Origin of the sequence: Pseudomonas sp. 203-8, from assembly GCF_020708595.1 — a bacterium.
Classification (GTDB): Bacteria; Pseudomonadota; Gammaproteobacteria; order Pseudomonadales; family Pseudomonadaceae; genus Pseudomonas; species Pseudomonas aeruginosa.
Genome location: NZ_JAJFDF010000007.1, coordinates 225822 through 427082, shown reverse-complemented (window position 1 = coordinate 427082; position 201261 = coordinate 225822). Strand labels below are relative to the sequence as shown.

Genomic DNA, 201261 nt, shown 5'->3' with positions numbered 1-201261 from the left:
CCGGCTTGTGCACGCGCTGGCCGGTCGGCTGGCCGGACTGCGGGTCGCGCGGGATGATCACTTCGTGGTTGAAGCCCTGGACCATCACCTGGTCCTCGTGGCCTTCCTGGTAGGTGTTGCCGACCGAGTCCTCGGTGAAGGCGCCGGCGGTGATCAGGCCCTGCTTGGTGCCGGTGATGGACATGTAGGCGGGGGTTGCCATGGATACGTTCCTTGTCTTTGAAAGTGCCCAGGCGACATGCCGGGGGCACCAGTGCTAGACAAGAACTGTGCCACTGGTCTTGAAACTCTTTTCCATCAAGGCGTTATTGGAGGAAACCAAAAATTCTCTGGCGATTCTCATGGGAAGAACACTGAAAATTGTGCAACTTTTTGCGCACCGCTTGCAAAAAGTTGCGCACTCTCTCGGAGCCCTTTGGGTATTTGTTCCCTAGCGTTCTATCCACAACGTTATCAACCAAAAAGTTGCACAGTTCTTCATTGGCAAGGCAGCCGAAGATGGGGCGCGCACTATCACACGACGCAGCACAGGTCCCCCGGCCACACAGATCACCCGAGCGAAGTTTGCTGGGCAAATACGAGACGACACGTACCTGCGGATAGCGATGGTTGGTTGGTCGCTTTCAATGGTGGAGCGCCGCACGGTTTCGTTCCATCGGCCCAGGGTGAAGGAAAGTGAGTTATCGGAGAGGTTGGGGGCTGAAAGATATGGCCAGTTATGGCCAAAAGCCCTCTATGGAGAGGGCTTTTGGGGTAGGGCCAGCAGGGTTGTTCTGCTGCGGGGAACCGGAGGTGCGGTTCTTAGCCTTTCGGCCAAGGCTCAGTTGATCTGTGCGCCCTTGGCGATCCAGCTGCCGATCAGGTTGCGTTCTTCCTGGGTCATCTGCGTGATGTTGCCCAGCGGCATGATCTGCGAGGCCACGGCCTGGGCCTGGATCTTCGGTGCCAGTTGCTGGATCTGCTGCGGGGTGTCGAGCATGATCCCGCCTGGCGCGGTGCTGAACAGCTGGCTGGTCGGTTTCGCCGAGTGGCAGACGGTGCAGCGCTCCTGGATCACGTGATGGACCTTGTCGAAGTCGGCTCCGCTCGCGGCCCCGGCATTGGAGGCCTGGGTCGCGGCGGGCGCGGCTGGTGCGTCGCCGCCGGTCGCCGGTTGTGCCGGTGCCGCCGCCGGGGTGCTGGCCAGCGGTGCGGAAGCCTGCTGGTAGTTCGGCGTGGTGACGAAGGCCAGGGCGATCATGCCCAGCGCGCCGGCGGGCAGTGCCCAGGCGAAGCGGTTGCTTTCGTGGCGGGTATTGAAGTAGTGGCGTACCAGTACCGCGAGCACCGCGATGGCGGCCAGGATCAGCCAGTTGTACTGGCTGCCGTAGGTGCTCGGGAAGTGGTTGCTGATCATGATGAACAGCACCGGCAGGGTGAAGTAGTTGTTGTGCCGGGAGCGCAGCAGGCCCTTGGCCGGCAGCACCGGATCGGGCTCGCGGTTTTCTTCGATGGCTTTCACCAGCGCGCGCTGGGCCGGCATGATCACCCTGAACACGTTGCCGACCATGATGGTGCCGATGATCGCGCCGACGTGCAGGTAGGCGCCGCGGCCGCTGAACACCTGGGTCAGGCCGTAGGCGGCGGCGACCAGCAGGACGAACAGGACCAGGCCGAGCAGGGCAGGGGTCTTGCCCAGTGCCGAATCGCAGAGGACGGTGTAGACGAACCAGCCGCAAACCAGCGAACCGATGCCGATGGCGATGGCCGCTGCCGGCGCCAGGTCGCTGCCGGGGGCGATCAGGTAGAGGGTCGGGTTCAGGTAGAACACGATGGTCAGCAACACCACCCCGGACATCCAGGTGGAGTAGGCCTCCCATTTGAACCAGTGCAGGTTCTCCGGCATTTTCGGCGGAGCCAGCTTGTACTTCTCCAGGTGGTAGATGCCGCCACCGTGGATTGCCCAGAGGTCTCCGGACAGGCCTTCACGCGGGTTGCTGCGGTTGAGGTTGTTCTCCAGCCAGACGAAATAGAACGAAGCGCCGATCCACGCGATCCCGACGATCATGTGAATCCAGCGCACCAGCAGGTTCAGCCATTCGATGAGATGTGCTTCCACAGTCTTGTACCTCTTGCCCTGGCCGGCGGACCGGCGGCAGGACCTCTCTTATTGGTTTGATTGGGGGTCGAGGAGGAGCTGTTCGTCCTCGGTGAAGAAATGCTCGTCGCAGTTGTTCCCGGAACCGCTGCGATCGACCACCAGGAAGTCATCCCGCTTTTCGATCGTCAGCACCGGATGGTGCCAGACGCCGCGGTGGTAATTGACGCCCTGCCTTCCGTTGGTCAGGAAGGCGCGGACGAGGCCCGGTACAGGTACATCGCCAAGTGGCGCGACCACGACCAGAAAGGGGTTGCCGAGCAGCGGGATGAAGGCCTGGCTGCCCAGCGGATGGCGTTCCAGCATGCGGATGCGCAACGGCATTTCCAGCTTCTCGGCGCTGAAGATGCTGATGATCGCGTTATCTTCCGGCTGCGCGGTCTCGACCGTGGCCAGCTTGTGATAACGGCGGGTGGAGCCGTTGTTGATCATGAAATAGTCGCTGCCGGCGGTTTCGATCACGTCACCGAACGGGGCGAAGGCTTCCTTGGTCAACGGCTCGATCTTGAGAGTGCGCATACTGATCCTGTCGATTCTGTTTGTTGTATTCCGGACGCACGCGGGGCCCGGGTCTCACGGTAATTGTGGCCTGCCGAACAGGCGCAGGCGGCTGACGCCGCCGTCGGGAAAGATGTTCAGGCGTACATGGGTGATCGGGCCGAGGGCGTTGAGGTGCCGCTCGAACCGGTGTTCCTGGTGCATTTCCAGCTTCTGCGCTGGCAGCAGCTCGCGCCAGAAGAGGCTCTGCGCCTCGATCCGGGCCTCGTTCCCGCCTTCCACGAAGGCGGCCTGGATGCTGCAGCTTTCCGGATAGTTGCCCTTGAAGTGCAAGGTATCGACGACCGCCGCCTCGATGCTGCCGGGATGGCCGAGGGCGACGATCACCCAGTCGTGGCCCGGCGTGCGGCGGCGGCCGGTTTCCCAGCCGTCGCCCATGTTGATGGCACGTCCGGGGTTGAGCAGGTTGCCCATGCGTCCGAAATGCTGGTCGGAGCAGGCCAGCGCCCGGCCGCCGTTGACCGCTGCGGCCAGGTCGAGCGCCGTTCCCGGCGGCTGGTTGCTCCAGTCGCGGTAGGGCACGCCATAGAGGCGCAGGCGGGCGATACCGCCGTCCGGGTAGATGTTCAGGCGCAGGTGGGTCCAGGGACGTTCGTCGTCTATCGGGTGGTAGTGATGGCTATCGCCCTGCAGCCCCACCGCCGCCAGCACTTCGCTCCAGGACGTGCTGTCGTCCGGGTCGCCTTCGGCGCAGAAGCAGCCATCCAGGGAAGCCGCCGGCGGATGGTTGCCGGTGAAGAAGCGGGTGTCGATGTCGACGCCCTTCAGCACGCCCGGCACACCCAGGCGGATCACCGCCTGGTCATGGCCCTCGAAGCGCTTGCGGCGGGTTTCCCAGCCGTCCATCCACTTGCCGCTGTCGTCGAATACGCCTTCCTTCCACACCGGTTCGCCGGCCTGCAGCATGCGGCTGGCGGGGGCGAACCATTCGTCGCTGACGGCGACCACCTGGCTGCCCAGGCGTGCGTCGGCGAGGTCGAGGTAGTGGCGGAAGGGCGCGTGTTCGGCGTTCATGCTCGTATCCGCAGGCCTCAGAGCTGCTGCAGGCGGAACAGGGCGATCTTGTTGATCTCGGCCAGCGCGGTAGCGAACTCCTCGTCGGCGGAGTGCTGGATGCGTTCCTCGAAGGCCGCCAGGATCTGATGGCGGTTGCTGCCCTTCACCGCCTTGATGAAGGGGAAGCCGAACCTGGCCTTGTAGGCGTCGTTGAGTTCGGTGAAGCGGGCGAACTCCTCGGCGCTGCATTCGTGAATCCCGGCGCCGGCCTGCTCGGAGGTGCTGGAGGCGGTCAGTTCGCCACGGATCGCCGCCTTGCCGGCGAGGTCCGGGTGGGCGTTGATCAGCGCCAGCTGGGCCTCGCGGCTTGCCGACAGGAGAATGTCGGCCATGCGCTGGTGCAGGCCCTCGATATCGTTGAGGCTGTCGTCGATACCCAGGTCATAGGCCTTCTCGGCGACCCAGGGGGAGTGTTCGTAGATGTCGGCGAAGGCTTCGACGAAGGCCTCGCGGGACAGCGAGGCGGGGGTCAGGGTCTGGAAACGGCTCATGCCTCGGTCTCCTGGAAAGGATGCTCACGGTGCCAATGGCGGGCGATGTCTTCGCGGCGGGCGAACCAGACCTTGTCGTGGCTCTGCGCGTACTGGATGAAGCGCTCCAAAGCGGCCATCCGCGCCGGGCGACCGATCAACCGGCAATGCAGGCCGATGGAGAGCATCTTCGGCGCCGTCGCGCCTTCTTCGTAGAGCACGTCGAAGGCGTCCTTCAGGTACTGGAAGAACTGCTCGCCATTGTTGAAGCCCTGCACCTGGGTGAAGCGCATGTCGTTGGTGTCCAGGGTATAGGGAATCACCAGGTGCGGTTTCTCCGCGGTGCTGGCCGGGTCCCAGTAGGGCAGGTCGTCGTCGTAGGTGTCGGAGTCATAGAGGAAGCCGCCTTCCTCCATCACCAGGCGCCGGGTGTTCGGGCCGGTGCGTCCGGTGTACCAGCCCACCGGGCGCTGGCCGGTGAGTTCGGTGAGGATGCGGATGGCTTCGAGCATGTGCTCGCGCTCCTGGGCCTCGTCCATGTACTGGTAGTCGATCCAGCGGTAGCCGTGGCTGCAGATTTCGTGGCCGTCGGCGACCATCGCCCTGATCACCTCAGGGTTGCGCTGCGCCGCCATGGCCACGGCGAACACGGTGAGCGGCACGTTGCGTCGCTTGAACAGCTTGAGCAGGCGCCAGACCCCGGCGCGGCTGCCGTATTCGTAGAGCGATTCCATGCTCATGTGGCGCACGCCCTGCAAGGGCTGGGCAGCCACCATCTCGGAAAGGAACGCCTCGGACTCCTTGTCGCCATGCAGGACGCAGCGCTCGCCACCTTCTTCGTAATTGAGCACGAAGGACAGGGCGATGCGGGCATCGCCGGGCCAGTGAGGGTGGGGAGGGTTGTTGCCGTATCCGATCAGGTCGCGTGGGTAGTCAGCGCTCACAGCAGTGTTCCTTATTGTGGATGGGGCGGCGGGCCGGACGGGCCGGGGATGCCGTGATGGATTTATTGTATACAAGTTTGCCTGCGGTCTGTAAATACAATCCTGCTTGCCGATCCCTGCCATTCATCCAGCAAAAAACTTGCCCGACTGGTCAGTTAGCGAAGAATGAGGCCCTGCGGGGTGGGGCTTGTGGAAGGAATGCCCGATTTCGGGGCGGCTGCCGCATTTTCGGTTGTGGCGGTGTTTTTTGTATACAATTCATCGAAGGATAACTTATATTGCTTCGCAAGCGGCTCCCTGGCGGGCTGCAAGCGAGCGGCGCCGGGCAGGTCCCGGAGCGATCCCCATCGAACGAAGGCAAGAGGAGGAGTGGTGTCCGCCAGCGGGCGCCCGCAACCCATGGGACGTTTGACCACGCATGTACTGGATTCCGCACACGGCTGCCCCGGCCATGGCATCAAGATCGAGCTGTACCGGGTAGAAGGCCAGCAACTGGAACTGATCGCCACCACCCTGACCAACCACGACGGCCGCTGCGACCAGCCGGTGCTGCAAGGCGAGGACTTCCGTCCCGGGGTCTATCAACTGGTGTTCAACGCCGGCGACTACTATCGCGCCCGCGGCGTGCAATTGCCGGAGCCGGCCTTCCTCGACCAGGTGGTGCTGCGTTTCGGCATCGCCTCCGCCGACGATCACTACCACGTGCCGCTGCTGATCTCGCCCTACAGCTATTCGACCTATCGCGGCAGCTAGGTGCGTGCCACGAAACACTGACTCTCCGAGTCCTTTTCCCTGGCCCGCCATCGAGCGGGCTTTTTTTCGTTCGCGGGGAGTGCGCCGAGGGTTGCCGGTTATCCGCCACTCGTGGGCAGGAAGGGAAATGCGGCGCAGGGTACGAATGGGCGGGGGATGAAGCTGCGCGTCGCGAGCCCTGCGGGGCAACGACAGGTTCGAGGCGGATAGCCGCGTGCGGCCATCCGCCATCCGGGCGGGTCAGAGGAAGATGAACTTGGCGACGAAGATCACGAACAACGCATAGAGGCTGGCCGAGACTTCGCGGTGCTTGCCGGTGAGGACCTTCATCGCGACGTAGGTGATGAAGCCCAGGGCGATACCGTCGGCCACCGAGAAGGTCAGCGGCATCATGATCACCGTGACGATCGCCGGGATGGTCTCGGTGTGCTCGTCCCAGTCGATGTGCGCCATTCCGCCCATCATCAGCATGGCCACGTAGATCAGCGCGCCGGCGGTGGCGAAGGCGGGGATCATCCCGGCCAGCGGGGCGAAGAACATCGCGGCGACGAACAGCACGCCGACCACCACCGCGGTGAGCCCGGTACGTCCGCCGGCGGCCACGCCCGCGGCGCTCTCCACGTAACTGGTCACCGGCGGGACACCGAGCATGCCGCCGAACACGCTGGAGGCGCTGTCGGCCTTCATCGCTTTCGACAGGTTCTCGATGCGCCCGTCCTCCTTCACCAGGTGCGCGCGCTGGGCGACGCCCATGAGAGTGCCGGCGGTATCGAACATGTGCACGAAGAGGAAGGCCAGGATCACGCTGATCATGGTGACGTTGAACGCGCCGGCGATGTCCATCGCCAGGAAGGTCGGCGCCAGGCTCGGCGGCGCCGAGAACACCCCGCCGTACTGCACCAGGCCGAGGGCCCAGCCGACCAGGGTGACGCTGAGGATGCTGATGAGGATGCCGCCGAACACCCGGCGGTACTCGAGCACGGCGATCATCAGGAAGCACAGTGCCGCCAGCAGCGGGCCGGGCGAGGTGAGGTGGCCGAGCTTGATCAGGGTCGCCGGGCTGGCCACCACGATGCCGGCGGTCTTCAGGCCGATCAGGCCGAGGAACAGGCCGACTCCTGCGCCCATGGCGAACCTGAGGCTGCGGGGGATGCTGTTGAGCAGCCATTCGCGGACCCGGGAGAAGGTCAGCAGCATGAACATCACCCCGGAGATGAACACCGCGCCGAGGGCGATCTGCCAGCTGTAGCCCATGGTGCCGACCACGGTGTAGGTGAAGAAGGCGTTCAGTCCCATTCCCGGCGCCAGGCCCACCGGCCAGTTGGCGTACAGGCCCATCAGGAAGCAGCCGAGGGCGGCCGCCAGGCACGTGGCGACGAACGCCGCGCCGTGGTCGATGCCGGCGTCGGCCATGATGTTGGGATTGACGAAGATGATGTAGGCCATGGTGATGAAGGTGGTCAGCCCGGCCGCCAGCTCGGTCCTGACCGTCGTACCATGCTGGCGGAGCTTGAACAGGCGTTCGAGCAGGCCGGTGGCGGGCGGTGTCGCAGCGTAGATCCCTTGTTCTTCTTGTTTGGTGCTTTCCACAGCAGGTACTCCTCATCGCTCTTGTTGTTAGGTCCTGCGGGCCGGTTGGTTACCAGGTCCCTGACGCGGCTCGAAGGTGATGTGAGGGCACGATTTTCTGACCTTTGGGTCAAGAACTCGTGCGAGCGATTATGCCTTTGTATACAAAAAGGTCAAAGAATGTTTGAGGGTGTTTCGCCACATTTTTATCAGCTTTCCGTCACGCGTCCTTCCGGGCGGTGCCGCGCGCTCGGAACGAGGGGCGGAAAGGGGTGGTGCGCCGGATGCCGCTGCTTGTGTACACTATTTCGCTATCAGCCGCCGGCGTGCCTCACCCACGCCCGTGAGCGAGGATCAGCCCAGGCCACAAGCCGGACGCACAAGGTTCGAGACCGATGACCGATCAGTTGCAACACATCAGGAAGCCGCCGCGCACCGGCAAGGCTGCCCGCAGCGGTACCCAGGACGAGATCGTCTACGCCCACATCTTCGACGCCATCCTCGAACAACGCCTGGCCCCCGGCACCAAGCTGAGCGAGGAAGCGCTCGGCGAGATATTCGGCGTCAGCCGCACCATCATTCGCCGCGCCCTCTCGCGCCTGGCCCACGAGCAGGTGGTGCTGTTACGGCCGAACCGCGGTGCGGTGGTCGCCAGCCCGAGCATCGACGAGGCCCGGCAGATCCTTTTCGCCCGCCGCACCGTCGAGCGCGCCATCACCGAACTGGCCACCGACAACGCCACCGCCGAGCGCCTGGCCGAGTTGCGCGAGATGGTGGTGCAGGAACAATCCAGCTTCGCCCGTGGCGACCGGGGCGCCGGCATCCGCCTGTCCGGCGAGTTCCACCTGAAGCTCGCCGAGATGGCGCGCAACGCTCCTCTGGTGAGTTTCCAGCGCAGCCTGGTGTCGCAGACCTCGCTGATCATCGCCCAGTACGAAAGCGGCGGTCGCTCGCACTGCTCGTTCGACGAGCACAACGAGATCCTCGACGCCATCGAGAAGGGCGACAAGGAGCGCGCGGTGACCCTGATGATGCACCACATGGAGCATATCGACAGCAAGCTCAACCTGGAGAGCGACAACGCTTCCGGCGACCTGCACGCGGTGTTCTCGCACCTCCTCGGCGGCAAGAAGAAGCCACGCCGGGCCAAGGCCGACAGCGACTCGGCGGCCTGATCCGAAGCATGAAAAAGCCCCGCGATGCGGGGCTTTTTCGTTTCCGCCGGGAGTCAGTCGCGGCGATGCACCGAGCGACCGGCGGCGAAGGTTTCCTTCACCGTGCGGTCGTCGCCGAGGATGGTCAGCGCGAACAGCCGTTCGGCCAGGCTGCCGGCCTGGCTCAGGCGGTAGGAGAGCAGCGGGGTGGCGTGGTAGTCGAGGACCACGAAGTCCGCCTCGTTGCCGGTGGCGAAGCTGCCGATCCGGTCGTCCAGCTCCAGCGCGCGGGCACCGCCGAGGGTGGCGAGGTAGAGCGACTTGAACGGATCGAGGCGGGCGCCCTGCAACTGCATGACCTTGTACGCCTCGTTCAGGGACTGCAGCTGGGAGAAGCTGGTGCCGGCGCCGACATCGGTGCCGAGGCCGACCTTGACCTTGTAGCGCTCCAGCTTCGGCAGGTCGAACAGACCGCTGCCGAGGAACAGGTTGGAGGTCGGGCAGAACGCCACCGCCGAGCCAGTCTCCGCCAGGCGCTGGCATTCGCCGTCGCACAGGTGCACGCCATGGGCGAACACCGAGCGCGGCCCGAGCAGGCCGTGGTGGTCGTAGACGTCCAGGTAGCCGCTGCGCTCGGGGAACAGCTCCTTCACCCACTCGATTTCCTTGAGGTTCTCCGACAGATGGGTGTGCAGGTATACGCCGGGATGCTCGCGCAGCAGCCGCGCCGCCATGTCCAGCTGTTCCGCGGTGCTGGTCGGGGCGAAGCGCGGGGTCACCGCGTAGAGCAGACGGCCCTGGCCGTGCCAGCGCTCGATCAGCGCCTTGCTGTCGCGGTAGCTGCTCTCGGCGGTGTCGGTCAGGTAGTCCGGCGCGTTGCGGTCCATCATCACCTTGCCGGCGATCAGGCGCAGGTCCAGGCGCCGGGCGGCCTCGAACAGCGATTCCACCGATTGCCGGTGCACGCTGCCGAAGACCAGCGCGGTGGTGGTGCCGTTGCGCAGCAGTTCCTGCAGGAAGATCTCGGCGACCTGGTCGGCATGGGCCTGGTCGCCGAATTGGCGCTCGGTGGGGAAGGTATAGGTGTTCAGCCAGTCCAGCAGTTGTTCGCCGTAGGAGGCGATCATCCCGGTCTGCGGGAAATGGATGTGGGTATCGATGAAGCCGGGGGTGATCAGCGCGTCGCGGTACTCGAAGACCTCGACCTCGCCGATCTCGCCGAGCAGGGTTTCGGCGTCACCGAGGCGAGCGACCTTGCCGTCCTCCACCAGCAACAGGCCGTCCTCGAAGTATTCGTAGGAGCGTTCGACGCCGACCTCTGCGGGGTCGGCGATGCTGTGCAGGATGGCGGCGCGGTAGGCTTTGGCGTTGCGGGTCATGGCAGTCTCGAAAAAAGGTTCGTGGGAGGTCCGCCGCCTGGCGGCGGACGCGGGGGAGCGGGGGGCCGCTCAGGATTCGTGGGCGCGGCGCGACTCCGGGGTCAGCCGGGTGACGCTCGACGGCCCCTGCTTGCGTTCCAGGCCGAAGGCGGCGTTGTAGGTGGCGATCACCTCGCCGGCGATGGAGATGGCGATCTCCGCCGGCAGCTTGCCTTTCACCTGCTCCAGGCCCATCGGGCAGCGCATCCGTTGCAGGCGTTCGGCGTCGACGCCACGTTCGCGCAGGCGGTGCTCGAACTTGACGCGCTTGGTCTTCGAGCCGATCAGGCCGAAGTAGGCGAAGTCGTTGCGCGCCAGGATCGCCGCGGTAAGCTCCAGGTCCAGCGGGTGATTGTGGGTCATGACGATGAAGTGGCTGCCGGGCGGCATCCGCTCGACCTCGTCGAGCACTTCGTCGTTCACCACTTTCTCCACGCCGTCGGGCAGGAGCGCGGGAAATTCGTGTTCCCGCGAATCGATCCAGCGCACCCGGCAGGGCAGGCTGGCGAGCAAGGGTACCAGGGCGCGACCGACGTGGCCCGCGCCGAACACGGCGATGTGTGCCTGCGGCTGGCCCATCGGCTCGAACAGCAGCACCGTGGCGCCGCCGCAGCACTGGCCGAGACTGGCGCCCAGGCTGAAGCGCTCCAGGCGGGTGTCCTGGGTCCGCGCGGCGAGCATTTCCCGGGCAATGGCCTGGGCCCTGTATTCCAGGTGGCCGCCGCCGATGGTGTCGTAGAGCCGCTCGGCGCTGACCACCATCTTCGAGCCGGCGTTGCGCGGGGTCGAGCCGCGTTCCTCGATGATGGTCACCAGGACGCAAGGTTCGCCGCTACGCTGCAACTCGGCCAGGGCGCTGATCCAGTTCATCTCGTCATCCTCCCGATCGCGGCGGTTCAGGCCGGTTCGACCGCGGCGTCCGCCGCTTGCGCCTGGGCGGCCTTCAGCCGGCGCATCTGTTCCACGCCCCAGAGCACCCGCTCGGGCGTCGCCGGCGCGTCGATGGCGGGTTGCGCGCGGTAGTCGGCGAGGCTGGCCACGGCGTCCTTGATCGCGCACCAGACCGAGATGCCGAGCATGAACGGCGGCTCGCCCACGGCCTTGGAATGGAACACGGTCTGCTCCGGATTCTTGCGGTTCTCCAGCAGTTTCACCCGCAGGTCCAGCGGCATGTCGGCGACGGCGGGAATCTTGTAGCTGGCCGGGCCGCTGGTCATCAGCTTGCCCTTGGCGTTCCAGACCAGTTCCTCCATGGTCAGCCAGCCCATGCCCTGGACGAAGCCGCCTTCGACCTGGCCGATGTCGATGGCCGGGTTCAGCGAGTCGCCGACGTCATGCAGGATGTCGGTGCGCAGCATGCGGTATTCGCCGGTGAGGGTATCGACTATCACCTCCGAGCAGGCGGCGCCGTAGGCGAAATAATAGAAGGGCCGGCCACGGGCCTGCTCGCGGTCGTAGAAGATCTTCGGCGTGCGGTAGAAGCCGGTGCTGGACAACGAAACCTGGCCGAAGTAGGCCTGCTGGACCAGTTCCTCGAACGGCAGGATCAGCTCGCGGATACGCACCTGGTTGTTGCGGAACTCGACGTCTTCCTCGCTGACCTTCCAGTGCCGCGCGGCGAACTCCACCAGGCGCCGCTTGATGGTTTCGGCGGCATTCTGCGCGGCCTTGCCGTTCAGGTCGGTGCCCGAGGAGGCGGCGGTGGGCGAGGTATTGGGCACCTTGTCGGTATTGGTGGCGGTGATCTGGATGCGCTCCACGTCGACCTGGAAGACCTCGGCGACCACCTGGGCGACCTTGGTATTGAGGCCCTGGCCCATCTCGGTGCCGCCATGGTTCAGGTGGATGCTGCCGTCGGTATAGATGTGGATCAGCGCACCTGCCTGGTTGAGGAAGGTCGCGGTGAACGAAATGCCGAACTTCACCGGGGTCAGCGCCAGGCCTTTCTTCAAGACCGGGCTGGCGGCATTGAAGGCACGGATTTCCTCGCGGCGGCGGGCGTACTCGCTGCTCGCTTCCAGCTCGGCGGTCATCTCCGCCAACAGGTTGTGCTCGACGGTCTGGTGGTAATGGGTGACGTTGCGCTCGTTCTTGCCGTAGTAGTTGAGCTTGCGCACCTCCAGCGGATCCTTGCCCAGGCTGCGGGCCACGACGTCCATGATCTCCTCGATGGCGACCATTCCCTGGGGCCCGCCGAAACCGCGGTAGGCGGTGTTCGAGGCGGTGTTGGTCTTGCAACGGTGGCCGTTGATGGTGGCGTTGCCGAGGAAGTAGGCGTTGTCCGAGTGGAACATGGCGCGGTCGACGATCGAGCCGGAGAGGTCCGGCGAATAGCCGCAGTTGCCGGCCAGGTCGATCTGGATGCCGTGCAGGCGGCCATCGTCGTCGAAGCCGACGTCGTATTCGACGTAGAACGGGTGACGCTTGCCGGTGATCTGCATGTCCTCCATGCGCGGCAGGCGCATCTTCGCCGGACGCCCGGTGTGGTAGGCGACCACCGCGCACAGGCAGGCCGGCGCCGCGGCCTGGGTTTCCTTGCCGCCGAAGCCGCCGCCCATGCGGCGCATGTCGATGACGATGCGGTTGAAGGAAACCCCGAGGACCTCGGCCACCAGCTTCTGCACTTCGGTGGGGTTCTGCGTCGAGCAATAGACGATCATGCCGCCGTCTTCGCTGGGCATTACCGAGGAAATCTGCGTCTCCAGGTAGAAATGCTCCTGGCCGCCGATGTGCAGCGTGCCTTGCAGGCGATGCGGCGCGCCGGCCAGCGCGGCGGCGGAATCGCCGATGCGGTGCTGGTGGCTGTCGAGGACGAAATGGCGCTTGCGCAGGGCCTCGACCACGTCGAGCACCGGCTCCAGGTCTTCGTACTCGACGATCGCCGCCATGGCCGCCTTGCGCGCGGTTTCCAGGCTGTCGGCGGCGACCGCCAGGACCATCTGTCCGACATACTCCACCTTGCCATCGGCCAGCAGCGGGTCGCCGGCCACCACCGGGCCGATGTCGAGCTGGCCGGGAACGTCGGCGGCGGTGAGGGCGATGGCGACGCCGGGGAACTGGTAGCAGGGCGTCACGTCGAGGCGGGTGATGCGGGCGTGGGCGCGCTCGCTCAGGCGCGCATAGACGTGCAACTGGTTGGGAAACTCCAGGCGATCGTCGATGTAGATCGCCTCGCCGCTGACGTGCTTGGGGGCGCTTTCGTGCTTGACGCTGCGGCCGACTCCGGTGGTCAGCTCGGCGCGGAACAGGTCGGCCAGCTCTTCCTGGCTCTTGTGCGGCTTGCGATGGTTAGACATAGGCGGTCACCCGGGTTTCGACGGCGGGAGCGTGCAGCTCCAGGAAGCATTTGCGCAGCAGGTTCTGCGCGGTCAGCAGGCGATATTCCTTGCTCGCGCGGAAGTCGCTGAGCGGGGTGAAGTCGTTCGCCAGGGCGGCGGCGGCGCGTTCGAAGCTGGCGGCTTCCAGGCGCGCGCCTTGCAGCGCCGCTTCGCAGGCGGCGGCGCGCTTGGGAATCGCCGCCATGCCGCCGAAGGCGACCCTGGCGCGGACGATCCGGCCATCTTCCAGGTCGAGGCTGATGGCGGCGCAGACCGCGGAAATATCGTCGTCGATGCGCTTGGAGACCTTGTAGGCCTTGAACGCCTGGCTGGGCCGGGCACGCGGGACCAGGATCTTCTCGATGAACTCGCCTTCTTCGCGGGCGGTGACCTTGTAGTCGAGGAAGTACTCCTCCAGCGGCAGCTCGCGGCGCCGTTCGCCGCGGCGCAGGACGATCTTCGCGCCGAGGGCGATCAGCAGCGGCGGGGCGTCGCCGATCGGCGAGGCGTTGCCGATATTGCCGCCGAGAGTGCCCTGGTTGCGGATCTGCAGGGACGCGAAACGCTGCAGCAACTCGCCGAAGTCCGGGTAGTCCGCGGCCAGCGCCTGGTAGCAGTCGGTCAGCGGGGTGGCGGCGCCGATTTCCAGGCAGTTGGCGCCCACTTCGATGCGTTTCATTTCGCGGATGTGGCCGACATAGATCATCACCGGCAGTTCGCGATGGAACTGGGTGACCTCCAGCGCCAGGTCGGTGCCGCCGGCCAGCAGGCGTGCCTGCGGATTGGCGCCGTAGAGGTCGGCCAGGTCGGCGACGGTGAGCGGCAGCAGGCAGCGCCGGTCACCGCTGTTCAGCTCGGCGGTTTCGCGCGGAGCGATGGCGCGCAATTGCTCGATGGTGGCGGCTTCCCGGGCGTCGAACTGGTCTGCGCGCCTGTGGCAGCAGGCCTGCTCGGCGGCGTCGAGGATCGGCCGGTAGCCGGTGCAGCGGCAGAGGTTGCCGGCGAGCGCCTCGTGGGCCTTGGCCGGATCGGCGCCGGCGCTGTTCTTCTGCAGGGCGAACAGCGACATGACGAAACCCGGCGTGCAGAACCCGCACTGCGAGCCATGGCAGTCGACCATCGCCTGCTGCACGTCGTGCAGGCGGTCCTGGTGCTTGAGGTCCTCGACGGTGATCAATTGCTTGCCGTGAAGGGCGGAAACGAAGGTCAGGCAGGAGTTCAGGCTGCGATAGCGGATGCGTTCGGCACCGTCCTCGCCGGTGACCAGTTCGCCGACCACCACGGTGCAGGCGCCGCAATCGCCGGAGGCGCAGCCTTCCTTGGTGCCGGTCTTGCCGAGGTGCCGGCGCAGGTAGTCGAGGACGGTGAGGTTGGGGTCCAGGCGTTCTTCGACGCGGATCTCCCGGTTGAGCAGGAACCTGATCAAGGCGTGCCTCCAGGCGGGTTCTTGTTATTGAATTCTAGGCCTTGCAGGAGAACCGGCCGGAGTGGGGCGGTTTCCGCACAGGGCTCCACGGTAGGAGCTATGGAGGCGAATCTAGAAAAAACTGACTTTTGAGTCAAATAATTTTTTGACCTGTAGGTCAGTCAGTTTGCCCATAAACGAAAACGGCACCCGAAGGTGCCGTTTCCCAGGGGCGGGACGCTCAGATGCGCTGGGTGTCGGTAAGCTGGTATTCCTCGCCGGCATAGTAGGCGCGCACCTTCGGGTCCATCACCGCGCGCCAGAGCGGCGGGAACAGGGCGAGGACGATCATCCCGGCGTAGCCGTTGGGCAGTTGCGGGCTGCTGTCGTAGTGGCGCAGCACCTGGTAGCGGCGCTTGGCGTAGGCATGGTGGTCGGAATGGCGCTGCAGGTGGAAAAGGAACAGGTTGGTCAGGAGGAAATTGCTGTTCCACGAGTGTTCCGGCGTGGTGCGTTCGTAGCGGCCGTTGTCCAGGCGCCGCCGATGCAGGCCGTAGTGCTCGACGTAGTTGACGATCTCCAGCAGGGTGAAGGCCATCACCGACTGGCCGAGGAAGAAGATCGCTCCCAGCCAGCCGAAGGCCAGGCTGAAGCCGAGCAGGAAGAGGGCGCTGATGGCGTACCACCAGATCAGCTCGTTGCGCCAGTGCAGGGCCGGCAGGCCCTTGCGCTTCAGGCGCTCGGCCTCCAGGCGCCAGGCGTTGAGGAAGTTGTGCTTGTAGGCGTGCGGGAGGAACGAGTAGAGGCTCTGGCCGTAGCGCGAGGACGAGGCATCTTCCGGGGTCGAGACGTGTACATGGTGGCCGCGCACGTGTTCGACCTTGAAGCCGGCATAGCACACCGCTGCCAGCAGCAGGCCGCCGGCGTTCTGTTCCAGTTGCGGGTCCTTGTGGATCAGTTCGTGGGAGACGGTGATGCCGATGGCGCCCATCACGGTGCCCACCGACAGGATCCAGCCCAGTTGGCCGACCCAGTCCCAGCGGGTCTCGTGGGCGAGGATCCAGCCGGACCAGACGAGCATGCCCAGCAACAGCGGGACGGTGGCCAGGGACAGTACGCGGTAGTAGCCCTGTGCTTCCATCTCCGGCACTTCGCTGGCTTCCTCGGGGTTGGCCGGATCGCGGCCGACGATGGCATCGAGGATCGGGATCAGCCCGAACACCACGCTGATCACCAGCCAGGGCCAGGCGTTGGGGTAGTCGCTACCGAGCGACCACCAGTAGCTGAGCGGGATGCCGAGCACCGCGATCAGCCAGATCCAGTAGCCGTACTTTTTCAGACGCAGCATCCAGGCAGAGGAAAGCGAGGCAAACATGGGAAGTCCTCGTATTTATCTTGTTAGATTGTCTGACAATTGTCCTCCCTTGGCCGGCCTGCCCCATCCCAACCTTCGTTCTGTCCGCCGCTTCGCCGGGAAGCCGGCGGGGTAACGCCCTGTGTTACACTTCCCATCCATATACCCCCGGAAAACGCGCCCCTGGATAAAGGATCACCATGACGTTCAAGGCCCCGGACAGCCTGGCAGAGCAGATCGCCCACCACCTCGCGGAACGCATCATCCGGGGAGAACTCAAGGAACGGGAACGTATCCAGGAGCAGAAGGTCACCCAGACCCTCAACGTCAGTCGCGGCTCGGTCCGCGAGGCGCTGCTGATTCTCGAACGCCGCCACCTGGTGAACATCCTGCCGCGCCGCGGCGCCCAGGTGTCCGAACTGTCCCCGCAACATGTGGAAAGCCTCTACGCGCTGATCGTGCAGCTCTACATCCTGCTGGCGGAAAGCGTCGCCCGGCGCTGGCGCAGCGAAGCCGAGCTGGCACCGTTCCTGGTCATCCAGCAGCGCCTGCTGAACAACCTGGCGCAAAGCGATATCGACGGCTTCGTCGAGGCCAGCTTCGACATCATGCGCGCGGCCTTTCCTTTCGCGAACAATCCCTACCTGCAGGAGACCGTCGAAAACCTGCTGCCGGCGGTGAGTCGCGCCTACCACCTGGCGCTGGAACGGCGCAAGGCGGAAATGAACCAGTTCCTCGGCAGTTTTGCTCAGCTCCTGCAAGCGGTGATCGCCCGTGACGAGGCGAGGATCCGCGAGGTCCTGCTGGAATACGGCCGCCACAACTGCCAGCTGGTGCTGGCCGCGCTCGCCGAACGCTGATGGCGACCCTGGCGGGAGCGCACGCATGCGCCTGAAGAGCATCAAGCTGGCGGGGTTCAAGTCCTTCGTCGATCCGACCACGGTGAACTTCCCCAGCAACATGGCGGCAGTGGTAGGGCCGAACGGCTGCGGCAAGTCGAACATCATCGACGCGGTGCGCTGGGTGATGGGCGAAAGCTCGGCGAAGAACCTGCGCGGCGAGTCGATGACCGACGTCATCTTCAACGGCTCGAATACCCGCAAGCCGGTGAGCCAGGCGAGCATCGAGCTGATCTTCGACAACGCCGAGACCACCCTGGTGGGCGAATACGCCCAGTACGCCGAGATATCCATTCGCCGGCGGGTCTCGCGGGACGGGCAGAACACCTATTTCCTCAACGGCACCAAGTGCCGGCGGCGCGACATCACCGACATCTTCCTCGGAACCGGCCTGGGGCCGCGCAGCTACTCGATCATCGAACAGGGCATGATCTCCAAGCTGATCGAGGCGCGTCCGGAAGACCTGCGCAACTTCATCGAGGAAGCCGCGGGCATTTCCAAGTACAAGGAGCGCCGCCGCGAAACCGAAAGCCGCATCCGTCGGACCCAGGAAAACCTGGCACGCCTCACCGACCTGCGCGAAGAGCTGGGGCGGCAACTGGAACGCCTGCACCGGCAGGCCCAGTCGGCGGAAAAATACCAGGAGCACAAGGCCGAGGAGCGCCAGCTCAAGGCCCAGCTGGGTGCCGTGCGCTGGCGCGACCTGAACGAGCAGGTCGGTCAGCGCGAGCGGGTCATCGGCGACCAGGAGGTCGCCTTCGAGGCCCTGGTAGCCGAGCAGCGCGGTGCCGATGCCGGCATCGAACGGCTGCGCGACGGCCATCACGAGTTGTCCGAACGCTTCAACCAGGTGCAGGCACGCTTCTATTCGGTCGGCGGCGACATCGCCCGGGTCGAGCAGAGCATCCAGCATGGCCAGCAGCGCCAGCGCCAGTTGCAGGACGACTTGCGCGAAGCCGAACGGACCCGCCAGGAAACCGAATCGCACCTCGGGCACGACCGTACCTTGCTCGCGACCCTGGCCGAGGAAATGGCCATGCTCGCACCGGAACAGGAACTCAGCGCGGCCGCCGCGGAAGAAGCGGGCATCGCCCTGGAACAGGCCGAGCAGGGCATGCAGGCCTGGCAGCAGCAGTGGGATGCCTTCAACCAGCAGAGCGCCGAACCCCGCCGCCAGGCCGAGGTGCAGCAGTCGCGCATCCAGCACCTGGAGCAGAGCCTGGAGCGCCTGCAGGATCGCGAGCGGCGCCTGCAGGAGGAGCGTGGCCAGTTGGCGGCCGACCCCGAGGACGCGGCGATCCTCGAACTCAACGAACAGGTGGCGATCGCCGAACTGGCCCTGGAAGAACTGCAATTGCAGGAGCAGGGCCAAGCCGAGCGACTCGAACAATTGCGCCAGGAATTGCAGCAACTGGCCGCCGAACAGCACCAGGCGCAGGGCGAGTTGCAGCGCCTGAACGGGCGCATCGCTTCGCTGGAGGCCCTGCAGCAGGCCGCTCTCGATCCCGGACAGGGCGCCTTGGAGTGGTTGCGCGAGCAGGGCCTGGAACAACGTCCGCGCCTCGCCGAAGGCTTGCGTGTCGAGCCGGGCTGGGAGCTGGCGGTGGAGACCGTGCTCGGCGCGGATCTGCAGGCGGTCTTGCTGGACGGCTTCGACGGGCTCGCCCTGGCCGGCTTCGGCAAGGGCGAGCTGCGCCTGCTCAGCCCCGCTCGCGGAGCCGCGACGGCGGCCGGTTCGCTGCTGGACAAGGTCCGCGCCGACGCCGACCTGAGTCCCTGGTTGACCCGGGTGAAACCGGTGGAGACCCTGGAGCAGGCGCTCGCCCAGCGCGGCGCCCTGGACGACGGCGAGAGCCTGATCAGTCGCGATGGCTACTGGGTCGGCCGGCACTTCCTGCGGGTCCGGCGCAGCGACGAGGCCCAGGGCGGCATGCTCGCCCGCGCCCAGGAACTGGAGGCGTTGCAGGAGCGGCGGGAGGCCCTGGAAACCCGTGTCGCCGAAGGCGAGGAGCGTCTGGCTGCGGCCCGCGACGAGCAGCGCGAGCTGGAAGGCGCGCGCGAGCAGGTGCGGCGCCAGGTCCAGGAGGAGGGGCGCCGGCACGGCGAGCTGAAGGCGCAGTTGTCCGCGCAGCAGGCCAAGGTCGAGCAACTGGTACTGCGTCGCCGCCGTCTCGACGAAGAAGTGGCGGAACTGGCCGAGCAGCGCGCGCTGGAACAGGAGCAACTGAGCGAGGCGCGCCTGACCCTGCAGGAAGCGCTGGATAGCATGGCGCTGGACACCGAGCGCCGGGAAACCCTGCTGGCGGAGCGTGACGCCCTGCGCGAACGGCTCGACCGGATTCGCCAGGATGCCCGCACCCACAAGGACCATGCGCACCAGTTGGCGGTGCGGGTCGGCTCGCTGAAGGCGCAGCACAATTCCACCCAGCAGGCCCTGGAGCGCCTCGACCAGCAGTCGGCGCGCCTCAACGAGCGTTGCGAACAGCTCAACCTCAATCTGGAGGAGGGGGCGGCACCGCTGGAAGAGCTGCGCATGAAACTCGAGGAGTTGCTGGAGCGGCGGATGGCCGTCGAGGACGAACTCAAGCAGGCGCGGCTGGCCCTGGAAGACGCCGATCGCGAACTGCGCGAGGTGGAGAAGCGCCGCGGCCAGGCCGAGCAGCAATCGCAACTGCTGCGTGGCCAGCTGGAGCAGCAGCGCCTGGAGTGGCAGGGGCTGGTGGTGCGGCGCAAAGCCTTGCAGGAGCAGCTCGCCGAAGACGGCTACGACCTGCATACGGTACTGGCCAACCTGCCCCTGGATGCCAGCGAACGCGATTGGGAGGAGCGTCTCGAGAGTCTCGCGGCGCGCATCCAGCGTCTGGGGCCGATCAACCTGGCGGCGATCGAGGAGTACCAGCAGCAGTCCGAGCGCAAGCGCTACCTGGACTCGCAGAACGACGACCTGGCCGAAGCGCTGGAGACGCTGGAAAACGTCATCCGCAAGATCGACCGGGAAACCCGCAATCGTTTCAAGGAAACCTTCGACCAGATCAATGCTGGCCTTCAGGCATTGTTCCCGAAGGTATTCGGCGGCGGTACGGCATATCTGGAACTTACCGGCGAAGATCTACTCGATACCGGTGTGGCGATCATGGCGCGCCCGCCGGGCAAGAAGAACAGCACCATCCACTTGTTGTCCGGCGGGGAAAAGGCGCTGACCGCGCTGGCGCTGGTATTCGCCATCTTCCAGTTGAACCCGGCGCCGTTCTGCATGCTCGACGAAGTCGATGCGCCATTGGACGATGCCAACGTCGGACGTTATGCGCGATTGGTGAAGGAGATGTCGGAAAAGGTGCAGTTCATCTATATCACCCACAACAAGATCGCCATGGAAATGGCCGATCAGTTGATGGGCGTGACCATGCATGAGCCGGGCTGTTCACGGCTTGTTGCAGTTGACGTGGAAGAGGCGGTCGCATTGGCTGAAGCCTGAGTGTCAGGCAGTGTAAACTTGTGCATGGGCATGTTAGTTTAATGGCCACTTTTTGTATCGCGTGGGAAAGTTCTGTCAGAACAAGGTTGGCTCCACGTTTCAAGGGACAGGACGTCCTTTTTTCATTTTTTATTCACCATTTTCACTAGGGGCTACGGAATTACATGGATATCGGTCTGCGCGAATGGCTTATCGTTATCGGGCTTATCGTGATCGCCGGCATTCTCTTCGACGGTTGGCGGCGGATGCGGGGCGGCAAGGGCAAGTTGAAGTTCAAGCTCGACCGCAGTTTCGCCAATCTGCCGGACGACGACGGCGACTCGGCTGAACTGCTGGGGCCGGCGCGCGTGGTCGAGCATCGCGAGCCATCCTTCGACGAACAGGACCTGCCCAGCGTCAGCGCCCGCGAAGCCAAGGAACGCAAGGGCGGCAAGCGCCAGGAAGAGCCGCGCCAGGGCGATCTGGACCTCGACGAGGGGCTGGCCCTGGAGGCGGACCCGAGCGATGCCGCCGAGACGGTGGAGCCGCGCAAGGGCAAGTCGAAGGGCCGCAAGGAGAAAGAGCGGGAGAAAGCCCCTGCGGTTGCTGCCGAACCTGCCCCGGTCGACGAGGTGCTGATCATCAACGTCATCGCCCGCGACGAGAGCGGCTTCAAGGGGCCGGCATTGTTGCAGAACATCCTCGAGAGCGGCCTGCGCTTCGGCGACATGGACATCTTCCATCGCCACGAAAGCATGGCCGGCAATGGCGAGATCCTGTTCTCCATGGCCAATGCGGTGAAACCGGGCACTTTCGACCTGGACGACATCGACAACTTCAGCACCCGCGCCGTGAGCTTCTTCCTCGGCCTGCCGGGGCCGCGCCATCCGAAGCAGGCCTTCGACGTGATGGTTGCCGCCGCGCGCAAGCTGGCCCACGAGCTGAACGGCGAGCTGAAGGACGAGCAGCGCAGCGTGTTGACCGCCCAGACCATCGAGCACTACCGCCAGCGCATCATCGACCATGAGCGTCGCAGCCTGATGCAGAAGCGCTGATCCGGCCACAGCCCCTTTCTTCGTACGGGAGGGGGCGAACTACTCTATAGAGCAGCCGAGGCTGCTCTTTTCGTTTCACGGACTCCCACCATGACCGACACCCAGGCTGCCGCCGAACGCATCGCGCAACTGCGAACCGAACTGGACACCCACAATTACCGTTACTACGTGCTCGACGAACCGAGCATTCCCGACGCCGAATACGATCGCCTGTTCCGCGAGTTGCAGGCGCTGGAGGCCGAGTACCCGCAACTGCTGACGCCCGACTCGCCGACCCAGCGGGTCAGCGGCACGCCGGCCTCGGCGTTCGGCGAAGTGCGCCATGAGATCCCCATGCTCAGCCTCGGCAACGCCTTCGAGGAGCAGGACCTGCTGGACTTCGACCGCCGCGTACGCGAAGGACTGGCCGACCTGTTGCCTGGCGGCGACCTGCTCGGCGGTGGCGCGGAGGTCGAGTACAGTTGCGAGCCGAAGCTGGACGGCCTGGCCGTCAGCCTGCTCTACGAGCGCGGCCAACTGGTGCGCGGCGCCACCCGCGGCGATGGCAGCACCGGCGAGGACATCACCAGCAACGTACGCACCATTCGCAACGTACCTCTGAAGCTGCATGGCGAAGGCTGGCCGGAGATCCTCGAAGTGCGCGGCGAGGTGTTCATGTCCAAGGCCGGTTTCGAGGCGCTCAACGCCAAGGCCGTGGAAACCGGCGGCAAGACCTTCGCCAACCCGCGCAACGCGGCGGCCGGCAGCCTGCGCCAGCTGGATTCGAAGATCACCGCCAGTCGCCCGCTGGAGTTCTGTGCCTACGGCTTCGGCCAAGTCAGCGGGACGCTGCCGGACACCCAGGTGGGCATCCTCGAGGCGTTCCGCGGCTGGGGTATCCCCATCAGTCGCGAGCTGCGCCTGGTCAAGGGCGCCCAGGCCTGCCGCGACTACTACGACGACATCGGTCGCCGACGCGATGCGCTGGCCTACGAGATCGACGGCGTGGTGTTCAAGGTCAACCGCATCGCCTTCCAGCGCGAACTGGGCTTCCGCGCGCGCGAGCCGCGTTGGGCGATCGCCCACAAGTTCCCCGCGCGCGAGGAGCTGACCGAGCTGCTGGGTGTCGAGTTCCAGGTCGGCCGCACCGGCGCCGTGACCCCGGTGGCACGCCTCAAGCCGGTGCAGGTGGCCGGCGTCACGGTGTCCAATGCGACCCTGCACAACATGGATGAAGTCGCCCGCCTGGGCCTGCGCATCGGCGATACGGTGGTGATCCGCCGTGCTGGCGATGTGATTCCGCAGGTCATGCAGGTGGTGCTCGAGCGCCGCCCGGCGGATGCGCAGGCTATCGAGGTGCCCGAGCATTGCCCGGTCTGCGGCTCGGCCGTGGAGCGGACCCAGTTGGTCAAGCGCAGCAAGGGCAAGGAGTCGATCAGCGAGGGCGCCATCTATCGCTGCGTCGGCCGCCTCTCCTGTCAGGCGCAGTTGAAGCAGGCGATCATCCATTTCGTATCGCGCCGGGCAATGGACATCGACGGTCTTGGCGACAAGATCGTCGAGCAACTGGTGGATCGCGGGCTGGTCGCCTCGCCGGCGGATCTCTATACCCTGACCTATGAACAGGTGTTCGAGCTGGAAGGGTTCGCCGAGCTGTCCACCAACAACCTGCTGGCGGCCATCGCCGACAGCCGCAAGCCTTCGCTGGCGCGCTTCATCTTCGCCCTGGGGATTCCCGACGTCGGCGAGGAAACCGCCAAGCTGCTGGCGCGTTCGCTGGGTTCGCTCGAGCGGATCGGCAAGGCGCTGCCGGAAGTGTTGACCTACCTGCCGGACGTCGGCGCCGAGGTGGCCTACGAGATCCACAACTTCTTCGCCGACGAGCACAACCGCCAGGTGATCGCCCAGTTGCGCGATGCCGAACATGGCGTGCAGTTGCAGGAAGAGGGCGAGGTCGCCGCGGAGTTCGCCGCTTGTGCCTCGCTGGCCGGTTTCATCGACAAGCTGAACATTCCCTTCATCGCCGCCACCGGCGCGGAAAAGCTGGCCAGCCGCTTCGGTTCGCTCGACGGCATCATCCGCGCCGACTGGCTCGATCTACGCCAGGTGGAGCGTCTGCCCGAGCGAGCGGCGAAAAGCCTGCGCGATTTCTTCGACGAGCCGGCCAACGTGCAGCGTGCCCTGGCCATCGAGGCGCAGTTGCGTGAGTTCGGCATGCATTGGCAGAGCGAGCGCAAGGCGGTCGAAGGCCTGCCTCTGGCCGGGCAGACCTGGGTGCTGACCGGCACCTTGGAGGCGATGAGCCGGGACGTGGCCAAGGACAAGCTGGAAGGGCTCGGCGCCAAGGTGGCCGGCTCGGTGTCGGCCAAGACCCACTGCGTGGTCGCCGGGCCCGGCGCCGGCTCGAAGCTGGCCAAGGCCAACGAGCTGGGCGTGAAGGTGCTCGACGAAGACGGCCTGCTGAAACTGTTCGACGAGCACGGCGTCGCCCGCTGAAGCGGCGGCGCTGCTGCGAAAGATTTCCGAAGACTGGAGTTAACGATGGACAAGGCAAGAAAGCAGCGGTTGCTGGGCGTGCTCGCATTGGTGGTGCTGTTCGGCGCCTACGTGGGTTGGAGCGAGCGGCCGCGCATCCTGCTGCATTACAGTGGCCAGGCTTCGGCGCCGATCGCCTACAGCTACAAGGAGCAGGGCGTGGAAACCTTCTCCGGGGAGATCCGGCCCGGCCAGGTCCGCGAGTTTCCGGTGAAGCTGTTCGGCGGCAGCGATTACCGGATCGCCTTCTCCTTCCATCGCGGTGAGGAGAAGTATGCGTCGTTCAGCACCAAGCCGGGCTGGGGCACCCTGGACCTGTATGTCGATACCGAGCTGAGCGTATCGACCCAGCCGCCGCCGGAGGGTCTGATCCAGCAGCAATGAACCGCTTTCGCGAAATGGATTGCAAACGTAAGTGCTTGAAGTGGTTGTAACTTACGCGCAAGCCGGTAGAATGGCGCGGCCTACCCGAGGGTAGGCTGCAATGGTGGCCCTGTCGGTCCCCCCGCAACGATTACCCGTCAACCTGGTCAGGTCCGGAAGGAAGCAGCCACAGCGGGAACATCGTGTGCCGGGGTGTGGCTGGCGGGGCCGCCTCCATTTCAGGCCCGCCATTTTCCGCACGCCGCCGCCGCTCTTATCGGTAGCGCTGCAGTATCTCCTCGATCTCTCCGCTGCGCTTCATTTCCTCGAACGTCTTCAGTATCGCTTCCACCGGAACCTCTGCGGAGTCCCGCACCATGCAGCTCACCGCCGTCTCTTCGAGCTGCGCGGCTTCCTGGAGTGGCGGCTGCCCCGGCGCCTGGCGGTTGCTCCAGTGCAGCGACAGTTGATGGCTGACCGCGTAGCGGTAGCGGCCGGCGCGCAGCTTTTCCAGCACCAGATCCTGGGTGCGCGCATCGTCGCGGCGCAGTCGGCCGATGTCGAACAGCGCTTGCAAGCGGGGATAGCTGTAGCCAAGGACGGTACCGATACGCTGGGCCGGCAGCGCCTCGGGAATCGGCGCGAAGCCTTCGCGGGCGACCAGGATGTCGCGTTGCACCAGCAGCGCGACGCTCCAGCGATAGCCGGGGAAGTCGTGGCTGAGCCAGGCGGGGCTGATGTAGCAGCGGACATCGATTTCGCCAGCGTTCATCGCCTGCTCGATGCGCCCGCGCGGGTAGGGGTGGTAGAGCGCCTTGCGGCCGACCTGCCGGGCAAGGGAGCGGGTGATGTCGTAGACGATGCCGTCGATCGGCTGGCCCCGTTGCAGGCGGACCAACGGCATGCTCCAGCTTTCCATCACCGAGAAGCGCAATGGCGTCGCGTCGGTCTCCGCGGCCGTCGCTGGCAGGGCCGCGAGCAACTGCAGCAGGAGCAGCGCCGGTGCGCCGAAATGAGGCATGAACGATGTCAGGGAAGGTAGAGTCATTGCCACCGACGAGGGCTGCTGAAGGGCCAGGGGAATTCTTAGCACGCAGTTTGCCAAGTCGGCGAGCGCAGAAGGGGTAAATTGCGCTAGCATTGGCCGACTTGTGCTTCCCTTCTGCGACGGTTTTCGATGAGTTATCAAGTTCTTGCGCGTAAATGGCGTCCCCGTTCCTTCCGTGAAATGGTCGGCCAGACCCATGTGCTCAAGGCTCTGATCAACGCCCTGGACAACCAGCGGCTGCACCATGCCTACCTGTTCACCGGTACCCGCGGGGTCGGCAAGACCACCATCGCGCGGATCCTGGCCAAGTGCCTGAACTGCGAGACCGGGGTCAGCTCCACGCCGTGCGGCGAATGCTCGGTCTGTCGCGAAATCGACGAAGGCCGCTTCGTCGACCTGATCGAAGTGGACGCCGCGAGCCGGACCAAGGTCGAGGATACCCGCGAGCTGCTCGACAACGTGCAGTACTCGCCGACCCGCGGACGCTACAAGGTCTACCTGATCGACGAAGTGCATATGCTCTCGTCGCACAGTTTCAATGCGCTGCTCAAGACCCTCGAGGAGCCGCCGCCGCACGTCAAGTTCCTGCTGGCCACCACCGACCCGCAGAAGTTGCCGGTGACCATCCTCTCGCGCTGTCTGCAGTTCTCCCTGAAGAACATGCCGCCGGAGCGGGTGGTCGAGCACCTGACCCACGTGCTCGGAGCCGAGAACGTGCCCTTCGAGGATGACGCCCTGTGGTTGCTCGGGCGCGCCGCCGACGGCTCGATGCGTGACGCCATGAGCCTGACCGACCAGGCCATCGCCTTCGGCGAGGGCAAGGTGCTGGCCGCAGACGTGCGGGCGATGCTCGGTACCCTCGATCACGGCCAGGTCTATGGCGTGCTCCAGGCCTTGCTGGAGGGCGATGCGCGCGCCCTGCTCGAAGCGGTGCGCCACCTGGCCGAGCAGGGGCCGGACTGGGGCGGCGTGCTTGCCGAAATACTCAACGTGCTGCACCGCGTCGCGATCGCCCAGGCCCTGCCGGAAGCGATCGACAATGGCCAGGGCGACCGCGAGCGGGTGCTGGCCCTGGCCCAGGCGTTGCCGGCGGAAGACGTACAGTTCTATTACCAGATGGGCCTGATCGGCCGCCGCGACCTGCTGCTGGCGCCCGATCCGCGTAGCGGCTTCGAGATGGTGTTGCTGCGGATGCTCGCGTTCCGCCCGGCGGACGCCGACGGCGCGCCGAGGACGCCGCTAAAGGACCTGGGGATCAGCAAGGCCACGACTGATCCCGCCAACTCCCCCGTGGCCGGCGCGGCCTCGCCTGCGCCGGTCGCTGCCGTTGCTCCCGCGCCTGTCGTGGCTGCGCCCGTCGAAGCCCCGGCTGCCCCGCCGGCAGCGCCATCCGCGCCGCCGGCGGCGGTCGAGGCGCGCGTCGCGGAAGCGGTTGTCGAAGAGCCCGCCGCCGCAGCAGAGGTCGTCGACTTGCCCTGGGAAGAGCCGGCGCCGAGCCTCGCTGCCGAGCCCGAGCCCGAGCCCGAGCCCGAGCCCGAGCCCGAGCCCGAGCCCGAGCCCGAGCCCGAGCCGCTAGCCGTGGAGGCTCCCTCGATCCCTCCGGCAGTGGCGGTCGAGGCGGTGGTGGAAACCGTTCTGGAAGCCCTGCCGGCTGCGTTGCCGGTAGCACCTGACGAGCAGGACGAGCAGGACGACGAGCCACCGCCCGCAGACGATTACTACGAAGTCGACATGGATACCCTGGCCTACCTGGATGCCGCGCCCGAGCCTGACGTGGTCGTGGTGGAGGAGCCGCTGCCGGCGGCGAAGCCGGCCACCGGCCTGGCCGCGGAGTGGCTGGAGCTGTTCCCGCGGCTCGGCCTCGGCGGCCTGACCGCCAGCATCGGTGCCAACTGTACGCTGGTAGCTGCCGACGGCGACCACTGGCATCTGCATCTCGATCCGGGCCAGAGCGCGCTGTTCAACGCCACCCAGCAGCGGCGGCTGAACGATGCGCTGAACCAGCACCTGGGGCGCACCCTCAAACTGGAGGTGACCCTGCAGAAGCCTGAGCAGGAGACCCCGGCCCAGGCAGCGGCACGCCGGCGTGCCGAGCGCCAGCGGGCGGCCGAGGCATCGATCGATGCCGACCCGTTGGTCCGGCAGTTGCGCGAGCAGTTCGCCGCGGTGGTCCGTGACGGTACCATCGAACCTTTGGAAGCCAAGGCCTGACCGGCGCTTGGCGCACGCAACAAGACGACATTCGAGGTGAAGAACATGATGAAAGGTGGCATGGCCGGCCTGATGAAGCAGGCGCAGCAGATGCAGGAAAAGATGCAGAAGATGCAGGAAGAACTGGCCAACGCCGAAGTGACCGGGCAATCCGGCGCCGGTCTGGTCAGCGTGGTGATGACCGGGCGCCACGACGTCAAGCGCGTAAGCCTGGACGACAGCCTGATGCAGGAAGACAAGGAAATCCTCGAAGACCTGATCGCGGCCGCGGTCAACGATGCGGTGCGCAAGATCGAGCAGAACAACCAGGAAAAGATGTCCGGCTTCACCTCGGGCATGCAACTGCCGCCCGGCTTCAAGATGCCCTTCTGATCCCGCGTTCGTGCCGGGTCCGCCTTCTTCGGACGGCGCCCGGCAGCCATTCCCCTCCCTCTATCCGACGAGTCCTGCATGAGTTTCAGCCCGCTGATCCGCCAACTGATCGAGTCCCTGCGCATTCTTCCCGGTGTCGGGCAGAAGTCGGCCCAGCGCATGGCGCTGATGCTGCTGGAGCGCGATCGCAGCGGCGGCCTGAAGCTGGCCCAGGCGTTGACCGCCGCGATGGAAGGGGTCGGTCATTGCCGGCAGTGCCGTACCCTCAGCGAGGAGGAGTTGTGCCCGCAGTGCGCCGACCCGCGACGCGACGACTCGCTGCTCTGCGTGGTGGAAGGCCCGCTGGACGTATTCGCGGTGGAGCAGACCGGCTACCGCGGCCGCTATTTCGTGCTCAAGGGACACCTGTCGCCGCTCGACGGCCTGGGGCCGGAGGCGATCGGCATTCCCGAACTGGAAGCGCGGATCAGGGACGGAGCCTTCAGCGAGGTGATCCTCGCCACCAACCCCACCGTCGAAGGCGAGGCCACCGCCCACTATATCGCCCAGCTACTGGCCGGCCGTGGCCTGACCTTGTCGCGTATCGCCCATGGCGTGCCGCTGGGCGGCGAGCTGGAGCTGGTCGATGGCGGCACCTTGGCCCACGCCCTGGCCGGACGGCGGCCGATCTCCTGAGCTCTGTGCCTCCCGTATCCGTAGGACGGGCGGCCTATACGCCCTCGCCGATGGCCAGTTTCCCGTATTGAAAACCAAGCAAGCGCTAGGTAAGTTCTGAGGCTCCCATCAGGAGCCCGGCCATGACTGACTTCCAGCAGTACTTCGACGAGTCCCATCAACTGATCCGGGATTCGGTTCGCCGTTTCGTCGAGCGCGAGGTGTTGCCGTACATCGATGAATGGGAGGAGGCCGAGGAATTTCCCCGCGAACTCTATCTCAAGGCCGGCGCGGCCGGGATCCTCGGCATCGGCTACCCGGAAGCCTACGGCGGCAGTTGCGAAGGCGATCTGTTCGCCAAGGTGGCGGCCAGCGAAGAGCTCATGCGCTGCGGTTCCGGCGGCTTGGTCGCCGGGTTGGGATCGCTGGATATCGGCTTGCCTCCGGTGGTCAAGTGGGCCCGTCCCGAGGTGCGCGAGCGGGTAGTGCCGGCGGTGCTGCGCGGCGAGAAGATCATGGCCCTGGCGGTCACCGAGCCCTCTGGCGGCTCCGACGTGGCCAACCTGAAGACCCGTGCGGTGCGCGATGGCGATCACTATCGCGTCAGCGGCAGCAAGACCTTCATCACCAGCGGCGTGCGCGCGGACTACTACACGGTGGCGGTGCGTACCGGCGGCGAGGGTTTCGCCGGCATCAGCCTGCTGCTGGTGGAGAAGGGCACTGCCGGGTTCAGTGTCGGCCGCAAGCTGAAGAAGATGGGCTGGTGGGCGTCGGATACCGCCGAACTGTTCTTCGACGACTGCCGGGTGCCTGCGGAAAACCTCATCGGCGTGGAGAATGCCGGCTTCGCCTGCATCATGGCCAATTTCCAGAGCGAGCGCCTGGCCCTGGCGGTGATGGCCAACATGACCGCGCAACTGGCTCTGGAGGAGTCGCTGCGCTGGGCGCGCGAGCGAGAAGCGTTCGGCAAGCCGATCGGCAAGTTCCAGGTGCTGCGCCATCGTCTCGCGGAAATGGCCACGCAACTGGAGGTTTCCCGGGAGTTCACCTATCGCCAGGCAGCGAAGATGGCCGCCGGCAAGAGCGTGATCAAGGAGATATCGATGGCCAAGAACTTCGCCACCGATGTCGCCGATCGCCTGACCTATGATGCCGTGCAGGTGCTCGGCGGCATGGGCTACATGCGCGAAAGCCTGGTGGAGCGGCTGTATCGCGACAACCGGATTCTCTCCATCGGCGGCGGTTCGCGGGAAATCATGAACGAGATCATCGGCAAGCAGATGGGGTTGTAGGGCCGCGTTCTATCAGGTGAAGTCCAGGTCGTAATGCGCCTGGCCACAGTGCAGGCAGTCGAAGCGGTAGATGGCCGGATTGCCGCCGGGCGTATAGGCGTCGACGAGGCGTTGCCAGGTGATAGCCGGCCAGGCGAAATCGGCGAAGCGCTGCGCCAGGCCCTCGGCTCCCAGTTGCCCGATTTCCTCACGCCCCGCGTCGCCGCGAAAGGCGCAGGCATCCTCGCAGCAAACCAGCCAGCGCTCCTGCTGCCAGGAGGTGTAGCCGGGCGTGCGCTCGCAGACTTCGGTGACGATATCCGCGGCGACGCCGGCGTCGAGCAGCGGATAGTCGTCGGAAAAGCTCGCTTCGTAGCGCGCGGCCGCGCTGCCGTCGGCTATGCACCAGGGGCAAAGGCTGCCGGGCGGCAACTCGTGGCGGGAATAGGGCGAACCGGTGTAGACGTAGCCACGAGCCTTGCCACAGCACTGGCAGGTGGTGGCGGAAGCCTCGATGCTGCCGCTGGCGAGCGGTTCGGGATGGTAGCGGAAGTGAGGAAGGGGAGGGTTCATGACGGCCGTACCCTGGAGACTGGCCGTCGAGTATGACGTGCCGGGCAGCCTAGCGGCTACCCGGCGGGCCTGTTCACTCGCTGGCTTCGCGGGCGCCCTGGGGGCTCTTCGGGCGCGGCGCGAAGCGCGCTGCCAGGCGCATGCTGGCGGTGACCAGGCGCTGGTAGAGCACTGGTGCCAGGCGCAGCATCACGTCGATCGCGTGGGCGTCGGTGCCGATCAGGATGCGCCGGCTGTCGCGCTGCACGCCGCGCAGGATGACCTGGGCGGCCTTCTCCGGGGTGGTCCGCAGCAACTGGTCGTTGAATTGCTGGCGAGCCTTGTCCGGAGCCTGGCCGGTGACCTTGGCCATGCTCTCGTTCATTCGCGCGGTCTTGGCGATGTTGGTCTTGATCCCGCCGGGATGCACGCAACTGGCGGAGACGCCGGAGTCCTCCATGTCCAGTTCCTGGCGCAACGACTCGGTGAAGCCGCGCACCGCGTACTTGGTGGCGTTGTAGGCGCTCATGCCGGGCTGGGCGAACAGCCCGAAGACGCTGGAGACATTGACCACGTGGCCGTTGCCGGAGGCCTTCAGGTGCGGAAGGAACGCCTTGGTACCGTTCACCACGCCCCAGAAGTTGATGTTCATGATCCACTCGTATTCCGAGTAGTCGCTGCCTTCCACGGTACCGGCGTGGGCGACGCCCGCGTTGTTGAAGATCAGGTTCACCCGGCCATGTTCGCTGGCCGCCTTGTCGGCCCAGGCCTGCACCTGCTCGCGGTCGGCCACGTCGACGACCGCGGTGGAGACGCGTACCCCGCTGCTGGCGAGCAATTGGCGGGTTTCCTCGAGAGCTGCGGCATTGACGTCGGCCAGGGCCAGGTGACAACCCTGCCTGCCCAGCTCCACGGCCAGGGCGCGACCGATGCCCGAGCCTGCGCCGGTGATGGCGGCGACTTTGTTTTCGAACGACTTCATGCGGGTACCCCTTCGGCCTGTTGGCGGGCTTCGTTGCTCAGGGCGGCGAGCGGTGTCGTGGTGAGGTGGTAGGCGGAGGCGTCGAACTGCCGGGTCAGGGCACGGAAGCGCCAGGTGAATCCCGGCCACAGGGTGCAGTTGCGGCCGCTGACCGGATGCAGGTACCAGCTCTTGCAACCGCCCACGCTCCAGACGCTGCGGTCCAGCTTGCGCTGGAGGTATTCGTTGTAGCGTTCCTGCACCGGGGCCTTGACCTCGAGACTGAGCAGTTCGCGGCGCTTCATCAGCTTCAGCGCATCGAGGACGTAGGCGATCTGCGACTCGATCATGTAGACCATCGAGTTGTGGCCGAGGCCGGTGTTCGGTCCCATCAGGAAGAACAGGTTGGGGAAGCCGGCGGTGGTAGTGCCCTTGTAGGCTTCCGGGCCCTTGGTCCAGCTGTCCAGCAGGTCGCGGCCGTCGCGACCGAAGACCACTCCGCGGGGGATAGGGTCGTTGGCGGTGAAGCCGGTACCGAAGATGATCGCGTCGACCTCGCGTTCCCGGCCGTTGCCGTCGACGATTCCATTGGCGGTGACGGCGCGGATGCCTTCGGTAATCACCGTGGAGTTGGCGGCAGCCAGGGCAGGGTAGTAGTTGTGCGACATGAGGATGCGCTTGCAGCCGATGGTGTAGTCCGGCGTGACCTTGCGGCGCAGTTCCGGATCCTTGATCTGCTTGTGGATGTGGCGGATCGCCAGGCGCTGCACCAGCTTCATTACCTGCGGGGCGAAGGTGAAGCCCAGCACCCGCCCTTCGAGCAGGCTGTAGAGGCCGCCGCGCCAGAGCTTCTGCACCAGCGGAAAGCGCCGGAAGCGCCGGCGCTCGGTTTCGCTGATTGCCCGGTCGGGTTTGGGCAGGATCCATGGCGGAGTGCGCTGGTAGAGATCGAGCGCGGCCACCAGCGGCTGGATCTCCGGGACGAACTGGATCGCCGAGGCGCCGGTGCCGATCACCGCCACGCGCTTGCCCTTGAGGTCGTAGTCATGGTCCCACTGCTGGGAATGGAAGACCTTGCCCTGGAAGTTCTCCAGGCCATCGAGGCGTGGATAGGCCGGGGTGGACAGGCCGCCCATGCCGGAAACCACGGCGTTCGCGGTGTAATGGTTGCCCTGGGCGTCATGCAGGTGCCAGAGGCTTTGCCGCTCGTCCCAGGCCAGTTTGCCGATCTCGGTGTTCAGCAGGGTCTTTTCCTGCAAGCGGTATTTTTCCCAGCACTTCTCCAGATAGGCGCGGATTTCCGGCTGGCGGGCGAACATCCGCGTCCACTCCGGGTTCGCTTCGAAGGAGAAGGAATAGACGTGGGATTGCACGTCGCAGGCGCAGCCAGGGTAGTTGTTGACTCTCCAGGTGCCGCCGACGCCGGCGTCCTTTTCGAAGATCAGGAAGTCGTCCTCGCCTTCCTGGCGGAGACGGATCGCCATCCCCAGCCCGGAGAAACCGGTGCCGATGATGGCGACCTTGCAGTGCCGGGCGGCGGCAGGGGTGGGTTGGGTACTCATGGCCAAGCTCCTGTTATGATTGTTTGCTGGCGTATACACTCGTCTACCTGCGAATGTAGACATCTGTATACTTCAGGGTCAAGCCAACCTTAGGTAGGGTCGGCGCGGCGCAACGGCCGAACTTGTGGCGCATGGAAACAACCAGGTGGAACATGAGCGATATGAACGAAACGAAGGACAGGGTTGCCGACGCTCCCGGCAAACGTGCCTTGCTGGAGGCGGCCTTGCGCCTGGGCAGCAGCAGCCGCAGCCTGGGGGCCATCGGCTTGCGCGAGCTGGCGCGCGAGGCGGGTCTGAATCCGAACACCTTCTATCGGCATTTCCGCGATATCGACGATCTTGGCCTGACCATGATCCGCGACATCTCTACCCAGCTGCGCCAGCCGCTGCGCCAGCTTCGCCGCGAGGCCGCGACTCGTGCGGCGCCCGGCGCCCGAGCGCAGACGACGCCGTTCGGGCTGGACCTGGAAAGGGGGCGGCGGGTCTGCCGGGAGACGGTGCGGCTGTTCTTCGACTTCGTGGAGAGCAATCCCGCCGCGTTCATCGTCGGCGTGCGCGAACTGCATGGGGCTTCGCCGGTGCTGCGTGGTGCCCTGCGTCAGATCATGGATGAGTTCGCCGAGGACATGTCGGAGGACATCATCGAATTCAGGTTGTTGCCGGCGGTGAGCGAGGCGACCATCCGTCGCCTCTCCAGCCTGATCGGCCGCCAGCTGTTTCAGTTGTCGCTGGACTATATCGGCCAGCCGGAGCGGCGTCGGGAAATCTGCGCCCTGGGTGAGGAACAGATACTGCTGTTGTTCACCGGCGCCGCGGTCCTGCAGATGATGGGCGTTTCGTTGGACGCCGAGGCGTCAGGCCAGCTTGAGCAGGCTCATGCCGGCCAGCAGCAGCAACAGGCCGAGCCAGCCGCGCCAGGCCAGGCGCTGGCCGAACAGCGCCCAGCCCATGGCGACGGTGGCGAGGATGCCGAAGCCGCCCCAGATCGCATAGGCGAGTGACAGCTCGATGTCCTTCACCGCCTGCGCCAGCGCGGTGAAGGCGGCCATCACGCAGAGGATCGAGGCGATCCCGAGGCCGCGCCTGCGGAAACCGTCGGAGTATTTCAACAGCAGGTTGGCGACGACCTCAAGGGCGATCGCCAGGCCGAGCCAGGCGAAGGGAATCCAGTTCAGGGTCAGCATGTGACGGCCTCCCCACGGGGCTGCGCCGGCGTGCCGCTGGCGTTGCGGGTGCCGGACTTGATCAGCAGGATGCCGGCGATCATCACGCCGAGGCCGACGGCCTTGTACAGGCCGATGCTTTCGCCCAGCCAGGCGACGCTGACCGCCGTGATCAGGACGATGCCAATGCCTTCCCAAAGGGCGTAGGCGACTCCGACGGGGACACGCTTGACCGCCAGGGCGAGGAAGAAATAGGACAGGCCGATCATCCCGTACATCAGCAGCATGCCTGCGACAGGGGCGTGGGTGGCGGCCAGTTTCATCGAGGTGGTGCCGATCACTTCGGCGCCGATAGCCAGTAACAGATAGATCCAGGAACGCATGTTGCCCTCCCATGGGCACCGCGGAATGGAGGCCGCGGCCAAAGATGACGAAGAGCGGTGGCGAGGGGCGGGAAAGACCGCGAAGCGCAGGGGCGGTCGCCACCGACAGCAGGTGTCGAGGGAGGGAGCTAGAGGTCGCCGGTCCAGTGACGCTCGTGGGAGACCAGACGGGAAGTGGGGAGAGGTAATGCCTTAGTGTTCAACATAATGAACATGATATTACCTCAGGGCATCGTAAAAAGCCAATCGATAGGAATTGACTAATTATTTCCTCCGTAAAATGGCGGATTCAGAAACGGTAGTCGAAACGGAGGCTTTTCCGTGTGCAATATCCTGTTCTTCTCTCGAATAAGAAACGCCAGGCGGGGCCTGGCGTCGGGGGCGGAGCGGCACTGGCGGAGGCGGGCTTCAATCGGCGAAGGCCAGTTTGTCCTTCCAGTATTTCTCCAGTTTCGCGGTGTCGTGGTCGCTGGGGTGGAAGCCCGGCCGGTAGTAGTCTAGGTAGGGCAGCAGCAGGCGGGTGAAGAAGCCCTTGCGCAGGCCGAACAGGGTGCCCAGGCCATGCTTCCAGGAGCGCCAGTTGAACAATTGGGCGTCCTTGCGTAGCAGGTCGAGCTGGAACCAGCCGATGACGCCGAAGAACATCAGGGTGGTCAGCATCATCACCAGAACCCGGGTGAAGTAGCCGCCGTAGACTTTCTGGTACACATCGTAGGCGACATTCTTGTGTTCGTTCTCCTCGATGGCATGCCACATCCACAGCTTGTACATCTTCGGCGACTGCATCTGGATGGTCAGGTCTTCGCGCTTGAGCAGCTGCGCGGCCATGGTCGCGGTGAAATGCTCGAGGGCGCAGGTGATCGCCAACTGGTGTTTCCTGGTGGTGACCTTGCTGACGTTTTCCAGCAGGACCTTGATCCGCAGTTCGAGGCACTCCAGGTCGACCCCGTGCTCCTCGGCATATTCGTTGTAGGCGGCATGCTCCTTGGAGTGCATCGCCTCCTGGCCGATGAAGGCACTGACGTCCTTCTTCAGTTGCGGATCCTCCAGGCGGTCGCGCACCGCGCGTACGCTATCGACGAAGAATTTTTCGCCGTAGGGGAAGAGCGAGGACAGGTTGTTCATGAACTGGGTCATGAAGGGTTGGCCGTCCCACCAGTACTTCGGGGTTTCGCTGAAGCTGAAATCCATCCGCCGCACGGGGAAATTGGCGCGAACCGGGGAGGCGGTGCCAGTGGCAGTCATGGCTAACTCCTTTTGTTGTTCTGGGGAGGGGAAACGCACAGGTTTCCTCGGGTTCCCTATGGCGAGTTCGCTATAACACCTCTGAATGTGTCATTAGCTGATGTAATTATTGCAGGGTTGTCCAACAGTGGGAGGTCATTCCTGGCCATTTCGAAGTCATTAATGGCCAGGTCGGCTCGACCAGACGGAAGATGGGGCGCAAGGATCGAACGCGGGGCGCCAGGGCGCGCCCCGGCGTATCAACGCTCGTCGAGAGCGAACGCGGTGAGACTGAAGGTGGAGATGCCGGCGTCCTGCAGGCGAGTGGAGCCGCCGAGTTCCGGCAGGTCGATGATCGCCGCGGCCTCGAAGACCCTGGCCCCGAGGCGTCGTACCAGGCTCGCGGCCGCCAGCAGGGTCCCGCCGGTGGCGATGAGGTCGTCGAAGATCAGTACGCTGTCGCCTTCGCAGAGGCTGTCGGCATGTACTTCGAGGAAGGCCTCGCCGTATTCGGTCTGGTAGCCCTCGGCGAGTACGTCGGCGGGTAGCTTGCCCTGCTTGCGGAACAGGACCAGCGGCTTGTTCAGCGCATAGGCCACCGCCGAGCCGATGAGGAAGCCGCGGGCATCCATGGCGCCGATGTGGCTGAAATCGGCCTCGATGTAGCGCTGGACGAAGCTGTCCACGGTCATGCGCAGCGCGCGTGGCGACTGGAACAGCGGGGTGATGTCGCGGAACACCACGCCGGGCTTGGGAAAGTCCGGCACGGCGCGGATCTGCGACTTGAGGGTGAACTCGTCGAAAATCATGGAAGATCCTGGGCTGGGCGTTTTTCGGGGCCCATCATACAACGGGCCCGCGCTGAGGCGGGCCCGTTGGCGGTTCGCAGGCGCTTCAGCCTTCCAGCTGGCCGCCGGCGAGGGCGCACAGCTCGATGGAGTCGAGGATGTGCACTTCCTTGCCTTCCGCGCTGATCAGGCCGTTCTGCTGGAAGCGGGTGAAGACCCGCGACACGGTTTCCACGGCCAGGCCGAGATAGTTGCCGATCTCGTTGCGCGACATGGCCAGGCGGAACTGCTGGGCGGAGAAGCCACGGGCACGGAAGCGCGCCGACAGGTTGACCAGGAAGGTGGCGATGCGCTCGTCGGCAGTCTTCTTCGACAGCAGCAGCATCATCTGCTGGTCATCGCGGATTTCCCGGCTCATCAGGCGCATCAGTTGGCGGCGCAGTTGCGGCAGCTGCTCGGACAGTTCGTCCAGGCGCTCGAAGGGAATCTCGCAGACCGAGGTGGTTTCCAGGGCCTGGGCGGATACCGGATAGGTCTCGGTATCCATCCCGGACAGGCCGACCAGCTCGCTGGGCAGGTGGAAGCCGGTGATCTGCTCTTCGCCGGCATCGGTGATGCTGAAGGTTTTCAGGGCGCCGGAGCGCACGGCAAAGACCGAGCCGAAAGGATCGCCCTGGCGGAACAGGAATTCGCCTTTCTTCAGGGGACGACCGCGCTTGACGATCTCGTCCAGCGAATCCATGTCTTCCACGGTCAGCGACAGGGGGAGGCACAGCGGGGCCAGACTGCAATCCTTGCAGTGTGCTTGGGGCAGTGCGCGCACCTTGATGGTTTCGGCCATTGAGGGGTCCTTGCTAGGTTAAAGGCACAACAGGAGTAAGGGTAACGCAGCCGCGATGCGGGTGCCAGCCATAGGTCTGGCAACGACCATTTCTGACAGGCCGATGGCGTTTCCAATCAGTGACTTGCGTCAAACAACTGCGACTACCTGTCGCACCCTGTCAAGGGGCGACGAAAAGGGGGCTCAAGTTCGCGACGCGTGGGCCGATCCAATGGAAGAATTCCATTTTTCCCGGAGTGACTGGAATGTTGACCCTCAGTGGCTGGATCACCACCCAGGTGCCACCCTCGTCGCGCGCCGCCGCGGACGCCAAGGCCGCGCGGACCGGCACCGCCGAGCAGGCGGAAGACCCGGCCGCCGGCACCGAGGCCGCCGATCAGCATGTACGGCTTTCCCAGGCAGGGCGCGAGCTGGCCGCCACCATGGGGGTGCCGGTGGAGGAGGAGGACGAGGATATCCCGCAGGAGTTGCGGCCGATGGTGAAGATGATCCGCGAGTTGAAGAAGAAGATCGAAGAGAAGCTCAGGGAGCTGCAGGAGGCCATGAGGTCGTCCGATCCGGGGGCGAAGGAGGCTCGCGTGCCTGAGTTGCAGAAGGAGCTGCAACAACTCAACTCCGCCCTGCAGACGGCGACGGCAGCGATGGCATCGGCCATCAAGGAGATGGGCATCAGCGACCCGGCGCTGATCATGAAGGTCATGGGCAGCCGGTAGAAGGGGCGGGGATTCACCGCCCTGTCGTGCGGGCAGGGCGGTGCGCTTTCAGATCACCCGGGAGAAGCGCTGCCGGTTGAGGCTGGGCAGGTAGCGGTCGAACAGCATGCAGATCGAACGCACCAGCAGACGTCCGGAAGACGTGATGTCGATGCCCTTGGCGTCCAGGCGGATCAGGCCGTCGGCGGCGAAGCGTTCGAGATCGGGCCACAGCTCGGCGAAGTAACTGCGGAAGTCGATGCCGAACTCTGTCTCGATATCCTCGAAGGCCAGTTCGAAGTGGCAGATCAGTTGCTGGATCACCGCGCGCCGCACCCGGTCGTCGCTGTTGCAGTGCAGGCCGCGACGGATCGCCAACTGGCCGTTGTCGAGGCTGGTCTGGTAGTCGTTGATGTCGCTGCTGTTCTGGCTGTAGAGGTCGCCGATCTGGCTGATCGCCGAGACCCCGAGACCTACCAGGTCACAGTGCCCGTGCGTGGTGTAGCCCTGGAAATTGCGTTGCAGGGTGCCGTCTTCCTGGGCGCTGGCCAGCTCGTCGTCGGGCAGGGCGAAGTGATCCATGCCGATATAGCGGTAGCCCGCCGCGGCGAGTTGCTCGGTGGTGCGCTGGAGCATTTCCAGCTTCTGGCCCGGGCTCGGCAGGTCGTCGGCGTTGATCCGCCGCTGCGGCATGAAACGCTCGGGCAGGTGGGCGTAGTTGAACACCGAGAGGCGATCCGGCTGTAGCGCGATCACTTCGTCGACCGTGCGGGCGAAGCTGTCCGGCGTCTGTTTCGGCAGTCCGTAGATCAGGTCGAGGTTGATCGAGCGGTACTGCAGGGTGCGCGCGGCCTCGACGATGGTACGGGTCTCCTCCGGGGTCTGCATGCGGTTGACCGCCTTCTGCACCTCCATGTCGAAGTCCTGTACGCCGAGGCTGACGCGGTTGAAACCGAGTTCGCGGAGCAGGCCCATGGTCGACCAGTCGGCCTCGCGCGGGTCGATCTCGATGCCGTAGTCGCCCGAATCGTCGTCCAGCAGGTTGAGGTGGGTGCGCAATTGCGACATGAGTTCGCGCAACTGGCCGGGACTGAGGAAGGTCGGGGTTCCGCCACCGAAGTGCAGTTGCTCGACCACCTGCTCGCGGGAGAGGTGGCGGCTGACGATCTCGATCTCGCGGACCAGGCGCGCAAGGTACGGCGCGCTGCGCCCGCGATCCTTGGTGATCACCTTGTTGCAGGCGCAGTAGTAGCAGATGTTGGCGCAGAACGGGATGTGCACGTAGAGCGACAGGGGGTGTCCGGCCTTCCGGCTGTCGCGCAGGGCGTGCAACTGGTCGAACGGGCCGATGCCTTCGTGGAACTGCACGGCGGTCGGATAGGAGGTGTAACGCGGGCCGGAAAGGTCGTAGCGCCGAATCAGGTCAGCGTCCCAGCGAATGGTGTCGAGCATGCCAGAGATCCCCAGTTGGCGAGCTTTAGTCGGGAAGTCTAGGGATTGCGCCGGGAAGGCCTGTTGATTTGTATCAAGCGGGTGAATGTATACAGGATGTGTCGCCCGATGTTGGGACGGGCGTCCGTCAATGCCCCATCAGCCAGGCCTGGTGCGGTCCTGGGAGGGTCCAGAGGCCGAAGAGGATGACCATCAGGCCGCCCACGATGCGTACGCCGCGACGGCGCAGCAGGGCGGTCACCCGTTCGGCGGCCATGCCGGTGGCCAGCAGAACCGGCCAGGTGCCGAGGCCGAACGCCAGCATCAGCAGCGCGCTGTCCAGTGCCGATCCCTGGCTGGTGGCCCAGAGCAGGGTGCTGTAGACCAGCCCGCAGGGCAGCCAGCCCCAGATCGCTCCGAGCAGCAGGGCCCGTGGCAGGCTGGAGACCGGCAGCAGGCGCCGGGCGAAGGGTTCCAGGTGGCGCCAGAGGCCGCGACCGAGCGCCTCGACGCGGGTCAGGCCGCTCCACCAGCCGGCCAGGTAGAGTCCCATGGCGATCAGCAGCAGCCCGGCGACCACCCGCAGCGCGCCGGCCAACGGGGTGCGCGCCACCGCCCAGCCGGCCAGGCCGAGCAGCAGGCCGGCGCAGGCGTAGCTGAGGATGCGGCCGAGGTTGTAGGCCAGCAGCAGGCGCAGACGACGGCCGCGCTGTTCGGCGGGAATGGCCAGGGTCAGGGCGCCCATCAGGCCGCCGCACATGCCCAGGCAGTGGCCTCCCCCGAGCAGGCCGAGGATCAGCGCGGAAACCAGCAGCGGCGCCAGTTCAGCCACGCGGTCGGTCCTCGGGTTTCGACGGCTTCTCCGCTTCGTCGACGCCGGCCTGGTGCTTCGGGTCTTCGTCGTCGAAGAGAATGCTGTGGGCGGGGCCGTCGAGATCGTCGTACTGGCCGCTGTCCACCGCCCAGAAGAACACGTAGATGGCGATGGCGACGATGACGATCGCGACGGGGATCAGGATGTAGAGCGCGGCCATACGGACCTCGGCGAAGGGATTCGGGTCAGCCGCAGGGCGTTGACCACCACCAGCAGCGAACTGACCGACATGCCGATCGCCGCCCAGCCCGGGGTGATCCAGCCGAGCGCGGCGAAGGGCAGGACCAGGCCATTGTACAGGCTGGCCCAGGCCAGGTTCTCGATGATGATATGGCGGGTGCGGCGCGCCAGCCGGAAAGCCTGCACCAGGCTGTCCAGGCGGTTGGACAGGAGCACCGCGTCGGCGCTGGTCTTGGCCAGGTCGGTGGCGCTGCCCATGGCGACGCTGATGTCGGCACCGGCGAGCACCGGTACGTCGTTGACTCCGTCGCCGAGCATCAGCACCCGGCGGCCCTCGCCGTGCAGGCGTTCGAGCATGGCCAGCTTGTCGTCCGGGGTCAGGCCGCCGCGGGCTTCGTCGATGCCCAGTTCGGCAGCGACGCTGGCGACCATCGGCGAGGCGTCACCGGATAGCAGGAGGGTGCGCCAGCCGCGCGCCTTGCAGGCGGCGAGCAGGGCGGGGGCGTCGCTGCGCAGGCGGTCGTCGAGACCGAACCAGGCCAGCGGTCCCTGCTCGTCGCCGAGCAGCAGCCACTGTCCGGAGTCGCCGGGCATCGCGGGCGTGGCGCTGCCGCCCAGGTTGCTGACGAAGGCGGCCTGGCCGATGCGCAGGCGGCGGCCTTCCACCAGGCCTTCGAGGCCCAGTCCCGGATGGCTTGCGACGCTGTCGGCGGCCTCCGGCGCACGGCCGAAGGCGCGGGCGATGGGGTGTTCGGAACGGTTCTCGAGGGCGGCGGCGAGGGCCAGGCAGCGATCCGCGTCGAGATCGCGCAGGGGTAGCACCTGCTTGAGCGTCAGGCGGCCTTCGGTGAGGGTACCGGTCTTGTCGAAGATTACCGTGTCGATGTGGTTCAGCCCTTCCAGCACGTGCCCGCGCGTGATCAGCAGGCCGAGCTTGTGCAGGCTGCCGGTGGCCGCGGTGAGCGCGGTGGGCGTGGCCAGCGACAGGGCGCAGGGGCAGGTGGCGACCAGCAGCGACAGCACCACCCAGAAGGCGCGCTGGTGGTCGACCTGCCACCACAGCGCGCCGACCGCTGCGGCGACCAGCAGGACGATGAGCAGGAACCACTGCGCCACCTTGTCGGCCAGTTCCGCCAGGCGCGGCTTGTCCGCCTGGGCACGTTCCAGCAGGCGGACGATGGCCGACAGGCGGCTGTCGTCGCCAAGGGCGCCGACCTCGACGGTCAGCGGCCCCTCGACGTTCAGGGTACCGCCGGTGACGGCGTCGCCGGCCTGGCGTGGATGGGGCAGGTACTCGCCGGTGAGCAGCGACTCGTCGACGCTGGACTGGCCGTCGAGGATCACTCCGTCGGCCGGCAGCACGGCGCCTGGCGGTACCAGTACGCGGTCGCCGACGCGCAGTTCGCTGAGCAGGATGCGCTCGCCCTGGTTGGCGGCGTCCAGGCGCAGGCAGGACGCCGGCAGCAGGTTGACCAGTTGCGCGGTGGAGGCGGCGGTGCGCTCCCGCGCGCGGCGTTCGAGGTAGCGGCCGGCGAGGAGGAACAGGGCGAACATGCCGACCGCGTCGAAATACAGCTCGCCCTGGCCGGTGATCGTCGACCAGATGCCGGCGACGTAGGCGCCGCCGATCGCCAGCGACACCGAGACGTCCATGGTCAGGTGGCGGGTGCGCAGGTCGCGCAGGGCGCCACGGAAGAACTGGCCGCAGCAGTAGAAGACGATCGGCGTGGTGAGGATCAGGCTGACCCAGCGCAGGATGCGGTCCATGCCGGCGGAAAGGTCGAGGTTGAATTCCGGCCAGGTCGCCATCACCGCCATCATCACCTGGATCCACAGCAGCCCGGCGACACCGAGCTGGCGCAGGGCGCGGCGGTTCTCCATGGCCAGGCGCTCGGTGGCGTGGTCGGGTTGGTAGGGATGGCCGGCATAGCCGATCTGGCGCAGTTCGCCGAGCAACTGGCTGAGCGGCAACTGGCTGTCCTGCCAGCGCACGTGCAGGCGATGGTTGGACAGGTTGAGCCGCGCCTCGGCCACGCCAGGCAACTGGCGCAGGTGCTTCTCGATCAGCCAGCCGCAGGCGGCGCAACTGATGCCTTCGATCATCAGGCTGGTTTCCGCCAGCTCGCCCTCATGGCGGACGAAGCCGCCCTGTACGTCCGGGCGGTCGTAGAGCTGCAACTCTTCGCTGAGCGCCTTGGGCAAGGCTTCGGGGTTGGCGGCGTTTTCGCTGCGGTGCCGGTAGTAGCTTTCCAGGCCGCCGGCGACGATGGCCTCGGCCACCGCCTGGCAGCCCGGACAGCACATGGCCCGCGTCTCGCCGAGCACGCGGGCCTCGAAGCGGCTGCCGGCGGGGACCGGCAAGCCGCAGTGGTAGCAGGGCAGGGGGGCGCTCATGGGCGCTTCGCTTCTGCTCCCTGGAGCGGTTCGTCACCCAGCTCCATGACCACGGTCGGCGATACCACCTCTTCCTCGAACAGGCGCCACTGGCCGCTGCCTTCCTGGCCGAGCAGTTCGACGAAGCGACGGCCCTTGACGGCGTCGGTCAGTTGCCCGACGTAGCGCTCGCGGTCGGAGTTGCTGCGCAGCAGCTCCACGCGGCGGTCCTTCTCTGGCTGGGTCGGCGAGATCAGGTTGAGGGTGAGTTGCTCCGGACGGCTGTTGCCGGTCAGGCGCACTTCGACTTCGCCGGTCAGGTCGTCGACCTTGACCTTGGCGTGCACCTGCAGGCGTACGGCCAGGTTCTCGCGTTCCAGGGAGCGGTTGATGCCCTTGCCGGCCTCGTAGTAGTTGTCGGTGACCAGGGTGTCCTGGTTGCGCACCGCGATGGTGACCAGGCTCAGCCCGAGCACCACCGAGGTCGCCAGGAGGGCCACGATGAACCAGGCCCAGAAGTGTTTGTACCAGGGTTGAGGGTGGGTCTCGGACTGCATGCTCAAGTTACTCAACGGGTGCGTGGGCCAATGAAGCGACTCTTCGCTTCTTTATGGATGCTCGGGTCGTCGGCCGACTCGATGGTGAAGACGATCTCGTTGGTGGTCGAAGGCAGCTTCTCCGGCTCGATGGACAGTTCCATCGGCAGGTTGAGGATGTCGCCCGCCGCCACCTTCAGCTCGCGCCGGCCTTCCAGGGTCAGGCCTTCGAGACCCTTGGCGCCGAGGATGTAGGTGTGGTCCTGCTGATCCTTGTTCATGATCTTCAGGCTGTACACGTTCTCGATGCGGCCGAGTTCGTTCTCGCGGTAGAGCACGCGGTCCTTGCTGACGTCGAAGCCGACCAGCGGGCGCAGGACCACCGCGGTGATCAGGGCGGAAATCATCAGCACCAGGGCGATGGCGTAGCCGATCAGGCGCGGCCGGGCCAGGTGGGTCTTCTGGCCGTTGAGGTTGTGCTCGGTGGTGTAGCTGATCAGCCCTTTCGGGTAGTTCATCTTCTCCATGATGCTGTCGCAGGCGTCGATGCACGCCGCGCAGCCGATGCACTCGATCTGCAGGCCGTCGCGGATGTCGATGCCGGTCGGGCAGACCTGCACGCACATCGTGCAGTCGATGCAGTCGCCCAGGCCCTGGGCCTTGTAGTCGAGGGACTTCTTGCGCGGGCCGCGCTTCTCGCCACGACGCGGATCGTAGGAGACGATCAGGGTGTCCTTGTCGAACATCACGCTCTGGAAGCGCGCGTAGGGGCACATGTAGATGCACACCTGCTCGCGCAGCCAGCCGGCGTTGCCGTAGGTGGCCAGGGTGAAGAAGCCGACCCAGAAGTAGGCCCAGCCGTCGGCCTGGCCGGTGAGCAGCTCGGGAATCAGCTCGCGGATCGGCGAGAAGTAGCCGACGAAGGTCAGGCCGGTGACCAGGCCGATCAGCAGCCACAGGCTGTGCTTGGCGGTCTTGCGCAGCAGCTTGTTGCCGCTCATCGGGGCCTTGTCCAGCTTGATGCGCTGGTTGCGGTCGCCTTCGGTGACCTTCTCGCACCACATGTAGATCCAGGTCCATACGCTCTGCGGGCAGGTATAGCCGCACCAGACGCGACCGGCGAACACGGTGATGAAGAACAGGCCGAAGGCGCAGACGATCAGCAGCCAGGACAGCAGCATGAAGTCCTGCGGCCAGAAGGTGGCGCCGAAGATGTAGAACTTGCGCTCGGGCAGGTCCCACCAGACGGCCTGGCGGCCGCTCCAGTTGAGCCAGACGGTACCGAAGTAGAGGAGGAAGAGCGCCGCACCGCCCACCATGCGCAGTCGGCGGAAGATACCGGTGAAGGCCCGGGTGTAGATCTTCTCGCGCTTGGCGTAGAGATCGTTGTTATTGGTGTCGCCCTTGGCAGGCGGGGTGACGTCTTGAACGGGAATCTGTTTGCTCATCAGTGCGTACCACGGCAGTGGGGGGCGCCCGGCCGGTACATGCCGACAGGGTCAGAAAATAGTTGCACGCCTACTGATTATACGCCTGATCTATCAGGCTTTTTGCGGTAACTGTGCGACTTTTGGTCGCGTATTGTCCCATTCGCGCTTTTCTTTTGCACAAAATAAAACGGCGCCGGGGTTGCCGGCGCCGTCTGGGTCGTTGGGGAGGGAGCGCTTATTCGGCGCTCTTCTCGCCGTGCGACAGGCTGTATACGTAGGCGGCCAGCAGGTGCACCTTGTCGTTGCCCAGGTGTTCCTGTTGCGCCGGCATCACACCCTGGCGACCGTAGCGGATGGTCTGCTGCAGTTGCGCGAAGCTGGAGCCGTAGATGAACGCGCCGGGGTGGGTCAGATCGGGAGCGCCCATCGCCGGGGTGCCCTTGCCTTCCGGACCGTGGCAGGCGACGCAGGTGGTAGCGAAGACCTGCTTGCCGGCCTCGATGTCCGCCTTGGCGCCTTCCGGCAGCTTGCGGCCATCCATCTGGGTGAGGACGAAAGCGGCGACGTTCTTCACGCCTTCCTCGCCGATCACTTCACCCCAGGCCGGCATGGCGGCGTGGCGGCCAGCCATGATGGTGGTCTTGATGGTTTCCGGCTCGCCGCCCCAGCGCCAGTCGGCGTCGGTCAGGTTGGGGAAGCCGTAGGCGCCCTTGGCGTCGGAGCCGTGGCAGATCGAGCAGTTGGAGGCGAACAGGCGACCGCCCATTTTCACCGCCTGCGGATCCTTGGCGACTTCCTCGATGGGCATCGCGGCGAACTTGGCGAAGATCGGGCCGTATTTCTCGTCGGCCTTGGCCATTTCCTTTTCCCACTGGTGGACGCCGGTCCAGCCTTTTTCCTTGTCGGCGAATTCGTCGGCGGACTGGTAGCCCGGCATCAGGCCTTTCCAGGTGCCCAGGCCCGGGTACAGGGCCAGGTACCCCACGGCGAACACCAGGGTGCCGACGAACAGCATGAACCACCACTTCGGCAGCGGGTTGTCGTACTCCTCGATGCCGTCGTAGGAGTGGCCCACGGTCTCGTCGGTGGTGCTGCTGCGCTGGCCCTTGCGGGTGGCGAAGATCAGCCAGGTCAGCGCCAGCAGGGTGCCGAGGGTGAGAGCTGTAATGTACAGACTCCAGAAGGTCGTCATTCTTTGTTACTCCTAGAAGCTTGCTCGACGTGCTTTTTGGCTTCGGGATCGTCTGCGAAGGGCAGCATCGTCGCTTCGTCGAAGCTCTTCTTGCGCTTGCCGCTGTAGGCCCAGATCACCAGGCCGATGAAGGCGACCATGATCACCACGGTGCCCAGTCCACGCAGAGTCCCGATATCCATCACACTCACCGTTTGCTCTTGATAGAGGTTCCCAGGCCTTGAAGGAACGCCACCAGGGCGTCCATCTCGGTCTTGCCCTTCACGGCTTCACGTGCACCGGCGATGTCCTCGTCGGTGTAAGGCACGCCCAGCTTGCGCAGGACTTCCATCTTGGTGGCGGTGTCCTTGCCATCAAGCTTGTTCTCTACCAGCCACGGGTAGGCGGGCATCTTCGACTCGGGCACCACGTTGCGCGGGTTGTACAGGTGCGCGCGGTGCCAGTCGTCGGAGTAACGGCCGCCGACGCGGGCCAGGTCCGGGCCGGTACGCTTGGAACCCCACAGGAACGGGTGGTCCCAGACGCTTTCACCGGCGACCGAGTAATGGCCGTAGCGTTCGGTCTCGGCACGGAACGGACGGACCATCTGCGAGTGGCAGCCGACGCAGCCTTCGCGGATGTAGATGTCGCGACCTTCCAGTTCCAGGGCGGTACGCGGCTTCATGCCTTCGACCGGGGTATTGGTCACGTCCTGGAAGAACAGCGGAACGATCTGGGTCAGGCCGCCGATGCTGACGGCGATCACCATGAAGATGGCCAGCAGGCCGACGTTCTTCTCGAGTATTTCGTGGTTCTTCATTTACGTCGGGCTCCTCAGGCGATCTGCGCGGCGGCTTCGTATTCGGCCGGCTTGGCAGCACGCACGGTGCGCCAGGTGTTGTAGGCCATCAGCAGCATGCCGGTGAGGAAGAAACCACCGCCGATCATGCGCACGATGAAGCCCGGGTGGCTTGCGACCAGTGCTTCAACGAAGGAGTAGGTCAGGGTGCCGTCCTCGTTGACCGCGCGCCACATCAGGCCCTGGGTGATGCCGTTGACCCACATCGAGGCGATGTACAGCACGGTACCGATGGTGGCCAGCCAGAAGTGCGCGTTGATCAGACCGATGCTGTGCATCTGCGGACGGCCGAAGACTTTCGGGATCAGGTGGTAGAGCGAGCCGATGGAGATCATCGCCACCCAGCCGAGGGCGCCGGCGTGCACGTGGCCGATGGTCCAGTCGGTGTAGTGGGAGAGGGCGTTGACGGTCTTGATCGCCATCATCGGGCCTTCGAAGGTGGACATGCCGTAGAAGGCCAGGGATACCACCAGGAAGCGCAGGATCGGGTCGGTGCGCAGCTTATGCCAGGCGCCGGAGAGGGTCATCATGCCGTTGATCATGCCGCCCCAGCTCGGTGCCAGGAGGATCAGCGACATCACCATGCCCAGCGACTGCGCCCAGTCCGGCAGCGCGGTGTAGTGCAGGTGGTGCGGGCCGGCCCAGATGTACAGGGAGATCAGCGCCCAGAAGTGGACGATGGACAGGCGATAGGAATAGACCGGACGCTCGGCCTGCTTGGGCACGAAGTAGTACATCATGCCGAGGAAGCCGGTGGTCAGGAAGAAGCCCACGGCGTTGTGCCCGTACCACCACTGGACCATCGCATCGGTGGCGCCGGAGTAGGCGGAGTAGGACTTGAACCAGCTCACCGGCAGCGACATGTGGTTGACGATGTGCAGCATCGCCGTCACCAGGATGAAGGCACCGTAGAACCAGTTGCCCACATAGATGTGCTTGACCTTGCGCTTGACGATGGTGCCGAAGAACACGATCGCGTAGGTGATCCAGACGATCGCCAGGAGGATGGCCAGCGGCCATTCCAGTTCGGCGTATTCCTTGGAGGTGGTGAAACCCTGCGGCAGGGTCAGCACGGCGCCCACGATCACGGCCTGCCAACCCCAGAAGGTGAAGGCCGCCAGCGTGTCTGAAATCAGTCGGGCTTGCGAGGTACGTTGCACCACGTAGTACGAGGTGGCGAAGAGGGCGCACCCACCGAAGGCGAAGATCACCGCGTTGGTGTGCAGGGGGCGAAGGCGGCCGAAGCTCGTCCACGGCAGGTCGAAGTTCAATTCGGGCCATACCAGTTGGGCGGCGATCAGGACACCGAGACCCATTCCAATGACCCCCCAGACCACCGTCATAACGGCGAACTGGCGGACCACCTTATAGTTATAAGCAGTCTGACTGATTGCTGTGCTCATGCTAGGGGTTCCACGGTTAATGGACTTTTTTAGGGACAAAAAATCGGCGGCAAGTATGGAGAAAGCGGGTGGGCATTGCAACGCGCCAGGCCAGGGGCGACGCCAGTTTGATGCCTGCTTCAGAGCGCTTTCCAAGGCGGCCGTATGGCTTTTTGGCGCTATCCGGGCGAGTGGGTTCGGCCGGTGAAGTTAGGTGTCCCGTCGCTCTGCCGGAGAGGGACGAATGCAGAGCAGCTTAGACGCGATTGAAAAGGAAGGGTAGGAAAGGCGTCCGCTGGTGCGACACTTCGTCGCGCCGCCTGGGACTAAGGTCTGAGACCGGGGGAAGGACCCGCGCCCGGGAGGGCGCGGGTGGGGGGAGGGGTCAGTTGCTGCCCTGGTTGTGCGACAGGTTATAGATGTAGGCGGCCAGGATGTGCACCTTTTCCTTGCCCAGGTAGGGCTCCTGGGCCGGCATCTGGCCCTGGCGGCCATGGCGGATGGTTTGTTGGAGCTGGGCGTAGCTGGAGCCGTAGATGAACGCGCCGGGGTTGGTCAGGTTCGGCGCGCCGACCAGGGCGGTACCCTTGCCTTCCGGGCCGTGGCAGGCGACGCAGTTGACCGAGAAGATCTGCTTGCCGGCCTCGACGTCGGCCTTGGTGCCTTCCGGCAGCTTCAGCCCGGCGAGTTCGGTGCGGACGTAGGCGGCGACGTTCTTCACCCCGTCTTCGCCGAGGATGTCGCCCCAGGCCGCCATGATCGCGTGGCGACCGCCGAGGATGGTGGTCTCGATGCTCTGCGGGTCACCGCCCCAGCGCCACTCGTTGTCGGCCAGGTTGGGGAAGCCGAGGGCGCCCTTGGCGTCGGAACCGTGGCAGATCGAGCAGTAGGTGGCGAACATGCGGCTGCCCATCTTCATGGCGTGCTCGTCCTTGGCCACTTCCTCGATGGGCATGGCGGCGTACTTGGCGAAGATCGGCCCGTACTTCTCCTGGGCGATGTTCATCTCGCGTTCCCACTGCTTGTCCTGGGTCCAGCCGCCCTCGTAGCCCGGCAGTACGCCTTTCCAGTTACCCAGGCCCGGGTACAGGACCAGGTAGCCGACGGAGAAGACGATGGTGCCGATGTACAGCATGAACCACCACTTCGGCAGCGGGTTGTCGTACTCCTCGATGCCGTCGTAGGAGTGGCCCATGGTCTTTTCGGTAGTACCCTTGGCCTCGCCCTTGCGGGTGGCGAAGACCAGCCAGAGCAGGGCGATCAAGGTACCGACGGTAAGAGCTGTGATGTACAGACTCCAGAAGGTGGTCATTCTTTGTTACTCCTAGAAGCTTGCTCGACGTGCTTTTTGGCTTCGGGATCGTCTGCGAAGGGCAGCATCGTCGCTTCGTCGAAGCTCTTCTTGCGTTTGCCGCTGTAGGCCCAGATCACCAGACCGATGAAGGCGACCATGATCAGCAGCGTGCCGAGTCCTCGCAGCGTCCCGATATCCATTGCCGTCACCGTTTGTTCTTGATCGAGGTGCCGAGCACCTGCAGGTAGGCGACCACGGCATCCATTTCGGTCTTGCCTTTCAGCGAGTCCTTGGCGCCCTTGATGTCTTCGTCGGTATAGGGCACGCCGAGGGTGCGCATCACTTCGAGCTTCTTCTCGATGTCCTTGCCGTCGAGCTTGTTCTCCACCAGCCACGGGTAGGCCGGCATTTTCGACTCGGGCACCACGTTGCGCGGGTTGAACAGGTGCGCGCGGTGCCAGTCGTCGGAGTAGCGGCTACCGACGCGGGCCAGGTCCGGACCGGTACGCTTGGAACCCCACAGGAAGGGGTGGTCCCAGACGCTCTCGCCGGCCACCGAGTAGTGGCCGTAGCGTTCGGTTTCGGCGCGGAACGGACGGATCATCTGCGAGTGGCAGCCGACGCAGCCTTCGCGGATATAGATGTCGCGGCCTTCCAGTTGCAGCGCGGTATAGGGCTTCATGCCTTCGACCGGGGTGTTGGTCACGTCCTGGAAGAACAGCGGCACGATCTGGGTCAGGCCGCCGATGCTCACGGCCACGGCCATGCATAGCGCCAGCAGGCCGACGTTCTTCTCGAGTATTTCGTGTTTCATGCTCGGCTCCTCAGGCGATCTGTGCGGCGGCTTCGTATTCGGCCGGCTTGGCGGCACTGACGGTGCGCCAGGTGTTGTAGGCCATCAGGAACATGCCGAGCAGGAAGATGAAACCGCCGAGCATGCGCACGATGAAGCCGGGGTGGCCGGCGGCCAGCGCTTCGACGAAGGAGTAGGTCAGGGTGCCGTCCTCGTTGACCGCGCGCCACATCAGGCCCTGGGTGATGCCGTTGACCCACATCGAGGCGATGTACAGCACGGTACCGATGGTGGCCAGCCAGAAGTGCGCGTTGATCAGGCCCAGGCTGTACATCTTCTCGCGGCCGAAGACCTTCGGGATCAGGTGGTAGAGCGAGCCGATGGAAACCATCGCGACCCAGCCGAGGGCGCCGGCGTGTACGTGGCCGATGGTCCAGTCGGTGTAGTGGGAGAGGGCGTTGACGGTCTTGATCGCCATCATCGGGCCTTCGAAGGTGGACATGCCGTAGAAGGCCAGGGACACCACCAGGAAGCGCAGGATCGGGTCGCTGCGCAGCTTATGCCAGGCGCCCGAGAGGGTCATCATGCCGTTGATCATGCCGCCCCAGCTCGGCGCCAGGAGGATCAGCGACATCACCATGCCCAGCGACTGCGCCCAGTCCGGCAGCGCGGTGTAGTGCAGGTGGTGCGGGCCGGCCCAGATGTACACCGCGATCAGCGCCCAGAAGTGGACGATGGACAGGCGGTAGGAATAGACCGGACGCTCGGCCTGCTTGGGCACGAAGTAGTACATCATGCCGAGGAAGCCGGCGGTGAGGAAGAAGCCCACGGCGTTGTGCCCGTACCACCACTGGACCATGGCGTCGGTGGCGCCGGCGTACAGCGAGTAGGACTTGGTGAAGGTCACCGGCAGCTCGAGGTTGTTCACCACGTGGAGCATGGCGACGGTGAGGATGAACCCGCCGAAGAACCAGTTGCCCACATAGATGTGCTTGACCTTGCGCTTGACCAGGGTGCCGAAGAACACCACCGCGTAGGCGACCCAGACCACCGTGATCAGGATGTCGATCGGCCACTCCAGCTCGGCGTACTCCTTGGACGAGGTGTAGCCCAGCGGCAGGCTGATGGCGGCCAGCAGGATCACCAGTTGCCAGCCCCAGAAGGTGAAGGAGGCGAGGGTGTCGGAGAACAGTCGCACCTGGCAGGTGCGCTGCACCGCGTAGTAGCTGGTGGCGAACAGTGCGCAACCGCCGAAGGCGAAGATCACCGCGTTGGTGTGCAGCGGGCGCAGGCGGCCGAAGCTCGTCCACGGCAAGCCGAAGTTCAGGTCGGGCCATACCAGCTGGGCGGCGATCAGGACACCGACGGTCATGCCGACGATGCCCCAGACCACGGTCATGATGGCGAATTGGCGGACCACCTTGTAGTTATAGGCGGACTCTGGGTTAGTGGTGCTCATGCTATGGGCTTCCATCCACGGTTATACGCTATGGCTTTTTCCGGCAGTTGGGATGCCGGGCGTCCCCCCATTGGGGCTGGTCTAATTGGCGTAATTAGCGAGAGGAAGCATGGATAATGGGGCGTTATGAAATATTGATCGGGATCAATTGGCTTCCCGACCCCCACTGCATACGAGGTGTGGCAAGTTGTCGCTGAAATGGAACCGCCCGGCCGGCTCGCTGTCGGCCACCCTGATTCTCGCCCATGGCGCCGGGGCGCCGATGGACAGCCCGTTCATGGAGCGCATCGCCGAACTGCTCGCCGCCCAGGGCATCGCCGTCGCGCGCTTCGAGTTTCCCTACATGGCCCAGCGCCGCGAGGACGGCCGCAAGCGTCCGCCGAATCCGCAGGCGCAGTTGCTCGACTGCTGGCGGCGAGTCCATGCGCAGGTCCGCGAGACCCTGGACGGGCCCTTGGCCCTGGGCGGCAAGTCGATGGGCGGGCGCATGGCCAGCCTGCTGGCCGACGAGCTGGGCGCGGATGCCCTGGTCTGCCTCGGCTACCCGTTCTACGCCGCCGGCAAGCCGGAGAAGCCGCGGGTCGCGCACCTCGCCGGGCTGCGCACGCCGACCCTGATCGTCCAGGGCGAGCGCGACGCCCTGGGCAACCGCGAGGCGGTGGCGGGCTATGCGCTGGCGCCGACGATCCGCCTGCACTGGCTGGCCGCGGCGGACCACGACCTCAAGCCGCTGAAGGCCTCCGGCCTGACCCACGAGCAGCACCTGGCGGCAACGGCGCGGGAGGTGGCCGGCTTCCTTCGCGGGCTCCAGGGCCATTAACGGTTCCTTAAGGCATCCCCTCATAAGCTGCGGCGCAACCACCCTCGCATCGAGGCGTGGGCGACTGACTTCTCTGAGGGGGGAAGACATGAACATGCATGCCGACGGTGAGCAGATCACCGCTATCGATACCCGCGAACGCATCCTGCTGACGGGGGCCACCGGCTTTCTCGGCGGTTCGGTCGCCGCCCAACTGATCGCCGCCGGGCACGGCGCCAACCTGTCCTTCCTGGTCCGCGCCGAATCCCGCCAGCAGGGGCTCGAACGCCTGCGCGGCAACCTGCTGATGCATGGCGTCGACGAAGCCGACTGCCTGGCACTGCGGGCGGAGCAGATCCTCTGCGGCGATTTCCTCGACACCTCCTGGCTGGCCCGCGAGACGCCGCGCCTGATGCAGGTGGAGCGGGTGATCAATTGCGCCGCCGTGGCGTCGTTCTCGAAGAACCCGACCATCTGGCCGGTCAACGTCGACGGCACTTTCGCCTTCGCCGACGTGCTGAGCCGTTCGAAGCGACTGAAGCGTTTCCTCCACGTCGGTACCGCGATGTGCTGCGGACCGCAGCGAGAGTCGCCGATCAGCGAGTCTTGGGAATTCCCGGCGGCGGAGCAGCAACTGGTGGACTACACCGCGTCCAAGGCGGAAATCGAGCGGCGCATGCGCGAGGAACTGCCGGGCCTGCCCCTGGTGGTGGCGCGGCCATCCATCGTGGTGGGCCACCGTACCCTTGGCTGCCAGGCCTCCGGCAGCATCTTCTGGGTCTTCCGCATGGGCTTCGCCCTGGAAAGCTTCACCTGCGGCCTGGACGAGCAGATCGACGTGATTCCGGTCGACTACTGCGCCGAGGCGCTGATCGGCTTGGCGCTGAAGCCGTGCCTGGGGCACAGCCTCTATCATATCTCCGCCGGCCATCGCGCGGCCTGCACCTTCGGCGAGATCGACGAGGCCTTCGCCCGCGCCAACGGGGCGGCGCCGGTAGGCGAGCGCTACCGCAAGGTGGAGGTGGACGACCTCAAGGAACTGGCGAAGAGCTTCGAGTCGCGCATCGGCCCGGCCAATCCGCGTCTGGTCCTGCGCGCGTTGCGCTTGTACAGCGGCTTTGCCGACCTCAACTACCTGTTCGACAACAGCCGTCTGCTGGAGGAGGGGATCTCCGCGCCGCCGCGCTTCACCGACTACCTCGACGTCTGCGTGCAGTCGTCAAGCGCGGTAAGCATCCCGGCGCAGATGCAATGGGACTTCAAGTGACGGCAGGTGCGGGGAGCTTCCTCCCCGCGGCCTGATCTCAGCGGTTGAAGCGCTCGACCAGGGAATACTGGCTCTGCGCGGTGGTGGTCAGTTCCTCGCTCAGTTTCGCCGTGCGCAGCGCCTCGTCGGAGGTCTGCTCGGCCAGGGCGGCGATGGTGCTGATGTTGCGGTTGATTTCCTCGGCCACCGCGCTCTGTTCCTCCGCGGCGGCGGCGATCTGGGTGGTCATCTCGGTGATGTTGCTGACCGCCTCGCTGATGCCGACCAGCGCGCTGTCGGCTTCCAGCACCCGCTGGACCCCGGCTTCGGCCTGCTGCAGGCCGCTCTCCATGGTATGTACCGCATCGTTGGCGGTGTTCTGCAACTTGGCGATCAGATGGTGGATCTGCTCGGTGGAGGCCGCGGTGCGTTGCGCCAGCGAGCGCACTTCGTCGGCCACCACGGCGAAGCCGCGTCCCTGGTCGCCGGCCCGCGCCGCCTCGATGGCGGCGTTGAGAGCGAGCAGGTTGGTCTGGTCGGCGATGCCCTTGATCACATCGACCACGCCGCCGATCTCGTTGCTGTCCTGGGCCAGGCGACTCACCGCGGCCCCGGTCTCGCCCACCGACTCCGACAGGCGCTGGATGGCGTTGCGCGTCTCCGCGGCGATGTCGCGGCCGCGCGAGGTCAGTTCGTTGGCCTTCTGTGTCGCGTCGGCGGTCAACTGGACATTGTTCGCCACTTCCTGGGTGGTGGCGGCCATCTCGTTGACCGCGGTGGCCACCTGTTCGGTCTCTGCGCGCTGCTGTTCCAGACCGGCGGAGCTGTGGTGGGCCAGGGTGTCGGCCTGGCGCGCCTGTTCGGTGAGGTATTCGGCGGTGTCCTGCAGGCGCGTCAGGCAGGTCTTCAGGCGCGCGTCCTGGCTGAGGATGGCCATTTCCAGGCGCGCCTGGTCGCCGCGGCTGTCGGTGTACATCTGCGCGATCAGCGGGTCGGAGGTGGTCTGTTCGGCGAGCCGCATCAGGCGCTTCAGCCCGCGCTTCTGCCAGCGCAGTCCGGCCAGGCCGAGCGGAACGGCGAGCAGGCCGGCGAGGATGAAGCCCCACCAGGAGTTCAGCCAGATACCGATGAGGAAGCCGATCTGGCTGATCAGGATGAACGGCAGCCAGTCGAGCAGTACCGGCAGCCAGCGGTCGCGCCGGGGGATCGCCGGCTTGCCGGCGCCGAGGCGACGGTAGAGGGCCTCGGCGCGCTGGATCTGTTCGGCGGTCGGCTTGACCCGCACCGACTCGTAGCCGACCACCGCGCCCTGGTCGTAGATCGGCGTGACATAGGCGCTGACCCAGTAGTGGTCGCCGTTCTTGCAGCGGTTCTTGACGATCCCCATCCACGGGCGGCCGGCTTTGAGGGTGGTCCACATGTGGGCGAACACCGCCGGCGGGACGTCGGGGTGACGGATCAGGTTGTGCGGCGCGGACATCAGCTCCTCGCGACTGAAGCCGCTGATGTCGATGAAGGCTTCGTTGCAGTAGGTGATGATGCCTTTGAGATTGGTGGTGGTGATCAGGCGTTGTTCCGCCGGATAGACGCGCTCGTGCTGGGTGATGGGCTGATTGTTGCGCATGGGCCTTCCAAAACAAGTGAAGCATTTACCTCTGCATCGGCGAAAACGCCTTTCACATGAGGGATTTGTGAATGCTTTCACGAGGAAAAACAGATAGCTATTGACCCAAAGCATGAGAACCGACCACGTGGTCGGATAGATGGCTGATTCGCTGATGGAGGTCAATGCGTTACGGTTTCGTGTCGTTCCCGGCGGCGCGCATGGGCTGGGGAGGGGCCTGGCGGATAAGCGCGAGGCGGCCATCCGCCGGTCCTGCGGGGTATCGGCGGATGACGCCGGGGCGTCGTTCGCCCTGCGAAGCGCCCGCGGCCCCGGGCGCCGGAATGAAAAAGGGGTGGCCGAAGCCACCCCTCCGCGCGTACCGCCGCTGCCTCAGAGCATGCTGCGCAGCACGTAGTGGAGGATGCCGCCGGCCTTGAAATACTCGACCTCGTTGAGGGTGTCGATGCGGCAGAGGACCTTGAAGCTGTCCTGGCTGCCGTCCTCGCGGGTCACTTCCACGCTGAGCGGCATGTGCGGCTTGAGTTCGCCGCCGAGGCCGCGGATGTTCAGCACCTCCTTGCCGGTCAGCTTCAGGCTCTTGCGGTCCTGGCCGTTCTCGAACTGCAACGGCAGCACGCCCATGCCGACCAGGTTGGAGCGGTGGATGCGCTCGAAGCTCTCCGCGATCACCGCCTTCACGCCCAGCAGGTTGGTACCCTTGGCCGCCCAGTCGCGCGACGAGCCGGTGCCGTATTCCTTGCCGGCGACGATCACCAGCGGGGTGCCGTCCTCCTGGTAACGCATGGCCGCGTCGTAGATCGCCAGTTTCTCGCCGCTGGGCACGTACAGGGTATTGCCGCCTTCCTCGCCGCCGAGCATCTCGTTCTTGATGCGGATGTTGGCGAAGGTGCCGCGCATCATCACCTCATGGTTGCCGCGACGGGAGCCGTAGGAGTTGAAGTCCTTCGGTTCCACGCCGTGCTCGCGCAGGTAGCGGCCGGCCGGGCTGTCGGCCTTGATGTTGCCGGCAGGGGAGATGTGGTCGGTGGTCACCGAGTCGCCCAGCACCGCCAGCACCCGCGCCTGCTCGACGTCGGCGATGGCCGGCGGCGCCTCGGCGATGTGTTCGAAGAAGGGTGGATGCTGGATGTAGGTGGAGTCGGCCTGCCACTCGTAGGTGTCCGACTGCGGCACCTGGATCGCCTGCCATTTCTCGTCGCCGGCGAAGACCTCGGCGTACTCCTTGTGAAACATCTCGGTGTCGACCTTCTGGATCGCCTCGGCGATTTCCTTCTGGCTCGGCCAGATGTCCTTCAGGTAGACCGGCTGGCCGTCCTTGCCGGTGCCCAGCGGTTCCTCGCTGAGGTTGATCCGCACGCTGCCGGCCAGGGCGTAGGCCACCACCAGCGGCGGCGAGGCCAGCCAGTTGGTCTTCACCAACGGGTGCACGCGGCCTTCGAAGTTGCGGTTGCCGGAGAGTACCGAGGCGACGGTCAGGTCGGCCTGCTGGATGGCTTTCTCGATCGGCTCCAGCAGCGGGCCGGAGTTGCCGATGCAGGTGGTGCAGCCGTAGCCGACCAGATCGAAGCCGAGTTCGTCGAGGTAGCGGGTCAGGCCGGCGGCCTTGAAGTAGTCGGTGACCACCTTGGAGCCCGGCGCCAGCGAACTCTTCACCCAGGGCTTGCGTTGCAGGCCTTTCTCCACTGCCTTCTTCGCCAGCAGGCCGGCGGCCATCATCACGCTGGGGTTGGAGGTGTTGGTGCAGGAGGTGATGGCGGCGATCACCACCGCGCCGTTCTTCAGGCGGTGGGTCTGGCCGTCGTGCTGGTAGTCGATCTCGCCGAAGGCGGCGTTGGCGCCGACCGCGGTGCCGCCGCCGCCCTCGCTGAGCAGGCGGCCTTCTTCGGTGCTGGAGGGATGCAGTTGCAGGCCGAGGAACTCGTTGAAGGCGCTGGCGACGTTCTGCAGGGCCACGCGGTCCTGCGGGCGCTTCGGTCCGGCCAGGCTGGCCTCGACTTCGCCCATGTCCAGGTGCAGGGTGTCGGTGAACACCGGCTCGTGGCCCTTCTCACGCCACAGGCCCTGTTCCTTGCTGTAGGCCTCGACCAGCTTGACCGTGCTTTCCGGACGTCCGGACAGGCGCAGGTAGCCGAGGGTGATCTCGTCCACCGGGAAGAAGCCGCAGGTGGCGCCGTATTCCGGGGCCATGTTGGCGATGGTGGCGCGGTCCGCCAGGGGCAGGTCGGCCAGGCCGTCGCCGTAGAACTCGACGAATTTCCCCACCACGCCCTTCTTGCGCAGCATCTGCGTGACGGTCAGCACCAGGTCGGTGGCGGTGATGCCCTCGCGCAGCTTGCCGGTGAGCTTGAAGCCGATGACCTCGGGGATCAGCATCGATACCGGCTGGCCGAGCATGGCGGCTTCCGCCTCGATGCCGCCGACGCCCCAGCCGAGCACGCCGAGGCCGTTGATCATGGTGGTGTGGGAGTCGGTGCCGACCAGGGTGTCGGGGAAGGCGTAGGTCCTGCCATCCTCGTCCTTGGTCCAGACCGTGCGGCCCAGGTACTCCAGGTTGACCTGGTGGCAGATGCCGGTGCCCGGCGGTACCACGCTGAAGTTGTCGAAGGCGTTCTGGCCCCAGCGCAGGAAGGCGTAGCGTTCGCCGTTGCGCTGCATCTCGATCTCGACGTTCTGTTCGAAGGCCGATTCGCTGGCGAACTTGTCGACCATCACCGAGTGGTCGATGACCAGGTCCACCGGCGACAGCGGGTTGATCTTCTGCGGGTCGCCGCCGGCCTTGGCCATGGCCGCGCGCATGGCGGCCAGGTCGACCACCGCGGGCACCCCGGTGAAGTCCTGCATCAGGACCCGCGCCGGGCGGTACTGGATCTCGCGGTCGGAACGGCGCTCCCTGAGCCAGCCGGCGAGGGCCTTGAGGTCGTCGCCGGTGACGGTGCTGCCGTCCTCCCAGCGCAGGAGGTTTTCCAGCAGGACCTTCAGCGACATCGGCAGCTTGCCGAGATCGCCCAGGGTCCGGGCGGCTTCCGGGAGGCTGTAGTAGTGGTAGGTCTTGCCGTCCACAGCGAGACTGCGAAGGGTTTTCAGGCTGTCCAAAGCAGGCATTTCTGATTTCCTCACGGCGGGCCCGGGGGCGGCGGGCCTGGCCTCGTCCTGACGCCAGGCCCGTCGTCGAGCCGATAGTGCCTGGCTTCGCCCGGGACCCGCGGCGTCCGCGGACGCCAGGATGCCGTTACCTCGGTAATGCGCGGTGGCCCGATCCCATCGGTACCGGCCGCTGGCGAGAGTCAGACTTTGGGATAGCGTTGTTCGAAACCTTCAAGCTAGACCGGCTCGAGGGCTCCTGCCATATACACTGGACCGACGAACGGTCGCTGCAGTTCCCTTGAGGCATGCCCGGCACTATAGTGCGCGGCCAAGGAGACAACCCCATGAATACCCTGTTGATGCACTGCCGGCCAGGCTTCGAAGGTGAAGTCTGCGCCGAAATCGCCGAGCATGCAGCCACTCTCGAGATTCCCGGCTACGCCAAGAGCAAGCCGGCCAGCGCCCACGTCGAGTTCGTCTGCCAGGACGCCGACGGCGCCGAGCGCCTGATGCGCCGCCTGCGTTTCGCCGACTTGATCTTCCCGCGCCAGTGGGCGCGCGGGCCCGGCTTCATCGAATTGCCGGAAAGCCAGCGCATCGAGGTACTGCTGGCGGAACTGGCGAGTTATCCGGTTTGCGGCAGCCTCTGGCTGGAGGTGCTGGACACCAATGCCGGCAAGGAGGTGTCGACCTTCTGCCGCAAGTTCGAGAAACCGCTGCGCGCGGCGCTGGTGAAGGCCGGGCGGTTGCAGGAGGACCCGGCGCTGCCGCGCCTGCTGCTGACCTTCCGCTCCGGCCGGGAAGTCTTCGTCGGCCTCGCCGAGCCGCGCAACAGCGCGCTCTGGCCGATGGGCATCCCGCGCCTGAAGTTTCCCCGCGAGGCGCCGAGCCGTTCGACGCTGAAGCTGGAGGAAGCCTGGCACCAGTTCATCCCGCGCAGCGAATGGGACAAGCGCCTGGCGCCGGACATGCTCGCCGTGGATCTCGGTGCGGCGCCGGGCGGCTGGACCTGGCAACTGGTTAACCGGGAGATGCGGGTGACCGCCGTGGACAACGGGCCGATGGCGGAGAACCTGATGTATTCCGGGCTGGTCGACCACCAGAAGGTCGACGGCTACCAGTACCGCCCGCGCCAGCGGGTCGACTGGATGGTCTGCGACATCGTCGAGAAGCCGGCACGCACCGGTGCGTTGATCGAGACCTGGATCGGCGAAGGGCTTTGCCGCGAGGCGGTGGTCAACCTCAAGCTGCCGATGAAGCAGCGCTACGCCGAGGTGCGCAAGATCCTCCAGCGCCTGCGCGAGAGCTTTGACGCGCGCGGCCTGAAGGTAGCGATCGGCTGCAAGCAGCTGTATCACGACCGCGAGGAAGTGACCTGCCATCTACGCCGCCTCGAACGCTGAGGGGCGGCGGCATTCCGGCCGGGGACAGGTGACCGGCCGCGCCGCATGCGCGACAATGCGCGGATTCTGTTGCGGAGTTTCCCGATGACCCATTCTGTCGACGCCATTCTCGACGCCACCGGCCTGAACTGTCCCGAGCCGGTGATGATGCTGCACAACAAGGTCCGCGACCTGGCGCCCGGCGGCCTGCTCAAGGTGATCGCCACCGATCCCTCGACCCGCCGCGACATCCCCAAGTTCTGCGTGTTCCTCGGCCACGAGCTGGTCGAGCAGCAGGAAGAGGCGGGCACCTATCTCTACTGGATCCGCAAGAAGGCCGACTAGGCCTTCCGCGGACCCCGCCATCCCTCGCGCTTCAGCGCAGCTTCTCCATGAGCTGGTAGTACCACATCCCGGCGGCCAGCATCGGATTGCCGAAGAGGTCGCCCAGCGGCACCCTGAGGTGCTTGCAACGGGCGAAGGTGTCGAACTGCTCCAGGCTCCCGCTCATCGCCTTGGCCATGATCTCGCCCATGATGTGGCTGGTGGCCACGCCATGCCCCGAGTAGCCCTGGCAGTACCAGACGTTGTCGGAGAGCTTGCCGAGCTGGGGGATCCGGTTCATTACGATGCCCATGGCGCAACTCCACTGGAACTCGATCTCCACGCCCTTCAGGCGCGGGAAGGTGCGCTCGATGCATGGCCGCAGCTCGGCGGCGATGTCCCGCGAGTCGCGGCCCGAGTAGTTGGCGCCGCCACCGAACAGCAGGCGGCCGTCGGCGGTGGGGCGGTAGTAATCGAGGACGAAGCGGCAATCGTAGACCGCCAGCCCCTGCGGGTTGATCTCCCGTGCCAGCTCGCCCAGCGGCCGGGTGGTAACGATTCCGCCCATGGCCGGGAAGATCATCCCCTTGAGCTGCCTGCGTTCGAGCTTGTGGTAGACATCGCCGGCAAGCAGGATCTGCTGCGCCTCGATCCTTCCCTCGCGGGTAATCACCGCCGGCCGCGGGCCGTGGACGATATCCAGCACCTCGGAATGTTCGAAGATCAGCGCGCCGAGGCCGGCCGCCGCCCTGGCCTCGCCGATGCACAGGTTGAGCGGGTGCAGGTGCATGTTGCGGGTGTTCTTCAGCGCGCCGCAGTACAGCTCGGTCTCCAGGTGGGCCTGGACGCCGGCCTTGTCCAGCAGGACCACCTGGTCGCCCATGCCGCGGCGCACCGCCTCCTCGTAGGAGGCCTGCAGCTCGCCCATGTGGCTGGCCTTCATCGCCGCGTGCAGGTGGCCATGGCGAAGGTCGCAGGCGATGCCGTACTTCTCCACCCGCTGGCGGATGATCTCGTGGCCGCGCCAGCGCAGGTGCCAGATGAAGTCCTCGACCTCGGCGCCCAGCCATTGGCGCATCTGCTTGTGCATCGCCGCGTCGCCGGACAGGCTGCCGGTGACCTGGCCGCCGTTGCGCCCGCTGGCGCCCCAGCCGATGCGATGGGTCTCGACCAGGGCTACCTTGTAGCCACGCTCGGCCAGTTCGACCGCCGTGGCGACGCCGGTGAAGCCGCCGCCGATGATGGCGATGTCGACCGTCACCGCGCCCAGCAGGGTCGGATAGTCGGTTTCCTCGTTGAGCGTGGCGGCGTAGTAGGACGGCGCGCGTTCCGCGGCCGGACGGGGATGGATTGCTGCGTTCATCGGGTATTCCTTGTTCCAGTGCGGCGCGTCCTGCCGGCGCGCCGCCGTATGCGGGCGGGTCCGGGATCTCAGGCCTGGGTCAGGTACCAGCGCCAGTCCTGCTCGCCGACCTCGCCCATGAATTGCCGGTATTCCGCGCGCTTCACCGCCAGGTAGACGCCGAGGAACGGCTCGCCGAAGGCTTCCCGCGCCCACTCGGAGCCTTGCAGGGTATCGAGGGCGGTCAGCCAGTCGGTGGGCAGGCGCTTGCCGGCCTGGGCGTAGCCGTTGCCCTCCACCGGCGCACCCGGATCGATGCCTTCGCGGATGCCGCGGTGGACCCCGGCGAGGAGCGCCGCGGCGGCCAGGTAGGGGTTGGCGTCGGCGCCGCAGATGCGGTGCTCGATATGCCGACTGGAGGCCGGGCCGCCCGGCACGCGCAGGCTCACGGTGCGGTTGTCGACGCCCCAGGTCTGCGCCAGCGGCGCGTAGCTGTTGGCCTGGAAGCGCCGGTAGGAGTTGGCGTTGGGACAGAACAGCAGGAGCGAGTCGAGCAGGCTGGCGAGCATGCCGCCGACCGCCTGGCGCAGCAACGGCGTGCCGGCGGGGTCGTCGCTGGCGAACAGGTTGTGGCCTTGTTCGTCGGCCAGGCTGACGTGCAGGTGCATGCCGGTGCCGGCCAGGTCGTCGAACGGCTTGGCCATGAAGCAGGCGAGCATCCCGTGCTTGTGCGCGACGCCCTTGACCAGGCGCTTGTAGCGGATCGCCTGGTCCATGGCGGCGAGGGCGTCGCCGTGGTCGAGGGTGATTTCCACCTGGCCCGGGGCATATTCCGAGATCGCCGTGCGTGCCGGCAGGCCCTGCGCCTTGCAGGCGGCATAGAGGTCGGCGAGGAACGGCTCGATCTGCTCCAGTTCGCGCAGGCCGTAGACCTGGGTCGCCCGTGGGCGGCCGCCATCGGCGTCGCGGGCCGGTTGCGGGCGGCCGTTGGCGTCGCGCTCACGGTCGAGCAGGTAGAACTCCAGCTCGGCGGCCATCACCGGGTGATAGCCCTCGCTCTTCAGCGCGTCGATGGTTCGCACCAGGAGGTGCCGCGGATCGGCGACGCTGGCGGGCAGGCCCTCGCTCGGGTGCATGCTGACCTGCACCGCCGCCGTCGGGATCTGTCGCCAGGGCAGGCGCACCAGGCTGCCGGACAGGGGGTAGGCGCGGCAGTCGATGTCGCCGACGTCCCAGACCAGGCCAGAGTCCTCGACGTCCTCGCCGTTCATCGTCAGCCCGAGGATGGTGCTCGGCAGCGGCCGGCCGCTGCGGTAGACGGCCAGCAGCTCGTCGCGGTGCAGCAGCTTGCCGCGCGGCACGCCGTTGGCGTCGAGAATGAACAGTTCGAAGAGTTCGATGTCGGGGTTGGCGGCCAGGAAATCCTGGGCTTCTTGTTCGCAGGCGAAGTTCATGGGGCTCTCTTGTCGGTCTTGTCCGGTAGCGTCGCGACGCTCACAGCGGCGCTCCGGCGACGGCAGCGTCGCGGAACGGCATGCAAGCGGCAGGCCGGCCCCGCCGTTGCGCGGGGCCGGAGGGATATCAGGCGTGACGAGCGTCCGGCGGACGCGCGTGGCGGCAATGCCAGAGCGCCCAGAAGGCCAGTTCGAGAGGGAGGGAGAGCGGCTCCAGTTCCAGCCAGTGGCTGTGCTTGCGGGGTAGACGCGCGGGCGTTCCGGCCGGGTTGGCGGAAGGCTGGTAGGGCAGGGTGCGCGTCGTCGGTAGGTGCATGAAGGAAAACTGGGCCAGGGGTTGGAACAGCCTCGCACAGGCTGACGGGTGAATTAAATGCGCTTTTTACGACCTTTGCTTGAGCGAAATCGAAACCGAAGGAAAAAGAAGGGCGCCCCCGAATGGGCTGAAGAGACGCCCGGAAAGCGGCTCAACCCTTGTCGGCCTTGCCCGCGGCGGCGGCGAACCTGGCCAGGCGTACGTCGAGATGACGCGGGCGCCGGCCGGCGTCTTCGGCGTGCTCCTTGCGACGGATCGCGTTGCGCACCATCAGCGAACCGACATAGCGGATCGGCTCCGGCGGGAAGCGGCCGAGCGGCCCCTGGGTCAGCGGCGAACGGGTCCAGGGATTGTCCAGGCCGAGCGCCAGCGAAGAAAGGATCTGCCCGCCCATGTGGCATGGACCGACGCCGCTGCCGGAGTAGCCGAAGCCGTAGAACACATTGTCGCGGCCGTCGAGCCGGCCGAAGAACGGCAGGCCGGTCACCGAGCGATCCGACGGACCGTTCCAGCTGGCCTCGATGGCGACCTCGGCGAACTCGGGGAAGAACTCCCGCAAGCTGCCACGCAGTTGTCCGAGATACGGCGAGGGGCGGTCGAACACCGGCAGCATGCGTCCGCCGTAGGCGAAGGTGTTGCCGCCCTTGCCGAGCATCAGCCGGCCGTCCGGGGTGTTGTGGTAGTAATGCACGAAGATCCGCGAGTCGAGCACGCTGACCCCGCTGGTCAGTCCGATCTCCTGCAACAGGTCTGGTCGTGGCTCGGTGATGAGCATGTCGCTGGAGACGATCGCCACGCTGCGTTCGAACTGCGGGAAGGCCCTCGCCATCCAGGCGTTCAGCGCCAGCACCACGCGGCCGGCGACGACCCGCCCGTGGGGGGTGACCACTTCCGCCGGGCGGCCGTGCTCCAGTCCTCGCATCGGCGTGCCTTCGTACAGGCGTACCCCCAGTTGCAGGGCGACCCGGCGCAGGCCGCGAACCAGCTTGCCTGGTTGCACCGTCGCGGCAGCCGGCGAGAACCAACCCTCCAGGTGCCTGCGCGAGCCGGCCAGGCGCTGCACGTCGGCCAGCGGGCGCTTGGCGAAGGAGTTGATGCCGTGGCGCTCCAGAGCGGCGATCACGCTGTCGGTGCTGCCGACCTGGGCCGGGTTGGTGGCGGTATAGAGGGTGCCGTCCAGCCGGTAGTCGGCCTCGACGTCGTAGCGCTGGCAGAAGGCGCCGATGGCCCGGATGCTGTCCTCGGAGGCCTTGACCAGGCGGATCGCCTCGGTTAGTCCGAACAGCCGTTCCAGGGTGAAGAACTTGGCCGACCAGGACAGCGCGCAGCCGCCGTTGCGGCCGCTGGCGCCGGCGCCGCAGAGATCGGCCTCGACCAGCACCACGTCGAGCCCGGGATCGTGCTCCTTGAGCATGATGGCGGTCCACAGGCCGGTGTAGCCGCCGCCGACGATGCACACGTCGGCGCGGGTATCGCCGGCCAGCGGCGGGCAGGGTGCCGCATGTTCGGAGCGTAGGGCCTGGTCCAGCCAGAAGGGTCGGAAGGTCATGGCTGTGCTCTCACTGCGGGCGGGCGGCGACGACGATCATTTCCACCCGCCAGCGCGGGTCGATCAACTCGGCCAGGCTACAGGCGCGGGTCGGCGCCCGGCCTTCGGGAAACCACTGGTCCCAGACCTGGTTGAGACCGGCGTAGTCCTCCCGGTGGGCTAGCAGTATGCGTACCGAGAGCACCTGGCCGCGGTCGCTGCCAACGCTCTGGAGCAGCCGGTCGATGTTCTCCAGAATCTGGCGGGTCTGGTCCTGGATGTCACCGCTGGGGTCGTCTGCGACCTGGCCGCCGATGTAGACCGTGTTGCCGTGCAGGGCCATCTCGGCCCGACGCTTGACGACTTCGAAACGTTCGATATGCATGAGGGGGTTCCCGGTTCGTGGAGAAGGACGCGGCGGAGCTTCCCGCCGCGGACGGTCAGGAGCGGATGGGACGGAAGTCCGCCAGGCTGGGGATATTCCGCAGGCTTTCCCGTGCGCCGCCGGGCCGGCTGTTCCAGTGCGGGAGGAGCACCGCGGTGGCGATCAGGGCTGCGATGGTGAAGCCGATGAACACCGTGTAGGTGTCGAAATAGCCGGGCAACAGACCGCCGAGGATCGCGCCCACCGAACCGCAGCCATTGACGAAGCCGGAGGCGGTGCCGGCGGCCTCGCTGGTGCCGAAGTCGATGGCGGCGGAGCCGCAGATCATCGAGTCCGGGCCGTACAGGGTCAGTCCCATCATGAACAGCAGGCCGACCACTATCGGAATGCTGCCGGTGGTCATCGCCGGGACGAACAGCGCCAGGCAGACGGTCAGCGCCAGCAGGCTGATCACGCAGGCCGGCATGCGCCGTGCGCCGAACAGCTTGTCCGAGGCGAAGCCGATCAGGATCGGGCCGAGCAGGCCGGCTACCTCGAAGGCGGTGGGAACGATCGCCGCGCCGACCTTGCCGAGCGCCGGCATGCGTTCGTAGACGATCACCGGTCCCCACAGGAGGATCGCGTAGCGCGCCGGCTTGAGCAGGAAGTAGGCCAGGCCGAGGCAGAGCACCGTGCGGTTGCGCACCACCTTGGCGAGCACCTGCAGGCTGCCGCCGTTGCCGCCTTCCGGCCTGAAGCCGGCATAGCGCACGGCTTCGCTCGCGGCCTGCGGTTCGACGGGAGGATGGCCGACGTCTTCCGGGCGGTTGCGCTGCAACAGCAGGAACAGCAGGGCCACGCCGCCGACCACCGCGGCGCTGGAGTAGAACGCCGCGTGCCAGGTACCGAACACGCTGTACGCCCACCAGCCGGCGAACGGCGAGGCGACCAGGCCGCCGAAGGCGTAGCAGGTGCTCCACAGGCCGAGCACCCGACCGCGTTCGTGGGTGGCGAAGAAACTACCGATGTTCTTGCACAGCCCCGACCAGCCGGTGGACTGCGCCAGTCCCTGGACCACCATGCAGGTGGCGAAGATCGGCAGGGTGGCGAAGGTGCCCATGACCAGCGCGGCCAGTGCGGAGATCAGCAGGCCGCCGAACACCACGATGCGCGGGCCGAAGCGGTCGGCCAGCACGCCCCAGGTGAACTGGCCGACGGCATAGGCGGCGAGATAGATAGCGTCGAGATCGGCCTCGCCATCTTGTCCAACTGGAAGTCCGGATCTTCGGCGATGCCGAGCTTGGCGACGGAAAAGGCCTTGCGGGTGAAATAGAAGGCGGCGTAGGCCAGCCAGGTGATCGCGAATATCTGCAGGCGCCAGCGCTGGAAGCTGGACACGGGAGAGGACGGCAGCGCCGTCCCGGGACGTTGATTCATGGATCTGACCTCGATCTTGTTATCGGTGCCGGCAGGTGTGAGGGGAACACGCCTTGTTGTTGTTCTGATGAGCACTTCCGCACCGCCATGTCGCGGTGCCTGGTCAGAGGTATCTGGAGTCGGCTTCACCTCCTGGGTAAGGGTTGCGGCTGCCCTGGCAGGGGCTGGCTGCCGAGGCGCTGGCGCGCTGTGGTGAAGCGATGGAAACAATTCCGGATAAATAAATGAAATCGATTTATCAAATTTTAAATATAAGTTTTACTTGTTTGTCCGTAGGCCTGGCGCGGCGTGGGTCGAGGAAGTTGACCGAACGGTCATTCCCGTGTGCGCCGCCCATGGCGCGGAACCCCTTGTCCTGCCTGGAGTGGTGAAGGTCCATGTCGGTATCCCATGCGCAGTTGAAGGCTTTCCATGCAGTCGCCGTGTACGGCAGCTTCACGCGCGCCGCTGAGCGCCTGTTTCTCACCCAGCCGGCGGTTTCCGACCAGGTGCGCAAGCTGGAGGAGCGTTACGGCGTGCTGCTGTTCCACCGTAACAAGCGCTCGGTGCGCCTGAGCGAACTGGGCGAGCGCCTGCTCGCGGTGACCCAGCGGCTGTTCGCGATCGAGGCCGAGGCGGAGGAGCTGTTGTCCGCCTCCAGCGCCCTGCAGACCGGCACCCTGACCCTGGCGGTGGATGCGCCGGTGCACGTATTGCCGCAGATCGCGCGTTTCTGCGAGCGCTATCCGGGCATCGCGGTGCGGGTGGAGACCGGCAATACCGACGAGTCTCTGCAGCGACTGTTCAGCTACCAGGCCGACCTGGCTCTGTTGGGCCGGGACGTCAGCGACGAGCGGTTGCTTTCGCTGACCCTGCGCAACGACCCGATCGTCGCTTTCGTTTCGCTCAGCCATCCGTGGGCCGGGCGCGAGTCGATCCGGCTCGCCGATCTCGACGACATGCCGCTGGTGCTGCGCGAGCAGGGCTCGGTGACCCGCCAGACCCTGGAGGAGGAGATGAGCCGCGCCGGCCTGCGGATCCGTCCGGCGATCCAGGTCGAGGGCCGCGAGGCCTCGCGCGAGGCGGTGGTGGCGGGGATCGGCGTGGGGGTGGTGTCGGCCGCGGAGTTCGGCGCCGACACGCGGGTCCATGCGCTACCCATCGTCGATTGCCAGCGACGCCTGACCGAGACCCTGGTGTGCCTGCGCGAACAGCGTTCGCGGCGGATCGTCGAGACCTTCCTCGACCTGGTCGGCGAGGACCTGCCGGCGCCGAGCTAGGGCGCGGCTTCGCGCAAGCGAAAAAAAGCCCGGCGGATGCCGGGCTTCGAAGTCGTGCTGGCGGGCGCTCAGGCCTGCTTCTGTTCCTGCTCCAGGGACCTGTCCAGTTCGCGGCAGGCGCGCTGGATCATCACCTCGGTGATCGGGATCTCCCGGCCCTGGGCGTCGATGATGGCGCCACCGGTGTGCTGCTGCGTATTGAAGGGGATCACGCGGCGCTTGGCGGTATCGGTGTGTTGCGAATTCATTGCCCGTCTCCTCATCAGGTTTATCGGCAGTCTAGGGAGCGCAGATGAAACCGCCGTGACAAACGGCGGATGTCGTGCCGCTCCAACGCGAAAGCCATGGACCATAGCAATCTTGCAGTCGGCGTGCCAGCTTGCCGGCTACCGCTGGGTTTTTCTGGTTATAGTGGTCCGACCGGTGTGGGCGTCCTGGAGTTCGCCCGAGGATGAGTATGGACATGTTTCGCCTGGGGTTGGTGGTCAATCCCCTGGCCGGGCTGGGTGGCCCGGTCGCCTTGAAGGGTAGCGACGGGGTGGCCGCCGAGGCCCTGGCCAGAGGCGCCGAACCACGTGCGCTGGAGCGCACCCGGATAGCCCTGGAGTGCCTGTTGCCGCTGGTCGAGAAGATCGAGTTCCTGACCTTTCCCGGGGCCATGGGTGGTGAGTTGCTCGAGCGCATGGGCTTCCGCCATCGCCTGCTCGGCGAGTGGCAGGGAGCGGTCAGCAGCGCGGCGGATACCCGGTTGGCGATCGAGCGCCTGCAGGAGGCCGGTGTCGCCCTGATCCTGTTCGCCGGTGGTGATGGCACAGCACGGGATGTTGCCGGGGTGGTGCGCGAGCAACAGCCGGTGCTCGGCATTCCGGCCGGGGTGAAGATCCACTCCGGGGTCTATGCCATCAGTCCGCGCGCGGCCGGCGAATTGGCCAGGCGCCTGGTCGAGGGCGGCCTGGTGCGCCTGGCCAGCGGCGAGGTGCGCGACCTCGACGAAGAGGCGCTGCGCGCCGGCCGCGTCGCCGCGCGTTGGTACGGCGAGATGACAGTGCCGGAGGAGGGCCACTTCATGCAGCACGTGAAGCAGGCAGGGATGGAGTCCGAGGAGCTGGTGCTGGTGGACCTCGCCGACTGGCTGGCGGAAAACTGGGAAGACGGCGTGCGCTATGTGCTCGGACCGGGCTCGACCTTGCATGGCCTGGCGCGCAATCTCGGCCTGGAAACCACCCTGCTGGGCGTCGACGTGCTGGAGAATGGCGCGGTGATTGCCCGCGACGTCGACGAGGCGCGGCTGTTCGAACTGGTGGACGGTCATCCGGCGTACCTGCTGGTCACCGCCATCGGCGGCCAGGGCCACGTGATCGGTCGCGGCAACCAGCAGATCAGTCCCCGGGTGTTGCGCGCCATCGGCCTGGAGCGCATGCGGGTGGTCGCCACCAAGCGCAAGCTGGGGACCCTCGGGGGCCGCCCGTTGCTGGTCGACAGCGGCGACCCGGTGCTGGACGACAGCTTCCCGGACGCCATCCGGGTCTGGGCCGGCTACAAGGAAGAACTGCTGTATCCGCTGGGATACGCGAAGGACCAGGACGCGCCCGCGGGCGCTTAGGAGGAAAAGGATGGACAAGGACGTATCCGGCGCGCTGCGCCGCCTGTTGCTGCTCGCCATGCTCGGACTGCCGCTGGTGGCGGCCGCTGCGGTCGAACCGCAGCGACTGGTGGATGCGGCGCGTGCCCAGGTGGGCGTTACCCTGGGCTACGACCCGGCCTACCGGCAACTGGACTATCCGGGCGGCGACGTGCCGCTGCAGACCGGGGTCTGCACCGACGTGGTGGTCCGTGCGCTGCGCGGACAGGGGCTGGATCTACAGAAGGCGGTGCACGAGGACATGCGTCGCCACTTCGCGGCCTACCCGCAGCAATGGGGAATGAAAGGTACCGACCGCAACATCGATCACCGCCGCGTACCGAACCTGATGACCTGGTTCAGCCGCCAGGGCCTGGCCCTGGCGCCTAGCCGCGACGCTTCCGCCTACCGGGCCGGAGACATAGTCGCCTGGCGCCTGGACAACGGCCTGCTGCATATCGGCGTGCTTTCCGATCGCAGGCTGGAGGGCAGGCCGCTGGTGTTGCACAACATCGGTGCCGGCGTGCGGGAAGAGGACCTGCTGTTCCGCTACCAGGTCATCGGCCACTACCGCTTCCCGCAGGGCTGAATGGGCTGGGCAAGCCGTTCCAGCGGCGGATGAGCGCAGCTCGATTCCTCCGCCGCAGCCGCTGGACGACGGGCAAGAAAAAACCGGCCTGCGGCCGGTTTTCCTGTCTGCCCGGGCTCAGCGATATTCGCAGAGGTAGGCGGTGTCCTGGGCGACCTTGAGCTGGAACTTGCTGTTCGCCGGGACGGTGAACTGGCTGCCGCTGGCGTATTCCTGCCACTCGTCGCTGCCCGGCAGCTTGACCGTCAGCGCGCCGGCGACCACATGCATGATCTCCAGCTGGCTGGTGCCGAACTCGTATTCGCCTGCCGCCATCACGCCGATGGTGGCCGGGCCGGCGGTCATGTCGAAGGCGATGGATTTGACGGTGCCGTCGAAGTATTCGTTGACCTTGAACATGGGCTTCTCCTGAAGGGGTGAACAGGCGGGTTTGAAAAGGCCCGCCAGTATGCCCAAGCCTCGGAAAGGCGTCACTAGGCGGCGCGGGCCTCGTTCAATGCTCCACCGGCAATACCAGCGGCAGCAGCCGTGCGGTATTGCGGGCATCCTCCAGGGCGCGGTGCTGCTGGCCCTGGAAACTCATCCCGGCCAGTTGCAGGGCCGCGTTCAGGCCGACTGGGCGGGGCAACTGGCGGACTTCGCCGAAGCGTTGCTTGAGATTGACGTGCGGCACTTCGCTGAGCTGGCTGGTCAGCCCGTGCTGGCGCCATTCCTGCTCCAACTGGCGGCGGTCGTAGTCGCCCCAACTGGCCCAGCCGGCCAGTCGCGGACGATGCTGGGCGAGCCAGCGCTCGAAGGCTTCCCAGACCGTATTGAGATGGGCTGCGCCATCGACGTTGGCCTGGCTGATATGCGTGAGGTCGCGGCAGAAGTGGGTCAGCAGCGGCCGCCTGACCGGCCGTACGAAACGCTGGAAGTGGTCCAGTTCGCGGGCGTCCGCGGCGGCGACCAGGGTGGCGCCGATCTCGATGATTTCCATTTCCTCCAGGGGCCAGCCGCCTTCCGCGGTGGTGGCCTCCAGATCGATTACCAGCCAGTGAGGCATCGGAGCTATCCATACCAGGGTCCGCGCTGAGTATGGCGGGGCTTCCGGACCTCGGCAAACCGCTGTGCTAGGCTGCGGGATCGGATTTCGAGGAGATGACGGAATGACTGCGGTCGCATTTCTCGGCCTGGGCACGATGGGCTACCCGATGGCCGGGCACCTGCAACGAGAGGGCTACGACGTCTGTGTCTACAATCGCTCGTCGGCCAAGGCGCTGCGCTGGGTCGAGGAGTACGCCGGACGGCGCGCCGATACGCCGCGCGAGGCCTGTGCTGGCGCCGAGCTGGTGTTCTGTTGCGTCGGTAACGACGACGACCTGCGTGCCGTGGCGCTGGGCGAGCAGGGCGCCTTCGCCGGAATGGCGCCGGGCAGCCTGTTCGTCGACCACACCACCGCTTCGGCGGAAGTCGCCCGCGAGCTGTCGCTGCTGGCTGCCGAGCGTGAGCTGGGCTTTCTCGACGCGCCGGTCTCCGGCGGCCAGGCAGGCGCGGTCAACGGCGCCCTGACGGTGATGGTCGGTGGCGAGGAGGCCTTCTATCGACGCGCCGAACCGCTGTTGCGCAGCTATGCGCGGATGGTCCGGCGAATGGGCGACGTGGGTAGCGGGCAATTGACCAAGATGGTCAACCAGATCTGCGTCGCGGGGCTGCTCCAGGGCCTGGCCGAGGCGCTGCACTTCGCCCGGTGCGCCGGTCTCGATGGCGAGGCGGCGATGCAGGTGATCGGCAAGGGCGCGGCCCAGTCCTGGCAACTGGAAAACCGCCACCAGAGCATGCTGGCCGGAGAGTTCGACTTCGGCTTCGCCGTGGACTGGATGCGCAAGGACCTGTCGATCCTGCTCGCCGAGGCGCGGCGCAACGGCGCGCAGTTGCCGGTCACGGCGCTGGTCGACCAGTTCTACGCCGAAGTGCAGGCGATGGGCGGCGGTCGTTGGGATACCTCCAGCCTGATCGCCCGGCTGCGTTCGTGACGCGGCTCAGGCGCGGAAGATGAAGTACACCGCGCCGAGCAGGCACAGGCCGGCCCAGAGGTAGTCCAGTTTCAGCGGCTGCTGCATGAAGTAGACGCTGAACGGGACGAAGATCGCCAAGGTGATGACTTCCTGCATGATCTTCAGTTGGCCGACCGAGAGTTCGGTGTAGCCGATGCGATTGGCTGGTACCTGCAGCAGGTATTCGAACAGCGCGATACCCCAACTGATCAGGGCGGCGATGATCCAGGGCTTGCTGTTGAGAGTCTTCAGATGACCATACCAGGCGAAGGTCATGAACAGGTTGGAACAGGCTAGCAACAAGGCGGTTTGCAGCCAGACGGGCATGATGGGTGGGCTCCGGGGGATTGGGACGGCGCCGCAGCCTAATTGGCTGCGGCGATAAATCCAAGTGGGCAGGCATCGACCGGTAGGGGCTGGTGCTCGGAAAAGGATGAAAGGTATGCGGTTGCACAAACGCTCGCTGGTCTGGGGGCTCGCCTTGAGCGGGCTGGCCGTCGTGCTGGCGGCCGCCTGGTGGGCGAGCCAGGCGTCGCGGGAGCCGGCTCTGTGGAGCGAGCTGCGGGTGCCGCCGGCGTTTGCCATCCCGCGCGATTTCGACCTGGGCGAATACCGCTTGAGCTGGGGCGGCAAGAGCCTCGCCCTGTCAGTGGCGGGTAGCGCTCGGCCGCCGTTGTGGGAGAGCGAGGGCGGTTTTCTCGGGGCCGGGCGGGAAAGCGCCGGTCGCCTGCAGTTGCGCTGCCAGGAGCAGAGCCTGGAGAGCTTCGAACTGGTCGGTCGACGCTTGTCCCTGAAGGGGCACCTGCGCTGCGCCGATGGCCGGCTCAGCGCCTACGAGCTGTCGTTCGAGCCGCGCCAGGGCGGCGTGGAGGTGCGCGTCGCGCTGGCGGACAGCGAGCTGAACCGGGTCGCCCTGTCCTGGCGGCGTGGAGCGGGGGAGCGCTTGTCCGGTATCGTCGATGACGAGGCGGAAGGTCGCTCCTGGGTCTTGCCGGCCGGGATCGCTGGCTACTGGAGTTCCGCTGGCAACGCCTTCCTCGGCCACTCGACGGCGGCGCAATCCCTCGACCTGCGCGAGCCGGGCCGCGTGCAATGGCGGGCAGCGACGGAGTCGGCCAGGGCCTGGCTGTTCGCTGCCGGCAACCGCGAGCAGTGGCAGCTTCGCAGCGCGCGTCTCGAGGCGGAAACGCGCCGCTGATCCGCCGAGCTTGGCGGCGGCCTGGCCGGTCCGTATTCTTTGCGCCCGTTTCGGACGGCTGTCCTGGCCGCTCCTCTGCCAACTTTCGGGCGAGATCCTTCCCATGCAATGTAGAGCCGGCTGCGGCGCCTGCTGCATAGCACCGTCGATTTCCTCTCCGCTGCCGGGCATGCCGGCCGGCAAGCCCGCGGGCGTACGCTGCCTGCACCTGGACGAAAACCATCTCTGCGGGCTGTTCGGCCGACCGGAGCGACCGGCCGTATGCGGCCAGTTCGGCGCCGATCCGGAAATCTGCGGCGACAGCCGTGAGCAGGCGCTGGCCCTGATCGCGGAGTGGGAAGTCATCACTGCCGCGTGAACGGGTTGGAAGTCTGGCTGTCTCACGCCATACTGCTGCGCATCCTGCGCCGAAGGCTCAGGATCGCGGCTTGCAGGGCGTCGACCGCCCGGCCGGCGAACCGAAAATAACCATAAAGAGAGGAACAGGAACGATGCGTGGCATTTTGCGTATGACCGTGCTGGCTGCCGCAGTGTTCGGGGTGGCCGGCAATGCGCTGGCCGAAGACTGGAAGCTGGCCAAGGACGAGGATGGCGTGAAGGTCTACCTCAGCAGTGTCCAGGGCTCCAAGTACAAGGCTTATCGCGGCGTTACCGACATCAAGGCCGACGTGGCGACCATCGAGGCGCTGCAGGAGGACGTCAAGGGTTCCTGCAAGTGGATCCATGCCTGCGCCGAGATGAAACTCCTGAAGCAGGAAGGCGCCGACGCCTGGACCTACTCGAAGATCGACATGCCCTGGCCAGTTACCGGTCGCGACGTGGTCATCCATGTCACCACCGAGAAGACTGCGGATGGCACCGTGATCCGTCACCTTAAGGCCGATCCGACCTATATCCCCGAGGAAAAGGGCCAGATCCGCGTGCCCAAGCTGGTCGGCGAGTGGAAGTTGCAGCCGAAGGGGCAGGGCGTGACGGAAGTGACCTACCAGGTGGAAACCGAGCCGGGTGGCAGCATTCCTTCCTGGTTGGCCAACAGCTTCGTGGTCGACGCGCCGCTGAACACCCTCAAGGGCCTGCGTAGCGCTGCCGAGAAGCGCTGAGCGCGCCTTCCTTGCAAAAAGACCGCCTCCGGGGCGGTTTTTTTGTGTCCGGCGGAAAGGGGCGGGCACAAAAAAGGCTGCCGAAGCAGCCTTTCTCGCCGGGCGTGACGGGTTTCAGCCGCGATCCTTGAGGGCGGTGAAGTCGCGCTGGGTGTGGCCGGTATAGAGCTGGCGCGGGCGGCCGATCTTGTAGGGGCCGGAGAGCATCTCCTGCCAGTGCGAGATCCAGCCGACGGTACGCGCCAGGGCGAAGATCACGGTGAACATGCTGGTCGGAATGCCGATCGCCTTGAGGATGATCCCCGAGTAGAAGTCGACGTTCGGGTACAGGTTGCGTTCCACGAAGTAGGGGTCGTGGCGGGCGATTTCTTCCAGCTTCATCGCCAGTTCCAGTTGCGGGTCGTTGATGCCCAGCTCCTGGAGGACCTCGTCGCAGGTCTGCTTCATGACCTTGGCGCGCGGGTCGAAGTTCTTGTAGACACGATGGCCGAAGCCCATCAGCTTGAACGGATCGTTCTTGTCCTTGGCCTTCTCGACGAACTTGTCGATGTTGGACACGTCGCCGATCTCGTCGAGCATGCGCAGCACCGCTTCGTTCGCGCCGCCATGGGCCGGTCCCCACAGGGCGGCGATGCCGGAGGCGATGCAGGCGAACGGATTGGCGCCGGAGGAGCCGGCCAGACGCACCGTGGAGGTGGAAGCGTTCTGCTCGTGGTCGGCGTGGAGAATGAAGATGCGGTCCATGGCCTTGGCCAGCACGGGGCTGATCGGTTTGGTCTCGCAGGGGGTGTTGAACATCATGTGCAGGAAGTTTTCCGCGTAGTTCAGGTCGTTACGCGGATACATCATCGGCTCGCCCTTGGAGTACTTGTACACCATGGCGGCGATGGTCGGCATCTTGGCGATCAGGCGATGCGCGGAGACTTCGCGATGCTTCGGGTTATTGATGTCCAGGGAGTCGTGGTAGAAGGCCGAGAGGGCGCCGATCACGCCGCACATCACGGCCATCGGATGGGCGTCGCGGCGGAAGCCGTTGAAGAAGGTCTTCAACTGCTCGTGAACCATGGTGTGGTTCTTGATGGTGCCGACGAACTGTTCCTTCTGCGCGGCGGTGGGCAGCTCGCCGTTCAGCAGCAGGTAGCAGGTTTCCAGGTAGTCGGATTTCTCTGCCAGTTGCTCGATGGGGTAGCCGCGATGGAGGAGGACGCCTTTGTCGCCGTCGATATAGGTGATCTTCGACTCGCAGGAGGCGGTCGACATGAAGCCAGGATCGAAGGTGAAGTGGCCCGTGGCGGTGAGGCCCCGTACATCCACTACATCGGGACCCATGGTACCGGATAGGACGGGCAGTTCGACGGGGGCTGAGCCCTCGATGATCAACTGCGCTTTTTTGTCAGCCATGATGGCCTCCTATTTATGCTTGAAATCATCAGTACCCCCCACGCAGGGCCCGCACCACTATAGAGGGATAAATTCGAAAGTCAATTTGCGCGAATCCATGCCGTAGAGCCTTCCGTGGCGGGGTTTTCGCAGAAAAAGGGGGCTATTTACGCCTTTTATAAAAGGCCCGCAATCAACCATTTGGCGATGGGTGTTTTCGTTGTCATTAGTAGCCTAACTGTCTATACTCGGCGTCCGACCGCAAGGGGTATTCCTGGCCCGCTTTCATAGACGGTCGCCACTCCCTGGTGATGGGTACCTGACAAGTGCACTTCCCGACAACTAGCCCTGTTCGTTAGGGCTCTCAGTGTGAAAAAAGCCGTGAATAGCAAACGACCTGTAAACCTAGACCTAAGGACCATCAAACTCCCTGTCACCGCTTACACGTCCATTCTCCACCGTATCTCTGGCGTCATCCTGTTCCTCGGTATTGCCGTGCTGCTGTTCGCGCTCGACAAGTCGCTGAGTTCGGAAGAAGGCTTCGAGCAGGTGAAGGCGTGCCTGACCAGTCCCCTGGCCAAGCTGGTGATCTGGGGCCTGCTGTCTGCGCTGCTGTACCACCTGGTGGCCGGTGTTCGCCACCTGGTCATGGACGCTGGCGTCGGCGAGACGCTGGAAGGCGGTAAGCGTGGCTCCAAAATCGTCATCGCCATCGCGGTGGTGCTGATCGTTCTGGCGGGGGTATGGGTATGGTAACTAACGTCACAAACTTCTCGCGCTCCGGCCTCTACGACTGGATGGCCCAGCGCGTTTCCGCGGTCGTGCTCGCGGCTTATGTCATTTTCCTGCTGGGCTACCTCATTGCTCACCCCAACATTTCCTACGCGGACTGGCACGGCCTGTTCTCGCAGGGTTGGATGCGCATCTTCAGCCTGTTGACCCTGGTTGCCCTGAGCGTCCATGCGTGGGTCGGTATGTGGACCATCTCCACCGACTACCTGACTTCGATGGCTCTCGGCAAGGCGGCGACAGTCGTGCGTTTCCTCTTCCAGGCGGTTTGCGGCATGGCGATGTTCGCATTCTTCGTCTGGGGTGTGCAGATTCTTTGGGGTATGTGATCCATGGCTAGCATTCGTACACTTTCCTTTGACGCCATCATCGTCGGTGGCGGTGGCGCCGGCATGCGTGCCGCGCTGCAACTGGCCCAGGGCGGCCACAAGACCGCCGTGGTGACCAAGGTCTTCCCGACCCGTTCCCACACCGTATCCGCACAGGGTGGCATCACCTGCGCGATCGCTTCGGCCGACCCGAACGACGATTGGCGTTGGCACATGTACGACACCGTCAAGGGCTCCGATTACATCGGTGACCAGGACGCGATCGAATACATGTGTTCCGTCGGCCCCGAGGCCGTGTTCGAGCTCGAGCACATGGGCCTGCCGTTCTCCCGTACCGAAACCGGCCGCATCTACCAGCGTCCGTTCGGCGGCCAGTCCAAGGACTTCGGCAAGGGTGGCCAGGCCGCCCGTACCTGCGCCGCCGCCGACCGTACCGGCCACGCGCTGCTGCACACCCTGTACCAGGCCAACCTGAAGAATGGCACTTCGTTCCTCAACGAGTGGTACGCGGTCGACCTGGTGAAGAACCAGGACGGCGCGGTGGTCGGCATCATCGCCATCTGCATCGAGACCGGCGAGACCGTCTACATCCGTTCCAAGGCCGTGGTCCTGGCCACTGGCGGTGCCGGCCGTATCTACGCCTCCACCACCAACGCGCTGATCAACACCGGTGACGGCGTGGGCATGGCCCTGCGTGCCGGCGTGCCGGTGCAGGACATCGAGATGTGGCAGTTCCACCCGACCGGCATCGCCGGCGCCGGTGTACTGGTCACCGAAGGTTGCCGCGGCGAAGGCGGTTACCTGATCAACGCCCACGGCGAGCGCTTCATGGAGCGTTATGCGCCGAACGCGAAGGACCTGGCCGGCCGCGACGTGGTCGCCCGTTCCATGGTCAAGGAAGTCCTGGCCGGCAACGGCGTGGGTCCGAACAAGGACCACGTGCTGCTGAAGCTCGACCACCTCGGCGAGGAAGTCCTGCACAGCCGCCTGCCCGGCATCTGCGAACTGTCCAAGACCTTCGCCCACGTCGACCCGGTCGTTGCGCCGATCCCGGTGATCCCGACCTGCCACTACATGATGGGCGGCGTTGCCACCAACATCCATGGCCAGGCCATCACCCAGGACGCCAACGGCAACGACCAGATCGTCGAAGGCCTGTTCGCCGTGGGCGAAGTGGCCTGCGTATCGGTACACGGCGCCAACCGCCTGGGCGGCAACTCGCTGCTCGACCTGGTGGTATTCGGCCGTGCCGCCGGTCTGCACCTGGAAAAAGCGCTGAAAGAGGGCATCGACGCCCGCGGCGCTTCCGAGAGCGACCTGGAAGCCTCCTTCAAGCGCCTGAACGGCGTGAACGAGCGCACCAGCGGCGAAGAAGTCGCTCCGCTCAAGCGCGAGCTGCAAAGCTGCATGCAGAACTACTTCGGTGTATTCCGCACCGGCGAGTACATGCAGAAGGGCATCGCCCAGCTGGCCGACCTGCGCGAGCGTATCGCCAACGTCAAGATCAACGACAAGAGCCAGGCATTCAACACCGCGCGCATCGAAGCGCTGGAACTGCAAAACCTCCTCGAGGTGGCCGAGGCCACCGCGATCGCGGCCGAGCACCGCAAGGAGTCCCGTGGCGCCCACGCCCGTGAAGACTTCGAGGAGCGCGACGACGAGAACTGGCTGTGCCACACCCTGTACTTCCCGGGTGAGAAGCGCGTATCCAAGCGTTCCGTCAACTTCGCGCCGAAGACCGTTCCGGCATTCGAACCCAAGGTTCGGACTTACTAAGGGTGCCCGCCATGTTGCAAGTGAGTGTTTATCGTTACAACCCCGACAAAGATGCTGCGCCGTACATGCAGGATTTCCAGGTCGACACCAACGGCAAGGACGTGATGGTCCTCGACGTGCTGGCGCTGATCAAGGAACAGGACGAGGGCTTCTCCTACCGTCGTTCCTGCCGTGAAGGCGTCTGCGGCTCCGATGGCATGAACATCAACGGCAAGAACGGCCTGGCCTGCATCACCCCGCTGTCGGCCGCCGGCCTGAAGGGCGGCAAGCTGGTGATCCGTCCGCTGCCCGGCCTGCCGGTCATTCGTGACCTGGTCGTGGACATGAGCATCTTCTACAAGCAATACGAGAAGGTGAAGCCGTTCCTGCAGAACGATACGCCGGCCCCGGCCATCGAGCGTCTGCAGACCCCGGAAGAGCGCGAGAAGCTGGACGGTCTGTACGAGTGCATCCTGTGCGCCTGCTGCTCGACCTCCTGCCCGTCCTTCTGGTGGAACCCCGACAAGTTCCTCGGTCCGGCCGCACTGCTGCAAGCCTATCGTTTCCTGGCCGACAGTCGTGACACCAAGACCGAAGAGCGCCTGGCTTCGCTGGACGACCCGTTCAGTGTGTTCCGCTGCCGCGGAATCATGAACTGCGTGAACGTTTGCCCGAAGGGTCTGAACCCGACCAAGGCGATCGGCCACGTGCGTAATATGCTGCTGCAGAGCGGAACCTGATCCTCTCGCAGTTGTTATATGAGTTGTACCTAGCAACACCTGTGGCGCCGGAGTTCTTCCGGCGTCGCAGCAACTAAGCGGGCCAAGCTCACAAAGCCATGGCCCAGATTTGAAAAATATGACCAGCAGGGGCATCCGGGCTGGTACCCGGACTATCTGCGGGATCTGTAGTGGCCATACCGATGTCGCTGCCTGAGGACTTCGGAGCCTTCAAGGTTTCGCCAGGTGGTTGTCCCCTTACCGAGGGTGACCTAGCATGCACGAAAGCGTAATGCAGCGGATGTGGAACAGTGCCCATCTATCCGGTGGTAACGCTGCCTACGTCGAAGAGCTCTACGAGCTCTACCTGCACGACCCTAACGCTGTGCCAGAAGAGTGGCGCACGTATTTCCAGAAGCTTCCCGCCGATGGCAATCCCGCCCCCGACGTCTCGCACTCCACAGTGCGCGATCATTTCGTCCTGCTGGCCAAGAACCAGCGCCGTGCCCAGCCGGTTTCCGCCGGTAGCGTGAGCAGCGAGCACGAGAAGAAGCAGGTCGAAGTCCTTCGTCTCATTCACGCTTACCGTCTCCGCGGCCACCAGGCTTCCACCCTCGACCCGCTCGGCCTGTGGCAGCGTCCCGCGCCTGCCGACCTGTCGATCGACCACTACGGTCTGACGGGTGCCGACCTGGACACCACTTTCCGCACCGGTGAGCTTTACATCGGCAAGGAAGAGGCGACCCTGCGTGAAATCGTCGACAGCCTGAAGAGCACCTACTGCGGTACCTTCGGCGCCGAGTTCATGCACATCGTCGATTCCGAGCAGCGCAAGTGGTTCCTCCAGCGTCTGGAAAGCGTGCGTGGTCGTCCCGGCTTCTCCGCCGAGGCGCGTGCGCACCTGCTCGAGCGCCTGACCGCGGCCGAAGGCCTGGAGAAGTACCTGGGCACCAAGTACCCGGGCACCAAGCGTTTCGGCCTGGAAGGCGGCGAAAGCCTGATCCCGATGGTCGACGAGATCATCCAGCGCTGCGGTTCCTACGGCGCCAAGGAAATCGTCATCGGCATGGCCCACCGCGGTCGCCTGAACGTCCTGGTCAACACCCTGGGCAAGAACCCGCGCGACCTGTTCGACGAGTTCGAAGGCAAGAAGATCGTCGAGCTGGGCTCCGGTGACGTGAAGTACCACCAGGGCTTCTCCTCGAACGTGATGACCAGCGGCGGCGAAGTCCACCTGGCGCTGGCGTTCAACCCGTCCCACCTGGAAATCGTTTCCCCGGTGGTCGAGGGTTCCGTTCGTGCCCGCCAGGACCGTCGCAAGGACAGCTCCGGCGACAAGGTGGTACCGATTTCCATCCACGGCGATGCCGCCTTCGCGGGGCAGGGCGTGGTCATGGAAACCTTCCAGATGTCGCAGACCCGCGCCTACAAGACCGGTGGCACCATCCACCTGGTGATCAACAACCAGGTCGGCTTCACCACCAGCCGCCAGGACGATGCGCGTTCCACCGAGTACGCCACCGACGTGGCGAAGATGATTCAGGCGCCGATCTTCCACGTCAACGGCGACGATCCCGAAGCCGTGCTGTTCGTCACCCAGCTGGCCGTCGACTATCGCATGCAGTTCAAGCGTGACGTGGTCATCGACCTGGTCTGCTACCGTCGCCGCGGCCACAACGAGGCGGACGAGCCGAGCGGCACCCAGCCGCTGATGTACCAGCAGATCGCCAAGCAGCGTACTACCCGCGAGCTGTACGCCGATGCCCTGGTGAATGCCGGCGTGCTCAGCGCCGAGCAGGTTCAGTCGAAGATCGACGACTACCGCGACGCCCTGGACAACGGCCTGCACGTGGTGAAGAGCCTGGTCAAGGAACCCAACAAGGAACTGTTCGTCGACTGGCGTCCGTACCTGGGTCATGCCTGGACCGCGCGTCACGACACCCGCTTCGACCTGAAGACCCTGCAGGAACTGTCCAGCAAGATGCTGGAAGTGCCGGAAGGCTTCGTGGTTCAGCGCCAGGTTTCGAAGATCTACGAAGATCGCCAGAAGATGGCGGCCGGTGGCCTGCCGATCAACTGGGGCTTCGCCGAGACCCTGGCCTACGCGACCCTGCTGTTCGAAGGCCATCCGGTACGGATGACCGGCCAGGACGTCGGCCGTGGCACCTTCTCGCACCGTCACGCGGTGCTGCACAACCAGAAGGACGACTCGGTCTACGTACCGCTGGCCAATCTGTTCGACGGCCAGCCGCGCCTGGATATCTACGATTCCTTCCTTTCGGAAGAGGCCGTGCTGGCGTTCGAATACGGTTTCGCCACCACCACGCCGAACTCGCTGGTGATCTGGGAAGCCCAGTTCGGCGACTTCGCCAACGGCGCCCAGGTGGTCATCGACCAGTTCATCACCAGTGGCGAAAGCAAATGGGGCCGACTCTGCGGCCTGACCATGCTGCTGCCGCACGGCTATGAGGGGCAGGGCCCGGAGCACTCCTCCGCGCGCCTGGAGCGCTACCTGCAGCTCTGTGCCGAGCAGAACATCCAGGTCTGCGTGCCGACCACCCCGGCTCAGGTCTACCACATGCTCCGCCGTCAGGTGATCCGCCCGCTGCGCAAGCCGCTGGTGGTGATGACGCCGAAGTCCCTGCTGCGTCACAAGCTCGCCATCTCGACCCTGGAAGATCTGGCCAACGGTTCCTTCCAGACCGTGATCCCGGAAATCGACAGCCTGGATCCGAAGAAGGTCGACCGCGTCGTGCTGTGCAGCGGCAAGGTGTACTACGACCTGCTGGAGAAGCGTCGCGCGGAAGGCCGCGAAGATACCGCGATCGTCCGTATCGAGCAGCTGTATCCGTTCCCGGAAGACGACCTGGCGGAAGTTCTGGCTCCGTACAAGAACCTCAAGCACATCGTCTGGTGCCAGGAAGAGCCGATGAACCAGGGCGCCTGGTTCTGCAGCCAGCATCACATGCGTCGTGTCATCGCCGCGCACAAGAAGGGCCTCAACCTCGAGTACGCCGGCCGCGAAGGCTCCGCTGCTCCGGCTTGCGGCTACGCCTCGATGCACGCCGAGCAGCAGGAAAAACTGCTGCAAGACGCCTTTACTGTTTAACGCCTACGCGCTGAAGAAACCGAATTTAAGGAAACGCACACAATGGCTATCGAAATCAAAGCCCCAACCTTCCCGGAATCGGTCGCCGACGGCACCGTCGCCACCTGGCACAAGAAGCCGGGCGAAGCAGTCAAGCGCGACGAACTGATCGTCGACATCGAGACCGACAAGGTGGTCATCGAGGTTCTCGCCGAGGCTGACGGCGTGCTGGCCGAGATCATCAAGAACGAAGGCGACACCGTTCTGAGCAACGAGCTGCTCGGCAAGCTGAACGAAGGCGGCGCCGCCGCTCCGGCCGCTCCGGCTGCCGCTGCGCCCGCCGCCGCTCCGGCTGCACAGGCCGCCGCTCCGGCCGCCGCTGGCGGCGACGACGCCATCCTGTCCCCGGCCGCGCGCAAGCTGGCCGAGGAAGCCGGCATCGATCCGAACAGCATCGCCGGCACCGGCAAGGGCGGTCGCGTGACCAAGGAAGACGTGGTCGCTGCGGTCGAAGCGAAGAAGAACGCCCCGGCCGCCCCGGCCAAGCCTGCCGCCCCGGCTGCCGAGGCGCCGATCTTCGCCGCCGGCGACCGTGTCGAGAAGCGCGTGCCGATGACCCGCCTGCGGGCCAAGGTCGCCGAGCGCCTGGTCGAGGCGCAGTCCGCCATGGCCATGCTGACCACCTTCAACGAGGTCAACATGAAGCCGATCATGGACCTGCGTTCGAAGTACAAGGACCTGTTCGAGAAGAAGCACAACGGCGTGCGCCTGGGCTTCATGTCTTTCTTCGTCAAGGCCGCCACCGAGGCGCTGAAGCGCTTCCCGGGGGTCAACGCTTCCATCGACGGCAACGACATCGTCTACCACGGCTACCAGGACATCGGTGTTGCCGTTTCCAGCGACCGCGGCCTGGTGGTTCCGGTACTGCGTAACGCCGAGTTCATGAGCCTGGCCGAGATCGAGGGCGGCATCGCCAACTTCGGCAAGAAGGCGAAGGAAGGCAAGCTGACCATCGAAGACATGACCGGCGGCACCTTCACCATCTCCAACGGTGGCGTGTTCGGTTCCCTGCTGTCGACCCCGATCGTCAACCCGCCGCAGACCGCTATCCTCGGCATGCACAAGATCCAGGAGCGCCCGATGGCCGTGAACGGCCAGGTGGTGATCCTGCCGATGATGTATCTGGCGCTGTCCTACGACCACCGTCTGATCGACGGCAAGGAAGCGGTGAGCTTCCTGGTGGCGATCAAGGACCTGCTGGAAGATCCGGCTCGCCTGCTGCTGGACGTCTGATTTAGCGTTTCTCTTCACGGCGGCCCCCTCGTGGGGCCGTCCGGTTTCACCCGAATAAGGATTGAGATATGAGCCAGAAATTCGACGTGGTAGTGATTGGTGCCGGCCCCGGCGGTTACGTTGCCGCCATCCGCGCTGCCCAGCTGGGCCTGAAGACCGCCTGCATCGAGAAGTACATCGGCAAGGAAGGCAAGGTGGCGCTCGGCGGTACCTGCCTGAACGTTGGCTGCATCCCGTCCAAGGCGCTGCTGGACAGCTCCTACAAGTACCATGAGGCCAAAGAGGCCTTCAAAGTCCATGGTATCGAAGCCAAGGGCGTCACCATCGACGTTCCGGCGATGGTTGCGCGCAAGGCCAACATCGTCAAGAACCTGACCGGCGGCATCGCTACCCTGTTCAAGGCCAACGGCGTGACCTCCTTCGAAGGCCACGGCAAGCTGCTGGCCAACAAGCAGGTGGAAGTGACCGGTCTGGACGGCAAGACCCAGGTCCTGGAAGCCGAGAACGTGATCATCGCTTCCGGCTCCCGCCCGGTGGAGATCCCGCCGGCCCCGCTGACCGACGACATCATCGTCGACTCCACCGGCGCCCTGGAATTCCAGGCCGTACCGAAGAAGCTGGGTGTGATCGGCGCCGGCGTCATCGGCCTGGAGCTGGGTTCGGTATGGGCCCGCCTGGGTGCCGAGGTGACCGTGCTGGAAGCCCTGGACAAGTTCCTCCCGGCTGCCGACGAGCAGATTGCCAAGGAAGCCCTGAAGGTCCTGACCAAGCAAGGCCTGAACATTCGCCTGGGTGCCCGCGTGACCGCTTCGGAAGTGAAGAAGAAGCAGGTCACCGTGACCTTCACCGACGCCAACGGCGAGCAGAAGGAAACCTTCGACAAGCTGATCGTCGCGGTCGGCCGTCGCCCGGTGACCACCGACCTGCTGGCCGCCGACAGCGGCGTGACCCTGGACGAGCGTGGCTTCATCTACGTCGACGACCACTGCAAGACCAGCGTTCCGGGCGTCTTCGCCATCGGTGACGTGGTTCGCGGCGCGATGCTCGCGCACAAAGCCTCGGAAGAGGGCGTGATGGTCGCCGAGCGCATCGCCGGCCACAAGGCGCAGATGAACTACGACCTGATTCCGTCGGTCATCTACACCCACCCGGAAATCGCCTGGGTCGGCAAGACCGAGCAGACCCTCAAGGCCGAGGGCGTCGAAGTCAACGTCGGCACCTTCCCGTTCGCCGCCAGCGGTCGCGCGATGGCTGCCAACGACACCACCGGCCTGGTCAAGGTCATCGCCGATGCGAAGACCGACCGCGTCCTGGGCGTCCACGTGATCGGCCCGAGCGCCGCCGAGCTGGTACAGCAAGGCGCGATCGGCATGGAATTCGGCACCAGCGCCGAAGACCTGGGCATGATGGTCTTCTCTCACCCGACGCTGTCCGAAGCCCTGCACGAAGCTGCCCTGGCAGTGAATGGCCATGCCATCCACATCGCCAACCGCAAGAAGCGCTGAGTGATCCGACGCCCCGGTTCACGCCAGGGGCGTCACAGCGACGCGGGACGCGTCGTCCGTCAGGCCAGGACAGGTTCCTGGCCTTGTCGGGTCCGGGTTCTGTAGAATCCACGGTTTGCCGCCTGCGTCGGGATGCCGCAGGCGGCAGACTTTCAGAAGAACCACGGCGGGTGAGCGCCGGCGACCGTTGCGAGGTGGCCGCGGGCGTATGCCGCCGGACTGTTTTTTCGCGAGCCGGGTGGTTCGCGAAACGACGGTCACAGGTGGTGGGGCGCCACGAGCGCTCCGCCGAAATGCGCAATACCTAGACGAATAACGGTAGACAAGCATGAATCTCCACGAATATCAGGGTAAGCAGCTGTTCGCTGAATACGGCCTGCCTGTATCCAAGGGCTTTGCCGTAGACACCCCCGAAGAGGCCGCAGAAGCCTGCGACAAGATCGGCGGCAGCGAGTGGGTCGTCAAAGCTCAGGTGCACGCCGGCGGCCGCGGTAAAGCGGGCGGTGTGAAGCTGGTGAAGAGCAAAGAGGACGCCAAGGCGTTCGCCCAGCAGTGGCTGGGCAAGAACCTGGTGACCTACCAGACCGACGCCAACGGCCAGCCGGTCAGCAAGATCCTGGTGGAGTCCTGCACCGACATCGACAAGGAGCTGTACCTCGGCGCCGTCGTCGATCGTTCCAGCCGCCGCATCGTGTTCATGGCTTCCACCGAAGGTGGCGTGGACATCGAGAAGGTCGCCCACGACACTCCCGAGAAGATCCTCAAGGCTACCATCGACCCGCTGGTCGGCGCGCAGCCGTACCAGGGCCGCGAGCTGGCCTTCCAGCTGGGCCTGAAGGGCGACCAGATCAAGCAGTTCACCCATATCTTCGTCGGCCTGGCGAAGCTGTTCCAGGACTACGACCTGGCCCTGCTGGAAGTGAACCCGCTGGTGATCAAGAAAGACGGCAACCTGCACTGCCTGGATGCCAAGATCAACATCGACAGCAACGCCCTGTACCGTCAGCCGAAGCTGCGCGCCATGCACGACCCGTCCCAGGACGACGCCCGTGAAGCCCATGCGCAGAAGTGGGAGCTGAACTACGTCGCGCTGGAAGGCAACATCGGCTGCATGGTCAACGGCGCCGGCCTGGCCATGGGTACCATGGACATCGTCAACCTGCACGGCGGCAAGCCGGCCAACTTCCTCGACGTTGGCGGCGGTGCGACCAAGGAGCGCGTGACCGAAGCGTTCAAGATCATCCTGTCCGACAGCAACGTGAAGGCTGTCCTGGTGAACATCTTCGGCGGCATCGTGCGTTGCGACATGATCGCCGAAGGCATCATCGGCGCCGTCAAAGAAGTCGGCGTGAAGGTTCCGGTTGTCGTCCGCCTGGAAGGCAACAACGCTGAACTGGGTGCCAAGGTCCTGGCCGAAAGCGGCCTGAACATCATCGCGGCAACCAGCCTGACCGACGCTGCCCAGCAAGTCGTCAAGGCCGCGGAGGGTAAGTAATGAGCGTCCTGATCAACAAAGACACCAAAGTCATCTGCCAAGGCTTCACCGGTAGCCAGGGTACCTTCCACTCCGAACAGGCCATCGCCTATGGCACCAAGATGGTCGGCGGCGTGACCCCCGGCAAGGGCGGCACCACCCACCTCGGCCTGCCGGTGTTCAACACCGTCAAGGAAGCCGTGGAAGCCACCGGCGCCGAAGCCTCGGTCATCTACGTTCCGGCTCCGTTCTGCAAGGACTCGATCCTGGAAGCGGCATTCGGCGGCATCAAGCTGATCGTCTGCATCACCGAAGGCATCCCGACCCTCGACATGCTGGACGCCAAGGTCAAGTGCGACGAGCTGGGCGTACGCCTGATCGGCCCGAACTGCCCGGGCGTGATCACTCCCGGCGAGTGCAAGATCGGCATCATGCCGGGTCACATCCACCTGCCGGGCAAGGTAGGCATCGTGTCGCGTTCCGGCACCCTGACCTACGAAGCCGTGAAGCAGACCACCGACGCCGGCTTCGGCCAGTCCACCTGCGTGGGCATCGGCGGCGACCCGATCCCGGGCTCCAACTTCATCGACATCCTGAAGCTGTTCCAGGAAGATCCGCAGACCGAAGCCATCGTCATGATCGGCGAGATCGGCGGTTCCGCCGAAGAAGAAGCCGCGGCCTTCATCAAGGCCAACGTGACCAAGCCGGTGGTGTCCTACATCGCTGGTGTGACTGCCCCTCCGGGCAAGCGCATGGGCCACGCCGGCGCCATCATCTCCGGCGGCAAGGGCACCGCGGACGAGAAGTTCGCCGCCCTGCAGGACGCCGGTGTGAAGACCGTGCGTTCCCTGGCCGACATCGGCAAGGCCCTGGCCGAGCTGACCGGTTGGGAAGTGAAGAAGGCCTGATTTCCCGGGTTTTCTGAGTTCCAGGACGAAGGCCACCGCCTCACAGCGGTGGCCTTCGTCGTTCTATCGCATCCGTCAAACGAATGTTGCCGCGATGCGCTATCATTGCCAACGGTTCGTGTCCGACAAAACCCCGGGCGCGCCACGCATCATCCCGCAGGCCAGCGCGCCTGCAGCTATAGCGCCACATGGCCCTCAAAAGGGGTCGGGCGGCTTGACCGGTCCTCCTCATCCGGAAGGACGATGTTTCCTAACACCCCCAAAGGGAAACCCCGAACAACCGAGACTTCTGCCAGTGGTACATCCTCCTATGACTCATTTGAAAGGGTTCGACCTGCTCGCCCTTGGCTTCATGACGTTCGCGCTTTTTCTCGGCGCGGGTAACATCATCTTTCCTCCCAGTGCCGGCATGGCGGCGGGCGAACACGTATGGAGCGCGGCTTTCGGCTTCCTCCTTACCGGTGTCGGCCTGCCGTTGCTGACGGTGGTCGCCCTGGCCCGGGTCGGAGGCGGTATTGGCCGCCTGACCCAGCCGATCGGGCGGCGCGCGGGAGTGGCGTTCGCCATCGCCGTCTATCTTGCCATCGGCCCGCTGTTCGCCACCCCGCGTACAGCCGTGGTGTCCTTCGAGATGGGCGTCGCCCCCTTCACCGGGGACGGCGGCGTGCCGTTGCTCGTCTATACCGTCGCTTACTTCTCCGTGGTTCTGTTCCTGGTGCTGAACCCGGGTCGCCTTGTCGACCGGGTCGGAAAGGTCATCACGCCGGTGCTGCTGTCGGCCCTGCTGGTCCTTGGCGGCGCGGCGATCTTCGCGCCGGCGGGAGAGATCGGCAGCAGTTCCGGCGAGTACCAGAGCGCGCCCCTGGTGCAGGGCTTCCTGCAGGGCTACCTGACCATGGATACCCTCGGTGCGCTGGTCTTCGGTATCGTCATCGCCACCGCCATTCGCGACCGCGGCATCAGCGACAGCCGGCTGGTCACGCGCTATTCCATGATCGCCGGGGTCATCGCCGCCACCGGCCTGTCCCTGGTCTACCTGGCGCTGTTCTATCTTGGCGCCACCAGCCAGGGCATCGCCGGCGACGCCCAGAATGGCGTACAGATCCTCACCGCCTATGTGCAGCAGACCTTTGGCGTTTCCGGCAGCCTGTTGCTGGCGGTGGTCATCACCCTGGCCTGCCTGACCACGGCGGTAGGGCTGATCACGGCGTGCGGCGAGTTCTTCAGCGACCTGCTGCCGGTTTCGTACAAGACGGTGGTGATCGTGTTCTCGCTGTTCAGCCTGCTGGTCGCCAACCAGGGACTGACCCAGTTGATCAGCCTTTCGGTACCGGTTCTGGTGGGACTCTATCCGCTCGCCATCGTGCTGATCGCCCTGAGCCTGTTCGACCGGCTCTGGGTGTCGGCCCCGCGGGTGTTCGTGCCGGTGATGATCGTCGCGCTGCTCTTCGGCATCGTCGACGGGCTGGGGGCGGCCAAGCTGAACGGGTGGGTGCCGGACGTCTTCGCCAAGCTTCCGCTCGCCGATCAGAGCCTTGGCTGGCTGCTGCCGGTATCCATTGCGCTGGTCCTGGCAGTCGTTTGCGATCGGCTGCTGGGCAAGCCGCGCGAAGCGGTCGCCTGAGACGTCAGGCGAACCCCAGGAAGGCCGCCTCCGGGCGGCCTTTTTCATGAGCCGACGAAAGTCGTGTCCTGGCCGCGGCGAGCGGCGTCCCAACGGCGCGAAACAACGGCGGGGCGATTCCCGGCCGGCTCAAGAGGGAGTTTTCATGACCGCCGAACTCGGCATTTTCAACGGGCACCTGCTGCAACACCTGCTGGCGGCGCTCTGGTTCCTGTTCTGCTGGGTGGGCTACACCCGCTACGCCACCTGGAAGGGTCGCGACACCGCCTGCCTGGCCAGTGTCCTGCACCTCTACCGGGAGGACTGGATGCGCCGGTTGCTGCTGCGCGACAACCGTATCGCCGACGCCAGCGTGATCGGTAACCTGGAGCGTAACGCGTCGTTCTTCGCCTCCAGCACGCTGATCATCCTCGCCGGCATCCTCACCCTGCTGGGCTCCACCGATCGCGCCGTCTCGGTACTGGCCGACCTGCCGTTCGTGGAGGAGGCCAGCCGGGGACTATCGGAACTGAAGCTGCTGTGCCTGGCAGTGGTCTTCGTCTATGCCTTCTTCACCTTCAGCTGGTGCATGCGCCAATACAACTTCGCGGCGATCCTGGTCGGCTCGGCACCGATGATCGGCGAGCGCAACGTCGGCGAGCTGGAGCGCAAATCCTTTGCCGAGCGTGCCGCCCGGGTCATCTCGCTGGCGGCCAACCAGTTCAACTTCGGCTTGCGCTCGTACTATTTCGGCCTGGCCATGCTCGCCTGGTTCATCAATTCCTGGTTCTTCATGCTGGTGACGGCCGGCGTGGTGCTGGTCCTGTATCGCCGCGAATTCCATTCGGACGTGCTGGAGGTGATGGTCTACACCGAGACCGCAATCGCCGAAAGCCCGCGGGAAGGCGAGGGCGAGGTGCCCAGGGGCTGAATCCCGGGCATGAAAAAGCCCGCTTGCGCGGGCTCTTTCAGGGTACGTCAACGAGAACTTATTGCTGGTTCTGTTGCGGTTGCTCCGGAGTCGGTGCCGGAGTCTGCGGGGTTGCCGGAGTGTCGCTCGACGGCGCCGGGGCGCTGGGCTCGGCAGGGGGAGTAGCCGGAGCGCTCGGCTGGGTCTCGGTAGCCGGAGCTGCCGGGGCCGCTGCCTTGTCTTCCTCTTTCTTGTCGCAAGCGGCCAGGCCAAGGCTGGCAGCGAGCAGCAGGGCAAGAGTTACGGTCTTTTTCATCGTTTAGCCTCCATGTGCGGCTTTCCTCGTTGTAGCCCTTTGAACATTTGCGCTGGCGTGAAGTTCCACACACTTCGACTATTTCGATCGTTATGTCCAAAACCCCGGCTGCCGGGGCTTTGGCGGCAGGGTATGATTCGCCCTCCAGAAAACTCCCAGCAAGGTCGCCGTCATGTCGGAAAATCCTCTCCTCGAGCGCGCCCGGCGCTTTCTCTCGGCCTTGCGTCATTGCCAGGTGCTGGGGTTGACGGTCGAGGCCGCCGACGAGAAAGGACTGACCCTGCGCCTGCCCTACAGCCAGGCGATCATCGGCAACCCGGAAAGCGGGGTCGTCCACGGCGGCGCGATCACCACCCTGATGGACACCACCTGTGGTATTTCCACGGTCTGCGTGCTGCCGGACTTCGAGATCTGCCCGACGCTCGACCTGCGCATCGACTACATGCATCCCGCCGAACCGCACAAGGATGTCTATGGCTTCGCCGAGTGCTACCGGGTCACGCCGAACGTGATCTTCACCCGCGGCTTCGCCTACCAGGACGATCCGGGCCAGCCCATCGCCCATGTCGTCGGCGCTTTCATGCGCATGGGCGGTTCGGCCCGCGCCGGGGCGGCCAGGCCGGCCGCGCAGGGAGGTGCGGCATGAGCCCGACCAGCCTCGAGCAACTGGTCCGCGACGCGCGTCGGAACAACGACTACAGCCCGCTGGTGGAGCTGATCCCGTACGCCAAGCTGCTCGGCATCGAATGCCTGCGCCTGGGCGACGACATGGTCTTCCGCCTGCCGGCGAACAAGGACAACATCGGCAACCCGACCCTGCCGGCCATCCATGGCGGTGTGATCGCCGGCTTCATGGAGCATGCGGCGATGTTGCACCTGCTGACCTTCATGAGCATTCCGCACCTGCCGAAGATCATCGATTTCTCCATCGACTACCTGCGTGCCGGGCACTTCCGCGATACCTACGCGCAATGCCAGGTCTGGCGCCAGGGGCGACGGGTGGCGAACGTCGCGATCAACGCCTGGCAGACCACCCAGGGCGAGCCCATCGCCACTGCGCGGGCGCATTTCAAGGTGGACGAGCCGTGAGCCGTACGCTGCGGAAAGTGGGCTGAGGATATCGCGATGGATGCCTTGCTGATTCTGGGCGGCCTGCTGCTGATGGTCGCCGGCTATATCTGGGTCATCGTCCTGGCCTTCGGTACCGGTCTGCTGTGGGGTTACGGCAGCCTTTTCCCGCCGGTGGCGCTGGCCTATATCGGCGTGCACTGGCGTACGGCGCGCAAGGGCGTCGGGCTGGCCGCGCTGGGTTGCATCCCGCTGGTGGTCGGCCTGGCGCTGCTGGCCAGTCACGACGCTGCGCGACTGGAGGCGATCCTCAGCCTGCGCTGGCTGAAGCCGGAGGCCAGGCCGCCGGCGGAACTGGCCATCGCGCTCAGCGGGGAGTTCAACGGCAAGCCTTTCGCGCCGCAGAGCGGCGAGTTGATCGGCGGCGTGCTGAGCCTGCGCCAGGGGCACGATTTCTACGCCCAGCGCGAGCTGCAGATCCGCCTTCCGGCACAGCCGCTCGGGGCGCTGCGCCTGGACGTGCTGCCCGAGGACGGCGGCGCGTTGCCAGAAGTCGAGCTGAGCTGGCTGCAACCGGATCAGGACCTGCCCGAGGCGCGTCGTCTCCTGCGTGGCTATACCTTGCACCTGGACCTGCGGCCCAAGGCGCCGAACCGCCTGGAGGGCGAGTTCCACCTGAGCCTGCCGAGCGACTACCGGACCACCCTCAGCGGCCACGTCGAGCTGTATACCGACCGGCTGCGCTATCGGCACGGCAAGGTCGACCTGGGCTACGACTCCGACGATACCCTAGCCCTGGTCTTGCGCGACTATCTGCAGCGACGTTTCGCCAGCCGCGACGTCAGCCTCGTGCGGGCGCCGTCCTGGCGCGCGGCCAGCCATGCGCGGCCGCTGCGTATCGAGGCCCTGGTGGCCGGCCAGGCTCAGGTGCTGGAGCTGACGCTGGAGAAGAACGCCCGGCGGGAGTGGACGGTGCGCGGCGACGCGTTCCCCGCCTTGCCGGCGGAGCCTGCGACCGTGGCCGCGGCGGCGGCGCCGCCCGAGCCGCAGGCGCTGCCGGCGCCGGGTAACGCCACCCTCGACCTGGAGCTGGTCCAGGTCGAACCGCAGCGCTACAGCCAGCGCCTGGTCAAGGCCACTACGGTACGCGGGCGTATCGCCGAGGGCCGTTTCACCGGCCTCGACAGCGAGGGGCGCCTGGTGATCCGCCGGGAAATGCCCGGTGCGGGGGAGGCGAGCTACCTGTTGCGCCCGGCGGAGATCGCCCGTCTCGAACTGCTCGAACGCTAGTCGTCGCACGATGGTGCGCGGTTTTTTCGCATAAGCGCTTGAAAAGCCGGAAGAAGGCCCCACCTAGGGGACATCCGCCGTGGTACGCGGCTTATGTCATTGATGGAGCTTGGAGCGATGAGCGTGGAAACCCAAAAAGAGACACTGGGCTTTCAGACTGAAGTGAAGCAACTGCTTCACCTGATGATTCATTCTCTCTATTCGAACAAGGAAATCTTCCTCCGCGAACTGATTTCCAACGCCTCGGACGCCGCCGACAAGCTGCGTTTCGAAGCCCTGGCCAATCCCGAGCTGCTCGAGGGCGGCGCCGAGCTGAAGATCCGCGTCAGCTTCGACAAGGAAGCCAACACCGTCACCCTGGAAGACAACGGCATCGGCATGAGCCGCGAGGATGTGGTGACTCACCTGGGCACCATCGCCAAGTCCGGGACCGCCGACTTCCTGAAGAACTTGTCTGGCGACCAGAAGAAGGATTCGCACCTGATCGGCCAGTTCGGCGTCGGTTTCTACAGCGCCTTCATCGTCGCCGACAAGGTCGATGTCTACTCCCGTCGCGCCGGCCAGCCGGCCAGCGAAGGGGTGCACTGGTCGTCGAAGGGCGAGGGCGAGTTCGACGTCGCTACCATCGACAAGCCCGAGCGCGGTACCCGCATCGTCCTCCACCTGAAAAAGGGCGAGGAGGAGTTCGCCGATGGCTGGCGCCTGCGCAACGTGATCAAGAAATACTCCGATCACATCGCTTTGCCGATCGAGCTGCCCAAGGAATTCCACGGCGAAGAGGCCGACAAGCCGGCCGAGCCGGAATGGGAAACGGTCAACCGCGCCAGCGCGCTGTGGACCCGTCCGCGCGCCGAGGTGAAGGACGAGGAATACCAGGAGTTCTACAAGCACGTCGCCCATGACTTCGAGAACCCGCTGAGCTGGAGCCACAACAAGGTCGAAGGCAAGCTGGAATACACCTCGCTGCTCTACGTGCCGGGCCGCGCGCCGTTCGACCTGTACCATCGCGAAGCGCCGCGGGGCCTGAAGCTGTACGTACAGCGCGTGTTCATCATGGACCAGGCCGACGAGTTCCTGCCGCTGTACCTGCGCTTCATCAAGGGTGTGGTCGACTCCAACGACCTGTCGCTGAACGTCTCCCGGGAAATCCTGCAGAAGGATCCGGTGATCGACTCGATGAAGTCGGCGTTGACCAAGCGCGTGCTGGACATGCTGGAGAAGCTGGCGAAGAACGAGCCGGAGCAGTACAAGACCTTCTGGAAGAACTTCGGCCAGGTCCTCAAGGAAGGCCCGGCGGAAGACTTCGGCAACAAGGAGAAGATCGCCGGCCTGCTGCGCTTCGCCTCCACCGGCGACGATTCGGGCGAGCAGAGCGTAGCGCTGGCCGACTACATCGGTCGGATGAAGGAAGGGCAGGACAAGATCTACTACCTCACCGGCGAGAGCTACTCGCAGGTGAAGAACAGCCCGCACCTGGAAGTCTTCCGCAAGAAGGGCATCGAGGTGCTGCTGCTCACCGATCGCATCGACGAGTGGCTGATGAGCTACCTGCCGGAGTTCGACGGCAAGCAGTTCGTCGATGTCGCCCGCGGCGACCTGGACCTGGGCAGCCTGGACTCGGAAGAGGACAAGAAGGCCCAGGAAGAAGTCGCCAAGAGCAAGGAAGGCCTGATCGAGCGCCTGAAGAAGGTGCTCGACGAGCAGGTCAGCGAAGTCCGCGTTTCCCACCGCCTGACCGATTCGCCGGCGATCCTCGCCATCGGCGAACAGGACCTTGGCCTGCAGATGCGCCAGATCCTCGAGGCCAGCGGGCAGAAAGTGCCGGACTCGAAGCCGATCTTCGAGATCAACCCGCAGCATCCGCTGATCGAGAAGCTGGATGCGGAGCCGGACGAGGACCGCTTCGGCGAGCTGTCGCATATTCTCTTCGACCAGGCCGCCCTGGCCGCGGGGGACAGCCTCAAGGATCCGGGCGCCTACGTACGCCGACTGAACAAGCTGCTGGTGGAGCTGTCCGCTTAAGCAGTAGCCCCGACAAAGCCCGCTTCGGCGGGCTTTGTCTTTTCCAACTCTCGCAGGAGCAGTACCCATGAGTGAGATTCGTGTAGAGCCGGTCGCCTACGACATCGATGGGCAGCCGTACGAAGGTCAACTGGTGTACGACGCCAGCCACGCGGGGCCGCGCCCGGGCCTGCTGATGGCGCCGAACTGGATGGGCGTGAGCGCCGCCGCGCTGGACATCGCCCGGCAGGTCGCCGGCCGTGGGCACGTGGTGCTGGTGGCGGACCTCTACGGCAGGGACGTGCGTCCGCAGAACGGCGACGAGGCGGGCGCGGCGATGATGCCGCTGAAGAACGACCGGGCCCTGCTGCGCAAGCGCATGCAGGCAGCGCTGGCGGCCTTGCGCGGACAGGCGCTCGCGGCTGTCGATACGACCCGCCAGGCTGCCTTCGGTTTCTGCTTCGGCGGTTGCTGCGCGCTGGAGCTGGCTCGCGACGGCGCCGAGCTGAAGGCCTTCGTGTCCTTCCATGGCACCCTGGATACGCCGGACCCGGCGCATGCCAGGAACATCAAGGGCGCGGTACTGGTCCTCGACGGCGCCTCCGATCCGCTGGTGCCGCGCGAGCAGTTGCCGGCCTTCGCCAGGGAGATGACCGATGCCGGCGTCGACTGGCAGCTCACCAGCTACGGCGGCGCGGTGCATTCCTTCACCGATCCGAACGCCAAGGTGCCGGGCAAGATGCACTATGACGCCAGGACCTCCCGGCGTGCCTTCCAGGCGATGGACGACCTGCTGGCGGAAGTCTTCGCCTGAGACCGCCGGCTCACTCGCGCATGGCGAAGCAGTGCTTGGCCTCGGGGAAGCGCCGTTCGCGCACGTCCTCGGCGAAGCGCCGGGCCGCCTCGTCGATTTCCCGGTCGAGGCGCGCGTAGCGTTCGACGAAGCGCGGTACCTGTTCGCCGCTTAGCCCGAGCAGGTCCTCGCTGACCAGTACCTGGCCGTCGCAGGCCGGCGAGGCGCCGATACCGATGCAGGGGATCGCCAGTTCTTCGCTAAGGCGACGGGCCAGCGGCTCGCCTACGCCTTCGATGACCACCGCGAAGGCGCCGCCGCGCTGCATGGCGAGGCCGTCGCGGCGTACCCGTTCGGCGCTTTCCGGGTCACGCCCCTGGGCCTTGAAGCCGCCCATGGCGTTGACCTGCTGCGGCATCAGGCCGATATGGGCGAGCACCGGTATGCCACGGCGTACCAGGAAGTCCACGGTTTCTTCCATTTCCTCACCGCCTTCCAGCTTCACCGCCTGGGCGCCGCTGTCGGCCAGCAGGCGTGCGGCGTTGCGGAACGCCTGTCGGGGCGATTCCTGGTAGCTGGCGAACGGCAAGTCGGCCACCACGCAGGCGCGCCGACTGCCGCGCATCACCGCCAGGGTGTGGGCGACCATCATCTCCAGGCTCACTCCCAGGGTGCTGGGCATGCCATAGAGCACCATGCCCAGCGAATCGCCGACCAGCAGCAGGTCGGCATGCGGATCGAGGAGGCGGGCCATGGGCGTGCTGTAGGCGGTCAGCGCCACCAGGCTGCCGGCACCCTTGCGGCGCTGGATATCGGGAACGGACAGGCGATGTTGCGGGTGATGACTGCTCATGGCGTGGCTCCGGTTTGTCTATGGGGAGCCACACGCTACCATCGGCCGCGTACCGCTCACTCGACGGATGGGGACAACCGATGCCGCAAACGGGACAAGAACGCGACCTGCCGCGATTCCGCAGCCTGCCCTGCGCGGTGTACCTGCGCGCCTTCGAGATGCCCGCCGGGCACCGGGTGGAGATGCACGAGCACCCCTGGGGCCAACTGATGTACGCCGCCAGCGGCACCTTGCGCGCCAGCACCGAGCGGCACAGCTATCTGGTGCCGGCGCAGCGGGCGCTGTGGATTCCGCCGGGCGTCCGGCACGCCGCGGAGGCTTGCAACCCTGTGCTGTTCCGCAGTCTCTACCTGGATCGTTCGCTGCCCGGCGGTTGCCGGGTACTGGAGGTGTCCGGCCTGCTGCGCGAACTGTTGCTGCGGGCGGCGGAGTTTCCCCGTGAATATCCGCCGGGTGGCGAGGCCGAGCGTCTCATGCAGGTGGTCGCCGATGAGGTCGGGCGCCTTCGCGAGGCGCCGCTGAACCTGCCGTTGCCTGGCGACCCGCGCTTGCGCCGGATCACCGACGCGCTACAGGCGGATCCCGCCGATCCGCGCGGCATCTCGGATTGGGCGGGACTGGTGGGGGCGTCCCGACGGACCCTGGCGCGGTTGTTCCGCGAGCAGACCCAGTTGTCGTTTCGCGAGTGGCGCCAGCGCCTGCGTCTGCTCAACGCGGTCGCCGCGCTGGAGGAGGGCGCCAGCGTGACGCGGGTGGCCAGCGACCTTGGCTACGACTCCACCTCTGCGTTCATCAGCCTGTTCCAGCGTCATTTCGGCCAGACCCCCGGTTGCTTCGCCCGCTCCCTGCGCTTGCCCAACTGAGCCGCATGCTTCAGGGCGCCGCCTGTCGGCGCAGGCTTGCCGCCTTGGCCGCGAGGTCCGGCCAGGCGGGCTTGCCGGCGAAACGCTCGCGCAGGTAGTTGGCCAGGGCGGCGACTTGCCGGTCGTCGAGGCTGTGGCGGAAGCCGGGCATATAGCCGAGGTCGCCGGTGGCCGGGCTGTGGATGCCGTCGAGGATGATCCGCAGCAGGTTGTCCGGGCTGTCCGCATGCACATTGCTGTTCAGCGCCAGGGATGGACGCACGCCGAAGAAGCGCGGTCCGTCGCCGTCATGGTGGCAGGCCAGGCAGGCCCCGGCGAACAGGCGCGCGCCGCTGCCGCTGGGCGGTTGCACGCGGCCGTAGCCCTGCCGGTCGAGGCGTTGCGCCTGTTGCTGATCGGTTTCCCCGGCCGGGGCAGCGGCGTAGGACGCAAGGTAATGGGCCAGGGCCCGCAGGTCCTCGTCCGACTGCTTGGCCAGGCCTTCGCCGACCACTGGCGCCATCGGCCCGCTGGCGACCCCGTGGTAGGCCGAATAGCCGTGGCGGAGGTAGGCGTAGAGGGCCTCCTCGCTCCAGGCGATGGGCGCCGGCGAACTGGCGTTCAAGGCTGGCGCGGTCCAGCCCTCCGCCTCGCCGCCGGCGAAGTGCGCGCTGCCGGACTTTTCCGCGCCGAGCGCATTGCGCGGCGAGTGGCAGGCGCTGCAATGGCCGAGGCCTTCGGCGAGATAGGCGCCGCGGTTCCATTGCTGGTTGCGCGTCGGCTCGTCGCGGTAGGCGCCGGGCTCCAGGAACAGCAGGTTCCAGCCGGCCATCAGCTGGCGTTGGTCGAAGGGGAACGGCAGCTGGTTGGCAGGCGTTTCGCTGTGCACCGCCGGCTGGCTCATCAGGTAGGCGTACAGGGCCTTCAGGTCTTCGTCGCGAGTCCTGGTGAAGGCGGTGTAAGGGAACGCCGGATACAGGTAGCTGCCGTCGCGGGCCACGCCATGCCGCATGGCCCGCTCGAAGGCGGGGTAGGACCAGCCACCGATGCCGCTCGCGCGATCCGGCGTGAGGTTGCTGCTGTAGATCGTCCCGAACGGCGTCGGCAAGGCCCGTCCGCCGGCGTTGCGCGGGCCGCCTTCGCGAGTGTGGCAGACCGCGCAGTCGCCGAGGGCGGCGAGGCGTTCGCCGCGGGCGATCTGCTCGGCGCTGAAGGGACCGGGTGTGCCTTCCAGTGGCCCGATGGCCGGTTGCCAGGCGTAGCCGAGGGCGATGGCGGCGAGCGCGACGAGGCTGCCGGAGGCCCAGAGGCCGATGCGTGTTGCCTTCTTCATCTGTCAGTCATCCACTGCGCGGGGCGCCGCGGCGCCCCGGGGAAAAGGATCAGGCCTGCGCGCTGCGCAGCGCCGCGAGTACGCGTTCCGGAGTGAACGGCACCTGTCGCAGGCGCGCCCCGGTAGCGTCGAAGATCGCATTGGCGATGGCCGCGGCGCTGGGCACCGAGGCTGACTCGCCAGCGCCCATCGGTGGCTGCTCGGGGCGGTCGAGCAGCAGTACGTCGATCTCCGGCAGTTCGGGGAAGCCGAGGATCGGGTAGCCGCCCCATTCCAGGCTGGTGACGCCACGGCGGTCGAAGGTGGCGAACTCCTTGAGTACCCGGCTGGTGGACTGGATGACGTTGCCGTGGACCTGGTGCCTGACCCCATCGGGATTGACCATCTGCCCGCAGTCATGGGCGACCCAGACCTTGGCGACGCGCACCGCGCCGTTCTCCGGGTTCACCTCGACGTCGACGATCCAGGCGGCCCAGGCGGCGCCGAAACCGGGAAACTTGCTGTGGAAGTAGCGCGCATAGGCGAAGCCGCGTCCCTTCAGCAAGCCGTCCCGGCGCGCCTCTGGGTTGGGGGAGGTGCGTGGCTGCCAGCCGGCGCGGGCGACCAGGGCGTCGATCAGCGCCAGGGCGCGCTGGTCGTCCAGGTAGCGGCGGCGGAAGGCGATGGGGTCGATGCCGGCCAGGTGCGCCAGTTCGTCGACGTAGGACTCATGGGCGAACACGTTCGGCAGCGCCGAGACGCCGCGCATCCAGGACGCGCGGACGATAGGGGCGGCGTCGTTGGCCACCACCCGCATCCGCGGGTAGCGGTATTGCGGGATCGCGGTGCGGTCGCCCATGTCGGCCACCTGCGGGGTGGCCGGGATCCGCCCGGTGAGGAGCAGGGCCAGGGTCGGCGCGCCGTTGGAGGGGTAGCAGGTGGCGAAGTCGTAGGCCGCCACCCGGCCTTGCTCGTCGAGGCCGCCGCGGACCTCGATCAGTTGCGCGGTGCCTTTCGGTTCCCAGCCATGTTCCTGTTCGCGCATCAGTTGTACCCGCACCGGCCGGCCCACTGCCTGCGCCAGGAGCACGGCGTCGGCGCTGACGTCGTCGGCGCCGTTGCGTCCGTAGCAGCCGGCGGCTTCCATGCGAATCACCTCGATGTCCCCGGTCTCGCGCTGCAGCAGCCTGGCCAGGTCGTTGCGCAGGTCGTGCGGGTTCTGCGTGCCGGACCAGACGCGAGCGCGCTGCGCATCGACCTCGGCGAGGGCGCAGGAAGGGCCGATGGAGGCGTGCAACTGGTAGGGCCAGACATAGGTGGCCGACAGCGGCCGGGCGATGCCCGCGAGGTGCTGCTCGAGACCGGGTGAGTCGTGCAGCGTGCGTGGCTTCTTCGGATGCCGGCGAAGCGTGTCCTCGAGCCGGTCGGGTTCCAGCGGCGGCAGGCCCTGCCAGTCCTTCCAGCGCACCTTGAGCTGGCGCGCGGCGCGGATCGCCTGCTCCTCGCGTTCGCAGACCACGCCGACGAAGTCGCCGATCACGACCACCTTGACCAGCCCCGGCAGCCCGGCGACCGAGCTTTCGTCCACCGCCAGCAGGCCGCTGCCGAGCGGGGCGCTGACATCCGCGCCGGTATAGGGCGGGCGTACCACTCGCCCATGCAGCATGCCGGGCAAGCGCATGTCGTGGACATAGGTCAGTTGACCGGTCAGCTTCGCCGGGATGTCCACCCGACGCACCGGCTTGCCGACCAGACGGTACTCGCTGCGCGGCTTGAGCGGCGCCTTGCCGTCGATGTTCAGGTTGAAGCGCTGGCCTCGCAGCAACTCGCCGTAGCCGATCCGTCGCTGCGGATTGGCGGCGGCGAAGACCTGGCCGTTTTCGCTGCGCAGGCTGTCCGGATGCACCGGGAAATGGCTTCCGGCCTGGCGCAGGAGGAAGCGCCGGGCTTCGGCGGCGGCCTGGCGCAGCGGCACGGCGCTGACCTGGATGCTGGCGCTGGCGATGGTCGGCCCCTGGTCCGGTGTGCGACGGGTGTCGCCGAGGATCATCTCGACCTGCTCGAACGCGACGTCCAACTCTTCGGCGACGATCTGCGCCAGTGCCGTGCGGATGCCGGTACCAAGGTCGACGTGGCCGCAGAAGGCGGTGACCTTGCCGTCCGCGGCAATGGCGATGAACGAGTCGACCTGGTCCAGCGGCAGGTCGGTGGCGCCCTGCTCGGCAAGGGCGAGCAGCGGGGCGGGCAGGTTGACGGTGACCAGCAGCAGGCCGCCGGCCTTGAGGAAGCCGCGTCGCGAGGGATTGGCCAGGCTCATGCCGGGTGCTCCTCCTGATGCTCCTTCAGGCTCTCGGCGGCACGCCGCACGGCCTTGAGAATCTCCACATGGGTGCCGCAGCGACACAGGTTGTAGGCCAGTTCCTGGCGGATCTCGCCGTCGCTGGGGTTCGGGTTGCGATCCAGCAACGCCTTGGCGGTCATCACCATGCCGTTGATGCAGTAGCCGCATTGGGCGGCCTGTTCGTCGATGAAGGCCTGTTGCAGCGGATGGGGATGGGCGGCATCGCCGAGTCCTTCGAGGGTAACCACCCGGCGGCCTACGGCGGCCTCCACCGCGGTGATGCAGGAGCGGGTGGCGACGCCATCCATCAGCACGGTGCAGGCGCCGCACTCGCCGAGGCCGCAGCCGAACTTGGGACCGTTCAGTTGCAGGTCGTTGCGCAGGACATAGAGCAGGGGGGTATCGGGGGCGACATCGAGGCGCAGGGACTGACCGTTGACGGTCAGGGCAAGGGCATCGCTCATGGCGGTTTCTCCCCATGCCGGCGGCATGGCTGTTCATCAGGCGGATATCCCGTCAGCCGTGCCTGGTAGCATGCGGCTATGCGGGAATTTGTTTGTATACAAACATGTTATGAACGCCTGCGGCGAACTGTCAATGGCAGGCCGCTACGACGAAAGGCGCAGCTCCGGGCGACGCAACGCGGACAAAAGGATAGACCGCAATGGCCTCAGGTCAGGCGAGCGAGCAACCCGCGCAGGGTTTCCTGTTCTTGCGGGGAGAGGGGGGCCAAGGCCTGCCGGTTGATCTCGCGGGCGGCCGCCAGGCCGGCCTCGAGTTCGGCGCGTCCGGCAGGACTGAGGCTGACCAGCAGGCGCCGGCCGTCGTCCGGATCGGCGCTGCGCTGGATCAGTCCCCGTTTGTCCAGGCGTTCGACGACGCCCTTGATGGTCGCGGCGTCCATGGCGGTGAGTCGGCCGAGCTGGTTCTGCGGGCAGGGTCCGGTCTCGCCGAGGCGGACCAGGGCGGCCCACTGGGTGGGGGTCAGGCCGTTGCCGATGCCATTGGCGAACAACGCCGCATAGCGCTGGTTGGCTTGGCGCAGGATGAAGCCGATCTGGTCGTCGAGGCGGTACGGGGCGTTACGGGACATGCTGGACATCGGTGGTGGCGTGAGGGCTTCATTCTAGCTCACGGCCGGTACCAGAGCGCCTCGCGCTGAAAAGGAGTTTTTCCTGGAAGATAGGGGTTTTTCAGCTCGATTATTCTCCGCTGCCGAAGGGCAAGCTTGCCCAGCCGCGTCTTGAAATGTCGCTCGAACAGCCGTTCGAAGCTACCGTCGGCAATCGCCTTCTCCAGGCCCTGGCGAATGGCCTCGGCCAGTTCCGGGCGTTGACGCGAAACGAAGAAATAGAAGGCCGCGGGGTAGTGCAGGGCCACGTGCTGGTCGATCGCCAGGTGCAGCCCGGCGCGGGAGGCGTCCTCCAGTTCTCCGTCGATCACTACGACCTCGCGGGGGAAGACCTCGAAGCGGCCGGCATCGAGCATGCGGAACAGGCTCTCGTAGTTCTGGCTGGTCTTCACCTCCAGGCCGTTGGCGCGCAGGATCGGTGTGTCGGCCCAGTCCTGGCGCTGGCCGAAGCGCAGGCGGCGGAGATCGTCGAGGGTCCGCGCCGAGGCCAGGAGATCCTTGTTGGCGGCGCTGACCAGGGGAATGCGCCAGCCGATCAGGCCGCGATAGATCGGAATGCGGATCGGCAGCAGGGTCTCTTCCAGGTCGTCGCGGGACTGCGCCCACATCACCTGCAGGCCCGGATCGTCCTGCTCCAGGCGCAGTTGCGCACGGGACTGCGGCATGGGCTGCGCGCTGGGCTCCAGGCGGTAGTCGCCGCCGCTCCTGGCCAGCGCCAGTTGCAGCAGCTCGACGACGTAGGGTTCGGGGTTGCGCCCTTCGGAGTGGCGCGGATAGATCACCCGTTCGCCAGCCCCGGCATGCCAGGCCAGCAGGCCGAACAGCAGGGCCAGCCAGCGGAGCGGCGAACCCTGGCCGAGCGGCAGCGGTCTATGTTCACTCAGGCCTATCAGGAGGAATGCCATGGCTGGCCCCCGTACGCGTGCCCTGTTTTCGACATTGTTCGCCCTGTCCCTGGTGACATCCTTGACCCATGCCAGGGATTATCGCTACAGCGACGCTCACGTGCACTATGTGGATTTTTTCCAGGAAAGCGAAGGCATGCCGCGGCTGCTGGAGGCGATGGACAAAGGCCGGGTCGACCATGTGATGCTCAGCGGCGTCGCGGTCGCCAAGAAATGGCACGAGGACGAGCCGAAGCGGCCGCGCTACTACGCTGGTGACGATGCCGGAGCCTATTGGTACAGCGCCACCGACGTGATCGTGGCGGCGGCGGTGAAATCCCTGCCAGCCGAGCAGCGGCGGCGCGTGCATCCGTTCCTGACCGGTTTCAACCCGACCGACAAGAACGCCGACGCGCACATCCGTCGCATGCTGGAGCTGGACCCGGGACTCTGGCAGGGCATCGGCGAGATCTTTACCCGTCACGACGACCTCACCGCGCTGACCTACGGCGACGTGCCGAGGGCCAACAACGAGGCGCTGGCGCGGGTCTATCACCTGGCCGCCGAATTCGACCTGCCGGTGTTGCTGCACGCCAACGTCACTTCCAAGCGCGAACGCAACCCGCTGTACCTGGCGGAAATCGAGGAGCCCCTGCGCAATCACCCGCATGTGCGGTTCATCTGGGCCCATGCCGGGACCAGCATGGAGATCCATCGCCACCAGAAGAAACTGGACTTCCTCCTGCCGACCCTTCGGCGTCTGCTACAGCGCTACCCGAACCTCTACATCGACCTGTCCTGGTCGGTGTTGCGCCCGTACCTGCTGGACGAGCAGGGCAAGCCCGATCCGCAGTGGCTGGCACTGGTCGAGCGGTTTCCGCAACGCTTCATGCTCGGTTCCGATGTGGTCGGCCAGTTCGACAGCCTGCCCGAGTTGATGGCGAGCTTCGATCCGTTCCTCGACGCCTTGCCCGAGCAGGTCGCTCGCCAGGTGGCGCGGGACAACTTTCTGGCGGTGCTGCCGCGCCAGCCCGCCGATCCGCGAGGCGAATAACCCGGATTCGTCATCAGTCTGTCATGCCGGCGTCATAGGCTCGCGCCAGTCCCATCCAGGAGTGAGTCATGTCCTTCATCCGTTCTTGCATCAGTCGTTCCGTCTTCCTGCTCGGCGCCGGCGTCGCCGTGGCGGCGCAGGCCGAGGTGCGTATCGACGGCCCCATCGAATATGGCGTGTTCGAAAGCCGCTACCAGGACTTCCAGCCCGGCGAACGGGTATTGACCCGTAGCGAGCAGAACATCCAGCAGACCACCGAAGTCCCGGCCAAGCTCGGCACCAAGTTCGGCATGCGTTATCAACTCAGCGGCAAGCAGGAAGGCGATACGCCTTTGACGCTGCTCTACCTCACCCCGGGCGTGGTCACTCCGGATGGTCAGCGGCATGACAAGTTCGAAGTGGTGCAGAAGCTGGTGCCGGGCGCGCCGACCGATGTCATGGCCTACGAATTCACCGAGCCGCACGAAGTGGTGAAGGGCGAATGGCGGTTGATGGTGTTCCAGGGCGATCGCCTGCTGGCGGAGAAATCCTTCGACGTGCGCTGAGCGCGAGCCATGCAAAGCGCTGGTTTTCTTGTGTGGCGTGGATAACGCGGGGGCGCCATTCGCTCTACCGGGCAAGGGTTGCCTGCGTGCGGTAGGGCGAATAACCGCCTGCGGTTATCCGCCGTTTGGGCGGCGTACGAACGGATGCCGTCGGTAGCCTGTTCGTCCTTCGATCAGTCCCTGCTGACCCGGGTATCTTCCGCGGCGAGCGGACTGCCGTCGCCGGCGCGTACCTGCAGGCGCGGCACCGGCTGGCCGCTGTCGCGCTCGACCAGGCGGACATGGGATTCGTCCGGGGCGAAGAAATAGTCCTCGCCCCACTGCCGAATCGCCACCAGCAGGGGGAAGAGCGCGCGTCCCTTGTCAGTCAGACGGTATTCCTGGTGACTGCCGCTTTCGGCCGGGACCGCCACCATCACGCCGTGCTCCACCAGGTTGCGCAGGCGCGCCGCCAGGATGTTCTTGGCCAGGCCGAGGCTCTTCTGGAATTCGCCGAAGCGCGTCAGTCCTTCGAAGGCATCGCGCACGATGAGCATCGACCAGCCGTCGCCGATCACGTCCAGCGGGCGGGCGACTGGACAACTGGCTTGCTTGTGGCTGGTGCGCTTGACCATCTGGGCGGCTCCGGAGGGGGAGAGGATCGGGTTTCATGGTAAAACCCGGGCTCCACGCTGGGCAACCGGAGGAAGTGCGCCGCCGTGAGACGGCGCACGGCATGGTCAGACGACGAAGCGGGTGACCATGTTGTTCAGGTCGATGGCCAGTTGCGACAGTTCCTGGCTGGCGGCGGCGGTCTGGTTGGAGCCGGCGGACGTCTGCAGCGAGATGTCGCGGATGTTCACCAGGTTGCGGTCGACCTCGCGGGCCACCTGGGCCTGCTGCTCGGAGGCGCTGGCGATCACCAGGGTACGCTCGTTGATCTGGCCGACCCGCTCCGCGATCTCGTTGAGCGCCAGGCCGGCGGCTTCGGCGATCTCCAGCATGTTGCGGGCGCGTACGCTGCTGCTGTCCATGGCGCCGACCGCGGCGCCGGTGCCTTCCTGGATGTTGGCGATCATCTGCTCGATCTCGCGGGTGGATTCCTGGGTGCGATGGGCGAGGGCGCGAACCTCGTCGGCGACCACGGCGAAACCGCGGCCCTGCTCGCCGGCGCGAGCCGCCTCGATGGCCGCGTTGAGCGCCAGGAGATTGGTCTGTTCGGCGATACCGCGGATCACGTCGAGGACCTTGGAAATGTCCTGGGCCTTTTCCGCCAGGCCGCCGACCAGCGCCGAGGTATTGTCCACTTCTTCGCTCATCAGGCGGATCGCCTGGACCGTCTCCAGTACCCGCTGGCGTCCGTTCTGCGCCGATTGCTCGGAGGCGGACGAGGCGTCCGAGGTGGAGCTGGCGTTGCGCGCCACTTCCTCGACGGCGGCGGTCATCTCGTTGACCGCGGTGGCGGCCATCTGGATTTCGTCGTTCTGCTGGGTCAGCGAGCGGTTGCCCTGCTCGGTGACGGCGCTGAGTTCCTCCGCGGCGGAGGCCAGTTGGGTCGCCGAGCTGCCGATCTGCTGGATGGTCTGGCGCAGTTGTGCCTGCATGCCCTGGAGGGCGACCAGCAGCTTGGCCGGTTCGTCGCGGCCAGAGGTGTCGATGCGGCTGGTGAGGTCGCCGGAAGCGATCACCTCGGCCACTCGCAGCGCCTCGCCGATCGGTTGGGTGATGCTGCGGGTGAACAGCCAGGCCAGTACCACGGTAGCGAGGCCGGCGACCAGCAGTACGCCGATCACTGCGGCGAAGGCGCTGTCATAGACCTCATCGGCCGTGTGGCTGGCCTGGCTGGCGCCCTTGACGTTGAAGTCGATCAGCGCCTGCAGTTGCTGCTGGGTGGCGCGGTACTGGTCGAGCAAGGTGCTTTCGGTGTACTGGCGGGTCTCTTCCAGCGGCTTGCTGCGCGACATCTGCACCAGGGTCTGCTGGCTTTGCAGGAGCGTCTGCCGGGTAGCCAGGTAGCGCTCGTAGATCGAGCGCTCGTCGGCACCACTGATCAGCCGTTGGTAGGCGCCCTCGCGATCGGTCAGTTCCTTGCCGATTTCCGTCATGCGGCTTTCCAGGAAGCGCTTGCTGCTATCGTCCGCCGCCAGCACATGGGCCAGTTGCACCTGCCGCAGTTCGGCGAGCAGAACGTTCAACTCGGCGCTTTCGCGGACGCTAGGCAGCCAGTTGTCGCTGATGTCCGAAGAGGCTTCGTTGAGCGAACCCATCCGGTTCAGGGAAAAGATGCCGGTGATGACCAGCAGAGCGGTGATCAGGGCGAAACTCAGGGCGGCACGGGTCGCGATGGGCATACTGCGCAAAGACATGATGGCGGATTCCAGGGGGCAGGAAGAGGGACGGGGCTGACCAGTACTATCGGCAGGCAGGGCGGGAGGTTTAGCCCGTTCATGCAGTCCGGGTAAAGAAACGCTGGGTACAAAAAAGCGCCCCGAAGGGCGCTTCATGCGGCTATGGAGGGAATCAACCCTGCCAGCGCTTGAGGACCAGGGTGGCGTTGGTGCCGCCGAAGCCGAAGCTGTTGCTCATGACGGTATCGAGCTTGGCGTTCTCGCGGGTCTCGCGGAGAATCGGCAGGTCGGCCACTTCCGGGTCGAGTTCGTCGATGTTGGCGGAGCCGGCGATGAAGCCGCCTTCCATCATCAGCAGGCAATAGATCGCCTCGTGTACGCCGGCGGCGCCCAGCGAGTGGCCGGACAGGCTCTTCGTCGAGCTGATGGCCGGCGCCTTGTCGCCGAACACTTCGCGCACGCCTCGGATCTCGGCGACGTCGCCGACCGGGGTGGAGGTGCCGTGGGTGTTCAGGTAGTCGATCGGCGCGTCGACGGTGGCCAGCGCCTGCTGCATGCAGCGGATCGCGCCTTCGCCGCTCGGGGCGACCATGTCGTAGCCGTCGGAGGTGGCGCCGTAGCCGACGATCTCGGCGTAGATCTTGGCGCCGCGCTTGAGCGCATGCTCCAGCTCCTCGACCACCACCATGCCGCCGCCGCCGGCGATGACGAAGCCGTCACGCTTGGCGTCGTAGGCGCGGGAGGCCTTTTCCGGAGTGTCGTTGTACTGGGTGGAGAGGGCGCCCATGGCGTCGAACAGGCAGCTCTGGCTCCAGTGTTCCTCTTCGCCGCCGCCGGCGAAGACCACGTCCTGCTTGCCCAACTGGATCTGTTCCATGGCTTGGCCGATGCAATGGGCGCTGGTGGCGCAGGCGGAGGAGATCGAGTAGTTGACGCCCTTGATTTGGAACGGTGTGGCCAGGCAGGCCGATACGGTGCTGCCCATGGTGCGGGTCACGCGGTATGGGCCGATGCGCTTGACGCCTTTCTCGCGCAGGGTGTCGATGGCTTCCATCTGGTTCAGGGTGGAAGCGCCGCCGGAGCCGGCGATCAGGCCGGTGCGGGGGTTGGAAATCTGTTCCGGAGTCAGGCCGGAGTCCTTGATCGCCTGCTCCATCGCCAGGTAGGCGTAGGCGGCGGCATCGCCCATGAAGCGGAAGACCTTGCGATCGATCAGCTCTTCGAGGTTCAGGTCGACCGAACCGGAAACGTGGCTGCGCAGGCCCATCTCGGCGTAGGACGGATTGAAGCGAATGCCGGGCCGACCCGCACGGAGGTTGGCGGAAACGGTGTCTTTGTCATTGCCGAGGCAGGAAACGATGCCCAGACCGGTGATAACGACGCGACGCATGCGGATAACCCTTAGAAGCTGTCAGTGGAGGTGAACAGGCCGACGCGGAGGCCTTCGGCACTGTAGATTTCGCGGCCATCGACGCTGACGGTGCCGTCGGCGATGGCCAGGACCAGCGAACGATTGATCGTGCGCTTGATATGAATGTTATACGTGACCTTCTTCGCTGTCGGCAGAACCTGACCGAAGAACTTCACTTCGCCCGAACCCAGGGCGCGGCCGCGGCCGGGGTTGCCCTGCCAGCCGAGGTAGAAACCGACCAGCTGCCACATGGCATCCAGGCCCAGGCAACCGGGCATGACCGGATCGCCTTCGAAGTGACAGGCGAAGAACCACAGGTCCGGGTTGATATCCAGCTCGGCGACCAGTTCGCCCTTGCCATACTTGCCGCCGACATCGCTGATGTGAACGATGCGATCGATCATCAGCATGTTGGGGGCGGGAAGTTGCGCGTTACCCGGGCCGAACAGCTCGCCGCGACTGCAGCGCAGCAGGTCTTCTCGGGTGAAGGCGTGTTGTTTGGTCATGCGAGCTCCTCAAAAATCCCTGAACTGCAGGGTTGTGGCGGTTCGTCCAGCGGCCGTCGCGCCGGGTTATTGTATCGGCGTCGCAGCGGCAGCCTAGTCATAGACTGTTGCGTTGCGGTGAAAGTCACAGTGTCCGGCGAACAGATGTTCACTTTATTCCCGCGTCCGCTTGCCGCCCTTGTCGTAGATCACTCCGGCTCCCCTCGTCCGGTTTCGTTCGATGTCACGGGGAGTTCCGGCTGCGAGCCGATCCAGCGTTGCAGTATGCGTTGCAATTCCGCCCGTTTGAATGGCTTGGCCAGGTAATCGTTCATTCCCGCCTGCAGGCAGTTCTCCCGATCGCCCTGCAGGGCGTTGGCGGTCAGGGCGATGATCGGTACCTGCCGGCCGTTCTCCTGGGCCCTGATTTCCCGTGTCGCCGAGTAGCCGTCGAGCACCGGCAGGCGGCAGTCCATCAGGATCGCGTCGTAGCGCTGGCGCTCGGCGCTGCGTACCGCCTGGATACCGTCGGCGACCAGGGTGACGCGATAGCCGAGGCTGCGCAACATGGCTTCTATGACTGTCTGGTTCACCGGATTGTCCTCGACCAGGAGGATTTCCTGACCGGCGGCGACCGGGGCGGCGTCGCCGGCGGCCTGCTGCCGGTGCGCCGGCGACTGCTGGAAGGGCAGCGGAATCTCCAGGGTGAAGGTCGATCCCGAGCCTTCCTTGCTCTCTGCCTGCAGGGTGCCGCCCATCCGTTCCGCCAGGGTCCTGGCGATCGCCAGGCCGAGCCCGGTGCCGCCGTAGCGTCGGGAAATCGACGAATCCGCCTGCTGGAAGGCGTCGAACATATGTTCCAGGCGTTCCGGCGAGATGCCGATGCCGCTGTCGTGCACCGCGCAGGTCAGCCACAGTACGTCGTGATCGAGAGCCTGCCACTCCAGGCTGAGATGGATGGCGCCTTCCTCGGTGAACTTCAGCGCATTACCCAGCAGATTCACCAGGATCTGTCGGATCCGCGTCGGATCGCCGCAGACCTCGATATTCTCCAGGCCGGCCTGGATCTGCAATTCCAGCGCCAGTCCGCGTTGCTGGGCGCTGTGCTGGAACACCAGGGCGGAGCCTTGCACCAGTTCCAGCAGGTTGAAGGGGATGCACTCCAGTTCCAGCGCGCCGCGTTCGATCCTTGAGAAATCGAGAATGTCGTTGATGACCTTCAGCAGGTGTTCGGTGGACTCGGTGGCCAGCGCCGTGTACTCGGCCTGTTCGCGGGTCTGCTCGGTGGTTTCCAGCAGTTGCAGCATGCCCAGCACGCCATTCATCGGGGTGCGAAGCTCGTGGCTCATCATCGCCAGGAAGTCGGACTTCGCCCGGTTCGCCTGCTCCGCTTCCTCGCGGGCGCTGATCAATTGGCTGATCGCCTGTTCCTGTTCCCGGCTCGCGCGGTCCAGCCCGCTGGCGAGATTGTTGATGTGACGGGCCAGGTCGCCGATCTCGCCGTCGTCGAGGATCGGCAGGCTGGTCTTGTAGTCGCCGCTCTGGATCGCCTCGACCGCCTGGCCCATGGTACTGATCGGCGCCGACAGGCGCTGCGCCAGGCGGCGCGCGACGAGGAAGGTGAGGATCAGGGCGAAGGCGGCCAGCAGGGCGGCCTTCAGGAGGATTTCCTGTTGCCGCTGGCTGAAGGCGTCGTTGGACATGCCGACCACCACCCGGCCGAGGTAGTCCTCGCCGGACTGGCCGTCGCCTTCGCTGGCGCCATCCAGCAGCGGGTCGCTGGCCAGGGCGATACGCTGGCGCTGGATGGTGGAGTGGAAGATGTCGATCGGCGCGGCGTTCTGCAACGCGCCGGGCAACTGTTCGACGTACACCAGGATATTGTCGTTGCGGTCGCGTACCTCGATGAAGCGCACATGCGGGGTGTCGAGGGTAGCCTGCAGCAGCTTCTGCAGCACGGGCGTGTTGCCGGCGATCACGCCGTATTCGGCGGCCGGCGCCAACTGGTCGGCGATCAACTGGCCGGTATGGGTCAGTTCCTGGCGCAGGTCCTGCAGGCGCGAGTAGGTGAAGTAGGCGGTGAGCAACAGGGTCAGCAGCAGCGCCGGGCCCAGGCTGATCGCCAGCATGCGGGTACGGATGTCCCAGCCGTGGCGCTGGCTCATGGTTCTTCTCCTTCGGCGAGGCGCCGGCCGAGGTCGGCGTCGCTGGCCAGGTCGATACCCAGGGAACGGGCTACCTGCCGATTGCCGAGCACCTTGAAATGCCCTGGATAGAGGCTGAGGGGCCAGTGCCTGGGCGCCTGGCCGAGCAATTCGTCGAGGGTGTCCAGCCAATCCTCCTGGTCGCTGTAGCTGCTCGCCAGGCTGCCGGCCTTGACGAAGGCTGCGGTGGGGCCGAGCAGCGCGCGGTTCTTGGCGTAGCTGCCGAGCAGCAGGCTCTTGATGCTCTGCGAGTTGTACAGCTGTTTGTCGTCGATGCCGAGCAGCAGGTCACTATTGCCGAGCAGGAACTGCAGCGGGCGCGGGTCGTCGTTGCCGCTGCTGCTGGCGACGAACAGCTGGAGCCCCTGGCTGCGGGCCTCGCGGCGAAGCTCGTCGAGGAGGAATTCGCTGTCCTTGCCGTAGAGCACGCCGATGCGCTGGATGCCCGGCAGGATCAGGCGCGCCAGGCGGAGCTGGCGGGACGCCGGCGGGTCGCTCCAGAGTACGCAGAGACCTCCGACGCCGTGTCCGCCATGTCCGTTGGCGCCTGGCAGCAGGCGCTGGCCATCGACCCGGTTGAGCAGCAGCGCCAGGGTCGGCGGCGCCCGGTGCTGGCGCAGGCGCCAGGCCAGGGCCTCGGGGCCGAGCAGGAGCAGGCGGGTGTCGTCGGCGAAGACCATCCCCTCCGCCAGGGCCGCGGGCGTGCGCAGTTCCACCTGGTCCTGCGGCCGTCGCTGCGCCAGGGCATCGCGAAAGGCGTTCACCGCGGCCCCCTGGTTGGCGCTGACCAGGACCAGTTGCGCGGCCTCGCCGACATGCGGGAGACAGCAGAAGACGAGCGCGAGCAGCGCCTGGAAAGCCCGGCGGGCGGGGCGCAAGCGACGCATCTAGAACGTCACCTCGGCGCTGAAGTAGAGCAGGTGGCGGCTGTCGTAGCGGTTGTCGGGAAACGTCAGCGGTTCGTCGTCGAGACGCTGCTGGAGCACGCCGGCCAGTTCCAGGGCGGCCTTGCCCAGGGGAATGCGCTTGGCCAGGCGCAGGTCGACGCGTTCGAAACGATGTCCATTGAGCGAGTCGTCGCCATAATAGAAGAGGGCGCTGGACCAGCCTTGGCCCCAGTCGTGCATCCAGCCGGCCGAGCCGCCGTGGCGGGCGGTCAGGCGCCGGTCGTAGCGACTGGTGGCGTCGTAGTCGAGATAGGCGTAGGTGGCGCGCAGGCGGTCGCGTAGGCCCAGGCGCCAGTCGAGCTGGCCTTCCGCGCCGGAGAAGCGGATGCGATCGCCGTTGTCCGGACTGAAGTCGACGACGCTGAGCGGATCGCTGATCAGTCCGGTGATTTCCTCGTGGAACAGGCGTACATCCACGGCCAGCCCGGTCTCGCGGAAAAAACCGTTGTAGCCGATCTCGCGCGAACGGGTGTGTTCCTTGCCCAGGTCGCCGGGGCCGTGGGCGCTGGCGAAGTAGTAGGCTTCGCTCTGCCCATAGGGCGCCGGTGTCAGGTGGCGGACCCGGTAGCGCCAGTCGACGTCGTTTTCGTACATGCCCGGTGACCGCACTGCCTCCGAATAGACCGCGCGCAGGCTGTGCTGGGGGTTGAACAGGTAGTTCACCGCCAGCCGCGGGCTGAACGAACTGCCGGAGCCCTCGACGTCTTCGAGCATCCCCCCGCCCTGCAGCAGCCAGTGTTCGCCGGCATGCCACTCCAATTGGCTGAACAGCCGCCAGATCTGGCTGCTGACCCTGCCGCCGTAGAAGGTCTCGGAGTTTGCCTGGTCGTAGCGGTAGCTCAGGCCGTTCAGCAGGCGCAGGTTGTCGCCCAGGCTGAGGGTGTCCTGCATCTCCAGGTCGTAGCGGCTTTCCCGGATGTTGCGGTCGACCCGTCCGCAGACCGGACGCAGTCCGCCATTGCGTAGCTGGTCGAGGACCTGGGTCGCCAGTTGCAACTCCTGGGCGCTGCCGGGCGGCAGCCGGGTCGGATCGTCGGCGAACCTGCGCAGGTAGTCCGGGTTCAGTTCCCAGAGCTGCGCCAGTTGCGGGCTGAAGGCAATGGCCGCCTCGCAGGCGTTCCATTCCTGCCGGCGCTCCCAGTGCTGTGCGTAGCCTTGTATATAGAAGCTGTGGCGCGGGTCGAGGTCGACATTCCAGCGCAGAGAACCGGCATAGTCGTGGGCGAGCGTATCGGAGTTGTCGATGTCGTCGGGAACCTGGGGAAACGGCGAGCGGTAGGCGTAGGGGTGCTGGTTCGAGCCTTCCTTGGCCGCCAGTTGCCACTCCAGGCTCTGGTTCGGCGCCAGGCTGTGGCTGGCGTTGAGGTTGAAGCGGCTGAGCCGGCGGCCGTCGCGCAGGGCGTGACCGTCGTGGTCGCGGTCGAAGCCGTCGTCTTCCTGGCCGGACAGCGACAGGCGGAAGTCGCTGTCTTCCAGGGCGATGCTCTGGCTGGCGTACCAGTCGCGGATGCCGCGCTGGCCCGCCGTGTACTTCAGGCGCGTGCCGGGCGACTCGCCGGGGGCGCGGGTGATGATGTTGATCACCCCCATCAATGCGTTGGCGCCGTAGCTCACGGTATTCGGCCCACGGAACACTTCGATCCGCTCGACATCCTCGAGGGCCAGCGGCAGGTCGCTCCAGTCGACGCTGGCAAGGCCCGGGCGGTACACCGAGCGGCCGTCGATCAGCACCTGCAGGCGCCGCGCCCCCGACATGCTGGTGCCGTGGTAGTTGACCGTGGGCTGGTTGCCGGACAGGTAGCCGACCATCATGCCCGGGACCAGGCGCATCAGTTCGGGAATGTCGCGGGCGCCGCTGGCGACGATCAGCTCGCGGTCGAGCACGCTGATGCTGCCGGGAACTTCCGCCGGGGATTGTTTCAGGCGTGTCGCGGTCAATACTTCGGGAACGCCGCTGGGATCGTTGAACAGGTCGGCGGCCGCGAGCTTGCCGCCGAACAGCAGGGCCAGCAGGGTCAGGGAGGCGGGAGCACGTGAAGCGATGGGCACGGAACGACCTTGTTCTCGATAGGTATTGTCTGGCCCGGGCATGGTAAACGAGGCGCGGGCTTTTGCCAGCGCCGGCGTCAAGACTGGTCGGCCGGCTGGCCGACCGTATAATGGCGTGATTGCCGCGTGGCGGCCAGAAATGGATGAATCATGACAGAGCAGCAACCGATTGCCGTGCTCGGCGGCGGCAGTTTCGGCACCGCCATCGCCAACCTGCTGGCCGAGAACGGCCAGGCGGTCCGCCAGTGGATGCGCGACCCGGAGCAGGCCGAGGCGATCCGCAGCCGACGCGAGAACCCGCGCTACCTGAAAGGGGTCAAGGTGCATCCCGGGGTCGAGCCGGTCACCGACCTGGAGCGCACCCTGGCCGATTGCCAACTGATCTTCGTCGCCTTGCCCTCCAGCGCCCTGCGCAAGGTGCTGCAACCACACCAGGCGGCATTGACGGACAAGCTGCTGGTGAGCCTGACCAAGGGCATCGAGGCGCACACCTTCAAGCTGATGAGTGAGATCCTCGAGGAAATCGCCCCGCAAGCCCGCATCGGGGTGATTTCCGGCCCGAACCTGGCGCGCGAGATCGCAGAGCACGAGCTGACCGCCACGGTGGTCGCCAGCGAGGACGACGAGCTGTGCGCCCGCGTCCAGGCGGCCCTGCACGGCCGCACCTTCCGCGTCTACGCCAGCCGCGACCGCTTCGGAGTGGAACTCGGCGGTGCGCTGAAGAACGTCTACGCGATCATGGCCGGCCTGGCCGCGGCGATGGACATGGGCGAGAACACCCGTAGCATGCTGATTACCCGCGCGCTGGCGGAAATGACCCGGTTCGCCGTCAAGCTCGGTGCCAACCCGATGACCTTTCTCGGCCTCGCCGGCGTCGGCGACCTGATCGTCACCTGTTCCTCGCCGAAGAGCCGCAACTACCAGGTCGGCCACGCCCTTGGCGAGGGGCTCAGCCTGGAGGAGGCGGTATCGCGCATGGGCGAGACCGCGGAGGGTGTGAACACTCTCAAGGTACTCAAGGAAAAGTCCGACGAGATGCAGGTGTACATGCCGCTGGTCGCCGGTCTCCATGCGATCCTCTTCGAAGGCCGCACCCTGGCACAGGTCATCCAGCTGCTGATGCGCGGCGAGCCGAAGACCGACGTCGATTTCATTCCCACCACCGGCTTCTGACGAGGAGACCGCCATGTCCGCAGACCCGCAAGCACGCGAATCGATCGCCATCCGCATCCTCTGGATGCTGCTGTTCGTCCTGGTCTGGCAGGTCGCCGAACTGCTCCTCGGGGCGGTGGTGGTGATCCAACTGGTCTACCGACTGATCTACGGCGCGCCGAACGGCAGCCTGATGGCTTTCGGCGACAGCCTCAGCCAGTACCTGGCGCAGATCGGCCGTTTCGGTACCTTCCACAGCGACGAGAAACCCTGGCCGTTCGCCGACTGGCCGAGCGCCCGCGCCGCCGAGGGCGAGGCCGCCCACAGCGTGCCGCCCGCCGCGCACCCGGCGCGCGACGAAGAGCCGAAGTTGTGAAACTCTGGCTGTTGCGCCACGGCGAGGCCGAACCGCACGCCAGCCGGGATTCCGAGCGGCGCCTGACCGCCCATGGACGCAAGGAGGTGCTGCAGAGCGCCGCGCGGCTGGCCGGGTTGCCGCTGGACGGGATTCTCGCCAGCCCCTACGTGCGCGCCCAGCAGACCGCCGAGCTGGTGCGCGAGGCACTGGGCCTGGTCGAGCCGGTCGGCACCGCGCCCTGGTTGACCCCCGACGACGATCCGCGCGAGGTGCTCGGTTTCCTCGACGAGCGCAGCGAGCGCAATCTCCTGCTGGTCAGCCACCAGCCCCTGGTCGGGGCGCTGGGCGGTCTGCTGGTGCATGGCAACCGGCGCGATCCGTTGCCGATGAGCACTGCCTCGCTGGCCGAGCTGGAAGGCGACTTCGCCGCCGCCGGGCTGATGACCCTGGTCTCGCTGCATCACCCGCGGCACGGCTAGGAAGCGCCTGGCACAACGACTACAAACCGAAACATTTCCCGGCTTGCCTGCGGTTGGCTGTGATGGAATATTCGACCAAGCAAGTGCTTGGTCGATCTCCCAGAACAACAACAACGGAGGCGGTACGTGGTCACTGCAAATCGTCTGCCGCTCGAAGTCTTCTTCGAGCGCGAAAAGCGTCATCCGCAACGGCGTTACCTGGTGCAGCCCATCGGTGGCGGCCGGGTCGAGGAGCTGAGCTGGGGCGAGGTGGGCGACCAGGCGCGGCGTGCAGCCGCCTGGTTGCGCAGCCTGGATCTCCCCGCCGGCAGCCGTATCGCGATCATCTCGAAGAACTGTGCGCACTGGATCGTCATTGACCTGGCGATCTGGATGGCCGGGCACGTTTCCGTCCCCCTCTATCCCAATCTCACCGCCGAGTCGGCGCGCCAGGTGCTGGAGCATTCCGAGTCGGCGGTGGTCTTCGTCGGCAAGCTCGACGACTGGCCGGCGATGGCGCCCGGAGTCCCCGAGGGCATACCGACCGTGGCCATGCCGTTGCACCCGGAAGGGCGTTTCGACCGCCAGTGGAGCGACCTGCAGGCCTGCGCGCCGCTCGAAGGCGACACGCCGACCGCTGCCGAGCAACTCGCCACCCTGATCTACACCTCCGGAACCACCGGCGTGCCCAAGGGGGTGATGCACAACTTCAGCAGTTTCGCCTTCGCCGCCAGCCGCGGCGTGGAACTGTTCGGCACCCGCGAAGACGACCGGATGCTCTCCTACCTGCCGCTGTGCCACGTGGCGGAGCGGATGTTCGTCGAGATGGGGTCGCTCTACGGGGGAACCACGGTGTTCTTCGCCGAAAGCCTGGACACCTTCGTCGAGGACATGAAGCGTGCGCGGCCGACCCTGCTGTTCGGCGTGCCGCGCATCTGGACCAAGTTCCAGATGGGGGTGTATTCGAAGATGCCGGCGCAGAAGCTCGACCGCCTGCTGAAGCTGCCGATCCTCGGCCGCATCGTCGGTCGCAAGGTGCTCGCTGGGCTAGGCCTGGACGCGGTGCGCTACGCGCTCTGCGGCGCGGCGCCGGTACCCGAGGCGCTGCTGCTCTGGTATCGCCGCCTGGGCCTGGATGTGCTCGAGGTCTACGGGATGACCGAGAACAGCGGTTACTCCCACGTCTGCCGGCCCGGCAGGCAGAAGACCGGCTGGATCGGCCAGAACAGCCCCGGCGTCGAGGTACGCATCAGCGACGAGGGCGAGGTGCAGGTGCGTAGCGGCGCGACCATGGTCGGCTACTACAAGGAGCCGGAGAAGACCGCAGAGGTGCTCACCGCCGATGGTTTCCTGCGCACCGGCGACAAGGGCGAGCAGGACGCCGAAGGCAACCTGCGCCTGACCGGGCGGATGAAGGAAATCTTCAAGACCAGCAAGGGCAAGTACGTGGCGCCGGCGCCGATCGAGAACCGCCTGGCGGTACACGATCGCATCGAGCAGGTCTGCGTGGTCGGCGAGGGCCTCAGCGCGCCGTTGGGGCTCTGCGTGCTCTCCGAGGTCGGTCGCCGGGAGGCCCTCAACGGGACCCGCGGGGCGCTGGAAAGCAGCCTGCGGGCGCACCTGGAACAGGTCAACGGTGCGCTTGACAAGCACGAGCGCCTGGTCGGCCTGGTCCTGGTGCAGGAAACCTGGGCGGTGGACAACGGTTTCCTCACGCCGACCTTGAAGATCAAGCGCAATATGGTGGAAGGTGCCTATGGCTCGCGCTTCCACGAATGGGTGGAACGCCGCGAGGCCGTGCTCTGGCACGAATGACTCCCACCGACGGGAAGCCCTTGGCTTCCCCCTTGCGCAAGGAATTCCCATGAGCCTCTGGCGACAAACGCCCGACCTGGAGCAACTGAACGCCTCGCAGAAGAACAGCATCGGCGACCTGCTTGGCATCCGCTTCGAAGCCTTCGACGACGAGTCGCTGACCGCCAGCATGCCGGTCGACTCGCGTACCCACCAGCCGTTCGGCCTGCTGCATGGCGGCGCCTCGGTGGTCCTCGCGGAAAGCCTGGGCTCGATGGCCAGCTACCTGTGCGTCGATACCAGCCAGTACTACTGCGTCGGCCTGGAAGTGAACGCCAACCACCTGCGTGGCCTGCGCAGCGGCCGGGTCACCGCGGTGGCCAGGGCGATCCACCTGGGGCGCACCACCCATGTCTGGGACATCCGCCTCAGTGGCGACGACGGCAAGCCGAGCTGCATCGCCCGCCTGACCATGGCGGTGGTGCCATTGGCGGGCAGGGCGGGCTGAGCGCGGTCCGCAATTTTGTCCAAGATCGTTCCGTCCCGCGGGCGGTAGAGTAGCGGGATGGAACAGATCACCCATCTCAGCAGCGGGATTCCCGGCGTACGCCTGATAGACGCCGAGCACAACCGCTTTTCCTTTCCCCGGCACTTCCACCTGGAGTACCACATCGGCTTGCTGTTGCAGGGCCGGCATCGCTATGCCGCCGGCGGCGAACGGCGCCTGGCCGGGGCCGGCGACGCGTTGCTGATGGCGCCGGAAAGCATCCACGACGGCAGCAGCGCCGGCGAGGAGGGCTACCGTATCCGCGTCCTGGCGCTCGATGCCGACTGGCTGGAGCGCGCCAGCCGTGACTTCAGCGACGGCCGCCGGGGGGCGCCGCGCCTGACCAGCAGCCTGGTCCGCGACGAGCGTCTGCAGCAGCGCCTGCGTCAGTTGCACCTGGGCATGCTCGGCGGAGCGGCGGCGCTGGAGAACCGTCTGGCCCTGGAAGAGCACCTCTGGCAGGCGCTGGCCTGCCTGCTCAGCCTGGGCAGCAGCCTGCGCCTGGAGGAGGGCGACCGGGAAGGCTTCGGCCAGCGCGACTGGACGCGGCTGCGCGACTGGCTGGAGTCGCGCCTGGAGTACCCGCCGAACCTGGAGGAACTGGCCGCCTTCTGCGGCCTGAGCCCCTGGCAGGTGCTGCGGCGCTTCCGCCGTCACTGCGGCCTGCCGCCCCACCAGTGGCTGACCCAACTGCGCCTGGAGCGCGCCTTGCCGCTGGTTCTGCGCGGCGAGCAGCCATTGAGCCAGGTGGCCCAGCAGTTCGGTTTCTACGACCAGGCGCACTTCAGCCGTCTGTTCCGGCGCACCTATGGGTTACCGCCGGCGCGCCTGCGCCAGCGCTGATTCGCGTTTTCCTTTCCGATCCCTTTTTCGTGGAGTAGCCATGCAGGAATTGTCTGTCTTGCTGACCCTGGCGGCGGTGTTCGCCATAGCCCTGGTCAGCCCCGGTCCCGATGTCGCCCTGGTGGTGCGCACGTCCCTGCACCAGGGGCGGCGGGCCGGCCTGGCCAGCGCGCTGGGGCTGGCCTGCGGGATTCTCCTGCATACCACCCTGGTGCTGACCGGCGTGTCGCTGCTGCTCAGCCGTACGCCTGTGCTGTTCGCCATCCTGCAGGCGCTCGGCGCGCTGTACCTGGCCTGGCTCAGCGTCGGCGCGCTGCGCGCCTGGCTGCGGCGCGGCGACGGCCAGCCGGGCCGGCTCGACGGGGCACTGCCGCCGTCGCCCCTGGGGCCCTGGCTGCGCGGAGTGGCGACCAATCTGTTCAATCCCAAGGCGCTGGTGTTCTTCATCGCCTTGCTCGGCAGCCTGATTCCCGCGCAGATGTCGCTCGGCGGCAAACTGGCGGTGGCGGCGCTGCTGTTCGGCATGGGCGCCTGCTGGTTCGGCCTGCTCAGCCTGACCCTTACCCGCCCGGCCCTGCAGGCCCGCCTGTTGCGCGCGGTGCCCTGGCTGGACGCGGCCTGCGGGGTGGTGTTCCTGCTGGTGGCGGCGGCGATCCTCGAGCATCTCGTCCGCTCTGCCTGAGGTTTTGGCCGCTTCGCCGTGCAAGGCAGCCGGCAAAGCCATTGCCGCCTCGGCGAGGCTGCCGGAGAATCCCTGGCATCAGCCCTGTCGAGACGTCGCGCATGTCGCAATCGGTTTTCTTCGCCCACGCCAACGGCTTCCCGTCGGCTACCTACGCCAAGCTGTTCGAGGCGTTGGCGCCGGAGTACCGGGTGGATCACCTGGAAATGCACGGGCACGACCCGCGTTTCCCGGTGAACGACAACTGGGACAACCTGGTGGACGAACTGCTGCACCATCTCGCCAGCCTGGAACAGCCGGTCTGGGGCGTCGGCCATTCCCTCGGCGGCGTGCTGCACTACCACGCGGCGCTGCGCCGGCCGGAACTCTACCGCGGCGTGGTGATGCTCGATTCGCCGGTGCTGACCTTCGCCGACCGCCTGGTGATCCGTGCCGCCAAGCGCTTCGGCTTCATCGACCGGATCACTCCGGCCGGGCGCACCCTGGGGCGTCGCGAGGCGTTCCCCGACCTGGAAGAGGCGCGGGCGTACTTCTCCGGCAAGGCGCTGTTCCGCCGTTTCGACCCCGATTGCCTGGAGGCCTACGTACGCCACGGGCTGGCCGACAGCGGCGGCGGTTCCGGCCTGCGCCTGCGCTTCGATCCGGCCACCGAGATCAGCATCTACCGCAGCGTGCCGCACAGCAGTCCGGGGCGTGCGCGGCAGTTGCAGGTGCCGCTGGCGATGGTGCGCGGGCGGCACAGCAAGGTGGTGTTGCCGCACCACACCCGGCTGATCCGGGCGATGCCGCGCGGCGAGTTCATGTCGCTGCCCGGCGGCCACATGTTCCCGCTGGAGCGCCCGCGGGAAACCGCCGAACTGCTGAAAGGCGTGTTCGATCGCTGGTCGCGGGCGACCGAGGAGCGTTCGGCATGAGCCTGCAGGTCGAGGAAGTACGCATCAGCCTGCCGCACATCGAACTGGCCGCGCATCTGTTCGGTCCGCCGGACGGCAAGCCGGTGATCGCCCTGCATGGCTGGCTGGACAACGCCATGAGCTTCTCGCGCCTGGCGCCGAAGCTCGCCGGGCTGCGTATCGTCGCCCTCGACTTCGCCGGCCACGGGCATTCCGCGCATCGTGCCGAGGGCGCCAGCTACCTGCTCTGGGACTACGCGCTGGACGTGCTGATGGTGGCCGAGCAACTGGGCTGGGAGCGGTTTTCCCTGTTGGGGCACTCGATGGGCGCCATCGTCTCGGTGCTGCTCGCCGGGGCCTTGCCCGAGCGCATCGAGCGGCTGGCGTTGATCGATGGCCTGATTCCCTACACTGGCGAAGCCGACAAGGCGCCGCAGAAGCTCGGCGAAGCGCTGAAGGCGCAACTGGCGCTACGCCACAAGCGCAAGCCGGTCTATGCCGAGCTGGAAAAAGCCGTGGAAGCGCGGATGCGCGGGGTCGGCGAGATCTCCCGGGAGGCCGCCGAACTGCTCGCCCAGCGCGGCCTGGAACCGGTGCCCGGTGGCTATACCTGGCGCACCGACGCGCGCCTGACCCTACCGTCGCCGCTGCGCCTGACCCAGGCCCACGCGCTGAACTTCGTGCGCAGCGTGGAATGCCCGGTCAGCCTGGTACTGGCCGAACAGGGCATGCTGGCGGTGGAGCCGCGCATGCGGGCGCTGCTGGAGACCCTGCCGTTCGAGCGGCACCACCTGCCGGGCGGGCATCACCTGCATCTGGACGATGAGGCCGGGGCGCAGGCGGTGGCCAGGGTCTTCGCGGCCTTCTTCGCGCGCTGAAACACCGGCTTGCCGTTGTTTCCTTGACTATTCCGGGTCCAGCCGTAAGGCTGGACGGATCGTTACGGAGAGTCACCGCATGATCGATCTCTACACCGCCGCCACGCCGAACGGCCACAAGGTTTCCATCGCCCTCGAGGAAATGGGCCTGCCCTACAGGGTGCACGCGCTGTCGTTCGACAAGAAGGAGCAGAAGGCTCCGGAATTCCTCAGGATCAATCCCAACGGCCGCATCCCGGCCATCGTCGACCGCGACAACGACGACTTCGCCGTCTTCGAGTCGGGCGCGATCCTCATCTACCTCGCCGAGAAGACCGGGCAACTGATGCCCGCCGACGTCAAGGGCCGCTCGCGGGTGATCCAGTGGCTGATGTTCCAGATGGGCGGGGTCGGCCCGATGCAGGGGCAGGCCAACGTGTTCTTCCGTTATTTCCCGGAGAAGTTGCAGGGCGCCATCGACCGCTACCAGCATGAGACCCGGCGCCTCTACGAAGTTCTCGACGGTCGCCTGGGCGAGGCCGAGTACCTCGCCGGCGACTACAGCATTGCCGATATCGCCACCTATCCCTGGGTGCGCATCCACGACTGGTCCGGTGTCGCCGTCGACGGGCTGGACAACCTGCAGCGCTGGATCGCCGCCATCGAGGCGCGTCCCGCGGTGCAGCGCGGACTGCTGGTGCCGCGGCGGGAGAAGGAGGGCGACGACGCCATCCGTACCGCCCAGTCGATGCTGACCCGTTGAGGGCCGGTATGCGAGGGTTCCTGTTGCTATCCCTGGGCGTTTTCAGCTTTTCGGCGCTGGCCGCCGACCTTCCCGGCAGCCATGACCTGGACATCCTGCCGCGCTTCCCGCGCGCCGAGATCGTCGACTTCCGTCAGGCGCCGAGTGAGGAACGGATCTACCCGCTAGGGGCGATCAGTCGCATCAGCGGTCGCCTGCGCATGGAGGGCGAGGTGCGCGCCGAAGGCGAGCTGACCGCACTGACCTACCGCTTGCCGCCCGAGCACAGCAGCCAGGAGGCGTTCGCCGCGGCGCGCACCGCGCTGCTCAAGGCCGACGCCACGCCGTTGTTCTGGTGCGAGCGACGCGACTGCGGCTCCAGCAGCCTGCTGGCCAACGCCGTGTTCGGTAATGCCAAGCTGTACGGCCCGGACGAGCAGCAGGCCTACCTGCTGGTGCGTCTGGCGGCGCCGCAGGAGAACAGCCTGGTGGCGGTCTACTCGATCACCCGTGGCAATCGCCGCGCCTACCTGCAGGCCGAGGAACTCAAGGCCGATGCGCCGCTGGCGGAACTGCTGCCGAGCCCGGCGACCCTGCTGCGCCTGCTCAAGGCCAACGGCGAACTGACCCTCAGCCATGTGCCGGCGGAGCCGGCCGGCTCCTGGTTGGAGCTGCTGGTGCGGACCCTGCGCCTGGATACCGGGGTGCGGGTCGAGCTGTCCGGCAAGCACGCCCAGGAGTGGCGCGACGCCCTGCGCGGGCAGGGCGTGCTGAACAGCCGCATGGAGCTGGGCCAGTCGGAGGTCGAGGGCCTGCACCTCAACTGGCTGCGTTGAACGCGTTCGCCCGGGCCTGCGGGCCCGGGCGATGGCGAAAATGCCTTCGGCAAGGCCGCCCGCCAGAGTAGACTGCCTTTCCCCCGCGCCCCACGCTCCGGCTGGAAACGGCGCACGCCGAGCGCTGTCTATCGGTGTATCCCCCTTTGAGGAAGGCCTGCCTTGATGTTCGATAACGATCGGCTGTTGCTTCGCGTGCTGCTGTTCGGTCTGCTCGGTGCCAGTCTCTGGGTGCTGGCGCCATTCTGGTCGGCGCTGTTCTGGGCCGCGGTGCTGGCTTTCGCCAGTTGGCCGCTGATGCGCATGCTCACGCGCCTGCTCGGTGGCCGCGAGTCGCTGGCGGCGGGCCTGCTGACCCTGGGCTGGATCGTCCTGGTGGCATTGCCGCTGATCTGGCTCGGCTTCGGCCTGGCGGACAACGTTCGCTCGCTGATGGAGCTGCTGAAGAATCTCCAGGTCGAGGGCCTGCCGCCGCCGCCTTCGTGGATGGCCGGCGTACCGCTGATCGGCGACCGCCTGATCGGCTGGTGGGACTCCATCGACCAACAGGGCGTGGCGTTCTTCTACGTGCTCAAGCCCTATGTCGGCGAGGTCGGCAACTGGCTGCTGGCGCGCAGCGCGAAGATCGGCGGAGGGATCCTGGAACTGGTCCTCAGCCTGATCCTGATCTTCTTCTTCTACCGCGACGGGCCGCGCCTGGAGTCCATCGTCCACCGTGCCCTGGAGCGCCTGATCGGCAACCGCGCGGAGCACTATCGCGACCTTGTCGCCGGCACCGTACAGCGGGTGGTCAACGGGGTGATCGGTACCGCCGCGGCGCAAGCCCTGCTGGCCTGGATCGGCTTCATGATCGCCGGCGTACCGGGAGCCATGCTGCTCGGCCTGCTGACCTTCGCCTGCAGCCTACTGATGGTCCCGCCGCTGGTCTGGGGTCCGGCCACCGCCTGGCTGTTCTTCAAGGGCGACTATGGCCACGGGGTGTTCCTCGGCCTGTGGGGCTTCTTCATCATCAGCGGGGTGGACAACATCCTCAAACCCTACCTGATCAGCCGTGGCGGCAACCTGCCGCTGGTGGTGGTGCTGCTCGGGGTATTCGGCGGCCTGCTGGCGTTCGGCTTCATGGGCCTGTTCCTCGGCCCGATCCTGCTGGCAGTGGCCTACAACCTGCTCAGCGACTGGATCGCCAGCACGCCGCGGACGCCGCCCGCCGAAGGGCGCGGCCCGGATGCCTGAGTGACGAAGGAGAAAAAGCCCCGCGATGCGGGGCTTTTTGCGTCTGCGGGGCTACAGGTGTTCGCTGCGGGCCCCCACGTACTGGCTGCGCCCGGCGCCGAGGCCGAACAGGGTGGCGGCGATGGCGACGCCGATGAAGATATAGCCGACCGCGTTCCAGCCGCCGGTCAGGTCGTGGACCACGCCGACCATGAACGGCCCCATGGCCGCCAGGGTGTAGCCGACGCCCTGGGCCATGCCCGACAGATGCGAGGCGACGTGGGCGTCGCGCGAGCGCAGGACGATCAGCGCCAGGGCGATGCTGAAGGTACCGCCCTGGCCGAGGCCGAGCAGGACCGCCCAGCCCCAGATGGTCTGCAGCGGCGCATAGAGGAAGCCGAGCAGGCCGGCGAGGGTGGTCGCCATCACCAGCACCACCGCCAGGCGCTGGTCCCTGGCGCGAGCGGCGAGCCAGGGCGCGAGCAGGGCGGTGATCAGTTGCAGCATCACCGAGCCGGACAGCACCAGGCCGGCTTCTACCGCAGTCATGCCGCGGTCGATCAGGATCGACGGCAGCCAACCGAAGACGATGTAGGCCAGGGACGATTGCAGGCCCATGTACAGCGTGACCTGCCAGGCCAGCGGGTCGCGCCACAGGCCGATGACACGGAAGGCCTGGCGATGGGCGTGCTGGCCCTGGCGGGTCTGCGGCAGCCAGAAGGCGGCGGCGAGGATCGCCGGCAGCGACCAGAACGCCAGCGCCAGTTCCCAGTTGCCGAAGAGCTTCTCCAGCGGCGCGGTAGCGCCGGCGGCGAGCGCTGCGCCCAGGCACAGGGCCATGGTGTAGACCCCGGTCATCACCCCGGCCTGGCGCGGGAAGTCGCGTTTGACGATGCCCGGCAGGAGCACGCCGATGATGCCGATGCTGGCGCCGGCCAGGACGCTGCCGGCGAACAGGCCGAACACCGGGAACAGGCTGCGCAGGACGATGCCGCCGGCCAGGCAGAAGAGGATCAGCAGCACGCTGCGTTCGGCGCCGATACGCCGGGCCAGGCGCGGCGCGAGCGGCGCGAACAACCCCAGGCAGAGTACCGGCGCGGTGGTCAGCAGGCCGGCGGCGGCGGCCGAGAGGCCGGTATCGTCGCGTACCTGGTTGAGCAGGGGGGCGAGGCTGGACAGCGCCGGGCGCAGGTTCAGCGCCACCAGCACCAGGCCCAGCAGGAGCAGCCAGGGGCGTAGCGGCGGCGCCGGCGGGGCTGGTTCGTCGTCGACTTCGGCATCGATCAGCAGTTCTTCCGGAGGATGGCCGGGGTGCGCTCCCGGCCGGGCATTCAAGGCGTGAGTCATGGGTCTGTCCCGGGTTCAGATCAGCAGTGCGCGGTTGGCCGCGGCGGCAGCGTCCGGGTCTCCGCGTTCTATGGCATCGAGCAGTTGCTGGTGCAGCTCGAAGCAGGGCTGGGCCCTTTGTGGGTCGGCCATGGTGCGTTCCAGCGAGGTCCGGATGACCTGCGAGAAGTAGCGGTAGAGTTCGCTGAGCACCGGATTGTGGGCGGCATCGACCATCCGTTGGTGGAAGCGGACGTCGTGCTCGATGTAGTCCTGCAGGTCGGCGCTGCCGTAGCGCTGGCGCGAAGCGTCGAGATGTTCGCGCAATGCGCTCAGGTCGCTGTCGTCGCGGCGAACGGCTGCCAGGCGCGCCGCCTCGATCTCGATCATCCCGCGTGCCTCCAGGGAGTGCTGCACCGCGCTGCGCGCCAGCACCAGCATGGTTTCCAGCGGATCGGCGCAGGCGCGCACGTAGGTGCCGTCGCCCTGGCGGACTTCCAGCACGCCGGAGAAGGTCAGCACCCGCACCGCTTCGCGCACGGTGTTGCGGCTCATGCCGAGCAGCTCGGCGAGTTCCGGCTCCGGCGGCAGGCGCTGGCCGAGCGGCCAATGGCCGGCGTCGATGCGCTGGCGGATCTGCTCCAGGGCGATGTCCACCAGGGAGCGCTTGAGGGGAATGGTCACGGAAGAAACATCCAATCATCGGATGAATTTGCGCGCAGGATACCTCGGCAGCTGCAAGCCCGGAAAGCGTCGCTCGGGGAAAAAGCGTTGGCCTGGCGGCGAGACGCATGACGCTGCGCCGCCAGGTCGCCGATGCGTCAGCCTACGGCGGCGGTTTCGCCGGCGCGCAGGGACATGCCCAGTTGCGCTCGTCGGCGCAGCCAGGGACTGGGCCGGTAGCGCGGGTCACCGGTAAGCGTCTGCAAGCGCTGGAGAATGCTCAGCAGGCGCCGCGGGCCGAGGCGGTCGCCCCATTCCAGCGGGCCGTGGGGATAGCCGAGGCCGAGGTGCACCGCCTGGTCGATATCCTCGACGCTGGCAATGCCCTGCTGGGCGATGTCGCAGGCGAGGTTGACGATCATCGCCAGTACCCGCTGGACGACGAAGCCGGGACTGTCGCGCAGCACCGTGACCCCGACGCCGTCGCCAGCCAGTAGCGCGTGGGCGGCGTCGCGCATGGCCGGGGTAGTCAGTGGCGAGAGCATCAGGCAGCGCCGGCGCTCGAGGTCGCAGAGCAGGTCGATGCCGACGCTGCGCTCGGCGGGACAGGCGAAGCGCTGCACGGCGCTGCTCAGGTCCTCGCCCCAGGCGGCCAGCAGGCAGAGCGCTGCGGCGGAAGGGCGTTCGCCGGTTTCCGGCTCGACGCCGAGGCGATGCAGCAGTTCGGCGAGCGTGCGGCGGTCGTCCTCGTTTTCGCAGCCCAGCCACACCGGGGGCCGGATGGCGGCCTGCGGCACCGGTTGCGGACCGGGCTTGTCCTGCGGCTGGCCGTCGACGTAGCGATAGAAGCCCTGGCCGCTCTTGCGCCCGAGACGGCCGGCGGCGAGCAACTGGCGGGTCAGCGGGTGCGGGCGGTAGCGCGGTTCCTGGTAGTACTGCTGGTAGATCGATTCCATTACCGGGTGCGACACGTCGAGGCCGGTAAGATCGAGCAGTTCGAACGGCCCCATGCGGAAGCCGGCACACTCGCGCAGCACACGGTCGATCTCGGCGCATTCGGCGACGCCTTCGCCGAGGATGCGCAGGGCCTCGGTGCCATAGGCGCGGCCGGCATGGTTGACGATGAAGCCGGGGCTGTCCTTGGTCCGTACGCCGCGGTGGCCCAGGCGCGCGGCGAGGGCGAGCAGGGCGTCGCCGACTTCCGGAGCGCTGGCCAGGCCGTCGACCACCTCGACCACGCGCATCAGCGGCACCGGGTTGAAGAAGTGAAAGCCGGCGACCCGCTGCGGCCGCTCGCAGGCGGCGGCGATGGCGGTGATCGACAACGACGAGGTATTGCTGGCGAGGATGGTCTCCGGCGCGACTATGGCTTCCAGCCGGCGCAGCAATTCCTGCTTGGCCTCCAGGCGCTCGACGATGGCCTCCACCACCAGTTCGCAGTCGCCCAGTTGTTCCAGGCGTTCCGCCACCCGCAGCCGGTTTTGCGCGGCCTCGGCGTCGGCGGCGCTCAGCTTGCCTTTGCCGCACAGGCTCTCGAAGGTCTGCCGCAGGCGCTGGCGTGCCTCGGCGGCGGCCTCGGCGCGGCTGTCGAACAGCCACACAGTCAGGCCGGCCTGGGCGGCGATCTGGGCGATCCCGGTGCCCATCGCACCGGTACCGACCACGGCGATACAACGAATATCGGGCATCGTCTATTTCCCCTGGTAGTTCGGCGGGCGTTTCTCCAGGAAGGCCTGCATGCCTTCCTTCTGGTCCTGCGAGTCGAACAGCAACTGGAACGCCTTGCGTTCCAGGGCCAGGGCACTGTCCAGCGGCAGGTCGGCACCGGCCAGGACCACCTCCTTGATCTGCGCCAGCGCCAGAGGGGGCAGGCGGGCGATCTCCGTGGCCAGTTCCAGGGCGCGCGCCAGCGTCGACTCGTCCGCCACCACTTCGCTGACCAGGCCCATGGCCAGCGCTTGCGGAGCCTTCACCAGGCAGCCGGTGAACAGCATGCGCAGCGCCTGGAACTTGCCCACCGCCCGTACCAGGCGCTGGGTGCCGCCGGCACCCGGCATCACCCCGACCTTGATCTCCGGCTGGGCGAACTGTGCCGACTCGCCGGCGACGATCAGGTCGCAATGCATCGCCAGTTCGCAGCCGCCGCCCAGGGCGAAGCCGTTGACCGCGGCGATCACCGGCTTCGGGCAGCGCGCGATGGCTTCCCAGTAGCGCTCGCCGTGGCGGCCGTACAGGCCGATCGCCGTGCTCGTCGAGAGATCGCGGAGATCGGCGCCAGCTGCAAAGCAGCGCGAGTCGCCGGTGAGCACGATGACGCGGATCGCCGGATCCGCGCCGAGCGTCTGGAAGTGGCTGGCGAGGCGCTGGCGCACTTCGTCGTTCAGCGCGTTCCTGGCTTGCGGACGATTGAGGCGAAGCAGGGCGATATCGGCTGCGGGAAATTCGAGCAGGACCACGGGCGAAGGATCGGCGGACATGGAAGCTCCGATGAATTGATATTTCGCTATGCGAAATATAGTTTCATGATTTATCGAAAATAATCAGCGCCAGCCGGGGCGTTGTAAATACTCGCGTCGGATTTTGGACGATCTACTTATACAATTTACTGTTTTAAAAGGATTTTATTTTCGTTGTTGAAAGTGCATGGGTTCTTCTATTAGTTTCGCTATGCGAAATATGATTTTGTTTTATTGATTTTTTGAAAAAGAGGTCCCTACTATGCGCGGCAACGACGAGCGCCGGAGTCCGGCGGAAGGTGCCAGTACGGAAGCGGAAGTGTCCGCCTTCGAAGCTGTGCTGATCGACCCGATGCAGGAGAAAGACGAGGAACTCAAGGACCGCCAGTTCGTCACCGCGCTGGCCCGCGGGTTGGAATTGCTGCGCTGTTTCACACCACGGGAAAGCCTGCTGGGCAACCAGGAACTGGCGAAGAAGACCGGCCTGCCGAAGCCGACGGTGTCGCGTCTGACCCACACCCTGACCCGGCTGGGCTATCTGCGTCACCTGCCGCATAGCGGCAAGTATCAATTGGAAGTGGGGGTGATGTCGTTCGGCTACGCGATGCTCTCGAACCTGTCGATTCGCGCGCTCGCCCGCCCTTTGATGGAAGAGATGGCCGGCTACGCCAAGGCCGCGGTGGCCATGGCGGCCCGCGACCGGCTGAGCATGGTCTACCTCGACGTGGTGCATGGCGAGGCCAACCTGACCATGCGTCGCCAGGTCGGCAGCCACCTCTCGCTGCACCGCAGCGCGATCGGTCGGGCCTGCCTGGCGGCGATGCCGGAGGACGAGCGGGAGTTCATCCTCGGGCACATCCGCAAGCGCCACCCGGAAGACTGGCCGGAAGTGCGCAAGGGGCTGGAGCGGGCCTTCCGCGACTATGCCGACTACGGCTTCTGCCTGTCGCTCGGCGAGTGGCAACGCGACGTCAACGCGGTGGGCGTGGCCTTGCACCATGAGAGCCATGGGCTACTGGCGTTCAATTGCGGCGGGCCGAGTTTCCATCTCAAGCGCGAGAAACTGGAGGACGACATCGGCCCGCGCCTGCTGCACATGGTCCACAACATCGAGGCCGCCACCCGCTGACCGAGGCCGGTGACGGAATCATGGCAACCGGCCTAGGGGCCTATTGGAGTGAGCATGATTCGTGATCCGGAAACCCTGAACCTGCTGCTGGACAGCATCCGCCAGTTCGTCCGCGAAAGCCTGGTGCCTCATGAGCAGGAAGTGGCGGAAACCGACCGCATTCCCGAGGCGATCATCGCCCGCATGCGCGAGATGGGCCTGTTCGGCCTGTCGATCCCGGAGGCCTACGGCGGCCTCGGGGTGACCATGGAGGAAGAGGTGAGCATCGCCTTCGAGCTGGGGCGGACCTCGCCAGCGTTCCGTTCGCTGCTGGGCACCAACAACGGCATCGGCTCCCAGGGCATCGTCATCGACGGCACCGAAGAACAGAAGCGGCGCTACCTGCCGCGCCTGGCGTCGGGCGAACTGCTCAGTTCGTTCTGCCTCACCGAACCGGACTCCGGTTCCGACGCCGCCTCGCTGAAGACCACGGCGGTGCGTGACGGCGAGCACTACGTGCTCAACGGTACCAAGCGCTTCATCACCAACGCCCCGCAGGCCGGCATCTACACCGTGATGGCGCGCACCGACCCGGCGATCCGTGGCGCCGGCGGAATCTCCGCTTTCGTCGTCGAGCGCGGTACGCCCGGGCTGTCCCTGGGCAAGCCGGATCGCAAGATGGGACAGAAGGGCGCGCATACCTGTGACGTGATCTTCGACGACTGCCGGGTGCCTGCCAGTCAGTTGATCGGCGGGGTCGAGGGCGTCGGCTTCAAGACCGCGATGAAGGTGCTCGACAAGGGCCGCCTGCACATCGCCGCAGTCTGTGTGGGGGTCGCCGAGCGGATGCTCGAGGATGCGTTGCGCTATGCCCTGGAACGCAAGCAGTTCGGCCAGCCGATCGCCGAGTTCCAGTTGATCCAGGCGATGCTTGCCGACAGCAAGGCCGAAGCCTACGCGGCGCGCTGCATGGTCATCGACGCCGCGCGGCAGCGCGACGAAGGCCGCGATGTCGGTACCGAGGCGTCCTGCGCCAAGCTGTTCGCCTCGGAAATGTGCGGCCGCGTCGCCGACCGCGCGGTGCAGATCTTCGGCGGCGCCGGCTATATCGGCGACTACGGGATCGAGCGCTTCTATCGCGACGTGCGGCTGTTCCGCATCTACGAGGGCACCACGCAGATCCAGCAACTGCTGATCGCCCGCAACATGATCCGCGCCGCCCAGGGCTAGCGTCGATCCTTCGCCTTGTCACCGGCCGTGGCGCAGTCCCCGGCCGGTTGCTGTCCCAGGCGCTGTCCGCGCCACTCTTTACGCTTTCTTTATGCCGTCCGACGCGGCCCTGAATCGCTTCTTTACGCCCCCTTTGCGGAGACTTTCCCTCAAGCGGCAGAGGCCGCTCGAAGGAGAGATCGCACACATGACCGTTCTGGATTGGTTGTCCCTGGCCCTGGCCACGGGACTGTTCGTCTATTTGCTGGTGGCGCTGCTACGCGCCGACCGTGCCTAGGGGAGGGCACATGAACAGCCACGAGATTCTCTTGATCCTGGCCTTTTTCGCCCTGGTCCTGGTGCCTGCACCGTTCCTCGGGCGCTACTGCTTCAAGGTGATGGAAGGCCAACGCAATCTCCTCAGCGCGCCGCTGGCGCCACTGGAGCGCGTCTGCTATCGCCTGTTCGGCGTCGATCCGGCGAGCGAGCAGGACTGGAAGACCTACACCCTGGCGCTGCTGGCATTCAACCTGGCCGGCCTGGTCCTGCTGTTCTCGATCCTCATGCTGCAGGGCAGCCTGCCGCTGAACCCGCAGCACCTGCCGGGCCTGGAATGGACACTGGCGTTCAACACCGCGGTCAGTTTCGTCACCAACACCAACTGGCAGGCCTACAGCGGCGAGGCCTCGCTGAGCTACTTCAGCCAGATGGTCGGCCTCACGGTGCAGAACTTCGTCAGCGCGGCGGTCGGCCTCTGCGTGCTGGTGGCCCTGGCGCGCGGCATCAGCCGCCGCTCCACACGACAGCTGGGCAACTTCTGGGTCGACCTGACCCGCGGCACCCTCTACGTGCTGCTGCCGCTGTGCCTGCTGCTGGCGTTGCTGCTGGTCTGGCAGGGTGTGCCGCAGACCTTCTTCGACTATGTCCATGCCACCACCTTGCAAGGCGCCGAGCAGACCATCCCGCTCGGCCCGGCGGCCAGCCAGATCGCCATCAAGCAGCTGGGCACCAATGGCGGCGGCTTCTTCGGCGTCAACTCGACCCATCCGTTCGAGAACCCGAGCGCCTGGAGCAACCTGTTCGAAGTGGCCTCGATCATCCTGATCCCGGCGGCGCTGGTATTCACCTTCGGCCATTACGTGAAGGACCTGCGCCAGAGCCGCGCGATCCTCGGCTGCATGCTGCTGCTGTTCTGCCTCGGCCTGGGCCTGTCGCTGTGGGCCGAATACCAGCCGAACCCGGCGCTGGCGCAGTTGCCGATCGAGCAGGGCGCGCCGATGGAGGGCAAGGAGAGTCGCTTCGGCACCGCCGCCAGCATGCTCTGGGCGATCACCACCACCGCCGCCTCGAACGGCTCGGTGAACGCCATGCACGACAGCCTGAGCCCCCTGGGTGGCATGCTGCCGCTGCTGAACATGATGCTCGGCGAGGTGATCTTCGGCGGCGTCGGCGCCGGCCTCTACGGCATGCTGCTGTTCGTCCTGATCGCGGTGTTCCTCGCCGGCCTGATGGTCGGGCGGACGCCGGAGTACCTGGGCAAGAAACTCGAGGCGAAGGAGGTCCGCCTGCTGGTCTTCACCCTGCTGGTGATGCCTGTCGGCGTGCTGGTGCTCGGCGCCATCGCCGCCAGCCTGCCGGGGCCGGCCTCGGCGGTGACCAATCCCGGCCCGCACGGCTTCAGCCAACTGCTCTACGCCTACACCTCGGGGAGCGCCAACAACGGCTCGGCGTTTGCCGGTTTCGGTGCCAACACGCCGTTCCACAACCTGATGATCGGCCTGGCCATGCTCATCGGCCGCTTCGGCTACATCCTGCCGATCCTCGCCATCGCCGGCAGCCTGGCGGCGAAGAAGGCCAGCCCGGTGGGGCCGAACAGTTTCCCGACCCATGGTCCGCTGTTCGTCAGCCTGCTCACCGTGACCATCCTGCTGGTCGGCGGCCTGACTTTCCTGCCGACCCTGGCCCTCGGCCCGATCGCTGAACAACTGAGCCTCGGCTTCTGAAGGAATCGCACATGAACGCTCAGACCCAGGCGTCCAAGAACGCCTTGCACAAATCGCTCGAACGTCGCCACAACGCGTCCACCAGCCTCGCCGCCTTGTGGCGGCCGGCGCTGCTGCAAGCCTTCGTCAAGCTCGACCCGCGCCAGTTGCTGCGCTCGCCGGTGATGCTGGTGGTCGAACTGACCGCCGTGCTCACCACCTTGCTGTGCTTCGTCCCCGACCAGGCGGTGCCGACCTCGGTGGCGCTGCAGATCGCCCTCTGGCTGTGGTTCACCGTGCTCTTCGCCAATTTCGCCGAAGCGCTCGCCGAGGGGCGTGGCAAGGCCCGCGCGGACAGTCTCAAGGCCGGCAGCCAGGGCCTCTCCGCCAATAAGCGGCGCGCCGACGGCAGTTTCGAGAGCGTCGTTGCCAGCAGCCTGCGCAAGGGCGATGTGGTACGGGTCCAGGCCGGCGAGATGATTCCCGGCGACGGCGAAGTCATCGAAGGGGTGGCGGCGGTCAACGAGGCCGCCATCACCGGCGAATCGGCGCCGGTGATCCGCGAGTCCGGCGGCGATCGCTCGGCGGTGACCGGCAACACCCAGGTGGTGTCCGACTGGCTGCTGGTACGGATCGGCGCCAACCCGGGCGAGTCGACCCTGGACCGGATGATCGCCCTGGTGGAAGGCGCCAAGCGGCAGAAGACCCCCAACGAAGTGGCGCTGGACATCCTGCTGATCGGCCTGACCCTGATCTTCCTGCTGGTAGTGGTGACCCTCAAGCCGTTCGCCCTGTTCGCCGGCGGCAACCTGCCGCTGGTGTTCCTGGTGGCGCTGCTGGTGACGCTGATCCCGACCACCATCGGCGGCCTGCTCTCGGCCATCGGCATCGCCGGCATGGACCGCCTGGTGCGCCTGAACGTGATCGCCAAGTCCGGTCGCGCGGTGGAGGCGGCCGGCGACGTCCACGTGCTGCTGCTCGACAAGACCGGCACCATCACCTTCGGCAACCGCCGCTGCAGCGCGCTGTACGCCGCGCCGGGGGTGAGCGGCAAGGAACTGGCCGAGGGCGCGTTGCTGGCCTCGCTGGCCGACGACACCCCGGAAGGCAAGTCGATCGTCGAATACCTGCGCATCCTGCATCCGATCGAGGAGCCGCGCCGCGAGGAGCTGACGCCGATCGCCTTCAGCGCGGAAACCCGCCTGTCCGGGGTCGACTGGAACGGCCAGGTGTACCGCAAGGGGGCGGTGGATGCGGCGCTGCGCTTCATCGACCTGCCGCGGGAGAAGATGCCCGAGGTGCTTTCGCGGGAGGTGGACAAGATCGCCCAGAGCGGCGGCACCCCGCTGCTGGTGGTAGCCAACGGCCGGCTGCTCGGCGCCATTCACCTGAAGGACGTGGTCAAGCCGGGCATTCGCGAGCGCTTCGCCGAACTGCGCCGGCTGGGCATCCGCACCGTAATGGTGACCGGCGACAACCCGCTGACCGCCGCTGCCATCGCCGCCGAGGCTGGGGTCGACGACGTGATCGCCGAGGCTACCCCGGAGAAGAAACTGGCGCGGATTCGCCAGGAGCAGGGCGAAGGTCGCCTGGTGGCGATGTGCGGTGACGGTGCCAACGACGCCCCGGCGCTGGCCCAGGCCGACGTCGGCATGGCCATGAACGATGGCACCCAGGCCGCCCGCGAGGCGGCCAACCTGGTCGACCTGGACAGCGACCCGACCAAGCTGCTCGACGTGGTCCAGGTGGGCAAGGAGTTGCTGGTCACCCGCGGCGCGCTGACCACCTTTTCCATCGCCAACGACGTGGCCAAGTACTTCGCCATCCTGCCGGCGCTGTTCGTCGGCATCTACCCGCAGCTCGACGTGCTCAACGTGATGCGCCTGCAAAGCCCGCAGAGCGCGATCCTGTCGGCCATCGTGTTCAACGCGCTGATCATCGTCGCGTTGATCCCATTGGCCTTGCGCGGCGTGCGGGTGCAGGCGGCGGACGCTTCGCAACTGCTGCAGCGCAACCTGCTGATCTATGGCGTCGGCGGCCTGGTGGCGCCGTTCCTCGGGATCAAGGCGATCGACCTGCTGCTGACCGCCGTCGGCCTGGCATGAACAACGGCCCTCGCCGTCGGGCGAGGGCCTGGGACTGAAGAGAGGATCTGCACATGTTCAAGCAACTCCGTCCGGCACTGGCGTCACTGCTGGTGCTGAGCATGGTCACCGGCGTGGCCTATCCGCTGCTGGTCACCGGTATCGCCCAACTGGCGTTCCCCGAGCAGGCCAATGGCAGCCTGCTGCGCGACGCCGAGGGCAAGGTGCTCGGCTCGCGGCTGATCGCGCAGAAGTTCGACGGCGAGGAGTGGTTCCATTCGCGGCCTTCGGCGGGCGACTACGCCACCGTTTCCAGTGCCGCGAGCAACCTGGCGCCGAGCAACCCGGCACTGGCCGAGCGCATCGCCAGGGACGCCGCCCAGGAGCGTATCGCCGACCAGGGGCCGGTGCCGCTGGCGCTGGTCACTACCTCCGGTAGCGGACTCGATCCGCAGCTGCCGCCGCAGGCCGCGCGTTACCAGGCGCTGCGGGTGGCCACGGCGCGCGGGCTGCCGCTGCGGCTGGTGGAAGACCTGGTGGAAGGCCACACCGAGCGGCCGCTGGTGGGGCCGGCGGTGGTCAACGTGCTGGCGCTGAACATGGCGCTGGCGGGGTTGAAGCGCTAGGTTTCCCCAGAGACCCACGCAAGGGCTTGCAATATCGCCGCATCGGCGGATGATCGCCGGCGATCGTCCGCCCTGCGCGGCGCAGAGCAACGGAGTACGACCGATCCATGACCGACACCGCACGCGCCGACGCGCTGCTGGCCGACCTGCCCGCTGACGGGCGCGGCCGCCTGAAAGTCTTTCTCGGCGCGGCGCCGGGGGTGGGCAAGACCTTCGCCATGCTGCAGGCCGCCCAGGCCCAGTTGCGCCAGGGCGTGAAACTGCGCGCCGGGGTGGTCGAGACCCACTCGCGGGCGGAAACCGAGTCCCTCCTCGCAGGCGTGCCGCAGCAGCCGCTGCGCAGCCTCGAGTATCGAGGGATGAAACTGCAGGAAATGGACCTCGACGGTCTCCTCGCCGACCCGCCGGCGCTGGCCCTGGTCGACGAACTGGCCCACAGCAACGTTCCCGGCAGCCGCCACGCCAAGCGCTGGCAGGACATCCAGGAGTTGCTGGCGGCGGGAATCGACGTCTACACAACGGTCAACGTCCAGCACCTGGAGAGCCTCAACGACCAGGTCCGCGACATCACCGGCGTGCAGGTCCGCGAGACGGTGCCGGACTGGGTGTTGCAGGAGGCCTACGAGATCGTCCTCATCGACCTGCCGCCGCGCGAGCTGCTGGAGCGCCTGCGCGAGGGCAAGGTCTACGTGCCGGAACAGGCGCGGGCGGCGATCGATGCGTTCTTCTCGCAGACCAACCTCACCGCGCTGCGTGAACTGGCGATGCAGACCGCCGCCGCGCGGGTCGACGCCGACCTCAACCACCGCTACCGCCAGCGCGGCGAGGAAGCGCCGGCGTTGCGCGGGCGGCTGCTGGTGGGCATCGACGGTGACGAACAGGCCGAACGCCTGGTGCGCCACGCCTGCCGGGTCGCCGAACGTCGGCACCTGCCCTGGAGCGTGGTACACGTCGATACCGGCGGCTTGCGCGGCGAGCAGGCGCGGATGCGCCTGCAGGGTGCGCAGCAACTGGCCGAGCGGCTCGGCGGCGAGATCGTCGTGCTGCGCGCCGGCGAGGTGGCGCGGACCCTCCTGCAACATGCCCGCGAGCGCCGCGCCAGCCTGGTCCTGGTTGGCCAGTCGCGGCGCCGCTGGCACCGCCGGGCCTTCGGCGGTGGTCTCGCCGGGCGTCTGCTGCGCGACGGCCAGGGCCTGGAGATCAGTGCCCTGGACAGCGAGGCCGACCTACGCCCGGCGGAACCGCGGCCACGCTATCCGGTGGTGTGGAACGACTATCTGCTGGCGCTGCTGGCGACCGCCCTGGCCAGCGGCCTGGCCTGGATCGTGGCGCACCTGCTGGAGCTGCCGAACATCTCCCTGGTGTTCCTGATGGCGGTGCTGCTGGTGGCAGTGCGCAGCAGCCTGATGCCGGCACTGCTGTGCGCGGTGGCGTCGTTCCTGGCCTATGACTTCCTGTTCATCCCGCCGCATTTTTCCTTCGCCATCCATCGCCACGAAGACCTGCTGAGCCTGGCGTTCTTCCTGTTCATGGCCGGCCTCACCGGCAACCTGGCGGCACGCCAGCGGCGCCAGCTGGAGGCGCTGCGCGATACCCAGGAGGAAACCAGCCTGCTGCTGGAGCTGTCGCGCAAGCTCACCGCCGCCACCGACCGCCAGGCGGTGCTGGCCGCCGCCGCCCAGCAGTTCGACGACTGGAAGGACGTCGAGGTCTGCCTGCTCGGTCAGGTCAATGGCGAGTGGAAGACCGAGGCCGGCGTGCAGCGGCAACTCGCCGACCAGGAACGGGTCGCCGCGGACTGGGCCTGGGCCCACGACCAGCCGGCCGGCCTCGGTACTGGCACGCTGCCCGGAGGACGCTGGTGGTGGTGGCCGCTGTCGGCGGAAGAGGGACCGCTGGCACTGCTCGGTGTCGCGCCGCTGGACGGCCAGCCGCTGAGCCCGCAGCGCCGGCGCCTGCTCGCCGCCCTCGGCCAGCCTCTGGCCCAGGCCCTGGCGCGGGCTCGCCTGGCCGAGGACCTGGAGGCCGCGCGCCTGCACGGCGAGACCGAGCAACTGCGCAGCGCCTTGCTCGCCTCGGTGTCCCACGACCTGCGCACGCCGCTGACGGCCATGCGCGGCTCCATCGACAGCCTGCTGGCGCTGGGTGAGGCGATCCCGCCGGCGGATCGTCGCGAACTGCTGGAAAGCACCCGCGACGAGGCCGAGCGACTGGACCGCTATATCCAGAACCTGCTCGACATGACCCGTCTCGGCCACGGTGGCCTGAAGCTGGCGCGCGACTGGGTGGCGCCGGGCGACATCGTTGGCAGCGCGCTGAACCGCCTGCGCGCGGTGCTGGCGCCGTACCGGGTGCAGGCGATCGTGGCCAACGACCTGCCGTTGCTCTACGTGCATGCGGCGCTGATCGAGCAGGCGCTGATCAACGTGCTGGAAAATGCCGCGCGCTTCTCGCCGAACCACGGCCGGTTGCGCATCGAGGTCAGCCAGGATGCCGCCGAGCTGCGTTTCGCGGTGAGCGACGAGGGGCCGGGGATTCCCGAGGCCGAGCGGGAGAAGATCTTCGACATGTTCTACACCGCTGCCCGTGGCGACCGCGGTGGCCAGGGCACCGGCCTGGGCCTGGCGATCTGCCAGGGCATGATCGGCGCCCACGGCGGGCGCATCAGCGTCGGCGAAGGCCTCGACGGTCGCGGCACCACGCTGATCCTGCACCTGCCGCTGCATCCGCAGCCGGACCTCGGGCAACTGGAGGGCGACGAATGAGCCCGGCGCACTTGCCTGGCGCCCGCGCTCGCGCTATTCCTGCCGTTTCCGCGACGCCGCCGCTGGCCTGTCGCCGTGTTCACCTGCCGTGCCGAGTGCCATGACCCAATTGCAGAACAGCATCCTGCTGATCGACGACGAACCGCAGATCCGCAAGTTCCTCCGTATCAGTCTCAATGCCCAGGGCTACCGGGTGCTCGAGGCCGGCACCGGCGAAGAGGGGCTGGCCCAGGCCGCGCTGAACCGACCGGACCTGGTGGTGCTCGACCTCGGCCTGCCGGACCGCGACGGCCAGGACATCCTTCGCGACCTGCGCGAATGGTCGCAGGTGCCGGTGCTGGTGCTGTCGGTGCGCGCCAGCGAGGGCGAGAAGGTACTGGCCCTGGACGGCGGCGCCAACGACTACGTGACCAAGCCGTTCGGCATCCAGGAGTTCCTCGCCCGCGTGCGCGTCCTGCTGCGCCAGGCGGCGCAGGGCGAAAGCCCGGAGGCGTCGGTGGCGGTCGGCCCGTTGCAGGTGGACTTCGCCTATCGCCGAGTCACCCTGGAGGGTGCGGAAGTGGCGCTGACGCGCAAGGAGTATGCAGTGCTCGCCGCGCTGGCACGCCATCTCGGACGGGTAGTGACCCAGCAGCAACTGCTCAAGGATATCTGGGGTCCGACCCATGTCGAAGACACCCATTACCTGCGGGTCGTGGTCGGCCACCTGCGGCAGAAACTCGGCGACGATCCGGCCAGCCCGCGCTTCCTGGTGACCGAGGCGGGCGTCGGCTATCGCCTGCGCGACAGCTGACGCGCAGCGCAATTCTGCGCGAGGGGCATGCCTCCCGCGCGTTCATCGCCTATGATGCCGCGCATTCGCGCTGGCCCGGATGCGCCGGGTCGGCGCCCCGGTGTCACGACGAAGGTCATCATGCAGCAACTGTTGAACGAGATTCTCGATGAAGTCCGCCCGCTGATCGGGCGCGGCAAGGTCGCCGACTACATTCCCGCGCTCGCCGGCGTCGAGCCGAACCAACTGGGGATCGCCGTGTACAGCCGCGACGGCGAGCTGTTCCATGCCGGCGACGCCCTGCGGCCGTTTTCCATCCAGAGCATTTCCAAGGTGTTCAGCCTGGTCCAGGCGATCCAGCATTCCGGCGAGGACATCTGGCAACGCCTCGGCCACGAGCCCTCCGGCCAGCCTTTCAACTCCCTGGTGCAGCTGGAGTTCGAGCGCGGCAAGCCGCGCAACCCGTTCATCAATGCCGGCGCCCTGGTGATCTGTGACATCAACCAGTCGCGTTTCGCCGCGCCGGCGCAATCGATGCGCGATTTCGTCCGGCGCCTGTGCGGCAACCCGGAAGTGGTGTCGGACTCGGTGGTGGCGCGCTCGGAGTACCAGCACCGCTCGCGCAACGCGGCGGCGGCCTACCTGATGAAATCGTTCGGTAACTTCCACAACGACGTCGAGGCGGTGCTGCTCAGCTATTTCCATCATTGCGCGCTGCGCATGAGCTGCGTCGACCTGGCGCGGGCGTTCTGCTTCCTCGCCGACAAGGGCTTCTGCAAGCACAGCGGCGAGCAGGTACTCAACGAGCGGCAGACCAAGCAGGTCAACGCGATCATGGCCACCAGCGGGCTCTACGACGAGGCCGGCAACTTTGCCTATCGGGTCGGCCTGCCGGGCAAGAGCGGTGTCGGCGGCGGCATCATCGCGGTAGTGCCGGGGCGCTTCACGGTCTGTGTCTGGTCGCCGGAACTGAACGCCGCGGGCAATTCGCTGGCGGGTATCGCCGCGCTGGAGAAACTCAGCGAGCGGATCGGCTGGTCGATCTTCTGAAACCGCCGCCCGTCGTGGCGGCGCTCGAATTCCCGGCGCCGCTGCGCTATGTTCTGCGGCTACCGCTTGCCGGCGCCGGATGCGCCGGTCCACTCGCCAGGAAGGTCGCCATGTCCCGTCCGATCCCCGTTTCCCGTGTCTTCGCCTGCCTCACCGTTCTCGCCGCCTGCGCGCATGCCGGCGCCGCCGAACCGGACTGGCGTGGCTACACCAGCGAACAGCAGCAGCGCAGCGTGCTGGCCGTCGAGCAGGACGCCGAGGCCATCAACAAGCGCTACTACGACAGTGCCTTCGAGGAATTCCTGCCGGAACTGGAGCAACTGGAACTCAGCCTGGCGCAGCCCGTCGTCGCCGTCGACGAGAAAGGCCTGCTGGGCGACTGGAAGTGCCGCTCGACCCAGGCCGACCAGTACGGCATCTATCGCTATCCGAACTTCCAGTGCCGCATCCGGCGTACCGACCGCGGCCTGTTCCTGGAGAAGACCAGCGGTTCGCAGCGGGTCAGCGGCTACCTGTTCCGCGAAGGCACGCAGCGCTACGTGTTCCTCGGCGGCGCCACGGTCAACGACGAGCCCCAGGTGGCCTTCAGTGGCCTGGCCCACGGCGCGCCGGCTGAGTCCGACGTGGTCGCGCTGCTGCGCCCGCACGCCGGTGGCTTCCTCCTGCTGTTCCCGGAACGGCGCGGCGGCTACGAGGTCCTCGAGTTCAGCCGCTGAGGCTCAGGCGTTGTCTTCCTCGTAGCGGTCCAGGGTGTCGCTGGCGATCTGCCGGCCGAGGGCGATCAGTTCCGGCGCCTTGTAGAACTCGAAGAAGCGGCAGACCCGCTTCGGCACGTTGATCAGGATGTCCGGCGGGTAGCCGGCGATCTTGTACTGCGCCAGCGAGGTCTGCATCACCTCGAAGCTCTGGTTGACCAGTTCCAGCAGCGATGCCGGACCGCTGCTTTCCACCACCGTGGTGCCGCTGGCCGACTTCGGCGAGTCCTTGCCTTGCGGCGCCGCGGCTGGCTGTTGCAGTTGCGGCTCGGCGGGCTCCTCGGATTCCGCCGGAACCGGATGGAGCAGGGCGTCGGCGCTCAGCTCCGGCGGGGTATTGTCGTCGCCGTGGCGGCGGAAGAACGAGAGTTTGTGGCCGAGGCTCTCGATCATGCTGTCGAAGCGCCCCTTGAGCGCGGCCGGACGCTCGATCACCGGCAGGTGGTACTGCTTCTGGTTGGTGGCGTTGAGATTGACCGCGATGATCAGGTCGCTGTGGGCCGACACCACCGGCACGATCGGCAACGGGTTGAGCAGGCCGCCGTCGACCAGCATGCGGCTGCCCTGCATGACCGGTGTGAACAGGCTGGGGATTGCCGCCGAGGCGCGCATGGCCTGGTGCAGGCAGCCTTCCTGGAACCAGATTTCCTGCTGGTTGGTGAGGTCGGTGGCAACCGCCGTGTAGGGAATCGACAGGTCCTCGATGTTTACCTCGCCGAGGATCTCGTGGATCTTGCCGAACACCCGCTCGCCGCGGATCGCGCCGAGGCGGAAGCTGACGTCGAGCAGGCGCAGCACGTCGAGGTAATCCAGGCTTTCCACCCACTCGCGGTACTCGCGCAGCTTGCCGGCGGCGTAGATGCCGCCGATCACCGAGCCCATGGAACAACCGGCGATGCAGGTGATCTCATAGCCGCGTGCCTCGAGTTCCTCGATCACGCCGATGTGCGCGTAGCCGCGCGCACCGCCGGAGCCCAATACCAGGGCGACCTGTTTGCTCATCTGCAACCCCTTGCCAATACTGCGTGACGAAGCGAAAACGATACGCGTGTCGCCCGGCCGCCGCCAAGTGCGTCGCGGCGATGCGCGGCCCTTTCCCTGTCCGGAGATCGTTCGATGAAAACCTGGATCGTTCTGCCCGTCCTTGCCCTGACCCTGGCCGGCTGCGCCGGCAAGACCGCCTACCGGGAGAACTGCGCCGACCAGTTGGACGCGGCCTGGAAGGAACTCGACCTGGCCAAGGCCGAAGGCTTCGCCGGCACCGTCAGCTACTCGAAGGCCCTGACCCTGCTCACCGGGGCCAAGACCCAGCAGCAGTTCGAGGCCTACGAGGGCTGCACCAGCAAGGCCGAGAAGGCGCGCTTCTATATCCGCGAGTCGCGCGCCGGGCGCTGAGCCGGGCGCGGCGATCGGTCCTCTGGCGGCGGCGCCGGCTTTGCTAGAATGGGCACTTTTCCGACATCCACGGGAGTACACCGATGAGCGAGGCGATCCGCCTGACCCAGTACAGCCACGGCGCCGGCTGCGGCTGCAAGATTTCGCCCAAGGTACTGGAGGTGATCCTCGCCGGCAGCGGCGCGCAGAACCTCGATCCGAAGCTCTGGGTCGGCAACGCCTCGCGCGACGACGCGGCTGTCTACGCCCTCGACGAGGAGCGCGGGGTGGTCTCCACCACCGATTTCTTCATGCCGATCGTCGACGACCCCTTCGACTTCGGCCGTATCGCCGCGACCAACGCCATCAGCGATATCTACGCCATGGGCGGCGACCCGCTGATGGCCATCGCCATCCTCGGCTGGCCGGTCAACGTGCTGGCCGCGGAAGTCGCCCGCGAGGTGATCGCCGGCGGCCGCAAGGTCTGCGAGGAAGCCGGCATCCCGCTGGCCGGCGGACACTCCATCGACGCCCCCGAGCCGATCTTCGGCCTGGCCGTGACCGGCGTGGTGGAGAAGCGCTTCATGAAACGCAACGACACCGCCGAGGCCGGCTGCAGGCTGTACCTGACCAAGCCGCTGGGCATCGGCATCCTCACCACCGCCGAGAAGAAGGCCAGGCTGCGCGCCGAGGACGTCGGCGTGGCGCGTGACTGGATGTGCACCCTGAACAGGCCCGGCGCGCGCTTCGGCCGGTTGGCGGGGGTCAAGGCGATGACCGACGTCACCGGTTTCGGCCTGCTCGGCCACCTGGTGGAAATGGCCGACGGCAGCAAGCTCACCGCACGCGTGGAGTACGCCGCGGTACCGCGCCTGGCCAGTGCCGAATATTACCTGGAGCAGGGCTGCGTGCCTGGCGGCACACTGCGCAACTTCGACAGCTATGGCGAGCGCATCGCGCCACTGCCGGAAGTGCAGAAGCTGTTGCTTTGCGATCCGCAGACCAGCGGCGGCCTGCTGGTGGCGGTGGCTCCGGAAGGCGAGGCGGAGTTCCTCGCCGTGGCGGCGGAACTCGGCCTGCAACTGGCGCCGATCGGCGAGCTGGTCGAGCGACAGAGTCTCGCGGTACAGGTGCTGTAATGCGCGACAACACCCAGCACTACCGCGAACTGTTTCTCGACGATATCCCCCTGATGGATGTGCGCGCCCCGGTGGAGTACCACAAGGGCGCCTTTCCCAACACTGTCAACCGGCCGCTGATGAACGACATCGAGCGGCAGAAGGTCGGCACCAGCTACAAGCAGCACGGCCAGCAGGCCGCCATCGCCCTTGGCCACGAACTGGTCTGCGGGGCGCTCAAGGCCGAACGGCTGGCGGCCTGGAAAGCCTTCGCCGAAGCCAACCCGAACGGCTACCTGTATTGCTTCCGCGGCGGCCTGCGCTCGCAGATCGTCCAGCAGTGGCTGAAGCAGGACGCCGGCATCGACTACCCACGGGTGATCGGCGGCTACAAGGCGTTGCGCAACTTCCTTTTCGAAACCACCCGCGCGGCGGTCGACGAGTGCGATTTCGTGCTGGTCGGCGGCCTTACTGGTTGCGGCAAGACCGAGGTGATCGCGGCGCTGGACAACAGCCTCGATCTCGAAGGCCACGCCAACCATCGCGGCTCCAGCTTTGGCCGGCGAGCCACGCCGCAGCCGGCGCAGATCGACTTCGAGAACCGCCTGGCCATCGACATCCTGAAAAAGCGTCATCGTGGCGTCGGCCAGTTCGTCCTCGAGGACGAGGGGCGGATCGTCGGCAGCTGCTCCTTGCCGCTGGAGCTGTACCAGGGTATGCAGAGCTACCCGCTGGTCTGGCTGGAGGATGCCTTCGAGCAGCGTGTCGAGCGTATCCTCAGGGACTACGTGATCGATCTGCGCAGCGAGTTCGAGCGCGTGGTGGGCGTGGAGGAGGGCTTCGCCGCCTTCTCCGCCTACCTGCAGAAGAGCCTCGCCGGCATCGTCAAGCGCCTCGGCGGCGAGCGCTACCAGCGGCTGGCGGCGATCCTCGTGCAGGCGCTGGAAGAGCAGGGCCGCGACGGCTCGGTGGATACCCATCGCGGCTGGATCGAGGGGCTGCTCAAGGAGTACTACGACCCGATGTACGCCTTCCAGCGGCAGAGCAAGGAAGACCGCGTCGAGTTCCGCGGCAACCAGGCCGAGGTGATCGGCTACCTGCGCCAGCGTCAGGCGTTGCGGCCATCGTAGTGCTGTACCGGGAGCGCGTTGGCGTCGATGTCCTCCAGGCAGCGCGCGTTGACCGCGGCCATCGCCTGGCCGTCCGGACCTATGCCTTCGCTGAACGGCGCGCAGCCGCAGGTGGGGCAGAAGTGATGCTGCAGGCGGTGGGTGTTGAAGGTGTAGGTGTGCATCGCGCTGGCCGGCGTCTTCAGCGCCAGACGGTCGCGCGGGACGAACCACAGCAGCCAGCCGCGCCGGCTGCACAGTGAACAGTTGCACTGGATCACCTGGTCGAGGTCGCCTTCGACTTCGTAGGCGATGGTTCCGCAGTGGCAGCTTCCTCGATAGTTCATGGCAGGGCTCCTGGGTGAGGGTAGGGCAAGTCTAGCCGCTGCCTCCAGGTGGCGCAGGGCTGCGGCGCAGACGGTCGCGAGAGCTGCGGGGCTGCGGCATAATCGGCGTCCCCTCCGTCGATTTCCGCGAGACCGCCATGCAACTGGACTTCACCACCATCGCTCCCGCCGAGGCCTATCGCTGGTTGGCTTCCACCGTCACCCCGCGACCGATTGCCTGGGTCTCGACCCTGTCCGCCGAGGGCGCCAGCAACCTGGCCCCGTTCAGCTTCTTCCAGGTGATCAGCGACGAGCCGCCGACCCTGATGGTCAACGTCAGCCTGCGCGACGACGGCAGCCTCAAGGACACCCTGCGCAACGTCCAGGCCACCGGGCAGTTGGTGATCCACCTGGTCGGCGCCGCCCAGGCCGAGACCATGAACGCCACCTCCGCCTGGCTGCCCCATGGTGTGAGCGAGATCGAGACGGTCGGCATCCCTACCGTGTCCAGCGTACGCGTGGCGCCGCCGCGGATCGCCGCGGCGGCGGTGGCCTTCGAGTGCGAGGTGGCGGAGATCAAGCCGTATCCGGCGGAGAACCCCAATTGCCACCTGATCTTCGCCCGCGTGCTGCTGGCCCATGTCGACGATGCCGTGCTGGCCGACGAGCGCCATGTGGATAGCGCCCGGCTCGACCTGGTCGGTCGCCTGGGCGGCAGCCACTACAGCCATACCCGCGACACGTTCAGCATGATCCGGCCCAGGTAGCCGGGCTCAGTCCGGCGCCCGCAGGCACTCGTCGACCGTGCGCCGGCACACCGGCGCCTGGCCCGCGGCCTGGCGTTCCTGCCACTGGCGATAGGCGAACTGGTAGCTTTCCGGATACACCCCGCCGCGCTTCAGCGGCGCCACGATACTCGCGCGCAGCGCCTGTTCGGTCAGCGCCAGGTGCGCGGCCAGGCGCTGGAACTGCCAGGGCTGCTGGCCCTGGCGGCGCTCCAGGACCTCGACGTGGTACAGGCCGTCGGCCGCCGCGCTCGACAGGTTGTGCACGATCAGCCAGCGCGACAGGCCCGGCGCCGCCGGCAACGACCAGAGCGGCTGCTCGATCGGGCCGCTCCAGTCGGCCAGGGCGGGGGCGCACAGACTCAGCGACAGCAACAGCGGCAATACGGGACGCATGGCAAGCTCCTTTTCCATGGGGCGCCCAGTATGGCTCCGCGCTCGACCGACGTCAGCCCGGATATCCTGGAAACGACCTGCGCATATCTCTCCTGGCCATTATCGTGCCACTACCTTGCCCGGCCGCTCAGGTTCGGCGAAAAACGCGCGACACAGCGGGAAATGCGCACGCAGACGGCGCGTCACGGGGGAGGGGAGTCATGCTGGGGTTGCTGCGCAGGCGTCTGGCCGATCTCGGCACGGCGAAGAAACTGGCCATCGGTTTTACCCTGGTCCTGCTATTGACCGCGCTGGTGGCCGCGCTCGCGGTGCTCTCGCTGCATGCGCTGGGGCAGCGCTTCGCGCGCCTGCAGGAGATGAGCGCGATCAATCGCGACGTGCTGGAGGTTCGCCAGGCCGAGAAGGAATTTGCCCTGCACGGGGAAAAGAGCGACGCCGAGCGCTTGCGCCAGCGCCTGGCCGCGACCCTTGAACGGGTGGGCCGGCTCAAGGCCGACGGCGACGCCGATCAGGCGCTTGGCATGGCCGAGGTGGAGCAGGTGCTGGCGGCATACCTAGAAGCGTTCGGCCGCTTCGAGCAGTCCATCCAGGGACGCCAATTGGCTTGGGAAAGCGCCAGTTGGTCGCTGAACGGCGCCGCCAACAGCCTCGATATCCTCCAGTCCAGCCTGGCCGAGGATGGCGCCTATGCGCTGAAGGAGAGCCAGGGGCACGACGGCGAGCCGCTGTTGCAGCAGGCGGCCCAGGTCGCCCAGGTCAATCGCCTGGTCCTTCAGGGGCTGGACGAGGCCCGCTCGCGTCTCGAAGCGCGCGCCGCGGATGCGCAGGAGGGGCCGCCGAAATCGCTGCGCGAGGCGCTGGAGCTGGCAGCCCGGCTGGAGCAGGCGATCACCGACGATGCCTACGTGTCGGTGGTCAAGGACGTGCTGACCAATATCCGCGGTTTCGCCGACAAGCTCGCCGAGTACCGCGCCAGTCAGCTCCAGGAGCGGCAGATGTACGCCGCCATGGGCGAGCGCGCCGGGCAGGTGATGGCGCGTGTCGACCGTAGCTGGGAGGCGCAGCAGCAGGCCATGCTCCACAGCCTGCGGACAAACTCCCTGCTGATCGTCGGCGCCGCCGTGCTGGCGCTGCTGGTGGGCCTGGGCGCGGCCTTCGGCATCAGCCTGCTGATCGTCCGTCCGCTGCGCCAGGCGATGGGTGTGGCGCAGCGGATCGCCGAAGGCGACCTTGCGGTACGGGTCGACAGCGAGCGGCGCGACGAGGTTGGCCAACTGATGGCCGCGATGCGCGCCATGACCGGCAGCCTGCGCGGTATCGTCAGCCAGTTGCAGGACGGCGTCGGGCGGATTGCCGGCGCTTCCGAGGCGCTGTCCGGCGTTACCACGCGCACCCGCCTGGGAATCGACAGCCAGCGGGCGGAAACCGAACAGGTGGCCACGGCGATGAACCAGATGGCCGCCACCGTCCATGAAGTGGCGCACAACGCCGAGGAAGCCGCGGGGGCGGCGGAAAGCGCCGACGGCAAGGTCAGCGTCGGCCAGGAGGTGGTACGCCAGACCCTGGAGCGGATCGAGCGACTGGCCGAGGCGGTGCGCGCGGCCACCGCCAGCGTCGAGGCGCTGAGCGCCGACAGCCAGCGCATCGGCAGCGTGCTGGACGTGATCAAGAGCGTGGCCGAGCAGACCAACCTGCTGGCGCTGAACGCCGCCATCGAGGCGGCGCGGGCCGGCGACCAGGGTCGAGGCTTCGCCGTGGTCGCCGACGAGGTGCGGGCGCTGGCGCGGCGCACCCAACAGTCCACGGCCGAGATCGAGACCCTGATCGGTGCCTTGCAGAATGGCACGCAGCAGGCGGTGCAGCGTATGCAGCGCAGCCACCAGTTGGTGGACCAGAGCGTCGACGACGCGTTGCAGACCGAGGCGGCGCTGGGCAACATCGCCACGGCGGTGGCGCTGATCCAGCAGATGAACCAGCAGATCGCCGCGGCCTCCGAGCAGCAGAGCGCGGTCGCCGAGGAGATCAACCGCAGTGTCACGGCGATCCGCGAGGTGGCCGATCAGTCGGCCCAAGCCATGCAGTCGACGGCTTCGTCCAGCGAACAACTGGCGGAGCTGGGCCGCGAACTACAGGGCATGGTCAGGCATTTCCGCTTGTAGCCGCGGCCTGGGCGGCGAGTCTTTCCTGCTGGCGCAGCCAGTAGCGATAGGCACTGACCCCGGAGCGCACCGAGCTGAACACCAGCGGCGGCTTGATCTCGCCGAGCATGCTCGAGCGTTGCAGCAGGTCCAGCGTCTGCCCGGTCACCCGCGCCAGCGACAGGTGCACGCCCTGGGCCTTGAGGATCTGTTGCACCTCGTGGAGGGTGGCCAGGCCGCTGATGTCGAGGTTGGTCATGGCTTCGGCGTTGAGCAGCACCGCATTCGGCCGCTCGCTGCCGTCCACCACGGCAAGCACCCGCTGCTTGAAGTAGTCGGCGTTGAAGAACAGCAGGGGGGCGTCGAAGCGGTAGATCACCAGGCCGGGAAGAGTGGTGGCCTGCGGGTACTTGGCCAGCTCGACCTGGCCGTCGATGCCGTGCATCCAGCCGAGCACCGCGTCGCTCGGGCGATAGGTGTAGTAGAGCAGGCGCAGTACGGCGATGCTGACGGCGACGAAGATTCCCGGCAGCACGCCGACGCTGAGCACGCCGACGGTGGTCAGCAGGCAGAGGCTGAACTCGAAGCGGCTGAGCTTCCAGAAGCCCTTCAGCGCCTGCACGTCGATCAGGCCCCAGCCGGCCAGCAACAGGACCGCACCGAGCGCCGGCATCGGCACCCAGCCCAGGGGCTTGTTCAGCAGCAACAGGGTGGCGGCGATCACCAGCGCGGCGACCACGCCGACCAGTTGGGTCTTGCCGCCGACCATGTCGTTCACCGCGGTGCGTGAGTCGGCGCCGCTGATGGCGAAGCCCTGGGAGACCCCGGCGCCGATGTTGGCCAGGCCGAGGGCGACGAATTCGTGGTTGGGGTTGATGCTGTAGCCGTGACGGGCGGCGAAGCTGCGTGCGGTGAGCATGGCGCTGCAGAAGCTGACCACCGTGATGCCGGTGGCGTCGCGCAGCAGGCTTTTCAGTTCCTCCAGGCTGGTCTGCGGCCAGCTCAGTTGCGGCAGCCCGGCCGGTACCTCGCCAAGCAGTTCCACGCCGTAGCGATCCAGGCCCAGCAGCGCCGCGGCGAGGCTGGCCAGGAGGACGCCGCAGAGCGCCCCGGGCAACTGCGGGAAGCGCCGCGGCAGCAGCACCATCAGCAAGAGCGAGAGGCTGCCGAGGATCAGCGTCGGCCAATGGATGTGCAGCAGGTTCTCCAGCAGCGCGAGGATGCCGGCGACGAAGCCGCTGGTCGCCGCCTCGTAGCCGAACAGCTTGCCCAGTTGCCCGACCAGCAGGCTCAGGCCGATGCCGTTGAGGTAGCCGACCAGGATCGGTCGCGAGAGGAAGCTGGCGATGAACCCGGCGCGGGCCAGGCCGGCGACGATGGAGAACAGCCCGACCATGATCGCGACGATCATCGACAGGTCCACCAGGCGCTGCGGATCGCCCGCCGCCAGCGGGGTGATGGCGGCGGCGACCATCGCCGCGGTCGCCGCGTCGGGGCCTACCATCAACTGCCGCGAGCTGCCGATCAGGGCGTAGATCAGCATCGGCAGGATGCACGCATAGAGGCCTACCTGGGGCGGGAAGCCGGCGATCTGGGCGTAGGCGATGGCGGTGGGGATCTGGATCGCCGCTACCGACAGCCCGGCCTGGACATCCGGACGGAACCAGGCGCGGCGGTAGTGGAGCAGGCTATCGAGTCCGGGTACCCAGCGGGCGAGTGGCATGCGGCTGATTCCTTGCAGGCGCGGATGCCGCAGCTTAGCCCGAAGGACAGGCGGCAGGATTGCCGGGAATCATTATTTCTTCAGTGCACACGCTCTTCGAGGCGAGGCGCTATCCGCCGCTTCTTCGCGCCGGCGGCGGACCTCAGACCTTCAACACCAACTTGCCGAAGTTTTCCCCGCTGAACAGCTTGAGCAGCGTTTCGGGGAAGGTCTCCAGGCCTTCGACGATGTCCTCGCGCGATTGCAGCTTGCCTTCCGCCAGCCAGGTGGCCATCTCCTTCAGGCCTTCTGGGAAGCGCTGGGCATAGTCCATCACCACCATGCCTTCCATGCGCGCCCGATTGACCAGCAGCGACAGGTAGTTGGCCGGGCCGCGCACCGCTTCCTTGTTGTTGTACTGGCTGATCGCCCCGCAGAGGACGATGCGTGCCTTGAAGGCGATGCGGGTGAGCACTGTGTCGAGGATTTCGCCGCCGACGTTGTCGAAGAACACATCGATACCCTTCGGGCATTCGCGCTTGAGTCCGGCGGCGAGGTCTTCGTTCTTGTAGTCGATGGCGCCGTCGAAGCCCAGTTCTTCGACCAGGAAGCGACATTTCTCGGCGCCGCCGGCGATGCCCACCACCCGGCAGCCCTTGAGCCTGGCGATCTGCCCGGCAACGCTGCCCACCGCACCGGCGGCGCCGGAGATCACCACGGTCTCGCCGTTCTTCGGCTGGCCGACGTCGAGCAACGCGAAGTAGGCGGTCATGCCGGTCATGCCCAGCGCCGAGAGATAGCGTGGCAGCGGCGCGCGGGACGGGTCGACCTTGTAGAAACCCTTGGGCTCGCCGATGAAATAGTCCTGCACGCCGAGGGCGCCGTTGACGTAGTCGCCGGCCTGGAAGCCGGGGTGCTTCGAAACCAGCACCTTGCCGACGCCGAGCGCACGCATCACCTCGCCGATCCCCACCGGCGGGATGTAGGAGCGGGCGTCGTTCATCCAGCCGCGCATCGCCGGGTCCAGCGACAGGTACTCGTTCTTCACCAGAATCTGGCCCTCGGCCGGTTCGCCGAGCGGGGTTTCGACGAAACTGAAGGTGTCGCGGCCGGGCAGCCCGCTGGGACGCTGGGCCAACTGGTATTGCCGATTGATCTGGGAGGTCATGGCAGGGCACTCGAATGTCGGGAAACAGGCCCCTAGGGATAGCTGGCGCCGGCGCCGGCGGCAAGCGAAGGCGAGTGCGGAAATGACCGGTCATCTATGCCGATGATTCGCCGCCATCAGTCTTATCAGCGGGCTGGATGGCCCATCCTCCAGTCCCCTGATAGTGCTATGCCTTGCGCCGGCCCTGGCTAGACTGGCGCGGCCCGGTTCCGTCGCAGTTGGCGGAAGGCGATTTTCCGAGGAGCAGCAGATGAGCAAACTTCTTTCCGGCCAGGTCGCACTGGTCACTGGCGGTGCGGCGGGCATCGGCCGCGCTACCGCGCTGGCCTTCGCCGCCGCCGGGGTCAAGGTGGTGGTCGCCGACCTGGACAGCGCCGGCGGCGAGGGCACGGTCGAAGCGATCCGCCAGGCAGGTGGCGAAGCCGTCTTCATTCGCTGCGACGTCACCCGCGACGCCGAGGTCAAGGCGCTGGTAGAGGGTTGCGCGGCGGCCTACGGCCGTCTCGACTACGCCTTCAACAACGCCGGTATCGAGATCGAGCAGGGCAAGCTGGCCGACGGCAACGAAGCCGAGTTCGACGCCATCATGGCTGTCAACGTGAAGGGCGTCTGGTTGTGCATGAAGCACCAGATCCCGCTGATGCTGGCCCAGGGCGGTGGCGCGATCGTCAACACCGCCTCGGTCGCCGGGCTCGGCGCGGCGCCGAAGATGAGCATCTACGCTGCTTCCAAGCACGCGGTGATCGGCCTGACCAAATCGGCGGCGATCGAGTACGCGAAGAAGGGCATCCGCGTCAACGCCGTGTGTCCGGCGGTGATCGACACCGACATGTTCCGCCGCGCCTACGAGGCCGATCCGCGCAAGGCCGAGTTCGCCGCCGCGATGCATCCGCTGGGTCGGGTCGGGCGGGTCGAAGAAATCGCCGCCGCGGTGCTCTATCTGTGCAGCGACAACGCAGGCTTCACCACCGGTATCGCCTTGCCGGTGGACGGCGGGGCGACGGCGATCTGAGCGGGCGGCGATACAACCGGGATGCCCCGGCGCGGGGCATTCGCATTCTGTTACAGGTCGGCGCGCGGTTTGGCGCGCCAGGCCACTGCCGGGGGACTAACCTGGGTCGAGAATCCGGGGCCTGAGCCCGTCTCCATCGCATCGGAGCAATAACAATAATGACCGCCGATCCCATCCTGACCCTGTTCCTCCCCATCGCCCTGGGCATCATCATGCTCGGTCTCGGACTGTCCCTGACCCCGGCCGACTTCCTCCGCGTGGTGCGCTACCCGAAGCCGGTGCTGGTCGGCCTGGTGTGCCAGATCGTCCTGCTGCCCCTGGCCTGTTTCCTGATCGTCCAGGGCTTCGCCCTGGAGGCGGCCCTGGCGGTCGGCATGATGTTGCTGGCGGCCTCGCCCGGCGGCACCACCGCCAACCTCTACAGCCACCTGGCGCATGGCGACGTGGCACTGAACATCACCCTGACCGCGGTGAACTCGGTGATCGCCATCCTCACCATGCCGCTGATCGTCAATCTGTCGCTGCAATACTTCATGGGCGACGGGCAGGCGATTCCCCTGCAGTTCGGCAAGGTCGTGCAGGTCTTCGTCATCGTCCTCGGCCCGGTGGCCATCGGCATGCTGGTGCGCAACCGCCTGCCGGCCGTGGCGGATCGCCTGCAGAAGCCGGTGAAGATCCTTTCCGCGCTGCTGTTGCTGGTGATCATCCTGCTGGCGCTGGCCAAGGACTGGCAGACCTTCGTCACCTACGCGCCGGTGGTCGGGCTGGCCGCGCTGGCCTTCAACCTGCTGAGCCTGGCGGTGGGCTACTGGGTGCCGCGCCTGCTGCGCCTGCCGAAGGCCCAGGCGGTGGCCATCGGCATGGAGATCGGCATCCACAACGGCACCCTGGCGATCGCCCTGGCGCTGAGTCCGAGCCTGCTGAACAACAGCACCATGGCGATTCCGCCGGCGATCTACGGAGTGCTGATGTTCTTCACCGCGGCGGCCTTCGGCTGGTGGGTCAGCCGTGGCCACCAGGCCACGCCGGCGCCCGTGACGGCGCCGGACTGAGGTCGGTCAGCCGCGCCGCCAGTTGAGCACGAACTGAGTCAGCAGGCCGGCCACCAGGCCCCAGAACGCCGAGCCGATGGACAGCAGGGTGAAGCCGGAGGCGGTTACCATGAAGGTCACCAGCGCGGCCTCGCGCTGGCGCTCGTCGGCCATCGAGTTGGCCAGGCCGTTCATGATCGAGCCGAGCAGGGCGATGGCGGCGATGGACAGTACCAGTGCCTTGGGGAACGCCGCGAACAACGCTGCCAGGGTGGCGCCGAAGGTTCCTGCGACGCAGTTGAAGAAGCCGCACCAGAGCGCCGCGGTATAGCGCTTGTGCGGGTCCTCGTGGGCCGAGGGACCGGTGCAGATCGCCGCGCTGATCGCCGCCAGGTTGATCCCGTGGGAGCCGAACGGTGCCAGCAGGATCGAGGCGATGCCGGTACTCGAGATCAGCGGCGAGGCTGGCACCTGGTAGCCGTCGGCGTGCAGCACGGCGATGCCGGGCATGTTCTGCGAAGCCATGGCGACGATGAACAGCGGGATGCCGATGCTGATGGTGGCGGCCAGGGAGAAGCTCGGCGTGGTCCACTCCGGTACCGCCAGTTCCAGGCGGAACCTGCTGAAGTCCAGTTGGCCCAGTATCCCGGCCAGCAGCACCCCCACCAGTAGCGCAGCGAACACCGCATAGCGCGGCGAGAAGCGTTTGCACAGCAGATAGCTGAAGAACATCGCCAGCACCAGCAGGGTCTGTTGCTCGGCGGCGTTGCAGATCTCGATGCCGATGCGGAACAGCACCCCGGCCAGCAGCGCCGAGGCCAGCGAGGAGGGAACCTGGCGCATCAGGCGTTCGAAGCTGCCGGTGACGCCGCACAGGGTGATCAGGAGGGCGCAGACGATGAAGGCGCCGATCGCCTCGCTGTACGGCACTCCGGGCAGGCTGCTGATCAGCAGCGCCGCGCCGGGGGTGGACCAGGCGATCACGATCGGCACCCGGTAGCGCAGGGTCAGGCCGATGGTCGCCAGGCCCATGCCGATCGACAGGGCCCAGATCCACGAGGAAATCTGCGCGCTGCTGAGACCGGCGTTCTGCCCGGCCTGGAACATCAGTACCAGCGAGCTGGTGTAGCCGGTGAGCATGGCGACGAAGCCGGCCACCACGGCGGCGGGAGAGGAGTCGGCGAACGGACGCAGACGAGGCTGGGGCTGGGTGGTTTCGGTCATGCCGGGTACTTCCATGGAGTGTGCGGGACGACCGGGCACGGCGGTGGGCGGAGCCACGGGGCAGGTTGCGCGAGGCGCGGAGTGCCGATCATCTTTTTCTGTTTTGCGCAGCCTAAACAGCCGGCCAGGGGCTGTCCCGGTACAGCCGCGGACATAGTTGGCCATACAGTCGCAGCTGCCGGAAGCTGGCGGAGCTGGTAACTTCCCGGCATTTGCCGAGGAGCTTCGCCATGGATGCAAACCCCTACGCCACGCCGCGTGTCGAATTGGTCGAGCAGGGCATACCGGATGCTTTCCGCCGGCGCTGGACGCCCGCGCAACTGCGCATCCTCGCCTGGCTCTGCCTGGCCTCGATAGCCGGCGGCGTGGTGCTGATGGTGCTCAGCCTGCTGGAGGCATTCGGCGACGGCGCCGCGTTCAGGGTCTACGCCGACTGGCTGGGCCTGCTCCTCAGCCTGCTCGGCGCCTACCTGCTGCTGCGGCTCAAGCACCTGGTCGAGTCGCGCTTTCGCGGCCCCTCGCTGGCCTGGCCGGTATGGTTGTCGATTCTCCTGACCCTGCTGGGCGAGGGCTGGAGCCTGCTGGCGGTTACCGACGATGCGCTGCAGGGCTGGAACTGGCAGGCGCTGGTGTACTTCGCGCTGCTTGCGCTGATCGGCGCTACCACCCTCTGGCTGGGCCTGCGTCTGCTCAAGCAGGAAAACCTCTATCCGTCGCTGCGGATCATGGCCTGGCTGGACATCGCCGGCGGCGCGATGCTGGCTTCGGTGCTGTTGCTGGTGCTGGCGGTACTGCCGCTGCTGGCAGCCACCGTGGCCATGGCGCTGGCCTGCTGGCGCGCGGCGCGGGAGTTGGAGCGGAGCTAGCGGGCAGCCGGTCGGCTTGTCGAGCGTCCATGCGCCAGGCCCATGGGGCGTCAGTCGGCGGCCTCCGTCGCCGCTTCGCCGCGGCTGCCTGCATGCGCCCGAGCCAGGGTGCGATTGACCGCCAGCCAGCCGGAGACCGCTTCGCCGCCGGCTTCCTCGAAGCAGCGTTGGAGCAGCCGCGACTGCTCGCGACGCAGCGCCTTTTCCAACCGCACGCCCTCGGCGGTGAGGCCGAGGAGGCGTTTGCGCTTGTCGTCGTCGGCGGTGGCGCTGCCGATCAAGTTCATCTCCAGCAACTGGCGCAGCGGGATGTTCAGCGCCTGCTTGGTCACGCCGAGCAGGGCCAGCAGTTCCTTCACGCTGAGGCCCGGATAGCGGGCGATGAAGAACAGCACGCGGTGGTGCACACGTCCCAGGCCGCGGCGGGCGAGCATCTCGTCAGGCTTGGTGGTGAAGGCCTGGTACGCGAAGAAGAAGGCTTCCATCATGGCCTGCTGCTGGACGGCGTGGTTTTTCAGGTCAGGCATATTGACGCTTCCGGGTGCGGCATCGTAGTTTCGGTCAAGCAGTTTGACTCATTTTTCCCCGCCTACGCTACCGGTGATCCCATGGCCTTCTCTGAACGCATCTCCCGCCTGAAAAGCTCCTTGATCCGCGAAATCCTTGCCGCGGCGCAGCGTCCGGAGGTGATGTCGTTCGCCGGCGGGCTGCCGGCCGAGCCGATGCTGCCGAAGGTGCAGTGGGAGCAGATGCCGGCCTCCATGGGCCAGTACGGCATGAGCGAAGGCGAGCCTGCCCTGCGCGAAGCCATCGCCGCCGAAGCGCGTGCCCTCGGCGTCCCCTGCGAGGCGAGCCAGGTGCTGATCGTCAGCGGTTCGCAGCAGACCCTCGACCTGGCCAGCAAGCTGTTCATCGATCCGGGCACCGAGGTGCTGCTCGAGGCGCCGACCTACCTCGCCGCGCTACAGGCCTTCCAATTGTTCGGCGCCGATTGCGTGACCGTGCCGCTGGGTGCCGAGGGCCCCGACCTGGTTGCCCTGCGGCAGCGCCTGGAGCGACACAAGCCGGCCTTCGCCTACCTGATCCCGACTTTCCAGAATCCGTCCGGCGTGCGCTACAGCGAGGAACGCCGCGACGCGGTGGCGGCGCTGCTAGACGAATTCGGCGTGACCCTGATCGAAGACGAACCCTATCGCGAACTGGTGTTCGACGAGGGCCGCGCAACCCCGCTGGTCAGCCGCCTGCGCAAGTCCAGCTGGATCTATACCGGCACGGTGTCGAAGACCCTGCTGCCGGGCCTGCGCGTCGGTTTCCTGATCGCCACCCCGGACCTGTTCCCCCACCTGCTGCGGCTGAAACAGTCGGCCGACCTGCATACCAACCGGGTAGGGCAGTGGCAGGCGCTGCAATGGTTCGGCAGCGAGGCCTACCGCCAGCACCTGGCCGAACTGCGCGAGTTCTACCGGGTCCGCCGCGACGCCATGCAGGAGGCGCTGCTGGAGCACTTCGGTGAGCTGGCCGAATGGAATATCCCGGAGGGCGGGCTGTTCTTCTGGCTGACCCTCAGGCAGCCGCTGGATACCCGCACCCTGCTCCAGCCGGCGCTGGCCGCCGATGTCGCATTCATGCCCGGCGAACCTTTCTTCGCCGAGCCGGAGCAGAACCTCGGGCGTCTGCGGCTGAACTTCAGCCACGTCGCCCCGGAGCGCCTGCACGAAGGCCTGCGGCGCCTGGCCAAGGTCGTCCGCGACGCCCAGGCCGCCGAAGCGGCCTGAACCCTCATCGGCGCTCCTTCCGGGGCGCCGGCCATCCGATCCGAGGAGCGACACGATGTACAAGGTCTACGGTGATTACCGTTCGGGCAACTGCTACAAGATCAAGCTGGCCATGTCGCTGCTCGGCATCGACTACCAGTGGGTACCGGTGGACATTCTCAAGGGCGAGACCCAGACCCCGGAGTTCCTGGCGAAGAACCCCAACGGCAAGATACCGGTGCTGGAGCTGGAGGACGGCAGTTGCCTGTGGGAGTCCAACGCCATCCTCAACTTCCTCGCCGACGGCAGCGCCCTGTTGCCCAGCGAACCGCGCCTGCGCACCCAGGTGCTGCAATGGCAATTCTTCGAGCAATACAGCCATGAGCCCTATGTGGCCGTGGCGCGCTTCATCAAGCTCTACCTCGGCCTCCCGGAAGCCCGCCGCGCCGAGTTCGAAGAGAAGAAGATCGGCGGCTACAAGGCCCTCGACGTCATGGAGAAACAGCTGTCGCGCACGCCATTCCTGGTCGGCGAACAGTTCTCCATCGCCGATATCACCCTCTACGCCTACACCCATGTCGCCCATGAAGGCGGCTTCGACCTGACGGCCTACCCGGCGATCCGCGCGTGGATCAAGCGAGTGGGGGAGGTGCCGGGGTATGTGGGGATGCTGGATTGAGGGGAGCTTCGATCAGCGGTTGGCGAGGCAGTGATTTCTGTCATGAGCGGGAGTTTCGGGTAGAGCGAAATTTTTATGCATCGGGCTGGATGCGCGTTTTTCCTGATTATTCGTAGCTCGCTTTCCTGGCGCTGCTGTTGGTACCCGGCGCTGCGCTGGTGGCGGGTCAGTTACTGGCCGTTGAGGTCGATGCCCAGGAGGGCAACGACCGACTGGCCGCGCTAGCCGACCCGACTACTGTCGGGCAGCTTTCTCGCCAGTAGGCGCACAGCACTGTCGAGCGGGTAAGCGGTGCGCAATTCTCTGTCGTCGCCGTACGCGGCCTACCGCATAAGTTGGTCATCGAGGGCTTGGCGATAGGCGCTGCGGCGGTCATCGAATCCTGCTTTCCTGACTGCTCGGGTCGCTATCGATTTCCGTCCAGCCGGTGCGGTACGGGCGTGTCCAGGGTAAACGCAGCGGTGCGTCCCGCCTACAGTCGGTCACGGCGCAACTTCCTCGCCGGTGGCCATGGGACCGCCCATCTCGATTAATTTCTCTAACAATTCCCGTGCCAGTCTTTCATGGCTCTTTTAATCAATCTCATTCAATGGCTGATTGTTATCCATGTCTCATTCTGAAAAGAAATATAACAAGTGAATTGAGCAAGAAGTTGCGCAGTGTTGTGCAACTTTTTGCGCAGTAGTGTTCAGGCCAGTATTTTCAAGGGCTGTGGACTGTTATTGGGGATGTTTCTTGGTTTTCATTGTGCAACTTCTTGCACAATCGCTATTACGCTCTAAATCAGCTGTTGGTCCGCTTGGAAGGCCTATGTTTCGAGGCTCTCCGGAGAAATCCATACTGCCTGCCTTATTTTTTATAAATTGTTAACTACCTGTTTTGGTAGGGTTTTCCAAATGGCCATCAATGTCGTTATGATGGCTATAGCCAAGCCGTAAAGGGCATGGACGCAGACGCCTGACGTTTGGCTGAAAATCTTTCATTGATTCGTATCAATGAATAGGAAAATTCCCAAAGAGGGAATGTCCTGTTGCTTGCCAGTTTTTATGTTGTTTTCATGGAAAAGGCAAAGAGCTCTTCAGACTATTGGGATTTTCGTTCGGTTTTTATGCCAACTAGTTGAATTGTTAAGATATTCATTGGCGCACATGGTGTGCATTGAAGGGTTAGGATGACCTATTCGAGCAAGCTCTCCTCGCATTATCTGGAACTCGCGGAACAGCCGATTTCAAAGGATGCCTTTGCGGGTGAGGATGTGCGTTTTTCCAGCGAATACGAGGCGCTGGAAAATGAGCTGGGCAAGGCGCTCTCGCTCCATGAGAACGGCCAGACCGACTGGTTGAAAATCCTGGAAAACAGCGAAGCGCTGCTTCGTGCCCAATCCAAGGACCTGCGTGTTGCAGCCTGGTTGACCTGGGCCCTCTACCAACGGGAATCCTTTCCCGGTTTGCTGGCCGGACTGGGATTGCTGGAACGTCTGTGCAGCCGGCATTGGGTCGAGATCCATCCGCTCAAGGCGCGCACTCGCGCCGCGGCCATTGCCTGGCTGGTGCCCCGGCTGGAGCAGGCGCTGAACGAGAACGTACCGATCAAGGAGCAACTCCCCCTGTTCCGGCGTCTCGCCGAGCACCTGGAAAAACTCGATACCGCGCTGACCGCGCAACTGGGCGACGACGCGCCCTTGTTGCTGCCGATCAGCCGACGCCTTTCGGGCATGCTCCAGCGCGCCGCCGACAACCAGCCCGAACCTGGCGTGGTCGGCGCCGTGGTGGCCCAGGTCAAGCAGGCGGCCAGCCAGTTGCTGGCGCCGGGTGCGCCCATCGACAACGAGCGCGACGCCCACAAGGCCATGCGCGCCCAGCAGGAGGCCGCACGCCCCCTGTGCGCCTGGTGGCTGAAGCAGAAGGCCACCGATCTGCGCGCGCTGCGCCTCAACCGAACGATGCTCTGGCTGCCCATCGAGTCCATGCCCGAGCGCAATGCCGAACAGGTCACCGCGCTAAGGGGAGTGCCGGCGGACAAGCTGAAAAGCTACCAGGAGCGTTTCGCCCAGGGCCTGTACGCCGATCTCCTGGTGGAGCTGGAGGCGAGCCTGGCACGGGCGCCGTTCTGGTTCGACGGCCAGCGCCTGGTCTGGGAGTGCCTGCAAGGGCTCAACGCCGAGCAGGCGATGCGGGAAGTCGAAATGCATTTCGCCTTGCTCCTGCAGCGTCTGCCGGGGCTGGTGGAGCTGCGTTTCCACGACGGCAGCGCATTCGCCGATGCGGCCACCCGCGGCTGGATCAGCGCCCATGTCATGCCCCATCTCCAGAACGACAGTGCGCCGCGCAAGGTCGAGACCGTGGCCCTGCAGGCCGAATGGGACGTCGCCCTGGACGAGGTCCAGCCGGTGTTGCGCAAGGACGGCCTGAAGGCGGCGGTACAGGTGTTGAAGCAGGGCATGAAGCGCGCCCACGGCGGGCGCGCCCGGTTCTTCTGGCAACTGAGCCTCGCGCGACTGTGCTTCCTGGCGAAGAAGTACGAGCTGGCCAAGACCCAGCTGGAGAGCCTCGACCATCAGTTGCACGAATCGGGATTGCACGCCTGGGAGCCCGATCTGGCGCTGGATGTACTGCACCTGCTGCATAGCTGCTGCGAGCTGTTGCCGCAGAACCACGCCGTGCGAGAACGCAAGGAAGACATTTATCGCAGGCTGTGCCACCTCGATCTCGAGGTGGTGCTCGAATAGGGCTTCGCGCCCTCAATTCTCAAGGAGAAAAAGCCATGGCCAAAGAAGGCTCGGTAGCCCCAAAGGAACGCATCAACGTCACCTTCAAGCCCGCCACTGGCGGTGCCCAGGAAGAAATCGAACTGCCGTTGAAGCTACTGGCGATCGGCGATTACACCCAGCGCACGGATGAGCGCAAGGTGGAGGACCGCAAGCCGATCGGCATCGACAAGATGACCTTCGACGAGGTCCTGGCCAAGCAGGAGCTGGGGCTGACGCTGAGCGTACCCAATCGTCTCCAGGAGGAGGGCGGCAGGGACGAGCTGGCGGTGGGGCTGCAGATCAACTCGATGAAGGACTTCAACCCGGCCAGCATCGTCGAGCAGGTGCCCGAGCTGAAGAAGCTGATGGAGTTGCGCGATGCGCTGGTGGCCCTCAAGGGCCCGCTGGGCAACGCCCCGGCGTTCCGCAAGGCCATCGAAAGCGTACTCGCCGACGACGAGTCCCGTAGCCGTGTGCTGGGCGAGCTGGGGCTGAGCGCCGCCCCCTCCCAGGACGCCTGAGCCACCCCCTAGCCAAGGAAGCAGATACATGAGCACCAGTGCCGCACAGCAAGGCCGGAACCAGAACGGCGAATACAACATTCTCGACAGCATCATCGCCGAGACCCGCCTGAGCCCGGACGACGAGGCCTACGACATCGCCAAGCGCGGCGTCTCCGCCTTCATCGAGGAATTGCTCAAGCCGCAGAACGACGGCGAGCCGGTGAAGAAGGCGATGGTCGACCGGATGATCGCCGAGATCGACGCCAAGCTCAGCACGCAGATGGACGAGATTCTCCATCATCCCGATTTCCAGGCGCTGGAGTCGGCCTGGCGCGGCCTGCAACTGCTGGTCGACCGCACCAACTTCCGCGAGAACATCAAGATCGAGATTCTCAGCGTTTCCAAGCAGGACCTGCTGGACGATTTCGAGGACTCGCCCGAGGTGATGCAGTCCGGCCTGTACAAGCACATCTACACCGCCGAATACGGCCAGTTCGGTGGCCAGCCGGTCGGCGCCATCATCGCCAACTACTACATGTCGCCCAGTTCGCCCGACGTCAAGCTGATGCAATACGTCTCCAGCGTGGCCTGCATGGCCCATGCGCCATTCGTGGCGGCCGCCGGTCCGAAGTTCTTCGGCCTGGAAAGCTTCACCGGCCTGCCGGACCTGAAGGACCTGAAGGATCATTTCGAAGGCCCGCAGTTCGCCAAGTGGCAGAGCTTCCGCCAGTCCGAGGATTCCCGCTACGTGGCGCTGACCGTACCGCGCTTCCTGCTGCGCACGCCCTACGATCCGGAAGAGAATCCGGTCAAGTCGTTCGCCTACAAGGAGACCGTGGCCAACAGCCACGAGCATTACCTGTGGGGCAACACCGCCTATGCCTTCGGCACCAAGCTGACCGACAGCTTCGCCAAGTATCGCTGGTGCCCGAACATCATCGGGCCGCAGAGCGGCGGTGCGGTAGAGGACCTGCCGTTGCACCACTTCGAGAGCATGGGCGAGATCGAGACCAAGATCCCCACCGAGGTGCTGGTGTCCGATCGCCGCGAGTACGAACTGGCCGAGGAAGGCTTCATTTCCCTGACCATGCGCAAGGGCAGCGACAACGCCGCGTTCTTCTCCGCCAGCTCGGTGCAGAAGCCGAAGTTCTTCGGCATCAGCGCCGAAGGCAAGGCCGCGGAGCTGAACTACAAGCTCGGCACCCAGTTGCCGTACATGATGATCGTCAACCGCCTGGCCCATTACCTGAAGGTCCTGCAACGCGAACAGCTGGGGTCGTGGAAGGAGCGTACCGACCTCGAGCTGGAGCTGAACAAGTGGATCCGCCAGTACGTCGCCGACCAGGAAAACCCCAGCGCCGAAGTGCGCGGCCGTCGCCCGCTGCGCGCTGCACAGATCATCGTCAGTGACGTCGAGGGCGAGCCGGGCTGGTACCGCGTCAGCCTGAACGTGCGCCCGCACTTCAAGTACATGGGGGCGGACTTCACCCTGTCGCTGGTCGGCAAGCTGGACAAAGAGTAAGCGGAGCTTTCCATGACCGGATACGGCAGCCTGTTCGAGCGCCTGAACGGCGACGCGGATAAGCGCGTCGGCTGGAGCCGCGAGGTTTCCGCCATGGCGTCGGTGGCTGCCCATCTGGGCAAGATGCTCAGCACCCGGGCGGGCAGCGTGCAGACGCTGTCCGACTACGGGTTGCCCGATCTCAACGACATGCGCCTGAGCCTGCACGACTCCCTGAGCCAGGCCCGCTCGGCCATCGAAGGTTTCATCGAGGCTTACGAACCGCGCTTGAGCGACGTGCGTGTCGTTTCCCTGCCACGCGACAACGACCAGCTCCGCCTGGCCTTCAGCATCGAAGGGTTGCTGGAGGTGGAAGGTTTCAAGCGCCAGGTGAGTTTTTCCGCATGCCTGGATGGCAGCGGCCAGGTGAAGGTCAGCTAAGGAGGTTTCGATGTCCGGCAAACCCGCAGCCCGCGTTTCCGATCCCACCGCTTGTCCGCTCCCCGGGCACGGCAGCAATCCCATCGGCGTCGGTTCCGCCGACGTGTTCTTCGACGGCCTCGCGGCGGCCCGCCAGGGTGACGCCTCGGCCTGGCGCTGTACCGCTTCGATGCCTGGTTCGTCCATGAGGTCTTCTGAGATGGGCGCGAATCGGGTCGATTACGGAAAGACAACGGACACCGTGGGTTTCCGATCTTCAGGCCAGAAATGTCATTGCGGTTTTGGCGGCAGCGGTCAGACGACTGCCATCAGTGAAACGATATCCAGCAGGTAAGCCGTGTCCTTCAATCATTACTACCAGAGCGAACTCACCGCACTGCGCCAGCTGGGGCGCCGTTTCGCCGAGCGTAGCCCGGCCCTGGCCCCGTTTCTCGGGCAGGTCGGACGCGATCCGGATGTCGAGCGCCTGCTCGAGGGCTTTGCCTTCCTGACCGGGCGGTTGCGGCAGAAGCTGGACGACGAGTTGCCGGAACTCAGTCACTCGATGATGCACCTGCTGTGGCCGAACTATATGCGCCCGCTGCCGGCTTTCAGCATTCTCCAGTTCGACCCCCTGACCCGCCCGGGCGGGGCGCTGCGCGTGGAGCGCGATACGCCGGTCGAGAGCCGGCCGGTGGGCGAGGTCGCCTGTCGCTTCCGTACCTGCTACGCCACCGAGGTCCTGCCGCTGGTGCTGGAGGCGCTCAACTATTCGGTGACCGGCGAGGGTGCGCTGCTCGGCCTGCGCCTGGCGATGAACTGCGACGGGCATCTCGGCGAGCTGGGCCTGAGTCGGCTGCGCCTGCACCTGGCCGGCGAGCGCTACATCAGCCAGATGCTCTATCTGTGCCTGCTGCGCAACCTCGAGAGCATCCAACTGATTCCGCTGGACGCCCATGGGCGGCCGCTGGATGGCGTGGCCGGCAAGCCGATGTCGTTCCGCCTGACGGGCGAGCGGGTGCAGCCGGTGGGGTTCGCCGAAGACGAGGCGTTGATTCCCTATCCGCTGAATACCTTCCGTGGCTATCGCTACCTGCAGGAATACTTCGCGTTCCAGGACAAGTTCCTGTTCGTCGACGTGGATGGCCTTGACCTGCTCGGCGCTCTGCCCGAGGAAACCCTCAAGCAGGTTCGCGGCCTCGAGTTGCGCTTCGATATCCGCAAGAGCGGCATCCAGCGCCTGCACCCGACGCTGGAGAACGTCAAGCTGTACTGTACGCCGGTGGCCAACCTGTTCCGCCACGATGCGCTGCCGATCCGCCTCGACGGCAAGCAGGACGAGTACCTGCTGATGCCGGCCGAATACAGCCTGGAGGACTGCGGGGTGTTCTCGGTAGAGGGCGTCACCGGCTGGCGGCCGGGCGGGCTCGGCTACCAGGCCTATGTGCCGTTCGAGTCCTTCGAGCACGATCCCAGCTTCGACGTCCCGGAAGCACGGCCCCACTACAGCGTCCGGCAACGGACCTCGTTGCTGCACGATGGCCTGGACACCTACCTGAGCTTCGGCATCCGCCATCCCGAGCAGACCGAGACGCTGTCGGTGGAACTGACCTGCACCAACCAGAACCTGCCCCAACGGCTGCGCCTGGGCGATATCTGCGTCGCCTGCGAAGGCACGCCGGAGTTCCTCGGTTTCCGCAATATCACCCCGCCGACGCCGAGCTACGCGCCGCCGCTGAACCGCGATTTCCTCTGGAAACTGATCAGCAACATGTCGCTCAACTACCTGTCGCTGGCCAACGTCGACGCACTCAAGGTGATCCTCGAAACCTACGACCTGCCGCGCTACTACGACCAGCATGCGGCGAAGGTCAGCAAGCGCCTGCTGGGCGGGCTCAAGGCGGTCCGCCACGAGCATGTCGACCGCCTGCATCGGGGCCTGCCGCTGCGCGGCTTGCGTACCGAGCTGACGATCGATCCGGAAGGCTACATCGGCGAGGGCGACCTGTTCGTGTTCGCTTCGGTTCTGAACGAATTTTTCGCGCTTTACGCCAGCATCAACTCCTACCACGAGTTGCGGGTGAGGAGCACACAGGGAGACGTGTACCAATGGAAACCGCGCATGGGTTTGCAGCCCCTGCTGTAAGCGCGCTGGCCCGGGGCATTCGCGAGTACTCGCTGTTCCAGGCGGTCCTGCTGGTCATGGATCGCCTCCGCGAGGAATATCCCGGCCTGGGAGACGAGGCGCTCTACGATCAGTTGGAATTCCAGGCCAATCCTAGCCTCGGTTTCCCGGGCAGCGATGTCGATCGGGTGGAGTTCTTCGAAGAGCGCGGCATGCTGCGGGCGCGGCTGCGTTTCAACCTGATCGGCTTGTTCGGTGCCAGTTCGCCGTTGCCGGCGTTCTACAGCGAGCAGGCTCTGGGCGACAGCGAGGAGGGCAATCCTACGCGGAACTTCCTCGATCTCTTCCATCACCGCCTGCATCGGCTGCTGTTGCCGATCTGGCGCAAGTACCGCTACCGGGTGAGCTTCCAGAGCGGCGCGAGCGATGCGTTTTCCGCCCAATTGTTCGCCCTCGTCGGATTGGGCGGGGAAGAGATCCGCAAGGCCAGGGAACTGAACTGGAAACGCCTGCTGCCCTACCTGGGCCTGCTCAGCCTGCGGGCGCACTCGGCGGCCTTGATCGAGTCGGTGCTGCGCTACTACTTCAAGCATGCCGAACTGGTCGCCGAGCAGTGTATCGAACGGCGCGTCGCGATCCTCGAAGAGCAGCGCAACCGGCTCGGCCTGTTCAACAGCCAGCTTGGCGAAGACGCGGTGCTGGGCGAACGGGTCCGCGACCGCAGCGGCAAGTTCCGCATTCATATCCGCCAGCTCGACTGGCAGCGCTTCCACGAGTTCCTGCCGATCGGTCCCGGCTACCAGCCGCTTTGCGCGCTGGTTCGCTTCACCCTGCGCGACCCGCTCGACTACGACATCCGGCTGGTCTTGCGCCACGAGGAAATCCGCGAGTTCCGCATCGGCGCGCAGAACGCCTGCCGCCTTGGCTGGACCAGTTGGCTGGGCCGGGAGCGCGCCGATGGCGTGGTGACGCTGGGCAGCAAGATTCATTAAGGATGGATGAGCATGATCAACGTAGACCTGCAACAACTGATTCAGGCGCTGGATGCCGACACCCGGCGCGACCTCGAAGGCTCGGCCGAGCGCTGCGTAGCCCGTGGCGGCAGCAAGGTACTGGTGGAGGACCTGTTGCTGGGTCTGCTGGAGCGTCCCCAGGGACTGCTGGCGCGCGCCCTGCAGGATGCCGCGGTGGACGCTGGCGAACTCAACGCCGCGTTGCAAGCGCGGGGCGAGCACAGCGCCTCGCGCAATCCGGTGTTCGCGCCCGAGCTGGTGCAGTGGCTGCAGGATGCGCTGTTGCTGGCCAACCTCGAACTGGGCCGTAGCCAGATCGACCAGGCGGCATTGATCCTGGCCCTGCTACGCAACCCGTTGCGCTATGCCGGCAGCCGCTACCAGCCGCTGCTGGCGCGGCTCGACATCGAGCGGTTGAAGGATTTCGCGCTCTCGCAGCCGCTGGAGGGCGCGCCCAGCGGCAAGCCGGGCGGCGGCGAGTCCCTGTTGCAGCGTTTCACCCACAACCTTACCCAGCAGGCGCGCGACGGCAAGCTCGATCCGGTGCTCTGTCGCGACGGGGCTATTCGCCAGATGGTCGACATCCTGGCCCGTCGGCGGAAAAACAACCCCATCGTGGTCGGCGAGGCTGGCGTCGGCAAGACCGCCATCGTCGAAGGCCTGGCCTCGCGGATCGCCGCAGGGGAAGTGCCGCCGGCGCTGAGGGACGTCGAGCTGTTGTCCCTCGACATGGGCCTGTTGCAGGCCGGTGCCAGCGTGAAGGGCGAGTTCGAGCGGCGCCTGAAAGGCGTCATCGACGAAGTGAAGGCAGCGCTCAGGCCGACCATCCTGTTCATCGACGAGGCCCATACGCTGATCGGCGCGGGCGGTCAGGCCGGCGGCTCGGATGCCGCCAACCTGCTAAAGCCGGCCCTGGCACGTGGCGAGTTGCGCACCATCGCGGCGACGACCTGGGCCGAATACAAGAAGTATTTCGAGAAGGACCCGGCGCTGGCCCGGCGCTTCCAGCCCGTGCAGTTGCATGAGCCGAGCGTTGCCGAGGCGGTGACGATCCTGCGTGGCCTGGCCCGGGTTTACGAGGAAAGCCACGGTATCTACCTGCGCGACGACGCGGTGGTGGCCGCCGCCGAACTGTCCGCCCGCTACCTGGCGGGTCGCCAGTTGCCGGACAAGGCCGTCGACGTCCTCGACACCGCCTGTGCGCGGGTGCGCATCAGCCTGGCGGCGGCGCCGGAGAGCCTCGAGCGCCTGCGCGGCGAGCTGGCCGAAGGCGAGCGCCAGCGCCAGGCCCTGCGCCGCGATGCCGAGGCAGGCCTGCCGATCGACCACGATGCCCTGCAGGCGCTGGAGGAGCGCCTGGCCCAGGCGGAAAGCGAGCGGCACGTACAGGAGGACCAGTGGAGCCGCCAGCGCGAACTCGCCGAGCGCCTGCTCGCCCTGCGCCAGCAATTGGCCAGGGCCCGCGAGGCGAACCGGGAAGAGCAGGGCGGCGAGGCGGACGCGGAGACTTTCCCGGCCGACGAGCATGGCGGTGTCGAAGCCCTGGAAAAGGCCCTTCACGAAACCCGCCAGGCACTCGCCGATGCCCAGGCCCAGGGGCGGCTGGTCAGCTTCGAGGTCTGCCCGCGCCTGGTTGCCGAGGTGATCGGCGCCTGGACCGGCGTACCGGTGGAACAACTGGCGCGGGAACACAACGCCAAGGTGATGGGGTTCGCTGACGACCTGCGGGCGCGGATCCGTGGCCAGGAACAGGCGGTCAGCGCCCTGGACCGCGCGATGCGCGCCACCGCGGCCGGGCTGAACAAGCCCGATGCGCCGGTCGGCGTGTTCCTGCTGGTGGGCCCGAGCGGGGTGGGCAAGACCGAGACCGCGCTGGCGCTGGCCGACCTGCTGTATGGCGGCGAGCGTTTCATCACCACCATCAACATGTCCGAGTTCCAGGAGAAGCACACCGTCTCGCGCCTGATCGGCGCGCCGCCCGGCTATGTCGGCTATGGCGAGGGTGGCATGCTCACCGAGGCGGTACGCCAGAAGCCCTATTCGGTGATATTGCTGGACGAGGTGGAGAAGGCCGATCCGGACGTGCTCAACCTGTTCTACCAGATCTTCGACAAGGGCGTGGCCAACGATGGCGAAGGGCGCGAGATCGATTTCCGCAATACCTTGATCCTGATGACCTCCAACCTCGCCAGCGAGCACATCGCCGCGCTTTGCCAGGACGGCGCGCGGCCTTCCGCCGAACTCCTGGAGGAAACCATCCGGCCGGCGCTCAGCCGGCATTTCAAGCCGGCGCTGCTGGCGCGCATGCGCGTGGTGCCTTACTACCCGGTGGGCGGCCCGGTACTGCGCGAGCTGATCGAGATCAAGCTGCAACGCCTCGGCGAGCGCCTGGCGCGCCGTCAACTGGCTTTCGACTACAGCCAGGCGCTGGTGGGCCACCTGGCCGAGCGTTGCACCCAGAGCGACAGCGGCGCACGGTTGATCGACCACCTGCTGGACACGCACCTGCTGCCGCTGGTGGCCGACCGTTTGCTGGAAGCGATGGCGCGCGACGAGCGTCTCGAGCGGGTCCATGCGACGCTGGGCGAGCACGGCCGCGTGCTCTGCGAGTTCGCCTGAGGTGGGTGCGATGTTCAGCCGCGTACCGCAACCCCTGGCCTTCGCCGAAGCCCTGCTCGCTCAGTTCGGCGCGCTGTCGCGGGAAACCGACATCACGGCCCTGCTGGGCGGTTTCGCACGCGCAGTCGGCGAACTCAGCGGCTGTGAGCTGAGCCAGTTGTATCTGCTCGACCAGACCCATACCGCGCTCACCCTCAACGCCGAATGCCGGGACGGCCTGTTGCAGGCGCTGGAGCCGTCGAGCCTGCCGGCGGACTACACCGGCGAGCAGTTGCTGCAGTTCGCCCTGTGCCAGAACCGCGTGGTCAGTCTCGTCGACCTGCCGTCGCGGCTGCACGAGACCGGCTTCCTGCCGGCAGGGGAGCAGCCCTGGCTGTCCCTGCTCTGCGTTCCGCTGGTGAGCCCGGAGAAAACGGTCGAGGGCATGGTGGTCTGCGCTACCCGGCGCCCACTGGACCTGCAGGGATTCGCCCATCCACTGGGCCAGCTGGGCTCGTTCGTGCTGGCCCAGCTGCATCTGCTGCAACGCCTCTCGCAACCCTCCGGCGAGCCGCAGGGACCGTCCAGCGCACCGGTGGTCAGCGGCTACGGGCTGATCGGCAGGAGCGCGGCGATGCGTGAGACCTGCCGCCTGATCAGCAAGGTCCTGCACAACCCCTATACCGTGTTGCTGCAGGGCGAGACCGGCACCGGCAAGGAGGTGGTCGCACGGGCGATCCACGAGTACGGCCCGCGGCGTGCACAGGCGTTCGTGGTGCAGAACTGCGCGGCGTTTCCGGAAAACCTGCTGGAAAGCGAGCTGTTCGGCTACCGCAAGGGCGCCTTTACCGGTGCCGAGCGCGATCGTCCCGGGTTGTTCGATGCCGCGGATGGCGGAACCCTGTTGCTCGACGAAATCGGCGACATGCCCCTGTCGCTCCAGGCCAAGCTGTTGCGCGTGTTGCAGGAAGGCGAGATTCGCCCGCTCGGCGGCAACGACACGCACAAGGTCGATGTACGCATCATCGCCGCTACCCACCGTGACCTCGCCCTGCTGGTACGCGATGGCAAGTTCCGCGAAGACCTCTACTACCGGCTGGCGCAGTTTCCCATCGAGTTGCCGCCGTTGCGCCAGCGCGAGGGCGACGCCCTCGAACTGGCCCGGCATTTCGCCGAGCGCGCCTGCGTGTTCCTGCGCCGCGCGCCGCTGGGCTGGTCCGCGGAAGCGCTGGAACTGCTCGACGGCTATGGCTTTCCCGGCAACGTTCGGGAGCTGAAGGGACTGGTGGAATGCGCGGTACTGCTCTGCGAAGGCGAGGTGCTGCTGGCCGAACACTTTTCCCTGCGCGCGCCCCCGGAAGCGGAGGCGCCGCTCAAGCTGCGCGAGCATCTGGAGCAGATCGAACGGGACCTGCTGCTCGCCTGCCTGCGCAGGAACGCTGGCAACCAGACCCTCGCCGCGCGCGAACTGGGTCTGCCGCGACGAACCCTGATCTATCGCATGGGACGCCTGAACATTCATTTCGGCGATCCCCGGACCTGAAGCCCATGATCGAGATTTCCTTCCAACCAGCCCAGCCGGGCGCGCGCCTGGAGCGCGGCGTCCGCGGCCCTTCCATGGAGACTCCCTGATGCCTGTTCGTCACTGGCCCGCCGTGCTTCTGGCCCTGGCCGTCCTCTGCGGCCTCGCCGGTTGCAGCGGCAACTACAAATTCAACGATGGCGACTATCGCCCGCTTGGCGATCCGCAGGCGGTCAATCGCGGCAAGTGACCGCAAGGAGCGATCTCATGGAACTGGTATTGGAAATGCTCAGCGCCAAGCAATTCGTACCGACGGAGCTATGCAGCAAGACCTTCGGCAGGAGCGGCGGCCTCATCGGCCGGGGCGGTGAGTGCGATTGGGCGATTCCCGATCGCAAGCGGCACCTGTCCAAGCAGCATGCGCGGGTCAGCTATCGCAACGGCGCGTTCTACCTGACCGACACCAGCAGCAACGGCATCCGCGCCGGCAACGGCAGCCGCCTGCCGCATGGCGAGCCGCAGCGCATCGAGCAGGACAGCGTCTTCCTGCTCGGCGACTTCGAGATCCGCGCGCGGTTGCTGCGCGAGCCCGACGAGCTCGCCATGGACGTCGGGCGGCCGCAGCCGGCGGGCAGCATCATTCCGGACGATGCCTTCCTGGCCCTCGATCCGTTGCAGGCGCTCGACCAGGACGGTGCAGATGCCTACGAACTCGACGACCTGAGCGCGATCGCCCAGCCCAGCCAGGAGGCCGGGGCGCGTGCGGACTACGCGCGGATCGACATGGAAAGCCTGGTCGTACCGGAGCTGGTGCCCGCCCCGGCGGCTCCGCAGGAACCCGTGGAAAGTCCGCGTCCGGGTCGCGACGAAGCCTTCTGGCAGCGTTTCGGCCAGGCCCTGGGAATGGACCTCGAAGGCCTCGACGGCGCTGCGCGCGAAGCGCTGGCGATCAACGCCGCCGGTTTGCTGCGGCAGTGCATCGGCGGCTTGCAGCAGAGCCTGCGGACCCGCAGCGAACTGAAGAACGAACTGCGCCTGTCGCTGAGCACGTTGCGCGATACCGGCAAGAATCCCTTGCGCTTCAGCGCCGATGCCAGCGAGGCGCTGGGGCATCTGCTACGGGATGGCAAGCCTGGCCAGTTGAGTGGCGAACAGGCCGTCGCACGCAGTTTCCGCGACCTCCAGGCGCACCAGGTGGCGCTGCTCGGCGCCAGCCGGGCGGCGGTGCGCGCGACCCTCGAGCATTTCTCGCCGCAGCAGCTGGCCCTGCGTTTCGAGCGCGACGGTCGCCGGCCGTTGCTGGCCACCTCGGGCAGCCGCTGGCGTGCCTACGGTCGCTACCACCAGTCGCTATGCCAGGACGACGATTGGAGCGAGCGTCTGTTGGCGCGTGATTTCGCCCAGGCCTACGAAGAGCAGGTTCGCCTGATTTCCACCCTCTACACCGAGCACCAAGGATGATCGCCATGTCTCGTCGCCCGATCCCGCCAGCCAGGGCGCTGGCCATGCTCGCCGTCCTGGCGCTGCTGGCCGGCTGTTCCACGCTGTCGCCGTATTCCAGACTGACCAAGCTCGACCTCGCCCTGAGCGCCGGCGAGCGGGTCAATCCCGACCTCAATGGCCGGCCGTCGCCGGTGGTAGTGCGGCTGTTCGAGCTGAAGCACCCGGTGGCGTTCGAGAACGCCGACTTCTTCAGCCTCTACGAACGTCCCAAGGAGACCCTGGACCCCGACCTGGTGACCAGCGAGGAGCTGGAGCTGCGTCCCGGCGAGCGGGTCGAACTCAAGCTCAGCGTGGGGGAGGGGAGCCGCTACGTGGGCGTGCTCGCCGCCTACCGCGATCTCGGCGAGGCAAGCTGGCGCTACGTGGTGCCGGTCACGGCGAAAGAGCTGACCCGGGTAGAGCTGAAGCTGGGCCAGAAGGGCATCCTGAATGCCGGCGAACTGCTCGGCAAGGCGGGTGACGCGCGATGAACGTGCACAAGATCGTCTGGCAGGAAGGCATGCTGCTGCGCCCGCAGCACCTGCAACACAACGACCGCTACTACGACAACCAGATGAAGGCCCGGACCCAGTTGCTGGGCAGCTACAACTGGGGCTTCCTCGCCCTGGAGCTGGACCGCCAGTTCCTCAACATGGGCAAGCTGGTGATCAGCCAGGCCTCCGGCGTATTGCCCGACGGCAGCCTGTTCGAACTCGGCGGCAACACCGAGCCGCTCGCCCTCGACGTGCCGCCCAATACCTCGAACGTGCCGATCTACCTGGCCCTGCCGCTGGTCACCGGCAACCACATCGAGGCGCGTCGGCCGGAACAGGCCGAGGTCCTGGCGCGCTATACCGCCTACGACCTGGAGGTGGCGGACTCCAACGCCGGCGAGGATTCCATGGTGCAGGTCAGCTGCGCGCGGCCGGATTTTCGCCTGCTGCTCGGCGAGCAGCAGAGCGACCAGGCCTACGTCAAACTGAAGGTGGCGGTGGTGCTGGATACCACGCCGGACGGGGTGATCAGCCTCGATCCCGACTTCGTGCCGAGCTACCTCCACGCCCACGCATCCGCCTACCTGCTGTCCTGCCTGAAGGAGGTGATCAGCATGCTCGGCCATCGCGGCGACACCATCGCCGAGCGTATCCGGTCCAATGGCAAGGTCGGCGGCGCGGAGGTCGGCGATTTCATGATGCTGCAACTGATCAATCGCACCGAGTTGCTGCTGCGCCACTACCTGGGATTGGAGCAGGTGCATCCGGAGCAGTTGTACCGGGTGCTGCTGACCATGCTCGGCGACCTCGCCACCTTCGGCAGCGAGAGCAAGCGTCCGCGCCTGGACAGCCGTTACCAGCACAGCGACCAGGGCGCCAGCTTCCGCAGGCTGATGGAGGCGATCCGCCAGGTCCTGTCGATGGTGCTCGAGCAGCATGCCATCGAACTGCCTCTCCAGGCCCGCCAGTACGGCATCCTGGTCTCGCCCCTGCACGACCACAAGCTGCTCGGCAGCGCCTCGTTCGTGCTCGCCGCCAGTGCCAATTGCGAGTCGGAGGAACTGCGCCAGCGCCTGCCCGCGCATCTCAAGGTGGGTGCGGTCGAGCACATTCGCCAACTGGTCAACCTGCACCTGCCGGGGATCCGGGTCAAGCCGCTGCCGGTGGCGCCGCGGCAGATCCCGTTCCACTCCAACAAGACCTATTTCATTCTCGAACCCAACGCCGAGGACATGGCCCAGCTGGAGCGCTCCGGCGGTTTCGCGTTCCACGTATCCGGCGAGTTCTCCGAGCTTGAACTGAAATTCTGGGCCATCAGGAACTGAACATGATCAAGGAAAGGGAATACCACGAGGACGAGAAGACCGTCCTCCTCGATCACCAGGGACAGGTACCGGCCCAGGGGCCGCTGACCGATTTCGCCGAACCGCCGCGCTTCGAGCAGCTCGAGGAGCGGATGATCTACGCGGCGCGCCTGCGTCCGGGCGAGGCCTTCAACGTCAGCCTGAACCCGCTGGTGGCGGCGGCTTCCGAACTGCTTTCGGAAGTGGTCCGGCTCAAGCACAGCACCGTGCTGGAGAACCTTGCGGCGCTCAAGGAGCGGTTGACCTCCGCCATGAAGCTCTTCGAATTCCGCGCCGTGCAGGATGGCGTGGAAAACAGCCAGGTCATGGCGGCGCGCTACGTGCTGTGCACGGTGGTCGACGAGGCGGTGGTGACCACCCCGTGGGGCAACGAAAGCGAATGGTCGAAGATCAGCCTGCTGAGCAGCTTCCATAACGAGACCTTCGGCGGCGAGAAGTTCTTCCAGTTGCTCGACCGGCTGTCGAAGAACCCGGTCAAGCACCTGCCGATGCTGGAGCTGATGTACCTCTGCCTGGCCCTCGGCTTCGAGGGCAAGTACCGGGTGATGGCTCGCGGCGTGCTCGACCTGGACGGTATTTCCGATGCGCTCTACCGGCAGATCCGCCAGTTGCGCGGCGACGTGCCGCGCGAACTGTCGCCGCACTGGCAGGGGCTCAGCGACCAGCGTCGCGGCCTGGTGCGGATCGTGCCCTGGTGGATGGTGGCGCTGTTCACCCTGGTCTGCCTAGTGGTGATGTATTCGGGATTCGCCTGGGTTCTCGGCGAACAACGCGACACGGTGCTGCAGCCTTACCAGTCGCTCGATGCGGCGGCAGGACAGCCCGGTTCGTAAACACAGGGACGCGAAATGAAAAACTTCTTCAAGAAAGTCGGCGCCTTCCTGCGCAAGACGTGGGTCTGGACGCTGTTGCTGGTACTCCTGGCGGCATTGCTGGTGTGGTTCGTCGGGCCGCTGCTGGCGGTCGCCGACTACAAGTTCTGGGAAAGCCCGACCTCGCGGTTGCTGAGCATCAGCCTGATGTTCCTGGTCTGGGGGCTGGCGATGGTCTTCGTCAGTTGGCGCGCCGGAGTGCGGCGCAAGGCCGTCGAGGACAGCGACGAGGGCCAGGAGCGCCTGCGCCGCGACGGTCTGATCGAAGACGAACAGAAGGAATTGCGCAGCCGCTTCAAGGACGCCTTGCGCACCCTGAAGACCTCCAGCCTGTACCGCGGCCGCAGCGAGCGCTGGCGCAACGAGCTGCCCTGGTACCTGCTGATCGGCCCGCAGGGAAGCGGCAAGACCAGCCTGCTGGACTTTTCCGGACTGGAATTCCCGATCAACCGGATCGACCGCAAGCTGACCCGCGACACCGCCGGCACGCGCTACTGCGACTGGTACTTCGCCGACCACGGCGTCCTGATCGACACCGCCGGGCGCTACCTGACCCAAGCCGACGGCGAGGTCGACGGGGGCGCCTGGGCGACCCTGCTCGGCCTGTTGCGCAAGCGCCGCCGCGCACGGCCGCTGAATGGCGTGATGGTGTCGATTCCGGTGGAAACGTTGCTCAGCGACGACGAGATGGCGCTGGATACGCTGGCTCGCCAGGTGCGCGCGCGCCTGCAGGAAATCCAGCAGACCCTGCACCTCGATCTGCCGGTCTACCTGGTGCTGAGCAAGGCCGACCAGTTGCTCGGCTTCGACGAGTTCTTCGACCAGTTGAGCCGCGAGGAGAGCGACCAGGTTCTGGGCACCAGCTTCGGCAAGGAGCAGAACGGCACCGATGTGACGGTTCTGCGCCAGGCGTTCGAGGACCTTCTGCGACGCCTGAACAGCCAGGTGATCATGCGCATCCACCAGGAGCGCGATACCCTGCGTCGCGGTCGCATCCTCGACTTCCCGCACCAGCTTGGCCAGATCGGCGAGCGGTTGTGCCTGTTCGTCGAACTCGCCTTCACCGGCAACCGCTACCAGCGCGCCAGCCGCCTGCGCGGCTTCTACCTGACCAGCGCGCCGCACCTGGCCCAGCAGCTGGATGAAGACACCGCCGGCATCGGCGCCAACCTGGGGATCGCCAGCGGCCTGTTGCCGACCCTGCGCAACGGGCGCTCGCGCTTCATCCATCACCTGCTGAGCCAGGTGATCTTCCCCGAGGCCAACCTGGCAGGTCTCGATCGCCGCGAACGCACGCGCATCCACTGGGGCCAGCGCGCCCTGTACGTCGGTTCGCTGGCGCTCCTTCTGCTATTCGGCCTGCTCTGGGCTGGCGGTTTCTCGGCCAACCACGAGCGCCTGGAGCGGCTACGCGAGCTGGCGCAGCAATGGACCCAGCAGCGCCAGGCGCTTGGCGAGCGCGACGACGCCATGGCGGCGCTGAAGACGCTGGATAGCAGCTATGCGGCGACCACCGTGTTTCCGCCCAAAGGGGAAGTCTCGCTGCACGAGCGCGCCGGGCTGTACCAGGGCAACGAGGTCAACCCGCCGCTGGCCGCTGCCTATCGCCGCGAGCTGGAGACGCAACTGCTGCCGCGCGTGGCGCGGATGCTCGAAGCGCAGATCCGCGGCAACATGCAGAATCGCGAACGCCTGCTCAACAGCCTGCGGGCCTACCTGATGCTGAATCTGCGCGAGCGCCGCGAGAACGGATGGCTCAAGGACTGGGTGGCTACCGACTGGTCGCAGCGCTATGCCGGCAACGGCACCGTGCAGAATGGCCTGAACACGCATTTCGCCCGTCTGCTCGAGCAACCGTTCAGCTATCCGCTGAACGAGACCCTGGTGGCCCAGGCACGCCAGGTGCTGCGCAGCGAGTCCCTGGCCAACGTGGTCTACCGGGTGCTGCGCGAACAGGCGCGAAGCCTGCCCGAGTATCGCTTCGGCCAGCACCTGGGGCCGCAGGCCGGTCTGTTCGTCGGCACCGACTACGTGATCCCGGGCTTCTACACCCAGCAGGGCTACCAGCAGTACTTCGTGGTCCAGGGCGCCAGCCTGGTCAACGACATCCTTCGCGACAACTGGGTCCTGGGCGAGGGCAGCGGGATCAGCGACATGGACCTGCGGCGCCTGATGGTCGAACTCGAGCAGCTGTATTTCCGCGACTACGCGAACTTCTGGAGCGAGGCGGTCGGACGCCTGGGCCTGCTGCCGTTCAACGATGCCGGCGAGGGCGCCGACCAGGTTTCCGGGCTGCTCGCCGCCAACTCGCCGATCCTCCAGTTGTTGCTGGAGGTCCGTGAGAACACCCGTTTCCCGGTCCTGGCGGAGAGCGCCGAGGCGCTGGCAGAGGCCAGCGACAAGGCCGCGGAAAAGGGCGGCAAGCTGGGCAAGGCGGCCGCCGCGGCGGCCGGCAAGGCCAGGGACGCGTTGGCGAAGAACCTGCCGGATACCGCGAAGAAGTCCCTGCAACGCCGCTTCGAGCCCCTGCATCGCCTGCTCGACGATAACAACGGCCCGGCGGCCGACCTCACCCCGCTGTTGCAGGCGCTCAACGAGTTGCAGTTGCAACTCGCCGGACTGGCGCGCGCCAGCCAGCCGGAGCAGGCGGCTTTCGACATGGCGAAGAGCCGCATGGGCGGCCAGCGCGATGCCCTGAGCAACCTGCGCAACGCCTCCGCGCGACTGCCGCGACCGCTCGGCGGATGGTTCAGCGTGCTGGCCGAAGACGCCTGGCGGCTGGTCCTCGGCGATGCCTACCTGTACCTCAACCAGCGCTACCAGAGCGAGCTGTACGGTTTCTACAGCAAGGCGATCAACAAGCGCTACCCGTTCAACGCGCACAGCGCCAGCGATGTCGCGGTCAGCGATTTCCGCGAGTTCTTCAAGGCGCAGGGCGTCGCCGAACGCTTCTTCGAAACCTACATGCGGCCCTTCGTCAGCGGCGACCCGGGCAGTTACCGCCTGCGCAGCGTGGACGGTTACAGCCTGCCGATGTCCAAGGTCTATCTCGACCAGATGGGCACGGCCCAGGTGATCCGCCAGAGCTTCTTCGCCGAGAACCCGGCCGAGCCACAGGTGCGCTTCCGCCTGGAGCCCTATACCCTCGATCCTGGCGTCAGCCGCGCCGAGTTCCGTTTCGACGGTCAGTCCATGGAGTACCGCCACGGCCCGATCGTGCCGATGTCGTTCAAGTGGCCCAGCGACACCGACGGCGGCCGCACCAGCCTGGTGCTGGAGAAGATGGCCGGACGACCGGTGGGAATCGAACGCAATACCGGGCCCTGGTCGCTGTTCAGGCTGTTCGACCTGATGCAGACCGAGTACCTCAGCGGGCGTGACGTGATGGTGCTCAAGGCCGACCTGGGCGGCCTGCGCGCCAACTACCTGCTGCTCGCCCAGCGCACGCCGAATCCGTTCGATCTCGCGGTCCTGCGCAGCTTCCGCATGCCGGTGCAGCTCTGATGCAACGCACCGAGCCCTGGCGCAGCGCGGCACGCACGGATCGCGGCAAGGTCCGCGCGCGCAACGAGGATGCCTTCCTGGACTGCCCGGATCGCGGGCTCTGGGCGGTCGCCGATGGCATGGGCGGGCACCAGGCCGGCGACCTGGCCAGCCGGATGATCGTCACCAGCCTGGCGGAACTGCCGGCCCGGGCGGGATTCGACGAGCGCCTGAACGCGATGCGCCAGTGCCTGCACTGGCTCAACCGGCGCCTGGGCGAGGAACTCACCCTCAGCGCCGAACGCGGCGACAGGATCATCGGCAGTACGGTGGTGGCGCTGGTCGTGGAGGGTTCGCGGGCGGCCTGCGTGTGGGTCGGCGACAGCCGCTGCTACCTGTGGCGCGGCCAGCGGCTGTACCAGCTGTCCCGCGACCACTCGCTGTTGCAGCGACTGGTCGACGAACGGCGGATGGATATCGAGCAGGCCCGCGCCTATCCCTCGGCGCGCGCGCTGACCCGTGCCGTCGGCGCTAGCGAACAACTGGTGCTGGACGTGTTGGAACTGGAGGTGCATCCCGGTGATGTCTTCCTGCTCTGCAGCGACGGGCTCTACGAAGAGCTGAGCGCCGATGCGCTGGGTCGCGCGTTGAGCCTGGCATCGCCGCAGGTGGCGGTGGAGCGGCTGTTCGACGGTGCCCTGAGCGGCGCCGCACGGGACAACCTGACGGCCGTGGTGATCCGCCAATGAACGAACCGCTGTCGTCGCTGGAGCTGCTGCCGGAGGAGGAGGGCGGCGCGAACCTGACCTATTTCGCCTTCGCCGCCCCGACCGCCTCGGCGCCGGACCTGCCGGCGGTGTTGCCCGGTCCGCTGCCGGACGTTCTTTCCGGGCGCTACCGTCTGGAGCGGATGCTCGGCGCCGGCGGCATGGGGACGGTCTACCGTGCCCGGGACCTGCTCCATGAGCAGTTCGGCGACCCGGCGCCGCTGGTAGCGCTGAAGCTGCTCAACGAGTCGGTCGCCGAGTCACCCGACGCCAGCGCCTTGCTCTATAGCGAGTTCGCCCTGACCCGGCGCTTGCGCCATCCGAACGTCGTGCGTCTGTTCACCTTCGACGTCGACACCGCATGCCAGCGCGCCTACATCGTCATGGAACTCATGCCTGGCCTGCCGCTCGACCGCCTGCTCTGCGAGCGTCCCGAAGGCCTGCCCTGGTCCGAGCTGAGCGCGATCGCCCGGCCGTTGCTGGATGTTCTGGCCTACGTCCACGAACAAGGAGTACTGCATGGCGACCTGAAGCCGAGCAACGTGATGCTCGGCGAAGAGGGCGTGCGGCTCTTCGACTTCGGCCTCGGCCAGGCGCAGGCAGGCATCCTGGATGGCCTGCCGCAGCTCAGCCGGGGCCGCATCGACGCCTGGACTCCGGGCTACGCCGCTCCCGAACTGCTCGAGGGTGCGCCATTGTCGCCGGCGGCCGACCTGTATGCGCTGGCCTGCGTCCTCTACGAACTGGCCGATGGTCGCCATCCGTTCCGCCGCCTGCCCTCGAACCAGGCCCGGGAGCAGGGGCTGGAGCGCCAGCTGCGCGCGCCCGGACACCTGCCTCGGCGCTGCTGGCCGGCGCTGCGTACCGCCCTGAGCCTCGACCCCGAACGGCGCTGCATCGGCGTCCGCGAATTGCAGGAAGCGCTGGGCGCGCGGCGTTCCTGGCTGGCCGGCGTTCTTGCCCGTTGAGCCGGCGGCGCTCGGTTTGCAGGACCTCTACGGCCGCTCTCCGCAAGCGCTCTGCAGGGCGATACGATTGCCTTCGCTGTCCCTGATCTCGGCGATGAACACGCCGTCGCCAAGCGGCGTCTTCGGGAAGAGGATTTCGCTGCCTTCGCCGAGGGCCCGGGCAATGACGGCATCCAGGTCCGCGACATTCAGGTAGATGATCGCCCCATGTAGCGTAGGCACGTAGACGTCGCCCTCGGCGAGTGCGCCGCTGGCACCGTCACGGCCTTCCTCGAAGGGGAAATGCGCCATTCTGCTTCCGTGCAGGGTGGCTACCTCGCCGAACGCCACTCCGAACACCGAGGCGTAGAAACGCATCGCCCTCTCCAGGTCGGACACCGGTATTTCCACGTGCGCGATCAGGTTCATTTCCTTCCTGTCCTGTCGGGACCACTGGTGACGCTGCTTTCCGGCGACGATGGCGGATGTTCAGCCGCGCGAAACCGAGCGGATCGAGCGGGCATGCCGCCGCGAGGGGGGCGAATGAATTCATGCGAAATTCATTAACATCTTGTCCCGCTTGACCGGCGTCAATACCCGTACTGCGTCACAAAAATACCCTGGCCCCAGGCCGTTCGGAAAGGCCGTTCGCTGTTCGCTTGGGGGAAGTCATCATGGCGCATCTGGTCTGGCAGGATGACCTGAATACCGGTATTCAGGTCATCGACAATCAACACAAACGCATCGTCGAGATGATCAATCACCTGCACGACGCCCAGCAAGGCAAGGAACACGCGGCGATCGCCGAGGTGATCGAGGAGCTGGTGGACTACACGCTGTCGCACTTCGCCTTCGAGGAAACCCTGATGGAGGATGCCGGCTACCAGTTTTCCCGGGCGCACAAGAAGATCCACGAGCTGTTCATCCGCCGGGTCTCCGAATACCGGGTGCGCTTCCAGGCCGGCGAGGATGTCGGCGACGAACTCAAGGGCTTGCTCTCGCGCTGGCTGTTCAACCACATCCGCAACGACGACGCCGGATATGTGGATGCGGTACGCCACAGCATGTCCGAACTGGTCAAGGACAAGAGCGAGGGCGGTTGGTTGTCGCGCTCGATGAAGCGCTTCTTCGGCTGATCGCCGGGGAAGGAAACGCAAAACCGGCCCAGTGGGGCCGGTTCTTTCGCCAGCGGACCTGGCCTCAGCGGATCAGGCTGAGGAATTCGCTGCGGGTGGCGGCGTTGTCGCGGAATTCGCCGAGCATCACCGAAGTGACCATGGACGAGTTCTGCTTTTCCACGCCGCGCATCATCATGCACATGTGCTGGGCCTGGATCACCACCGCGACGCCGAGGGCGCCGGTGACCTGCTGGACCGCCTCGGCGATCTGCCGGCTCATGTTCTCCTGGATCTGCAGGCGGCGGGCGTACATGTCGACGATCCGCGCGACCTTCGACAGGCCGAGCACCTTGCCGTTCGGGATATAGGCCACGTGGGCCTTGCCGATGAAGGGCAGCAGGTGGTGCTCGCAGAGCGAGTACAGCTCGATGTCCTTGACCAATACCATTTCGCTGTTGTCGGAGCTGAACAGGGCACCGTTGACGACTTCTTCCAGGCTCTGTTGGTAGCCGCGGCACAGGTACTTCATGGCCTTGGCGGCACGCTTGGGCGTGTCCAGCAGACCTTCGCGGTTAACGTCCTCGCCGAGCTGGGTGAGGATCGAGGAGTAGTGTTGTTCCAGGGACATGAGCGTTCCAGTCAGACGATTACCAGCGCGGAGGGTAGGACGTCGCCGGGCCGCTGGCAAGACTCGGCGCTTGCCGGCTACTCGTCGCGGCCTTCGAGCATGGTCCTGCGCAGCATCACGTAGACCGAGCCGGTGCCGCCGTGGCGTGGCAGGCAGGAGGTGAAACCGAGCACCTGCGGGTGTTGGCGCAACCAGGTATTGACGTGGCTTTTCACCAGCGGGCTGCGTCCGTCCTTGCGCGCGGCCTTGCCATGGGTCACGCGCACGCAGCGGATTTCCAGGCGGGTGGCCTCGGCAAGGAAGTCCCACAGTGTCTGCCGGGCCTTCTCCACGCTCATGCCGTGCAGGTCGAGGCTGCCGTCGAAAGGCACCAGGCCCTGCTTGAGCTTGCGCAACTGGCCTTCCTGGACGCCGTCGCGGGCCCAGGACAGCTCGTCCTCGGGGCCGACGTCGATGACGAACTGGTCGGACAGGCCATCGACGCGGATTTCGTCGTTGCGCACGCTGGCATTGAGCTGGCGTTGCTTGAGTTGCTGGCGGTCGTTGCGAGGTTTGCCGGTATCGGCTCGATCGACCGAGATGCGCTTGACGCCGCGCATCTCGCTCTTGAACAGGGAAAAGTCGTCGTCTTGCATGGGAGCCTCCGCGAAGCGGCGCAGTTTACCGGATCGGCCGGACGCCGGCAGCCCGCTCAGTCGCGCTTTTTCATCAGGTTCGGCGACAGGCTCAGGTCGCTGTTGCGGCGGCTGCGGCGGCGGCTGAAACGCCAGAAGAACACGCCGAGGCAGAGCGACAGCAGGCCAAGGGCCAGCAAGACGCCGCCAGCGGCGGGTTCGATATGCAGCATGCCGACAGCCGGCTGGCGGCCGATCAAGGCCGAGGTGCCGGCCAGCGACAGCAGCACGCCCAGGCTCGCCACCAGGGCCGCGAACGCCGCCGCCAGGCGCCAGCGCCAGACTCTCGGCCGGCGCGGGCGCAGCCGGCGCGCATCGAAACTATCGGACAACTTCATCCCGACTTCCTCGTGTGTCATCGGGGCTAGGACCGGAACCTTCCGGCCGGGTTCCCGGACTCCCGGGAGCCGTGCGCCACTCGTCTTCTCGCCGCAAGCCATGGCCCTGCAGGCAGACTAGTCCTCCGCAGGGCGGGACGGGAGGGCGGCTGGATGGGCGGTCAGAGCAGTTCCCGGGCCTGGGCGACGATCGCCGCGAAGTTGTCGCCGAGGGCGGCGATCTCGGCGCGTTGCAGGTCCGCGGCGCTCAGGACCCCGCCGTTCAGGGTGGGTATGTCGCGGGTGGCGCAGGCGCTATCGGCGAGGGTGCAGCGGTAGCCGTAGTCCTTGGCCGCGCGCACGGTGGTGCTGACGCTGGAATGGGTCATGAAGCCGCAGACGATCAGGTCGAGACGGCCGTGGTTCTGCAGCAGGTCGTGCAGCTCGGTGCCGGAGAAGGCATTGGGCAGGCGTTTCTCCACGACCTTTTCCCCGGCTTCCGGTTGCAGTTCCGGGAGGAACTGGCCGCGCGGCCCTTGCGGATCGAACAGGCCGCCCTGGATACCCAGGTGGCGTACATGCACGATGGGCGTACCGCTGGCGCGGGCCGCCTGCACCAGCACGCCGATCTCCGCGGCGGCGGCGTCGAGGCCTGGCAGGCGCAGGGCGCCGCTGCGGTACTCTTCCTGGGCATCGATGATCAGCAAGGTGCTCTGCCGAAGGGGGGCTGGCGGGTAGCCGCGTCCGCTGATCTGCAAAAGGGTGAGCGGATGAGGCATGTCACTACTCCTGAGAAGGCACATGCCTTTCATTCTGGCCCCTATCGGCGAGCCTGTGAACCTTTGCCGCATGCGCACTAAAGTGGTATGGACTTCCCGCGCTGGAGGCCAGCTCCGGCGCGATCGGCTAGAATGTCGCCCTTTTGTGCGTTGCGAGGAGCAATTCCGTCATGTCCGAGTCCCGTCTGCTCACCCTGCGCGACTACATCCGCTGGGCTGTCAGCCGTTTCCACGCCGCCGGCCTGTTCTTCGGTCACGGCACCGACAATGCCTGGGACGAGGCGCGCCACCTGGTTCTGGGCTCCCTGCACCTTCCCTGGGAAATTTCTGACAGCTACCTGGATTGCCGCCTGGAAGACGATGAACGCGCCGAGTTGGCGGAGATCCTCCGGCGGCGCATCGAGGAACGGATTCCGGCGGCCTACCTGCTGGGCGAAGCCTGGTTCTGCGGGATTCCCTTCAGCGTCGACGAACGCGTGCTGGTGCCGCGCTCGCCTATCGCCGAACTTATCGAACAGCGCTTCGCGCCCTGGCTGCCGGCCGAGCCGGCGCGAATCCTCGACCTCTGCACCGGTTCCGGCTGCATCGGCATCGCCTGCGCCTATGCGTTCGAGCAGGCGGAGGTGGTGCTCGCCGACCTGTCCTTCGATGCGCTGGAGGTGGCCAACGTCAATATCGAGCGCCACGACCTCGGCGAGCGGGTCTACACCGTCCAGGGCGACGGTTTCGCCGGGCTTCCCGGCCAGCGTTTCGACCTGATCGTGTCCAATCCGCCCTACGTGGATGCCGAGGATTTCGCCGACATGCCGGCGGAGTTCCATCATGAGCCTGAACTCGGCCTGGCCTGCGGCGACGACGGCCTGGACCTGGTGCGACGGATGCTCGCCGAGGCGGCCGACCACCTCAGCGAGAAAGGCCTGCTGATCGTCGAGGTGGGCAACAGCGAGGTCCATGTGCAGGCGCTGTATCCGGAAGTGGACTTCACCTGGCTGGAGTTCGAGCACGGCGGCCACGGGGTGTTCATGCTGTCCGCCGCGCAGTGCCGCGAGCACCGGGAACTGTTCCGTTCGCGCTTGGAAAAGTGATCGGAGGCGGCTGGTGCCGCCGGTTCAGTGAGTGGCGATCCAGATCAGCAGGCCGGCCTGGAACACCGCGAAGGTGGTCAGGCAGGCGATGGTGAAGCGCAGGCTGGTGTCGTCGCGGCGGTAGTGGTTGATGCGCTGTTCCAGTTGGCGGATCTCCGCATCCTGGGCCTGCAGGGTCTGCTCGGCCTGTTCCAGCATCGCCGCGGCGTCCAGCAGCGGCACGATCTGCACCTTGTCCTTGTGCCAATCGCTGTGCAGCTCACTGACCCGGCCGGCGCTGTAGCGGGCCTTGAGCAACCGCTGGTCCTCATAGCTGACGTCGAAGCCCTGGGCGCGGATGAAATGGTCGCGGCGCAGGCGTGCGTCTTCGGTCAGGCCATCCTTCAGCGCCAGTGCGCCGCCTTCCACCTTGTAGTGGGCCCAGCGTCGTTGCGCCCAGGCGATCGCCTGGGCCAGCAGGAAGCGGCCCAGCCCGCGGTTCAAGGGTTCCAGGCTGAGCCCGGCGTCCGAACCGAAACGCACTTCCTTGTTGCGATGATCGGCCCAGACCTCCAGCAGGTTCTGCTCCTTGCGCAGCATCAGGCCTGGCACCTGGATGCTCAGGCGCAGCAGGCTCTGGTCCGCGCTGTGCCGTTCGACCCTGCCGAGCTGGACGAAGCGCAGGGGGCGGGCGCCGGTCGCGCGGTCGGTGGGCAGTGGCGCCAGGCGGAGCAGGCGGAAATGCTCCGGGGCCAGTTCGGCCCAGGGGTGCGGCGGTTTCTTCTCGGCTTCTTCTGCGGCCGGTTGGGTATCGCTATCGATCATCGGACATCCTCTGGCCGGCCGCCTTCACGGGCCGGCTTTCAGAACTTGTCGGCGCGGGAAGCGATTTCTGTAGCGGCTCAGCGGCCTTTTTCCGCCTCTGCGCCGCGCAGGATGAAGCGGCTGACCGCCTCGACCAGTTGCCGGGCCAGCGGCAGGTTCGGGTCGTTGTAGGCGGAAAGCTGCTGGAGACCGGTGCTCGGGGCGATCCGCAGGATGTGGTTCATGCCGTCGATGAGCACCAGTTGCGAGTCGGGCTTGGCTCGCTGGAGCGCCTCGGCGTCGGCGACGCCGACCTGGATGTCATTGCGGCCCTGGACGATCAGGGTCGGGATGCGCAGGCGGCCGAACGCGCGGGCCGGGTCTTCGCGGAACAGCGAGATCAGGTACGGCTGCACGCTGGGGCGGAGCAGGTTGGCGAGCGCCGGCGGGATATCGCCGCGGGTCTCGCCGGCCTTCAGCGAAGCCAGCACCGAGTCGGCCTGGCGCAGTTGCGCCGGCGGCAGGCGACCGCGCAGTTGCTCGCGCAGCACCCGGTCGATGGGTTGGCCGCTGCCGGCGATGGCGATCAATTCCTCGGCCGGCGTGCGAGGCGCCGCCAGGCTGGCGATCAGCGCGCCTTCGCTATGGCCGACCAGGATCAGCCGGGAGAAGCGCGGGTCGCGGGCCAGCCGCTCGCTCCAGGCGACCACGTCGTCGACATAGACGCCGACGCTGAGGTCTTCCTCGCGCGGCGCCGCCGCCAGGCTGCGGGCGACTCCACGCTTGTCGTAGCGCACGCTGGCGATTCCGCGTTCGGCCAGGGCCTCGGCGAGACGCAACAGGTAGCGGTTGTTGCCGCCGAAGGGGTTGTTGCCGTCGCGGTCGGTGGGGCCGGAGCCGGCGACCAGCAGGACCACCGGCGGCGGCACGGCGCTGCGCGGCAGCAGCAAGGAGCCGCGCAGCACGCCGTGCCCGGTGTCCAGGTCGTAGGGGCGGTGCAGGATGCTGTTGGGAGCGGCGTGGGCCAGGCTGGCGAGCAGGCAGAACAGGGCGAGGAGGGCGCGCGGCATGGAGGTCTTCATGGGCCGATGATAGCGCTTTGATCGCGTCCTCCGGGGAAGGTTCGCAGGCCCGTCCTTGACGGGTATACTCCGATGTCTTTCCCTCTCGTCCTCACGCGGAGCCTCGCATGTCCGGCAACACCTACGGCAAGCTCTTCACCGTCACCACCGCAGGCGAAAGCCACGGCCCGGCGCTGGTCGCCATCGTCGATGGGTGCCCCCCGGGGCTGGAACTGTCCGCCCGGGACCTGCAACGCGACCTCGACCGGCGCAAGCCCGGCACCAGCCGGCACACCACCCAGCGCCAGGAAGCCGACGAGGTGGAGATTCTTTCCGGGGTGTTCGAGGGCAAGACCACCGGCACGCCGATCGGCCTGCTGATCCGCAACACCGACCAGAAGTCCAAGGACTACTCGGCGATCAAGGACCTGTTCCGCCCGGCCCATGCCGACTACACCTACCACCACAAGTACGGCGTGCGCGACTACCGCGGCGGCGGCCGTTCCTCGGCGCGCGAGACCGCCATGCGCGTGGCCGCCGGGGCTATCGCCAAGAAATACCTGGCGGGCCTGGGCATCCAGGTGCGCGGCTACATGAGCCAGCTCGGGCCGATCGAGATTCCGTTCAGGAGCTGGGACAGCGTCGAGCAGAATGCCTTCTTCAGCCCCGACCCGGACAAGGTGCCGGAGCTGGAGGCCTACATGGACCAATTGCGCCGCGACCAGGATTCGGTCGGGGCGAAGATCACCGTGGTTGCCGAAGGCGTGCCGCCGGGCCTGGGCGAGCCGATCTTCGACCGCCTGGACGCCGAACTGGCGCATGCGCTGATGAGCATCAACGCGGTGAAGGGCGTGGAGATCGGCGCCGGCTTCGCCAGCATCGCCCAGCGCGGCACCGAGCACCGCGACGAACTGACCCCGCAAGGCTTCCTGTCGAACAATGCCGGCGGCATCCTCGGCGGGATCTCCTCCGGCCAGCCGATCGTCGCCCACCTGGCGCTGAAGCCGACCTCCAGCATCACCACTCCCGGGCGCTCGATCGATACCGCCGGCGAGCCGGTGGACATGATCACCAAGGGCCGTCACGACCCGTGCGTCGGCATCCGCGCCACGCCGATCGCCGAGGCGATGATGGCCATCGTCCTGCTCGACCAGTTGCTGCGCCAGCGTGGGCAGAACGCCGACGTGCGCGTCGACACGCCGGTCCTGCCGCAGCTGTGAGGGCTGTGGCAGGCAGCGATGCGGGACGGGTGAACGGCGGATCGTGACCAGCGCGGTTCCCTACTGGCGCCTGTCCAGCTTCTATTTCTTCTATTTCAGCCTGCTCGGCGCCACGGCGCCGTTCCTCGCCCTGTATTTCCATCACCTGGGCTTCCCCAGCCCGCGCATCGGCGAGCTGGTGGCGATTCCCATGCTGATGCGTTGCGTCGCGCCCAACCTGTGGGGCTGGCTGGGCGACCGCAGCGGCCAGCGCCTGACCATCGTGCGCTTCGGCGCGGTATGCACGGCGCTGGGCTTCTCGCTGATCTTCGTCAGCCACAGCTACGCCTGGCTGGCCTTGGTGATGGCGTTGCACGCGTTCTTCTGGCACGCCGTGCTGCCGCAGTTCGAGGTCATCACCCTGGCCCACCTGCGCGAGCGCAGCGCCAGCTACAGCCGGATTCGCCTGTGGGGCTCGATCGGTTTCATCTGCACCGTGGTCGGTCTCGGCGCGCTGTTCGAGCGCCTGAGCCTGGATGTCTACCCGGCGACGCTGCTGGGTATCATGCTCGGCATCGTGCTGTGCAGCTGGTGGGTGCCCAATGCCCAGCCGGCCCATCGCGAACCGCGCGAAGGCGAGGGCGGCTTCCTCGCCCAGTTGCGCCAGCCGGGCGTGCTGGCGTTCTACCTGTGCGTGTGCCTGATGCAGCTGTCCCATGGGCCGTACTACACCTTCCTGACCCTGCACCTGGAATCGCTGGGCTACAGCCGGGCGCTGATCGGTCTGCTCTGGGCGCTGGGGGTGGTCGCCGAGGTCATGTTGTTCCTCGCCATGCCACGCCTGCTGCAACGTTTCAGCCTGCGCCAGGTGCTGGCCGCGAGCTTCCTGCTGGCGTCGCTGCGCTGGCTGCTTCTCGGCAACCTGGCCGACAGCCTGGCGCTGCTGGTCTTTGCCCAGACGCTGCATGCCGCCACCTTCGGCAGTTTTCATGCGGCTGCCATCCATTTCGTGCAGCGTAGCTTCGGCCCGCGCCAGCAGGGCCAGGGCCAGGCCCTGTATGCTGCGCTGGCCGGTACCGGCGGAGCCCTGGGCGCGCTGTATTCCGGCTATAGCTGGAACAGCCTGGGCCCTGCCTGGACCTTCGCCATCGCCAGCCTGGCAGCCTTGCTGGCAGCCGCTATCATCAGTACCCGTTTGCAAGAGGTGCGGGCATGAACGACAACCGTGAACAGCTGACCCAGCAGATCATCGACGCCGGCCGGTTCCTCTACGGCCGCGGCTGGTCGCCGGCAACCAGCAGCAACTACTCCGCGCGCCTGGACGAACAGCGCGCGCTGCTCACCGTCTCGGGCAAGCACAAGGGCCAGTTGGGCTTCGACGACGTGCTGGCCACCGACCTGGCCGGCAACAGCCTGGAACCGGGCAAGAAACCCTCGGCGGAGACCCTCCTGCACACCCAGTTGTATGCCTGGAACCCGGCGATCGGCGCGGTGCTGCATACCCACTCGGTGAATGCCACCGTGCTTTCCCGCCTGGTCCGCGGCGACCGCCTGGTGCTGCAGGACTACGAACTGCAGAAGGCCTTCGCCGGGGTCACCACCCACGAAGGCCAGGTCGAGGTGCCGATCTTCGACAACGACCAGGACATCGCCCGCCTGGCCAGCCGCGTGCAGCCCTGGCTGGAGGCGCATCCGCACTGCCCGGGGTATTTGATCCGCGGCCACGGGCTGTACACTTGGGGCGCGCGCATGAGCGATGCCCTGCGTCAGGTGGAAGCTTTCGAGTTTCTGTTCGAGTGTGAACTGAAAGTACTGAGTCTGAGCCGATGAGCAGCCTTACCGTCTATCACGAGAACCAGCCGGAGCAGCCGCTGAAGCTGCTGACCCATGCCGAGGACATCGCTTCGACCCTGGCCGAGGTCGGTGTCCGTTTCGAACGCTGGGAAGCCGCCGCGCCGATCGCCGCCGGCGCCAGCCAGGACGAGGTGATCGCCGCCTACGCCCACGAGATCGAGCGGCTCAAGCGCGAGCGCGGCTACATCACCGTGGACGTGGTCAGCCTGAACAGCGACCACCCGCAGAAGGCCGAATTGCGCGCCAAGTTCCTCGACGAGCACCGCCATGGCGAAGACGAGGTGCGCTTCTTCGTCGCCGGGCGCGGCCTGTTCGTCCTGCATATCGAGGAGCATGTCTACGCCGTGCTCTGCGAGCGCAACGACCTGATCTCGGTGCCGGCCGGCACCCGCCACTGGTTCGACATGGGCGAGCACCCGCATTTCGTCGCCGTGCGCCTGTTCAACAACCCGGAGGGCTGGGTCGCCCAGTTCACCGGCGACGACATCGCCAGCCGCTTCCCCCTGCTGGAAGACTGAGCGAGGCACCGTCCCATCCGTCACCATCCGCGCCCCCGGTCCTGCCGGGGGCGGTTTCATCCGGAGTCCGCATGACCATCAAAGCCATCCTCACCGACATCGAAGGCACCACCAGCGCGGTCAGCTTCGTTTTCGACGTGCTGTTTCCCTATGCCGCCCGGCACCTGCCGGACTTCGTCCGCGAACACGCCGGAGAGACCGAGGTAGCCGCACAGTTGGCGGCGGTGCGTGCCGAGAGCGGTGAGGCGGACGCCGATGTCGAGCGGGTGATCGCGATCCTCCTGCAATGGATCGCCGAGGACCGCAAGGCGACGCCGCTGAAGGCCCTGCAAGGCATGGTCTGGGCCCAGGGCTACCGCGACGGTCAGTTGAAGGGCCACGTCTACCCGGACGCGGTGCAGGCGCTGCGCGAGTGGAAGGCCCGTGGGCTGGACCTGTACGTCTATTCCTCCGGCTCGATCCAGGCGCAGAAGCTGATCTTCGGCTGTTCCGAGGCCGGCGACCTGGGCTCGCTGTTTTCCGGCTACTTCGACACTACCAGCGGGCCGAAGCGGGAAAGCGCCTCCTATGCGCGGATCGCCGGGGCCATCGGCCTGCCGGCCGCGGAAATCCTTTTCCTTTCCGACGTGGTGCAGGAACTGGATGCCGCGCGCGACGCGGGCATGCGCACGCTCGGCCTGGCCCGCGAAGGCGGCAGCCTGGACGGCCATCCGACGGTGGCCAGCTTCGCCGACATCCTCGTGGAGTGAACGCGCCGGCTATCCTGAGGGAACACTCTTGCTCGGGAGCATCGCGCCATGGGTTCCACCCTCAGCGGGCTGATCAGCCTGGTCATCCTGGCCCTGGATATCTGGGCCATCGTCAACATCCTGAAAAGCGCTGCGGAAACCGGGATGAAGATCATCTGGGTCCTGGTGATCATCGTCCTGCCGGTGCTCGGCCTGATCATCTGGGCCATCGCCGGCCCGCGCGGCAACGTCAGGCTGTAGCCTCCCGCCGCGGCGTTAGCCGCCTGCGGCGTAGTGGTTCCACAGGTGGATCGCGGCGTAGGCGCGCCAAGGCCGCCAGGCCTCGGCGCGGGCCTTCAGGCTGCGCGCATCGATGCCTTGCGGTCCCCAGACCGTGGATTTCAGCAGGCCGAGGTCGGCGGCGGGGAAGGCGTCGGCTTCGCCCATGGCACGCAGGGCTATGTATTCGGCGGTCCAGGGGCCGATGCCGGGCAACGCGCAGAGGCGCTCCACCAGGGCCTCGGGGCCGTCCGCCAGGTCCAGGCTCAGCTCTCCCGAGGCGATCGCCGCGGCGAAGCGTTGCAGCGTCTGTACCCGCTTGCCGGGCATGCCGATGCCGTCGAGGTTGGCTTGCGCCAGCGCGGCGGGCGTCGGGAACAGGTGGCTGATGCCGTCGTAGCCGAGATCTTCCAGCGGCTCGCCGAGGCGCTGGATCAGGCGCCCGGTGATGGTCACCGCGGCCTTCACCGTGACCTGCTGGCCGACGATGGCGCGCACCGCCTGTTCGAAGGGATCGAAGGCCACCGGCAGGCGCAGTCCCGGATTGGCGGCCACCAGCGGGCCGAGCAGGGGATCCCCGGCGAAATGCCGGGCGATGGCGGCCGGGTCGCTGTCCAGGTCGAACATCCGGCGGACCCGTGCCTCGAGTTCGGCGGCCAGGGCATGGGCGGACGGGCTGAGGCTCAGCGCCAGGACCTGGCGTTCCGCCAGCGGTCGCACCTCGAACCAGGCCGGGCGGCCGTTGGCCCGGAAGCTGCGGGCATAGTGGTCGTCACCCAGGCTTTCGACACCGGCGAGCAGGCGCAGGGCGAAATGCTGGTGGAACTGGCGCCATTCCCAGGGTGACTGGTAGGGCAGGTGCAGGACGAGGGGAGAGGTAGGCTGGCTCATGGGCAGACGATACCTGTCCGGCGCAGCCGGCGCCATCCGCCGGCGGGGTTCGACCTGTCATTGCCGCCAGCGTAGAATGCGCGCCTTTCTTCGCGGCGCGGGCAAGTCCCGCTGCCAGATTGCAGCCTTACCAGGGAGATCCCGGCCCATGAGCGATTATCAGGAAACTCTGTACCAGGGCTACGGCCAGCGCTTCAGCATCGACAACATGCTGCATGAGGTGCGCACCGAGCACCAGCACCTGGTGATTTTCGAAAACGCCCGGATGGGCCGGGTGATGGCGCTCGATGGAGTGATCCAGACCACCGAGGCCGACGAGTTCATCTACCACGAGATGCTCACCCACGTGCCGATCCTCGCCCACGGCGCGGCCCGGCGCGTGCTGATCATCGGCGGCGGCGACGGTGGCATGCTGCGCGAGGTGGCCAAGCACAAGAGCGTCGAGCGGATCACCATGGTCGAGATCGACGGCACCGTGGTCGACATGTGCAAGGAGTTCCTGCCCAACCACTCCCAGGGCGCCTTCGACGACCCGCGGCTGAACCTGGTGATCGACGACGGCATGCGCTTCGTGGCTACCACGGAAGAACGCTTCGACGTGATCATCTCCGACTCCACCGACCCGATCGGCCCTGGCGAGGTGCTGTTCTCCGAGAACTTCTACCAGGCCTGCCGGCGCTGCCTGAACGAGGGTGGCATCCTGGTCACCCAGAACGGCACGCCATTCATGCAACTGGAGGAAGTGCGCACCACCGCCGCACGTACCGACGGGCTGTTCGCCGACTGGCATTTCTACCAGGCGGCGGTGCCGACCTATATCGGCGGCGCCATGACCTTCGCCTGGGGTTCGACCCGCGAAGGCCTGCGTCGCCTTCCGCTGGAAACGCTGCGCCAGCGCTTCCGCGACAGCGGCATCGCCACCCGCTACTACAACGCCGATATCCACCTGGGCGCGTTTGCTCTGCCGCAGTACGTGCTGCAGGCCATCGGCAAGCAGGACAACGACTGACGCTTCACCAAGAAGGGCCGCAAGGCCCTTTTTCATGCGTCGCTCCGACATCCCCTGTTACTGCCAGCTAACATTTTTTTCACAATCGATCCGGGAAAATCTGCGCGCTTTTTTCCGTTGCCATGGCTATAAATGGCAGTTTTGTCCTTGAGTGCATCGAATGCTGACCAAACGATTGCGCCAGAGCGGCGTAGTAGTCTCCTGCCTGCTCGGTAGCGTCCTCTTCATCGCCCTGGCCTTCCTCGGCTGGCAGCGTTTCGCCCCGGCAGCCACCGTATCCGGCTGGACCTACCGGGTAGTGCTCGAGGACATTCCCCACGTCAGCGCCCTGGCCCGCGACCCGGACGGCCTGCTCTACGTGAGCCAGGAGTTGCAGGACGGCAAGGGCCTGGTGTTCCGCATCGCCGCCGATGGCAGCCGCGATACGGTGCTCGACGGGCTGTCCAAGCCCGACGGCATGGCCAGCTTCCGCGACGGCATCGCGATCAGCCAGGAGCAGGGCGCCTCGCCGGTGTTCTGGTGGCATGCCCAGCAGGCCCGGCCGCTGTTCGACGGCATCCAGGTGGAGGGCGTCGCCAGCGACGGCCGCTACCTGTACGCCGCCGAGGATCGCGACCTGGACGGGCGGATTCTCCGCTACGACCCGGAGACCGGCGGACTGACGGTACTGCGCGAGGGATTGCAGCGCTCCGAAGGGGTGGCCGCCTGCCCGGACGGAAGCGTCTTCTACACGGAAAAGAAACGTGGCCACGTCATGCGTCTGCATGAGGGGGCCGAGGACGAGGTGGTGCTGAACGGACTGAATGCACCGAGCTTTTTGCTGTGCGACAGCGAAGGCCTGTGGATCACCGAGGACTCGACGCATAACGCGCGAGCCTTGCTGCTGCCGCCCGACGGGCCGCTGCAGGTGATCGTACGGCGCCTGCGTTCCGCACAGTCCCTACTGCCCATCGGGCCCGGCCGCTACCTGCTGGCCGAGCAGGGGCGGGACCGCATTCTCGAAATCGAACGACAGAAGAGCGAATTGTAAACATGGACCAAACGGAAGTCCGAACCACCCAATCGCCCCCACGGCTGTTCCAGCCCACCATCCGCAGCCACCTGGCGTTCACCGCGCTCAGCGCGCTGGTGCTGCTGGTCATGTTCAGCCTGCTGCGCCTGGCCTTGCTGATCTACAACCGCGAACTGATCGGCGCGACCCCGGCGAGCACCTTCCTCGAGGCGTTCGGCAACGGCGTGCGTTTCGACCTGCGGGTCGTCGTCTATGCCGTGGCGCCGCTGGTGCTGTCGTTGTTCGCGGTACGCGCGATGGCCGCTCGCGGCCTGTTCCGTACATGGTTGACGCTGTTCGCCAGCATCACCCTGTTCCTCGGCGTACTCGAACTGGACTTCTACCGCGAGTTCCACCAGCGCCTGAACAGCCTGGTCTTCCAGTACATGTCGGAAGACCCGAAGACCGTCATGAGCATGCTCTGGTACGGCTTCCCGGTGGTCCGCTACCTGCTGGCCTGGGCCTTCGCCACCTGGGTGCTGTACCGGGTGTTCAAGGCCATCGACCTGGCGACCCGCCCGAGCCAGCGCAAGCCGCGCGAAGACAGCGTGATCGCCCGGCCGAGCGCTGCCGCGCCCTGGTACGTGCGCGGCGTGGTGCTGTTCCTCTGCGTGCTGGTCTGCGTCCTCGCCGCCCGCGGCACCCTGCGCCAGGGCCCGCCGCTGCGCTGGGGCGATGCCTTCACCACCGAATCCATGTTCGCCAACCAACTGGGCCTGAACGGCACCCTGACCCTGGTCAAGGCGGCCAAGGAGCGCTTCTCCGAAGACCGCGCGAACATCTGGAAGGCCACCCTGGACGACAAGGTCGCCCTGGAGACCACCCGGCAGATGTTGCTGACCCCCAACGACAAGCTGGTGGACGCCGATGAGGCCGCGGTGCGCCGCGAGTTCACCCCGCCGGCGGCGAATGCCCTGCCGATCCGCAACGTGGTGGTGGTCCTGCTGGAAAGCTTCGCCGGCCACTATGTCGGCGCCCTGGGCGCGCCGGGCAACATCACGCCGTATTTCGACAAGCTGTCGAAGGAAGGCCTGCTGTTCACCCAGTTCTTCTCCAACGGCACCCATACCCACCAGGGCATGTTCGCCACCATGGCCTGCTTCCCCAACCTGCCGGGCTTCGAATACCTGATGCAAACCCCGGAGGGCGGCCACAAGTTCTCCGGCCTGCCGCAGTTGCTCAGCGCCCGCCAGTACGAGGACGTCTACGTCTACAACGGTGATTTCGCCTGGGACAACCAGTCCGGCTTCTTCAGCAACCAGGGCATGACCACCTTCATCGGCCGCAACGACTATGTCGACCCGGTGTTCTCCGATCCGACCTGGGGCGTCTCCGACCAGGACATGTTCGCCCGTGGCAACGAGGAACTGGACAAGCTGGCGAGCACCGGCAAGCCGTTCTATGCGCTGTTGCAGAGCCTCTCCAACCACGTGCCCTATGCGTTGCCGAAGGACCTGCCGGTGGAGCGCGTGACCGGCTACGGTTCGCTCGACGAGCACCTGACCGCCATGCGCTATTCCGACTGGGCGCTGGGCCAGTTCTTCGAGAAGGCGAAGAAGTCGCCGTACTACAAGGACACCCTTTTCGTGGTGGTCGGCGACCATGGCTTCGGCAGCCCCGAGCAGCTCACCGAGATGGACCTGCACCGCTTCAACGTGCCGCTGCTGCTGATCGCCCCCGGCATCCAGGAGAAGTTCGGTACCCACCTGCCGACCGTCGGTACCCAGGTCGACATCGTGCCGACCATCATGGGCCTGCTCGGCGGCGAGACCGTCCACCAGTGCTGGGGCCGCGACCTGCTGAACCTGCCGGAAGGCGACAAGGGCTTCGGCGTGATCAAGCCGTCGGGCAGCGAGCAGAACGTCGCCATCGTCTCCGGCAACCGCATCCTGGTGCGGCCGAAGGACGGTGACGTGCGCGTCTACGATTACCAGCTGGGCGGCGATGCCAAGGCGGTGATCACCAAGGAAGTGCCGGACCAGGCCGAGCTGCAGAAGAAGCTGGAGTCGTTCATCCAGACCGCGACCAAGAGCCTGCTGGAGAATACCGCGGGCGTGGTACACGGGATCCCGGACAAGGACTGACCCGTAGCAAGCATGTGAAAGGGGCCTTCGGGCCCCTTTTTTTCGGCGCCAGGTCGCAGCGTCTTGCGTCGCCGGTGCCGCGGCGGCCGCCCTGCCCGATAGCGATCAGGGCGTATCCGTCTGCTGGCTTTCCAGCCAGCGCAGGACTTCGGCGGTGGCCTGGATCAGGTCCGCCGGTATGTACTGGTCGACATTGCCGTCGCGCAGCAGCGCCCGTGCCAGCGGAATTCGTTGCAGCACCGGGATTCCTTCTTCCTCGGCGATGCGCCGGACCCGCAGGGCCAGGGCGTCGGTGTGCTTCAGGGTGACCAGCGGCAGGGGCGTTTCGCCGCGTCGATAGCGTATGCCGATGGCGACGTGGGTCGGGTTGGCGACGATCACCGAGGAGCGCCGGACATCCGCGCGCAGGTTGCTCGATTGCAGTTCCTGATGGAATTGCCGGCGCTTGCTCTTGATCTCCGGACTGCCCTCCATCTCCTTGTACTCGCGCTTCACCTCGTCCTTGCTCATGCGCAACTGCTTGTAGTGCTGGTGGCGTTCGAAGGCGTAGTCGGCGACGGCAATCGCCAGGAAGCCGACCGCGCAGACCAGCATCAGTTGCCTGAGCATCAGCCCGCTCACCGGTGCCACGCAGTCCAGCCCGCAGGCGGGAATCCGCAGGAGGCTGGCCAGGTTGCCCTGCAAGGTCAACCAGACCAGCAGGGAGAGCAGGGCGACCTTCAGGGTCGACTTGAGGAACTCCACCAGGCTCCGGATCGAGAAGATCTTCTTCGCGCCCTCCACCGGGTTGATCTTCTTCAGGTCCGGTTTGACGCTGTCGAGGCTGAGCAGGAAACCGTACTGGCCGACATGGCTGAGCACCACCACCAGCGCCGCGACCAGCAGGACCGGCGCCAGCAGGTAGAGGAGCTCCTGGAGAAGGTTCTCCAGGATGGTCTCCAGCGCCTGGCGAAACGGCAGGTCGATGTACTCGGCGGGCAGCAGGAGTAGCTTGCCGAGATGCTCCAGGTAGTAGTCGGAAAAGCCCATCAGCAGCGCCACCAGCGACAGGATCAACGCGCTGGAGACAATTTCCTTGCTCTTCACCACCTGGCCTTGCCGGCGGGCGTCGCGCAGCTTCTTCGCCGTGGGCTGCTCGGTCTTCTCGGCGCTCATGGCGTCTCCAGCACGGGACGCAGCAGGCGCAGCGGGTCGACGGCGAGCAGCAGGGCATCGTAGGCGTGCTCCATGAGGATGCCCAGGTAGAGCACCAGCAGCAGGCTGGCCACCAGGCTCTTGATCGGCATGGCGAGGATGAACACGTTCAGCGACGGGGCGAAGCGGCTGACCAGCGCCAGGCCGAACTCGGCGAGGAACATGGCGATCAGCAGCGGCGCGGCGAACAGCGCGCAGAGCATCAGCATCTGCGAGAACTGCGCGTAGAAGAATGCCACCCATTGGCTGCCGAGCTGCGGGAAGAAACTGCTCACCGGCCAACTGGCATAGCTCCTGAACAGCGAGCCGACCAGCGCGAGGAAGGCGCCGCCGGAGAAGAACAGGGTGATCAGCGTCTGCGTCAGCAACAGCCCGGTGGGGCTGGTCTGGCTGCCCAGGCTGGGGTTGAAGGTCGAGGCGAGTGCCGCGCCACGCTGGTTGTCGATGATGAAGCCGGTCGCTTCCATGGCCCAGAAGGGAATGGTGGCGACGAAGCCGATGAGCAGGCCGAGCAGCACTTCCTTGCCGATCAGCAGGGCGATGTCCAGCGCGTCGAGGGCCGGCGGCAGGCTGCCGGCGACGATCGGGTAGGCGAACAGCGCCAGCGAGCAGGCCACGCCGTTGCGCACCAGGCCGCCGCCCAGGGTTTGCTTGGCCAGCACCGGCAGGACCACGAAGCAACTGATGATCCGCGGCAGCAGCAGGCTGTAGGTCAGCAGCAGTTGCTGCAGGTCCTGGACGCTCATCGCACCAGCGGCACCTTCAGCAGGGTCATTTCGGCGAAACGGTACAGCTCGCCGCCCAGCCAGCCGCTGGTGGCGAACAGTACCACCACCACGGCCACCAGCTTGGCGACGAAGCCGAGGGTCTGCTCCTGGATCTGGGTGAGCGCCTGGACCAGCGATACCAGGGTGCCGATCAGGGCCGCGACCAGTACCGGCGGCAGCGACAGGACCAGCACCAGCCACAGGGTCTGGTTGGTGAAGTGGAGGATGTCGGCGCTGCTCATGGTCAGCCTCCGTAGCTGATGACCAGGCCGTGGGTCAGCCGCGCCCAGCCGTCGAGGAGGACGAACAGGAGCAGCTTGAACGGCAGGGAAATGGTCATCGGCGACACCATCATCATGCCCATCGCCAGGAGGATGTTGGAGATGATCAGGTCGATGGCGATGAAGGGCAGGTAGATCAGGAAGCCGATCTCGAAGGCACGGGTCAGTTCGCTGACGGTGAAGGCCGGCAGCAGGATCAGCAGGCTGTCCGGGTCGAGCCGCTCGGCGTATTCGCTGGGCCAGACCTGGCGGGTGCTTTCCATGAAGAAGGTGTGTTCGCGCTCCTGGATCTGCCGCTTGAGGAAGTTCCGGTAGGGCGCCATGCCCTCGTCGAGAAAGCGTTCCACCGATGCCGAGTCGCTCAGGCTGACGTCGTGGTTGCGCAGGTAGTCGCGGGTGGCGAAGCCGACCGGTGCCATCACGTACAGGCTGAGGATGATCGCCAGCCCGTACATCGCCATGTTCGGCGGAATCTGCTGGACGCCCAGGGCGTTGCGCAGCAGCGAGAAGACCACGGTCATCTTGATGAAGGAGGTCGCCATCACCGCGATGAACGGGACCAGCGCGAGCAGGGCCAGGCCGAGGATCAGGCCGAGCTCGTCGGGCAACTGGATCATGCTTCGTCGTGTCCGAACAGGCGGGTTACGCGCACCCCGAGCCGATCCTGGAGCCTGACCAGTTCGCCGATACCGAGGCAGCGCTGGTTGGCGAGGATGCGCACTTCGCCGTCCAGGGCACTGTCGAGATCGAGCAGCGAGCCTGGCTGCAGGGTGGAGAGGGTATGCAGGTCCAGGGTGCGGCGGCCGACCTCGAAGCTGACCGGGATCGGCAGTTGGTCGAGTTCGTGCAGGTCCTCGCCGTCGGCGAGGGAGGGGGTGTCGTGCATGTCGAGCAGTTCCAGTTGCGTGGAGTGGAGTTGGCAGCGCGCCCAGGGGCGTCCTTCGAGAACCCCCAGCAGCGCTGCGTCGGGGCGATGACCGGCAGGCAGCAGCAACAGGTCGCCGGGCTCCAGGGTGCGCAGCTCGCTGGCGTCCAGCGGCAGGCCGGGCCATTGCAGCGACAGGCGCAGCGGTATGGCCAGGCGTTGCGTCGAGGGGCGCGGCGGCAGGCGTGCCAGCAGCGTCGCGGGATCGCCGTCGAGCCAGAGCGCCAGGCGCTGGTCGTCGCGTTCCAGGCTCAGGCGCAGGCCCATCGCAGCGCGTGGTTGCGCCGGGCTCAGGCCGTACCAGACCAGGCCGGGAAAGACGTTGCCTTCGCGCTCCAGCAAGGCCAGTTGCAGGGCCGCCGGCAGGCTGGCGAAGGCTGCCTCCTGCAGGTTCGGCGCGAGCCAGTGGGCCAGTGCCGGAGCCTGGCAGAGAAAGCGCAGGGGCAGGCCGTCCCACGCCAGGCTCAGTTCGAGATCGACGTCGGGGGCGGCCTGGGCGATGTCCAGGCGCGCTTGCAAAGCGTTGCCGACATAGTGGCGACGGCAACGCGCGAGACGTCGCTGGAGATCCAGTTCGGCGCGGCTGGCGAGCGGCAGGTCGAGGTCCGTACCGTTCATTCGGCTTGCCACTCTTCATGCAGGTAGCGACGTTGCCGCGAGCGCTGGCCGCTGTCCTGCTGCTGGTTGAAGGTGAGTTGCACCGGTTGTTCCGGATGCAGCCGTTGCAGGCGTTCGAGCAACTCGCCACGGGCTTGCTGGAGAAACGCCAGGCTGCCGGGGCTGGCACTGATCTCGACCTGCAACTGGCCATGGCCATGCAGGACCTGCACCTCCACGGCGCCGAGCTGGGGCAGTCGCACCTGCAGGCGCGCCGCATGGCTTTCGGCTGCGCTGGCGACCTGGATGCGCCCCTGCACGGCATCGAGCAGGCGCGCGAGATCGGCCAGCGGCAGTGGCCGGCTCCCGCTCGATGCCAGCAGGCGTGCCAGCAGGCGGTCGCCGGGGGTTTGCATGGCAGGCAGTGGCACAGGCGCTTGGTCGTCGGGGGGCAGTGCGGATGGATCGGTTTCTCCGGGTTGCCGACGCTCCTCTCCGCGGCCTTCGCCGCCCGCTGTCGGCGCGGGCGGCGAAGCCTGGACACTGGCCTGCGCCGTGGACGCGACCTCGGCTGCGGTTTTCGCCGGGAAGCCGGGGCCGGGCTGTGGCCGCTCATGCGTCCGACCTGCGATTTGCGGGTGGGAGGACACCGGCACCAGCGGCGGTTCGTCGACCGGAGGCGCCGAAACGCTGGCCGGCTCCCGGCCTTGCGTGGACGCCGCGACGCGCGCGGTGACTGCCGGCGCTTGCCGTGCTACCGATCCGGACGGCGACACTGTTGGCGTTGGCGTTGGCGTTGGCGTTGGCGTTGGCGTTGGCGTTGGCGTTGCGTCCGCGGCAACTGGCATGGGATCCTGCCGAGTGGTCGGCGGCCGGTCGGCGGCAGGCGCCGCGGGCTGGTCGGCGAGAGGCGTCGAGGTCGGCGCGTCGGCTGTCGCGGCGGCCTCCGTCGTTTCGTCGCCCTTGTCGAACGGTGGCCTGGGCGCCGGCGGTCGGTGCGCGGGCAGGGCCTGTTCGAAGGCGATCTGCTGCGCGCGCAGCGGCGGAAGGGGGGCAAGGGTGTCGGACGACACGAGCGGAGCCGTATCCACGGCGTTCAGCTTGAGCATGGCCAGGTCTCGTGGCGGGTGAATTCTTCCAGTTCGCCTTCCTCGCTGCGTTCGCGCAGCCCCTGGCGCTCGGCGTCGACGTGGCGCTCCAGTTCGGCGAACTTCTCCAGTTGCCGCTGGCGTTCCAGCAGCTCTCGCCGGCACTGCCGCAGGCGCTCGCGCTCCCCTTCGAGGCGCTGCGCGGCCTCGGCGCAGTCCTGTTCCAGGCCGGCTTCCTTTTCCCGCAGCAGCCCTACCTGCTGCTGCCAGGCTTCCAGGCGCCGGCGGTCGAGCATGGCCGCCTGGCAGGCGAGAAACAGCCGTTGCTCTTCGGCCAGTCGCCAGTCGCGGTAGTCCCGTTGCGCCGCCTGGCGCTCGGTGTGTTCCTGCGCCGCGGCGCGAACCCGTAGCAATTGGCGGCC

General features: G+C 66.3%; 188 protein-coding genes, 1 other RNA gene and 3 pseudogenes (1 of these 192 cut by a window edge). 104 read left to right on the top strand and 88 right to left on the bottom strand.

Going from position 1 to position 201261, the window contains the following annotated elements; all coding sequences use genetic code 11:
- The 6 genes from tssD to puuE form a co-directional block, all read right to left on the bottom strand.
- On the bottom strand, positions 1 to 202 hold a 202-nt coding region (gene tssD, locus LJF27_RS18915), incomplete at its 3' end, for a type VI secretion system tube protein TssD (protein ID WP_019371350.1).
- Positions 203 to 820: 618 nt separating this feature from the next.
- On the bottom strand, positions 821 to 2098 hold the full coding sequence (locus tag LJF27_RS18910; protein WP_003122923.1) for a urate hydroxylase PuuD: 1278 nt from the start codon (positions 2096 to 2098) through the stop codon (positions 821 to 823).
- 48 nt (positions 2099 to 2146) lie between these two features.
- Positions 2147 to 2656: an ureidoglycolate lyase gene (locus LJF27_RS18905; RefSeq protein WP_003083329.1), complete on the bottom strand. Its 510-nt coding sequence runs from the start codon at positions 2654 to 2656 to the stop codon at positions 2147 to 2149.
- 54 nt (positions 2657 to 2710) lie between these two features.
- Positions 2711 to 3709 carry an allantoicase gene (gene alc / locus LJF27_RS18900; RefSeq protein ID WP_004348973.1) on the bottom strand — a complete coding sequence of 333 codons (999 nt, stop codon included), beginning with the start codon at positions 3707 to 3709 and terminating at the stop codon, positions 2711 to 2713.
- 17 nt (positions 3710 to 3726) lie between these two features.
- Complete coding sequence (gene uraD / locus LJF27_RS18895) at positions 3727 to 4242, bottom strand: 2-oxo-4-hydroxy-4-carboxy-5-ureidoimidazoline decarboxylase (RefSeq protein WP_003087205.1); 516 nt, start codon at positions 4240 to 4242, stop codon at positions 3727 to 3729.
- On the bottom strand, positions 4239 to 5165 hold the full coding sequence (gene puuE / locus LJF27_RS18890) for an allantoinase PuuE (protein ID WP_003083336.1): 927 nt from the start codon (positions 5163 to 5165) through the stop codon (positions 4239 to 4241). Before puuE ends, uraD begins: the two co-directional genes overlap by 4 nt.
- Positions 5166 to 5537: 372 nt before the next feature.
- Here puuE and uraH point away from each other — a divergent pair, with 372 nt between their 5' ends.
- Complete coding sequence (uraH, locus tag LJF27_RS18885) at positions 5538 to 5918, top strand: hydroxyisourate hydrolase (RefSeq protein WP_003087207.1); 381 nt, start codon at positions 5538 to 5540, stop codon at positions 5916 to 5918.
- 240 nt (positions 5919 to 6158) lie between these two features.
- Here the strand turns inward: uraH and LJF27_RS18880 are convergent, their stop codons facing one another.
- Entirely contained in the window at positions 6159 to 7508 is a 1350-nt protein-coding gene (locus LJF27_RS18880; RefSeq protein ID WP_003087209.1) for an NCS2 family permease, read from the bottom strand.
- 374 nt (positions 7509 to 7882) lie between these two features.
- Here LJF27_RS18880 and LJF27_RS18875 point away from each other — a divergent pair, with 374 nt between their 5' ends.
- Positions 7883 to 8662 (top strand): GntR family transcriptional regulator, encoded by a 780-nt coding sequence (locus tag LJF27_RS18875; RefSeq protein WP_003083340.1) that lies wholly within the window; start codon positions 7883 to 7885, stop codon positions 8660 to 8662.
- Positions 8663 to 8715: 53 nt separating this feature from the next.
- On the opposite strand, the gene guaD is transcribed toward LJF27_RS18875, so the two are convergent.
- The 5 genes from guaD to alkB2 form a co-directional block, all read right to left on the bottom strand.
- A complete protein-coding gene (gene guaD, locus LJF27_RS18870) occupies positions 8716 to 10020 on the bottom strand; it encodes a guanine deaminase (RefSeq protein WP_003083342.1) in 1305 nt (434 codons plus the stop codon).
- 69 nt (positions 10021 to 10089) lie between these two features.
- Positions 10090 to 10929 (bottom strand): xanthine dehydrogenase accessory protein XdhC, encoded by an 840-nt coding sequence (xdhC, locus tag LJF27_RS18865; protein WP_003083344.1) that lies wholly within the window; start codon positions 10927 to 10929, stop codon positions 10090 to 10092.
- Positions 10930 to 10955: 26 nt separating this feature from the next.
- Positions 10956 to 13355 (bottom strand): xanthine dehydrogenase molybdopterin binding subunit, encoded by a 2400-nt coding sequence (gene xdhB, locus LJF27_RS18860; RefSeq protein ID WP_019682426.1) that lies wholly within the window; start codon positions 13353 to 13355, stop codon positions 10956 to 10958.
- Positions 13348 to 14802: a xanthine dehydrogenase small subunit gene (gene xdhA, locus LJF27_RS18855; protein ID WP_003102017.1), complete on the bottom strand. Its 1455-nt coding sequence runs from the start codon at positions 14800 to 14802 to the stop codon at positions 13348 to 13350. The genes xdhB and xdhA overlap by 8 nt, the downstream gene beginning before the upstream one ends.
- Before the next feature lie 220 nt (positions 14803 to 15022).
- On the bottom strand, positions 15023 to 16156 hold the full coding sequence (gene alkB2, locus LJF27_RS18850; protein WP_003083349.1) for an alkane 1-monooxygenase AlkB2: 1134 nt from the start codon (positions 16154 to 16156) through the stop codon (positions 15023 to 15025).
- A 179-nt stretch (positions 16157 to 16335) separates the two neighbouring features.
- Between alkB2 and LJF27_RS18845 the strand changes: the two genes are divergently transcribed.
- From LJF27_RS18845 to ffs, 6 genes are all read left to right on the top strand, one after another.
- Positions 16336 to 16995: a GntR family transcriptional regulator gene (locus tag LJF27_RS18845; protein ID WP_003083350.1), complete on the top strand. Its 660-nt coding sequence runs from the start codon at positions 16336 to 16338 to the stop codon at positions 16993 to 16995.
- Between the two features lie 25 nt (positions 16996 to 17020).
- Complete coding sequence (gene smc, locus LJF27_RS18840) at positions 17021 to 20509, top strand: chromosome segregation protein SMC (protein ID WP_023116644.1); 3489 nt, start codon at positions 17021 to 17023, stop codon at positions 20507 to 20509.
- Positions 20510 to 20673: 164 nt separating this feature from the next.
- Complete coding sequence (zipA, locus tag LJF27_RS18835) at positions 20674 to 21543, top strand: cell division protein ZipA (RefSeq protein WP_003083352.1); 870 nt, start codon at positions 20674 to 20676, stop codon at positions 21541 to 21543.
- A 90-nt stretch (positions 21544 to 21633) separates the two neighbouring features.
- Positions 21634 to 24018: an NAD-dependent DNA ligase LigA gene (gene ligA / locus LJF27_RS18830; protein ID WP_003083353.1), complete on the top strand. Its 2385-nt coding sequence runs from the start codon at positions 21634 to 21636 to the stop codon at positions 24016 to 24018.
- Positions 24019 to 24063: 45 nt separating this feature from the next.
- The gene (locus LJF27_RS18825; RefSeq protein WP_003083354.1) at positions 24064 to 24441 is read left to right on the top strand and encodes a hypothetical protein; all 378 of its coding nucleotides are present in this window, start codon (positions 24064 to 24066) and stop codon (positions 24439 to 24441) included.
- Positions 24442 to 24551: 110 nt separating this feature from the next.
- An RNA gene (gene ffs / locus LJF27_RS18820) (signal recognition particle sRNA small type) lies at positions 24552 to 24648 on the top strand.
- A 46-nt stretch (positions 24649 to 24694) separates the two neighbouring features.
- Here the strand turns inward: ffs and LJF27_RS18815 are convergent.
- Positions 24695 to 25561 carry a substrate-binding periplasmic protein gene (locus LJF27_RS18815; protein WP_003120462.1) on the bottom strand — a complete coding sequence of 289 codons (867 nt, stop codon included), beginning with the start codon at positions 25559 to 25561 and terminating at the stop codon, positions 24695 to 24697.
- Between the two features lie 36 nt (positions 25562 to 25597).
- Between LJF27_RS18815 and dnaX the strand changes: the two genes are divergently transcribed.
- From dnaX to LJF27_RS18795, 4 genes are all read left to right on the top strand, one after another.
- Positions 25598 to 27679, top strand: a complete 2082-nt coding sequence (gene dnaX / locus LJF27_RS18810; RefSeq protein ID WP_058132602.1) for a DNA polymerase III subunit gamma/tau — start codon at positions 25598 to 25600, stop codon at positions 27677 to 27679.
- 45 nt (positions 27680 to 27724) lie between these two features.
- Complete coding sequence (locus LJF27_RS18805) at positions 27725 to 28051, top strand: YbaB/EbfC family nucleoid-associated protein (RefSeq protein WP_003087236.1); 327 nt, start codon at positions 27725 to 27727, stop codon at positions 28049 to 28051.
- A gap of 78 nt (positions 28052 to 28129) precedes the next feature.
- Positions 28130 to 28726 carry a recombination mediator RecR gene (gene recR / locus LJF27_RS18800; protein ID WP_003087237.1) on the top strand — a complete coding sequence of 199 codons (597 nt, stop codon included), beginning with the start codon at positions 28130 to 28132 and terminating at the stop codon, positions 28724 to 28726.
- 122 nt (positions 28727 to 28848) lie between these two features.
- Positions 28849 to 29997 carry an acyl-CoA dehydrogenase family protein gene (locus LJF27_RS18795; RefSeq protein ID WP_003103930.1) on the top strand — a complete coding sequence of 383 codons (1149 nt, stop codon included), beginning with the start codon at positions 28849 to 28851 and terminating at the stop codon, positions 29995 to 29997.
- A 12-nt stretch (positions 29998 to 30009) separates the two neighbouring features.
- Here LJF27_RS18795 and LJF27_RS18790 read toward each other — a convergent pair whose 3' ends face one another.
- The 3 genes from LJF27_RS18790 to LJF27_RS18780 all read right to left on the bottom strand — a co-directional run bounded on the left by LJF27_RS18790 (position 30010) and on the right by LJF27_RS18780 (position 33090).
- On the bottom strand, positions 30010 to 30549 hold the full coding sequence (locus LJF27_RS18790) for a CbrC family protein (protein ID WP_003103931.1): 540 nt from the start codon (positions 30547 to 30549) through the stop codon (positions 30010 to 30012).
- A gap of 73 nt (positions 30550 to 30622) precedes the next feature.
- Positions 30623 to 31510, bottom strand: coding sequence for an SDR family NAD(P)-dependent oxidoreductase (locus LJF27_RS18785; protein ID WP_023096842.1), 888 nt, complete (start codon positions 31508 to 31510; stop codon positions 30623 to 30625).
- Positions 31507 to 33090 carry a flavin-containing monooxygenase gene (locus LJF27_RS18780; protein ID WP_003121915.1) on the bottom strand — a complete coding sequence of 528 codons (1584 nt, stop codon included), beginning with the start codon at positions 33088 to 33090 and terminating at the stop codon, positions 31507 to 31509. The genes LJF27_RS18785 and LJF27_RS18780 overlap by 4 nt, the downstream gene beginning before the upstream one ends.
- Positions 33091 to 33182: 92 nt before the next feature.
- Here LJF27_RS18780 and LJF27_RS18775 point away from each other — a divergent pair.
- Positions 33183 to 33380 (top strand): annotated as a pseudogene (locus LJF27_RS18775) (TetR family transcriptional regulator); the annotation flags it as partial.
- 525 nt (positions 33381 to 33905) lie between these two features.
- Here LJF27_RS18775 and mdtI read toward each other — a convergent pair.
- The 5 genes from mdtI to anr form a co-directional block, all read right to left on the bottom strand.
- Positions 33906 to 34235 (bottom strand): multidrug/spermidine efflux SMR transporter subunit MdtI, encoded by a 330-nt coding sequence (mdtI, locus tag LJF27_RS18770; RefSeq protein ID WP_003103934.1) that lies wholly within the window; start codon positions 34233 to 34235, stop codon positions 33906 to 33908.
- Positions 34229 to 34597, bottom strand: a complete 369-nt coding sequence (locus LJF27_RS18765; protein WP_003087256.1) for a multidrug/spermidine efflux SMR transporter subunit MdtJ — start codon at positions 34595 to 34597, stop codon at positions 34229 to 34231. The genes mdtI and LJF27_RS18765 overlap by 7 nt, the downstream gene beginning before the upstream one ends.
- A gap of 408 nt (positions 34598 to 35005) precedes the next feature.
- Positions 35006 to 35842 carry a metal-dependent hydrolase gene (locus LJF27_RS18760; RefSeq protein ID WP_023096841.1) on the bottom strand — a complete coding sequence of 279 codons (837 nt, stop codon included), beginning with the start codon at positions 35840 to 35842 and terminating at the stop codon, positions 35006 to 35008.
- A gap of 239 nt (positions 35843 to 36081) precedes the next feature.
- A complete protein-coding gene (locus LJF27_RS18755; protein ID WP_003087259.1) occupies positions 36082 to 36630 on the bottom strand; it encodes an adenine phosphoribosyltransferase in 549 nt (182 codons plus the stop codon).
- Positions 36631 to 36715: 85 nt separating this feature from the next.
- Positions 36716 to 37450, bottom strand: coding sequence for a transcriptional regulator Anr (gene anr / locus LJF27_RS18750; RefSeq protein ID WP_003087262.1), 735 nt, complete (start codon positions 37448 to 37450; stop codon positions 36716 to 36718).
- A 245-nt stretch (positions 37451 to 37695) separates the two neighbouring features.
- Here anr and LJF27_RS18745 point away from each other — a divergent pair, with 245 nt between their 5' ends.
- A complete protein-coding gene (locus LJF27_RS18745; RefSeq protein WP_017002606.1) occupies positions 37696 to 38163 on the top strand; it encodes a hypothetical protein in 468 nt (155 codons plus the stop codon).
- A gap of 48 nt (positions 38164 to 38211) precedes the next feature.
- On the opposite strand, the gene hemN is transcribed toward LJF27_RS18745, so the two are convergent.
- From hemN to ccoN (LJF27_RS18675), 14 genes are all read right to left on the bottom strand, one after another.
- Positions 38212 to 39594, bottom strand: coding sequence for an oxygen-independent coproporphyrinogen III oxidase (gene hemN, locus LJF27_RS18740; protein WP_003087267.1), 1383 nt, complete (start codon positions 39592 to 39594; stop codon positions 38212 to 38214).
- Positions 39595 to 39721: 127 nt separating this feature from the next.
- Positions 39722 to 40405 carry a sulfite exporter TauE/SafE family protein gene (locus LJF27_RS18735; protein WP_003087270.1) on the bottom strand — a complete coding sequence of 228 codons (684 nt, stop codon included), beginning with the start codon at positions 40403 to 40405 and terminating at the stop codon, positions 39722 to 39724.
- Positions 40398 to 40607: a cbb3-type cytochrome oxidase assembly protein CcoS gene (ccoS, locus tag LJF27_RS18730; protein ID WP_003087273.1), complete on the bottom strand. Its 210-nt coding sequence runs from the start codon at positions 40605 to 40607 to the stop codon at positions 40398 to 40400. The genes LJF27_RS18735 and ccoS overlap by 8 nt, the downstream gene beginning before the upstream one ends.
- Positions 40586 to 43021, bottom strand: coding sequence for a heavy metal translocating P-type ATPase (locus LJF27_RS18725; RefSeq protein WP_023116642.1), 2436 nt, complete (start codon positions 43019 to 43021; stop codon positions 40586 to 40588). The genes ccoS and LJF27_RS18725 overlap by 22 nt, the downstream gene beginning before the upstream one ends.
- Positions 43018 to 43557: a FixH family protein gene (locus tag LJF27_RS18720; protein ID WP_023116641.1), complete on the bottom strand. Its 540-nt coding sequence runs from the start codon at positions 43555 to 43557 to the stop codon at positions 43018 to 43020. The genes LJF27_RS18725 and LJF27_RS18720 overlap by 4 nt, the downstream gene beginning before the upstream one ends.
- Before the next feature lie 11 nt (positions 43558 to 43568).
- Positions 43569 to 44984, bottom strand: coding sequence for a cytochrome c oxidase accessory protein CcoG (gene ccoG / locus LJF27_RS18715; protein ID WP_003087288.1), 1416 nt, complete (start codon positions 44982 to 44984; stop codon positions 43569 to 43571).
- A 217-nt stretch (positions 44985 to 45201) separates the two neighbouring features.
- Positions 45202 to 46158 carry a cytochrome-c oxidase, cbb3-type subunit III gene (gene ccoP / locus LJF27_RS18710; protein ID WP_003087292.1) on the bottom strand — a complete coding sequence of 319 codons (957 nt, stop codon included), beginning with the start codon at positions 46156 to 46158 and terminating at the stop codon, positions 45202 to 45204.
- The gene (locus tag LJF27_RS18705) at positions 46155 to 46340 is read right to left on the bottom strand and encodes a CcoQ/FixQ family Cbb3-type cytochrome c oxidase assembly chaperone (RefSeq protein ID WP_003087298.1); all 186 of its coding nucleotides are present in this window, start codon (positions 46338 to 46340) and stop codon (positions 46155 to 46157) included. Before LJF27_RS18705 ends, ccoP (LJF27_RS18710) begins: the two co-directional genes overlap by 4 nt.
- A 5-nt stretch (positions 46341 to 46345) precedes the next feature.
- On the bottom strand, positions 46346 to 46957 hold the full coding sequence (ccoO, locus tag LJF27_RS18700; protein ID WP_003087303.1) for a cytochrome-c oxidase, cbb3-type subunit II: 612 nt from the start codon (positions 46955 to 46957) through the stop codon (positions 46346 to 46348).
- Between the two features lie 14 nt (positions 46958 to 46971).
- A complete protein-coding gene (ccoN, locus tag LJF27_RS18695; RefSeq protein WP_003087306.1) occupies positions 46972 to 48399 on the bottom strand; it encodes a cytochrome-c oxidase, cbb3-type subunit I in 1428 nt (475 codons plus the stop codon).
- Positions 48400 to 48763: 364 nt separating this feature from the next.
- Positions 48764 to 49690, bottom strand: a complete 927-nt coding sequence (gene ccoP, locus LJF27_RS18690; protein ID WP_003087308.1) for a cytochrome-c oxidase, cbb3-type subunit III — start codon at positions 49688 to 49690, stop codon at positions 48764 to 48766.
- Positions 49687 to 49872 (bottom strand): CcoQ/FixQ family Cbb3-type cytochrome c oxidase assembly chaperone, encoded by a 186-nt coding sequence (locus tag LJF27_RS18685; protein ID WP_003087314.1) that lies wholly within the window; start codon positions 49870 to 49872, stop codon positions 49687 to 49689. The genes ccoP (LJF27_RS18690) and LJF27_RS18685 overlap by 4 nt, the downstream gene beginning before the upstream one ends.
- 5 nt (positions 49873 to 49877) lie before the next feature.
- Positions 49878 to 50486, bottom strand: coding sequence for a cytochrome-c oxidase, cbb3-type subunit II (gene ccoO, locus LJF27_RS18680; RefSeq protein ID WP_003087318.1), 609 nt, complete (start codon positions 50484 to 50486; stop codon positions 49878 to 49880).
- A 10-nt stretch (positions 50487 to 50496) separates the two neighbouring features.
- On the bottom strand, positions 50497 to 51924 hold the full coding sequence (ccoN, locus tag LJF27_RS18675) for a cytochrome-c oxidase, cbb3-type subunit I (RefSeq protein ID WP_003087322.1): 1428 nt from the start codon (positions 51922 to 51924) through the stop codon (positions 50497 to 50499).
- 187 nt (positions 51925 to 52111) lie between these two features.
- On the opposite strand from ccoN (LJF27_RS18675), the gene LJF27_RS18670 reads away from it, so the two are divergent.
- Together LJF27_RS18670 and cprA are read left to right on the top strand one after the other, a co-directional pair.
- The gene (locus LJF27_RS18670; protein ID WP_003105994.1) at positions 52112 to 52744 is read left to right on the top strand and encodes an alpha/beta family hydrolase; all 633 of its coding nucleotides are present in this window, start codon (positions 52112 to 52114) and stop codon (positions 52742 to 52744) included.
- Between the two features lie 88 nt (positions 52745 to 52832).
- The gene (gene cprA / locus LJF27_RS18665) at positions 52833 to 53990 is read left to right on the top strand and encodes a cationic peptide resistance protein CprA (RefSeq protein ID WP_003087328.1); all 1158 of its coding nucleotides are present in this window, start codon (positions 52833 to 52835) and stop codon (positions 53988 to 53990) included.
- Between the two features lie 37 nt (positions 53991 to 54027).
- On the opposite strand, the gene LJF27_RS18660 is transcribed toward cprA, so the two are convergent.
- Both LJF27_RS18660 and acnA read right to left on the bottom strand, forming a co-directional pair.
- On the bottom strand, positions 54028 to 55593 hold the full coding sequence (locus LJF27_RS18660) for a methyl-accepting chemotaxis protein (protein WP_003087330.1): 1566 nt from the start codon (positions 55591 to 55593) through the stop codon (positions 54028 to 54030).
- 372 nt (positions 55594 to 55965) lie between these two features.
- Complete coding sequence (acnA, locus tag LJF27_RS18655) at positions 55966 to 58698, bottom strand: aconitate hydratase AcnA (protein ID WP_003105996.1); 2733 nt, start codon at positions 58696 to 58698, stop codon at positions 55966 to 55968.
- A gap of 326 nt (positions 58699 to 59024) precedes the next feature.
- Between acnA and rlmM the strand changes: the two genes are divergently transcribed.
- On the top strand, positions 59025 to 60083 hold the full coding sequence (gene rlmM, locus LJF27_RS18650) for a 23S rRNA (cytidine(2498)-2'-O)-methyltransferase RlmM (protein ID WP_003087345.1): 1059 nt from the start codon (positions 59025 to 59027) through the stop codon (positions 60081 to 60083).
- Positions 60084 to 60167: 84 nt separating this feature from the next.
- The gene (gene tusA / locus LJF27_RS18645; RefSeq protein WP_003105999.1) at positions 60168 to 60407 is read left to right on the top strand and encodes a sulfurtransferase TusA; all 240 of its coding nucleotides are present in this window, start codon (positions 60168 to 60170) and stop codon (positions 60405 to 60407) included.
- A gap of 31 nt (positions 60408 to 60438) precedes the next feature.
- Here tusA and LJF27_RS18640 read toward each other — a convergent pair whose 3' ends face one another.
- The 6 genes and pseudogenes from LJF27_RS18640 to LJF27_RS18615 form a co-directional block, all read right to left on the bottom strand.
- Entirely contained in the window at positions 60439 to 61749 is a 1311-nt protein-coding gene (locus LJF27_RS18640; RefSeq protein WP_003106000.1) for an NAD(P)/FAD-dependent oxidoreductase, read from the bottom strand.
- A gap of 68 nt (positions 61750 to 61817) precedes the next feature.
- Positions 61818 to 63182 (bottom strand): glutamine synthetase family protein, encoded by a 1365-nt coding sequence (locus tag LJF27_RS18635; RefSeq protein WP_016851785.1) that lies wholly within the window; start codon positions 63180 to 63182, stop codon positions 61818 to 61820.
- Between the two features lie 127 nt (positions 63183 to 63309).
- Positions 63310 to 63498: a hypothetical protein gene (locus tag LJF27_RS18630; RefSeq protein WP_015648517.1), complete on the bottom strand. Its 189-nt coding sequence runs from the start codon at positions 63496 to 63498 to the stop codon at positions 63310 to 63312.
- A 151-nt stretch (positions 63499 to 63649) separates the two neighbouring features.
- Positions 63650 to 65047, bottom strand: coding sequence for an FAD-dependent oxidoreductase (locus LJF27_RS18625; RefSeq protein WP_003114272.1), 1398 nt, complete (start codon positions 65045 to 65047; stop codon positions 63650 to 63652).
- 10 nt (positions 65048 to 65057) lie between these two features.
- On the bottom strand, positions 65058 to 65411 hold the full coding sequence (locus LJF27_RS18620; protein ID WP_003104412.1) for a RidA family protein: 354 nt from the start codon (positions 65409 to 65411) through the stop codon (positions 65058 to 65060).
- 55 nt (positions 65412 to 65466) lie between these two features.
- Positions 65467 to 66827, bottom strand: a pseudogene (locus LJF27_RS18615) (MFS transporter).
- A 377-nt stretch (positions 66828 to 67204) separates the two neighbouring features.
- On the opposite strand from LJF27_RS18615, the gene LJF27_RS18610 reads away from it, so the two are divergent.
- On the top strand, positions 67205 to 68086 hold the full coding sequence (locus LJF27_RS18610; protein WP_003104408.1) for a LysR substrate-binding domain-containing protein: 882 nt from the start codon (positions 67205 to 67207) through the stop codon (positions 68084 to 68086).
- A 68-nt stretch (positions 68087 to 68154) separates the two neighbouring features.
- Here the strand turns inward: LJF27_RS18610 and LJF27_RS18605 are convergent, their stop codons facing one another.
- Positions 68155 to 68334, bottom strand: coding sequence for a PA1571 family protein (locus LJF27_RS18605; RefSeq protein ID WP_003104406.1), 180 nt, complete (start codon positions 68332 to 68334; stop codon positions 68155 to 68157).
- A 209-nt stretch (positions 68335 to 68543) separates the two neighbouring features.
- On the opposite strand from LJF27_RS18605, the gene LJF27_RS18600 reads away from it, so the two are divergent.
- Together LJF27_RS18600 and LJF27_RS18595 are read left to right on the top strand one after the other, a co-directional pair.
- A complete protein-coding gene (locus tag LJF27_RS18600) occupies positions 68544 to 69689 on the top strand; it encodes an ATP-NAD kinase family protein (RefSeq protein WP_003144857.1) in 1146 nt (381 codons plus the stop codon).
- 10 nt (positions 69690 to 69699) lie between these two features.
- Positions 69700 to 70296 carry a DUF1287 domain-containing protein gene (locus LJF27_RS18595; protein ID WP_003104401.1) on the top strand — a complete coding sequence of 199 codons (597 nt, stop codon included), beginning with the start codon at positions 69700 to 69702 and terminating at the stop codon, positions 70294 to 70296.
- 117 nt (positions 70297 to 70413) lie between these two features.
- Here the strand turns inward: LJF27_RS18595 and LJF27_RS18590 are convergent, their stop codons facing one another.
- Both LJF27_RS18590 and LJF27_RS18585 read right to left on the bottom strand, forming a co-directional pair.
- Complete coding sequence (locus LJF27_RS18590; protein WP_003087375.1) at positions 70414 to 70695, bottom strand: pyrimidine/purine nucleoside phosphorylase; 282 nt, start codon at positions 70693 to 70695, stop codon at positions 70414 to 70416.
- A gap of 94 nt (positions 70696 to 70789) precedes the next feature.
- Complete coding sequence (locus tag LJF27_RS18585) at positions 70790 to 71341, bottom strand: exonuclease domain-containing protein (protein WP_003104398.1); 552 nt, start codon at positions 71339 to 71341, stop codon at positions 70790 to 70792.
- 103 nt (positions 71342 to 71444) lie between these two features.
- Between LJF27_RS18585 and LJF27_RS18580 the strand changes: the two genes are divergently transcribed.
- Positions 71445 to 72311, top strand: coding sequence for an NAD(P)-dependent oxidoreductase (locus LJF27_RS18580; RefSeq protein WP_003104396.1), 867 nt, complete (start codon positions 71445 to 71447; stop codon positions 72309 to 72311).
- A gap of 6 nt (positions 72312 to 72317) precedes the next feature.
- Here LJF27_RS18580 and LJF27_RS18575 read toward each other — a convergent pair whose 3' ends face one another.
- The gene (locus tag LJF27_RS18575; protein WP_003104394.1) at positions 72318 to 72659 is read right to left on the bottom strand and encodes a DMT family protein; all 342 of its coding nucleotides are present in this window, start codon (positions 72657 to 72659) and stop codon (positions 72318 to 72320) included.
- A gap of 115 nt (positions 72660 to 72774) precedes the next feature.
- Here LJF27_RS18575 and LJF27_RS18570 point away from each other — a divergent pair, with 115 nt between their 5' ends.
- The 3 genes from LJF27_RS18570 (at position 72775) to LJF27_RS18560 (ending at position 74630) form a co-directional block, all read left to right on the top strand.
- On the top strand, positions 72775 to 73530 hold the full coding sequence (locus LJF27_RS18570) for a hypothetical protein (RefSeq protein ID WP_003449855.1): 756 nt from the start codon (positions 72775 to 72777) through the stop codon (positions 73528 to 73530).
- Between the two features lie 103 nt (positions 73531 to 73633).
- The gene (locus tag LJF27_RS18565; RefSeq protein WP_003087397.1) at positions 73634 to 73888 is read left to right on the top strand and encodes a YkgJ family cysteine cluster protein; all 255 of its coding nucleotides are present in this window, start codon (positions 73634 to 73636) and stop codon (positions 73886 to 73888) included.
- Positions 73889 to 74021: 133 nt separating this feature from the next.
- A complete protein-coding gene (locus LJF27_RS18560) occupies positions 74022 to 74630 on the top strand; it encodes an START domain-containing protein (RefSeq protein WP_003104390.1) in 609 nt (202 codons plus the stop codon).
- Positions 74631 to 74744: 114 nt separating this feature from the next.
- On the opposite strand, the gene gltA is transcribed toward LJF27_RS18560, so the two are convergent.
- On the bottom strand, positions 74745 to 76031 hold the full coding sequence (gene gltA / locus LJF27_RS18555; RefSeq protein WP_003087400.1) for a citrate synthase: 1287 nt from the start codon (positions 76029 to 76031) through the stop codon (positions 74745 to 74747).
- Between the two features lie 348 nt (positions 76032 to 76379).
- Between gltA and sdhC the strand changes: the two genes are divergently transcribed.
- From sdhC to LJF27_RS18500, 11 genes are all read left to right on the top strand, one after another.
- Positions 76380 to 76766 (top strand): succinate dehydrogenase, cytochrome b556 subunit, encoded by a 387-nt coding sequence (gene sdhC / locus LJF27_RS18550; protein WP_003104388.1) that lies wholly within the window; start codon positions 76380 to 76382, stop codon positions 76764 to 76766.
- Positions 76760 to 77128, top strand: coding sequence for a succinate dehydrogenase, hydrophobic membrane anchor protein (sdhD, locus tag LJF27_RS18545; protein ID WP_003104386.1), 369 nt, complete (start codon positions 76760 to 76762; stop codon positions 77126 to 77128). The genes sdhC and sdhD overlap by 7 nt, the downstream gene beginning before the upstream one ends.
- A gap of 3 nt (positions 77129 to 77131) precedes the next feature.
- Entirely contained in the window at positions 77132 to 78904 is a 1773-nt protein-coding gene (gene sdhA / locus LJF27_RS18540; protein WP_003087407.1) for a succinate dehydrogenase flavoprotein subunit, read from the top strand.
- Positions 78905 to 78915: 11 nt separating this feature from the next.
- Positions 78916 to 79623 (top strand): succinate dehydrogenase iron-sulfur subunit, encoded by a 708-nt coding sequence (locus tag LJF27_RS18535; protein WP_003087410.1) that lies wholly within the window; start codon positions 78916 to 78918, stop codon positions 79621 to 79623.
- Between the two features lie 256 nt (positions 79624 to 79879).
- Entirely contained in the window at positions 79880 to 82711 is a 2832-nt protein-coding gene (locus LJF27_RS18530; protein WP_003087413.1) for a 2-oxoglutarate dehydrogenase E1 component, read from the top strand.
- Between the two features lie 42 nt (positions 82712 to 82753).
- The gene (gene odhB, locus LJF27_RS18525; protein WP_003114264.1) at positions 82754 to 83983 is read left to right on the top strand and encodes a 2-oxoglutarate dehydrogenase complex dihydrolipoyllysine-residue succinyltransferase; all 1230 of its coding nucleotides are present in this window, start codon (positions 82754 to 82756) and stop codon (positions 83981 to 83983) included.
- A 68-nt stretch (positions 83984 to 84051) separates the two neighbouring features.
- Positions 84052 to 85488 (top strand): dihydrolipoyl dehydrogenase, encoded by a 1437-nt coding sequence (lpdA, locus tag LJF27_RS18520; protein ID WP_003087422.1) that lies wholly within the window; start codon positions 84052 to 84054, stop codon positions 85486 to 85488.
- 328 nt (positions 85489 to 85816) lie between these two features.
- A complete protein-coding gene (gene sucC, locus LJF27_RS18515) occupies positions 85817 to 86983 on the top strand; it encodes an ADP-forming succinate--CoA ligase subunit beta (RefSeq protein ID WP_003087425.1) in 1167 nt (388 codons plus the stop codon).
- On the top strand, positions 86983 to 87870 hold the full coding sequence (sucD, locus tag LJF27_RS18510; protein WP_003087428.1) for a succinate--CoA ligase subunit alpha: 888 nt from the start codon (positions 86983 to 86985) through the stop codon (positions 87868 to 87870). The genes sucC and sucD overlap by 1 nt, the downstream gene beginning before the upstream one ends.
- A gap of 310 nt (positions 87871 to 88180) precedes the next feature.
- Complete coding sequence (gene brnQ / locus LJF27_RS18505) at positions 88181 to 89494, top strand: branched-chain amino acid transport system II carrier protein (protein WP_003120443.1); 1314 nt, start codon at positions 88181 to 88183, stop codon at positions 89492 to 89494.
- A 145-nt stretch (positions 89495 to 89639) separates the two neighbouring features.
- A complete protein-coding gene (locus tag LJF27_RS18500) occupies positions 89640 to 90404 on the top strand; it encodes a DUF599 domain-containing protein (protein WP_003106486.1) in 765 nt (254 codons plus the stop codon).
- A gap of 58 nt (positions 90405 to 90462) precedes the next feature.
- Here the strand turns inward: LJF27_RS18500 and LJF27_RS18495 are convergent, their stop codons facing one another.
- On the bottom strand, positions 90463 to 90699 hold the full coding sequence (locus LJF27_RS18495) for a hypothetical protein (RefSeq protein ID WP_003087435.1): 237 nt from the start codon (positions 90697 to 90699) through the stop codon (positions 90463 to 90465).
- 172 nt (positions 90700 to 90871) lie between these two features.
- Between LJF27_RS18495 and LJF27_RS18490 the strand changes: the two genes are divergently transcribed.
- The 5 genes from LJF27_RS18490 to LJF27_RS18470 all read left to right on the top strand — a co-directional run bounded on the left by LJF27_RS18490 (position 90872) and on the right by LJF27_RS18470 (position 95872).
- The gene (locus tag LJF27_RS18490; RefSeq protein WP_003106488.1) at positions 90872 to 91345 is read left to right on the top strand and encodes a PaaI family thioesterase; all 474 of its coding nucleotides are present in this window, start codon (positions 90872 to 90874) and stop codon (positions 91343 to 91345) included.
- Entirely contained in the window at positions 91342 to 91788 is a 447-nt protein-coding gene (locus tag LJF27_RS18485) for a PaaI family thioesterase (protein ID WP_003087441.1), read from the top strand. Before LJF27_RS18490 ends, LJF27_RS18485 begins: the two co-directional genes overlap by 4 nt.
- Positions 91789 to 91824: 36 nt before the next feature.
- Positions 91825 to 93057 carry an MFS transporter gene (locus LJF27_RS18480; protein ID WP_003117757.1) on the top strand — a complete coding sequence of 411 codons (1233 nt, stop codon included), beginning with the start codon at positions 91825 to 91827 and terminating at the stop codon, positions 93055 to 93057.
- Between the two features lie 117 nt (positions 93058 to 93174).
- Positions 93175 to 95079 carry a molecular chaperone HtpG gene (gene htpG / locus LJF27_RS18475; RefSeq protein WP_003087446.1) on the top strand — a complete coding sequence of 635 codons (1905 nt, stop codon included), beginning with the start codon at positions 93175 to 93177 and terminating at the stop codon, positions 95077 to 95079.
- 67 nt (positions 95080 to 95146) lie between these two features.
- Positions 95147 to 95872, top strand: coding sequence for a dienelactone hydrolase family protein (locus LJF27_RS18470; RefSeq protein ID WP_003087448.1), 726 nt, complete (start codon positions 95147 to 95149; stop codon positions 95870 to 95872).
- A gap of 10 nt (positions 95873 to 95882) precedes the next feature.
- Here the strand turns inward: LJF27_RS18470 and panB are convergent, their stop codons facing one another.
- On the bottom strand, positions 95883 to 96704 hold the full coding sequence (gene panB, locus LJF27_RS18465) for a 3-methyl-2-oxobutanoate hydroxymethyltransferase (protein ID WP_023116635.1): 822 nt from the start codon (positions 96702 to 96704) through the stop codon (positions 95883 to 95885).
- Positions 96705 to 96784: 80 nt separating this feature from the next.
- Between panB and LJF27_RS18460 the strand changes: the two genes are divergently transcribed.
- Positions 96785 to 97567 (top strand): AraC family transcriptional regulator, encoded by a 783-nt coding sequence (locus LJF27_RS18460; protein ID WP_003117756.1) that lies wholly within the window; start codon positions 96785 to 96787, stop codon positions 97565 to 97567.
- 10 nt (positions 97568 to 97577) lie between these two features.
- On the opposite strand, the gene LJF27_RS18455 is transcribed toward LJF27_RS18460, so the two are convergent.
- The 5 genes from LJF27_RS18455 to LJF27_RS18435 form a co-directional block, all read right to left on the bottom strand.
- Positions 97578 to 98879: a cytochrome c gene (locus LJF27_RS18455; protein ID WP_003117755.1), complete on the bottom strand. Its 1302-nt coding sequence runs from the start codon at positions 98877 to 98879 to the stop codon at positions 97578 to 97580.
- A 49-nt stretch (positions 98880 to 98928) separates the two neighbouring features.
- The gene (locus LJF27_RS18450) at positions 98929 to 101175 is read right to left on the bottom strand and encodes a xanthine dehydrogenase family protein molybdopterin-binding subunit (RefSeq protein WP_003120440.1); all 2247 of its coding nucleotides are present in this window, start codon (positions 101173 to 101175) and stop codon (positions 98929 to 98931) included.
- The gene (locus LJF27_RS18445) at positions 101172 to 101663 is read right to left on the bottom strand and encodes a (2Fe-2S)-binding protein (protein WP_023116634.1); all 492 of its coding nucleotides are present in this window, start codon (positions 101661 to 101663) and stop codon (positions 101172 to 101174) included. The genes LJF27_RS18450 and LJF27_RS18445 overlap by 4 nt, the downstream gene beginning before the upstream one ends.
- A gap of 206 nt (positions 101664 to 101869) precedes the next feature.
- The gene (locus tag LJF27_RS18440) at positions 101870 to 102292 is read right to left on the bottom strand and encodes a MarR family winged helix-turn-helix transcriptional regulator (RefSeq protein WP_003120438.1); all 423 of its coding nucleotides are present in this window, start codon (positions 102290 to 102292) and stop codon (positions 101870 to 101872) included.
- Between the two features lie 38 nt (positions 102293 to 102330).
- Positions 102331 to 103236 carry a substrate-binding periplasmic protein gene (locus LJF27_RS18435; protein ID WP_003120437.1) on the bottom strand — a complete coding sequence of 302 codons (906 nt, stop codon included), beginning with the start codon at positions 103234 to 103236 and terminating at the stop codon, positions 102331 to 102333.
- On the opposite strand from LJF27_RS18435, the gene LJF27_RS18430 reads away from it, so the two are divergent.
- Both LJF27_RS18430 and LJF27_RS18425 read left to right on the top strand, forming a co-directional pair.
- Positions 103235 to 104269 carry an amidohydrolase family protein gene (locus LJF27_RS18430; RefSeq protein ID WP_003097898.1) on the top strand — a complete coding sequence of 345 codons (1035 nt, stop codon included), beginning with the start codon at positions 103235 to 103237 and terminating at the stop codon, positions 104267 to 104269. The two genes, LJF27_RS18435 and LJF27_RS18430, sit on opposite strands and share 2 nt — an antisense overlap.
- Before the next feature lie 68 nt (positions 104270 to 104337).
- Positions 104338 to 104814 carry a DUF3859 domain-containing protein gene (locus LJF27_RS18425; protein ID WP_003087466.1) on the top strand — a complete coding sequence of 159 codons (477 nt, stop codon included), beginning with the start codon at positions 104338 to 104340 and terminating at the stop codon, positions 104812 to 104814.
- Between the two features lie 173 nt (positions 104815 to 104987).
- Here LJF27_RS18425 and LJF27_RS18420 read toward each other — a convergent pair whose 3' ends face one another.
- From LJF27_RS18420 to LJF27_RS18390, 7 genes are all read right to left on the bottom strand, one after another.
- Positions 104988 to 105428: a winged helix-turn-helix transcriptional regulator gene (locus LJF27_RS18420; protein ID WP_003087468.1), complete on the bottom strand. Its 441-nt coding sequence runs from the start codon at positions 105426 to 105428 to the stop codon at positions 104988 to 104990.
- Positions 105429 to 105533: 105 nt separating this feature from the next.
- Positions 105534 to 107159, bottom strand: a complete 1626-nt coding sequence (locus LJF27_RS18415) for a methyl-accepting chemotaxis protein (RefSeq protein ID WP_003097894.1) — start codon at positions 107157 to 107159, stop codon at positions 105534 to 105536.
- Between the two features lie 154 nt (positions 107160 to 107313).
- Complete coding sequence (fabB, locus tag LJF27_RS18410) at positions 107314 to 108531, bottom strand: beta-ketoacyl-ACP synthase I (RefSeq protein WP_003097892.1); 1218 nt, start codon at positions 108529 to 108531, stop codon at positions 107314 to 107316.
- Positions 108532 to 108542: 11 nt separating this feature from the next.
- On the bottom strand, positions 108543 to 109058 hold the full coding sequence (gene fabA, locus LJF27_RS18405; RefSeq protein WP_003087475.1) for a 3-hydroxyacyl-[acyl-carrier-protein] dehydratase FabA: 516 nt from the start codon (positions 109056 to 109058) through the stop codon (positions 108543 to 108545).
- A 188-nt stretch (positions 109059 to 109246) separates the two neighbouring features.
- Entirely contained in the window at positions 109247 to 111202 is a 1956-nt protein-coding gene (locus LJF27_RS18400; protein ID WP_003097889.1) for an ATP-binding protein, read from the bottom strand.
- Positions 111199 to 111957 carry an ABC transporter substrate-binding protein gene (locus LJF27_RS18395; RefSeq protein ID WP_003120435.1) on the bottom strand — a complete coding sequence of 253 codons (759 nt, stop codon included), beginning with the start codon at positions 111955 to 111957 and terminating at the stop codon, positions 111199 to 111201. The genes LJF27_RS18400 and LJF27_RS18395 overlap by 4 nt, the downstream gene beginning before the upstream one ends.
- A 171-nt stretch (positions 111958 to 112128) precedes the next feature.
- The gene (locus tag LJF27_RS18390; protein ID WP_003097885.1) at positions 112129 to 114237 is read right to left on the bottom strand and encodes a TonB-dependent receptor plug domain-containing protein; all 2109 of its coding nucleotides are present in this window, start codon (positions 114235 to 114237) and stop codon (positions 112129 to 112131) included.
- 150 nt (positions 114238 to 114387) lie between these two features.
- On the opposite strand from LJF27_RS18390, the gene LJF27_RS18385 reads away from it, so the two are divergent.
- From LJF27_RS18385 to LJF27_RS18330, 12 genes are all read left to right on the top strand, one after another.
- Positions 114388 to 115410 (top strand): NAD(P)H-dependent glycerol-3-phosphate dehydrogenase, encoded by a 1023-nt coding sequence (locus LJF27_RS18385; RefSeq protein ID WP_003097883.1) that lies wholly within the window; start codon positions 114388 to 114390, stop codon positions 115408 to 115410.
- A 13-nt stretch (positions 115411 to 115423) separates the two neighbouring features.
- Positions 115424 to 115765 (top strand): DUF4389 domain-containing protein, encoded by a 342-nt coding sequence (locus LJF27_RS18380; RefSeq protein ID WP_003097882.1) that lies wholly within the window; start codon positions 115424 to 115426, stop codon positions 115763 to 115765.
- The gene (gene sixA, locus LJF27_RS18375) at positions 115762 to 116226 is read left to right on the top strand and encodes a phosphohistidine phosphatase SixA (RefSeq protein WP_003117751.1); all 465 of its coding nucleotides are present in this window, start codon (positions 115762 to 115764) and stop codon (positions 116224 to 116226) included. Before LJF27_RS18380 ends, sixA begins: the two co-directional genes overlap by 4 nt.
- Positions 116227 to 116352: 126 nt before the next feature.
- The gene (locus LJF27_RS18370) at positions 116353 to 118020 is read left to right on the top strand and encodes an AMP-binding protein (RefSeq protein WP_003122891.1); all 1668 of its coding nucleotides are present in this window, start codon (positions 116353 to 116355) and stop codon (positions 118018 to 118020) included.
- 49 nt (positions 118021 to 118069) lie between these two features.
- Complete coding sequence (locus LJF27_RS18365; RefSeq protein ID WP_003087490.1) at positions 118070 to 118507, top strand: hotdog fold thioesterase; 438 nt, start codon at positions 118070 to 118072, stop codon at positions 118505 to 118507.
- A 57-nt stretch (positions 118508 to 118564) separates the two neighbouring features.
- Positions 118565 to 119389: an AraC family transcriptional regulator gene (locus tag LJF27_RS18360; protein ID WP_003097872.1), complete on the top strand. Its 825-nt coding sequence runs from the start codon at positions 118565 to 118567 to the stop codon at positions 119387 to 119389.
- Positions 119390 to 119429: 40 nt separating this feature from the next.
- Positions 119430 to 120071: a LysE family translocator gene (locus LJF27_RS18355; RefSeq protein ID WP_023116632.1), complete on the top strand. Its 642-nt coding sequence runs from the start codon at positions 119430 to 119432 to the stop codon at positions 120069 to 120071.
- A gap of 101 nt (positions 120072 to 120172) precedes the next feature.
- Entirely contained in the window at positions 120173 to 120985 is an 813-nt protein-coding gene (locus LJF27_RS18350) for an alpha/beta fold hydrolase (protein ID WP_023116418.1), read from the top strand.
- Positions 120982 to 121842, top strand: coding sequence for an alpha/beta fold hydrolase (locus LJF27_RS18345; RefSeq protein WP_003097867.1), 861 nt, complete (start codon positions 120982 to 120984; stop codon positions 121840 to 121842). Before LJF27_RS18350 ends, LJF27_RS18345 begins: the two co-directional genes overlap by 4 nt.
- A gap of 79 nt (positions 121843 to 121921) precedes the next feature.
- On the top strand, positions 121922 to 122584 hold the full coding sequence (locus LJF27_RS18340) for a glutathione S-transferase family protein (RefSeq protein WP_003087500.1): 663 nt from the start codon (positions 121922 to 121924) through the stop codon (positions 122582 to 122584).
- A gap of 8 nt (positions 122585 to 122592) precedes the next feature.
- The gene (locus LJF27_RS18335) at positions 122593 to 123399 is read left to right on the top strand and encodes a DUF4892 domain-containing protein (protein WP_003097863.1); all 807 of its coding nucleotides are present in this window, start codon (positions 122593 to 122595) and stop codon (positions 123397 to 123399) included.
- A 165-nt stretch (positions 123400 to 123564) separates the two neighbouring features.
- Positions 123565 to 124632, top strand: coding sequence for an AI-2E family transporter (locus tag LJF27_RS18330; RefSeq protein WP_003097861.1), 1068 nt, complete (start codon positions 123565 to 123567; stop codon positions 124630 to 124632).
- Between the two features lie 51 nt (positions 124633 to 124683).
- Here LJF27_RS18330 and LJF27_RS18325 read toward each other — a convergent pair whose 3' ends face one another.
- The 4 genes from LJF27_RS18325 to LJF27_RS18310 form a co-directional block, all read right to left on the bottom strand.
- Complete coding sequence (locus tag LJF27_RS18325; protein ID WP_003097859.1) at positions 124684 to 125958, bottom strand: CynX/NimT family MFS transporter; 1275 nt, start codon at positions 125956 to 125958, stop codon at positions 124684 to 124686.
- Between the two features lie 15 nt (positions 125959 to 125973).
- Entirely contained in the window at positions 125974 to 126621 is a 648-nt protein-coding gene (locus tag LJF27_RS18320; RefSeq protein WP_003097856.1) for a FadR/GntR family transcriptional regulator, read from the bottom strand.
- Positions 126622 to 126758: 137 nt separating this feature from the next.
- The gene (locus LJF27_RS18315; RefSeq protein ID WP_003120429.1) at positions 126759 to 128288 is read right to left on the bottom strand and encodes a 3-hydroxyacyl-CoA dehydrogenase; all 1530 of its coding nucleotides are present in this window, start codon (positions 128286 to 128288) and stop codon (positions 126759 to 126761) included.
- A gap of 3 nt (positions 128289 to 128291) precedes the next feature.
- Positions 128292 to 129077, bottom strand: coding sequence for an enoyl-CoA hydratase (locus LJF27_RS18310; RefSeq protein WP_003449957.1), 786 nt, complete (start codon positions 129075 to 129077; stop codon positions 128292 to 128294).
- Positions 129078 to 129318: 241 nt separating this feature from the next.
- Here LJF27_RS18310 and LJF27_RS18305 point away from each other — a divergent pair, with 241 nt between their 5' ends.
- The 10 genes from LJF27_RS18305 (at position 129319) to LJF27_RS18260 (ending at position 141368) form a co-directional block, all read left to right on the top strand.
- Positions 129319 to 130185, top strand: coding sequence for an IclR family transcriptional regulator (locus LJF27_RS18305; RefSeq protein WP_003097851.1), 867 nt, complete (start codon positions 129319 to 129321; stop codon positions 130183 to 130185).
- 54 nt (positions 130186 to 130239) lie between these two features.
- Entirely contained in the window at positions 130240 to 131394 is a 1155-nt protein-coding gene (locus LJF27_RS18300) for an acyl-CoA dehydrogenase family protein (protein ID WP_003097850.1), read from the top strand.
- A gap of 187 nt (positions 131395 to 131581) precedes the next feature.
- Entirely contained in the window at positions 131582 to 131671 is a 90-nt protein-coding gene (locus tag LJF27_RS18295) for a K(+)-transporting ATPase subunit F (protein ID WP_003097848.1), read from the top strand.
- 10 nt (positions 131672 to 131681) lie between these two features.
- On the top strand, positions 131682 to 133376 hold the full coding sequence (gene kdpA, locus LJF27_RS18290) for a potassium-transporting ATPase subunit KdpA (protein ID WP_003097846.1): 1695 nt from the start codon (positions 131682 to 131684) through the stop codon (positions 133374 to 133376).
- Between the two features lie 11 nt (positions 133377 to 133387).
- Complete coding sequence (gene kdpB / locus LJF27_RS18285; RefSeq protein ID WP_003097844.1) at positions 133388 to 135460, top strand: potassium-transporting ATPase subunit KdpB; 2073 nt, start codon at positions 133388 to 133390, stop codon at positions 135458 to 135460.
- A gap of 53 nt (positions 135461 to 135513) precedes the next feature.
- Positions 135514 to 136065, top strand: coding sequence for a potassium-transporting ATPase subunit KdpC (gene kdpC / locus LJF27_RS18280; protein WP_003449959.1), 552 nt, complete (start codon positions 135514 to 135516; stop codon positions 136063 to 136065).
- 107 nt (positions 136066 to 136172) lie between these two features.
- The gene (locus LJF27_RS18275; protein ID WP_003449960.1) at positions 136173 to 138830 is read left to right on the top strand and encodes a sensor histidine kinase; all 2658 of its coding nucleotides are present in this window, start codon (positions 136173 to 136175) and stop codon (positions 138828 to 138830) included.
- Positions 138831 to 138930: 100 nt separating this feature from the next.
- On the top strand, positions 138931 to 139623 hold the full coding sequence (locus tag LJF27_RS18270) for a response regulator (RefSeq protein WP_003114598.1): 693 nt from the start codon (positions 138931 to 138933) through the stop codon (positions 139621 to 139623).
- 120 nt (positions 139624 to 139743) lie between these two features.
- Positions 139744 to 140652 (top strand): glutaminase B, encoded by a 909-nt coding sequence (glsB, locus tag LJF27_RS18265; RefSeq protein ID WP_003087537.1) that lies wholly within the window; start codon positions 139744 to 139746, stop codon positions 140650 to 140652.
- A gap of 110 nt (positions 140653 to 140762) precedes the next feature.
- Positions 140763 to 141368, top strand: a complete 606-nt coding sequence (locus tag LJF27_RS18260; protein ID WP_003097837.1) for a DUF4893 domain-containing protein — start codon at positions 140763 to 140765, stop codon at positions 141366 to 141368.
- 3 nt (positions 141369 to 141371) lie between these two features.
- On the opposite strand, the gene LJF27_RS18255 is transcribed toward LJF27_RS18260, so the two are convergent.
- Positions 141372 to 142409, bottom strand: coding sequence for a patatin-like phospholipase family protein (locus LJF27_RS18255; protein ID WP_003087542.1), 1038 nt, complete (start codon positions 142407 to 142409; stop codon positions 141372 to 141374).
- Positions 142410 to 142523: 114 nt separating this feature from the next.
- Here LJF27_RS18255 and LJF27_RS18250 point away from each other — a divergent pair, with 114 nt between their 5' ends.
- The 3 genes from LJF27_RS18250 to mnmH all read left to right on the top strand — a co-directional run bounded on the left by LJF27_RS18250 (position 142524) and on the right by mnmH (position 145029).
- Positions 142524 to 142802: a hypothetical protein gene (locus LJF27_RS18250; RefSeq protein ID WP_003097836.1), complete on the top strand. Its 279-nt coding sequence runs from the start codon at positions 142524 to 142526 to the stop codon at positions 142800 to 142802.
- Positions 142803 to 142885: 83 nt separating this feature from the next.
- A complete protein-coding gene (gene selD, locus LJF27_RS18245; RefSeq protein WP_003087546.1) occupies positions 142886 to 143920 on the top strand; it encodes a selenide, water dikinase SelD in 1035 nt (344 codons plus the stop codon).
- On the top strand, positions 143920 to 145029 hold the full coding sequence (gene mnmH / locus LJF27_RS18240) for a tRNA 2-selenouridine(34) synthase MnmH (protein ID WP_003449961.1): 1110 nt from the start codon (positions 143920 to 143922) through the stop codon (positions 145027 to 145029). Before selD ends, mnmH begins: the two co-directional genes overlap by 1 nt.
- Here the strand turns inward: mnmH and LJF27_RS18235 are convergent.
- A complete protein-coding gene (locus tag LJF27_RS18235) occupies positions 145008 to 145355 on the bottom strand; it encodes a GFA family protein (RefSeq protein WP_003114600.1) in 348 nt (115 codons plus the stop codon). The genes mnmH and LJF27_RS18235 overlap by 22 nt on opposite strands.
- Before the next feature lie 137 nt (positions 145356 to 145492).
- On the opposite strand from LJF27_RS18235, the gene LJF27_RS18230 reads away from it, so the two are divergent.
- Complete coding sequence (locus LJF27_RS18230; protein ID WP_003097831.1) at positions 145493 to 146101, top strand: flavin reductase family protein; 609 nt, start codon at positions 145493 to 145495, stop codon at positions 146099 to 146101.
- A gap of 6 nt (positions 146102 to 146107) precedes the next feature.
- Here LJF27_RS18230 and LJF27_RS18225 read toward each other — a convergent pair whose 3' ends face one another.
- Entirely contained in the window at positions 146108 to 146515 is a 408-nt protein-coding gene (locus LJF27_RS18225; protein ID WP_003087555.1) for a DUF5086 domain-containing protein, read from the bottom strand.
- Positions 146516 to 146715: 200 nt separating this feature from the next.
- Here LJF27_RS18225 and LJF27_RS18220 point away from each other — a divergent pair, with 200 nt between their 5' ends.
- Complete coding sequence (locus tag LJF27_RS18220; protein ID WP_003144814.1) at positions 146716 to 148674, top strand: methyl-accepting chemotaxis protein; 1959 nt, start codon at positions 146716 to 146718, stop codon at positions 148672 to 148674.
- Here the strand turns inward: LJF27_RS18220 and LJF27_RS18215 are convergent.
- Both LJF27_RS18215 and LJF27_RS18210 read right to left on the bottom strand, forming a co-directional pair.
- Positions 148655 to 150376 (bottom strand): SulP family inorganic anion transporter, encoded by a 1722-nt coding sequence (locus tag LJF27_RS18215; protein ID WP_003097828.1) that lies wholly within the window; start codon positions 150374 to 150376, stop codon positions 148655 to 148657. The two genes, LJF27_RS18220 and LJF27_RS18215, sit on opposite strands and share 20 nt — an antisense overlap.
- Before the next feature lie 142 nt (positions 150377 to 150518).
- Positions 150519 to 151523, bottom strand: coding sequence for an NADP-dependent oxidoreductase (locus tag LJF27_RS18210; RefSeq protein ID WP_003097826.1), 1005 nt, complete (start codon positions 151521 to 151523; stop codon positions 150519 to 150521).
- Between the two features lie 250 nt (positions 151524 to 151773).
- On the opposite strand from LJF27_RS18210, the gene LJF27_RS18205 reads away from it, so the two are divergent.
- Both LJF27_RS18205 and LJF27_RS18200 read left to right on the top strand, forming a co-directional pair.
- Positions 151774 to 152535, top strand: coding sequence for an SDR family oxidoreductase (locus tag LJF27_RS18205; protein WP_003117742.1), 762 nt, complete (start codon positions 151774 to 151776; stop codon positions 152533 to 152535).
- A gap of 158 nt (positions 152536 to 152693) precedes the next feature.
- On the top strand, positions 152694 to 153587 hold the full coding sequence (locus LJF27_RS18200) for a bile acid:sodium symporter family protein (RefSeq protein ID WP_003114604.1): 894 nt from the start codon (positions 152694 to 152696) through the stop codon (positions 153585 to 153587).
- 6 nt (positions 153588 to 153593) lie between these two features.
- Here the strand turns inward: LJF27_RS18200 and LJF27_RS18195 are convergent, their stop codons facing one another.
- Positions 153594 to 154790 (bottom strand): benzoate/H(+) symporter BenE family transporter, encoded by a 1197-nt coding sequence (locus LJF27_RS18195; protein ID WP_003120414.1) that lies wholly within the window; start codon positions 154788 to 154790, stop codon positions 153594 to 153596.
- A 230-nt stretch (positions 154791 to 155020) separates the two neighbouring features.
- On the opposite strand from LJF27_RS18195, the gene LJF27_RS18190 reads away from it, so the two are divergent.
- Entirely contained in the window at positions 155021 to 155656 is a 636-nt protein-coding gene (locus LJF27_RS18190; RefSeq protein ID WP_003097821.1) for a hypothetical protein, read from the top strand.
- Positions 155657 to 155706: 50 nt separating this feature from the next.
- On the opposite strand, the gene LJF27_RS18185 is transcribed toward LJF27_RS18190, so the two are convergent.
- Complete coding sequence (locus LJF27_RS18185; RefSeq protein WP_003097819.1) at positions 155707 to 156183, bottom strand: MarR family winged helix-turn-helix transcriptional regulator; 477 nt, start codon at positions 156181 to 156183, stop codon at positions 155707 to 155709.
- A gap of 81 nt (positions 156184 to 156264) precedes the next feature.
- Here LJF27_RS18185 and LJF27_RS18180 point away from each other — a divergent pair, with 81 nt between their 5' ends.
- From LJF27_RS18180 to LJF27_RS18090, 19 genes and pseudogenes are all read left to right on the top strand, one after another.
- Positions 156265 to 157431: a PLP-dependent aminotransferase family protein gene (locus LJF27_RS18180; protein WP_003097818.1), complete on the top strand. Its 1167-nt coding sequence runs from the start codon at positions 156265 to 156267 to the stop codon at positions 157429 to 157431.
- A gap of 55 nt (positions 157432 to 157486) precedes the next feature.
- Positions 157487 to 158089, top strand: coding sequence for a glutathione S-transferase family protein (locus LJF27_RS18175; protein WP_003097816.1), 603 nt, complete (start codon positions 157487 to 157489; stop codon positions 158087 to 158089).
- Positions 158090 to 159260: 1171 nt separating this feature from the next.
- A complete protein-coding gene (tssA, locus tag LJF27_RS18170) occupies positions 159261 to 160817 on the top strand; it encodes a type VI secretion system protein TssA (protein ID WP_023116631.1) in 1557 nt (518 codons plus the stop codon).
- A gap of 35 nt (positions 160818 to 160852) precedes the next feature.
- Positions 160853 to 161359, top strand: coding sequence for a type VI secretion system contractile sheath small subunit (gene tssB / locus LJF27_RS18165; protein WP_016851765.1), 507 nt, complete (start codon positions 160853 to 160855; stop codon positions 161357 to 161359).
- Positions 161360 to 161387: 28 nt separating this feature from the next.
- Entirely contained in the window at positions 161388 to 162863 is a 1476-nt protein-coding gene (tssC, locus tag LJF27_RS18160) for a type VI secretion system contractile sheath large subunit (protein ID WP_003087596.1), read from the top strand.
- 12 nt (positions 162864 to 162875) lie between these two features.
- Complete coding sequence (gene tssE, locus LJF27_RS18155; RefSeq protein ID WP_003097809.1) at positions 162876 to 163283, top strand: type VI secretion system baseplate subunit TssE; 408 nt, start codon at positions 162876 to 162878, stop codon at positions 163281 to 163283.
- A gap of 10 nt (positions 163284 to 163293) precedes the next feature.
- Positions 163294 to 163461 (top strand): annotated as a pseudogene (locus LJF27_RS18150) (PAAR domain-containing protein); the annotation flags it as partial.
- Between the two features lie 159 nt (positions 163462 to 163620).
- A complete protein-coding gene (gene tssF / locus LJF27_RS18145) occupies positions 163621 to 165408 on the top strand; it encodes a type VI secretion system baseplate subunit TssF (protein WP_003449968.1) in 1788 nt (595 codons plus the stop codon).
- Positions 165372 to 166379 (top strand): type VI secretion system baseplate subunit TssG, encoded by a 1008-nt coding sequence (tssG, locus tag LJF27_RS18140; RefSeq protein ID WP_003087607.1) that lies wholly within the window; start codon positions 165372 to 165374, stop codon positions 166377 to 166379. The genes tssF and tssG overlap by 37 nt, the downstream gene beginning before the upstream one ends.
- Before the next feature lie 6 nt (positions 166380 to 166385).
- Positions 166386 to 169019, top strand: a complete 2634-nt coding sequence (gene tssH / locus LJF27_RS18135) for a type VI secretion system ATPase TssH (protein ID WP_019371917.1) — start codon at positions 166386 to 166388, stop codon at positions 169017 to 169019.
- A 10-nt stretch (positions 169020 to 169029) separates the two neighbouring features.
- Positions 169030 to 170541 (top strand): sigma-54 interaction domain-containing protein, encoded by a 1512-nt coding sequence (locus LJF27_RS18130; protein ID WP_003097799.1) that lies wholly within the window; start codon positions 169030 to 169032, stop codon positions 170539 to 170541.
- 88 nt (positions 170542 to 170629) lie between these two features.
- A complete protein-coding gene (locus tag LJF27_RS18125; RefSeq protein WP_003087614.1) occupies positions 170630 to 170770 on the top strand; it encodes a hypothetical protein in 141 nt (46 codons plus the stop codon).
- A 17-nt stretch (positions 170771 to 170787) separates the two neighbouring features.
- Complete coding sequence (gene tagH / locus LJF27_RS18120) at positions 170788 to 171981, top strand: type VI secretion system-associated FHA domain protein TagH (RefSeq protein ID WP_023088397.1); 1194 nt, start codon at positions 170788 to 170790, stop codon at positions 171979 to 171981.
- A gap of 5 nt (positions 171982 to 171986) precedes the next feature.
- Positions 171987 to 172493, top strand: coding sequence for a type VI secretion system lipoprotein TssJ (tssJ, locus tag LJF27_RS18115; protein ID WP_003122875.1), 507 nt, complete (start codon positions 171987 to 171989; stop codon positions 172491 to 172493).
- A complete protein-coding gene (gene tssK, locus LJF27_RS18110) occupies positions 172490 to 173821 on the top strand; it encodes a type VI secretion system baseplate subunit TssK (RefSeq protein WP_003097790.1) in 1332 nt (443 codons plus the stop codon). Before tssJ ends, tssK begins: the two co-directional genes overlap by 4 nt.
- A gap of 2 nt (positions 173822 to 173823) precedes the next feature.
- Positions 173824 to 174693 (top strand): type IVB secretion system protein IcmH/DotU, encoded by an 870-nt coding sequence (gene icmH / locus LJF27_RS18105; RefSeq protein ID WP_003087622.1) that lies wholly within the window; start codon positions 173824 to 173826, stop codon positions 174691 to 174693.
- A gap of 15 nt (positions 174694 to 174708) precedes the next feature.
- Positions 174709 to 178236, top strand: a complete 3528-nt coding sequence (tssM, locus tag LJF27_RS18100) for a type VI secretion system membrane subunit TssM (RefSeq protein ID WP_023115418.1) — start codon at positions 174709 to 174711, stop codon at positions 178234 to 178236.
- Positions 178236 to 178964, top strand: a complete 729-nt coding sequence (locus LJF27_RS18095) for a PP2C family protein-serine/threonine phosphatase (protein WP_003087627.1) — start codon at positions 178236 to 178238, stop codon at positions 178962 to 178964. Before tssM ends, LJF27_RS18095 begins: the two co-directional genes overlap by 1 nt.
- On the top strand, positions 178961 to 179950 hold the full coding sequence (locus LJF27_RS18090) for a serine/threonine-protein kinase (protein ID WP_003097784.1): 990 nt from the start codon (positions 178961 to 178963) through the stop codon (positions 179948 to 179950). The genes LJF27_RS18095 and LJF27_RS18090 overlap by 4 nt, the downstream gene beginning before the upstream one ends.
- A 27-nt stretch (positions 179951 to 179977) precedes the next feature.
- On the opposite strand, the gene LJF27_RS18085 is transcribed toward LJF27_RS18090, so the two are convergent.
- Positions 179978 to 180358 (bottom strand): VOC family protein, encoded by a 381-nt coding sequence (locus LJF27_RS18085; RefSeq protein ID WP_003114616.1) that lies wholly within the window; start codon positions 180356 to 180358, stop codon positions 179978 to 179980.
- 245 nt (positions 180359 to 180603) lie between these two features.
- On the opposite strand from LJF27_RS18085, the gene LJF27_RS18080 reads away from it, so the two are divergent.
- Positions 180604 to 181065, top strand: coding sequence for a bacteriohemerythrin (locus tag LJF27_RS18080; RefSeq protein WP_003087637.1), 462 nt, complete (start codon positions 180604 to 180606; stop codon positions 181063 to 181065).
- 64 nt (positions 181066 to 181129) lie between these two features.
- Here the strand turns inward: LJF27_RS18080 and folE are convergent, their stop codons facing one another.
- The 4 genes from folE to LJF27_RS18060 all read right to left on the bottom strand — a co-directional run bounded on the left by folE (position 181130) and on the right by LJF27_RS18060 (position 183445).
- Complete coding sequence (gene folE / locus LJF27_RS18075; protein ID WP_003087639.1) at positions 181130 to 181675, bottom strand: GTP cyclohydrolase I FolE; 546 nt, start codon at positions 181673 to 181675, stop codon at positions 181130 to 181132.
- 77 nt (positions 181676 to 181752) lie between these two features.
- Entirely contained in the window at positions 181753 to 182310 is a 558-nt protein-coding gene (locus LJF27_RS18070) for a Smr/MutS family protein (RefSeq protein ID WP_003110434.1), read from the bottom strand.
- A gap of 56 nt (positions 182311 to 182366) precedes the next feature.
- Entirely contained in the window at positions 182367 to 182687 is a 321-nt protein-coding gene (locus LJF27_RS18065; RefSeq protein WP_003087644.1) for a hypothetical protein, read from the bottom strand.
- Positions 182688 to 182848: 161 nt separating this feature from the next.
- Positions 182849 to 183445 carry a cysteine hydrolase family protein gene (locus LJF27_RS18060; protein WP_003103179.1) on the bottom strand — a complete coding sequence of 199 codons (597 nt, stop codon included), beginning with the start codon at positions 183443 to 183445 and terminating at the stop codon, positions 182849 to 182851.
- A gap of 170 nt (positions 183446 to 183615) precedes the next feature.
- Here LJF27_RS18060 and prmB point away from each other — a divergent pair, with 170 nt between their 5' ends.
- Positions 183616 to 184530, top strand: coding sequence for a 50S ribosomal protein L3 N(5)-glutamine methyltransferase (prmB, locus tag LJF27_RS18055; protein WP_003087648.1), 915 nt, complete (start codon positions 183616 to 183618; stop codon positions 184528 to 184530).
- 24 nt (positions 184531 to 184554) lie between these two features.
- On the opposite strand, the gene LJF27_RS18050 is transcribed toward prmB, so the two are convergent.
- Positions 184555 to 185334 carry a hypothetical protein gene (locus LJF27_RS18050; RefSeq protein ID WP_016253575.1) on the bottom strand — a complete coding sequence of 260 codons (780 nt, stop codon included), beginning with the start codon at positions 185332 to 185334 and terminating at the stop codon, positions 184555 to 184557.
- Positions 185335 to 185411: 77 nt separating this feature from the next.
- Positions 185412 to 186395 carry an alpha/beta hydrolase gene (locus LJF27_RS18045; RefSeq protein WP_004349090.1) on the bottom strand — a complete coding sequence of 328 codons (984 nt, stop codon included), beginning with the start codon at positions 186393 to 186395 and terminating at the stop codon, positions 185412 to 185414.
- A gap of 107 nt (positions 186396 to 186502) precedes the next feature.
- Here LJF27_RS18045 and aroC point away from each other — a divergent pair, with 107 nt between their 5' ends.
- The 6 genes from aroC (at position 186503) to LJF27_RS18015 (ending at position 190934) form a co-directional block, all read left to right on the top strand.
- Positions 186503 to 187594: a chorismate synthase gene (gene aroC, locus LJF27_RS18040; protein ID WP_003087653.1), complete on the top strand. Its 1092-nt coding sequence runs from the start codon at positions 186503 to 186505 to the stop codon at positions 187592 to 187594.
- A gap of 43 nt (positions 187595 to 187637) precedes the next feature.
- Complete coding sequence (locus LJF27_RS18035) at positions 187638 to 188789, top strand: MFS transporter (RefSeq protein WP_023116630.1); 1152 nt, start codon at positions 187638 to 187640, stop codon at positions 188787 to 188789.
- A complete protein-coding gene (locus tag LJF27_RS18030) occupies positions 188786 to 189403 on the top strand; it encodes a methylthioribulose 1-phosphate dehydratase (RefSeq protein WP_003103182.1) in 618 nt (205 codons plus the stop codon). Before LJF27_RS18035 ends, LJF27_RS18030 begins: the two co-directional genes overlap by 4 nt.
- Positions 189400 to 189945, top strand: coding sequence for a 1,2-dihydroxy-3-keto-5-methylthiopentene dioxygenase (locus LJF27_RS18025; RefSeq protein WP_003087656.1), 546 nt, complete (start codon positions 189400 to 189402; stop codon positions 189943 to 189945). The genes LJF27_RS18030 and LJF27_RS18025 overlap by 4 nt, the downstream gene beginning before the upstream one ends.
- Before the next feature lie 71 nt (positions 189946 to 190016).
- The gene (mtnC, locus tag LJF27_RS18020) at positions 190017 to 190694 is read left to right on the top strand and encodes an acireductone synthase (protein WP_003103183.1); all 678 of its coding nucleotides are present in this window, start codon (positions 190017 to 190019) and stop codon (positions 190692 to 190694) included.
- 48 nt (positions 190695 to 190742) lie between these two features.
- Positions 190743 to 190934, top strand: a complete 192-nt coding sequence (locus tag LJF27_RS18015; RefSeq protein WP_003103184.1) for a PLDc N-terminal domain-containing protein — start codon at positions 190743 to 190745, stop codon at positions 190932 to 190934.
- Between the two features lie 15 nt (positions 190935 to 190949).
- Here LJF27_RS18015 and LJF27_RS18010 read toward each other — a convergent pair whose 3' ends face one another.
- A complete protein-coding gene (locus tag LJF27_RS18010) occupies positions 190950 to 191843 on the bottom strand; it encodes a DNA-3-methyladenine glycosylase family protein (protein ID WP_003449989.1) in 894 nt (297 codons plus the stop codon).
- A 148-nt stretch (positions 191844 to 191991) separates the two neighbouring features.
- On the opposite strand from LJF27_RS18010, the gene speE reads away from it, so the two are divergent.
- The 3 genes from speE (at position 191992) to LJF27_RS17995 (ending at position 195987) form a co-directional block, all read left to right on the top strand.
- On the top strand, positions 191992 to 192852 hold the full coding sequence (speE, locus tag LJF27_RS18005; protein WP_003103196.1) for a polyamine aminopropyltransferase: 861 nt from the start codon (positions 191992 to 191994) through the stop codon (positions 192850 to 192852).
- Positions 192853 to 193012: 160 nt separating this feature from the next.
- Positions 193013 to 193882: a YncE family protein gene (locus LJF27_RS18000; protein WP_003087664.1), complete on the top strand. Its 870-nt coding sequence runs from the start codon at positions 193013 to 193015 to the stop codon at positions 193880 to 193882.
- A 2-nt stretch (positions 193883 to 193884) separates the two neighbouring features.
- Positions 193885 to 195987, top strand: a complete 2103-nt coding sequence (locus tag LJF27_RS17995) for an LTA synthase family protein (RefSeq protein ID WP_004342847.1) — start codon at positions 193885 to 193887, stop codon at positions 195985 to 195987.
- 105 nt (positions 195988 to 196092) lie between these two features.
- Here the strand turns inward: LJF27_RS17995 and pscU are convergent, their stop codons facing one another.
- The 7 genes in view from pscU to pscO are tightly spaced (at most 2 nt apart) and all read right to left on the bottom strand, a layout consistent with a single transcriptional unit that may run on beyond the window.
- The gene (gene pscU / locus LJF27_RS17990; RefSeq protein ID WP_003103203.1) at positions 196093 to 197142 is read right to left on the bottom strand and encodes a SctU family type III secretion system export apparatus subunit PscU; all 1050 of its coding nucleotides are present in this window, start codon (positions 197140 to 197142) and stop codon (positions 196093 to 196095) included.
- Positions 197139 to 197927 carry a SctT family type III secretion system export apparatus subunit PscT gene (gene pscT, locus LJF27_RS17985; protein ID WP_003103206.1) on the bottom strand — a complete coding sequence of 263 codons (789 nt, stop codon included), beginning with the start codon at positions 197925 to 197927 and terminating at the stop codon, positions 197139 to 197141. The genes pscU and pscT overlap by 4 nt, the downstream gene beginning before the upstream one ends.
- Entirely contained in the window at positions 197924 to 198190 is a 267-nt protein-coding gene (gene pscS, locus LJF27_RS17980) for a SctS family type III secretion system export apparatus subunit PscS (protein WP_003087672.1), read from the bottom strand. The genes pscT and pscS overlap by 4 nt, the downstream gene beginning before the upstream one ends.
- A gap of 2 nt (positions 198191 to 198192) precedes the next feature.
- On the bottom strand, positions 198193 to 198846 hold the full coding sequence (gene pscR, locus LJF27_RS17975; protein WP_003087674.1) for a SctR family type III secretion system export apparatus subunit PscR: 654 nt from the start codon (positions 198844 to 198846) through the stop codon (positions 198193 to 198195).
- Positions 198843 to 199772 carry a SctQ family type III secretion system cytoplasmic ring protein PscQ gene (gene pscQ / locus LJF27_RS17970; RefSeq protein ID WP_023088396.1) on the bottom strand — a complete coding sequence of 310 codons (930 nt, stop codon included), beginning with the start codon at positions 199770 to 199772 and terminating at the stop codon, positions 198843 to 198845. The genes pscR and pscQ overlap by 4 nt, the downstream gene beginning before the upstream one ends.
- Positions 199769 to 200860: a type III secretion system needle length determinant PscP gene (gene pscP / locus LJF27_RS17965; RefSeq protein ID WP_078465413.1), complete on the bottom strand. Its 1092-nt coding sequence runs from the start codon at positions 200858 to 200860 to the stop codon at positions 199769 to 199771. The genes pscQ and pscP overlap by 4 nt, the downstream gene beginning before the upstream one ends.
- Positions 200848 to 201261: the 3' portion of a type III secretion system central stalk protein PscO gene (pscO, locus tag LJF27_RS17960; protein WP_003087688.1), read on the bottom strand. 63 nt of this gene lie beyond the right edge of the window; only the last 414 of its 477 coding nucleotides appear in the window; its start codon lies beyond the right edge, outside the window; the stop codon is at positions 200848 to 200850. Before pscO ends, pscP begins: the two co-directional genes overlap by 13 nt.

What these genes read in the sequence shown, in the direction of transcription:
- LJF27_RS18905 (WP_003083329.1), bottom strand. Translation starts at nt 2,656, where the DNA reads ATGCGCACTCTCAAGATCGAGCCGTTGACCAAGGAAGCCTTCGCCCCG.
- alc (WP_004348973.1), bottom strand. Translation starts at nt 3,709, where the DNA reads ATGAACGCCGAACACGCGCCCTTCCGCCACTACCTCGACCTCGCCGAC.
- uraD (WP_003087205.1), bottom strand. Translation starts at nt 4,242, where the DNA reads ATGAGCCGTTTCCAGACCCTGACCCCCGCCTCGCTGTCCCGCGAGGCC.
- LJF27_RS18875 (WP_003083340.1), top strand. Translation starts at nt 7,883, where the DNA reads ATGACCGATCAGTTGCAACACATCAGGAAGCCGCCGCGCACCGGCAAG.
- guaD (WP_003083342.1), bottom strand. Translation starts at nt 10,020, where the DNA reads ATGACCCGCAACGCCAAAGCCTACCGCGCCGCCATCCTGCACAGCATC.
- xdhC (WP_003083344.1), bottom strand. Translation starts at nt 10,929, where the DNA reads ATGAACTGGATCAGCGCCCTGGCCGAGTTGCAGCGTAGCGGCGAACCT.
- xdhB (WP_019682426.1), bottom strand. Translation starts at nt 13,355, where the DNA reads ATGTCTAACCATCGCAAGCCGCACAAGAGCCAGGAAGAGCTGGCCGAC.
- alkB2 (WP_003083349.1), bottom strand. Translation starts at nt 16,156, where the DNA reads ATGTTTGCCTCGCTTTCCTCTGCCTGGATGCTGCGTCTGAAAAAGTAC.
- LJF27_RS18845 (WP_003083350.1), top strand. Translation starts at nt 16,336, where the DNA reads ATGACGTTCAAGGCCCCGGACAGCCTGGCAGAGCAGATCGCCCACCAC.
- smc (WP_023116644.1), top strand. Translation starts at nt 17,021, where the DNA reads ATGCGCCTGAAGAGCATCAAGCTGGCGGGGTTCAAGTCCTTCGTCGAT.
- zipA (WP_003083352.1), top strand. Translation starts at nt 20,674, where the DNA reads ATGGATATCGGTCTGCGCGAATGGCTTATCGTTATCGGGCTTATCGTG.
- ligA (WP_003083353.1), top strand. Translation starts at nt 21,634, where the DNA reads ATGACCGACACCCAGGCTGCCGCCGAACGCATCGCGCAACTGCGAACC.
- LJF27_RS18825 (WP_003083354.1), top strand. Translation starts at nt 24,064, where the DNA reads ATGGACAAGGCAAGAAAGCAGCGGTTGCTGGGCGTGCTCGCATTGGTG.
- LJF27_RS18815 (WP_003120462.1), bottom strand. Translation starts at nt 25,561, where the DNA reads ATGCTAGCGCAATTTACCCCTTCTGCGCTCGCCGACTTGGCAAACTGC.
- dnaX (WP_058132602.1), top strand. Translation starts at nt 25,598, where the DNA reads ATGAGTTATCAAGTTCTTGCGCGTAAATGGCGTCCCCGTTCCTTCCGT.
- LJF27_RS18805 (WP_003087236.1), top strand. Translation starts at nt 27,725, where the DNA reads ATGATGAAAGGTGGCATGGCCGGCCTGATGAAGCAGGCGCAGCAGATG.
- recR (WP_003087237.1), top strand. Translation starts at nt 28,130, where the DNA reads ATGAGTTTCAGCCCGCTGATCCGCCAACTGATCGAGTCCCTGCGCATT.
- LJF27_RS18795 (WP_003103930.1), top strand. Translation starts at nt 28,849, where the DNA reads ATGACTGACTTCCAGCAGTACTTCGACGAGTCCCATCAACTGATCCGG.
- LJF27_RS18790 (WP_003103931.1), bottom strand. Translation starts at nt 30,549, where the DNA reads ATGAACCCTCCCCTTCCTCACTTCCGCTACCATCCCGAACCGCTCGCC.
- LJF27_RS18785 (WP_023096842.1), bottom strand. Translation starts at nt 31,510, where the DNA reads ATGAAGTCGTTCGAAAACAAAGTCGCCGCCATCACCGGCGCAGGCTCG.
- mdtI (WP_003103934.1), bottom strand. Translation starts at nt 34,235, where the DNA reads ATGCTGACCCTGAACTGGATTCCCTTCGCCTGGCTCGGCCTGGCGATC.
- LJF27_RS18765 (WP_003087256.1), bottom strand. Translation starts at nt 34,597, where the DNA reads ATGCGTTCCTGGATCTATCTGTTACTGGCTATCGGCGCCGAAGTGATC.
- LJF27_RS18760 (WP_023096841.1), bottom strand. Translation starts at nt 35,842, where the DNA reads ATGACTGCCACTGGCACCGCCTCCCCGGTTCGCGCCAATTTCCCCGTG.
- LJF27_RS18755 (WP_003087259.1), bottom strand. Translation starts at nt 36,630, where the DNA reads ATGATTTTCGACGAGTTCACCCTCAAGTCGCAGATCCGCGCCGTGCCG.
- anr (WP_003087262.1), bottom strand. Translation starts at nt 37,450, where the DNA reads ATGGCCGAAACCATCAAGGTGCGCGCACTGCCCCAAGCACACTGCAAG.
- LJF27_RS18745 (WP_017002606.1), top strand. Translation starts at nt 37,696, where the DNA reads ATGTTGACCCTCAGTGGCTGGATCACCACCCAGGTGCCACCCTCGTCG.
- hemN (WP_003087267.1), bottom strand. Translation starts at nt 39,594, where the DNA reads ATGCTCGACACCATTCGCTGGGACGCTGACCTGATTCGGCGCTACGAC.
- ccoS (WP_003087273.1), bottom strand. Translation starts at nt 40,607, where the DNA reads ATGGCCGCGCTCTACATCCTGATCCCCGTCGCGATCGTCATCGTCGCC.
- LJF27_RS18725 (WP_023116642.1), bottom strand. Translation starts at nt 43,021, where the DNA reads ATGAGCGCCCCCCTGCCCTGCTACCACTGCGGCTTGCCGGTCCCCGCC.
- LJF27_RS18720 (WP_023116641.1), bottom strand. Translation starts at nt 43,557, where the DNA reads ATGCAGTCCGAGACCCACCCTCAACCCTGGTACAAACACTTCTGGGCC.
- ccoG (WP_003087288.1), bottom strand. Translation starts at nt 44,984, where the DNA reads ATGAGCAAACAGATTCCCGTTCAAGACGTCACCCCGCCTGCCAAGGGC.
- ccoP (WP_003087292.1), bottom strand. Translation starts at nt 46,158, where the DNA reads ATGACGACCTTCTGGAGTCTGTACATTACAGCTCTCACCCTCGGCACC.
- LJF27_RS18705 (WP_003087298.1), bottom strand. Translation starts at nt 46,340, where the DNA reads ATGGATATCGGGACTCTGCGTGGACTGGGCACCGTGGTGATCATGGTC.
- ccoO (WP_003087303.1), bottom strand. Translation starts at nt 46,957, where the DNA reads ATGAAGAACCACGAAATACTCGAGAAGAACGTCGGCCTGCTGGCCATC.
- ccoN (WP_003087306.1), bottom strand. Translation starts at nt 48,399, where the DNA reads ATGAGCACAGCAATCAGTCAGACTGCTTATAACTATAAGGTGGTCCGC.
- ccoP (WP_003087308.1), bottom strand. Translation starts at nt 49,690, where the DNA reads ATGACCACCTTCTGGAGTCTGTACATCACAGCTCTTACCGTCGGTACC.
- LJF27_RS18685 (WP_003087314.1), bottom strand. Translation starts at nt 49,872, where the DNA reads ATGGATATCGGGACGCTGCGAGGACTCGGCACGCTGCTGATCATGGTC.
- ccoO (WP_003087318.1), bottom strand. Translation starts at nt 50,486, where the DNA reads ATGAAACACGAAATACTCGAGAAGAACGTCGGCCTGCTGGCGCTATGC.
- ccoN (WP_003087322.1), bottom strand. Translation starts at nt 51,924, where the DNA reads ATGAGCACCACTAACCCAGAGTCCGCCTATAACTACAAGGTGGTCCGC.
- cprA (WP_003087328.1), top strand. Translation starts at nt 52,833, where the DNA reads ATGAACATGCATGCCGACGGTGAGCAGATCACCGCTATCGATACCCGC.
- LJF27_RS18660 (WP_003087330.1), bottom strand. Translation starts at nt 55,593, where the DNA reads ATGCGCAACAATCAGCCCATCACCCAGCACGAGCGCGTCTATCCGGCG.
- acnA (WP_003105996.1), bottom strand. Translation starts at nt 58,698, where the DNA reads ATGCCTGCTTTGGACAGCCTGAAAACCCTTCGCAGTCTCGCTGTGGAC.
- rlmM (WP_003087345.1), top strand. Translation starts at nt 59,025, where the DNA reads ATGAATACCCTGTTGATGCACTGCCGGCCAGGCTTCGAAGGTGAAGTC.
- tusA (WP_003105999.1), top strand. Translation starts at nt 60,168, where the DNA reads ATGACCCATTCTGTCGACGCCATTCTCGACGCCACCGGCCTGAACTGT.
- LJF27_RS18640 (WP_003106000.1), bottom strand. Translation starts at nt 61,749, where the DNA reads ATGAACGCAGCAATCCATCCCCGTCCGGCCGCGGAACGCGCGCCGTCC.
- LJF27_RS18635 (WP_016851785.1), bottom strand. Translation starts at nt 63,182, where the DNA reads ATGAACTTCGCCTGCGAACAAGAAGCCCAGGATTTCCTGGCCGCCAAC.
- LJF27_RS18630 (WP_015648517.1), bottom strand. Translation starts at nt 63,498, where the DNA reads ATGCACCTACCGACGACGCGCACCCTGCCCTACCAGCCTTCCGCCAAC.
- LJF27_RS18625 (WP_003114272.1), bottom strand. Translation starts at nt 65,047, where the DNA reads ATGACCTTCCGACCCTTCTGGCTGGACCAGGCCCTACGCTCCGAACAT.
- LJF27_RS18620 (WP_003104412.1), bottom strand. Translation starts at nt 65,411, where the DNA reads ATGCATATCGAACGTTTCGAAGTCGTCAAGCGTCGGGCCGAGATGGCC.
- LJF27_RS18610 (WP_003104408.1), top strand. Translation starts at nt 67,205, where the DNA reads ATGTCGGTATCCCATGCGCAGTTGAAGGCTTTCCATGCAGTCGCCGTG.
- LJF27_RS18605 (WP_003104406.1), bottom strand. Translation starts at nt 68,334, where the DNA reads ATGAATTCGCAACACACCGATACCGCCAAGCGCCGCGTGATCCCCTTC.
- LJF27_RS18600 (WP_003144857.1), top strand. Translation starts at nt 68,544, where the DNA reads ATGGACATGTTTCGCCTGGGGTTGGTGGTCAATCCCCTGGCCGGGCTG.
- LJF27_RS18595 (WP_003104401.1), top strand. Translation starts at nt 69,700, where the DNA reads ATGGACAAGGACGTATCCGGCGCGCTGCGCCGCCTGTTGCTGCTCGCC.
- LJF27_RS18590 (WP_003087375.1), bottom strand. Translation starts at nt 70,695, where the DNA reads ATGTTCAAGGTCAACGAATACTTCGACGGCACCGTCAAATCCATCGCC.
- LJF27_RS18585 (WP_003104398.1), bottom strand. Translation starts at nt 71,341, where the DNA reads ATGCCTCACTGGCTGGTAATCGATCTGGAGGCCACCACCGCGGAAGGC.
- LJF27_RS18580 (WP_003104396.1), top strand. Translation starts at nt 71,445, where the DNA reads ATGACTGCGGTCGCATTTCTCGGCCTGGGCACGATGGGCTACCCGATG.
- LJF27_RS18575 (WP_003104394.1), bottom strand. Translation starts at nt 72,659, where the DNA reads ATGCCCGTCTGGCTGCAAACCGCCTTGTTGCTAGCCTGTTCCAACCTG.
- LJF27_RS18570 (WP_003449855.1), top strand. Translation starts at nt 72,775, where the DNA reads ATGCGGTTGCACAAACGCTCGCTGGTCTGGGGGCTCGCCTTGAGCGGG.
- LJF27_RS18565 (WP_003087397.1), top strand. Translation starts at nt 73,634, where the DNA reads ATGCAATGTAGAGCCGGCTGCGGCGCCTGCTGCATAGCACCGTCGATT.
- LJF27_RS18560 (WP_003104390.1), top strand. Translation starts at nt 74,022, where the DNA reads ATGCGTGGCATTTTGCGTATGACCGTGCTGGCTGCCGCAGTGTTCGGG.
- gltA (WP_003087400.1), bottom strand. Translation starts at nt 76,031, where the DNA reads ATGGCTGACAAAAAAGCGCAGTTGATCATCGAGGGCTCAGCCCCCGTC.
- sdhD (WP_003104386.1), top strand. Translation starts at nt 76,760, where the DNA reads ATGGTAACTAACGTCACAAACTTCTCGCGCTCCGGCCTCTACGACTGG.
- sdhA (WP_003087407.1), top strand. Translation starts at nt 77,132, where the DNA reads ATGGCTAGCATTCGTACACTTTCCTTTGACGCCATCATCGTCGGTGGC.
- LJF27_RS18535 (WP_003087410.1), top strand. Translation starts at nt 78,916, where the DNA reads ATGTTGCAAGTGAGTGTTTATCGTTACAACCCCGACAAAGATGCTGCG.
- LJF27_RS18530 (WP_003087413.1), top strand. Translation starts at nt 79,880, where the DNA reads ATGCACGAAAGCGTAATGCAGCGGATGTGGAACAGTGCCCATCTATCC.
- odhB (WP_003114264.1), top strand. Translation starts at nt 82,754, where the DNA reads ATGGCTATCGAAATCAAAGCCCCAACCTTCCCGGAATCGGTCGCCGAC.
- lpdA (WP_003087422.1), top strand. Translation starts at nt 84,052, where the DNA reads ATGAGCCAGAAATTCGACGTGGTAGTGATTGGTGCCGGCCCCGGCGGT.
- sucC (WP_003087425.1), top strand. Translation starts at nt 85,817, where the DNA reads ATGAATCTCCACGAATATCAGGGTAAGCAGCTGTTCGCTGAATACGGC.
- sucD (WP_003087428.1), top strand. Translation starts at nt 86,983, where the DNA reads ATGAGCGTCCTGATCAACAAAGACACCAAAGTCATCTGCCAAGGCTTC.
- brnQ (WP_003120443.1), top strand. Translation starts at nt 88,181, where the DNA reads ATGACTCATTTGAAAGGGTTCGACCTGCTCGCCCTTGGCTTCATGACG.
- LJF27_RS18500 (WP_003106486.1), top strand. Translation starts at nt 89,640, where the DNA reads ATGACCGCCGAACTCGGCATTTTCAACGGGCACCTGCTGCAACACCTG.
- LJF27_RS18495 (WP_003087435.1), bottom strand. Translation starts at nt 90,699, where the DNA reads ATGAAAAAGACCGTAACTCTTGCCCTGCTGCTCGCTGCCAGCCTTGGC.
- LJF27_RS18490 (WP_003106488.1), top strand. Translation starts at nt 90,872, where the DNA reads ATGTCGGAAAATCCTCTCCTCGAGCGCGCCCGGCGCTTTCTCTCGGCC.
- LJF27_RS18485 (WP_003087441.1), top strand. Translation starts at nt 91,342, where the DNA reads ATGAGCCCGACCAGCCTCGAGCAACTGGTCCGCGACGCGCGTCGGAAC.
- LJF27_RS18480 (WP_003117757.1), top strand. Translation starts at nt 91,825, where the DNA reads ATGGATGCCTTGCTGATTCTGGGCGGCCTGCTGCTGATGGTCGCCGGC.
- htpG (WP_003087446.1), top strand. Translation starts at nt 93,175, where the DNA reads ATGAGCGTGGAAACCCAAAAAGAGACACTGGGCTTTCAGACTGAAGTG.
- LJF27_RS18470 (WP_003087448.1), top strand. Translation starts at nt 95,147, where the DNA reads ATGAGTGAGATTCGTGTAGAGCCGGTCGCCTACGACATCGATGGGCAG.
- panB (WP_023116635.1), bottom strand. Translation starts at nt 96,704, where the DNA reads ATGAGCAGTCATCACCCGCAACATCGCCTGTCCGTTCCCGATATCCAG.
- LJF27_RS18460 (WP_003117756.1), top strand. Translation starts at nt 96,785, where the DNA reads ATGCCGCAAACGGGACAAGAACGCGACCTGCCGCGATTCCGCAGCCTG.
- LJF27_RS18455 (WP_003117755.1), bottom strand. Translation starts at nt 98,879, where the DNA reads ATGAAGAAGGCAACACGCATCGGCCTCTGGGCCTCCGGCAGCCTCGTC.
- LJF27_RS18450 (WP_003120440.1), bottom strand. Translation starts at nt 101,175, where the DNA reads ATGAGCCTGGCCAATCCCTCGCGACGCGGCTTCCTCAAGGCCGGCGGC.
- LJF27_RS18445 (WP_023116634.1), bottom strand. Translation starts at nt 101,663, where the DNA reads ATGAGCGATGCCCTTGCCCTGACCGTCAACGGTCAGTCCCTGCGCCTC.
- LJF27_RS18440 (WP_003120438.1), bottom strand. Translation starts at nt 102,292, where the DNA reads ATGTCCCGTAACGCCCCGTACCGCCTCGACGACCAGATCGGCTTCATC.
- LJF27_RS18430 (WP_003097898.1), top strand. Translation starts at nt 103,235, where the DNA reads ATGGCTGGCCCCCGTACGCGTGCCCTGTTTTCGACATTGTTCGCCCTG.
- LJF27_RS18435 (WP_003120437.1), bottom strand. Translation starts at nt 103,236, where the DNA reads ATGGCATTCCTCCTGATAGGCCTGAGTGAACATAGACCGCTGCCGCTC.
- LJF27_RS18425 (WP_003087466.1), top strand. Translation starts at nt 104,338, where the DNA reads ATGTCCTTCATCCGTTCTTGCATCAGTCGTTCCGTCTTCCTGCTCGGC.
- LJF27_RS18420 (WP_003087468.1), bottom strand. Translation starts at nt 105,428, where the DNA reads ATGGTCAAGCGCACCAGCCACAAGCAAGCCAGTTGTCCAGTCGCCCGC.
- LJF27_RS18415 (WP_003097894.1), bottom strand. Translation starts at nt 107,159, where the DNA reads ATGTCTTTGCGCAGTATGCCCATCGCGACCCGTGCCGCCCTGAGTTTC.
- fabB (WP_003097892.1), bottom strand. Translation starts at nt 108,531, where the DNA reads ATGCGTCGCGTCGTTATCACCGGTCTGGGCATCGTTTCCTGCCTCGGC.
- fabA (WP_003087475.1), bottom strand. Translation starts at nt 109,058, where the DNA reads ATGACCAAACAACACGCCTTCACCCGAGAAGACCTGCTGCGCTGCAGT.
- LJF27_RS18400 (WP_003097889.1), bottom strand. Translation starts at nt 111,202, where the DNA reads ATGAGCCAGCGCCACGGCTGGGACATCCGTACCCGCATGCTGGCGATC.
- LJF27_RS18385 (WP_003097883.1), top strand. Translation starts at nt 114,388, where the DNA reads ATGACAGAGCAGCAACCGATTGCCGTGCTCGGCGGCGGCAGTTTCGGC.
- LJF27_RS18380 (WP_003097882.1), top strand. Translation starts at nt 115,424, where the DNA reads ATGTCCGCAGACCCGCAAGCACGCGAATCGATCGCCATCCGCATCCTC.
- LJF27_RS18365 (WP_003087490.1), top strand. Translation starts at nt 118,070, where the DNA reads ATGAGCCTCTGGCGACAAACGCCCGACCTGGAGCAACTGAACGCCTCG.
- LJF27_RS18360 (WP_003097872.1), top strand. Translation starts at nt 118,565, where the DNA reads ATGGAACAGATCACCCATCTCAGCAGCGGGATTCCCGGCGTACGCCTG.
- LJF27_RS18355 (WP_023116632.1), top strand. Translation starts at nt 119,430, where the DNA reads ATGCAGGAATTGTCTGTCTTGCTGACCCTGGCGGCGGTGTTCGCCATA.
- LJF27_RS18350 (WP_023116418.1), top strand. Translation starts at nt 120,173, where the DNA reads ATGTCGCAATCGGTTTTCTTCGCCCACGCCAACGGCTTCCCGTCGGCT.
- LJF27_RS18345 (WP_003097867.1), top strand. Translation starts at nt 120,982, where the DNA reads ATGAGCCTGCAGGTCGAGGAAGTACGCATCAGCCTGCCGCACATCGAA.
- LJF27_RS18340 (WP_003087500.1), top strand. Translation starts at nt 121,922, where the DNA reads ATGATCGATCTCTACACCGCCGCCACGCCGAACGGCCACAAGGTTTCC.
- LJF27_RS18335 (WP_003097863.1), top strand. Translation starts at nt 122,593, where the DNA reads ATGCGAGGGTTCCTGTTGCTATCCCTGGGCGTTTTCAGCTTTTCGGCG.
- LJF27_RS18330 (WP_003097861.1), top strand. Translation starts at nt 123,565, where the DNA reads ATGTTCGATAACGATCGGCTGTTGCTTCGCGTGCTGCTGTTCGGTCTG.
- LJF27_RS18325 (WP_003097859.1), bottom strand. Translation starts at nt 125,958, where the DNA reads ATGACTCACGCCTTGAATGCCCGGCCGGGAGCGCACCCCGGCCATCCT.
- LJF27_RS18315 (WP_003120429.1), bottom strand. Translation starts at nt 128,288, where the DNA reads ATGCCCGATATTCGTTGTATCGCCGTGGTCGGTACCGGTGCGATGGGC.
- LJF27_RS18310 (WP_003449957.1), bottom strand. Translation starts at nt 129,077, where the DNA reads ATGTCCGCCGATCCTTCGCCCGTGGTCCTGCTCGAATTTCCCGCAGCC.
- LJF27_RS18305 (WP_003097851.1), top strand. Translation starts at nt 129,319, where the DNA reads ATGCGCGGCAACGACGAGCGCCGGAGTCCGGCGGAAGGTGCCAGTACG.
- LJF27_RS18300 (WP_003097850.1), top strand. Translation starts at nt 130,240, where the DNA reads ATGATTCGTGATCCGGAAACCCTGAACCTGCTGCTGGACAGCATCCGC.
- LJF27_RS18295 (WP_003097848.1), top strand. Translation starts at nt 131,582, where the DNA reads ATGACCGTTCTGGATTGGTTGTCCCTGGCCCTGGCCACGGGACTGTTC.
- kdpA (WP_003097846.1), top strand. Translation starts at nt 131,682, where the DNA reads ATGAACAGCCACGAGATTCTCTTGATCCTGGCCTTTTTCGCCCTGGTC.
- kdpB (WP_003097844.1), top strand. Translation starts at nt 133,388, where the DNA reads ATGAACGCTCAGACCCAGGCGTCCAAGAACGCCTTGCACAAATCGCTC.
- kdpC (WP_003449959.1), top strand. Translation starts at nt 135,514, where the DNA reads ATGTTCAAGCAACTCCGTCCGGCACTGGCGTCACTGCTGGTGCTGAGC.
- LJF27_RS18275 (WP_003449960.1), top strand. Translation starts at nt 136,173, where the DNA reads ATGACCGACACCGCACGCGCCGACGCGCTGCTGGCCGACCTGCCCGCT.
- LJF27_RS18270 (WP_003114598.1), top strand. Translation starts at nt 138,931, where the DNA reads ATGACCCAATTGCAGAACAGCATCCTGCTGATCGACGACGAACCGCAG.
- glsB (WP_003087537.1), top strand. Translation starts at nt 139,744, where the DNA reads ATGCAGCAACTGTTGAACGAGATTCTCGATGAAGTCCGCCCGCTGATC.
- LJF27_RS18260 (WP_003097837.1), top strand. Translation starts at nt 140,763, where the DNA reads ATGTCCCGTCCGATCCCCGTTTCCCGTGTCTTCGCCTGCCTCACCGTT.
- LJF27_RS18255 (WP_003087542.1), bottom strand. Translation starts at nt 142,409, where the DNA reads ATGAGCAAACAGGTCGCCCTGGTATTGGGCTCCGGCGGTGCGCGCGGC.
- LJF27_RS18250 (WP_003097836.1), top strand. Translation starts at nt 142,524, where the DNA reads ATGAAAACCTGGATCGTTCTGCCCGTCCTTGCCCTGACCCTGGCCGGC.
- selD (WP_003087546.1), top strand. Translation starts at nt 142,886, where the DNA reads ATGAGCGAGGCGATCCGCCTGACCCAGTACAGCCACGGCGCCGGCTGC.
- mnmH (WP_003449961.1), top strand. Translation starts at nt 143,920, where the DNA reads ATGCGCGACAACACCCAGCACTACCGCGAACTGTTTCTCGACGATATC.
- LJF27_RS18235 (WP_003114600.1), bottom strand. Translation starts at nt 145,355, where the DNA reads ATGAACTATCGAGGAAGCTGCCACTGCGGAACCATCGCCTACGAAGTC.
- LJF27_RS18230 (WP_003097831.1), top strand. Translation starts at nt 145,493, where the DNA reads ATGCAACTGGACTTCACCACCATCGCTCCCGCCGAGGCCTATCGCTGG.
- LJF27_RS18225 (WP_003087555.1), bottom strand. Translation starts at nt 146,515, where the DNA reads ATGCGTCCCGTATTGCCGCTGTTGCTGTCGCTGAGTCTGTGCGCCCCC.
- LJF27_RS18220 (WP_003144814.1), top strand. Translation starts at nt 146,716, where the DNA reads ATGCTGGGGTTGCTGCGCAGGCGTCTGGCCGATCTCGGCACGGCGAAG.
- LJF27_RS18215 (WP_003097828.1), bottom strand. Translation starts at nt 150,376, where the DNA reads ATGCCACTCGCCCGCTGGGTACCCGGACTCGATAGCCTGCTCCACTAC.
- LJF27_RS18210 (WP_003097826.1), bottom strand. Translation starts at nt 151,523, where the DNA reads ATGACCTCCCAGATCAATCGGCAATACCAGTTGGCCCAGCGTCCCAGC.
- LJF27_RS18205 (WP_003117742.1), top strand. Translation starts at nt 151,774, where the DNA reads ATGAGCAAACTTCTTTCCGGCCAGGTCGCACTGGTCACTGGCGGTGCG.
- LJF27_RS18200 (WP_003114604.1), top strand. Translation starts at nt 152,694, where the DNA reads ATGACCGCCGATCCCATCCTGACCCTGTTCCTCCCCATCGCCCTGGGC.
- LJF27_RS18195 (WP_003120414.1), bottom strand. Translation starts at nt 154,790, where the DNA reads ATGACCGAAACCACCCAGCCCCAGCCTCGTCTGCGTCCGTTCGCCGAC.
- LJF27_RS18190 (WP_003097821.1), top strand. Translation starts at nt 155,021, where the DNA reads ATGGATGCAAACCCCTACGCCACGCCGCGTGTCGAATTGGTCGAGCAG.
- LJF27_RS18185 (WP_003097819.1), bottom strand. Translation starts at nt 156,183, where the DNA reads ATGCCTGACCTGAAAAACCACGCCGTCCAGCAGCAGGCCATGATGGAA.
- LJF27_RS18180 (WP_003097818.1), top strand. Translation starts at nt 156,265, where the DNA reads ATGGCCTTCTCTGAACGCATCTCCCGCCTGAAAAGCTCCTTGATCCGC.
- LJF27_RS18175 (WP_003097816.1), top strand. Translation starts at nt 157,487, where the DNA reads ATGTACAAGGTCTACGGTGATTACCGTTCGGGCAACTGCTACAAGATC.
- tssA (WP_023116631.1), top strand. Translation starts at nt 159,261, where the DNA reads ATGACCTATTCGAGCAAGCTCTCCTCGCATTATCTGGAACTCGCGGAA.
- tssB (WP_016851765.1), top strand. Translation starts at nt 160,853, where the DNA reads ATGGCCAAAGAAGGCTCGGTAGCCCCAAAGGAACGCATCAACGTCACC.
- tssC (WP_003087596.1), top strand. Translation starts at nt 161,388, where the DNA reads ATGAGCACCAGTGCCGCACAGCAAGGCCGGAACCAGAACGGCGAATAC.
- tssE (WP_003097809.1), top strand. Translation starts at nt 162,876, where the DNA reads ATGACCGGATACGGCAGCCTGTTCGAGCGCCTGAACGGCGACGCGGAT.
- tssG (WP_003087607.1), top strand. Translation starts at nt 165,372, where the DNA reads ATGGAAACCGCGCATGGGTTTGCAGCCCCTGCTGTAAGCGCGCTGGCC.
- tssH (WP_019371917.1), top strand. Translation starts at nt 166,386, where the DNA reads ATGAGCATGATCAACGTAGACCTGCAACAACTGATTCAGGCGCTGGAT.
- LJF27_RS18130 (WP_003097799.1), top strand. Translation starts at nt 169,030, where the DNA reads ATGTTCAGCCGCGTACCGCAACCCCTGGCCTTCGCCGAAGCCCTGCTC.
- LJF27_RS18125 (WP_003087614.1), top strand. Translation starts at nt 170,630, where the DNA reads ATGCCTGTTCGTCACTGGCCCGCCGTGCTTCTGGCCCTGGCCGTCCTC.
- tagH (WP_023088397.1), top strand. Translation starts at nt 170,788, where the DNA reads ATGGAACTGGTATTGGAAATGCTCAGCGCCAAGCAATTCGTACCGACG.
- tssJ (WP_003122875.1), top strand. Translation starts at nt 171,987, where the DNA reads ATGTCTCGTCGCCCGATCCCGCCAGCCAGGGCGCTGGCCATGCTCGCC.
- tssK (WP_003097790.1), top strand. Translation starts at nt 172,490, where the DNA reads ATGAACGTGCACAAGATCGTCTGGCAGGAAGGCATGCTGCTGCGCCCG.
- icmH (WP_003087622.1), top strand. Translation starts at nt 173,824, where the DNA reads ATGATCAAGGAAAGGGAATACCACGAGGACGAGAAGACCGTCCTCCTC.
- tssM (WP_023115418.1), top strand. Translation starts at nt 174,709, where the DNA reads ATGAAAAACTTCTTCAAGAAAGTCGGCGCCTTCCTGCGCAAGACGTGG.
- LJF27_RS18095 (WP_003087627.1), top strand. Translation starts at nt 178,236, where the DNA reads ATGCAACGCACCGAGCCCTGGCGCAGCGCGGCACGCACGGATCGCGGC.
- LJF27_RS18090 (WP_003097784.1), top strand. Translation starts at nt 178,961, where the DNA reads ATGAACGAACCGCTGTCGTCGCTGGAGCTGCTGCCGGAGGAGGAGGGC.
- LJF27_RS18085 (WP_003114616.1), bottom strand. Translation starts at nt 180,358, where the DNA reads ATGAACCTGATCGCGCACGTGGAAATACCGGTGTCCGACCTGGAGAGG.
- LJF27_RS18080 (WP_003087637.1), top strand. Translation starts at nt 180,604, where the DNA reads ATGGCGCATCTGGTCTGGCAGGATGACCTGAATACCGGTATTCAGGTC.
- folE (WP_003087639.1), bottom strand. Translation starts at nt 181,675, where the DNA reads ATGTCCCTGGAACAACACTACTCCTCGATCCTCACCCAGCTCGGCGAG.
- LJF27_RS18070 (WP_003110434.1), bottom strand. Translation starts at nt 182,310, where the DNA reads ATGCAAGACGACGACTTTTCCCTGTTCAAGAGCGAGATGCGCGGCGTC.
- LJF27_RS18065 (WP_003087644.1), bottom strand. Translation starts at nt 182,687, where the DNA reads ATGAAGTTGTCCGATAGTTTCGATGCGCGCCGGCTGCGCCCGCGCCGG.
- LJF27_RS18060 (WP_003103179.1), bottom strand. Translation starts at nt 183,445, where the DNA reads ATGCCTCATCCGCTCACCCTTTTGCAGATCAGCGGACGCGGCTACCCG.
- prmB (WP_003087648.1), top strand. Translation starts at nt 183,616, where the DNA reads ATGTCCGAGTCCCGTCTGCTCACCCTGCGCGACTACATCCGCTGGGCT.
- LJF27_RS18050 (WP_016253575.1), bottom strand. Translation starts at nt 185,334, where the DNA reads ATGATCGATAGCGATACCCAACCGGCCGCAGAAGAAGCCGAGAAGAAA.
- LJF27_RS18045 (WP_004349090.1), bottom strand. Translation starts at nt 186,395, where the DNA reads ATGAAGACCTCCATGCCGCGCGCCCTCCTCGCCCTGTTCTGCCTGCTC.
- aroC (WP_003087653.1), top strand. Translation starts at nt 186,503, where the DNA reads ATGTCCGGCAACACCTACGGCAAGCTCTTCACCGTCACCACCGCAGGC.
- LJF27_RS18030 (WP_003103182.1), top strand. Translation starts at nt 188,786, where the DNA reads ATGAACGACAACCGTGAACAGCTGACCCAGCAGATCATCGACGCCGGC.
- LJF27_RS18025 (WP_003087656.1), top strand. Translation starts at nt 189,400, where the DNA reads ATGAGCAGCCTTACCGTCTATCACGAGAACCAGCCGGAGCAGCCGCTG.
- mtnC (WP_003103183.1), top strand. Translation starts at nt 190,017, where the DNA reads ATGACCATCAAAGCCATCCTCACCGACATCGAAGGCACCACCAGCGCG.
- LJF27_RS18015 (WP_003103184.1), top strand. Translation starts at nt 190,743, where the DNA reads ATGGGTTCCACCCTCAGCGGGCTGATCAGCCTGGTCATCCTGGCCCTG.
- LJF27_RS18010 (WP_003449989.1), bottom strand. Translation starts at nt 191,843, where the DNA reads ATGAGCCAGCCTACCTCTCCCCTCGTCCTGCACCTGCCCTACCAGTCA.
- speE (WP_003103196.1), top strand. Translation starts at nt 191,992, where the DNA reads ATGAGCGATTATCAGGAAACTCTGTACCAGGGCTACGGCCAGCGCTTC.
- LJF27_RS18000 (WP_003087664.1), top strand. Translation starts at nt 193,013, where the DNA reads ATGCTGACCAAACGATTGCGCCAGAGCGGCGTAGTAGTCTCCTGCCTG.
- LJF27_RS17995 (WP_004342847.1), top strand. Translation starts at nt 193,885, where the DNA reads ATGGACCAAACGGAAGTCCGAACCACCCAATCGCCCCCACGGCTGTTC.
- pscU (WP_003103203.1), bottom strand. Translation starts at nt 197,142, where the DNA reads ATGAGCGCCGAGAAGACCGAGCAGCCCACGGCGAAGAAGCTGCGCGAC.
- pscT (WP_003103206.1), bottom strand. Translation starts at nt 197,927, where the DNA reads ATGAGCGTCCAGGACCTGCAGCAACTGCTGCTGACCTACAGCCTGCTG.
- pscS (WP_003087672.1), bottom strand. Translation starts at nt 198,190, where the DNA reads ATGAGCAGCGCCGACATCCTCCACTTCACCAACCAGACCCTGTGGCTG.
- pscR (WP_003087674.1), bottom strand. Translation starts at nt 198,846, where the DNA reads ATGATCCAGTTGCCCGACGAGCTCGGCCTGATCCTCGGCCTGGCCCTG.
- pscQ (WP_023088396.1), bottom strand. Translation starts at nt 199,772, where the DNA reads ATGAACGGTACGGACCTCGACCTGCCGCTCGCCAGCCGCGCCGAACTG.
- pscP (WP_078465413.1), bottom strand. Translation starts at nt 200,860, where the DNA reads ATGCTCAAGCTGAACGCCGTGGATACGGCTCCGCTCGTGTCGTCCGAC.